Consider the following 203,993-nt stretch of genomic DNA (forward strand, 5'->3'; position numbering starts at 1 on the left):
TTTATTGTATCGCTTCATCGAAAAATCCTCGGCGGCAACCGAGGTTGAAAATGCTGCTGCCCCTTTGCCAAAAAGCTGGCCCTAGCTACCGTCTGAGGAGAGGCTGTCAAAGGTAGAACTGGTCAGTTTTTGATGACAGTTGCCAACGCTGATCAGAGCGCTTGAAAGACCAAATCAGAGCTAGCTTGGAGCTAAAAGCGATTGCGCTGAAACTTGAAACGGGGGGCGATCGCCTCTCATTCATAGCCAGGGCTAAAAAGCCTGAATCCATTCGTACACCTGATACTCTGTCCAGATGCCGTTTTGCCAGTAGGGATCAGCTTCCACAAGCTGACGCACGGCTGCCTCGCTGTCCGCTTCGTAAATACCGAAGACGCGGGTGGCGTCTTGAGTCGGACCAAGGGTGATGAGCGTTCCCCGGTCTTTTTGGGCTTGAAGTCCCTGTAAATGAGCCTCGCGGTACGGTGCCCGCTTGGCTAAAACATCTTCGCAGTAGCTGCCCCAGAGAACGTACTTTGGCATAGGTCTTTCTATCGATTCGACGTCCCTAAGATTTTACTGGCTGAGGCATGACGGGCGATCGCTTAGACAATCTCAAATTTCAGCCCATACTCAGCCTGGAGATTACAGGTATCGTGATCAGTGATATTGGTATCGCTCAGCTCTAGGTTGTAAAAATTGACGACTTCAGAATCAAAATAGGGGCCTGCGTGCCAGGTGCCTACCGCCAGCTTGACAAAACAGTTGCCGGGAATTTGAAAAGCCTGAATGTCTGCTGGATCAGGGCCAGCCCTATCTCCCGGTGGCGCAACTGCTAGCAGCCAGGTTTTAGCTTCTAAGGAACCTAAACACTGCGTACACCGCTGATGGCGAGTAATGCGATCAAACTGTCGGCCTCGCCGCCGCAGCTGCATGATGTAGAAGCGCGGCCTGCCTTGATCTAGCTTTAGCTGGGCGTCTTGAATATCAAAAGCCTTGCCGTCGGCTGAGGGGAAAATGACCTGACCGTAGGGACTAAAGTTTTCAGCGGTAATGGTTTGAGCAGCGAGCGATCGCGAGACAATACCTGACTGCATACTCTAAAAACTAGCTAAAGATTCGGTAGATAAGAATTCTGAGTATAAAAATCTAATTCTACTGAAAACTTATCAGCACCGACTGATACCGAAAAAAAGAGGTGACTAGCCTCAGACTACCTGCTGAGCTGGATCCCGGTGTCATCTCTAGGCGAAAAAAAACTTTACGTGCAGTCCCCATGACTTTAGGAAAAAGGGATGTTTTGAGCGTATTAGAACACTCTCTCAATATCAGTGCTAGGATTTCCACAGAAGAAGAAAGATATTAGCAGATAAGGACGTAGCATTCAATGCAGGAGATTGAAAAGTCAATATCCTTCGATGGACGGGATATTCGACTTAAAGTAGGTTTATTAGCGCCTCAAGCCGGTGGAGCAGTTCTAGTACAGTCAGGCGATACAGCGGTATTAGTGACAGCGACCCGCTCCTCAGGACGCGAAGGGATTGATTTTTTGCCCTTACTGGTTGATTACGAAGAACGCCTCTATGCAGCCGGGCGCATTCCCGGTGGCTATTTGCGACGTGAAGGCCGCCCACCGGAGCGGGCCACGTTGACCAGCCGCCTGATCGATCGCCCCATGCGACCACTGTTTCCACAATGGCTGCGCGACGACATTCAGATCGTGGCGACCACCTTATCTATGGATGAGCAGGTACCGCCCGATGTCCTAGCTGCGACCGGGGCCTCAGTGGCTGTGCTGCTGGCTAAAATTCCGTTCAAGGGGCCAATGGCAACCGTACGGGTAGGACTGGTCGGGGACGACTTTATCATCAACCCCACCTACAGCGAGATTGAATCGGGCGACCTCGACTTGATCGTGGCAGGATCTCCCGATGGCGTAATTATGGTGGAAGCCGGGGCTAACCAGCTACCGGAACAGGACGTGATCGAGGCGATCGATTTTGGCTATGAGGTCGTGCAAGACCTGATTCAGGCCCAGCGAGATTTGATTGCGGAGCTGGGTATTGAGATTGTCACCGAGCCAGAGCCGGAAGTTGATTCCACTTTAGACGAGTTTATTCGCGATCGCGCCACCGCAGGCATTAAGCAGGTGCTAGCCCAGTTTGAGCTAGATAAGCACCAGCGGGACGAAAAGCTGGACGTGATCAAAGACGAAATTGCCGCCAAAATTGAAGAACTGCCGGAAGAAGATACCGTTCGCACAGCGGCCAGTGAGAATCCAAAAGCTTTGGGTAAAGCCTTTAAGAGCCTAACCAAAGAGCTAATGCGCAAGCAGATCGTAGAAGACGGTGTGCGGGTAGACGGGCGCAAGCTAGACGAAGTGCGTCCCATTTCAGCCCGCGTTGGGTTACTGCCAAACCGCGTCCACGGCAGCGGCCTGTTTAACCGAGGGTTAACGCAGGTGATGTCAGTGGTGACGCTGGGTACACCCGGCGACGCTCAGATGATGGATGACCTGCATCCAGATGAAGAAAAGCGCTACCTACATCACTACAACTTCCCGCCCTACTCGGTAGGCGAAACCCGCCCCATGCGATCGCCCGGACGGCGAGAAGTGGGACACGGTGCCCTGGCAGAGCGAGCGCTCGTCCCAGTCTTGCCCGAACAAAAGGACTTTCCCTACGTGATTCGGGTCGTATCTGAGGTCCTATCTTCCAACGGCTCCACCTCAATGGGATCCGTCTGCGGCTCCACTTTGTCTCTCATGGATGCAGGCGTTCCCTTGACCAAGCCCGTCAGCGGCGCGGCAATGGGCCTGATTAAAGAAGGGGATGAAGTCCGCATCCTCACCGATATTCAGGGAATTGAAGACTTCCTAGGCGACATGGACTTCAAGGTGGCAGGTACCGACAGCGGTATCACCGCCCTGCAGATGGATATGAAAATTACGGGCCTCAAGGTTGAAACCATCGCCAAAGCCATCAACCAGGCCAAGCCTGCGCGGACGCATATCCTGGAGAAAATGCTAGAGGCGATCGACAAGCCTCGCGTTGAGCTGTCACCCTTCGCCCCGCGCCTGATCAGCTTCAAGATCAATCCAGAGCTAATCGGCATGGTGATTGGCCCTGGCGGCAAGAAGATTAAGAGCATTGTGGAGCAAACTGGGGCCAAAGTTGATATTGATGATGACGGCACCGTGACGGTTTCCTCCATTGAAGGGGGACAGGCCGAGCAGGCAAAGGCAATTATTCAGGGTATGACCACCCGGCCTGAAGCGGGCGATGTCTATGCTGGTAAAGTGACGCGGGTGATTCCGATTGGGGCTTTTGTGGAATTCTTGCCAGGGCAGGAGGGCATGATTCACATTTCTCAGCTAGCAGACTACCGCGTCGGCAAGGTGGAAGATGAAGTCACCGTGGGCGACGACGTTATCGTCAAAGTCCGCGACATTGATGGCAAAGGTCGGATCAACCTGACGCGGCTCAACATCCATCCGGATGAAGCGGCGGCGGCGCGCGAGGCCGTGGCCCAGACCAGCTAGCGACAGGTGCCGATTGCAACGAGTAGGGACATGGCAATGCCGTGTCCCTATTAGCGTCTTAGGCTGCTTTTTTGTAAAATCAAATCTTGCCCACTGATAGCTGTTGCTAACGTAGCCCTATGATTGACAGCCTCCACTCTGTTTGCAGCTATCTTCTAGGGCTTGAGTCAACAAGTCTGACCTTTTGGCAAATGGCGCTTCGGGCCGCTATTGTCTATCTGACAGCCTTGGCAATGATGCGGTTTATTGGCGATCGCCGGGTGATTAGCTCTCACGCGGCCTTTGACATGATTTTAGGCATTATTTTAGGGGCAACCCTCAGCGGGGCTATCACGGGTGCCACCCCCTTCTTTGGCACGCTCATCGCCGGTAGCGTTTTGGTGGTCATGCACTGGCTGGCGGCGATGCTTAGCTTTCGCTTCGGCCCCTTAGAGCGTCTGATCAAGGGTAAAACGCGGCCTCTAATTCAAGGCGGCGAAGTGATCCGACAGAACATGCGCCGCAGCCACATCAGTAACCAAGATTTAGAAGCGGCGTTGCGTTCTAACGGCGCTTTGACGCAGCCAGACCAAGTCGCCTTGGCCCATTTAGAAAATAACGGCAACATTAGCGTTATTCCTAAACCTGCTCAGCCCCAAATAATTGAGGTCAAGGCTGAAGCTGGCGTGCAGACAATTCAAATACGGCTAGAGTAGCCTCGCATGACAGGGACACTGCTACGAAAGCTGAACTAACTGTGCAATGGCTCTACTTGCCGTAGCACGATAGAGGCAAAGTGACTGAGTAGCCAAAAGTGAGATGAGAATCGATTGGAGTCTTAGGGATTACGTCTTTGCTGCCTTTATGACCATTGGCATGGTGGTTTCGGTCTTTGTAGTGGGGCCATTGGTGCCCCCGTTTTTAGATTTAGTGGCTTGGGCCCCCCTCGGCGGGATTTTTTTGACGCTGGGAATGGCGCGGCTACAGCGGCGGGGTACTATTTTGCTGATGATTTTGCCGCTGGCCGTTTTGCTGCTGCCCCTTTCTCCCGCAATTACGCTTTATTTGGCTTTGACAGCGTTACTCGCAGAAGCCGTTGTGTTTCTGCGGGGTAACTACCGGGTCAAGCGTAATCGGCTCTTGGGCAATGTCACCTTTTTTGTCAGCGCCGTGGTGATTGGCCTGACCAGTGCCGCTCTGATGCTAGGGGGTGAGTTTGCCGAGCTGCTCACCCGGCCCTGGCTGATTGGAGTGTTGGCGATCGCCGCTGGCATCACAGGCTCTATTGGCTGGTGGCTAGGTGAATCTGTGGTGCGACAGCTTAAGCGGGCGGGCAAGCTGGATGCTGACCTCTAAGCGATCATTGCAGTCGCACCAGACAGGGCTGACGCGAATCAATCCCTTCCTTAAAATAGGTCTTTCCTTTGTCCTGATTGCCTTGGCGCTGGTTCTCAATCAAATAGCAGCGCTGTTGATTCTGGTGGGGGGGATGCTGCTACTGCTATCTCAGGTGAGAGTCCCATTGCCGCTACTGCTTTATAGCCTGACGGTGCTGCTAATTTTCACGCTGTCAGCGGCGTTCTTAGCTAGAGACTGGCCGCAAGCGCTGCTGAGTACGCTGCGTTTGCTGTCCCTGCTATTGCCTGCTCCGGTATTAACGCTGACCACGCCGCCAATAGATCTGCTGCGATCGCTGCAGGTTGCCCGTTTGCCCAGCTTTATCACCCTCAGCCTCATGCTGATCTGGCGATTTTTGCCCCTGATGCAGCAGGAACTCCAGCGAATTTGGCAGGCTAACCAGCTACGGGGCCTCGACCTCAGCCGCCGTCCCGACCAGTGGTTTGCCGGGCTGATAGTGCCGCTGATTTTTCAAATGGTGGCCTATGCCGATGAGGTGACGATTGGCCTGCAAACGCGGGGTTATTCGCCTACAGATCCACGCAGCAACAGCCAACCGCTGCGCTGGCGCTGGCTAGATACAGCTTTTTGTCTGGGGGCGATCGCCTGGGTGAGCCTGATTGGCTATGCAGAATGGGGAGGCTGATGCGGATGAGGCACAGTTTCCCTAGAGATGATGTGCCGCTGTTAGAGGTGGTCGATCTGAGCTTTACTCACATAGGCCAGCAGCAGCCAACGCTGCAATTGGTGAATCTGAATCTGGCAGCGGGGGAACTGGTGGTGCTGGCGGGGGCGACAGGCAGCGGTAAAAGCACGCTGCTGAACTGCCTCACGGGAATCGCACCGGAACATACGGGCGGGCGGCTGACGGGTAAGGTGCTGTATCGGCAGCAAGACATCACCCTCTGGTCAATTCGGCAGCGATCGCAGTTCATGGGCATCCTGCTGCAAAATGTAGAAACTCAGCTCTTTACCGATCGAGTTGGAGACGAGGTGATTTTTGGGCTAGAAAACTGGAACCTGCCTCCCGGCCAGATTCAAACCCTAGCTCAGACTGCTTTAGAGAAATTCAACCTGAGCCACCAGCAAACCTGGCCCATCCGTCAGCTTTCAGCCGGGCAAAAGCAGCGATTACTTACGGCCTGCCAGCTTGTGCAGAATCAGACTTTACTGCTGCTAGACGAACCTTTTGCCTATTTGGACGCGGCAGGAACCGTGCTGCTGCTGGAACTTTTGCGGCAGTGCCGCGATCGCGGACAGAGTATCTTGGTGATCGAGCACCGCCTAGAATTGCTAAAACCTCTGTGCGATCGCGCCTATCGGATTGAGGCGGGAGCGATCGCCCCCTGCCAGCTCGATCATCTCCTTGTCTCTCCCCAGGAGGTTTTTACGGCCCCTACCCCCGTTCCGCCTCCGTCCCAAATCTCAAAGGCTTTGTTGACAACTTGCAACCTGAGCTGGGGCGGCTATCCGGCTTTTCCTGACTTACAGGTCAGCGCTGGCGAGGTTGTCTTGCTTAAAGGCCAGAACGGCTGCGGCAAAACCACGCTGCTGAAGCTGCTTTGCGGCCTGCTAAAGCCAGCAACCGGGCGCTTGACGATTTTGGGACAAGTCGCGACGCGGCAGAGCGTCGTTCAAATTGCTCAAACTGTCGGTTTTGTGCTGCAAAATCCCAACCATCAGCTCTTTGCCGAAAGCGTCTGGCTAGAGCTAAAACAGCCGGGAGTTGCGGATGAGACAGCCAAAATCCTGCTGCACCAGCTCAATTTAGCCCACTGCGCTGAAAAGCATCCCCAGGCGCTTTCCCAGGGCCAAAAGCGACGTTTAGCATCGGGCGCTGTCTTGGCCCGCCAGCCGCAGATCTGTCTGCTAGACGAAATTATGGTGGGGCAGGATGCCAGTTCTTTAGCGCTAATGCTACAGACGCTTCAGAGCTTTACTGCCCAGGGCGGTGCGCTAATTTTTACCTCCCATGATCCGGGCGTCGCAGTCGTACTCAAGCCTCAAGTGATCACGATTGGAAGCGGCTAGCCTGTATTAGGCCGCTTCCTCAAACACGTCAGCTGCGAACATGGCGTTAGTGGCGCTGAGATAAGGTTTGAGCAGGGCCATTTGCGCTTCGTCCAGCAGGATACCAAAGTGCTTCTCTAGCAGCACCAGCATTTGCCTGACCAAGCCCCAGCGGACATTCAGTGTTGGATAGAGCATGACACACAGGGGAAAGAGTTCTTGCTGCACAGCGCTGACATTATTTTCCAGCAGGCAGACCCACAGATAGGTTTGAAACATCTCAGCATCCCGCAGGCTAGAAGTGCGTACAGTAGGATTGCTCAGCGGCCCGCTATAGCAGCGATGGTGCGGATTGGCCTGCATAATCTGATTGACGACTTTCTGGGCGATTGCGCTGCTGTGGGGCAGCAAAATTTGTACCACTTTCAGCACCGGAGAACTCATGGGGTGGCTAGCGGCGGCGCTGTAAGCCCGCTGCAGTGGCATATAGAGGTGATCGTCAATGGCCTTGAAGTAGAGCCGCAGCACGTCCTGACGTTCAACAGCAATCAGCTGGAGCAGCAGTTGGCCTGTGTAATGAAACTGCATACTGACAAAGCCTATCACTCTGGGATCGACCAGCGTATATTTGGCCCGAATTAGACCCAGTTCAGGGGCTAGATCGGTAGCAAAGCGCTCAGGGGCTGTGCCGTTGGCGTAGGCGGCGAAAGCCTTTTCGTAGATAACGTAAACATCTTTGGCAATGGCCCAGGGATCAATCAGCTCCCCTTTAATTTGGTGGCGCACCACCTCTTTAGACAAGAGCGCCTCAGTCTGCGTCCAGGCTTGGGCGCTGACGGTTCGCAGCTCCTGATTGAGATAGTCTGCGATCGCCTGCCGAGCGTCATTTTCGGTGACTACATATTTAGGGGAGTGTCCAGTATTATCTTTGACCTGCTGTATATAGCGTTTGGCCCAGGCTTTGGAAAAGGAGTGGAGTTGATTGAACGAGCTAGACAGCGGGCGATCGAGACTTCCCCAGGCAATTTCCATGACCAATACTCCCTTTTCAAAGTAGATACCCCGGCGCAACCGCTATAGACCAAGCGGGGTTTGATCAGTATCATCGGGGAAAATACTTAATCTTTGCTTAACATGTTTATATTTCTTTGAAAGCTACAGACTTTTGTTGCTTTTTGTTGCGAAGTGAAAAGGGCAGTGGGTAGCAGTCACGGCTGGCTGGGACTGTGCTCAACCAGCCTGATACGGCTACGTCAGCAGACTGTATGCCAAGGCTATAGGCGCAGTTGAGAAAGGGCTACTCCATGCCGGCAATGGGGGCAAAGCCCTGCCGCTGAATGTTTTCCGTCACTACTCTTGGCTCTAGGAACTGGAGCAGATAGTCTGGCCCACCCGCCTTGGAGCCGACACCGGACATCTTGAAGCCGCCAAAGGGCTGGCGGGCGACAATTGCCCCGGTGATGTTGCGGTTGATATAGAGGTTACCGACGGCAAATTCTCGCTGCGATCGCTCAATATGAGAGGGCGTTCTAGAGTAAAGCCCGCCGGTGAGGCCGTAGTCAGTGCCGTTGGCGATCGCCAGTGCTTCGTCAAAGTCCTCAGCACGGATGACGGCTAGTACCGGGCCAAAAATTTCTTCTTGAGCGATGGTGTGATCGGGAGAGACGCCGGTGAAGATAGTGGGACTGACGAAATATCCGGTTTCAGGCACCGGCATCTCTAAGGCCACTTCAGACTGAGCTTTGCCCGTTTGAATATACTCACGAATCCGCTCTTGGGCCTTGGCGTCAATCACCGGGCCAACCACGGTGCTGGGATCTTCGGCGGGGCCAATGTTGAGCGATCGCGTCGCTTCTACCAGCCGCTTGACGAAGGTGTCGTAAATCGGCGCTAACACAATTACCCGCGAGCAGGCCGAGCATTTCTGGCCGCTGTAGCCAAAGGCCGACTGCACCACGCCTTGAACCGCCTGATCCAGATCAGCGCTTTCGTCCACGATAATGGCGTTTTTGCCCCCCATCTCGGCAATCACCCGCTTGAGATGCTTTTGACCCGGCTGAAGCTGGGCCGCCGTGGCGTAGATTTGGCAGCCCACTTCCCGCGAGCCGGTAAAGGCAATCAGGTGTACGTCTGGGTGCTGCACTAAGTGCGCCCCCACCGTGGAGCCTCTAGCCGGTACGTACTGAAAGACGCCTTTGGGCAGGCCCGCTTCGGTGAGAATTTCGCTAATTTTAGCGGCGATGACGGTAGAGGTCTCCGCTGGCTTGAGCAGGGTGCAGTTACCCGTCACCAGCGCTGCCACAGTCATACCGGTGGCGATCGCAATCGGAAAGTTCCAGGGAGAGATGACCACAGCAATGCCGCGCGGAAAGTAGCGGTAGTGGTTAGTTTCCCCGGCTAGGTCATAGTCATAGCCCCGGTCGAGCCGCTCCATTTCGTCAGCGTAGTAGCGGCAAAAGTCGATGGCTTCAGACACTTCGGCATCGGCCTGCTTCAGCGCCTTCCCCACCTCCAGCATCACCCAGGTAGACAGCTCATCGCGGCGGCGCTCCATAATGTCACCAGCGCGGCGCAGAATAGCGGCTCGTTCCGTCGCCGGGGTTGCCTGCCACTGGGGGAAAGCGGCTTTGGCAGCGGCGATCGCCTCGTCTGCCTGGGCCTGACTCAGCAAGCCAATCTTGCCAATAATCTCGCTAGGATTAGAAGGATTTACCGACTCTACCTGCGTTTCAGTTTCGACAAATTCGCCGTTGACTAGCGGCAGATAGGTCTGGCCGAGCTGCATCCGCACCTGCTTTAGGGCTACTGCTGCCGCGTGGCGGGCCTCAGCTTCGGCGTAGTCTGTATCGGGGGCATTGGGAAAGTCGGTGGTTTCCCCTGCCACCTTGGGCCGCTGGCCGTCTTGGTCAATGGGAGCAAATTCAGGCGAACTGAGCAGTTCTTCGATGGGCCGCTCCTCCAGGTTTTGCTTGAGGAAGGAGCTGTTGGCGGTATTTTCCAGCAGGCGGCGAATCAGGTAGGCCATGCCGGGAATCAGCTCTCCATAGGGCGAGTAGACCCGTACCCGGTAGCCGCGATCGCTCATGGCTTTCGCCAGCTTGTCGGCCATGCCGTAGAGCACCTGGAGCTCGACGGCTCGCTTAGGAATATTGAGAGTTTCGGCGATCGCCATTGCATAGGCTTGCGATCGCACGTTATGACTCCCGATGGCGGCGTAGAGATAGGCATGATTTTCCAGCAGCAGCCGAGTCATGCGCTCAAAGTTGGCGTCAGTCGATTCTTTGTGGCTATAGACGGGCTGGGGCCAGTCGTGCTGCACCGCTTTGATTGTTTCTTGATCCCAGTAGGCTCCTTTAACGAGCCGCACGGTCAGCGGCGTGCCCCGCTCCTTGGCCCATTCCACCAGGTCTTTCAGGTCGCCGTAGCTGTCACGCAGATAGGCTTGCAGCGTCACACCAATATCGCTGCGATCGCGGAACTCGTCTTCTAGCAGTACCTTTTTCAGGGTCGCTAGGGTCAGCGTCTTGTAAACGTACTGCTCCATGTCGAAATGCACTGCCGCCCCCAGCTCTTTAGCTCGGCGCAGCAGGGTGCGCATCTGCTCGCTGACCTTCTCCTGACTGCCCTCGGCATCGAGCGGATCAAACTGGGAATAAAAGGCCGTCAGCTTCACAGAGACCTGCACGGGCGGCAGCGTCTCCCCGTCGGCCTGATCGATGGCAGGCACCGTTGACCACTTTTTCGCTGCCTGGGTCAGCTGCTCCATCAGCGTCAGGTAGCCATTGAGATAGTCCTGAGCTTCTGCCTCGGTGATCACCGCTTCCCCCAGCAGATCCACCGTGAAGGTCATTTTGTCTTTGCGCAGACGCTCAACGGTTTTAATGACCTGCTCGATGGTTTCCCCCGCAATATACTTGTGAGCCAGGGTTTCTACGGCTTTGGAGAAGGTCGTCGCCGCAATCTGCCCCGGCATGGAGTCCGGGTTGGCAAAGTTCAAAATGCCCTTGAGGGCTTCCGGCAGTTCTACAGACGGATCGCCTAGATATTCCTGCAGATGCCGGGCAATTTCGGCCTTGCTGTGGAGTGCGGGCAGGCAGTCAATGAAGCGGAAAAGCTGTACTCGCAAACCGGGATTATCCATAGCGATCGCCAATAAGCGATCGTCCCAGCGCATCTGGTCGCGCATTTGAGCGAAAAGGGAGCGCTTTTCCCGCGTCGCCGAAATAAGTTCTTTGGCAATTGTCTGAGTTTTTTGCTCGTAAGTGGACTGAGAAACCTGTGCGACCACGATAATGAAGCCTCGATGAAAAGTGAGTCTGTATCTACCATTGTGAAGCCGAAATTCTGGCGGAACTGCGGCACTTTAAGCTTTGTATCACAAGTCCCAGGCCTAAACAGCGCGATCGCTTACCAAACTGGCTTTCTGGAATCTGGGCTATTTTTAGTGAAGACATCAAAGATATTTGTTGTTAGCTCCTATGCATCGTGGAAAAAGCACTCCTCTCTTTTTTACGATTTTGGCGGATGCCAAATACGCTGCTCTTTTTTATCGTTCTTTTTCTAATTGGCTTTTTAGCAAATTCACCGGCCCTATTCGGGGCAAGCATGGGTTTGCTAGCGTTTAGCGGGCTGTACGAATTGGTAATTCGCACTCTTAAGTGGCTTCTGAGCGAGAAACAATCTCTTGAAGACAGCAGTCCCATTGCTTATCTACGACAAACCCTGCTAAATCCCATCGCTTTCACCCTATATGGAGGAAGCTTTATCCTGCTCGCCTTTAATACCAGCGTCAGTCAGGGAGCGATCGCCCTCTTTATTGGATTTAGCTGCCTGATTATTGCAGGCATTTGGCGTTTTATCGAGACCAGTTCTTCTAAACCGAGCCAACATCGGCGGCGACGAAAATCGCGTCGGGGTAGCCGCCGTTCCTCATCCGCGTCCGTATCGGCGGGGGGCTATGACCATTCCGGCAGCGATTCTGGGAGTGGCGACTGCGGTGGCGGCTGGAGCTGGGGCGGCGGTGATGGGGGTGGCTATTCCGGTGGTGACTGTGGCGGTTACTCAGGCGGCGATTCAGGCGGTGGTGATTGCGGCTTTTAAGCAAAACAAATCGAGCATTAAGCGCAGTCAAAATGAATCAGACCTATTTGCTTACCAGCCATACAAAGCTGTTAAAACTCAAAACTTAGAACTAGTGTCATGCGACTTTTGATCAAAATCCTGGGTCTTGCTTTTCTGCTTGTCTCTATTTACTTTTTGGGCCAAAACATTATTTTCACCACCCAAACCTCGCCCTACTGGTGGCGAGACATTTCAGCAGCAAGTTCAGTGCTGGCTGTCGCTGGCGGCGTGGCAATGGTGATGTTTTCCCGTCAGACTCGTTCAGCGGGCTGGGCTGTCCTCTGCTTAGGAATTTTACTGGTGTTTGTCAGCGGCGGCGTCATCTTAAAGCCAACAAGCCTATGGACGCTCTTTCTAGCCCTGGTTTCATTTGTTGCAGGACTTCAGCTCATTACTACCGGGCGGCTATCGCTCTAGCGGTTTTGGCGGTTTTGGCGGTCGAGCATCTGGTCGAGATCCTGCTGCTGGGCCGAGGAAAGCGACTGGTAGAACCGATCGAAGCTGGGGCGGACCTGTTCAAAAACGAGGGTGGCTGATTCTGAGAGATCCTGATAGAGTGCCAATTTTTCAGGCGCAGTTTGCTCTCCGGCTGTCATTGCTAGCTCAGCGCAGAACTCATCAAAGGCGATCGCGGTACTGCTCTGCAATGCCTCTTTGACCTGATTGAGCAATCCCTTTTGGCTCAGGGCCAAATCGAGCTGTAGCTCTACAAACCGAGCGCCTGTTTCAATAAAGTCGTCGCGGCGATCGCTGCAGAGAAACGCCAGGCCATTGCGGCTCAGGTTGCGTCCCTGTTTTAGACCGGCTGAGTCGGAAAGCTCAAAAGCTGTCGCCGTCGCGTTGAGCCGAGGTCGCGCTGTCACCAGTACTAGCAGCCCCACTAAAGCCGCATTAGTCAGCAGTGAAAAACTGAAGATCAGACTGCGCTTCATCATCTTTACCTCAACACGTCAGGAGTTCAGGGGTGATGCCCTGGTTTTTATGTCGAGTTTAGCGAAACTGAGGTTCCATTACCCAGCTAGATAGTTGACAACTGCCTGGGCGATCGCCCCATTGCCGTTGACATCAACCGATTCTGGCTGACGCGGCGGCTGAGGTGGCTGCTGCAAAAAGGCCCAGTTACCCGAAAAGAAATCAGCCGCCGCAATAATCTGATGAAAAGCAAAGTCCTGAATGCCCTCCACCAGCAGCGCTGATTCTGCAAAGCCCTGACGAGTGAGAGTCGCCACGGGTAGCCCCAAGCGACAGGCTTCTGAGAAGGTGCTGAAGCCAGGCTTAGACACCACGCGATCGCACAGGGGCATAAAGTCGACCGGGCGATACTGACGTTCTAGGATTTTGCGCAGATTGGGCAAGTCGGGAGCAGCGCGATCGAAGCTGATAAATGTCCACGCCGGGAACTGCTGCAGCGTAGTGTAGGGAATCTTTTGCAGGCCCAGTCCGCCAAAGGAGAGTAAGACCGTCCGGGCGCGGGGGGGTTTAATATCAAAGCGATCGCGCAGTTCGGCTTCGCCGTATTGAGGAGTGCCTCCAGTCAGCCCCACCTCTGTCTTTTGGGGAAAAGCGGGCATTACTTCATGGAAAGGCAGGCGAAAGAGGCGATCGCACTGGCTGAAGCAGTCAGCAATCCAGTCAGCCACAGCCACAAACTCACCGCCCCAGGGCCGGTAGATAAAGTCCCAGCCAAAGTTACTCATCATCCAGCAGGGAATGCCAGCGGCCTGAGCAATGGGCGCTGCCAGCGGTGGAATATCGGCCAAAACTAGCCCCACCCGCTTGGCCTTGATAAATTCAACTTCGACTTGAATAATCTCAGCCTGACGGGCCTGAATCTGCTGAAGCTGGCTCAGCGTCGCCGCGAAGTCCATCGTCATGCTGTCACTTTGAACCACGCCGACATCATAGGCCTGCTGCCGCTGCTCAAAGGAACCGGGGATATAAGCCTGCAGCAGCCAGTGTGGAGCTGTTGTGGTCAAGATGATGGGCAGTTCAGGGCAAAGGCTTCTAACCGTAGCAGCTACTGCCGCCGCGCGGGTGGCGTGGCCGAAGCCATGATTGGTAATGGCGATATAGAGGCTGGGCAGAGACATAAATTAAAGCTGACCAAAAGAAAAGACCCGTTCAATTATGAACGAGCCTTTCCAGATTAGAGAATGGGAGCTGTCAAACCGCTAGATCTGATACGCTAGCTGCTCTTTTTCAGGCACCGTAGTGTACTCAGAGACAATCTGGCGGAACTCATCACCATCAAGCGTTTCCCGATCAATGAGCAAATCGGCGAGGCGATCGATGACTTCGCGGTTCTCGCGAATAATGCGCTTAGCATCGTCATAGCAGTGCTCTACGATTGAGCGCACCTGAGAGTCGATGCGAGAGGCAATTTCATCGGAATACTCGGAGCGGGTCATCCAGTCCCGACCCAAGAAGACTTCGCCCTGCTGGCTCTCTAGAGATAGAGGGCCTAAGTCAGACATGCCAAAGCGAGTCACCATCTGCCGGGCCATGTTCGTCACCTGCTGCAGGTCATTGCCTGCCCCGGTGGTCACTTCCGCGTCGCCAAAGATGACATCCTCAGCCGCGCGTCCGCCCAAAGCGCCCGTAATCCGAGCTAGGAGCTGTGCCCGCGAGATTAGCATTTGCTCCTCGCTGGGGGTGAACCAGGTCAATCCCTGAGCCTGTCCCCGCGGAATCAGCGTCACTTTTTGCACCGGGTCGTGATCTTTCACCAGCGTACCGATGATGGCGTGGCCTAGTTCGTGGTAGGCAATTAGGCGCTTGCTCTTGCTGTCTACCAGCGGCGTGCCTTCCATACCAGCAATCACGCGATCGACCGCATCGTCGATTTCAGTCATGGTGATCGCTTCTTTGCGGCGGCGAGCCGTGAGAATGGCGGCTTCGTTGAGCAGGTTAGCCAGGTCAGCCCCCGTGAAGCCAGGGGTACGACGGGCGATCGCCTCTAGAGAAATGTCCTCAGCCAGCTTTTTATTGCGGGCATGGACTTTCAGCACTTCTAGGCGGCCTTTAACATCGGGCGGATCCACAGAAACCTGACGGTCAAAGCGGCCCGGACGCAGCAGGGCTGAGTCAAGCACGTCAGCTCGGTTGGTGGCCGCGATGATGATGATGCCTGTATTGCCTTCAAAGCCGTCCATCTCGGTCAGGAGCTGGTTTAGAGTCTGCTCCCGCTCGTCGTTGCCGCCACCGATGCCAGCGCCCCGCTGACGACCGACAGCGTCAATCTCATCGATAAAGATGATGCAGGGAGCGTTTTCCTTCGCTTTCTTGAACAGATCACGCACGCGGGAAGCACCCACGCCGACAAACATTTCCACAAACTCAGAACCGGAAATGCTGAAGAAAGGAACGCCCGCTTCACCCGCGATCGCCTTAGCCAGCAGAGTTTTACCCGTTCCTGGAGGGCCGACTAGCAGCACGCCTTTAGGAATGCGGGCACCGACAGCGGTGAAACGCTCAGGCTTTTTCAGGAAAGTAACCACTTCCTGCAGTTCCTCTTTGGCCTCTTCAATCCCGGCCACATCGTCGAACATGATGCCCGTTTTCGCTTCCATCATGAAGCGGGCTCTGGACTTACCGAAGTTCATGGCCTGCCCTGGCCCGCCGGGCACGTTGCTAGAGCGACGGAACAAAAAGAACAGTCCACCAATCAGCAAGATAGGGAACAGCAGATTGCCCAGAACGCCCCAAATAGCGCCATCATTGCGCGGCGGGTGGGAGTCAATGTTGATGCCGGCATCGCGCAGACGGCTAATTAGCTCAGGTGCGTTTCCTGGCAAATCTACCCGCCAGCGCTGGACGCGGTTGTCTAGCTGGGGGTCAACCGCTTCAACGATGGCAGTGCGGCCTCCCTCATAAAGATCAACTGCCGTTACCCGGTCGGCTTCTAGGTAATCTAAGAAGCGCCCGTAGGTCATGCGGGTATTGGCCGCGTTTTGCCCGGTATTGACGGCAGCGCCTGAGAAAGCTCCCTGCCACAGGAAGAAGCCAATAATCAGTAGAGGTAGTGCCCACAGCAGGGCGACTCTCCAGGAAAATTTCATAGTTAGGTGGCCCCTAAAATCACGAATGAAAACTTGCTCGAAGTTTGGACTTTTAGAATCCAAGAACCAACAGTCCAGATAAAGCGGGTTTTTCTTAGAACTTTTTCTAGACGGAACGTGCTGTCGGCTGACAAGGACAGTCACTGGTTCCTTGAATAATTAACTTGTTTATGAGACTTATCTTAACTAAATTTAACGTGTTTGTTTCAAGTAAATCAATCTTTGGCGCGGCTAATTGCCCCAAACCGTAGCTTTTGTCTCTCTTCGGTGGGAACAAACTGACGCTCAACCACCTCCTAAATTGCTTAAGCTAGTCAGCCAGCAGTCTCAGAAATAGGCAATGGCTCCATTATGGAGGAAGGGTCAGGAAATCGCTAATCTGTTTGGCGGATTGTTAGCTGGTAGGGATAGTAGGCCGCTTGCTGGTACGAACCTACCCAAATACTGTAGGTGCCTGCCTGCCACTGTCCGGCGATACGAGGGTTGTGATCGGAGGCATCGTCGTTGCACCACGTACCCCCGCTGCCTTGAATCACCAAGGTTGTATCACGCTGACTAACGGCCTGAATTTCTAATCCTGCAAAGAAATCGCTCAAAACTAAGACGTGATCCGGCTGCTCGCTAATGAAGCCATTGCAGGGACCTGTGGGAGTTTGGGCGCTACCGACGACGGCCTCAGATGCCACTTCGCCGCCGCTGACGCCGCTGCGCTCAGTCGGGTTAGGTTCAAAGTTAGGAGACAGCCTAATTTCTTCAAGCATGCCGTTTGTCTCAGCTAGACCGCGTTCGGGTATCCCCAATAAGAGACTGAGAGATACAGCAGAAAGACTCAGACCTGTCTTCAAAATCCAACTTTGCATGGCGCTAAATATGAGTAAAGGAACTTACAGTCCACCCTGTAGTAAATCTTTACTCTGTTTTAGTTAATCCAGGCCTAAAAGATCTAAGACAAATGTCGGTAAGCGGGTACGCTGCTTGGCGGATAAAAGGTTCTGTCCTACTCTGAGCGACCTGTTGACGCTAGGCTGCTAAATCAATCGCCGCCTGCAGGCGGGGCTGATCAAACCCGCGCTGATGCAAAATCAGCCAGGAATCCACTAGATCCGGCCCTTGCATATCGGCCATTAAGGCCGCTCTAAGCGATCGCATTACCAGTCCCTTCTTCACGCCTTCCGCCTTAGTGACCTGATTGATCAGATTCTTAGCATCACTGCCGGATTGTAGTGGCATGCTCGCTTGCAGTGCCGCTAAAACTGCTTGCAGCAGCGGTGCCACACCATCTTGCTGGAGCTGCTTCTGGGCCGCTTCGCTGAAAGGGAGAGTTTCGCTGAAGTAAAAATGACCTAAATCTACCGCATCGGGTAGGCGCGTCAGACTGGGGCCAATCAGTGCCGCGATCGCCTCTAGCCAGTCCCGATCTGCCTGGTCGTCAAAGGCATAGCCAGCCGCTTGCCAATAAGGAGCAATCTTGTCTAGAAGTGCTCCCGGCGGCACTTCATGCAGGTATTGGCTGTTGAGCCAGTCCAGCTTGTCCCAGTCAAACTTGGCTCCCGCTTTATTAACCCGATCAAAGCTGAATTTCTGGGCGGCCTCTGCCAGGGTAAAGCGCTCCTCCGCGTCCGGAGGTGACCAGCCCAGCAGGGTCATGTAGTTAGCCAGTGCCTCGGCAGTAAAGCCCATCTGCTGAAAGTCTGAGATGGAGGTGACGCCATCTCGCTTGGACAGCTTGGCCCCAGCCTGATTCAAAATTAAGGGCGTGTGGGCAAACTCTGGAACGGTTGCCCCTAGAGCCTCATAGAGCAAAATTTGCTTAGCGGTGTTGGCAATATGATCTTCACCTCGAATCACGTGGGTAATTTTCATATCCACGTCGTCAACCACCACCGCAAGATTATACAAGGGTTGACCAATGGCTTGGCTAGAGGAGGCTCTGGCAATCACCATATCGCCGCCCAAATCGCTGCCCTGCCAGGTCATCGTTCCCCGCACCAAATCGTTCCAGCGGATGACCCGGCTATCGTCTATCTTGAAACGCACAACCGCCGGACGCCCTTCAGCTTCATAGGCCGCCTGCTGCTCTGGAGTTAGATCCCGGTGACGATTGTCATAGCGGGGGGCTTGGCTTTTCGCTTTTTGGGCCTCGCGCATGGCTTCAAGTTCTTCAGGGGTGTCATAGGCGCGGTAGGCTAGCCCTTGATCGAGCAGGGTTTGAATTGCCTCTCTATACAAATCCAGCCGCTTAGACTGAAAGAACGGTCCCTCGTCCCAGTTCAGCCCCAGCCAGGACAGTCCATCCAAAATGTTTTGGGTAAATTCAGGCCGCGATCGCTCCTGATCGGTATCTTCGACTCGCAAAATGAACTGGCCGCCCTGATGACGGGCAAAAAGCCAGTTAAAAACGGCGGTTCTAGCCGTCCCAATGTGAAGATTGCCCGTCGGACTGGGCGCAATACGAACGCGAACAGACATACGTTAATAAGCTAAATTAAACGGGCCTGACGGGATTCGAACCCGCAACTTCCGCCGTGACAGGGCGGTGCTCTAACCAATTGAACTACAGGCCCCCATTCGAGGCGATCTCTATTGTGCAGACAGAGGTTGCATTCTGTCAAACATTTTTTTCACCGCGATGCAGCAGCAATTCGCTAGGCTGTCCAGAAAGCCTGGGCAAACTCGACTAGCCAGGTTTTGATGTAGTATGTCGCCCGGCAGTCATCCTCGTTATAGCGCAAGATGGCCTCTAGGTGGGCGCGATTGCCTGTCGTTAACCAGTCGTCATACCAGCAGATTGACTGGGCACCGTTAGCGCCTGAATCCCGCCAGTCAAAACCAATCCAGCGGGCAATATGCTTGAGGGCATAGCTTTCGATCGGCAGCGTCACCGCATCCGTGAAGCATTTGTGTACGTCCACGAAGCGGCTCAGCAAGGCTTGGGTTTCTCTAAACGGGGCACCGAATTCCTCTGCTAGACGTTTGACCGTCTGAGCTTCGTAGGGACAAAAATGATAAATTGGGGCTTCCGGATATTGCTGCACCAGCGCTCTAAACTGCTCCCAGGCCAACTGTTCCTGAGCGGGTTCTTCCGCTAGCAGGGCGTGGAAGGTTTCGCTTTGTTGGCGGTGGTCAACCACCAGCACCCCATGCAGATAGACCAAATTTTTGTCTGGAGCGGCTTCAATGTCAAAGTACAGCTCCACATCGCCACAGGGTAGATCCGTGGGTGCTAGCGGAAATCCATAGGGGCTATGAGGAGACAGGCGCGCGATCGCCTGATTGTTTAGCACTGCCTGAGCCTGATGAATCAGCTTGGCCGCCACCTGCTCACCAAAGCCAGGGAGGGAAGCTAGCCGTGAGGGATGGGCCTGGGACAGAGTGCTCAGCGTGGTTAGATTAGCCGCTTGCAAATGGGTATAGCGGGCTGGCGTGACCCCTGGAATTAGAGACAGATGCTTTTGCTGTTTTGCCTCCTGATGACAGTGGCTAAACCAGGGGCACAAATCGCAGCGGCTGTGGGCGATAAAGACGTCGGGTACCTGAGACTGATGCAGGGTTTCAATACAGTCCTGCAGCAGTTCTTCCATACGGGGAAGCTGCTTGGGCAGGTCAGTTTCATAGGCTTTACCGCTGCGCAAAATAAGCAGGCTGGTTTCCGGCCAGCGTCCTTGCACTTCTGCCAAGATGTAGGCGTGAAAAGCGGCGATTAACTGATATTCCAGCTTCGGCTTTTTGCCAAATTTGATATCGGCGGGCACATAGTGCCAGTCACCAAAATAAGCATTGCCCGGTTGCCGAATCAGCAAATCAGGACTGCTCATTAGCCGCAGGCTGGGTTCAATCTCGTAGATTAGAACGCCTTGGCTGATGTAATCGACGCCCTGCTCCATGAGCTGATATGTGGCTTCAGCTCGCTCTAATCGATTGGCGGCTACGGGTTCATAGAGGGGCTGGTAGTCTTGCAGAATACTTTGACGATGTTCGGCGCTGTCCTGCTTCAGCTTTAGCAGATAGTCGCTAGCCGGATCGCGGCGGCTGGCATCGCCGTGGAGGTCAAGAAAGGCGCGGCGGCTGCAGCGGTGATATTGAAAGAGTCGATTGTCGGTAATCCAGTGGGAACGAGTCCCAGTATTGACTGCAGGCGTCTGTAGATATCGGGGCAGCCTTCTCGGTGGAGCCGAGATGTTCCCCCCAGCTCCTGAAAAATAGGGCAGGGGATGACTAGCAGACAAAATTTTCTATATCAAAACAGATGGGCAGATTGGCTGTTGAAAGCACGTCTGATTGGGAGGGCATAAACACTATTGCAGGAGAAAAGGATTAAGCTTGCCACAATCACCCTTCCCCTAACGATACATCATTCGCTTCCAAATGCTTACCTCCTCACACAGGATTATTCAGCTTCAGAACACAAGTTAAAGTGAAAAGGCAAATAACAGGCTCTTAATTCCCCCCAACCCTATGTCAGTTTCTTCTCCCGCTTTGCCTGGGCCTGCCATCACTAAAATTCATCGCCAGCAGTTTTCGGCGCTGCAGAACAAGCGCTATTTCAACTTCGGCGGACAAGGCCCGATGGCTCAGGCGGCTTTAGAGGCTATCCACGCAGCTCACCAGCAGATCCAGCAGAAGGGACCTTTTTCCCAGGAGGTGAACCACTGGATCAACGAAACGACGACAACTGCGCGGCAAAGCATAGCCACCGAGTTAGGGGCCGCAGCGCCAGCGATCGCGCTGACTGAAAATGTGACGGTGGGCTGCAATATTGCCCTTTGGGGGATCGCCTGGCAGGCGGGCGATCGCATTGTGCTGAGCGACTGTGAACATCCCGGCGTGATTGCGGCAGTTCAGGAGATTAGCCGTCGCTTTCAGGTGGAAGTTGCCGTATGCCCAGTACTGTCTGTGGCCGATCCGGCAGAGGTGCTGGACAATGTGGCTCAGTCCCTCACGGATAGGACGCGCCTGCTGGTGATTAGCCATATTCTCTGGAACACTGGGCGATCGCTGCCTCTTTCAGAAATCGTCGCTCTTTGCCATCAGCATACGCCCGATCCGGTTTGGGTTTTGGTAGATGCGGCTCAGTCTGTTGGCGTTTTGCCTCTGAATCTGACGGAACTCCCAGTTGATTTTTACGCCTTCACCGGCCATAAGTGGTGGTGCGGTCCTGCTGGCGTCGGTGGGCTATATGTTCGGCCTGAGCTGTTGGATTTTCTCCATCCCACTTTTATTGGCTGGCGCGGCATTACCGTAGATGGCGCGGCTAATCCTGCTGGCTGGCAGTCCGGCGCTCGGCGCTTCGAGGTGGCGACTTCAGACTATCCGCTAATGGCTGGCCTCAAAACGGCGATCGCTATTCAAAACCAGTGGGGTACGGCTGAGCAACGCTATCAGCGAATTTGTCAGCTTAGCCAGCGGCTGTGGCAGCAGCTAGGAGAACTGCCCAATCTTCACCGCCTCTGTGCGACTCCGCCACCGTCCGGCCTGGTTTCTTTTCAGCTCGGCTCAGCCGCCGCCCCCAACCAGAAGCTGCAAACTCAGCTCGTACAGCACTTAGAAAAGCAGGGCTTTTTCGTTCGGACGCTGTTAAATCCTCACTGCGTTCGAGCCTGCGTTCACTATCTCAGCCTGGAAACTGAGGTCGATCAGCTCACTCAGGCGATCGCAGACTTTTTAGCAGGTCAGGATTGAGAATGAACATTAGTCAGGCGCTTCGAGATAAAAGCAAACCGATTATTCAAGACTGGATTAAATCGGTCGAGCAAGAAGCAACGATTCAAAGCAGCCATGATTTGAGCCGCAAGTCCATGCTGGACAGCCTGCCCGGTTTGCTCCGGACAATGGCTCAGTGCTTGGATCAGCCTGCAGCCGATCTGCATCAGCTTGCTGAAACCGGCGTTGAACATGGCAATCACCGCGCCCAGCAGGGATTTAACGCCGATGAAGTTGCCACTGAATATCGCCTGCTGCGACAGGTGATTTTGTCTCATCTCGAAGCTGATTTGCTGCAGCTCTCTCAAGTTCAGCTTCTCTCTAGTGTTCGCAAAATTGATTTGCTCTTGGACATTGTGATCGGCCAGTGCTTTAAGTGCTACGCCGACAATCGCCTGCAGGAGCTAGATGATATTCGCGGCCAGCTGCTGCTGACCAATCAGGAACTCGATCGCCTGATCACTTCTCAGCAGGAAGATATTGTTCATCTAGCTCACGACTTGAAAAGTCCGCTGACTGCAATTATTGGCTTCTCAGATCTGTTTCTCCGACAGCAGCGCCAAAGCGAGCAGGCCAGCGATTCCCCCCAAAACCTAAGAAGCATTGAGCAGGTAGTCAGCAATGCGCGGCGGCTGTTGCACATCATTAACGATGCTTTAGAACTGACGCGCTATCGCTCAGGTAAGCTGAAGCTCAACCCGGCGCCTAACAGCATTGCCCTGCTGCTGCATGAGGTGATCGCGGCGCTAGAACCTCTGGCCCAGCGCAAAAATCTGGAGTTGCAGGTGAACAATCTTTTTCCAGAGCAGGCCGTCTGGATTGATGCCTTGCGGTTTCAGCAGCTATTGACCAACTTGGTCAGCAATGCCATTCGCTACACAGAGTCCGGTGGCGTCACTGTCACCTGCCAGCAGCGCCGTGAAGAGCAGATCTTGGTGACGGTGACCGATACGGGCATTGGCATTGCTGCCGCAGAACAAGGCCGCATCTTTGAGCCATATTATCGGGGTGAGTATGCCCTGAGGCTGCCCGATAGCACAGGACTGGGGCTAGCGATTGTGGCTCAGGTGGTTGAACTTCTACAGGGGCAGATCGCGGTGCAGTCCGTCCCAGATCAAGGAACAACCTTTACAGTTGAACTGCCACTGCAGTGGGCTGAATAACCGAAATTAGTCCGCCTCTCCTAAGATTTTCGGCACCTTGAAGAAGCTCTCTTCCCGCTCTGGAGCGCGGCTGAGCAGGTCTTCCCGCTCGGCAAATGACTGTAGCTGATCGCCCCGCGTAATATTGCTCACCTCGATGGCGCGGGTAGTCGGCTCTACAGCTGCGGTATCTAGCTCGTTAAGCTGCTCGAAATAATCCAGAATATCGTTGAGCTGGCCGGTAAACTGCTGCTCTTCCTCAGCCGAGAGTTCTAAACGCGCTAAGTTAGCGACTTTGCGAACCTGATCTAAGTCAATCATGGAGCTGTAAATCTAACGTTTTGACAGATAGGGTTGATAGTCCTCCAGGGCGATCGCCTTAGAGAAGTACCCGGCGCGGATTAGTAGAAAACGTCGGCCTTCATCCGGCCAGTATTTTTCAACCAGTTTTGGGCTTCGATGTAGTTATTAGGAGCAATGGTGATGGCTTCTAGCCAATAGGCTGCTGCCTGATCGTACTGCTCATTGGCGTTTTGCGTATCGCCTTCGGCCTCAGCCTGTTCGCCGCGATAGTGATGGATAACGGCCATGTTGTTGAGCGCCTGAGGTAGTCTGGGATTCAGCTCTAGAGCTGCCTGGTAGCGTTCCAGGGCTTTGTCATGTTCGCCGTTGCTGGCATGAATCAGCCCCATGTTATAGAGAATGAAGCTGCGATCGTAAGGATTTTCTTCCAGCTTCAGGGCTTCATCGTAGTTCTGCATAGCTTCAGCGTATTCGCCGTCCGCCTGAGCTGACATGCCATCGCGGTAGTAGGCAAATGCTTCCTTGGCGCTCTGCTTGGTCGGCATCAGCTTCAGGATCAGATCCGCCATGACGGTAAAAGACTTGTCAATGAAGTTATCGTTGCGCTGGCTCCTGGGCATAGGTATCCTCTGCAGGTGTCCGACAAAAGTAGGGGAAGGAAAATGGCTCGGCCAAACCGTGTTTTTCTACTTTAGCGCTGATGGGTGAGGACTGAAAGACTCCGTTACAGAGCTAGGAGGAGATTGGTTCCTGCAGGTGTAAGCCCTGATGCAGGCAGCTGACCAAATCTGCCAGGGTGTGAATCTGGGTTTCATCAAAGCCGTCACTGATATCGACGCCGAAGGTAGCGCAGAAGTCATCACAGAGGGTCATCGCCCAGTCAAACCAGCAGATAGCGGGAAATTGTAGATCCTCAACTAGGCGATCGCCGGGGCGCAGTCGCCCGGTTTCTAAGCCTGAATAGTCCTGCAGATGGGTATAGACAAAGTCAATTAAGTCTGAGGAAAACGCCTGGGAGTTGTTCTCGCTACCCTGCCAATAGCTGCTAAACCACATTTCCAAGCTGAGTCGCTCCCGCGATCGCAAGGCTTGCTTGACCTGCTGCCGCAGTTGTAAATCTGGGCTGAGTTCAGGGTAGGTACTGATACTGGAATAGAGATTTCTGAGCTTTTGCCACATGGGTTAAAACGGCTTTGCACAGGACGTTCAAGCCTCTTCTAGAGTATGCCCCGGTGGCCTAAATCACCAACTGCCCGGCCAATAGTCTGTCGCTTCAATAACCTGGTCGTGAACACGGCGCTATTGCGATCGCAGCAGATTTTGCATGTCCGGTTCTGACAGGGGTGGACTGACAAAGTGGCCCTGCACCATGTCGCAGTCGTTAGCGATCAAGAAGTCTAGCTCGTGGGGTGTTTCGACTCCCTCGGCGATCACGCTTAGCTGTAAATTGTGCGCCATCTGAATCACCGCAGTTAGAATAGCGATGTTTTTGGCATCTGCCGTAACGCCTCGCACAAAGCAGTTGTCAATTTTGAGCATGTCAATGGGCAACTGCTTCAGGTAGCTCAGCGAAGAATAGCCAGTACCAAAGTCGTCGATGGCAATACAAAGACCAATCGCTTTAAGCTCTTGCAAAACTCTTACCGCTGTTTCGGTATCCTGCATCAGCGCGGTTTCAGTTAGCTCTAGTTCTAGGCAGTCGGGACTCAGCTCAGTGTCCGTCAGGATTTGAGCAATTGTGCGGGTCAGATGGGGCTGATTGAACTGAACGCTAGACAAGTTGACGGCAACGCGGATAGGCGGCAGTCCCTTGTGCTGCCAGGCGCGGGCCTGCTGACAGACCGTACGCAAAATCCACTCGCCAATGGGGACAATCAGCCCTGTTTCCTCAGCCAGGGGAATAAACTGAGCCGGAGAAATATAGCCCTGTTCTGGGTGCCGCCAGCGGATTAGGGCTTCTGCGCCGGTAATTTTACCTGACTTGAGCTGCTGCTGCGGCTGATAGTAGACCTCAAACTCTTGGCGCTCTAAGGCATAGCGTAGCCAGGTCTCCAGCACAATTTCGTCATTGGAAACCACGGGCATATCTGTACGATAGAACTGATAGTAGTGGCTCTTTTGCTGCTTGGCCCAGTCTAGGGCCGCATCGGCCTGACGCAGCAGTACGTTGATATCCTGAGTATCTTCCGGGTAGAGGGCGATGCCGATGCTGGTGGTGACAAATACCTCCTGTCCTGGCAGGGAAAAGGGCCGTGAGAGACAGTCAATAATTTCTTCTGAAACTTCTACCACGGCCTGACGATTGCGAAAAGACGTCAGCAAAACAGCAAACTGATTACCCGTCAGGCGGGCAATGGTGGCGCTTTTGGGCAAGCAGGCGGTCAGCCGCTGGGCGGTGGCCTGCAGCAACGTATCTCCGGCGGGGTAGCCCATGACGTTGTTGACCTGCCGCAGGCGATCGAGGCTGACCGAAATCAGAGCGACCCGCTGATTGCGCTGAATCGCTTTTTGCACAGACTGCGAGAGTCGCTGATACAGCAGCCGGTGGTTAGGCAGATCGGTGAGGCTGTCGTAGTGAGCTAGCCGATTCAGGCGTTCGGCAGTGTGCCGCAAAATATTGACGTAGCGCTCGGTGATGGCATTTTGCTTGTCCAGGCGAGCGGCGATCGCCGGTAGGAGTTCTGCGTCAGAAAAGGGTTTGACCAGGCAGTCATCCGCCCCAAGTTCCATACTTTTACGCAGGTAGGCAGCATCGGTGCGATCGCTGAGCAAGATAAACGGCAAGATCGCTAGCTCAGAATCCTGCTGCATCTGAACCAGCACATCATGGCCCGTGATATCCCCGAGCGTCGTGGCGCAAATAATCAAATCAGGGCGCTGCTCTGACGCGAGCTGAATACCAGAGTGGCCGTCTACAGTCGCTGTGACAGCATATCCTTCAGTTTCAAGCAGTTGCTGCAACTCTTCACGAACCGCAGCATCATTTTCGATAACAAGAATTTTCTGCATGGATGCTATTAGATGCTGGAGCCTCCACTGCAGTGATGCAAAGCTAAAAGTTTAGGGACGAAGAAGTAGACGTGTGTGTACACTTGGGCAATTCATCTCTGTTGTTAGTAGAAAAGATCTGTCAGCGCTTCAAGCGTGGTCAGTCGCTAATGAGCCGTACGGAGAACAGAAATCAATTGAGCACCCTTTGTAAGATCTTAGCTAGCCGCTGCCTGATAATACTGAATTAAATTAGGCTGGATGACAAATCTTTGCCAAAGTTTCAGTAAAGTCAGGATACGAAATAGCGGCGGCTTCTGCACGCTGAATGGTTGTAGTCTCCTTGGCTCTAAGGGCCGCTATGGCTAAGCTCATAGCAATCCGATGGTCAGTATAGCTGTCTAGCTGATTTCCTTGAAGGGAGTCTCCCCCCTCAATCACCAGTCCGTCAGGATTTTCGCTAACGGTGGCTCCCAATTTTTGCAGCTCAGCAGCCATTGCCGCTAAGCGATCGCTCTCTTTTACCCGGAGTTCTGCCGCATCGCGAATCGTGGTTCTCCCCTGAGCAAACGCTGCGGCGACCGCCAAAATCGGCACTTCGTCTATCAGACGCGGAATTAGGCTCCCTGCTAACACGCAGCCCTTGAGCGGTCGATAGCGCACCCGCAAATCGGCTACCGGCTCGCCTGTCACTAAACGTTCATTTTCCAGAGTAATGTCAGCATCCATCTGAGCCAGCGCCTCTAAAACCCCGGTGCGGGTAGGATTGACGCCAACATTCTCAATCACCAGCTCTGATCCAGGAATAATCGCCGCTGCTACCAGCCAAAAGGCGGCTGAACTAATATCACCGGGGACAATCACGGTTTGGCCCGTGAGCTGGGCCGGGCCGTGGAGCGTGACGCTGTGGTGCTCTGCGTCAATACTGAGGTCAGCGCCAAAGGCTCGCAGCATTCGCTCGCTGTGATCGCGGGAGAGACTGGGTTCGCTGACAGTGGTTGCCCCGTCTACCATCAGCCCGGCCAATAGAATACAGGACTTGACCTGGGCTGAGGCAATAGGGGAACGGTAGTGAATCGGGCTGAGGACGGTGCCCTGAACAGCCAACGGCGCTAGCGAATCACCCTTACGCCCCCAAATCCTTGCGCCCATCTGGCTTAGAGGCTTGACAACGCGAGACATGGGACGCGATCGCAGTGAGTCATCCCCGGTCACGGCAAAAAAGCGCTCCGGCTGAGAGGCTAATAGCCCCAGCATTAGCCGCAGCGTAGTGCCAGAGTTACCGGCATCTAAAACCTCGGCTGGCTCTTGTAGATTGCCAACGCCTAAGCCTTTAACTTGGATCCACTCTGCCTCCAAATCGGAAATCTGCGCCCCCATTGCCCGAAAGCAGCGGGCGGTACTGCGCGGATCTTCTCCCAGCAGCAGTCCCTTGATCCGGGTTTCGCCCTGGGCGATTGCCCCCAGCATCAAAGCCCGATGAGAAATAGATTTGTCGCCGGGGACTTGAATGCGACCTTGAAGCGCTAAGCCACCGGGCGGCACCGTAATTGTCAGGGTTTGGTGCGGTGGGGCCTCTGTCAGATGAACGATACCGGCAGACATGGATTCACAGCTTTAGATAGGCGCTTGTGATTTTACCGCTTTCTGTCAGAGGTTCTCAGTTTTGGGCGGAAAGTTCATGCTGCCGCAGGGGCATGGCGTCGATGGTGCTGAACAGATCCTCAGGCTGAATTGGCTGGCGATCGCGCCGCTTTACCGTACCGTCCTTGCCGATCAGCAGCACTGCGAACTCTTGCGGATCGACCGCAAACCGTACGCCGAGCCGAGCCGCATCTTTAGCGCTTAGGGGCTGTCCGTTGAAGGTGCTAGCATCAGTCACAAAGATTTCAACTACAAGCAAATCTCGCTCCTGGAGTCCTGGAGTACAGTCAGCCAGCAGCGCTTTTTGCCGCTGATAGGTGGGCGTACTGAAGGCTGGCGAAAATATGAGCAGCAGCCGATTCTGCCAGCGGTAACTATCCAGATGGAAAGGGGTGGCCGGAGTGTTCATGGCAGCAGGTGGGTGAGTGGGCGTCTGTTGGCGGAGAGGGCTGTGACTTCTGCAAAGCAGGGGATACCCCACAGACCAGATTCTCTCTGTTCTAACGAAGTTTGAGGAGAACACCCAGAGTCGCAAGACGGATTTTCTCGCTCCGTGGCAAACTCACTCTCCGGCCTGAGACTGCTGCAAATAGAGAAAAGCTTCAACTTCCGGCGCTGAGGGCTGAGCCGCAATCGCCCCTGCTCGCGTAGTGGTCAAGGCGCCGACAGCGCTGGCATAGGCAACTACCGAGCGAGCAATCGCAGGATCGCTGAGCTGAGCGGGGCTGACCTGTCCTAGCTTGTGGAGAAAACCCGCTAGAAAAGCATCCCCAGCGCCTGTCGCATCTTCACTATCGACGGCAAAAGCCGGAAAGCGATCGGCATGGCCTGCTAGCCAGTAGTAGCAGCCTGCTGCTCCCGCTGTGATTAGTACCCCTTTCAGCGTAGGGAGCTGCTGGGCGATCGCGGTTGGATCCTGGGTATCAAACAGCCAGTGGGCTTCGTCTGCCGAGAGTTTTAACCAGTCTATCCCTGGCAAAATTTCCCGCAGGGTAGCCGGAGCGATTTCTGGCTGCGGCCAGAACATGGGTCGCCAGTTAATATCAACCACGGTCATAACTGAGTGAGCCTGGGCCTGCTGCAGCGCCCACCGCATGGCTGCCCCGGTCAGTTCATAGGCCAGTCCTAGCGTGCCCGTGACTAAAAACTGAGCCGAGTTAAATAAATCAGGACTCAGCGGCTCAACAGCCAGTTGGGCATCGGCAAACTGAGCTGGATTGGGTTGGCTAAATCCGGCAAAGGTGGGGCTACCCTGGCGATCGCGCAGTACATAAACCTGGCGAGTCGGGGCTTCAGGATGCTGCTGCAGGTCAGCACAGTCAACGCCACAGTTCTGCAGCATCGCTATCAGGGCCTCTCCCCATTTGTCAGTACCCACACAGCCGACAAACTGAGTCGCCGTCCCCAATTTAGCCAGCGCGCAGGCAACGTTAGCCAGCGCGCCGCCGGGATAAGGTGTCCAAGATTGAACCTCAGCCAGGGAGACGCCAATCTGATCGGCTAAACAATCAATTAACGCTTCGCCTAAACAAATAACCTGGGAATCACTCACGGATACCCTCTGTTTAGAATTTAACCTAGCCTACCAGAGCCAAGTTCGCTGCGTCTCACGGAATTACAGCTCAAGGCAAAACGGCGCTAATGCAGGTGCCAATTTTTAGTGCAGTCGCCTGAGGACATAGTTGGCGATATCCAAAAGAGCCTGCCGCGACTCAGAGGCCGCCAATCCGGCTAGACAGATGTTCGCCTGCTCGATGTGCCTAGCAGCTAGCACCCGCGATCGCTCAATTCCCTGCGTTTCGTGGATAGTCGCAATAGCTTTGTCAAAATCATCGACTTCGGCAAACTCGCGCTCAATGATCTGAGCCAGGGCTGGCTGCTCTTCCATAGCGTAGAGCACAGGCGCAGTTAGATTGCCGCTGCGCAGATCGGAGCAGGCAGGTTTTCCCAGTGTCTCAGTTGAACTAGTAAAGTCTAAAATGTCATCTACGATCTGAAAGGCCAGTCCCAAATTGCGCCCGTAGCCATAAAGCTGCTCTTGCAGGTCATCAGAGACATTGCTGAGTACGCCTGCCGCTTTGGCACTGTTGGCCATCAGCGAGGCGGTTTTGTAATAGCTCTTCTCCAAGTAAGCCTCAATGCTCAGCTCGGTATCAAAGCGATTCAAGCCCTGCTGAATTTCGCCTTCTGCCAGATCCATAATTACGCGGGAAAGGAGCTTGACTACCTCTAAGTTGTCTAGGTTGGCCAGGTACCAGGAAGACTGAGCAAAAAGAAAGTCGCCGGCTAAAACCGCAATTCGATTGCCAAAACTGCTGTGAACAGTCGGCACGCCTCGCCGCATTTCTGACTCATCAACCACATCGTCATGTACCAGGCTGGCGGTGTGGATCATTTCGGTAATCTCTGCCAGTCGTCGATGCTTGGCGGTTAGAGAATGATCTGACAGGGTAGCGCGAGACAAAAGCAGCACCACTGCTGGGCGAATGCGCTTGCCGCCAGCCCCAAACAGGTGATCGGCAGCGGCGTGCAGAATAGGATGACGCGCCCCCACAAGACGCTTAAGATTTTCCGACAGCAAACTCAAGTCTGCTTCAACAGGAGAAAAAAGAGAGATGGCTGAAGTCATGGATAGCCGACTCAGGCAAGTTATTAACGAAATTTTACATTATCTTTCTTCATTCTAAGCTAAGCCCTCTGGATGTGAAATGGCAACGGCAGAGTTTGGCGATCCCTGTGCGTCTGTTGGGGACGGCTGCGCTGAATTGCGGCAATTTTTTATTTTAAGAAAAATTAAGCGATCGCGCCTGAATATTGGCTCAATAGCTGCCCTCAAAACCGAGGAGATCCCTTTTCTGACAGGACTTCTGAGTTTTGTTAAGGCTCACTCATAATTTTGCCAATCCCTAGCAGATGTATGCTAATCTATACGTAAGATTTCCGAAAAACTTAATAATCTATTAGCTCATAAATCATTATGAGTTGAGGTCATAAGGTTTGAGGCGGAGTGCTCTCGCTGCTGCTTGCGAGATGTTACAGCTAAGCGGTCATTAGACTGTACGAGCTGGTTTTCTGATAGGAAAAATCTTTTGCAGACTATCTTGTCAGAAGCAAACGGGCGAGTTTAGACCACTCTCAGTCGGCTGGTAGCAAGCCAAATCGCTTGCTGCAAGTCTGAATCCAAAAATCGCAAAGTCTTTTGCGAAATATCTGCGCATAGATTGTTTGGGCGATTAACAAGCCTCCGGGCTTATTTGATGCCTGAAATGTTTGTGCAAACTTTTTTCCTATGTAAATTTCCCTTTCGCTCTAACCACACGCATCATGAACTACGGCGCTGTCCCCTTCATCATTCCTGTATTAGCCATTGTCTATCTCTTAACAATTTACGGTCTGCTAACTTTGTTCGCAAAGCGATCGAGCCGACAGAGTAAATCTGAAAGCTAGCCGCCACTGAAAACAGCTTTATTCGGCTGCCCCTTCTGCTGAATTCAGGATTACTCGGTGTCTCTGTCCCAGGATAGCGATCGCCGCTTTGACTTGCCGCTGCCGTACTAGCAGATAGTCCGTGTTGTAAGTTGAAACGGCAAAGATGCTGATCTCAGCCTCGGCCAAAGGAACCAGCAGCGAAGCCAGGATGCCCGTTAGGCTAAAGTCTAGCGGGCCAGCCACTTGAAAAGCCTGCCAGGGGCGATCGCAGACTACGCCTTCGGGCACTTGCGCCTCGTCGCAGACAAGCGAAAGTTCTTCGTCAGTGCGCGTAACTGACAGCAGAGACTGGCTAACAGCCCAGTCTGGAATGGCAGCAGTGGCAGCAAGACGGCAGATTGCCAAGCTTTGCGGCAGCAGGATCAGGGTTTGCGGGGCTGCCATTTTACATGCGCTCTAGCACCTGAAGGCCCAGCAGCGAGAGTCCCAGCCTGAGCGTTTTAGCGGTCAGATCGCACAGCATCAGCCGCGAAGTGCGCTGCGGCTCATCGGCCTGCAGCACAGAACAGCGATCGTAAAACTGGTTATACTTCTGGCTCAGCTCAAATAGATACTGGCAGAGGCGATTGGGCATTAGCTCCTGTTCGACTTCGGCCAAGACCTCATCAAGCTGCAGCAGATGCTTAGCCAGCGCAAATTCCGTTTCATCGTCTAGATGAATCTGAGCCTCTTCGCCTAAGGTGTCGAAGTCAATGCCTCCTTTGCGGCTGATGCCCTGCACCCGCACATAGGCATAGAGCAAATAGGGAGCGGTGTTGCCCTGCAGCGCCAGCATTTTGTCATAGCTAAAAATGTAGTTGCTGGTGCGGTTCTGGCTGAGGTCAGCGTACTTGACGGCGTCAATCCCTACCGTTTCAGACACCGTTTGCACAAACGCTTCGGACTCTTGCCGCGCTTCGTCGGCAATGCGCTGCTCTAAATCAGCCTGCGATCGCCGCACGGCCTCATCTAGCAGATCCTTGAGGCGCACTGTCTCCCCTGAGCGGGTCTTAAACTTTTTGCCATCTTCTCCCTGCACCAGACCGAAGGGCACATGCACCAGCTCCACCTCTGCCGGAATCCAGCCCGCACGACGGGCCACCTGAAAGATCTGAGCAAAGTGATTGGCCTGCCCGATATCGGTGACATAGATAATCCGATCGGCTTCGTCCTGCTGAATCCGATAGCGCACGGCAGCTAAGTCGGTGGTGGCGTAGTTATAGCCTCCGTCTGACTTACGCACAATCAGCGGCAGTGGCTCCCCTGACTTATTCTGAAAGCCCTCTAGAAAAACGACCTCAGCCCCCTGATCGGTTTCCAGCAGCTCTGCGGCTGCTAAATCTTTGACCACATCGGCGAGCAGCGGATTGTAGAAAGACTCGCCTCGCTCGGTGATTTCAATCTGGAGGCGATCGTATATCTTCTGAAATTCCTGCCGCGACTGGGCACAGAGAATCTGCCAGGCTTTGCGCGCTTCCAGATCGCCTGCCTGTAGCTCGACGACTGCTTGACGAGAGGTTTCTCTGAAGTCAGCGTCGTTGTCAAAGCGCTGTTTGGCTTCTCGATAAAAAACAACCAGATCGCCTAGATCAATATCACCTGAGTCTGTAATCGCTTCTGGGCAAACCTGGCGCAGATGGGTAATCAACATGCCAAATTGGGTACCCCAGTCCCCGACGTGGTTCAGCCGCAGCACGTCATGGCCCTGAAATTCCAGCACCCTGGCAATGGAGTCGCCAATGATGGTGGAGCGCAGGTGGCCGACGTGCATTTCTTTGGCAATATTGGGACTGGAAAAATCCACAATCACCTTCTGCGGCTGCTTAGCCGGTGCAACCCCCAGTCGCGGATCGGCCTGTACCTGCAGCAGCAAATTTTCTAAATAGTCTGTCTTGAGCGTCAGGTTGATGAACCCCGGCCCGGCAATTTCTGGCGGCTGACACAGGCTACTAACGTCAAGGTGCTCGACAATCTGCTCGGCGATCGCTCTGGGCTTCTGCCTGAGTGGTTTGGCTAGAGACATGGCGACGTTGGCCTGATAGTCACCAAACTTAGGATTGTTGGTGGGGGCCAGAATGGGGTCAGTATTGGCCCAATCAGGGCCAAAAGCCTGCACCATAGCCTGCTGCAGCGCAGTTTTGAGTTGAGCGATCGCAGATTTCATTGATTAAATTACCAGACGGTCAGCCAGTTCAAATTTAGGCTAGAAAGGGTCATATTCATCTATATCTTATCGGCATCTTATCGGGGGGGCGGCGTTGCGGTGCTGGGCAAAGTTGAGGTCGCAGTAGAGTCGGGGATCCCCCACGTCAGATAGACACCACCTAGGCTGAATTTACTTAAAATTTCTTAATAGAAGAATTAATGCTCTGGCCCAACTTTTCATGCCTCTTACCGAGATCAGCTTTTGGCGCGATCGCTTTACTGGGCGATCGCTTTACGATACTTTTCTCAACCTATTTATCTACTCCAATGTCTGGGTTGCCGGGGCGATCGCTTCACTGGTGTTTTTTGTTCAGCACACCCTAGGGCTAGCCTGGCAGTGGCAGCCTATGCTGCTAATTTTCACGGCAGCGCTAATTCCCTATAACCTGGATCGGGTAATTGACACTTACGTCCAAAAAATTCCTGATCAGCGAGCGCAGGCTTTCTTTCAGCAGTCCGGCGTCGTAATTCTGTTGGGGTTAGCCAGTTTAAGCCTAGCCTGGCTAATTTATCAGGCCCCAGTGAGGGTGCGCTGGGTTTGCTTAGGAGGGCTGGTTCCGCTGATCTACGGCATTCCCCTGTGGCCTATCTATCGTCAGTCTGAGTGGCGCTGGTATCGCTTGAAAGATATTCCCGGGGCCAAAGCCTGGATTGTGGCGGGCACGATTACCTATGCGGTTGTAGCCGTGCCGTTGGCTTATACCGAACACCCTTTTGATCTCGCTAGCGGTTTAGTCAGCCTGTTTCTGCTTATTTTTATCGGCAGTAACTCTCACACCTTTGATATCCGTGATGTCGTTTCCGATCGCCATCAGGGAGTATTCACCATGCCGGTTCTGTGGGGAGTTGCCAATACGCGTCGGTTTTGGACAGGGGCCAATCTACTGCTGCTCTGCCTCTTGACGGCAGGCTGGGGCCAAGACTGGCAGATTCCTGCGCCTGTCGTAGTGCTGCCCTCAGTTGTGCTGACGCTCATCTACCTGTGGCAGGTAGAGCCGGAGACACCTCGCAACGCTTACAGCATCTGGGTTGACGGCATTCTAGTTGTGCCTGCGCTGCTATCGCTGATAGATTAGTGCCCACTGATTTTAATATCGCCATACAGGCAGCCCTCTTTCGCAACTAGCTCCAGACAGGAAACCGGAGAAAAGGTGACAGACAGTAGTACAATCGACAGGCATTCCGGCTCGGCGTCATCTTTGGTTGTAGTTAAAAGCAGATAGATTGGTCGCAGGCCGGGCACATAAAGGGTTGCTCTAGCGTCTATCAGAGACGCACTGCGTGAAAGGAGACGAGGACTGCCACCCATGTTGTTTAATCGCCGCCGTCGTCGGTATAGCAGCCGTTATGAGCGTAAATCGCGGAGGTTTCGCTGGCTACCGGCTTTGCTGTTAATTATTGGCATTCCCATCGGGGTTGAGCTACTGGCCCGGCTGGTTGTCAATATGGCAGGACTGACGGACAAGCTTACCCTCGATCAGACCGCGCCTATTATGCAAGCCTATGAGCTGGGCTTCGTTGATCCTGAAGGCGATACCTATGAAAGGCTGCGCAGTGAGGGTGAACTGGCAGCGGCGCGTAATCCACTGCTGGGCTATCGGCTTTTGCCTAGCCAAACCAGTGACTTCTGGACAATCAACCCGCAGGGCTTTCGCGACACGGATCCAGTTACGCCGGAAAAAACTGGGGATGAAGTCCGCATTTTCGTTTTGGGCGGCTCTACAGCCTTTGGACAGCTCAGCACAAACAATGCCGCCACTTTTGCGGAGAAGCTAGAAGCGCAGCTCAACAATCAGGTCGCTCAACAAGCTGCTAACCCAGGTCAGTTTCAGCCTGCAGTCCTGCCTTACCGCGCCGATCAGGTCACAGAGGCACTGGCCTTACCGCCGCGCATTCGGGCCGGGCAGTATCGGGTCGTCAATGCGGCCATTCCGGGCTATGCCTCAGGTAATGAGCTGGCGCTGCTCGTGCAGCATGTGGCTGCTTACAATCCCGATATTCTAGTTGTCATCGATAGCTATCCTGACCTGCTGCTGCCCAGCAATCAGCCCGGTACGGATATTCCAGGGATAGAGTCAGCCCTGCACGATGAGCAAGAGTCGCTAGGTCGTCGCTTCAACCGCCGAGTCAGCCAGTGGTTTAATCATCTTTATAGTGTCCAGCTCGTCAAGTACTACACGCCTCAGGCAGAACGTCCTGACGCCAGCTCAATTCGGCCACTCAATCTGCTGACTGGCGAGGTGGATGGGCCGCTCAGCCAGCAGCTAGCGGCTGATGAGACAGAGCTGAATCAGCGGGTCAACCGCTATCGTCAGCACCTGTTGCAGATGGTGCACTGGACTTCCGGAACCCGCAAGCGACTCATTGTTGGCGTACAGCCAGAAATCACGGGGCGAGCCGCTGAGGCTCTGACAGCGTCGGAGGCGGCCATCGTTGAAGAGCTGGGCGACGACTACACTGAGCGCGTTCAGCAGGGTTATGCCAAGCTAGCAGAGGCTGCGACCCAGGCAACTCAGGCTTCCGAAAATGCCAAAGCCTTAAATCTCTATCGTCTCTATGAGACTTTTGAGGGGCAGGCATTCCATAGTCCAACGGGGCTAACCGATGAAGCGAATACGGTATTAGCAGACACGCTTTATCAGGCGATCGCGGCTGATTTAGCCATTTCTCCTCAGCCTTTTGGCTCAGCACCATAATTCTTTTTCAAAAGGATTTCGTCTTTTTGTGGCGTTTTCGGGGGTGAAAGCGTAGATCCCTCTTGGGAACGATGTTTGTTTGAGGTAACTCCTTAGTATTGGATTTAGTTTAAAAAGCACGTTGATTAATAGAGTTATTCACGTTCTTTTGACTAAGCCCTGATAAAAAAATAGGAGGTGCCATGAGCACACACGACGCATCTAATGATACTTACGATCGCAAAATCGTCCCTGCTGAAACCGCTGCTCGCAAAGAACGGGAAGGCAAAGACTACAAAAAAACGCCCCACGACCAGGGCAAGCCGAATTCTGATGGCTACACGGTCGATAGTGAAGGTTTAACCAATAACTTTGCCATCGAGCCTGAGATGTATGTCGATGAACCCGGCGATTTGCGGAATGAAAAAGAAGCAGCCGCGGCTGAGCGCACTGAAGAAATGGCCGAAGTTAACCAAACCGACGAAGAAGGTCGGCTCAGCTCTGGCTCCGACAAACGTGGCAAGGGTACAGGCGTCATCTAGCGCCATTTGATAGCTGCCGCCTACGGATGCCTTTAGCGATCGGTATCTGAAGCTGGCGGCCTGATTTTAACACCCCTGTAGGTCAGCTCAGGGGTGTTTTTGCTGACTTTGGGGCTGTCAGTTTGTCGCGGTTCGGTTGGGCTATCAGCCACCTTTGATTTAGGCTCTTTGCACCAAGGCTGACCGCGATAAATACCGCTAATTTCAGCCCGCTCGGCGGACTGCTGCGGCTGAATTTTATAGCGCACGCCACGATAAACCAGACCTTCCTTCTGAACGGTGTCTGCCTGCTGCACCGATTTTGAGGTAGTTTTAGGTGACGGCGATCGCCGCTTTGCGTCAGAAGCCATCTCTGGCGCGGCAGGGGGGCGTAGATTGCTCTGCAGCGACAGCCACTGAATTCCCATCAGTACCAGCAGCAAAACGCCCACTACAATGACCCAGGGGGCTGTTAAAATTCCTGCCAGTAGGATTGAAAAAGCAGTGAAGACGGCAAAGGCGATCGCCAAGAGAATCAGCAGTTCCATTGAGCTGAGGCCCCTGATTTAGCGTCATGATATCCCTGATACTAGATCATTTATTGACCAGCAGCCGTTCATTCATTACTTAATCTAAAGTCTTTTGCAGCGCTTTTTGCCGTTTCTGTCCACTGCGGGCCAGCTCATCGGAGCCGGCCCGCTATATGCTGTGCTAGCCTACGGCGCTTGGGGACTGCTGCCCATCTACTGGAAGCTTTTGGGAGCAGTACCGGCTGTTGAGGTGCTGAGCCATCGCGTTGTTTGGTCGCTGGTTTTTCTCAGCGGCATATTGGCGCTGCAGCAGCGACAGGCTGAACTAGCTGAGCTGCTGCGATCGCCCCGGCGGTTAGCCATCCTGGCTTTGACAGCCGCCCTGCTGTCATTTAACTGGGGCCTCTATATCTATGGCGTCAATAGCGATCGCGTTGTGGAAACCAGCCTGGGCTACTTTATCAATCCGCTAGTGAACGTGCTGCTAGGGTTCCTATTTTTTCGAGAACGACTGCGCCGAGGGCAGGTACTAGCCGTTTTGCTGGCTACCCTGGGCGTTGCTAATTTCATCTGGCAGTTTGGGGCCGTGCCCTGGATTGCGCTGGGGCTAGCCTTTTCCTTTGCCTGCTACGGCCTACTGCGAAAAATAGCGCTGGTGGCCCCTATGGTGGGGCTGGCCGTCGAGACTTTGCTAGTGACGCCGATTGCGATCGCCCTGATTGGCTACTGGATAGTCACGGATACTGGCCAGCTCGGTACCGACTGGCGCATCACGCTGCTGCTGGTTGGAGCTGGCGTTACCACCTCGCTGCCCCTGCTGTGGTTCAACCACGCCGCTAAGCAGCTACGACTTTCCACCCTAGGCTTTTTCCAGTACATCGCGCCTTCCCTACAGCTCGCCGTCGGCGTTTTTCTCTATCACGAACCGTTTACCCCGGTCCATGCCGCGACGTTTGGGCTGATTTGGACGGCGCTGCTGGTTTACTCAATCACGGCTCTGTGGCGACGGCCGGCTCTGTGAACTGCCTGATGCCACCAGGCACTCCACCTCATAAGATTACTGGCGCTGAAACAGAGAGGTGAGGCGCTGCCCCACTGCGGCGATCGCAGAAGATACCTGACCGCCAGGCTGCGTAGCCAACTGAATCGGTTCGTCCTTAAACTCTTTGAGACGATAGCCATATTCCAGGTGGTCTTTGTTTTTACGCAGAACCGGGTAGAGGCGAAAAGCGCCCTGGAGTAAATCTGCCTGGCTGGAAAAAATAGCTTTGTTAATTTGCCTGGAACTCTTTGTGGCGATCGCCCCCACCGGATACCAGGTATTTTTTCCCTGAATCCGAATATAAACTTCATAATCTGGGGTGCCATCAGCCTGGAGCTGTTCGTACTGCTTGGCCGCTTTGGCCCGTTGGGTTGCACCTTTGGAGGTTTTTTTGGGCGGTTTAGGCGGGCCGAAGCCAAGTTGGGTAGACATAGTGGTGAGTCTAAAAGCGTCAGGAAGCTTTCAAAGATGAAAATCATTTATAAAAGTTTACAACTTTTTCAGCTTGCTGAACGGCTAATCTGCAGGAGCGGCTTTTTCCTGGCTTAGGAGAGCCACGCTCAAGGTCACAACGCCAACGCCTATTAGCTGCAATCCGCTGAGGCTTTCCTGAATCGCTAGCCAGGCCAACAGTACTGTCAGCGCCGGATTACTGGCCCCCACCATTGAGGCCCGAGTCGCCCCGATTAGACGAATGCCAAAGTTATTCAATAAGTGGCCCGTCAGCGTAAAAATTGCTGAAAGCACGCCGCCTATCCACAGCCCCGTCCAAGCCAAAGACGTGAACTGTTCCCGCCAAAACAGCAGGCTCAGCCACGAAAGCCCCAGCGTAATTGAGAAGCTCAGCCAGGTAAAGGGGACGGGATGCACAGTTTCAAAGCTTTTTTGGGCCGTGACTCCGTATAGGGCATAGGCCAAACCTGACGCGATGCCCAAAGTAGCGCCTAACCAGCTAGTCTGGTTAAGCGTCGTTCCTGTAATCGGTAAGGTCAAAAAGCTGCCCCCTAAAATCAGTGCCATGATCACCCAGCGGAACCGAGAAGGGCGGGCACCAAAGAACCGCCAGTCCAGTAGGGCTGTAAAGGCGGGATAGGTAAAAAACAAAGTTAGGGCTATGCCGGTCGGGATAAGGCCAATCGCGACATAGAGCAGGGCCAAATACAGAAACATAAAAACGCCGCCAGCCACCGCTCGTCCCAGCAAACCTCGCTGTTGGGGCGTTGCTAGCTGCCGAATCTCTGGCCAAGCAGATGCATACAGCTTTGGCATTAGAGTGGCTAGCAACGGTACCACTACGACCGTGCGCATAAACAGCAGCAAAAATGAATTCTGCAGCGTTGGCTCAACAAAACCGCCTACGGCAACAAGGCCAAAAAGGTTCTGCTGATTAAATAGAATTCTGACGATTACATTCTGAAAGCAAAAAAAACTAGCGGCTAGCAGAACAAGCAAAAAACCGAGCACTACATTGGCCAATAAAGGTCTGCATAACCGAGTTAAGCACGTCTACTCGTCAGCCAACAGCGATCGCTAGTGACTGCAGCGATCGCAGAGGCCATGCACAGTAATCTCGTAGGCTTCGGCCTGAAATGCTGAATCTACCTGGCTGAGGTTTAAATCTGGAAAAGCATTCCACTCAATATCTTGAATAGCCCCGCACTGGCGACAGACGGAATGATGGTGGGCTTCCGTATTGGCGTCATAGCGAGAAACGCCGTGCTCTAGCAGCACTTCGCGCACCAATCCCGCTTCGCAAAGCGCCTGCAGTGAGTTGTAAATCGTTGCCTGGGAAGAAATGGGCAAGTCTCGGTTGAGATCAACTAAAAGCTGCTCGGCGGTCGGGTGATCGGTGCGATCCAATAGGTTGGCATAGATTGAGTATCGCTGAGGGGTGATGCGCAATCCTTTAGATTTAAGTGTTTGAGTGATAGGGTCTGCTAAACGCTGACTCATGGTATAAATACCAGCTTTACCTTAGCCGTTAAGTTCCGCTCTGCGATCGTAACGCAGAAGACGTAGCGTACAGGGCAGCTAAAAGCAACTCTTATATAAAAAAATATATTCTTTTTGAGGACTTATAGTTTTACACTTTTTCTAAAAATAGAATTATTCTAATTTACAGGCATTCAGTTAAGCGGCTGAATCTGCACAGCCTGTAGGCTGAATTAGTTTTTACAGTTAGTGAGGTATTGCATGACAGTTGTTAAGCGCGTTCCAGACGTTGTATTTAAAACCCGTGTCCGAGATGAGTCCGTAGAAGGCCCTAACCCCTTCCGCTGGCAAGATCGCAGCACCCAAGATATTTTTGGCGGCAAGCGTGTAGTTCTCTTCTCTCTGCCGGGTGCTTTCACCCCCACCTGTTCCTCCACTCACCTGCCCCGCTATGAGGAGCTTTACGACGAGATTAAAGCTCAGGGCGTAGATGAGGTAGTCTGCATTTCAGTGAATGACGCCTTTGTCATGTTCCAGTGGGGCAAGCAGCAGGGTGCTCAAAATGTCTTTTTGCTGCCTGATGGCAACGGCGAGTTTACCCGCAAGATGGGAATGCTGGTAGACAAATCCAATCTGGGCTTTGGGATGCGCTCTTGGCGCTACTCAATGGTGGTCAATGACGGCGAAATTGAGAAGGTCTTTATTGAGCCTGATTTTGGCGACAACTGCCCCACCGATCCGTTTGAGGTTTCTGACGCTGACACCATGCTGGCCTATTTGAAGGGCGCTGAAGTTTCCCAGCCCGCTGGCGTTGCTTAATGCGCTCAGCCTGATATCAGTTGGATAATAAGGCTCTCTGGCGTGCGCGGCTTCAATGTCGCGTGCGCCTCTTTTTCTTTCTATGGTGATTTATGGCGATAGACAACTGATAACTGAGAGCAATTCTCTGCCGTGAAGCCCAAGGTTTCGCTGCCTAGACGAAGCCTGCTCAGACAATTTGGCTCGAACTGAGCGCCTCTGAGACAGATCTTATTTACCCTAAGCATTGATGAAGCTCTTGGCATAGGATACAATTTGCAAATCTTAGCAATAGTTATTTATGCTTATTTTGGCTATTGTTAACCCGTTAAAGGTGTAATACAGCACTGCAGCTGAGATCTTTTTGGAGATTTAGGCATTTGTGGTCGGGTCCACTCGGCGCGTGAGACGACTCATGAACTGTATTTGAGAGCGAGAAACTCCAGGTTGGTCAGTCTGTATTCTGGCTGTGTTCTGTGTAAGAGAGTAGAAAGAATGAAGAAAATTTTCACCCGGCAAGCCTGGTTTTCGAATGTTCGAAACGACTTGCTAGCAGGTGCTGTCGTAGCGCTGGCCCTAATTCCTGAAGCGATCGCTTTTTCAATTATTGCCGGAGTTGACCCCAAAGTAGGACTCTACGCTTCCTTCTGTATCGCTATTGTGACGGCCTTTACAGGCGGTCGCCCAGGCATGATTTCGGCGGCAACGGGAGCAATGGCCCTGCTGATGACCACTCTCGTCAGAGACTACGGTCTGGACTATTTGCTTGCCACCACGATTCTGACAGGGCTGCTGCAAATTATCTGGGGCTGGGTGAAGCTGGGCAACCAGATGCGCTTCGTCCCACGGGCCGTTATGGTTGGCTTTGTCAATGCCTTAGCTATTCTCATCTTTAACGCCCAGCTTCCTCAACTGGCAGGAGGTAATTGGGCTGTTTACGGCATTGTCGCGGCGGGCCTTGGCATCATTTACGGTCTGCCGCGGATTACCAAAGCAGTGCCGTCACCGCTGGTTGCAATTGTCGTCCTCACCGCAGCCTCCATTGGCTTTGGCCTCGAAGTGCCCACCGTAGGCGATATGGGAACTTTGCCATCAACTCTCCCCACGCTGTTGTTCCCAGCCGTTCCCTTCAATCTAGAGACGATAGGCATTATCCTGCCCTATGCACTCGCCCTTTCGCTGGTCGGTCTGCTAGAGTCCTTTCTCACAGCCAACGTCATTGACGATCTCACCGACACCTCCAGCGACAAAAATCAGGAGGCTATGGGACAGGGTATCGCCAACATTGTCACTGGCTGCTTTGGCGGTATGGCAGGCTGCGCCATGATCGGTCAGTCCATCATCAATATTCGCTCTGGCGGGCGGACCCGGCTATCGACTTTGAGTGCTGGCATATTCCTGCTGGCCTGCATTTTGCTGCTGAGTGACTGGGTGGCGCTGATTCCAATGGCGGCTTTGGTAGCCGTGATGTTCATGGTTTCCATCAGCACCTTTAGCTGGGTTTCGCTGACGAACGTTCGCAACATTCCTAAAAGCGAAACAGCCGTGACCTTGACAACAGTTTTGGTGACGGTGCTGACCCACAACCTGGCAATTGGCGTCGTTATTGGCGTCGCGCTCAGCGCTATTTTCTTCAGCCGTAAGATTGCCGAACTGATTTCTGTTAGTTCGCAGCTCAGCCCAGATGGCACCAAACGGGTTTATAGCGTTAGTGGTCAAGTCTTCTTTGTTTCGGTTGAGACTTTTCTCAATGCTTTTGACTTCCGCGAAAAGCTGGAGTACATCGTGGTCGATTTGACTCACGCGCATTTATGGGATCAGTCTGCGGTTGATGCGGTTGACAAGATGGTGCTGCGATTTCGGCGGCGCGGAGTTCAGGTAGAGCTAATTGGTCTGAATGAAGCCAGTGCTACCCTGCTGGATCGTCTAGCTATTCACCAAAGGCCAGACGCTTTAGACGAGGCTCCTTTGCATTAATTCGAGATGGTTTTCTGAGCAGCGCTGCTCAGAAAACGTCGCTCCATTTTTTCTTTCTTACTGCAGAAGATCTTGAGCAACAGGCTGCGCTACTGTACGCGCAGCTTTGTTGTATCTGAGTCTGGGAGAACACATCGTGCGTTATCAAACGACTGGCAGACAGACTTCTTGGTCAAAAATTCTACAGCGGCCATTAGGCGCTTTGCTACTGAGTGCGATCGCTCTGCTGCTGCCCGCCTGCGTCAATGAAGCCGAAGTTGTAGACACCGCCGAGTCAGAGGTTGCAGCCGAACCGGCTGCTGATCCGGCTGAGGACTCAGCCACGGTTGAGCTTGAACCCCCAGAGGTTGTCCCTGCTGACATAGACAATCCAGCCGGGCAGGCGGTGGTGGCTTGGGGAGAGGTGTCTGAAGTTCTCGGGGCGGGCGCTTTTATCCTGCGCAATGAGAAATACTACGCTAGAGAACAGGGATTGCTGGTAGTTGAGCCAACTGGTCAATTACCGCAGTTCGCGCCGGGAGAATACATCAAGATTACGGGCGAGCTACAGGAATTTATCGTCGCTGAGCTGGAACCCCAGTATGAATGGACGCTAGCGCCTGAGTTAGTCACGGCGCTCGAAGCCGAGTATGCGGCAGCGCCTGTAATTGTGGCCCAGCAAATTGATCAGTCGCCAGAAGCCGTTGTCGATTAGGCTTATCCGGTCGATATTCCATTTAGATTTAGCCTGCTCTAGGGGCTGAGAGTCTGCTTAGACTGAGAGCAGAAATAGACTTTGGGAGTCATCATGTTGCAGCTAAAGCGCTGGCAGTGGGTTGTCTTGGGGCTACCCGTAATCGCGATCGCCGCTTTCTTGCTTATTTCAGCCGGATGGAAAATCCATGATTGGGGGCTGAGCTGGATTTGGGCCGTCTTTACGCTAGTTTTGGTAGGCTGGCGCTGGCTGTTGGTGAAATGGACGCGCCCAGCCACTCAGCAGCTAGAAGCCGTCATCGCTGAGGTCAGCGACGATTTAGAGACGGCACTCGAACCTGCTGCTGGCACTCCTGACGATCTGCAGCAAGCAGAAGCCGCCCTGCAAAAAATCTTAGACGCGGCCCGGAGCGATCGCCCCATTTGGGAAGACTGGGCTACCTTTTGGCAGCGCTGTCAGGATACAGTCACCGCGATCGCCCATGTCTACCACCCCGAAGTCAGATATCCGTTGCTCAATATCTATATCCCTCAAGCTTACGGGCTAATTCGCGGTACGGTAGACGACACTGATCGCTGGATGCGCAAGCTTTCACCCGTCCTAAATCAAATGACAGTGGGACAGGCATACCGGGCCTATGAGGTCTACCAAAAACTGGAGCCTTCCGCCCGTAAGCTCTGGCAGGTGTGGAACTGGGTGCAGTGGATTGTCAATCCAGCCGTGGCGGCGGCAAAGGTGGCAACTCGCCACTCTAGCGATCGCGCCACCCAGCAGCTTCTGGTCAATCTCAGCCAGCTTTTGCGCGAAGCCGCTCTGAAAAACTTGGCCCAGCAGGCGATTATGCTCTACAGCGGTATGGCCGCCCCCGGCCTAGAATCAACTGGAGACACCGCCACGATTGCCCAAGCTCAGACCCAAACCTTACGGGAGATTTTAGATCAGGCTGAGCCCGTAGAGCAGGTAGCGCAGAAACCCGTAAGCGTTTTGCTGGTAGGGCGCACAGGTGCCGGTAAGAGTAGCCTGATCAACAGCCTGTTTCGGGCTGAGCGAGCTGCCGTAGACGTGCTGCCCAGCACCGATGAAATCCAGAGCTATCACTGGCAAGCGGCCACTGGCGAAGCCCTGACCCTGTGGGATACCCCCGGCTACGAGCAGGTGCAGCAGTCAGATTTGCGGCAGCTGGTGCTAGATTATGCCACAACCACCGATTTGCTACTGCTGGTCACCCCGGCGCTGGATCCTGCCCTGCAGATGGATGTGGATTTTTTGCAAGACCTGCAGGCAGACGGGGCCGATATGCCAGCGATCGCCATCGTTACCCAGGTAGATCGACTACGCCCTGTGCGCGAGTGGCTCCCTCCCTATGACTGGCAGCAGGGCGATCGCCCCAAGGAGCAGTCCATTCGCGCAGCCACCCAGTACCGTTTAGAGCAGCTTGGCGATCGCTGTGTTCAGGTTTTGCCCGTTGTGACGCAGGATAGCCAATTCGAGCGATCGCCTTGGAACCTAGACGCCCTTTCTTTGGCGCTTATTGACCACCTAGAACCGGCTAAGCAGCAGCGCCTAGCGCGATTTTTACGCAATCAAGAGGCCCGGACGGTGGCGGCTGCCAAAATCATCGACCATTACACATTTCAAATGGCGACCACTCAGGGACTCACTGCCCTGCTCAAAAGCCCGGTGCTACAGTTTGTCTCCACTTTGACGACCGGTTCGCCGACGCTGGCTTACGTTCTAGCCCAGAAAATTCCGGTGGAGGAGCTGCCTGTGGTCATCGGCAAGCTGCAGATGGCCTATGAACTCTTTTCCCTCCTGGCTGAAGGCTCCAAAGCCAGACGGCAGTTTGATTTGCTCGCGCTTTGGCCATTGCTATTGGATAATCCCAGCCGCCCCGATCGCAATGCCTGGGCTTTTGGTCATGCCCTAGTGGAATACTGGACGCAGAATCTCACCGTAGCTCAGCTCAAAAATCGTTTCGAGGACTATCTGCAAGAGTTCTAGCCAGAGAAGAAATGGCCAAATCAGCGGTTGGAACATGGTGCAGGTCGTCGGCTGACATCCTTAGCACCTATGCGAGTGTGGGGTTTCGTTCCTCAACCGCAACCTATATTGACTCTGTTTAACTGCGCCTACCTACTTAGCAAACTTAGCGGGGAAGAATCTCCGTTAAACAGTTAAAACACTTCAGCTTAAAGAAACTGCTAAGTAAGCTCTCGGCAGCCATAACTCAGGAAACAGGCGCAATAGACTAAAAGCATAACCATCAAGTTGTGTGCGTCAAGTTTATTTATCCGCTTTTACAACTGTCACCCTCAGTTGCGGAGAGGACTTCTAAAAACAGGTAGTAGCCACTAGAAATGGGCCTGCCCGCCTATTCTCTATTCCTTCCCGGTTCTGAACTAAAGTCGCTGGTGATAAGGGTGCTTTCAGCCAACCGGGAACAGAGTTAGAAGCAACGCAATAGCTACCGTTTCTCTATTTAACCGTCACAACTGTTTGCAGCAGATTATGTTATGGAAAACAGCGCCTTATCTCAAGGTCGAGGACAGCGTACGCTGGCAGCGATTGTCGTCACCGACGCTGTCGGCTTTAGCGCTCGGATGTCAGCCGATGAAGAACAGACCCTAACCATCATTCAGCGGCACCTGAAGCTGATGGAAAAGCTGTGTTTGCAGTTTGAAGGGCGGGTGCTGAAATCGACCGGAGATGGCCTGCTGATGTACTTTGCCAGTGCCGTACAGGCGGTCAGCTGTGGCGTCAAAATTCAGCAGCAGCTCGTTCAGCTCAACCAGCAAGAACCGCCTAAGCAGCGATTAGCCCACCGGATTGGCATTCATTTAGGGGATGTGTTCTTCAGCGAGTCTGACGTGATGGGTAACGGCGTCAACATTGCTGCTCGGCTACAGACTGTCGCTCAGCCTGGTTGTTTATGCATTTCTCAGCTAGTCTACGACGTGGTTAAGTCGAGGCTGACCTTACATGCGATCGACGCTGGCCCCTTAAAGCTGAAAAATATTCAGGAGGCTGTTCCGGCCTACCACGTTTCTCCCTTTGCCCCCAAGCCGCAGGCTGCTGCTGCCGCCGCCCCGCCGCCCCCTGCGGCTCGCTGCGCAGTAGATATTCCTCAAGGCCACCTAGAAACGGGAGATAAAGTCGCCGGACGATACACCATTCATCGTCTATTAGGGCAGGGAGGCTTTGGCCGCTCTTACCTAGCGGAAGACACGCAGCGATTTGGTGAACTGTGCGTCCTCAAAGAGTTTGTCCCAGCCGCCGCCAATCGCTCTAATCAGGCGCTGCAGAAGGCCCTGGATTTATTTAAGCGAGAGGCCAAAACCCTCTATCAAATCAATCATCCCCAGGTGCCTAAGTTTTTGGCCTGCTTCGCCCAATCGCAGCGGCTATTCATTGTACAGGAATACATTGAGGGGGTTACCTACTCTCACCTCATGCAGCAGCGACGACGACAGCGGCGACCTTTTTCAGAATCCGAGCTAACCCAGTGGCTACAGCACATGCTGCAGGTACTGGATTATCTTCATAGCCTCAAAATTGTCCACCGGGATATTTCCCCCGACAATATTATTCTGTCGCAGCAGCGTAATTTGCCGGTTTTGATTGATTTTGGCTTGGTTAATGACGCTCTCAATCGCTTCTGCTCCGGCATGGAAACAGCACCTGAGAAAGCCGCCTCTATTGTGGGCAAGTTTGGCTATTCGCCCCCGGAACAAATTCGCTTGGGCCGCTGCTATCCCTGCAGCGATCTCTATGCTCTGGGAGTGACGGCTATTGTTTTGCTGACCAACCAGTATCCGCGACAGTTAATGAATCAGGACTCGCTGGACTGGCAGTGGCGATCGCAGGTAGACATCAGCCCAGGGCTGGAAGCTGTCCTCAATCGCATGTTGAAGCCTCAACCGAGAGACAGATACCAGTCAGCCCCTGAAGTTCTGGCAGCTTTAGAATCCACAGGCATCTCACCGATTACGACTACCTGGGCAGCGTCATCAGCCGATCTAGTCCCCACTCGACTCAATCCTGACCCCGCTTTTGAGTTTGCTAGTTCAGAGACGCTGTTGCCTGCCAGCGTATTGCAGGAGCATTCCCAATTTTTAGATCAGTGTCGCCAGGAGCTAGCCCGGTGCGTCGGGCCGATGGCGTCTTTGCTGATTGAGGATATGCTGCAGCAGTATCCCGAAATTTCGCCTCAAGGACTGGTGGAAGCCCTGGCCTCGCAAATCTCCAATGCCAGTCAGGCCTCTGATTTTGTCAACCGCATCCAGCTACCTGATAGCGCTGGCTTAGGATCGGTGTCTTTGGGCCGAGTTAGTGCCGCTAGCGAGGCTAAAGACGCAGAAGCAAGCGCTACTAGCGCTGCTGCTATTGACAATCTTTTCCTAAGTCGCTGTCAACAAGCTCTAGCTCGCTGTGTGGGGCCAATGGCTTCCTTCTTAATTGAGGAAACCCTGGCCGATCATCCCAACATAGATGACCAGCAGCTAGTTTCCCTACTATCGGCAGAAATTCCTGATGCAGCCAAAGCTCAAGAGTTTCAAAGTCAGCTATCGTGACGAGCCAGAGCTACGACGGCCTGAGCGATAGCGCTCCAATCGCTGCATCGCCATTTGTAAACTGAGGCGCATCCGGTTAAAGGACTGGGCTAGCTGACCAACCTCATCCTTTGAGGCTTGGGTAAATTCGGCATCGGTATCGCCTGTGCTGACGGCTTCTGCCACCAGTGCCATCCGGTTGAGGGGACGGACGACGTAGCGGTGTAGCCAAACGTTGACTAACAAAATGGCGATCGCAAACACGGCCACAAAAATACCCAGAATCAGCAGCAGTGATTTACGAGCGCTGCTGAGCACCGTTGCCGCTGGCACTGAGATCACCTGCGCCCCGACGATTTCGTCCATCTGCCAGTCAAACCCATGTTCGCTGCCATAGCGGTCAATCAGACTCACTGGGGCCGCTGAAGCCAGTCCGTGACATTCCAAACAGCTCTGTTCAGTAATTTGAATGGGCCGAGCGATATAAAACAGTTCGCCGCTTGGCGTTGAGCGAAATCCGTTCACTTCTTTAGGATTACTCTGCGCCCGAAAACCTTCGATGATGCGAGTCTCAAAAGCATCTGCTTGATCCCTAGGGTTAGTGGGATTTAGCGTGGCTTCTTTATAGAAAAAGTCGCTATATAGGGGACTGGAACGAAACGTTTCAAAGACTTCACGGGCTGAATATGAGGGTACGGTTTCAGGTAAAAATTCAGTCGCCAAGCGAGCCGACAGTTCCGGCCTGACCTCGCTGCTGGTGTAGGCGCGAACCGAGTTCATCGTTTCCATCAGCATCAGCGCCTTGGTAGTGACCTGGGCTTGGGCGCTGTGATTTAGCGTTCTAGCCAGGGCCGCGCCGCTAGCTAAAATGCCTCCCAAAAATATCAATACCAAAAGCAGCGTGAACTTTTGGCTCAGTTTCAGATCCTTCAGCTTGAACATGACGACTTTCAATCCAGCATTCCTTTGATAGAGCGAGGTTCAACAGATGTTGCCAAATCAGCTTTAACAGTCTCGGCTCTGCTGATCCATAGTTTGAGCCATCTTGCATCTGTCAGAAGACCCTCTTTTATTAAGCCGCTTCTTTATAAGGACGTGAAAAAGCTTTAGGGACTTTAAACAACTCTTCAAATCGGCTCTACGGAATTTTTATCCGGCCAATGGGTCATGGCATAGAACTTAGATTGAGGCGAGACCGTCATTTAGGCTCTAAAAATCAGAGACAATAAACAACGGCTGCTTGAGCCATCCTTTAAAGAAAATTGTTGCCGGAGAATCACCTATGCTGTCAGAGCACCTAGAACAGCTTGCTGTAATGGGTTTGCCGGTTCACTGGAATCCAGACTATGCCAACTGGCTGTTGCACAATATGCGTCAGGGGCGCGGTGCCCATGTCGTTACCCTCAATGCGGAAATGTCCATGCAGGCCGATCGCAACGCTATCCTGCGCAAAATCATTCAGTCTGCGGAGTTAGTGATTCCAGATGGTGCAGGCATTGTGCTTTACTTTCGGCTAAAAGGCAAACGAATTCAGCGCTGCCCAGGCATTGAGCTGGCTGCTGAGCTAATACAGCGATCGCGGCCAGCCGAATCAGTCTTTTTTTATGGCGGTGCTCCCGGGGTAGCTGAAGCTGCTGTGCAGGCTTGGCAGCAGCGATCGCCTGACTTAGCGATCGCCGGGGTGCAGCATGGCTATCTCAAACCAGAACAGCAGCCTGCTTTTCAGCAACGCCTGCAAGAGCTACAGCCTCAGCTCATCTTCGTTGGCTTAGGGGTTCCCCGGCAGGAGTTTTGGATTGCTGAGCACCGCCATCTCTGTCCGCAGGCAACCTGGGTCGGCGTAGGTGGCAGCTTCGATATCTGGTCAGGTACTAAAACCCGCGCCCCAGCTATATTTCGGAAAAATCATTTGGAATGGCTCTACCGCCTCTATCAGGAACCTTGGCGCTGGCGGCGTATGCTCTCGCTGCCGCAGTTTGCCTGGCGAGCTTTGACTTACCCCCAGTCCTAAAAACTGCTGCAAGTTTATGAGAAGCCAATGCTCAGGACGCAGGATTAGAAATTTCCTATTTCTCAGTGAAGATGAGTAAACCTATATCTGCTGATAGAAAATAGATAGCCAACACAATTCCTTTGCCTTAAACCCTAGAGCATTTGCAGCCAAAGGCTTTCAGGGCTTGCAAGATCTTCTGTTGCCTCTGCAAAAAGTAGACAAAAGCTGTTTCGTAAATCAAAAAATGTTTACAAAAGTAATTATTTGAGATAATCTGTAGAGCAAGCACTCATACGAGAGCTTACAAAAGTACATACTTTTAGGTATTCATTCATCATGACAACGACACTACAGCAGCGCCAAAGCGCTAACCTGTGGGAGCAGTTTTGTCAGTGGATCACCAGCACCGAGAACCGCCTTTACATTGGCTGGTTCGGCGTCCTGATGATTCCGACTCTACTCGCTGCCACCACCTGCTTCGTCATCGCCTTCATCGCGGCTCCGCCGGTTGACATCGACGGCATCCGTGAGCCGGTAGCCGGATCACTGATGTACGGCAACAACATCATCTCCGGTGCAGTTGTTCCTAGCAGCAACGCCATCGGTCTGCACTTCTACCCCATTTGGGAAGCCGCTTCTTTAGATGAGTGGCTCTACAACGGCGGTCCTTACCAGTTCGTCATCTTCCACTTCCTCATTGGCGTCTTCTGCTACATGGGCCGCGAGTGGGAACTGAGCTACCGCTTGGGTATGCGTCCTTGGATCTGCGTTGCTTACTCTGCGCCTGTAGCAGCAGCATCAGCAGTCTTCCTGATTTATCCTTTGGGCCAAGGTTCATTCTCTGACGGTATGCCTCTGGGTATCTCTGGTACGTTCAACTTCATGTTCGTCTTCCAGGCAGAGCACAACATTCTGATGCACCCCTTCCACATGCTGGGAGTAGCCGGTGTGTTTGGCGGAGCGCTCTTCAGTGCGATGCACGGTTCTTTGGTGACCTCCTCTCTGGTGCGTGAGACCACCGAGACCGAGTCTCAGAACTACGGATACAAGTTTGGCCAGGAAGAAGAGACCTACAACATCGTGGCGGCTCATGGCTACTTCGGTCGTTTGATCTTCCAATATGCCAGCTTCAACAACAGCCGCGCGCTGCACTTCTTCTTGGGTGCATGGCCTGTGATTGGAATCTGGTTCACGGCATTGGGCATCAGCACGATGGCGTTCAACCTGAACGGTTTCAACTTCAACCAGTCAGTGATTGACAGCCAAGGTCGTGTGATTGGCACCTGGGCGGACGTATTGAACCGTGCGAACCTGGGTCTGGAAGTGATGCACGAGCGCAATGCTCACAACTTCCCGCTAGACCTAGCTTCTGCTGAGGCGCCTGAAATCATCGGTTAATCCAGCTTGATTGACTGATTGTTTCTAAAGCTTGAGAAGCCCCTCCGCGATCGCGGAGGGGCTTCTCACTATGAAAGCCTAATCAGGCAAATATGCTGCTAAAAGAAACACCTCGGCGATCGCCGAGGTGCTGTTCGCTGGTTATTTAGGAGAAAAGAGTAAAGCCGATTGACGGGTGGGGTCGATACCCTGAGCCGAGTGCCTGACTCCTTAGCATCCTGAGTGTTCACAGGGTTATCTTCGCTGATGCCCGACTTGAGCACAGTGATAGCTGTCTAAAGAACGAGTGATCAAGTGACTGTTGAAGTGTGATCTCGATCAGTGCTAACTGCGATGCTATCTTTTCAGCGGCGATCGCTACCTGATCAGGTATCTGCAGTTATCACGGTTACGGCACAATAATAGTAGATAGCAAAGCCAACTAGAGAAACAGAGGTAATCTGCAATTTATACGCGTCCTTTAGCCCGCCTAATCGAAGAGTTCCAGCGCCTGCCGGGGGTAGGGCCTAAAACGGCTCAGAGGCTGGCGCTTCACGTATTGAAACGGCCTGAATCAGAGGTCAAAGCCTTAGCCCAGGCCCTGATGGAAGCTAAGCTGCAGGTGGGATACTGCTCTGTCTGCTTTCATCTTTCTGCCGATTCGGTCTGCGAAATTTGCCGTGCAGTCAACCGGGAGGATCAAACCGTCTGCGTTGTCGCTGATTCAAGAGACGTCATTGCGATTGAAAAAACGCGGGAATACCGGGGTAAATACCACGTTCTGGGCGGTCTCATTTCACCTATGGACGGCATTGGCCCAGAGCAGCTTAATATTTCGCCCTTGGTGCATCGAGTCAATAAAGAGGAGATTCAAGAAGTTATCCTTGCGATTAGCCCCAGCATCGAAGGAGATACGACAACACTCTATGTAGGACAGTTGCTCAAGCCCTTCACCAAAGTGACCCGCATTGCCTTTGGGCTGCCAATGGGCGGTGATTTAGAATATGCTGATGAAATTACCTTAGCGAGAGCCTTAGAAGGGCGGCGGGAGCTGGAATAGACTCAGGCCGGGGACTGCCGATTAACCAATGAGGACAGTTGCCAGCCAGCAGGCTCCTTGAAAACCTGCTTCTATTTGAGCTTTTGCTTGATAAAAGCCAGCATCTTTGCCACCTGACCTTTAAGCTGATTTACCTCTGTCTGTAGCTTAGTCACCTTGTCGTTTAGCGCTGCAATTTCAGCCGCAGCCGCTCCGCTGTCTGAGTCTACCGAATCTGCGATGGCTGCTGCCGCCGTTGGCTTACGCGGTTTGCGGGCCTTGGCCATAGCCCCCTTGATGGCTTCAATCAGCTCCTTTTGCTCAAAGGGCTTTTGAATGAACTCAAAATATTCAAAAGGTTCGGAAATTTTCTCGGCGACTTCCTCACGACGCCCTGACATGAGCACCAAAGGAATGCGCTGCAAATCTGGCTGGTTCTGAATTTCCTGAAAAACTTCCCAACCGCTCATGCGCGGCAGTAAGAAGTCCAGCATGATTAGATTAGGCCGCGCTTGGCGAATGGTTTCTAACCCTTCAACGCCATCTTTGGCTTCAAGAACTTCAAAGTTCCCTTGAGGAAGCATGTCTCTCACACGCATCCGAATAACCCGACTATCGTCAATGACCAAAATCTTGTGACTTGCCACGACCAACTCCTCTAGCGGTGACTGAAGGTTTAATACAGTTTGAGGTGAATATGCCCGGACTGCAAGGCAGCAGAGAGCAAAATAGGCCAACTTTTAGGGTAAATATCTCAAAATTTAGCCACATCGCTCCGAAAGAGCGTTTGATATAGGTAATTTACCGCACCATGACAATCCTAATAGATCTTCAGAAAACTACTCGTCATTCCTATTTTCAGTATTCCAACCCGAGGCGATTGACTAACTGGCTGAGCTGCATCAGCCTCAGCTCAAGCTGTGAAAGCGCTTACAATGTTTTAGATAATGGTAGCGCTGCAGTTCTAGGTTGCGCTCACGACTGCCTAAAAGTTTAGGTCTTTGGGCAAATTTGTTCTCAGCTACTGCTTCAAGCCAGCTACTGCTTCTCTATGTCTAGTTCTTCTGCCTCATCCCCTCAGGCTGCTGCCTCGACCCGTCGCCCTGAAATTGTCAGTCTGCCTGATTGGCTGCGCCGCCCCCTGGGTAAGGCTAGCGATCTCTCGACTGTGCAAAAGATTATCAAGCAGCGGCAGATTCATACGATTTGCGAAGAGGGCCGCTGCCCCAATCGAGGGGAATGCTACGCCAATCACACCGCTACGTTTTTGCTAATGGGGCCGACCTGTACCCGTGCCTGCGGTTTTTGTCAGGTTGATAAGGGACATGCTCCCATGCCGCTTGACCCTCAAGAACCTCAGAAGGTAGCCGAATCGGTGCGATTGCTAGGGTTACGCTATGTTGTTCTCACTTCTGTCGCGCGGGATGATTTGGCTGACGGTGGCGCTAGCTGGTTTGTCAAAACGATGCAGGCCATTCGGGCTGAGAATTCTGAGGTTCAGATCGAGGTGCTGACGCCTGATTTCTGGAGCGGTTCAATTGAGCAGCAGCAGCAGCGAATTCAGTGCCTCGTTGCGGCCCAGCCTGCCTGCTTCAATCACAATGTTGAAACAGTGGCGCGGCTGCAGGGACCAGTCCGGCGGGGAGCTAAATATGAGCGATCGCTCGCCGTTCTCAGCCAGGTTAAATCTCTCAACGCCGCAATTCCAACCAAATCGGGGCTGATGCTGGGGCATGGGGAAACAGAGGCCGAAATTGTGCAGACGCTGCAGGACTTGAGGGCAGTTAAGTGCGATCGCCTGACTCTAGGCCAGTACATGCGGCCCTCGCTGGCTCATCTGCCTGTACAAAAATACTGGACACCCGCAGAATTTGAACAGCTAGGACAGATTGCCAAAGACATGGGCTTTTCTCATGTGCGCTCTGGCCCCCTGGTGCGAAGCTCTTACCACGCTGGCGAGACTGATAGCTAAGCCTAGATACCTGCGGCAGCAAGCTGGCGTCCAAATCTCCTAGCGGATTGGCCTGCCAGTAGCAAAGTGAGCGGCCCCAAAACGAAGTATGTCCCCCCATAGACCTATGGGCACAATAAAGCGGGCAATCAGGTTGATGGCAGCGAACTGCGAGCATGACTTTTTGAAGGCTCTGAGCTGACGTTAGTTCAGATCAACTGCTGTCTGCTTTGTCTTGCTAGGCTATTAGCCGATGGGCTTTGCCGACTTAAAAAGTTTATCTGCTGCAAAAAGTCATCCGCCAATTGGGGGAGAATCTTCTCCATCTGAGGACTAGTTTTTGCCTGCTATACTCCAGATAAATTTTACTTTTTTGTTACAAGAGCAATAGCACTGTTTGCCAACATCTTTGCCTCCTGCCCAATACAGCCATCACCTCAGCTTTCCTAAAGCCTCATGCTATTAGAATCTTCAGCTACGGGTCGGTCAATTCTCTATCCCCTGTTGCAATCTATCCATCAGGCGATTAGCGAGGCTCCAGACTTCGATAGTGTTCTACAGCAAATCCTCCAGCAGGTCTGTTGCTTCAGTGATTGGGAATTCGGGGAGTTTTGGCTACCCAATGAATCTAAAACGGAGCTGAGATATAGCTCTGTCTGGTATGCAGCCGAGCCTGAGATAGCCCAGTTTGGCGAACTGAGTCAGCAGTATAAATTTCCTATAGGTGTAGGGCTGCCGGGACGGGTCTGGCAATCGCAGCAGGCGGAATGGATGCGGGATGTTTCGGCGGTTTCTGAAGAACAGTTTTTAAGGGTAGGCCCAGCTTTGGCCGCCGGTTTGAGAACCGGAATTGGTGTACCAATCTTATTCGGGAGCGAATCCTTAGCTGTATTGGTGTTTTTTATGCGAGAGGCTCGTAGAGCTAGTCAGCAGCAGGTACAGCTAGTTTCTGCGATCGCGGCTCAGCTTGGCGCGATTATGCGATTGAAGCAGGTGAAGCTGGCTTTAACCGAAAGTCAGCGTCAGCTCAACCAACTCATCAGCACTTTACCCGGCATTGTTTTTCGGACGACAAACGATCGCGGCTGGAGTATGCAGTATCTCAGTCAGGGCTGCCTGCAGGTCACGGGCTATGACTGCCAAGAACTGGCGGGAGCGACCCAGCAGACTAAATATAACAACATTACCCATCCCGAGGATTTACCGCGAGTTTTGGCCGCGATTCAAACAGCGATCGCTCAGCAACAGCCCTACGAAGTTGAGTATCGTCTCTATACCAAAACGGGTCAGCAAAAATGGGTGTGGGAGAAGGGCACGGCTCTTTTTAGCGACCAGGGAGACGTGCTGGGGGTTGAAGGATTTATTACAGATATCACCGGGCGCAAGCTGGCAGAGAAGGCGCTGCAGGAACGGGAAAACTTGCTGCAGCTCGTCCTCAACAATATTCCGCATCAGATCTCTTGGAAAGATCAAGACAGTCGCTATTTAGGCTGTAATCAGGCTTTTGCTGAAGCCATGAATCTAACCTCGCCCCAGGCTATCGTCGGACAGGATGACGATGCAATTCCAGTGTATTCCAGCGCTGACGCTGAATTTTCTCGCAATCGCGATCGCCTAGTTTTAGAAGCTTATCAAACAAAACTGCGGACGCTAGAACAGCAGGCTAACTCAGCAGGTCAGCAGCGCTGGGTGGACTGCTGCAAGCTCCCCATCCACGATAGCGACGGCAGCATTATCGGCGTCCTCGGCATTTTTGAAGACGTCACTGAGCAATTCTGCAGCCAGCAAATACTGGCCCGGCGAGAGCAGTACATGGTGGCACTGGTAGAGATGCAGCGCCGTCTGCTGAGCTTGAACGGTCTGCCCAGTGCGGCTGACTATCAGCAACTGCTCAAGCCTTTGGGGGTTGCAGCCGCTGCTAGCCAGGTATGTCTCTATCACCTAGTTTCTCAACCTGAGGGCGAGATGCTGGCCGTACAGCAGGCTGAATGGCTAGCACCTGCAATACTGGCTCAGCAGTCAGAGCCAGTGACGGCTGCAAGCGTCTATCCAGTTACCCTCTTTAGCAACTGGCTAGAACGGTTACAGAGTGGCTACGCCATCAATCAAACCTGTGATGATTTCACACCAGCTCAGTATCAGGCGCTCACGGAGTCTGCTAAACAGGTTCAGTCGTTACTGCTGCTACCGCTCATTTTTAAGGGCGAACTATACGGTTTGGTGGGGTTCAGCAACTGCCGTGAAGCTAGGCTTTGGCAGGCTTCTGAGATTGATTTTTTGCGCAGTGCGGCGGCAGCTTTTTCCTTAGCCTACGAGCGCTGGCAGGCCGAAAAAGATCTCAAGCAGGCTGAGGCTAACTATCGCAGCATTTTTGAAAATGCAGTAGAGGGAATTTTTCAAAGCACTCTGCAAGGACAATACCTGACGGTCAATCCCATGCTGGCTAGGCTTTACGGCTATGCCTCCCCCGCAGAACTGGTTGCCCAGATTACAGACATTGCCCAGCAAGTGTATGTGAATCCGCAGCGACGCCAGGAATTCTGTCAGCAGGTGCAGCAGCAGGGAGCCGTTGTGGGCTTTGAGTCTCAGGTACGGCGCCGGGATGGCAGCGTAATCTGGGTTTCAGAATCCACTAGGGCTGTTTACAACCAGGCTGGCGAAGTTGTTGGCTACGAAGGAACGGTAGAAGACATTACCCAGCGTAAGCAGAACGAGGCAGAGCTGCATCGCCGCGATCGCCTGCTCCGGGGGGTAGCCGATGCCAGTCTTTGCTTGCTAACTGAGCCCAACTTGTCCCAGGCGATTACGCAGGTACTCTCTGTCTTAGGCCAAGCCACTGAGGCCGATCGGGTCTATCTCTATGAGAATCATCCCCATCCGACCACGGGCGCGATCGCGATGAGTATGCGCTTCGAGTGGACTCGCGTCGGTGTGGATTCTAGTCTAAATCAGCCCCACTGGCACAATCAGCCTTACGAAGCAGCAGGTCTGACGCGCTGGTATCAGGCTTTTAGACAGGGGCAGTCGATTGGGGGACTGGTAGAAACGTTTCCGGTGATAGAGCAGCAGCTTCTGCTCAAAGATCACATTTTATCTATTCTGATGGTGCCTATCTTTGTCAAGGAGGTGCTGTGGGGCTATGTGGGCTTTGATGCCTGTTTGGCACCCCGCTGCTGGACGCACAATGACGAATCTATTTTGGTGGCGATCGCCGCCAGTCTGGGCGGGGCCATCCAGCGGCAGCAAACTGAAGATAAGATGCGCTATCAGGCTTTTCACGATCCCCTGACTGGACTGCCTAACCGGATGTTGTTTAACCAGCGCCTAGAGGCTGCCATTGTTGACAGCAGCCCAGTTCAAAGCGTTCTAGCGGTGATGTTTCTCGATTTAGATCGCTTCAAAACCATCAACGATACGCTAGGCCATGCCATCGGCGATCGCCTGCTCAAGGAAGCCACCCAGCGGCTGCTGACAGTTCTGCGGAGCGAAGATGTGATTGCCCGCTGGGGCGGGGATGAGTTTACCCTCCTGTTGCCTCGGCTCTCTACGGCGGCGCAGGCGGCCCAGGTAGCTCAGCGACTCTTAGATGTGCTAAAACCGCCCTTTTTCTTAGAAGATCAAGAGCTTTATATCACCAGCAGTATTGGCATTACGCTCTATCCCCACGATGGGGCTGATACCGAAGCACTGATCAAAAACGCCGATGCAGCCATGTACCGAGCTAAAGAGGAGGGACGCAATCGCTATCAGTTCTATACATCTACTATTCAGATGCAGGCTTCGCGGCGGCTGACCCTGGAAAATAGCCTGCACCATGCCCTAAAGCGCGATGAGTTTCGGCTACACTATCAGCCCCAGGTCAATTTGACGACGGGGAAGCTAGAGCGTCTCGAAGCCTTACTTCGCTGGCAGCATCCCCAGTTGGGCCTGATATCACCCCAGGTTTTTATTCCCATTGCGGAAGAAAATGGCCTGATTGTGCCGATTGGGGAATGGGTCCTGCAAACGGCCTGCCGCCAAACTCGAACTTGGCAGTCTGAGGATTGGCCGACGCTCCAGATTGCGGTCAATCTCTCTCCCTGTCAGCTCAAGCTACCTGCCCTGACCGCCTCAATCAGTCAAATTCTGCAAAGTACGGGATTAGCGCCGACCTCCCTAGAGCTAGAAGTCACTGAAACTGCTGCTATGCAGGATATTAACAGCACTATTAAGGCCCTAAATCAGCTCCGTCAGCAGGGAATTCGCGTGGTGATGGATGACTTTGGCACGGGCTACTCGTCTCTGAGCTACCTGAAGAAGTTGCCCTTAGACGGCCTAAAAATTGACCAGTCTTTTGTGCAAGAGCTAGCTGACAGTCCTGATGACTTGGCGATGATTGCCGCTATGATTGCCTTAGGACAGGCGCTAAACCTCACAGTCGTCGCTGAGGGCGTCGAAACCCTACAGCAGGTGCAGCAGTTGCGATCGCTTAAATGCCAGGAACTTCAGGGCAACTGGTTTAGCCCGCCCCTGACCACCAACGCCATGACCCAGTTTTTGAGAAACTATGCGCCGCTGCTCCATGAAAACTTTGAAGCTACCGTTTAATCTAGGCCGTCTTGGCAGACTGGCTGGGCTGCAGCTATGCGTCCTAATGCTGACTCTTTTCATCGCGGCACCTGGGCTGGCCGTCGCGGCAGAATTAGCACCGGCCCAGCTCTTTGAGATTCACTGCGCGGGCTGCCATGCCCACGGGGGGAACATTGTGCGCTGGGGCAAAACCCTGAAGCTGAGGGCACTGCAGCGCAATCAGGTAGACTCGGTTGCAGCGATCGCCAATTTAATTACCAACGGCAAAAACAATATGTCTGCCTTTGGCGATCGCCTCAGCGCGGCTGAAATTGAGGCTTTAGCCGTCTATGTGCGCGAGCAGGCAGAACGCAACTGGCGCTAGATTGCTGCAGTCTATATGATGTGGACTCGCTATGACCAGTCGATGGCTACTTCCAGTAATTGCGATCGGGGCTTTGGGGGCGATCGCTTTTGCGGCGCTAACCTGGCGAGAGCAGCAGCAGGTTTATCACTTAGTATTGGCCACGGGCGGCGAAGGCGGTCAGTATTATGCTTTTGGGCAGGCATTTGCCCAAATCGTAGCTCAGCATCACCCCGATATTCAAATTGAAGTCCGCTCGACCGAAGGCTCAGCCCAAAACATGGATTGGCTGCAGACCAATCAGGTACAGCTAGCTCTAGTACAGAACGATACGCCTGCTCTGCCAGCGGCCAAAGGCATAGCCCGCCTCTTTCCAGAGATGTTTCACTTCATTGTGGCTGAGGCGGCCAACATTGACCACATTGCCGATCTGCGGGGGAAGCGCATCGCCCTGATGCCGGAAGGGAGCGGTTCTTATGCGCTGTTTTGGCCGCTAAGTCAGCACTATGGCCTTACCCCCAATGACTTTCAGGCTCAGGCTTATAACCCAGCAGCGGCCCATGCAGCCTTACTACAAGGAGAAGCTGATGCCCTGTTTCGGGTAATCGGCTTGGGCAATGCTTCAGTGGCCGCGCTGCTGCAGAGTGAGCGGGTGCGTCTGCTGCCGATTGATCAGGTAGAAGCGCTACGGCTGTCGCTGCCCTATGTCGAAGCAACCCAAATTCCTAAAGGCAGCTATGACGGGGGACTCCCCATTCCGGCAACCGACCTAGACGTGGTTGCGGTCAATGCTTTACTCATTGCCCATGAATCTCTCAGCGATGATGTTATCAGGCGGCTTACCCAAACCCTCTATGAGTTTCGCAATGAGTTAATTCAAATTTATCCCACCGCCGTGATGATTGCGCCTGTAGAAGGCATTCCTGACCTGGGTATTCCCTTGCACGCTGGGGCAAGGGCTTACTATGAGCAAGACCAGCCTTATTTCCTGGTCGAATATGCTGAGCCGATTGGCTTGTTGATTTCAGTTAGCTTGCTAGTCGCTTCTGGCATTTGGCAGTTTCGGCTTTGGCTGATTGGGCGGCAGAAAAACCGGGCTGATATGTACAATCTAGAAATTTTGCATCTGATCAACCGGGTGCAGGAAACCCAAGATTTAGAAGATTTAAAGCTGATTCGTCAGCAGCTTTTCAAAATTTTGCAGCAGGTTGTCGTCGATCTCGATATCGATCGCATTTCGCCGGAGTCTTTTCAGTCTTTTACTTTTCCTTGGGAAGTGGCAATCAATACCATTCGCCACCAGGAAGTTTTGCTGACGCAGAACTCACCTTTAATTTCAGAGTCGGCGAGAAAAACTGATACTTAAGTGTTGGTGCTGTCTGTGCGGGGGACTGGCTCCCCTCACGTAGGGGAAGTCTGACCTGTATGATATTTGCCTGCTGAGCAAGTCATCACGGACAGTCACTACGCATGATCAGGGTTGAGATCGTTGACTATAGAACGCATAAACAGACGCTGCACTATATTCGCCAGAAAGTTTTTGTCAAAGAGCAAAATATTGACCCTGGCCTGGAGGTAGACGCCCTCGATCCGCTTTCAATTCATGCTTTAGCCTGTTGGGAAGGGCTAAAAGTGGGTACGGGACGGCTGACGCCCCAGGGCCGCATTGGTCGAGTGGCGGTTTATGCGGCCCTGCGACGACGAGGCATTGGCCGCCAGATTATGCTGTGCCTGATTCGGCAGGCCCAAGTACAGGGGCGCGATGCCGTGATGGTTTCGGCTCAGTGTCAGGCTGTGGCTTTTTATCACAAGCTAGGGTTTGAGGAGCAGGGCGATCGCTATTGGGAAGTTGGCATTGAACATATCAAAATGGTTAAACGCCTTGACAAAATGTCTTGAGCCATCAAGCATAGCGCCAGGCCAAAAGTTGTTGCTGCCTGACGACTTTTTTTGGCTATCTTTGAACAATCAAGCCGTGGTTTTTTATGTCTACTGCCATGTCTCGCTTCTCTCGGCTCTCGGCTCTGCTCACTTTGGCATTGCTTGCGGGGTTAGCCCCTCATCTCTGGCTGCTTCCCTCAGCAGCGCAGCAGTCTGCTCCAGTCGATGAATCTGCGTCGCCCTCAGCGCCAGAGTCAACGCCCAGTGCTGCCCCTACAGCAGCCCCGCTAAGGATTCTCAGCGCCCCTGCTGTCGAATTTCTCAGCAGTCCTCTGGTGCAAGCTTTTAATCAACAGGCCGCTACGGCAGAGGCTGAACTAACCGTCGAGAGTTCAGAGACAGCATTGCAGGCTGTTCTGAGCGGAGAAGCTGACTTTGCCGCGATCGCCCGTCCCCTGACGCCGACCGAAGAGGCACAAGGTCTGGTTCAGGTACCGCTGGATCGAGAAGCGATCGCCGTTGTCGTCAGTCAGGCCAATCCGTTTAAAGCCGACTTGACGCTGGTTCAGTTTGCCGACATTGTGCGGGGCGACATCACCGACTGGTCAGTGCTGGGCGGCCCGGTTAGCTCTATTCGCCTGTTAGATCGAGCGGCAGAGAGTCCGGTGCGGCAGGCGCTGAGCCGCTACACGGTATTTGGGCCACAGTTGCTGACCGGGCCGAATACTGAAGTAATCGAAAGCGAAGATTTAGAAACCCTGGTACAGGCGCTAGGAACCGACGGCATTACCTATGCGCTGGTCAGTGAACTGAGCGATCGCCCAGATCTGCGGGTCGTTGCAATCGACAGCAGCGATTTCACCCAGGCAGATTATCCCTTCTCCTTAATTCGCACCCTTGTCTATCAGGAACCGCTGACCCCGGCCAAACAGGCTTTGCTGAGCTTTTTAGAGACGCCGCTGGCCCAAGATACCCTAGAGAGCGCTGACCCCACCGTTGTAACGTCTAGACCCATTGAGCCTAGCGACGCGGCAGCAGATCCTACCGTCATCGCGCCGATTACAGGCGAGGCTGAACCAGAAGCCGCAGTCCCGCTAGAAATTCCGCCCGCCTGGCAGGCTTGGCTGGACGAGCTGCCGACCTGGGCCCGCTGGGCCGTAATGCCGATAGTGCTGCTGCTGGTTTTGCTAGGTGCCGCTTTGCAAGGTAGAAAAAGTGCGGATAAGACAGATCCGCCTAAAATGCTGCCGCCCTCTGCAGAACCCCCCCCGGCAGAAGAGGAAGATGTGCGCATTGAAATTCCAGATGAGATCTTAGCAACCGTTAACGGTGAATCCGTTGCTCCGGCGATCGCTGGCGATGAAGACAAACTGACTCAGGCCCGCTTGGCGCTGGCTGAGGGGATTCGCCAAGCTGAGCTAGGTCATTATGAAATGGCCCTAAGCTGTCTGCATCAGGCGATTGAAGCAGCTGACTTAGAGCGACTCAAAGCGGCTGTTTCTGGGGCTTCAGCCTCTAGCCTGGTAGCGCTTTTGGCCGGGGGGCTGATTCGGCGCGGCATGGTTCTAGCTAAGCTAGGCCGGGCTGATGAGGCTTTAGAGAGCTTTGAAACCGCTCTGAATTTAGAGCCAGGGGCGCTGAGCGCGCTGAAGGGTAAACACAGCCTGCTGCGGCAGACTCACGAGGCAGAAACTCACTTGCCGGAAAATATAGACACCCAGGCAATGACGGACGCTGATACGGTGGCCCTCACGGGTACTTTGCCAGAGCTGCCAGATTTGACCCCGGCTGAAATTGATGAAGCCGCCTCAGAAAATTTGTCTCCGGTGCCGCTCCCGATCAACTGGCCCGATCCGCCGCAGCCAGCGGATATCCAGCCAGCGCTGGAAACAGACGAAATTGCCCGTTTAGAGCCGGTGATAGTCGGCGAAGGTTTGCAGTCTGCCGGGGATATTCCAGAGGCGCTGCTGAGCGCGATCGCGGAAATACCCGACGAAGCCGAAGATCTGTCTTGGCACTCTGACTCAGCCTACCTGGAAGACACCTCCTCTGATGTGCCCCCGGAACTACAGGCGGCTGTCGCTGCTCTCCCAGACGAAGCCGCGATACTCCCTTGGGCTCAGTCATCTGCTTCCAAGCTCTCGCTAGCTAATTCACAGATAGAACCTTCACTGCCCAGTCCAGCGGTTTCCAGTCCAGCAAAGCCGGTCACACCTCAGGCAGCAGTTGCCCTGCCTGAGGTGAAAGCCGATCAGGGGCCGCCTGAGGACATTTTGCAAGCTGTGCAAATGATGCCTAACAGCGTCGGTCTGCCTAGTGCTGTTGCAGCCGCCACAATGAGCAACATGGCTGAGTCCCCCGTATCAGAGGCGATTCAGCCGGATGAAGTGACCTTGAGCTTCAGCCCCTGCGATGCTCAATGGGGCTATGTGCATTGGGATTTACCGGCTGAGTCAATGCAGCAGATTGCCGCCTCAGAAAGCTTACTGGCTCTGCGACTCTATGACGTGACCGACTGGCAGCCTCAACAACCCTTGCCGCGTGACTTTCAGCAGCAGGAGTGCTATCGGATGGCGCGGGACTGGTATTTGCCAATTCCGTTAGGCGATCGCGATTATCTGGTCGAACTGGGCTATTTTTCTCTAGACAAGCGCTGGCAAACCCTGGCGCGGTCCGCCCTAGTTCACTTTTGAGCGGTGCGGTTAGGCATTGAGAGAAACCGGAGAGCGATCGCCCGTATCGGACGCATTGTTCTCCGCCTCCTCTCCCCCCGCTTGAAGCTGATTCAGGGTTTCTACAAAATCCCTAATCCCTTGAAACTGTCGATAGACTGAAGCAAAGCGAACGTAGGCAACTTCATTGAGCGATTGCAGATGCCCCAGCACCCGCTCTCCAATGTCGCGGCTGCTGATCTCCCGCGAAGGGCGCTGCTGCAGTTCAGCTTCAATATCATCAACCATCGACTCGATCGCCGGGTGCGAAACATCGGTTTTTTCGCAGGCTCGCATGATACCCAGCAGCAGTTTGGAATGATCAAACGTCTCGCGATCGCCGCTGCGTTTAATCACCGTAATAGGCACCTGCTCAATCCGTTCATAGGTCGTGAATCGACGACTACAGCGCAAACATTCACGTCGCCGCCGAATACTGCGGCCTGATTCAGCAGAGCGAGATTCTAAAACACGGTTGTCGGTATGCTGACAAAACGGGCATTGCATAAGCAACTCCCCAAAAAATAGAGGCAAACTTCTCAATTTCTCAAGAAGCCTGCCTCTACTTTAATCAAAAACGGACAGTAATCTAAAGATTAGATTACCTGGGTCTCATTAATCTTTGGAAATGCGGGGGGGTTCGCGGAAAGCAATTGCAAAGAAGAGCGTTCCAATCACCAGCGCAAAAATCAGAATGTAAGCGACGCTTTCCATAATTAGAAATCCTGTCTTACTACCTATTGTCTACAGTGTACATCCAGTAGGGTGGGCATTGCCTACCCTACCCATCCACGACTAGGTGGGTTCTGATTTACGGGTAGACTGGTCGCCCACCTTGGCAAAGAAGCCCCACTCCACCTGTTCCGGAGAGAGTTCAGGATCCACACCGGCAAACACGTCGCGGAACAGCGTCCGGGAACCGTGCCAGATGTGACCGAAGAAGAACAGTAAAGCAAAGACCGCGTGACCGTAAGTAAACCAACCGCGTGGACTGGTGCGGAACACGCCGTCAGAATCTAAAGTTTCGCGATCGAACTCAAACGGCTCGCCTAGCTGTGCCTTACGGGCAAAGCGCTTCACAACCGCCGGGTCGTTGAACTCTTGACCGGCAAACTCGCCGCCATAGAGCTTCACCGTAACGCCAGTTTGCTCGAAGCTGTATTTGGACTCAGCCCGCCGGAAAGGAATATCTGCCCGTACGATGCCGTCGTTGTCTACTAATAGAACCGGGAAGGTTTCAAAGAAGCTGGGCAAACGGCGTACCGTTAGCTCTCGGCCTTGACCGTCGGTGAATACGGGGTGTCCTAACCAGGTTTGAGCAATGCCGTCACCAGAGTTCATCGGACCAACGCGGAACAGACCGCCCTTGGCGGGGCTATTGCCCACATAGTCATAGAAGGCTAACTTCTCAGGAATGCTGGCATAAGCCTGCTCCCTAGAGAGCCCTGCCGCCATGTCGCTCTGGACTCGGCGCTCAATTTCCTGACTGAAATAGCTGCTGTCCCACTGATAGCGGGTCGGGCCAAAGAGTTCGATGGGGGTGGTGGCGCTGCCGTACCACATGGTGCCAGCCACTACAAAGGCGGCGAAGAAAACCGCGGCAATACTGCTAGACAGTACGGTTTCGATGTTACCCATCCGCAGCGCCTTATAAAGCCGCTGGGGTGGTCGTACCGTTAGGTGGAAAAGTCCGGCAATGATACCGACGATGCCTGCGGCAATGTGGTGGGCAACCACGCCTCCTGGATTGAAGGGGTTAAAGCCGGCAGGCCCCCACTCTGGCGCAACAGGCTGAATATGCCCTGTGAGGCCGTAGGGATCTGATACCCACATGCCTGGCCCCCAAAGGCCAGTGAGGTGAAAGGCTCCAAAGCCAAAGCAAAGTAAGCCTGACAGGAATAAATGAATGCCAAACATTTTGGGCAGGTCTAGAGCAGGCTCACCCGTACGCGGATCGGTGAACAGCTCTAAGTCCCAATAGACCCAGTGCCAGCAGGCTGCCAGGAACAACAGACCTGAAAGCACGATATGTGCGGCTGCTACGCCCTCAAAAGACCAAAAGCCAGGATCTATAGCAGGGCCGCCAGTAATGCTCCAGCCACCCCAAGATTCGGTCACACCCAAGCGGGCCATGAAGGGCAGCACAAACATGCCCTGACGCCACATGGGATTCAGGACGGGATCGCTAGGATCAAAGGTTGCTAGCTCAAATAGAGCCATCGAGCCAGCCCACCCTGACACAAGGGCGGTGTGCATTAAATGCACAGAAATCAGCCGTCCTGGATCGTTCAGAACGACTGTGTGGACTCGGTACCAGGGTAGTCCCATTGACTACGCTCCTCCTCGATTAGGTTTCAACAGTTGTTTTTAGCCTTAGGTTAGGATGCTAGATACTGATAAGCCTATCAGACTCGCAGCCGCACCAAACCTTCGTTTATTTACTCGTCAAGCCTGTAATTTTCTACCTGTCTCCAGCACTTTAGAGTCAGAGTCAGAATGCTATTAACAACGGTTTGACAACAAAAATGTAAAAATGAAAGTGTATGAAGTAGTGTTCCATAAAAAGCCTTTGCTTTCAAGTGCCCACCACTGCAGTATGGGCGGGGAACACGAGCTAATTCTAGGGCTTTGAGCCTGTGGCCTGCGCCTCATCGTTGGCCTGGATTATTAAAATTCTTTCGCCGAAGCTTTACATTTCGCAAAGAATCGTTACTTTTTAGTTTTCTATAGTGAGTAAATAACTTTCGCGGCGGCAGGCAGAATTCACTTGTCTGGATCAGGGAAAGAACATTCAACGGTGATTTTAAGATTACATTCGGCAGTGCCCTGGGTGACATAGGGGACTCCGGCTTCTCCAGCCACTTTGATGCCAAATTCGAGAGTGACTTTGTCAACGTTGGCTTGGGCTAGATCTTTGAAAGCGTCGAGGGTGTGGGCGGTATAGGCACGGACGGTGCCGCGAATTGCCTGAAAGTTTTTCGCCATTCGCTCATTAATGCCTTTGGGCACGCGGGTAGGACCTTCCGGCTGCGCGATCGCCTCAAACGGCGGCAGTGCGTCTTCAGTTGTTTCCATAAAAATGACGGTGCCGTCTTCGAGGGTGATGGGGGCGAGCTGGGTCATGAACTTTCCTGGAATCTTGCGGGTTTCGGTGTAGTCCCTACTATGCTGGCATATAGCAAAAGGTTGAAGATTAAGGGCAGAGGGATGAAGTAAGCGTTGTAGCTTGGTGTCTGATCTGGATGAACTGCGAACTGCTATAGAAATCGTCGCGCTTTAGGTGTCATGAGTCGAGACGCTTTAGTTGTTGGGATAAATCACTATCAGCATCTTTCTAGGTTGAAAGCGCCGGGAACAGATGCCGAAGCGATCGCCCAGCGGCTAGAACAAGACGGCGAGTTTCGGGTGTGGCGGCTACCGGAGATTGTGGCAGACGGCAAGCCCCAGGTAGGTCAGCAGACAGCGGTTTCGCTAGCGGCACTAAAAACAGCTTTGGTCAAGTTGTTTAAGCCTGATAGCGACCAGTTTCCCGATACGGCGCTGTTTTACTTTTCAGGCCACGGGCTGCGAGAAGATTTAGGCATTTCTGAAGGCTACCTTGCCACCAGTGATGTCAGCCCGTCGCACAATTTTTATGGTTTGTCTCTACGCTGGCTGCGGCGACTGCTAGAAGAAAGCCCGGTGCGGCAGCAAATCATCTGGCTAGACTGCTGCCACAGCGGCGAACTGCTCAACTTTGGCGAGGCCGATCCGGGCGATCGCGGCAAGGGGCGCGATCGCTGCTTTATCGCTGCCTCCCGCGAGTACGAACCGGCCTACGAAGACTTGACCAGCGACCACAGCGTTTTAACTCAGGCGCTGCTGGCAGGACTGGATCCAAGGCAGTTTAGCGATCGCTGGGTGACGAACCTATCGCTGACGGACTTTATCAACCAAACCCTGAAGCAGGAAATCCAGACGCCGATTTGCAACAACTCTGGCGAACCGATCAACCTGACGCGCCAGTGGACAGAAACGGCTGAAACAACCACAGCCACCTCTGCTCAGGACATCTGCCCCTACAAAGGGCTATCCTACTTCGACTTCAATAACGACGACTACAAATATTTCTACGGTCGCCGCGCCCTCACCGATGAGCTGCTAGACAAGGTGCGGCAGTCAAACTTTTTGGCGATCGTGGGGGCCTCTGGCAGCGGCAAGTCTTCCGTGCTGCGGGCCGGACTGCTGCATCAGCTCCAGGTGGGCCGCCGCATCTTCGGCAGCGACGGGTGGGATATTCGCATCCTACGCCCAGATAGTCGCCCCTGTCAGAGTTTGGCGGCTGCCTTCATCGATAACGACCTCCCCCGCATCGAACGCGCCGAGCAGCAGGGCAAAGCCGAAGCCCTGATCAACGAAGGGGCGGACGGCCTACGGCGACTGGTGCAGACCTCAGAAGGCGATCGCGTCATTTTAGTCATCGACCAGTTTGAGGAAGTCTTCACCCTCTGCCAGGACACCGCCGAGCGAGAGCAGTTCTTCGCCACGCTGCTGGGGGCACTGGAGACGACAGACAAACTCTGCTTGATTCTGGCCATGCGAGCCGACTTCGTGGGCAAGTGCTTTGAGCAGAGCTACAGCGGCCTAGCCGAACAGGTGCAGAACAACCTGGTGGCGGTGAAGCCGATGACCCGTGAGGAGCTAAGCGAAGCCATCCTCAAACCCGCCGCACAAGTGGGCCTCACCCTAGAACCGGAACTAGTCAACACCCTGCTCAACGACGTGGAACGCTCCCCCGGCAGCCTGCCGCTACTGCAGTACACGCTGACACAACTCTGGGAAAAGCGCCAAGACAACCGCCTACACCTCAACACCTACGTCCGGCTTGGCGGCGTCACCGGCACGCTGAAACAGCGAGCGGATGAGGTTTATCAGGGCTTTAGCGAAGAGAAGCAACTCACCACCAAACACATCTTCCTCAATCTGACCCAGCTCGGCGAAGGCGCTGAAGACACCCGCCGCCGCGTCACCCAGCAAAGCCTGATCACCGCCCAACACCCCGCCCCCCTCATCGACGAAGTGATCAAATGCCTCGCCGACGCCAACCTCGTCGTCACCAGCCAGCTGATCAGCAAAAGTGACGGTAGCCGAGTAGCGATTGTAGACGTGGCCCACGAAGCCCTAATCCGCAACTGGCCGCTGCTACGAAAATGGCTCGACGAAAACCGCGACCTGCTACGACAGCAGCGCAAGATTGAACTGGCGGCGCAGGAGTGGAAAGAGCAAGGCCAGCCTAAAGGCTATCTGTTTCAAGGACGACAACTTTCTGATGCTCAAGGCTTTCGCAAAAAACAGGTGCAAGACTTGCCTCTCTCAGCCTTAGCAGACAGCTTTATTCGTAAAAGCCTGTGGCAGCGGCGCTTAACCCTAGCGATGCTCAGCAGCTTTTTGCTAGTGCCCTTGATTGCCGTGGAATCTTATCTGCGCGAAAGAGCCGTCAAAGAAGATTACAGCCGACTCTACAGCGACAGCCCTGCAGAGGTACGCCAAGCTGTACTGACTCTGGTGGAAGGCTGCAATGAAATTTCCCACTGGTCTAACTGGAGCAAACGCACAGGCGAAAAGCTATTTGGCAACTGCCGAACGCTAGCATCTCAAAAATCCCTAACCAAAGCCCAACTACAAAACGCCGACCTCAGCTCCGCCGACCTCCGCGACGCCGTCCTCCGCGACGCCGACCTCAGCTCCGCCAACCTCCGCGACGCCTACCTCAGCTCCGCCGACCTCAGCTCCGCCGACCTCAGCTCCGCCAACCTCCGCGACGCCAACCTCCGCGACGCCTACCTCAGCTCCGCCTACCTCAGCTCCGCCGACCTCAGCTCCGCCGACCTCCGCGACGCCGTCCTCCGCTTCGCCGTCCTCCGCGACGCCGACCTCAGCTCCGCCAACCTCCGCGACGCCAACCTCAGCTACTCTATTTTGCTGAATACAGACTTCCGTGGCGCGAAAAACCTAACCAGTGAGCAACTGGAAGGAGAGAATCCGCCGCTGCTTTGTAATGCGGCGCTGCCGCCAGAACTTACAGCCTATAAGGACAGGGATTGTGAGAAGTTACCGCAAGTTTTGGTAGATAGGGGGGGTTGGTTTGAGTCAGTTGATGAAGCTGAAGCTTTTGTTGAAGAAGAGCGACTGAGGGAGTGGGAGTAGGCTTCGACAGTGCTTAGCTGGATGGGGGGAGGGAGGGAGATGGCGGAGATGGGGAAGGTAAGGAGGGTGGGGGAGATGAGGGAGATGGGGAGGATGGAGGAGTCTGTAGGATGGCTGTGGCGATGGTCATGATAGGGGGATAGGGAGAAGGGAGATTGGGGAGGTGAGGAAGATGGAGAGGCTGAATATTACCGCTCAGCTCGTTCTAGGTTAGGTCAGCGTGATTGTCAATGCTGGACAAAAATACCTACCATTGATCTGATAACAGGTTGAGGGACTGAGAATGTGCAGCTAGGACTGATGCACCCAGCAAAGTGTCCGAGTTCACGGCTGACGCTTCTACTGTTACAATTCTGTTACGTTTCCTTAAACTAATTTTGTAGTCCTTATCCAGCAAGCTCCTGACACAGTTGTAAAACCCCTCGATTGAGCATGAGGAATTTTATCAATGGCAAATATTAAGTTTATTAAAGAAGATAAGGAAATTGTCGTCGCCAACGGCGCTAATCTCAGATTCAAAGCGCTTGAGAACGACGTAGACATCTACACCTTCATGGGCAAGATGATGAACTGCGGTGGCTACGGCCAGTGCGGTACCTGCGTAGTAGAGATTGCTGAAGGGATGGAAAACCTCTCGCCCCGCACAGCCGTAGAAGAGCGCAAGCTGAAGAAACGTCCGCCAAGCTGCCGTTTAGCCTGTCAGGCGATGGTTAATGGCCCGGTCAGCGTCATCACCAAGCCGGATAAAAAAGCGTCTCACGAGCGGTATGAAGAGGCCAAGTCCGCAACCTGACCGCCGCCGCATGGCAATTTCTCGGCGATCGCGATCGCAATCTGAGTTATATTCTGAGTAACGACTGAATTATTTTTTGAAGTTTTTTTGAGAGTAGAGGCTGGAATTCATGGAAGTTAACAACCTAGGTTTTGTTGCTAGCATCCTATTTGTGCTTGTGCCGACCGTCTTTCTGTTGATTCTGTATATTCAGACGACCAGTAAGCAAACGGGCAACTAGGGTTTCCCAACCGCATATTTTTGACTGAATCAGAAAGGGAAGCGATCGCGCGATCGCTTCCCTTTTTTTGCTGAGCGATCGCCCAGTTCCCAACCCCTTGTCTAAACTGGCCTAGTTAGATATCTCCGCCAGCTCAATCACCCGACCGTCATAGTCCTTGACTAAAAAGTTCAGTGGCTGGTCGCGGCGAATCTTGTGCTTGACCCGGCGAAGCTGTACCTGCATCAGCACCTGCTCTAGGCAATCGTGATCAAAGCAGACGTGGCGCTGACGATCTTTGTGACCCAGGCTAGCCCCCGTGATGACGTGGAGCTGAGTATTTTTCTTGAGCTGATACCAGAGACCATCCGGGCTGCCAATAGCGCGATCGCCGCCGAGGCTGCTTGACATATACATGGGGTCAAGGCCAGCGGTGCCCAGCGTCTGCTCATAGTTGTAGTAATAGTGCAGCGGCACATCTGCCGCCGGTAGCCCCAACATGCCTTCATAAAACCGCCGTGCCATCTCCAGGTCTGACACCATCATCGTATGAACCTTGGGGGCACTGGTTAAAAAGAACCACATCGCCCCGGCATAGGCCACCAGCAGCATCACCATGATGCCCTGGGTTGAGAGCAGGCTATCTAAGGGCAGACCCGGCCAAAAGGCACCAAATAGAGAGGGCATAGCGGTAACAAGCGATGAACAGCAGTGATGCATATTTTGTCTGAATTGAGCAAATAGCTGCGAGCTAGCAGCGACGAGCTTACAAAAAATTAATTTTTCGAGGATTCTCTTTTTAGTTTATCAAGCCCAGATTTGTAAAAAATATGTTCACGGGAGAAGACAGTCGGTATAGTAGGAGCAATTCATTTTTTGACTGGCCTACTCTATATAGACACTGCACCCGTGAAGATTCCCCAGTTTCCTGAAAGCAATCACGAGCTGATTCGAGCGCTCAGCCCGCTTAGCGACCAAACCCTGGTCGAGCTATTTCAGCGACATCCTGATTCGGGTAAATACTTCACCGCAATTTTTTGCCGCTACAGCCCGATTGTCTATACGCTGATTCGGCACTCCGCCAAGTCGCCGGTTCAAGCCGACTATCTCTTCGCTCTCACCTGGCGGCATATCCTCCACGAGCTAGGCGGTCTAGAAATTCCGGCCCTCAGCAGTGCCACACCGCAGCAGCCTGCCTTTTCTCTACAAAACTGGCTGATCAACATCACGGCTCTCTGCATCAATCAGGCCGTTTTGCCTCCGGTCGAATCTATTCATTACTCCCTCGCAGAAGCCTCGCCGCCGCTGTGGTGCTACATTGAGCTGGCCCTAGATCGGCTCCACCCGACGCAGCGACTGATCGTGGTGATGGCCCAGACTTTCCGCTGGAGCGAAACCCGGATTGCCGCTTATCTGCAGGCAGAAGGGGAGCGAATTACCCCGGCTCAGGTGCGATCGCGGCGGCGGCGGGCCTGCCAGGAGCTAGAAGCGGCGCTGCCAGAAGATATCCAAGAAATTTATTTGGCTAGCGAACCGCAGTCAGAGGAGACAGCGGCTGAGTCGGCTGACCTGATGCCAGCTCTGTAGTCGGCTGAAAAATCTAATTCGCCATCGTCTATTTCACCTAGCAAGCAAAACGTCATGGGTAAGCTAAACCGTTGGTCAGTTTCTCTGTTGCCGGTTGTTTTGGTGGCGCTGATAGCCAATGTCAGCCGCCCAGTCAGGGCAGTTGAGATTGACGAGCAGCTTGCCATTCCCGCTTTTAACGGTACTGAGGGACGGGCGCGAGATGTGGCTGACCAACTGATGCGACTAGGAGCGCAGCAGCAGCAGGACGGCAGCTACCAGCAGGCGATTAACTCCTGGTTTCAGGCGATCGCCATTTATCAAGAGCTGCAGGACTTCAGCGCAATGGGATTGGCCTATGACCATATCGGCCTCACCTATACCCAGCTAGGCCAGTTCGAGGCGGCTGAGGATGCCCTGCGGCGGCGACTGGCGGTGGCGCGAGACAATGACGATTTGCAAGGTCAGATTTTTGGCTGGAACAACCTGGGCAGCTTGTTTTTGCAACGCGGCTATCTAGGCACAGCTAGGGATTCGTTTGAGCAAGCTTTGAATATTGCCCAAAGTGTGCGGAATTTTCAGGGTATTGGCCTCAGTCTTAGCAACCTAGCTCTGGTGGAGCGCTCAGCCGGCAATCTGCCAGAAGCAGCAAAGCTGTATGAGTCAGCCGCCAACTTCCGCTATCAGGGCAACGATTTAAGGGGCGAAGCCAATACGCTCAATAGTCTGGGCGATGTTTTCTTGGCCCTAGACGAGTACTCCAGTGCGGTGGGTGCCTATCGCTTAGCCCTACGCTCGGCTAGGGAACTGGGCGATCGCCCATTGCAGCTACGGGCGCTAGACGGGTTGTTTACCATCTATCTGGCTCGGCGCGATCGCCGCGATTTAGCCGAGGTGCTTGATGCGCGGGTAGCGCTGACGCTGGACGGCAGCGATCGCTGGCAGCAGCTAATCACCTATCGTCAGCTCGGCCAGTACTACGAAGATCTAGGCCGATTTGCCACGGCTCAAACCTACTACAGACAGGCGCTAACTTTAGCCCGCCGCCTGGAAGAAAAGCAGCAGGAAGTTTTCTTAACCAACAGCCTCATTCGTTTAGGAGGAGGGCCGCAGGTAGATTAGCCCAGCTTATCCTCGAGACTCAGCTAGAGCTTCCGGGCTGCCCTGAGCCGCAGGGGCGGTAGCACTGCCGTTGGCGATCGCGGTTTTAGCGGTCTGTTTGATCGGATTGCGAGCCTCGATTAGCTCAATGGCGCGGGTAACGCTTTCAGGCAAAATCACCACCAGGCCGTCATCGGGGGCTTCGTCTAGAGCTGCGTTGATTGCCTCTACCTCATTGAGGGTGATCTGGTAGCGGCTCTGCTCCCCGGCTGCTTTGATACCGTCCACAATCAGATCGGCGGCTTCGCCACGCGGTCGTCCGCGCGTATCGTCATCTTCTTTGACAATTACCTGATCAAACATGCCATCGGCTAGCTGGCCCAGGGTAATGAAATCCTCATCCCGGCGATCGCCAGGGCCACCAACTACGCCAACGCACGGCCCCGGCCAGTTCTTGACAAATTCAGCCAGGGCTTCATAGCTAGCCGGATTATGGGCATAGTCAATCAGCGCGTGGAAACGGCCTAGGTCAAACAGGTTCATTCGGCCCGGCGTCTGATCTGCCGAGGCTTGGAACGTTTGCAAGGCATAGCGGATGGTTTCAATGCTGATATTTTGGGTAAAGGCAGCCAGACTGGCAGCCAGCGCATTGGCAATCATAAAGGGCGCTCGTCCCATCATCGTCAACGGTACGTTGACCGCCTGCTCAATTCGCAGCACCCAGTCGCCTTTGAGAATGCTCAAATAGCCATTTTCGTAGACAGCCGCCAGTCCGCCCTGTTGGGTATGGGCTTGGATCAGCTCATTGTCAGGATTCATAGAAAAGTAGGCCACCTGAGCCTTCACCCGCCGCGCCATCGCTGCCACCAGCGGATCATCCGCATTCAAAACAGCGTAGCCGTTTGGTCGGGCTGCTTCCACCACAACGCTCTTGAGGTGGGCCATTTCCTCTACGGTGTCGATGTCGCCTAAGCCTAGGTGATCCGCTGCCACATTGAGTACCACCCCCACATCGCAGCTATCAAATCCCAGGCCAGAGCGCAGAATGCCGCCTCGCGCCGTTTCCAGCACCGCTACTTCGACTGTCGGATCCTGCAGAATCACCTGAGCGCTCTGAGGTCCGGTGTTGTCCCCTGGCTCTACCAGGTAGTCGCTGATGTAGACGCCGTCGGTGGTGGTGTAGCCCACGACCTTTTGAGTCTGCTTGAAGATATGGGCCGTGAGCCGGGTAGTGGTGGTTTTACCATTGGTGCCCGTCAGGGCAATAATCGGTACCCGGGTGGGCTGACCGGGGGGGAAGAGCATGTCAATCAGCGGCTCGGCTACATTGCGGGGAATGCCCTCACTGGGGGAGAAATGCATCCGAAAACCGGGGGCGGCATTGACCTCGACCACAACGCCGTCAGTTTCACGCAGCGGTCGAGTAATATCCTCTGTAACCACGTCAATGCCGGCAATGTCTAGGCCAATAATTTTGGCAACCCGCTGGGCTAGCCAGATATTCTGGGGGTGAATCTCATCGGTGCGATCGATGGCAATGCCGCCAGTGCTGAGATTGGCTGTGGCCCGCAGGTAGCAAATTTCGTCTTGCTCTAAAACAGTTTCTAGGGTGTAACCTTTTTGATCTAGCAGCTGCCAGCTTGTGCGATCGACTTCAATTCGCGTCAAGATATTGTCATGTCCCTCGCCTCGACGCGGATCGCGGTTAGTGGCGGCAATTAGCTCCTCAATGGTGGAGCGGCCATCGCCTACGACATGGGCGGGTACCCGCTCGGCTACGGCAACGACTTTGCCATTGATGACCAATACTCGGTGATCGCGTCCTCGATAAAAGCGCTCAACAATCACCCCTTTAGAAACGGCTCTGGCTGCGTCGTAGGCCGCTTCTGCCTGTCCCCAAGAATCAATATTGATCGTGATGCCACGGCCATGATTGCCGTCTAGCGGCTTGATCACAATCGGGAAGCCCCCCACGGCCTCAACCGCTTCTTCAAGTTCATCTAGGTAGTGAATGACGGTGCCGCGAGGGACGGGAACGCCAGCATCCTGCAAAATTCGCTTCGTCCCTTCTTTGTCGCAGGCTAGCTCAACCCCCAAAATCCCGGTTTGGCTGCTCAAAGTAGCCTGAATTCGCTTTTGATAGGCGCCTTGCCCCAGCTGAATCATGGCGCGGCTGCGCAGCTGTGCCCAGGGAATGCCTTTAGCCTCAGCTTCTTTGATAATCGTCTGGGTGCTGGGACCTAAGGCAGCATCGGCCCACAGATCTTTGAGGTCAGAAAGATCCTGCTGTAGTTCGTCTACCGGATAGTGGCCTAGGCTAATTAGACTGCTACAGAGGCGAATCGCGGCGCGGGCCGCGTATCGTCCCGCCTGCTCATCTAAATACTCGAAGACAATCTGCTGCACGCCAGCGGTGGAAGTGGCGCGGGTGCGGCCAAAGCCGACCGCCATTCCGGCTAAAATCTGTAGCTCTAATGCGACATGCTTGATCACCTGCCCTAGATCGGTGCCCTTCTTTACCTGCTGCAGAAAACTATCGGCATCGCCTGATCCCCGGTGATCCGCTAGGGTAGGGAGCGCTTCTACCAGTCCTTCATAAAAGTCTGGAATGTCAGATGTGGGCGTCTCGGCCACGTCTTCTAAGTCCAAACGGATAACAATTAGCTTGTGATAGCTGGTACTCCAGTAGTTGGGACCGCGTAGGGTTTGGGTTTTCAGAATTCTCATGGTGGTTATCTAGCCAGCAGCGGAATAGCAGATGCGAAAAAGCTCAGTCTTGATTCAGTAGGCGTTGTAGGGTGCAGTCTCACTCGCAAACATTCATCTGTGAAGCGCTGAAAAAACTGGAGTAAGCTGCGGCCTTGTAAGGTTAGAGAACGCTTTTGGGGCGAGGCTAAGTCTAAAAACAATCTAAGGAAATTTGTAGTCATCATTTATCTACCTAAAGCCTAGTCTGAAATTCTTCAGTCAATGACTAATTAAGAATTCGATGGTGCTCCAAGTCGTAGCGATCGCCGTGAGTCAGTACATGAACTCGTAGATTGTGTAAGCTCAGCGGTTCAGTGGCATCAATATCAGGCTCATTGGTATAGGTGACTTCAACCGGATCCACTACCGTCACGGTGCCCTTACCAATCACCCCAAAAACGCTATCGCCTTCAAACAGAGCGCAGGTATCCTCATCTATGCCAATGCCAATCTGATCCGGCTGCATGGCAACGGCGCTGACCAATCGAGCCATACGATTGCGGTTGTGAAAATGCTGGTCAACTACGATATTGGGCAAAATTGCCAGTCCGGTTGCCATGTCAACCAGGGAGCGATTGGGAGATTCGCCGCTACCGCCACCGGCAATCATGTGTCGGCCCATCACAGCGGCACCAGCACTGGTGCCTGCTAGGGTCATTTCTCCTAGCTGGACTTTGCGCCGGATATGTTCAATGACAGGCGTATCGGCCAGTAGACCGCAGAGCCGCACCTGATCGCCGCCCGTCATAAAAACGCCCGTACAGTTTTCCAGATGCTTTTCCCAAATCGGATCTTCACCCTGCTGGCGATCGCGAATGTCCATCGTCTCAATAGTTTTGGCCCCCATTTCGTCAAAAATGCGCCGATAGCGATCAGAAATGAGACTCGGCTCGCGCGAGGCGCAGGGGATAATAGCAATACTGGCATCACGTCCACCTGCTCTTTCAAAGAAGGCGTAAAGAATTTCTTTGCCATGAACCTTATCTTCTGCGCCTCCGATGACCAAAACTGCTGACTTAGTTAGGGGAGGCATCTTCTGCTCTAGCGAAGATTCTAATTGCTGCATGATAAGCTTTCGGGTCACACTTTGGTCAATTTCCCCAGCAGTCGTAAAAATGCAAAAAGACCTTCTGACTTTGGCTTAGACATTGCCACGGGGAACCCACGCTTGCAAGAGTGTATCACCCTTGCTGACCTAGGCTGGTATAACAACCATCTGAGTCCTAGATTGATACTGAGGTTCAACCTAGCTCGTAAGATGATTCAAACAACCATTATTTCAGACCATTTGCCAATTGTTTACTTCTGTTGAGTATTTTCTGCCTGAATTTGGAGCCGCTAAGACCCAGTTTTTGCCTATCCTATGATCTCATCTCCGACAGCCTCTCTCCGATTTGACATCGTGAGTCTTTTTCCCGACTTTTTTACCTCCTCTTTGCGCTCTGGGCTGCTGGGTAAAGCCCTGGATCGAGGCATTGCCGAAGTCCACATCACCAATCCCCGCGACTTCACAACTGATAAGCATCACCGGGTTGACGACGAGCCTTATGGTGGTGGCGCTGGCATGTTGATGAAGCCAGAGCCGATTTTTGCGGCGGTGGAATCCCTGCCGCTTTTGCCGCCACGGGACATCATTTTGATGACGCCCCAGGGAGAGCCACTGCGGCAATCTCTTATGCAAACCCTGGCCACTAACTATGCTCAAATTGTTATTATTTGCGGACATTATGAAGGGGTAGACGAACGGGTTTTGCAGCTGGTGACGCGCGAAGTTTCCCTGGGAGATTTTGTTCTCACCTGCGGTGAGATTCCGGCGCTGGCTTTGATCAACGGGGTGACTCGTTTAAGACCGGGCACGGTTGGGAAAGCTGACTCGCTTAAGTACGAGAGTTTTGAGGCCGGGCTGCTGGACTATCCGCAATACACCCGGCCCGCTAGCTTTCGTGGCTGGCAGGTGCCTGAAGTGTTGCGCTCAGGCAATCACGCCGCGATCGCTCAGTGGCGGCAAACTCAGCAAATTCAGCGCACTCAGACCCGTCGCCCTGACTTATATCAGCAATGGCTGGAACAGCAATCTGATTTGGAATCTTCCTAATGAACATTCGCATTGGCAACGGATACGATATTCACCGTCTGGTGAGCGATCGCCCCCTCATTCTCGGCGGCGTCAAAATTGAGCACGAAAAGGGGCTGCTGGGCCACAGTGATGCTGATGCCCTAACCCACGCCATCATGGATGCGCTGCTGGGCGCTCTCAGTTTGGGCGATATTGGACTTTACTTTCCCCCCAGCGATCCCCAGTGGCAGGACGCCGATAGCCTGGTTCTGCTGCAGCAGGTACATCAGCTAGTACAGGAACGGGGCTGGCAAATTAGCAACATCGACAGCGTGATTGTGGCTGAGCGGCCTAAGCTGAAACCTCATATCTCAGTCATGCGCGATCGCCTAGCGCAAACCCTGTCGTTGGAGCCAGAACAGGTGGGGATTAAGGCTACGACCAATGAAAAACTAGGCCCTGTTGGCCGTGAGGAAGGGATTGCTGCCTACGCGGTTACACTTCTACATAAATTTTCCTAACTCAGTTTATGTATTAAATTAACTTTTTTAATGGATTAAACTGACTTGGGCAGAGAGATAAGGAAAAATAGTGTAACCCATTATTCTTGGAACCAGTCCCAGACGATTAGCTCCGAAGCATCACAGCCTTCACGTCTTAATCTTTTCCTAAGGTTTGGGTGCTTAAGTATTACAGATGAACCGTGCTGATCTAGCCGCTATTTTTCAGCAGTTTACGCCGAGCGGTAGATTACACGGTGTCGGCGCAGACCTATACAATTTGCTAGCTGGGTAACAGAATCCTCCTCAAAAAATCGTAAAAATACGTAAATATCCGATTTTTTAGTGAAGATACTGGTCGAAGTCTTGCTGGATTTCTGCTTTGACTTCTCGACGTAGCTTCGGGAGACAGCGGCATCAGCTAAACCTTTGTCCTTGTCAGAGTGCGGATGTGTGTTCCCAAGCAAATTTGAAAATCTGCCCCAAGACGGTGGGTCAACGCTGTCTTAATTATTTTTGGAAGGTGATCGCTATGGGTGCCTATGAAGCTGCCTATACATCTAATCAAACTGTCATAGGAGGGTGCGCGATCGCATCGGTGGTATCAACCTCTGCTAGAGCCTGGTACCTGTCTATTCCGCCTGAGCGGGTTGGACTCCGGGGAGAATACGACCATCAGGGCTTAGCAAAGCGAGTTCAGCGTCAGTTCCATAAAAAGTTTGAGTCTGCCGCTGCCGATGTGGCGGTCCGTCAGCGAGGCCGCATCGTAATCCTGCGGGGGAAGGTCGCTTCCAAAGAGCTGCTAAACCGTCTAGTGCGCACTGCTATGCAGGTGGAAGGTGCTGATGCAGTTGAGCTGCATAACGTGGCTATTGGCTCCTAGAAATAACCGCTAGAATCTGCCGCTGGCAGGAAAGCCAGCCTCAGCAGGGACAAGCCCAGAATCAGCAAAAACAGAACTAGGCCAATTGTGCAGGCATAGTTAATTTCCAAAGACTGAAATGCCTGCTCATAGACGTAATAAACCACCGTTTTTGAGCTATTGCGCGGCCCTCCCTGAGTCATGATGAAGACTTCTTCAAACACCTTGGTGGCTGAAATAGCAGAAATGACGCTGACCAGAAAAATATAGGGACGCATCAGCGGCAGGGTAATATCCCAGTGACGCTGCCAGCCATCTGAGCCATCAATTGCTGCAGCCTCATAGAGACTGGCCGGAATCGCCTGTAGGCCTGCTAGATAGATCACCATGTAGTATCCCAATCCTTTCCAGATGGTCACCAGCATGACGCTGGGCAAAGCTAGTTCAGGGCTAGTCAGCCACGGCACGCCTGACTGACTCAGCCTTAGCCCAGTCACAATCTGGTTGAGCAGACCGTTTTCCGCGTAGAGCCACTGCCAGGCAATACCCGCCACCACCATTGAAATCACAACGGGGGTGTAGTAAGCCACTCGGAACCAGCGGACGCCTCGCAGCTTTTGATTGACTAAAATAGCCAGCAAAAGCGGTGCGATCGCCAAGACCGGCACGACCCCAATGAGATAAAACAGCGTATTTCTCAGGGTTTGCCAGAAGACCGGATCCCGCAGCAGCTTATGAAAATTGGCAAAATTGTTCCACTGGGGTGGCTGAGTGAGGTCGTAGCCGAAGCTAGTAAAGCTGAGATAAAACGCCTGCAGTGCGGGACCGAAAACCGTCAATCCTAGAATAATCAAAGCTGGCAGCAAGAAAAAGTAGGGTGTCCCCCCTCGCTGCCAGGCTGAACGCTCTTGGGGCATAGGACAAAATTAAAACACTTTTTGCAAGTGATAGCTTACAGGAATCGCCGGAAGTCTTGCCCTAAAAATAAGGCCCGTTCGGCATTGCGGCGACGGGTGAGTCCCGCTAATACGCGGCCTCCAGCCCGATTCCAGCGGGGAAACTGGTCAGCGGCTCCTTGAATGTCGTTTTGATTGAGCAGCCGCAGCAGCGTGGAGCTGCGAAAGGCTCCTGAACCAACGTTGTAGGTAAACGATACCAGCGCCGAAAACTGATTGTCATTGACAGTGACCTTGACGGCGTCCTGAATGGCTCGCTCAAACTTGTTGACATCTCGCTTCAATAGCTGCTCCGCTTGCGCCTGCGTAATCTCCATGCCGGGCGTGACGCCCTGAGTGGTGCCGTAGCCAATTGTCCAGATGCCCACAGCATCCTGATAAGCCTTAAGGCGCAGGCCTTCGAATGACTTAATCAAAAAGAGGCCATCTTCATTGGTCTGACGAACGCTGGGCTGGGTTGGCGGCGGCGGTGGTGGCAGGGGCAGCGGCTCTTTGCTGCCGGGAGAGACTGTCATTCCCCTGGGGGCGTCATCGCGCAGAAACCAAGAGCGGATACCGCGAATATTGAGAATTTTTTCGTTGGGATTGTTTTTAGAAGGGTACTTAGAAATCTTGGATAGGTAATATCCTCCCTGCATGAGGTAAATGGCGTTGTCGGTTTCTTTAATCCAGGTTCCCATCTGAAATAACCCCCTGACTACACAAGCTTTAAGTGGGCAACGGCGCAATTCTCCATCAGAGATAACAGATAGAACAACTAACATGGATGAAGAAAGTTATCTCTTTAAGACTATATGTATTCCACTCTGGCTGCTCCGGCTGCGGATTCCCAGCTTCATCTGCCCGTCATTCAAAAATTATCTAATGGTTTAACCCTGATTGTTGAGCAAACACCAGTAGAAGCTGTCAACCTGAGTATTTGGTTAGGCATTGGGTCAGCCGTAGAGTCAGAGTCAATCAACGGCCTAGCCCATTTTCTCGAACATATGATTTTCAAAGGCACCGCTGAGATTCCCTGCGGTGAGTTTGAGCGGGCACTAGAAGCTAGAGGGGCTGTCACTAACGCGGCGACCAGCCAGGACTACACCCACTACTATGTAACGGCGGCTCCCCAAGACTTTGCGACCCTAGCCCCGCTACAGATTGAGCTATTAATTAACTCTAGTTTGGCTGCAGACGCTTTTGAGCGTGAGCGTCCGGTCATCCTAGAAGAAATTCGCCGCTCTGAGGATAATGTGCGGCGGCGTAACTTTTACCGCTTTACAGAGCTTGTGTTTGACCACTTGCCCTACCGACGGCAGGTGCTGGGATCTGCTGATGTAATTGCCAATTTGACCGTCGAGCAGATGCGGACATTTCATCGGAGCTGGTATCAGCCACCGCACATGACAGCTGTAGCCGTTGGCAATTTACCGGCAGAAACTCTGGCCGAGATTGCGACTGAGAGTTTCGAGCAGGCGCTAGAGCGACAGACAGACACCCAGCCCCTAGCCTCTGCTGCCGCCACGCCAGCCGCCTACCCGCCTGAACCTCCTTTCAGCCAGATCCGCCGCCTGCATTATGCGGACAAAGCTTTGCGACAGGCGCGGTTAATTATGTGCTGGCGCGTACCGGGCATGGACAATTTGCCGCAGACCTATGCCCTAGACGTGATTGCCTCAGTTCTGGGCCAAGGCCGCACATCTCGTTTAGTCAGAGAACTGCGGGAGGAGCGACAGATAGTTGATGGCATTATGGCTAGCAACATGAGCTATCGCCAGCAAGGACTGTTCTCAATTTCGGCCCAGCTACCCGCAGAGCATTTGCCCAGCGTGGAAGAGAGCATTGTTAGTCAGATTGCGCGGCTGCAGACAGAGCCAATTGCGATCGCTGAGCTGCAGCGGATTCAGACCCAGGTGGCTAACCGCTATATCTTTGGCAGCGAAACCCCCAGCGATCGCGCTGGCCTCTATGGCTACTACCATGCTCTGACTGGCGATATTAGTCACGCCCTGAGCTACCCGGCGAGCATTCGCGCTATTACCCTGGACGAACTGCAGCAGGCAGCCCGGCAATATCTATCGCCTGAGGCTTACGCCATTATGACGGTTGTGCCGGAATAGGAATATGTCGAAGTTTCAAAGCAATGCCTATGTGGAATGCGATCGCTCAGCAGATTAGCCAAAAAATCGGTCAGCCCTTTGAAGTTCGCGATCGCCGCTCAGTCGGCGGCGGCAGCATCAATCAGGCTTATGCCATCAGCGACGGCGAGCAAACCTTTTTTCTGAAGCTTAATCAGGCTAGCCAGGTGGCTATGTTTGAGCGCGAAGCCCTAGGACTGAAAGAGATTGCCGACAGCCATACAATTCGCGCCCCGCGTCCTCTCTGCTGGGGGACTGCCGATAGCTCGGCCTACGTTGTGATGGAATGGCTAGATCTGGGCGCTGGCAACAATCAGGCTTGGCAAAAGATGGGCCAGCAGTTAGCAGCCATGCACCGGGTAGAGAGCGATCGCGGTTTTGGCTGGCATCAAAATAATACAATTGGCTCTACGCCGCAGCCTAATCCCTGGACAGCCGACTGGCTAGCCTTTTATCAAGAGCACCGCCTGCACTATCAGTTTCAGTTAGCCAAGCGCCGGGGCGGCCATTTTCCCCAAGCCGGGGCGCTGCTATCGGCCTTACCAGAACTGCTCGCCGGACATGATCCCCGGCCAGCCTTGGTACATGGAGACTTATGGTCAGGCAATGCGGCCATTACGGCGGCGGGTGAACCCGTGCTGCTAGATCCGGCAGTTTACTACGGCGATCGCGAAGTAGATATTGCCATGAGCGAACTTTTTGGCGGCTTTCCGGCTGCCTTCTATCAAAGCTATAACGAGGCTTATCCGCTGGAGTCAGGGTATTCGCGCCGCAAAGTGCTCTACAACCTGTATCACATCCTCAACCACTTCAACCTGTTTGGCGGCGGCTATGGCGCTCAAGCAAGCCGTATGATTGACCAGCTTTTAGGTTAGGGCTGAACTAAACCAATTGATTAGACTCAATCCATAGATGGATGACAATAGTTTATATGAGCTGGTATAAATGTTGAGTAATCAAATTCCATAGGAGTCTATGAAATATAGCGTCCAGCTAGAAGGTAAAAACGCCGAAGAACTACAGCAGAATCAGCCTTATGCCCTAGAGGTTTTTGCTGACCATAAGCAAGAGGCTAAGACGATTGCCTTGGTCAGAGCACAGGCGGCAGGTATTGACGTCAATATATCTTCCATTGAAGTGACTACGAGTCGCTAGTGATGGCTATCTAGGCCGAGCTGATGCTTCTTAGTCAGCTTGTGCAGCTTTTAGCCCCTATAAGTGCCTAATCCCCTCGACTCTACGACTGCGAGGGGATTAGGCTGTTTGGATCTTCGTTGAGGCTAGTCCTGCTGGTGAGAAAACTGATAGGCTCCGACGAAAGACAGGGCGATCGCCACTATGAGCAGGATGGGAATTGAGTACCAGGGAAAAGCGTCTAGAGACTGGTAGGCGGCGGCTCTCAGCCCCATCGTAGTGTAGGTAAGCGGCAGTAAAAAAACAATCACTTTGAGGGCGATCGGCAGCGCCATCGGATCAAAAAAGGTGCCGCCCAGAAAAGACATCGGTACAATCAAAAAGTTGTTGAACAGGCCGACGCTCTCCAGGGATTTGACGTTAAGACCGACAATAACGCCTAGTCCCGCAAACACAGAGCAGTTTAAGACCAACAACAGCAGGAACAGCGGATTGATAAAGCTCCAGGGCTGCCCGGTAAACAGCACTGCCACTATAATCACTGATGTTGCCGTCATCATGCCCCGCACCACCCCCGCCAGCATCTTGCCCAGATGCAGCGCTAGCGGATGTACCGGGAACAGCAGCATTTCTTCAAAAGTTTTGGTAAACAGGCGATCGCCACAGATCGAAAACGTCGTGCCGCCGAAGCTGATCACCATTGACGATAGGGCGACCATCCCCGGTAGGATAAACTCCAGGTAGCTATCGCCAGCGCTGGGTTCGGCCACGCGATCGATGGAGCTGCCCAGACCTAAGCCAAACGCTAAAATATAGATCAGCGGTGATACCAGCCCCGAAGCAGCCACTTGGGGAATTCGTACGCGCAAATCTAGCCAGTCTCCCCAGAAAACGGTCAAACTGTCCGACAAGATGGTTCGCAGCGGAAGTGTAGGCAGGCGTTTCACAGTCATCAGCGCTAACAGCTTTATTTTTACTTTATCTTTATTATTCCGCCTCAGGCTAGATTCGCTATGGGAAAAATCAGCGTTAAGTTTTGTCCGAATTTGGAATCTTAACGGCATACTGGAAGAGTGCGGTCTTTAATCACTAACCGATAGTTTCGGCTGAAATCGTGGGTTTATGAAACGCAAGTCCTCTCGCTATGCACCTCCGGCAGAACCTTCCCGCTTTTCCAGCGGCGGAGAGCGGAGTAGCCCCTTCAACTATTTGACGATTGCTGTGCTTGGAGGCATTTTTATTCTGGGCATTGCTCTCGGCATCGTCTTTAGCTCTTCAGCCAGCTTTAGCCCTGAGAATATCGCTTCACGCGAAGCGATCGATCGCAGTGCTCCTAACCCAGAACTTTGCGCTCGCTATGGCGCCAGTGCGGTGGTTTCAGATATGCGCATCTTTCTCACTTTTAATCCCTTCAACGTCTATATCTCTCAGCCGCGCATGACGCCGGGCTGCGTCCTCAGACGCAACAACTGGGCTGTTTTAGAGCAGCGCGATTTAGTCAGCAATACAGACGTACGGCAGTGCCGCAACCGCATGAACACCTTCGGCTATACCGGCGATATCGGCGACAGCCCCAACATCGACTGTATCTACCAGAACGATGCGGCAGGTAATCTATTCCTTAATCAGCCTGGCTTTGGCGCGCCGCCACCGGAATCAAATCAGTTCTAAATGGGCTGCTCAACTAAATCTTCTAGCACCTGCACCTGAATAATCTGGTTGGGTTGAATAATCACCGTCTGGGGCGAGGCGGCATAGGCTGTGGCTGCTCCTATCGCCGCCCCAGCCACTAGGCCAATGCCGGATAGCCCAGACAAGACTGTCACCGCCGCTGCGCCAACGCCTGAGTTACGCAGTAGGCTGTTGCCTGAAACCTGAGACTCCCCCAGCAGGGCAGATTCTGCTGCCAGGGGCAAGTTTTGACCTTGGAGGCTGATCGCTTGGGCAATGAAGCGTGGCGTAGCTTCGGTGAGGTCAAAGCGGCCCAGGACTAAAGCTCCTTTTGGGATCAGCAGCTCGTCGGTTTGGCTGCTGCGAATATCTTGGTTAAGCACCAGCACTTCCTGGTAGCTGATGGCATCGTTCAAGGCCAGCGGATTGGGCTGGGTATACTGCAGCGGCAGCACCGTCCCGGCTGGAATTAAGACCGGGCGATCGCGGCGCTGAGCAATTTGGCTTGACAGGGGCAAAGCTGACTGCTCGGTACTAGGCAAAGGCTGGCCAAACGGAATAGTTGGCGGTTTCTGCGGGCGGGCTGGGCTAGTGGGCGGCGGCACAGCGATGGGGGGTGTCGCTGGGGAGGGCGTAACCGCTGGGGTAACTGTCTCAGCGGCAGCAGCCTCTAAAAATGGCGGATTATCTATATCAGGATCGGTTTCAGCAACCGTTTCAGCAGCTGCAGAGGCGTCCAGTTCTGGCAGTGGCTGGGTCGGAACCGAAGTTGTAATCGGCTCTGCGGGTTCCTCTAGAAAAGGTGGAGCAGGCGGTACCGCGATCGCCGCTGCAGACTCCGCCTCGTCCGGTGGCGCTGCTGGAAGGGTGGGTTCTGCTGCGATCGCGTCAGAGACAGGTGCGGTAGCAGCCTCTGACGCTGTTTCACTGCTGACTTCTGGCGGGCGGGCCGGCGCAGGCGCGATCGCGCCTGCGCTTTCAGACCTTTCAGGGATAGCGGGACTAGCGCTTGGCTCGTCGGTATTGAGCGGGGGCACTGTCACTGATGGAGCCGCTGCCGAGAGAGGCGGGACGCTAACCGTGGCCGAGGTTTCTGGTAAATCAGTCGTTACGGTCAAAGGGGTTTCTGGCAGCGCGTTTTGAGAAAGCAGGTCTGGCCCAACTAGCAGACTAGCCGCAGAAACCCCAATGCCCTCTGAGTTAATTTCTGGAAACGGGTCGGGGTCAGCGGCAGTAGCCGGCGGATCTAGCGGGGAAATAAACGTCTCATCGATGACCGCGGCGGTTCCAGGCGAGGAAGATAGAGCTGGCGTGGGGGTGACGGTCGCCGTAGGCGCAGGCGAGGGCGGGGCGGCAGGGGCGATCGCGGCGGGTTCGGCAGAGGCGGGCGCAGGCGGAGTGGTGGCGATCGCAGCCTCACCAGCGAGGAGGGGCTGTAAAATCCAGCGATTTTGGCCCTCGATTTCTGTGGCGGCGAGGGTGGCCTGCTGGGGATCTAAAACAACTCCTGGGGCTAGCTCCATGACAATTCGAATTGTGTCGGTTTCGTACTGCGAAACTCGAATGCTGCGAACCGGGCCTGAATAGGTCTGTACGGTCGGGACGGCCCCTACCTGCGCCTTGGGAATGTCTAAAACAATTCGTGCTGGTTCGGCTAGCAAAAAGTACTGGGGCGTTAGATCGGCAGGCAAGCTTAGCTGGAGCTGGCGCGTACTGGGATCAAAACTCCACTGAGAAAGGACTGCCGCCTGGGCCGCAGCTTCGGCCGCGACCGTAATGACTGCAGTAACGGCCAGCAGATTTAACATTCTTGCAGCGGGCTGAAAAGGCCCAAAACTCAGCATCATTGATTGTTTTCCCACTCCTGACAACGACAGATTGACAAGCTGTTGGATAAAGGATACGCCGGATACTGAAAAATGCACAAAAAATTGCAGCGCTGCCAAGAACTGCTTTTTAGGCTTTGCTTAACAAAGATCCCTGTCGCTACGGCCCCAAATTCGTCATCATGGACTTAAATCTAGCCTTACGGACATCCCAATGGAACTGAACGAACTGCTGACCCTAATCTTGCTGCTAAGTCCCGGCCTGCTGCTCTCGATTCTGGTAATGACGGCCTTTGCGGCTGGAGGTTAGTTCGGCTGTGGTAGAACTCAAGACGAGCGATCGCAATTGTAGCTTTGTGAGCATAAGAGAGGTTTTGACCTATGGTGATGGTTGAATCGACGATGCTAGCGTTGGGAACGTCAGCACCCAAGTTTCAACTGCCTGACGTGGTTTCAGGCAAAACAATCTCACTAGACGATTTTGCTGATAAAAAAGCGCTGCTGGTGATCTTTCTCTGTCAGCACTGTCCTTTCGTGAAACACGTCAAGGCCGAGCTGGCTCGTTTGGGCCAAGATTATGGGCCTCAGGGCGTGGGCATGGTTGCCATTAGCGCCAACAACGTTGAAACCCATCCCCAGGACAGCCCAGAGCATCTCAAAGCGATGGCGCATACCGAAGGCTTTAATTTTCCGGTCTGCTATGACGAATCTCAGGAGGTTGCTAAAGCCTATACGGCTGCCTGTACGCCTGATTTCTTTCTCTTTGATGGCGATTTGAGGCTAGTCTATCGAGGGCAGCTCGATAACAGTCGTCCCAGCAGCGAAACACCAGTAACCGGCAAAGATTTGAGAAACGCCATTGATACAGTTCTAGCAGGACAGACGGTTTCGCCAGAACAGCGCCCTAGCGTAGGCTGCAATATCAAGTGGAAGCCCGGTAATGAGCCAGCTTATTTTGGCTAGACATTCTCGCTCAGCCTTTTCCATCTCAGCGATGTCGTAGTCGGTGCTGGTTTCGACATATTATCGGATGGCGCTATGATGGGGTAGAAACAGGTTTGATGGTTAAATCTTGGCTCATACAAGTAGGCCAAGCGTTTAGGTTTGATGTAAACCGTTAAAACAGTCAGGTTTCCAGCGATAACATTTGCCGCTTTGCTCAACTGTTATTGCTGTTGTTGCAGCTAGCCGTCAAATCAGATTTTCAATCTTCTGGCAATCGGGCAGGGGAAGCCTTCCTGCCTTTTTTAGTGCACTGGATTGACCCGGAGCCTAGAGTCTAATCATAAGGCCAGCTTTGGCTCCCAGATAGCCGCCAGAACAGCATCTCGCAGAATTTTTCAGATACTAAACAACTAGGAGGAAATTATATGGCCCAAGTGGTCGTTGGTGAAAATGAGCAAATTGAGTCGGTTTTACGGCGATTTAAGCGAAAGGTTTCTAAGGCAGGTATTTTCTCGGACATGAAGAAAAACCGGCACTTTGAAACGCCTGCCGAAAAGCGAAAGCGCAAGGAAGTGGCTAAGCACCGGCAGCAAAGACGTTTTCGTAGCCGCAGCAAACAGAATTAGACAGCGAACCCTCTCTACAGCGGTTCTCGCTGTGCCCCAGCAGTCCCTCGCAGAAAGATTCAGATCATGACACAAGCAAAATCGGGTGATACAGTCACCGTACATTACACAGGCAAGCTACAAGACGGCACTGTTTTTGACTCCTCAGTTGAGCGGCAGCCTTTTCAGTTTGCGATTGGCGGCGGAGAAGTAATTCCGGGCTTTGAGCAGGCCGTCGTTGGCATGACGCCAGGAGATGAAAAAACGGAGGTGATCCCCTGCGATCAGGCTTACGGGCCGCATCGGCCAGAAATTGTCTTTGAAGTGCAGCGAGAGCAGCTACCGGCTGAGGCAGAAGTTTCTCCAGGCCAGCAGTTTCAGCTCCAGCATCCCAGCGGCCAAACCATTCCGGTGATGGTGACTGAGGTTGAGGAGAGCAAGGTCGTTTTAGATGCCAATCATCCCTTGGCGGGTGAGGATCTCACCTTTGAGATTCAGCTAGTCGATATTGCCGCCTAAAGAGCCTGCTGCCGGCGACTGGCTAAGACCCCGGCAAGTCAGCCCGTGGATTAAAGGTTTCAGTACGGCGCAGTTCTTGATAAAGCTCTTTTTCGCGATCGCTTAAAGTGCTAGGCACCGCGATTTCCACCTGCACAATTTGGTCACCACGGCGGTTTTGCCCAATTGGATAGCCCTTGCTGGCTAGCCGCAGCCGCTGGCCTGACTGTACCCCGGCTGGAATGTTCATCTTGACTAGGCCGTCTAAGGTGGGCACCTCAATCAGTCCTCCCAAGGCGGCCTCACTGGGCGTCAGCGGCACCTGGCAGAAAATATCATCTCCCTGCAGCTTAAAAAAGGAGTGGGGCTGTACCTCAATACGCAGATACAGATTACCGCCGCCAATTCCCTGACCTTTGAGGCGAATTCGCTGTCCGGTGATCATCCCTGGAGGCATATTCACCTCTAGGGAGCGACCGTCTTCTAAGCGCACCCTTTCCCGCCCGCCCGAATAGGCTTTTTCTAGCGGCAAAGTGAGGCTCGCCTCGGCATCTCGACGGCTGGCGGTTTTTGACTGGACAGTGTAAGCCGTTTTACTCTTAGCGGGGCGGTAGGGATCTTCGGTGACGGTGCGACCGCGCTGGGGCTTAGCGCCGTTACTAGCTTCTCGCCGCCGGTTGAGGAGCTGATCAACAAAGCTATTAAAATCTCGAAACTCTCCAAAGTCGAGATCTTCAAGAGACAGTCCTCCCCGGCCATTGGCCCCTTTGCGGCCCCGAAATCCCTTTTGTTTCCAAAAGCTGCTGAATTCTTCGTACTGCGATCGCCGCTCTGGATCTGAGAGCACTTCATAAGCTTCGCCAAGCTGTTTGAAGCGCTCCTCTGCCGACTTATCCCCCGGATTCATATCTGGGTGATATTGCCGCGCCAAACGACGATAGGCCCGCTTAACTTCTTCAACCGAAGCGCCTTTGGAAACTTCTAAAATTTCGTAGTAGTTCCGAAAGTTTTGCATGAATACCGTCTAAAAGAACTCGGAATTGGGCAGATGCTCAGTCGCAGTAGGTCAAGTCTGGACTCAGCTAAGACCTAAAACCATTCATCATCGTCTCCCCAGTCTTCGGTTTTATAGCCGTCGCCATAGGCGTTCGAGTCAGCCGCAGGCCGCTGGGGCGGATAGTCTTGGCGGCGATCGCGGCGGGGGGGATAGGCTGCATCAGGTTCTGAGCGCCGGGGCGAAGAATAGGCGCTCTCCGGCGGTTCCGGGCGACGGCGGGGCGGATAGCTATCGCGGCGGGGTTGCCGCGACTCTGGCGGATAGGGATCAGGCTGATCGGCGCGGCCATAGGCAGGATCGCGGTCATAGGGATCGCTGTAGTCGCGGGGGGGATAGCTGTCGCGGGAGTAAGGATCGCGGTCATAGGGATCTCGGGGGGGCAGCGGCGGCTGATCGTAGCGATCGCGGGGAACGGGCGGGCGCTGGTCATAGCGATCGCTGCCCTGCCGGTAGGGATCTCTAGCTGGGGTGCGTTCATAGCTGTTTTCCCAGCCCCAGTCATCATCTTCCCAGCGGGTGTCTCGGTTCCAGCTACCGCTGCCGCCGTAGTCGTAGTCATCTAATTCGCGATCGCCCTCACCGGAAAAGGTGCGCCGCAGGGTGCCGCCAATTTGGCTGAGCAGATCTTCGTCGTCACCTTCCTCGTCATAGAGGTAGGCTTCCCGGTTTAGCTCGTAGACTTCATCTTGAAGCTCTGCTTGGGCAATATCAATGCCGCGCTCATCGCCGCGCTCTAGGCTATCTCGCAGCTCTTGAATCAGACCTTCAATGCGGCGACGGCGATCGCGGCCAAACTGCATCCCAAAATCGAGCGCCACTTCTCGCAGCACCCGTTCAGCCTGGTAGGTCAGCGCTTCAGCCCGGTTACGCTTTTCCACCCGTTCCCGCTGCAGCCGGTCAGTTTCAGCGTTCTCTTCAGCTTCGCGAATAATCTGCTGAATTTCCGCTTCGTCTAGCCCGGTGGTGCCCTGCACCGTAATTGACTGCTCTCTGCCGGTGGTTTTATCAAGCGCTGACACCTGCAGAATGCCGTTGGCGTCAATATCAAAAGAGACTAAAACCTGGGGCACCCCTCTAGGGGCGGGGGGAATGCCCATCAGCTTAAATCGGCCCAGAGACTGATTATCTGCTGCCATTTCCCGCTCGCCCTGCAGCACATGCACTTCTACCATCGTCTGATTGCTTTCAGAGGTGGAAAACACGTCAGAGCGCCGCACCGGAATGGTGGTATTGCGGGGAATCAGCTTTTTCATGACGCCGCCCACAGTTTCTAACCCTACTGACAGGGGCGTCACGTCCAGCAGCAAAATATCCTGGATTTCCTGGTTGAGAATGCCAGCCTGAATCGCCGCTCCTACGGCCACCACCTCATCGGGATTGACGTTTTGATTTGGCTCTCGCTTAATCAGCGATCGCACCAAATCCTGCACCATCGGCATCCGGCTAGCCCCGCCTACCAGCACCACTTCGTCAATATCAGCCGGGGTCATGCCGGCATCATTGAAGGCTCGCTTTAGCGGCCCCCGTAGCCGTGACAGCAAATCGCCACACATTTCCTCAAACTGCAGGCGGCTGAGACGGGTTTCTAGATGCTTTGGCCCGTCTGCCGTTGCCGTAATAAAGGGCAGGTTGATTTCGGTTGAAGCCACTCCCGACAGCTCAATCTTGGCTTTCTCAGCCGCTTCGGTGAGCCGCTGCAAAGCTTGGCGATCGCGCCGCAAGTCTACGTCTTCACTGGCTAAAAATTGCTCGGCTAGCCAATCGACAATTTTTTGATCAAAGTTGACGCCTCCTAGTTGAGTATCGCCGCTAGTAGACTTGACTTCAAAAACGCCGTCTCCTACTTCCAGCAGCGAAACGTCAAACGTACCGCCGCCCAGGTCAAACACCAAAATAGTCTGACGATACTGGCGATCGAGTCCGTAGGCCAGCGAGGCCGCCGTTGGCTCATTGAGGATGCGTTCAACTTCTAGTCCGGCTATGCGGCCAGCGTCGCGGGTCGCCTGCCGCTGAGCATCATTAAAGTAGGCCGGAACCGTAATAACTGCGCCCGTGACAGGCTCACCCAGGTAGCGACTGGCCTCATCTGCCAGCTTACGCAGCACCATCGCTGAAATTTCTTCTGGGGCAAAGTCTTTTTCTAAACGAGGACACTTAATCCGAATACTGCCGCTATCGTCTCGTCGAATGGTATAGGGAACTCGCTTGGAGTCGGGGCTAAGCTCTGAGTAGCGGCGTCCCATAAAGCGCTTAATCCCATAGAACGTGTTTTGGGGATTGAGAACTGTCTGGCGCCGGGCCATCTGCCCCACTAAGCGCTCACCCTCTTTGCTGAAAGCCACCACTGAAGGGGTCGTCCGCATTCCTTCGGCGTTGGCAATCACCAGCGGCTTGCCGCCCTCCATGACAGCGACAACTGAGTTCGTGGTTCCCAGGTCGATGCCAACTACTTTACCCATGCGATTTGGTTTCTCCCGGTGTACTCGACGACTAAGCTTGCAGCGCTGAGTCAATTCTGCTCTAGCCTACCTGATGTTGCTCCTCGAAGTCACAAACTCTCAGGCCCAGTCGCAACTTCAGCTTGGACTTAACGATCTAAATAGATCGCAAATTACGGCTACTCATAACTTAATAATAGTCTGTGAACAGAGGGCTTATTGTTTTGGCCCGTAGATTTCACCTAGCTGTCTGTTCTTTAACGGCCTGAGTCTCTCCTCATCGGCCCAAGCAAATCTCACTTTCTACTATATATAGTGACAATATCTAGAACGACAGTATCTATGCCCTGACGGCGACAACCGACTGCTATGGGACAGGACCAGATTTTTTCTAGAGAGATGGCTAATTGCCGACGTTTCTTGCTACACTAATTCCCTGAACGCGGATGTGGCGGAATTGGTAGACGCGCTAGATTTAGGTTCTAGTGTCTTCGGACGTGAAGGTTCAAGTCCTTTCATCCGCATTTGAATGAAAAGCCAGCTATAAAATTTTTACGATGCGTCAGCGTTTTGTCTGAGGCATCGCATTCATTTATGGAACTGATAGCAGCCTTGGGCCGGATATCCCCGCTCGACCAGCGCTTGTGGCCGCAGGGATGTTGTCTGCATGGCTGGGCTGTGCTGCTGTCTGAGTGAATAAGCTCTTAGCTTCGATAAGTATATGAAGGCGGACACACATCAGGCATGGACATAGCACTTCTCTGACTTCAATGAGAACTCTATAAAATTCATCCTCTCGTTTACAGCGATCGCCAGCATTTTGGTAAGTTGCATCGCTAATTGGGGCCAACCAATGTCGCAGCAATATGGCCCAGCTACGAGCGGAAGTCGTTCACCTCATGTGACAAGCACTGTCTCAGGGCAAGACCTTAGGGCTTCTGCTTAACACATTAAAACTGAGCTTGAATAATTATGACTTTTGATCCAATCCTGAATCTCGCCAACCTCGATGGCAATAATGGCTTTGTAATTGACGGGATAGATGCCAATGATGGGGGCCAGGTTGTCAGCGAAGCCGGAGATATTAACGGTGACGGTATCGACGATATTTTGATTGGCGCTAGCGGGGGGGACCCCAACGGCAATTCTCTAGCCGGGGAAAGCTATGTCGTCTTTGGCCGCCCTCAAGGCTTTGGTACGAGTCTCAACTTGGCTGACCTTAACGGCAGCAATGGTTTTGTTCTCAATGGCGTAGGGCCGGGCGATCGCTCTGGTAATTCTGTCAGCAGCCTGGGCGACATCAACGGCGATGGTTTTGACGACCTGATTATTGGCGCTTTCAATGCTGATGCTAATGGCAACGCAAACGCAGGGGAGAGCTATGTGGTCTTCGGTAGCAGTCAGAGCTTTGACGCTAGCCTAGATTTGGCGGCGCTCAATGGTAGTAATGGCTTTGCGCTCTCAGGGATTGCTGCCTTTGACCTCTCAGGCATTTCTGTGAGCGGCGCAGGCGACATCAATGGCGATGACATCGACGATCTGATTATTGGCGCGAGTGGAGCCAATATCAGCAGCGCTGGAGAAAGCTACGTCGTCTTCGGTAGCAGTCAGGGTTTCGGTACCAACTTCAACCTCGCTAATCTCAATGGCAGCAACGGCTTTACCCTCATAGGAGTTGATCCGGGTGACCAGTCAGGGCGCTCTGTCAGCGGCGCGGGCGACGTCAACGGCGACGGCATTGACGATCTGATTGTCGGTGCCCGTAGCGCTGACCCCAATGGCAGTCTGTCGGGAGAGAGCTATGTGGTCTTTGGCCGCAGCCAGGGCTTTGGCTCCACGCTTGACTTAGCCGCACTCAACGGCAACAACGGTTTTGTGATCAACGGCGTTGCCGCAGACGATCAGTCAGGAATTGCTGTCAGCGGGGCCGGCGACATCAACGGGGATGGTCTAGCAGATGTTGTCATCAGCTCTCCTCTAGCAGATCCAAGTGGCAAGTCCAATGCAGGTGCGAGCTATGTGGTCTACGGCAGCGATCAGGGCTTTAATGCCAGCCTGGAACTGGCTGATTTAGACGGCAGCAACGGCTTTGTGATTGAGGGGATTAGTCCCGGGAATTTGCTGGCATCTGCTGTCGATAAGGCGGGTGATATTAACGGCGATGGGGTTGATGATCTGATCTTAGGGAACAGCAGTGCTGATCCTAACGGTCAGGGCAATGCGGGTGAGAGCTATGTCATCTTTGGCAATCCGCTAGGATTTGGCTCTAGCTTGGATCTGACCACCCTCAATGGCAGTAACGGCTTCGTGATTGAAGGGGTGGTTCCGGGTGATGTTGCTGGCGGCAGCGTCAGCGGCGCTGGCGATGTCAACGGGGACGGAATTGACGATCTGATTGTCGGCTCTAGCGCTAACGCCAACGGCTTAGTGAATTCAGGTCGGAGCTATGTTATCTTCGGTCGTCAATCCAGTCAGGCGGTACCCCTGGTTAAGGGTGAACCAGCGACTATTTATGTCGATGACAGCAATACCATTGTTGGCAATGCTTTCCAAGCAGGAGAAACATACGGCGGTGAACTGTTCAGCAATACTGATGGCACGGCTAATGCTGACGATGTCATTCAGGGAACTGCTGGGGATGATGACATCTGGGCTGGCTCAGAAGGCAGCGACATTATTGACGGTGGCGCCGGTAACGACACCATCGGCTTCGGATCTGGGGATGCCTGCGTGATCGCCGGGACAGGAGATGATTTTGTCTACGGCGTTGAGGCTGGCGGCGGCAGCAACATCATTGATTTAGGAACCGGAAACAACCAATTCTGGGCTGCTGCGGGTGACCACACCATTACCAGTGCAGGCAATGGCAACAATCAGATTGGCATTGGTCTAGGGGATGATGACGTCACTACCGGAGACGGCGACGATTTTGTCTACAGCGTTGACGGTGGGGGCGGCCAAAATAGCCTCGATCTAGGCAATGGTGACAATAGCATTTGGGTTGAAGGGGGCAGCTACGATATTGTCACGGGTACTGGGGCCGATGCGATTGGCTTAGGAACGGGTAACGATACGGTGAGAGCCGGTGACGGTGACAACGTTATCTATACGGTCGAGGCGGCGACGGCAGGGGATAAAGATATCCTCACTGGCTCAGGCAGTGACTATATTCAAACCGGGGCAGGCAGCGATCGCCTTGATGGCGGCTTAGGCAGCCTCAACACCCTCATTGGCGGCGGCGGCGTAGACACCTTTGTGATGCGCGACGGCACCTATAACTATATTGAGGACTTTGAAATCGGCACTGATGCGATCGAGCTAGCAGGGCTGGCATTTGCTGAGCTGAGCTTTAGTCAAGGTACCGGAGATGCAAGTACCGATGCCTTTATTAGCGTCAACGATACGATTGTGCTGCAGGCAGCCAATACGGATGTCACAGCGCTTAACAACGTGAATAACTTTATCCCAGCGTAATTTCGATGCCCGCTCAGCGCTGTTGCTAGCAACAAGGACTGGGCTGCTGCGATCGCGGCAGCCCAGTCTGATGCCTGCCCTAGAGATGGGTCTAGGCGGAGCAATTTCTTTCAAATTGCATAGAATCTGCCGATCATTCCCCGATACTATGAGGTGGAAGCGCATTTTACATGCGGATTCTGTTGCTAAGCTGAGGCCAAACGTGCTGCTCTCTAAAGGGTTTGAAGTTGAGATCTATACTGGGACACCTGCCGGGGAAGTGGTGGGACTCTCAGATCGCATCGTCAGCGACTTGGACGGATTTGTACGCGAACCTGACAGCCGCAATGTCGAGTACACAACGGCCCCTCTGTATCAGTATGAGCAGCTTCTCTGCGCCCTGGTTAGACCCCGGCAGCGGCTGAGAGCCTATCTGCAGCAGCTTGGAGACTATACTCTGATTCCGGGCAGCACCTTATCTTTGGGCGGCAGCGATCGCTTTTATCGCTCTGACCCCAGCAATCCTTATCACACCTACATTGAGCACACCTACGGCACCAAGGTCGTTACAGCCAGCATCCATATCAATATCGGCATTGCTGATCTAGACGTCCTCATGCGAGCCTGCCGTCTGGTGCGGGTAGAGGCTCCCCTCTATCTGGCACTGACTGCCTCTTCCCCTTTTCTGCTGGGACGCCCCACCGGGCATCACTCCACCCGCTGGCACGTATTCCCTAAAACGCCGCCTCAAGTCCCCCTGTTTGAAAGCCACGCTCACTTCGTCCGCTGGACGGAAGAACAGCTTGCCAGCGGTGGCATGAAAAATGTCAGGCACCTTTGGAGTTCGGTGCGCCCCAACGGCGATCGCCGTCCCTATAATCTCAATCGCTTAGAGCTGAGAATTTGCGACCTGGTAGTCGATCCAATCTCCCTTTTAGCCGTAACCGCTTTGTTAGAGGCCCGGCTGCTGCAGCTCATGGCAGATCCGAGCCTAGATCCTTTAACTCAGAGCCAGCTCCCTGAGCGCGATCGCGCCCAAACCCTAATCGAAATCACAGACAGCAACGAAACTGCTGCCGCCCACCGCAGTCTAGAAGCTGAGCTACGCCACTGGCAGAGCGGCCAAAAGATCTTAGCGGCCGACTGGATTCGAGAACTCTACGAACAAGTGTGGCCGATGGCCAAGCAGCAGGGAATTGCCTGCTTCTTGCTGCCCCTGAAAAAAATCCTGCGCCAGGGCAATGAAGCCCAGCAGTGGATTGAGCAATACAACCGAGGACAAGACTGTCAGACAATTCTCAAGCAGGCGATCGCGGCCACTGAACAGCAGGAAGGCGCTTTAGAAACCGATCTGCTCTGCCAGCCTGTTGCCGCCTAAAAAACTGAAGGACTGATGAGTCCCTTCCCAGCGCTGATGGAACTGTGCTCAGCCGCGATGACTGCGATCAGCTTCCGTACCGCCTCTAGATAGGCGCTAGTCACCTAAAGCAGCATGATTCTGCTTTAAACTGCGATCGATAGCGAATCCTGATAGATGTCTTTAAGGAAACAAATCTGTCTGTCGCCTGTCTTCGTCTTGCTCCCCTTTGATACAGACTGCCGTTGGAATGCCCAAAGTTGTTCTAGTTAATCCTCTAATTCCGCCTAATACAGGCAATATTGCGCGAACCTGTGCCGCTACCGGCACGGAGCTACATCTGGTAGGCCCCTTAGGCTTTGATCTCAGCGATCGCTACCTGAAGCGGGCCGGGCTGGATTATTGGCCCTATGTGAACTTAAAAACTCACAGTTCTTTCGCGGCCTTTACAGGCTATTGCCAGCAGCAAGCGCCCGGACGCTGGATTGGTTTCAGCACTTCAGGACGATGCAGCTATACTCGTATCTGTTTTGAGCCAACTGACTGGCTACTATTCGGCAGCGAAACTCAAGGACTAGCTCAGGAGATTCTGCACAGCTGTCATCAGGTTGCTCGTATTCCGATGGCTGAGAAGAGAGTCCGCAGCCTCAATCTCTCTGTCAGCGTAGCGATTGGGCTGTTTGAGTCTTTGCGCCAGCTCGATCAGTTGTCGCTTGAGCCAGAGTAATGTCTGAGATAGATCTGCTTCAACTTTTTCCTTTAGCCGTCTCCCAGAAACAGACTGACTAACTAAGTGGGTGTCATTGTTGGCCTGGCTTAACCACTCTATTTATATATGTTCATTAATCTGCAGCAGAGTCGGCACAGAACTGAGGAGACAGTTTGTAGTCATAAGCAATACCAAAAAAGCAATAATTTCATAAGAAATTTCTATAGACTTCCGGAAGTTGGGAAGTTTTCCTGAAAACCGTTTAGAAAGAAGTTTCTGCTTTTAGGCTCAATTCAAGCTATCAATGTGTCTACATTGGGAAAGCCTTGATTGACGGGTAAACTAAACGGGCTAGCGATAGTGTCACTACTTTTGGAGTCAAGTCCAAGATGCTCAAAGCGCTGGCTGGTGGGTCTTGCAGGAATCAAGTGGGGAGCATCTTCCTTCAATTAAACCCATATATATAAAGTGAAAGAATCCGTCTATTTTTTTAGAAAGCTTGAACTTCTTTGAAACTGCGGACTCGAATCCACTCAACAAAATTCAGCAATGGGTTGGGGATTGAATTTTTCGTTAACTCGTGTAAACTTGCCTAAGTTAGGCTAGCAAGGTAATGTTACTTAGTCAGAATCGTAGTACAACGGTTTTGCCATTTCCTTGCCAAGAGTATGCGCCAAAATTGATTTTTGGTAGTGCATATGGCTCAGTTGAGCCAGATTGTTATCCGAACAACAGTTGAACGCTGGTCATTAGGAGGTCGTTCCTTGAAACGAGCATTTCCACAGGAACCCGTATCTGACTCATATCATTCGCCCTGCTTGGGCAAAGTTTTTGAGCAAGAGGGGCAAGGGGTTACAGGAAGCCAACGCAGAGTCCGTAGATCTGCTGCCATGATTGGCCTAGCCCTCTCAATGGGGGCGTCGGGAGCGCTGCTGCCTCGCCAAGATCACGCGACAGCGGCAGATGTTCCTGCAGCCAAGCTCTCTACTCCAACCACGCCGCTGGCCTTGCGTATCGCATCGATACCGGGACTAAGCGCTGCAGTGGCAATGGCTGCCCCCCAAGCTACCGCGTATCACACTGTCGCAGCCGGGCAAACCCTCTGGCAGATTGCCCAGATTCATGGGGTGAACGTTGAGACAATTGAGTCGGCTAATGGCGTTACTCAGGATACCGTTCTACAGGTAGGCCAGGTTTTACGGGTTCCAGCCAATGAAGCAAGTTCTTCTCCGACAACTTTGGAGATTGCCCTAGCGGGCGAAGCACCTCAGCTTTCCCAGGCTCAAGTCCTGAGCGCTGCAGCCGAACAGGACGAGCAGCTCAAGGTTCAGCAGGAAGCTTCGCTGCAGAACCTTAACCAAAAGCGGGATGAGCTGAGTTCTGCGTTAACTCAGGTAGAGTCTGAGGTTCAGCCTGTCTCTGAGATCAGAGTCCAGACGGGAGAGCCTATTGTTGCCAAGTTTTCTTCAGAAAGCGCCGCCTCAGCGGAAGCTTCCACCAGTGGTGAGGAGATTGCTAAGCACCCTGGTCGCTTAGAGTCAGTTTCCTCGGTGATAGAGGCCGCGGAGCCGGATATGGCGCTGCCTGCTGTAATTGCGGAAGATGAGGCTGAACGGCTTTCTGTTAGTCCTTCCTTACCGCTGCCAGCCGAGGTTGAGAGCCAGGCAAGCGATCGCAGCGCCGAAAATCTATCAGAGCCAACTGCCGACCCCCTAGCTGCTGTTCCTACTCAGCCTTCGTCGGTTGATCTAGAAGCCTTTTCAGAAACTACCCCAGAAACTACCTCAGCGGTTTCTGCGGTGACAGATGAGCTGCCCGTACCAGTGGCAATTATGCCAACAGCAGCTCAAACTTATGAAGTTCGCTCTGGTGATACGGTCGCTTCAATTGCCGAAAGCTACGACATATCGGCTACCGAGCTAGCTAGATTTAACGGCATTGCCGATCCAAACTTCATTGTTGCAGGCAGCGTTTTAGCGGTGCCCCGGGTTAGCCTGAATACCTCATCTGACCTGACGGCGGCTGTTCCCTCGGTGTTTCAACCTGAAGCCACAACAACCGATGAGGCAGAGCCAAGACTCGCCCGCCTACAGGCAACGGTTGTGCGCCGTGTTGATCCAGCTGAAGTGCTAGGTAAGCTACAGCGTCAACCTTCGGTGGCCGAAGTAGCGGCAGCCGCTGCTACCACAGAAACCACTGCTGCAGCAACAGCTGAATTGACCACAGAGCTAGCCGTCGAGACGAGTGATCCCTATGTCTCCAATCTGCTAGCTGATGTCGAAGCTACTCGTCAACTGCAAGCAGCGCCAGAGTCCGCGCAGCCTGAAACAACCGAAGTCGCTTTAGGTGGCGTTGAGTCTCCGACTCGCGCAGTTGTGCCGCTCAATCCTGAGTTCAGCACTCAAACTACAGAGCCGGAAGCGTCCTCATTTCCGTCTTCACTGCCCCAGGCTGAGCAAGCACAGCTTTTCGCGGCTGCGCCCTTAGGGTCTGAAGCCTATGCCCCCATTAACCCCACGCCGACAGGGCGGGTCGTGTCTCCGGCTATGCCCGCCCTGCCAGCGGCTGATGAATTCTTGCCAGAAGCGCCCAACCACTTTAACGGCTATGCTTGGCCGACAACAGGGGTTTTAACCTCTGGCTACGGTTGGCGTTGGGGCAGAATGCACCGAGGTGTTGATGTGGCTGGCCCCGTTGGTACCCCTATCATGGCGGCGGCCCCCGGCGTAGTTGAGCGTTCCGGCTGGAACTCTGGCGGCTACGGCAACCTGGTTGAGATTCGCCATCCTGACGGCAGCATGACTCGCTATGCCCACAATAGCCGTCTGATCGTGGCTGCTGGTCAGCAAGTAGCTCAAGGTCAGCAAATTGCTGAAATGGGTAGTACTGGCTACAGCACCGGACCTCACCTGCACTTTGAGATTCATCTGCCGGGCCAAGGCACCGTCAATCCAATGGCCTATTTGCCTAATCGATAGGCTTAAGTTTGTCTCCGCTACGTCTCAAGATGTTCTCTAGCCGTTCTATGGCTGAGGCATCTTGGGATGTTTTTTCCAAATGGCAGCGATTGGACAAAAACAGGCTTTTTTCTCGGATTCCGGCATTTAAGCGTCTGCTTTTATGCTAAATTTTAAAACTGTGTGATTGGTTCAGGCCTTTATTGATCGGTCACGTATTATTTGGCTCAGTAGCTCAGTGGTAGAGCAGGGGACTCATAAGCCCTTGGTCGCGTGTTCAAATCACGCCTGAGCCATTTATGAAATAAGCGTTTGCCTCTTGTATAGCTGCAGCCCTGAAGGAGCAGCTAATCTCCCTGAAGGCGAAATCATTACGAGTATGATATGCTCTAAAGAGCAAATGTTAACTTTTTTGTCTTCTGGTGATATAGCCTGCTAAGACAATCCAGCTTGGTTAATCCCCTATTGAGACGCAAGTATTCTAGGAGAGTGAACTCATGACTTATCAGGCAGACGGTTGCCTACGTGTCGGCCAAGAAGCTCCTGACTTCACGGCAACTGCTGTAGTCGATCAGGAATTTAAAACAATCAAACTGTCCGACTATCGCGGTAAGTACGTTGTTCTGTTCTTCTATCCGCTCGATTTTACTTTTGTTTGTCCGACTGAAATTACGGCTTTCAGCGATCGCCACGGTGAGTTCAAAGACATCAATACTGAGATTTTAGGCGTTTCAGTAGATAGCGAGTTTTCGCACCTAGCCTGGATTCAAACCGAGCGCAAGGCGGGGGGAGTTGGCGATCTGGAGTATCCACTGGTTTCTGACATCAAAAAAGAAATTAGCAGCGCCTACAATGTGCTGGATCCAGATGCCGGGGTGGCCCTGCGGGGACTGTTCATCATCGACAAAGACGGTATTGTGCAGCATTCAACCATCAACAACCTTTCCTTTGGGCGCAACGTAGATGAAACGCTGCGCGTGCTGCAGGCAGTTCAGTATGTGCAGTCTCATCCAGACGAGGTATGCCCTGCTGGCTGGCAGCCCGGTGAAAAGACGATGAATCCCGACCCGGTCAAGTCTAGAGAGTTTTTCGCCGCCGTCTAGCTGAGACTAGCTACGGATAAGCATGACTGGGGTTCTGTCATGATCTGCTTTAGAGGCAGTGATTTTCAGAACCTCTTTGCTTTAAAGTGCTGATATGCTGAGTCCCAACCGGAATTTATGCTGACCTCTACAGATTTTAGCGGCCTAATCAATCAGCGATTTTTCAAAAACTTTTTGCCGATTCCAGCCCACAGCTCTTTGGCGATCGGCGATCGCGCTCCTGATTTTCACCTGCTGCATGTCCAGTCTCAAGAGATGCTGACCCTGTCAGACTATTGGGGCCGGCAGCCTGTGGTCTTAGCTTTTACCCGTATCTTTACGGAGAATCAGTACTGCCCCCTGTGCTTTCCCCATATTGTGGCGCTCAACAAGGCTTACAAACGGCTGCAGGCTAAAGGGGCGGCTGTTTTAATGATTACCAGCACTGATAACCGTCAAAGCCAGATTGTGCAGCAGGATTTAGGTTTAGAAGTGCCTTTGTTGAGCAATCCTAGCTGTCAGGTCTTTCGCCAGTACGGCACCGGGCAGGCTCTAGGGGCACCCTTACCGGCCCAGTTTGTGTTGAATTCACAGGGCTACATTGTCTATCGTCATCTATTTTCATTTTTAGATGCCAATGCCAGCCTGGAGCGGCTGCTCAAGTATCTTTAATCGCCAGACGATCGCCTACTTTTGCCTGACGACTGTTGCGGTTGGAAAGTTTTTGCAAACTAAACCCCTAGCTTTATCTATATCACCGCAATACATTCAATTTCGACTAAAACATCTTTAGGTAAGCGAGCTACCTCGACGCAGGCCCGCGCCGGAGCCGTATCCCCCTCAAAGTATTGGGCATAGACGCCATTGACCTTGCCAAAGTCGTTCATGTCCTTGAGAAAAATAGTGGTCTTTACCACGTTTTCTAAGTTCGCAGAAGCCGCTTGCAAAATAGCTGTCATATTAGCGATCGCCTGCTGGGTTTGCGCCTCCACGTCTCCGGCCCCGACAATTTCTCCCGTCTGCGGACTGAGGGGAATCTGTCCGGCAACGAAAATGAGCTGACCGGAGGCAGCGATCGCCTGATTGTAAGGGCCAACGGGAGCGGGAGCCTGATCGGTGTGGATGACTTGACGGTTCATGGGAAGGAGGGGTGAGGAGTGAGTGACGGCAGGGTTGGGAGAGAAAGTCAGGCGGTTTGCCCGCTAAGACGCTGATAGACGGTGGCAAGGGCTTGGTCGTCTCCGACGTTGCCGGGGAAGAGCACAACGGGCAGGTTGGGCCACCGGGCGTGTTCGGGTGGGGTCCGGACAATGGAGACACCGGGCAAAATTTGGCCTAGCAGCCGGGCGGTTCGCAAAGCCAGCCCTTGGCTGAGGGTGTCGTTGGAGGTAATGCCGCCTTTGCTAATCAGAAAGCTAATGTCTGCCGGACAGCCACGCAGAATGTCCATCAGCAGCGCAGATACCTGAGCGCCAAAAGCTAGGCGAGCCTGAATATTGTCGAAGGTGAGTTCTTCGCGGCTGGTATAGACAACGGCTGTTTTGCCCTGCTGGTAGGCAGCGGCGATCGCCGCGACTACGTCCTGTAAAATCTGCCCATACTGCTGTGGATCTTGACTAAGGCATACCACATCCACCTCAATGCCGACCACATGGGGAGCAGCCAATAGCGGCCCTAGCTGCTGGGTGGTTTTTTGGACGTGGGAACCCACCAGCACAATTCCGGGCTGCCCGCTGCGGCGATAGGTTGCCATGTCGGCAGCATCCACAGGCTGGGGCGGCAGATTTGCTAGCGCGGTTAAAATGCTGGCCGCACTGCGAAACAAAAACTTTTTGCCCTGGGCAGCGGCAGCTAACAGGTCTTGGGCAAAGCGGTCCAGGTCGGCTTGGGTTTCGCCGTCAACAGCGACGCAGACATTCCCTGAGAGCTGCATGAGGCGATCGCCCGTCCCCTGCCGCATCTCGTCTAGCAAAAACCGCTCCACCTGAGCGGCGGCTATCCTTGCCTCAGTTTTTTCTTCCACGTAGTCTGGCAGATAGCTGTGGTGATAGCCAAAGACGGAATCCTGAGCAAACTCGGTTTTGTGTACAGGCGTTTCAACCCCGTCTATGAGCAGATAGTGGGTGCTGTCACGGGTGATGCGGCCTCCTTCAAAAAAGGCGGGCACTAAAAAGTGAGCATCAAACGGCCCGAGTTCGGCAGCGATCGCGTCGGTTTCAATCGGATAGTGGCCTCGCAGGGTGGAGTCAGAGCGGCTGACGACGAGGTAATCTTGGGTGCCCGTTTGGGCGATCGCTTTTTTCAGATTTTGGCAGACTTCACGGGTGACGGCCTTGGCCTCCGTCGCAGGCAATGCCCGCGTATTGGTCAGCACAAAAAAGATGGGAGAGCTATCCTGCAGTCCTAAACAGAGAGTTTCCACATCCCAGCGCAGCAGTAGCAGACAGCTATGAACCGTCTGCGACCCGGTAGGATCGTCATCTAAAACAATAATCTTGGGCTGAGCCATACTTGCTAGTTGCCGCCATTCTGTTAAGCAGATTATCACGCAGGCTGGCAATCCACGCGATCGCAGTCTATCTTCTTGTCGTCAGAGGGATAGGGGAAAGGAAAAAATTGCGATCGCCGCATCCAGAGAACCGAACCCCGACTACCGAATCTGTTTGCTAGGCTAAATCTACGAGGTTTGGTGTCCCTGAACAACTGGCTGGGGCGACAAACCTTGACTAGCTAAGTCGAAGATTTAAGCGTTCCAACAGCGAATCACTTGGTGAGGAGGACAGCCGATGGCTGCGACTGACTTCAAAGACTACTATGCCGTTCTGGGCGTAAATAAGTCGGCCAGCGCCGATGAAATCAAGCGAGCCTACCGTAAGCTGGCTCGTAAATATCACCCCGACGTGAATCCGGGGGACAAGGCAGCAGAGGCCAAGTTTAAAGAAGTCAGCGAAGCCTACGAAGTTTTATCCGACACTGATAAGCGCCGCAAGTACGACCAGTTTGGCCAGTATTGGAAACAGGCTGGGGGACAGGCGGGCTATCAAGGCACGCCTAGCGACTTTGGCGGGTTTGACTTTGGCGCTTACGGCAGCTTTGAAGAATTTATTAGTGAGCTGCTGGGCCGTATGGGGACAGGTGGCTCCACGGGCAGTCAGCGTCAGTACAGCTATCGCACGACGTCACCCGGTGCGACTGGCTTTGGTTCTGGCTTTTCTGGTTTCGACGGGGGGTTCTCAGCGGGAGCACCTTCTAGCGCTTCGTTAGATCAGGAAGCCAATATTTCTTTGAGCTTGGGGGAAGCTTTTCAAGGCACGCAGAAGCGGCTACGCATTGGCAGCGAAGTGGTGGATGTCAGAATTCCGCCGGGGGCCAAGCCAGGAACTAAGATTCGGCTGCGGGGCAAGGGCAGCTACGATCCGCGCACTCAGCAGCGAGGCGATGTTTATCTCACCGTCGAGCTGCTGCCCCATAGCTTTTTCCAGTTTGAAGGGGACAAGCTGACCTGTGAAGTGCCGATTGCGCCGGATGAGGCCGTTTTGGGCGCCAAGATTGAGGTGCCTACCCCGGATGGCCCGGTTACGGTCAATGTGCCAGCGGGCATTCGCTCTGGCCAGTCCCTGCGACTGCGCGGTAAGGGTTGGCCGAATCGCAAAGGAGGACGGGGCGATCAGCTAGTGAAGGTGCTGATTGTAGCGCCCAAGGATTTAACCGCCTCTGAAAAGGAACTGTACGAAAAAATTCAGGCCCAGCGATCGTTTGATCCGCGCCAGAATTTACGTCAGGTCAGCCTGTAAGCCTCGCAAAACGCAGAATTTTCTACAGTAGCTCACCAAAGTAAACGCTGAAGGCGGGCAGATAAACAGTATCTCCCTGGCGATCGAACTCAAAGCCCAGATAGACACCTTCACAGGTAGTATCCGCTGGTAGCTTGTAAGTCGCCGGGCGATCGCTCAGGTTGAACAGACAAAGCAGGGACTGCTCGGCATATTCACGCACAAAGGCCACGATCTTTTCGTCACTCTCTCGCCAACAAAAGTTTCCGGCCTGCAAAGCGGGCTGCTTTTGGCGCCAATAGAGCAGGCGTCGCCAAGTATTGAGCAAAGAGGTGGAATCGACAGCCTCGCGATCGACGCTCATCGAGTAGTGCGCTTGAGGAATGGGCAGCCAGGGTGCTTTAGCCGTTGTGAAGCCGGCATTGAGGGCTTCAGCCTGCCAGGGCATTGGCGTTCGGGAAGGATCGCGGCCTTTGATATCAGGATAGAACGTCTGTCCCATCGGATCTCTAAGCTGCTCCGGCGAGATGTCTTCAGGAATATCTGCGGTCGTTAGCCCTAACTCGTCTCCCTGATATAGGCAAAAGGCACCGGGCAGAGTCAGCAGCAGCGCCGCCACCATGTGATAGAACGCATCGGGGTAGGGCTGACCGCCCTGGCAGCACCAGCGAGACTTGAGTCTGCCGTAGTCGTGATTGCCTACAATCCAGCAGGTACTACCTGTGGCAAAATTTTCTTGCACATGGTTGATTAACTGATGCAGCAGCGGTGCTGTCAGCGGTTTATCGGCTAGTAAACCCGTGTGATAGGCCAGATGCAATCCTTCGTCCGCTTTGACATAGTCGCCTGCCAGCTTAACGGAATCTTCGCTGATGGCAATTTCACCCAGGGTCATCACGTCGGGATATTCGTTGACTAAGCGGCGAATTCGAGCGATCGCCTCGATATTACAGTCATGGCAAAAGCTGTACTTTAACACTTGTTCCGCCAGCGGATGCCCTGCGGGAACGCCATCAGGCAAGGGCATGTCTTCAGAGCGAGGCGGATTGTCTCGCAGTTCGGGATCGTGAATGTAGAAGTTGACTGCATCCAATCGCAGGCCATCAACTCCCCGTTCCAGCCAAAATCTGACGTTGTCAAGAATGGCGTCCACCGTTTCAGGATTATTCCAATTCAGGTCGGGCTGATCTGCGAGAAAGTTGTGAAGATAGAACTGCTGGCGTGACTCGGACCAAGCCCAGGCACTTTCGCCGGTAATGGCAGAGCGCCAGTTATTAGGGGGTGAACCGTCAGCCTGGGCATCCGCCCAGACATACCAGTCAGCCTTGCGATTATCACGGCTCTGCTGGCTTTCCACAAACCAAGGATGCTGGTCGGAGGTGTGGTTGAGTACCTGATCAACAATGACTTTGAGATCTAAGCTATGAGCTAATTCAACTAGCTGGTCAAAATCTGCCAGAGTCCCAAACTGGGAATCGATCGCTCGCATGTCGCAGATATCGTATCCCATATCTTTCATCGGTGATTTGTAGATGGGACTGAGCCAGATGGCATCTACGCCCAAAGCCGCCACATAATCCAAACGCGAAATAATGCCCTGCAGATCGCCAATACCATCTCCATTTGTATCCTGATAGCTCCAGGGATTGATCTGATAAATGACAGCATTGCTCCACCAGCGGTTTTGCTGATTTCCCTGATGATCGTTTTCCCAACCCCAGGCCCGCCGATTAATTACTGAACTGCGCCACCAGGGGGATAAAGCTGCCATATTCAACGCTTCAAAACAACGAAAGGACTATACAAAAGAAATGCTACACCCACTTCCCTCGCAGGAGGGAGGCAGATGCAGCTTTCAAGCCCGCAAAACTAGAAAAAATTGTGGAGAGAGTATCTCTAGTAAGCGCCTTCGCCCGCTTTTTCGTAGTGCTTGGCGATCGCCCAAACAGCATGAATACTACCTGGTAGCCAAGCCAGCAGCGTCAGTAGAATATTGATTAGCAGCGTAGAACTCACTCCATAAGTCAGAAAAACACCTACGGGCGGCACAAGAATACCCAAAATAAATCGTAAAATTTTCATCTTTTAACTATCCAGAATAATTGCTTTTGATTATTAGTATAAGCTAAGCAACTGGCTTTCTTTCTCTATCACCAGGAAGAGAATTTTAAGCCATTAACAAAAATTTACTTTGGCTTGGGTTATGGCCTAAACATCTTTCCTACTGGATGTTTCGAGAAAAATAGCGTCTGATACAATTTTTCTCGAAAACCCTACCGATTTGCGCTCAAATTCGTATGTAAAGCAGCAATCTGAGCAAGAATCTGCCCTTTGAGAGAGGTTAATCCAGCGTTCTAATTAGACAATTGAAGTGAAAGTTTGCTTTGCTAGATGCTATGTCAGTTGTTATTAATGTGACGAGCTGACGTTGGCTGTCTGAAAAGCTTCATTTTTAAGCTAACTAATTAAACACTGCTTTGAGGTAAAACAAATCTATGCTGAAACTTTTATTAACTGGACTAGTAACAGCGCTGAGCCTGCTGATCGTTGACCTAGTCGTTCCTGGCGTTAACATTGCCACTTTCCCTGCCGCTCTAATTGCTGCTGCCTCGATTGGCGTTGTCAACTCACTAATCAAGCCAATTCTCTCTGTTCTTTCCTTGCCGCTGAACATTTTGAGCTTCGGACTGTTTTCGCTTGTCGTCAACGGTATCTGTTTCTGGCTGTCTTCTGTTCTGGTACCTGGATTTAGCGTCAGCGGTCTGCTGGCGATCATCGCTGGGCCGGTAATTCTGTCTTTGGCTAGCACTTTCCTGGGTAATTACTTGGGAGAGCGCTATCCTGCGATTCAAGGCAGCCCGACTGAAGCTGACGGCTAGTCATGGCTGAGCTTGCAGCACTGCTACGCCCTAACTCGGCGTAAAAGTGAGTGGCCAAGGCCGCTCACTTTTTGATTTTGATATAACCTGACAAGGCTAAGCTTTTTTGTTTTATAGGCATCAGTAGAGAGTTAAGCTTTTGAAGTTAAAAGATTTGATGGCCTTAGTTGCCTTAGTTCTAGCGCTGTACATTCTTTGGGAAATTCGCCTAGTCCTACTGCTGACTTTTTTCGCAGTTATTATTGCTACCGTACTCAACCAGCTCGTTTACCGTTTAGAGAGAGTTACGCATCGAAGAAGCTTATCTGTTTTAATTGCGGTTGCTAGCTTCCTAATTGTTTTATCTATTTTGATTGGCGGTATTGGTCCGCCGTTTGTAGATCAAATCCAAAGTTTTATTCAGCTATTTCCTACCATTATTGGTAGAATCCAGTCTTGGTTCTTTTCTTTAGAAACCGTTCTTCCAAGCGCTTTAACTAAAAATCTACAAGACTTCAACAGTCTATTGCAGCAGCTGCAGTCGCTCGACTTGCGAATGCTGTTTGGCAGAGTCTATACTGTTTTTTCTAATACTCTGTCAATTATATTAAACTTGTTGCTAATTATAGTAGTCTCTATTATGCTGCTGGCGGATCCAGAACCCTATCAGCAGACATTCACTCGCCTATTTCCTAGCTCTTTTCGGCCCAAAATCCATCACATTTTAAGTGAATGCGAAACGGCAATTGTAGGATGGTTTTTAGGGATTATTTTTAATATGAGCGTTATCGCTGTCCTGAGCGGTATCGGCCTGCTGATTCTAGGCGTAAAGCTAGCACTTGCAAATGCTCTGCTGGCCGGACTGTTGGCTTTTATCCCCAATGTAGGCCCTGTCTTGAGCGTAATTCCGCCAGTGGCGATCGCTCTATTAGATGCCCCTTGGAAAGCGATCGCCGTTGTCATTCTCTATATCTTAGTTCAGCAAATCGAGAGCAATATTTTAACGCCATTGGTTATGGAGAAGCAGGTTTCACTCTTGCCTGCGCTGACGCTACTTTCCCAGATCACCTTCACAATATTCTTTGGCTTTCTCGGTCTGCTTTTAGCTTTACCTTTGGCTATCGTCAGCAAGATTTGGATAGAGGAGCTTTGGGTTAAACGCTTTTTAGATCAGCACTGACTTGCAGACCCAGAAGCATTGATTTAGGTCAATTCCTTTTTTTTATTTGCGGTCTTGAACTCGATTGATAATTTTTCTCAAAGAAATTACCTGTCTTACTCTAGACCCCTTAAGCATTTGTTAATATTTTAGGATATAATCAGCAATACTGATTTCAGCTTCTCACTAGGCTTTTCCAAACGGCAAGTCTACGGAACCTGATTCAGCAACGAGATTCCAGCAGGGTTCAGTGCTCAAGGCCATTGAACAAACAGCTTCTGCTCAAAATTTGCAAGTGGTTCAATGCCCCTTCAGATTCCGGAGTGGATATGAGTTCAAATTCTTTAGTATCTGATTCGTCTGTGTCCGCTTTGGATCAGGGTCTTGGAAAGCCGTTGGTTTTGGCAGTTGATGATCATTTAGACAGTCTTCACCTCATTACCTGTGCGGCTGAACTTTTTGGCTTTCGCTGTATATCTACCAGTGATCCCACTCAAGTCTTGACGATAGTGGCGGTTGCCAAGCCCAATTTGATTCTACTAGATATCTTGCTGCCGCAAATCAGCGGTATTGAGATTGTAAATGGACTAAGGCGTAATCCTCAAACACGCTCTATTCCGGTTGTAGCGGTAACAGCCTTGGCCAGCGATCGCGATCGGCGGCGAATTATGGCGGCTGGATTCATAGGCTATCTCTGCAAACCCTACATGTTGGAAGATCTCAACGAGATTCTAGAAAAATATTTATAGTCTAGGGCTTGTAAGACTGCTTAAATCTGCGGTACGCGACTGAAGTTGTCTGAGGCTGAAGCAACCAGCTCTACTGATTAGATTTCAGGCTTTTATACTTGGGAATAACGTGCGGATTGTTAACCGCAGGTGCATCTTGCAGCACCATAATTAAACCCGTCGTACGGCTTTCAAAAGCAGTACTGCTCAAACAGTCAATAACCGCGACGCCAGCCATTTCTTCCAGCAGGTGACTAATGCGAACCTGCAGCGACTGGTTCAAGGCCGCTCTCATGTTGTAAACCGTCTTGGGCTGATCGGCCTCAATTAAAAGCCGTTCTAAATGTGTTACAGATTCTTCCAAAACAATTGCCAATTTCGTTTCAAAGAATTGACAAACAACCTGGCTTGGTTCTTGCCCTAGCTTATTGATATAGAGCAGCTCGATCTCAGAGGATAAGGATTGCTCTAGCTGCTGAGCCGTTTTTTGTAATAGCTGCGTCATCGTCTATTTCCTTCTATTCAGTTGCGCAATGTTTTACATCAGCAGGCTTTCTTTTACAGGAATTTGATCCTGAGATTGTTAAATTTTAGTTTAACAAATTAGAGCTATTTCGTTCTCATGCAGGCTCTAATGTGCTAGTGTTTCGGGTTATACCAAAACTACTTAGACATCAATTTAGCTGAATAATGCCTTCGGGCACACTGTGCTGCTGCGCCTCGCGATGACCTTGCCACCAGAACAGGGTCGTCACCAGCAGCACAGTAAACAAACCCAGATTCAGCAGCTTAATCCAGAGGGGACTGGGCGCGGGCGATCGCTTCACGGGCGGAGCCACCAGTCCCCCCTTCAGCTGCTCCAGCACAAACGCCGCATTGGGAGGACGCTGCCAGAATAGCGGTTCCATCAGGTAGTCGAGCCAGTCCGCTAGCGGTTTAGGCACTTGCGGGGCCAGCAATCGCCACAGCAGTCCCCCGTTTTTTTCGCTCACCTCCAGATCTAGCGGGTGCGCCTGAGTGAGCAGAAATACTAGCGTCCGGCCTAGAGCGTACAGGTCAGACTGGGGCACCGTGCGGCCTGTCACCTGTTCTGGCGCCGTGTAGCCCGGTGAAAAAATGCCCAGCCCCGTGACATCTTTGCCCATCAGCCGCTCAATCACCGTATAGGAAACCTCATGCACCGCGCCAAAATCAATCAGCACCAGTTGTCCATCCGGTCGCAGCATGATGTTAGAAGGCTTAATATCCCGGTGGAGATAGCGGTGCTGATGCAGATGATTGAGAATGTCGAGGAGCTGGAGTAGCCAAGACCAGGCCTGCTCAGGGCTGATGCTCCCCTCTCTTTCAACCAGCGTTTTCAAATTTTCTCCCGGCACCTTTTCCATCACTAGGCAGTGCAGCGGCTTCTTGCGCTGGGGCAGCGAGAACACAAAATAGCCATCCCCAGGCTGAATGTGGGGTAAACCAGGATGACTCAGGGTTTTCAGCACCTCAGCTTCCTGCTGTAGTAAGCCCACCGCTACCGAATTATTTTTCTTAGAAACTTTGAGCACTTTGCGGTTTGGCGCTGCGGGCGATTCCTGGTTAGGCGGCTGGCATAGCAAGTCCTCGATCTCAAAGATCTCGGCATTCCCCGGTTCCTGGAGCGATCGCAGGGGCCGAACTAACCGATAGCGATCGCCCACCCATAACGCTGCGCCGCATCCCGCACAGGTTTCGGCAGTCTCTCGATTTTGGCGCTGTTGGCACTTAGGGTTAATGCAGTAGTAAGCCACAGTTTTGCGATCGCCCGTTCTCAAGCCTCCATTTCTTCAGCCACGACGCTCAGCACTGCCGGGGGCAAATTGAAGCGGCCTTCCGAGGTTTCTAACAGCGATCGCTGCTTGAGCGACTGTAGCGCCTGAATCAGGTCTTGAGGAGAGGAGTCAGGTAGGGCAGTCATCAGTTCGTCTAACGAGAGAGGCTGCTGCTGCTGCACGATCTGCCGCAAAATCTCGGCTTCCACATCCGACACCCGCGCCAGAATGTCTTCTAGATAGTCGCTGATGTCATGGGTAAATAGAGTCGTTTTCAGAAAAGCGGTGACGTTACCGTCAAAGACTTCTCGGATGGTCGTAGCCACCATCTTGAGCATGAAGGGATTGCCCCGATAGCCGCGAATCAGATCGTTCCACTTTTGGGTGTCGCCGCTGAGGCCCTTTTCTGTCAGCAGGTGCTGGGCTTCGGCTGCAGTGAGTCCTTTCAAAGTGAGCGATCGCACAGGTGAGGTTTCTCCTTCTAAAAGTGAGATTTCGGCGGGCTTTTCCTGGCTAGTAATTAACACGCTGCTCTGATGCGGTTCCTGACCCAGCCGCTTAAACAACTCACCGTAATCTTCATAGCCCTCACGGTAAATTCCGGCCAAACGACCGCTCTGCAAAATCGACTCGGCCCCATCTAAGACCAGCAGACAGCGGTGAGCGCGGCAGTAATCGAGCAAATCTGATATTTGGGCTTCTAGGGGCTTCGGAGTTTTACCGTTATGTGAGCCAGAATCTGTCAAAATTTCAGCAACCTGCTCCAAGAGTGTCGATAACACCGGAGCCTGTCGCAGCGACAGCCAGATCACAGCCTCAAACTCAGCGGCAATCTGCCGCGCCAGCTTCACCGCCAGCGCCGTTTTACCTATCCCCGCCATGCCCAGCACGATTACCAGTCGGCACTGTTCTTGCAGCAGCCACTGCTGTAGCTGAGCCAGTTCCGTCCCTCGCCCATAAAACACGCCGCTGTCGGGCGCTTCGCCCCAGTGATGGGCGGGGACAGTTTGGGTGAGCTGAACTTTTATAGGGCCGCTCGCCGAAATAGGCGGCGATACCGCCGGTGACTGCCCCTCAGCCTGATAGCGAGAAACCAATAGCTGCTGCAGTCGTGTGAGCTTGACCGGGCCGCGACCGCTAATCTGAAATTTCTGATAGACCTCGCTCAGTCGCTTACGGACGGCATCGCCGCTAATGCCAATTTCTGCCGCGATCGCCGCTGTCGGCTTTCCCTGCATCGCTAAAACCAGCACCTCCTGCTCGGCCTTGGAGAGATGGTGTTCCTGGGCGATCGCTTCTAGAAAGTCTGACGAAATCACAGCATTGCTCACATCACGTTAAGAACTGGCTTTATCTTAGCTCATTGTCGTGAGCATTTCGGCGGTCTATGACTGCTCAAGCAAGGAAAAACAAGCTCACATGAGTTGACAATCTCACATGAAGCGAATATAACGGTTATAAGCTCACATGAATGATTTAACGAGACGAGACTGTCAACTGATTTAGGAGTCAAGCGATGAAAAAGTTTATGTACTGGCTGCTGGGTGATAAAGGGGGCCGCATTGCGGTCGGTAGCTGGGCTTGGCTGATCGGTCAGCCGTTAGAAGTAGGAGGCGCTCAGACTGTCGCGATCGCCCAGCAGTCCTTAGACGACATTGCCGAAAATGTTGAAAAGCTAACGGAGGCCGTCGCGCGACAGTATGCCGCCCTGCAGCAGGCCGAAAAGCTGCTGGCGGAGATGCAGTCCCAGGCGCAAAACCTAGACCAGCAGGCAGTGCAGCTCGTGCAGCACGGCGAAGATGAGGCCGCTCTGACCCTGCTGGGAGAGCTAGAGGTGATCGAAACAACGCTCCCTCAGCTTCAGGCCCAGGTAAAAACCGCTCAACAGAACTTTGAAGTTGGCAAGCAGCGCCTGGTCGAGCAGCAGCGGCAGCTACAGCAAATGAAGACTCAGCAAAAAGTCAGCGCCTCGCTGCAAAAAGTAACGGCGGCGCTAGAGCAGGCCAATGCGCTCTCAGGGCTGAGTTCTGAAAGTGCTGTCAGCCTGTTTGAAACAGCACGAGACGCGATCGATCGCCGGTCAATCACGGCCAACTCCCAGAGGCAGCTTCAGTCCTTTGGCCAAGAAGCCCAGCGGAAAACTCACCAGCTCAAAGCCGCTGATCGCCTCGCCGCTCTCAAAAATCAAGTTAATCCTCAGCTCACCGGAGACAACCATGCTTAAGCCAAAAAATCAGATGTCACAGACCCGATCAAAAACAGGCAAAAAAGGTTTGCCGCCTATCGCCTATATCGGCGGCGCCCTAGTTATCGCCGTCGCTAGCTGGCAAGGGCCGGAGCTAATTGCGCCATATTTGCCGGATGGCGTTCTACCTGTTCAAGCGGACAATAGGGCGGACAATCAGCTAACCGTATTGGGCGATGGCTTTTCTGGCTATAGCTCCCTGCGTTCTACCGCCTTCGCTGACAGAGTTGCCCAGGCCGATTTGAAAATTCAGTATCAGGAGGAGCTAGATCAGGCTGAGCGGGCTGAGCGGTTAGGCAACGGAGCCGACCTAATTGTCACTACCTTAGACCAGTACCTGACTCATCGCCCTGAGGGCCGGATTGTCGGCCTGATTGACCGTACGGTCGGCGCAGATGCGGTCGTCTTGAATACGAGCCAGTTCCCCCAGCTCAAAAGCCTAAATGACCTGGCAGCGGTGAAAGCGGCCACGCCCAATCTGAAGCTGGTCTACTCCGCCGGAACGCCCAGCGAATATCTAGCCCGGCTGCTAGATATCAAGTTTGAAAAATTTGATCTAGCTGATTTTGAAGTTGTTGAGGCTGAAGATTCAGCTCAGGCCTATGAGATTTTGCAGTCAGACCCAGCCGTGGCGATCGCGGTTTTGTGGGAACCCGATGTCTCTAAGGCAGTGCAGGCAGGCAACAAGGTAGCCCTCAGCAGTCAGGATGTACCCAACGCAATTATAGATGTGATGGTGGCTAGCGATCGCCTGATTGCTCAGCGCCCGCAAGAACTCAAGTCCTTTCTCACCGCCTACTACCGTCATACGGACGCCCTGATCCAAAACAGCAGCGCCCTCAGTGCTCAAATTGCTTCTGACAGCGGCCTGTCAAATTCAGATGCCAGCAAAGTAACAGAGGGCATCGACTTTTTCTCCAGCCTGGAGACAGAGCAGTGGTTCACCCAGGGTGAGCTAGAGAAACGAATTCAGGCCACCCAGGCGATTGTGACCCTAGCGGGCGGGCCAATTAGTCCCGTAGAGGATGCCTCAGCTCTCTATAAAACAGCTTTCATTGAAGAGGCCGTGGCCAATACCCAGCAGGTGATTCAGGCGATCGCCGCTGCCGATCCGGAACTGGCCGCTATGCTCTCAGGGGAGAAATCAACCACGGCTGTCTCCGTGACGCCGCAGCAGGTGCAGGCCGCTCAGCCCATCGGCAATCTTAACGTACGCGGCACCGTTAGCTTTGCCACCGGCTCAGCAACGCTGACGGCGGTAGGCCAACAGACTCTAAACCAGCTAGCTGAGGAGATCAGCGACTTCAGCCCGGTGACAACGGCTCTCAATATCGTCGGCCACACCTCCAAAACCGGCCCAGCCGCGATCAATCAGACCCTGAGCCAGCAGCGGGCCCAAATTGTGGCTGACTATCTCAAATCTCGCGGCGTCAAGCTGCAGATTGCGGTCCAGGGCAAAGGGTTCAGCCAGCCGCTGCCGGGAGTTGATCCAGCCCAGCCCCAAAATCAGCGCACTGAAGTACAGCTCAAACGGATTGGAGGTGAGTCATGAATCAGAGTTTAGCCCCCGCGTATCTAGTCAGGTCTAGCAGGGAAGACGTACGCAGCCAGCATCGCCATTCAAGCCAGAGTTTGGCTCAGGCTTATCAAGCTCTAGAGGGCGATGCCCCCGCTGACATTCCCTGGCTCGTCTGGCTATTAGAAAACCCGGAGAGTCCCCTGGCGCTGGGCGGCAGCATTTCTCTCCGCAACCACGACTATCTGCACATTTTGCTGAGCCGAGGCTTTACGCCAGCAGACGAAGCGTTTGTGATTGGCATGACAATGGGCAACGACCCGCAGACCAGGAGCTGGCACTACCTAATTTTCAAATTTGCGGCTCGCTTTCTCTATCCGAACCCGTATCGGTTCAGCCGCCAGCATTTAGACATTTTTGAGCAGGGGGTGCAGTTTGGTCAGTCCCTGCCGGTCAAAAACCTCAACCGTTTTGACTTCTCCCTAGTTGAGCGATCGCCCGTGCCGTTACTTCGGCAGGTTTTTATGACCCCAGGATCAGAAGTCCCCGGCATCCCTGCAAATTGAAATTGCTCAGCTCACAGCCAATACCGGCTGTAGCCCTAGCTCACCCGCATCTCTGCGTTCGTTTGGGGCGGACAAGGGTGGCCCCCCGTCGAAGAGACCAATCCGGACGGATCTGCCCAGGCCCCAGGTTTCCCTACTCGCTAAATTTAATTTTGTTCCTATGCACATCACTAAACACACCTCTCATCAGCTCATCGTCAAGCAGTATCCTAAGTTTTGCTGGACTGTTACCGGCTTTCTAGGCATCGCCGGCCTGTTCAACCTGCTAGCGCCACTCTTTGGCTCACCCGCCGAAGACTTCCTCGCCACTGCCACCTTGATGCTCGGCATTGCCGTGGTAGTGCTGATGTTTGCCGAGCTGCGTATTTTTGAATTTGACCGCGATCGCGCGCAGCTTCGCATTCGTCGCTGCTGGATTGCACGACAGCAGACAATTGACTATCCCCTGGCTACCCTAATTGCGGTACGGCTCAGTTCTAAAACCGTCAGGGTAGAAGGCTATGGGGGGACAGGCAGCCGGATTGAGCTGGTCTATCTTGACGGGGTTATGAAGCCTCTAACCACTGCCTATTCCTCCGATGCAACTCAGCGACAGGTGGCGATCGCCATTGCCCAGCTATTTAACGTCGAGGCTCAGGTGCCGCCGACGATGGGCGAGGTAATGCAAAAAGCAGTCGGCTGGCTGACGGGTCAGGTGTTTGGCAACTCCTCCAAGCGCCGCTAAAGCCGCACCCGCGATCGCCGCCAGTTAAACCAGTTTTCTAACCAGTCTCGTCGCCAAAAGCCCACGGCTAGGCGGCGAGTTTGCCACTGCTGAGCGGTTTCAACCAGGGCCGCAGTGAGGCCCTGGGGCAGATAGGGCGATCGCGCTACGGATCGGATTCCCTGCTTCGCGGCGATCGCCTGGGCAATGGGCTGTATAAGTTCGCTGGCGCTAGCCCCCACTATCTGCGCCCCCAAAATTTCGCCGCTGCGGTGGGCCACAATTTGGCAAAAGCCGCTGGCCTGATTGAGTAACTGCGCCTGCCCGTTGGCATAGAGCGGCTGGCTGCAAACCCAGGTGTCTTCTCCGTACCAGGCTCGGGCCTGAGCTGGAGTAATCCCTACCCTGGCCACCTCCGGGGTTGTAGACACGCGCCAAACCAGAGCCCGGCGATTCAGCTCAAATCGGGGCAGAAGCAGGGCATTTTTGAGCACTAGGTCAATTTCTGGCGGCGCGATCGCCCGTATCTCCTGTCGTCCCAGGGCGGTACCTAGCGCAAACAGGCGAGGATGGGTGGTCTGTAAGCGATCGCCCACAACCGGGCCGAAGCCATCCTGCTTGACGCCCACCATGTCTAAACCCAGATCAAAACTGCGCAGGCTGGGAGCCGTCGCCACAACCAGCTCATCTACCGTCAGCGCTGCCTGGGATAGCTTGATCTGATGCCCCGCTAGGGCCGAGCTGTCAGCGGTAACCTGATCGACCTCAGCCAAGCATTCCAGCTGAATGCCCTCAGCTTCAAGCTGCGCCACTAGCCACTGCCTAATAGCCACCGCCTGCCGGTGCAGCCAGGCTGGCTCTAGGCAAATTGTGACCTGAGCGCCTAAGCGAGCCATTAGCTGAGCGATCGCTAAGGCCGCTGGCGTTCCGCCCAAGATCCCTATACGTGCAGGCACCGCAGGCAGCTTATACAGGGTTTCAGGCGTATAGGGCGATCGCTCAGCCAGTCCTGAGATCGGCGGCAGCGGGGTAAAAAAGTCCGCGGCCAGCAGGTAGGCTCTGGCCGTCAAAAAGCGCTGCTGAGTTTCAAAGGCTAAGCGCGGCGATCGGCAAAACTGCCCCGGAGCTTGAATGTAGTCAACCCCTTGGGCTAGAAGGACCTGGGGCGATCGCAGCTCGGCCTGCTGCTGGCTGACGGCCTGCGTCCACTGCTGCCAGTGGGACCAGTCTGCTGGCCCGGCCCTTTGGCTCCACTGCTGCCAGGCGCTCACCTGTCTGAGGTAGTCTGCCTGGAGCGATCGCGCCACGCCATCTGCAAGCGGTTCGACTAGGGCGACTCTGGCTCCTTGACTAGTAGCGGCGATCGCCGCCTGTCGGCCTGCCAGCGTACCACCCAAAATTACCAGGTCATAGTCAACTAGCATCGCCAGCGTTAGTCAGCATCCTTGAGTTTGGCGGCGGTGCGGAGAATCTGTCCGGCCAGGATCGCCGCGCCAAAGCCGTTATCGATATTGACAACGCCAATGCCCGCCGCACAGGAATTGAGCATGGTCAGCAGCGGAGCCAGACCGTTAAAGCTAGCGCCGTAGCCCACGCTGGTCGGCACAGCAATAACCGGACAGCTCGCTAGGCCCGCTACCACGCTTGGCAGTGCTCCTTCCATGCCCGCCACCACAATCAGCACGTCGGCTTCGTCAATTACCTGTCGGTGACTCAGCAGGCGGTGAATTCCGGCGACGCCAATATCCCAGAGTCGCCGCACCCGAAACCCTGACAGCTCAGCCGTCAGCGCCGCTTCCTGGGCTACAGCCAAATCGGCAGTACCTGCGGTGAGTACGGCAATAGTACCGGCATACTGAGGCACGATTTGAGTGGGGACAAGGGCGCAGATTCTCGCCATCTCGTCGTAAATTAGGTCGGGAATAACGGCTTTGAGCTGCTGGTACACCTCTGGGGTAATCCGCGTCGCCATCACTACCGGATTGCGCGGCTGTAGGCTGCGGATGATTTGCACAATTTGATCTACGGTTTTTCCTGGTCCCCAAACGACTTCCGGAAAGCCAGTGCGGAGAGTGCGATGATGATCGACTTTGGCAAACTCGCCCACAGGTTCAAAATCTAAATTTTTTAACTTGGTGAAGGCTAGCTCTGGACTCACTTCTCCCTGAGCCACAGATTCTAAGAGCCCCTGCAAGGCTTCGGCTTGATTCACAGATTTCTTGCGCCCTCCGGCGATAAACGACACCTCTTGTCTAGGCTATCGTTTCCCGGCAGCATTGTTGATACCCGGAGCTTTGTCTGATAGTCACTAGCCGCGATGACTAGTTGCGATCGCCCACCATTTCCTGTTCTGAACCATCCTGCTGGCTCAGTGCATAGTGGTCGTTATACTTCTCCTGATTGAAGAAATAAACTGTGCGAATGGGGTAAGGAATATTGATATCCACTTCGTCACAGGCTTTCTTCAGCGCAATCATCACCTTTGTCTGGGTACGACGCACCATTGCCTGCTGGGGGGCTGTCCAGTAGCGCACGACCAGATCAATGGCGCTATCGCCAAAGCCAATAATATCTACTTCGGTCGGTGGATTTTCGAGCACATGCTCAACGCTATTGGCCGCTTTGAGCAGTACGTCCACAGCCATTTCTAGCGGCGTATTGTAGTCAACCCCGATCGCTAAATCAGTCCGACGATACTTTTGAGCGGTTCTCACCTGCACTGAATTAGTGAAAACAATCGAGTTGGGAATGACAATTTCTTCGCCCTGATAGGTGCGAATTTGCGTCGATCGCAGCGCAATTTCCTCAACCGTGCCCTCGTAGTCATTGACAATAATTTGGTCGCCCAGTCGAAAAGGCTGCTGTAGCAGTAACAGTATCCCGGCCAGGAAGTTCTTGAAAATGTCTTGAAACGCGAAGCCAACAGCTACTGAACCTAAACCCAACAGAGCCACAATGTCGCCTAAAGCCAAACCGGGAAAGGCAATAATGGCCGCGATTAAAATACCGACAATCCAGGCGGTAATATAGCCTACCTGAGTTAGCAGGGACTGCAGCGATCGATTATTCAAAAGCCGATCTGATAGGGAAGCCGCCACCCGTCGAGCCAGGTTAGCGCCATAGCGAGTCAGTGCTAAGATAATCAGCGCCCCCAAAATGCCGGGAACAGCCGCTACGCCGCCGCCAACTAGATTAATAAGGGTCTGCTGGATTTCCTGAATAAGACTCTGCATAGGCTTTAGAAGAAAGAGAATCAATAAAAACTGATAGCACCCCCGCTAGGATTCATGATTCTGTAGCGAACGACATCCTTCCCCTAGGGGATTTTTGGAAATGGCAGGCGATCGCAGTTTAAACAGCCAATATCTGCAACGTGGCCGCTAACTGCTGGCGGTAGGCGCTGGTGCTGCGGGTTTGCCCCCTAGCTCAGCCGGAACCTGCTCATCGTAAGATAGCCCCAAAACATCGCTGTAAAGCCTGATATATTCCAGTGCCGATCGCGTCCAGCTAAAGTCTTGCACCATGCCCCGCTTTTGCAGCTCGCGCCAAGGCTGCTTGTAGTGGAAGCCTTCCCAAGCTCGGACTAGGCAGGTATAGAGATCCAGCGGTTCGTAGCGATCGAAGCAGTAGCCAGTGCCAGTCCCTTCAGTGGGGTTATGGTGCTGCACCGTATCTACCAGTCCTCCCGTTTTACGCACAATTGGAATACAGCCATAGCGCAAAGCGATGAGCTGACTGATGCCACAGGGTTCAAACCGAGACGGCATTAGGAACGCATCAGCCCCGGCGTAGATTTTACGGGCTAGAGAGTCGCTGTAGAGCAGATAGGTAGACACCCGCCCCGGATAGCGAGATGACAGCTCCCACATTTGGGTTTCATAATAGCGATCGCCCATCCCTAGCAGTACAAACTGGGCATCGGTGTATGACAAAAAGCGATCGAGCATCTGAATCACCAGATCTAGCCCCTTCTGCTCTACCAAGCGGCCTACAAATCCCACTGTGAAGGCGCTGGAGTTGATCTCTAAGCCCATTTCTTCCTGCAGGGCAATCTTGTTTTTGCGCCGCTGATCGAGGGTTTCTACGCTGTAATTTTGCGTCAGTTGGGGATCGACTTCCGGATTGTAAGACTCATCATCAATGCCGTTGAGGATGCCGCTGAGCTTACTGCTAATAAAAGACAGCAGTCCTTCTAACTCCTCACCATAATTGGCCGTTTGAATCTGCTGGGCATAGGTGGGCGATACCGTGGTCACGCGATCGGCAAACTGCACCGCTGCGGCCATTGTGTTGTGGCCTTCCATATACCAGGGGCACCAGGTCATTTGCTCTAACCGCCAGCGCCACGGTCCCTGATAGGCCAGGTTATGAATCGTGAAAATAGTTTTAATCTCTGGCGACTGGTGCATCCACACCGGAATCATGCCGGTATGCCAGTCATTACAGTGAACGATGTCCGGCTTCCAGTAGTTCCAGGCAAACTCAGCAGCGCCGTTCGCGAAGAAGGTAAAGCGCCAGTCTTCATCGGCCCCCGAATAGATATGGCGGGGATCAAAAGCAGGATGGCCAAACAAATAGATGGGGACATCGGACTTGGGCAGCACAGACTCATAAACCGCAAACTTGTTGAACATTGCGGCGCCCCACCAAATCGGCTCTGCGGGAACATCAATTTTCTCAGAGAGAAAACCGTAGTACGGCATAAAGATGCGCACGTCATGTCCCATTTTTCGCAATATCTTTGGGAGCGACCCAACCACGTCGCCCATGCCGCCCACCTTAGCCAGAGGAGCCACTTCTGCCGCCACAAAAAGAATTCGCATGGTTGACCCTGCTTGAGACTTTCTTTGCTTTCAAAGATAAGTCTAAGGGGGTGTTGGCTTTATGCATAGGGGCAATCTCAGAGGCTGCAGGAATCATCAGCGTTCGCGGGTGTGATAAACCTGCCAGGCAATTAGCGCCAAAATTCCGCCAAAGAAGATAAACGCACCCCAGTCAGCAGAACTACCGGGAACAGGGAGATAGAGCAGAGTAGCTGGTTGAGTCTCTAACGCTGCTGCATTGGGCAGCCAGAACAGAGAGCAAATCAAAGGTAGAACCATGTCTATAGCCTAATACTGCTGCAAAATATCCTGGAACCACTGCTCGAAGCGATCGCCCAAAGCAGACAAAGAATACTCCGCCTCCGCCTGCTGGCGACAGGCTGCGCGATCGAGCTGGCCTAGCTGGGCGATCGCTGCTACGAGTTGATCCACGCTGTCCGGCATCACCAGCCATCCCGTTTTACCCGACTGCACAATTTCCGCTGGGCCACCCCGTTCATAGGCAATCACAGGGACACCGCAGGCCAGCGCCTCAATCGCCACGTTACCGAAGGCTTCCACCCAACGGGGCGTCATTAACAGCGCCTGTCCCTGCCTAAGCACTGCCTGAAGTTTGGCGGTGGGTAAAAAGCCCAGATAGTCTATGGGAGCAGCCGGATAAGCCTGCTGAATCTGCTGCCAATAAGCCTGATTCTCTAGCTTGCCCAGGATTTTTAGTCTTTTCTGCGATCGCTGGGCCGCCTCTACCGCGTCCTCTAGTCCTTTTTCCGGAGAAATCCGACCTAGCCAAACCAGGTAGTCCTGGGGCTGATCACAAAACTCATACAGCACAAGATCAATAGCACTGCTCAAAATCCGAAAGTTTGCCACGCCGGGAAACGTTTCTGCCTGAGTGCGGGTGTAGACGCCTACGCTGCTGGGAAACCGCTCTGCCGTTCGGCAAATGACTGCATCCATTGCCCCCGAAAGTGACCCCATACTGACAAACTGAGCTACGGGTCGCCGCAAAAACGGCATCAGGTAGAAAGGCAGCCAGTCATAGGCAAAGTTAACCAGCAAGTCATAGTCATCCTGCACCTGACGGGCATAGTCCCACATATTGGCCAGCACCGGATTTTCGGGTAAAACCGTGGGGGTCTGTCGCCCTTGAGTATGAGCCGTGGGCTGTAAGGTACCTGAGATCGGCGCGATCGCAATTTCTGCCAGAGCCGATCCCTCAGGAGCCACGACCCGGAGCGAATGCCCCCGTCGTTGCAGTTCCTGAGCAAGATTCATCAGCGTCAGCTCCACGCCGCCGCCCAGCCCTGACCCCAAGGGGCCAACGGGGGTAGAAAGCAAAAGCAGTCTCAAGGCTGAAGCAGACATGAAGATAAAAGGCAGTCGCTCTTTCTAGAGTCACCTCTTCAGCATGACATCAAACGGTTTAAGAGTTGGTCTTCTCACCGGGCAAAAAATCCGCTGGCGAAACAGAATCATAGAGAGAAGCCCGCTGCTCGCTGCTAGGTAAAGGCCGGATGCGGTTGAGCTGTCCCAGCGCCCAGCGGGCTGTTTCTCTCACTTCAGGATCTTCATCTTCAGCTACATGGGCCAGCATCTGACTTACCTGAGCCGCCGCATCATAAATTCGAGTCAAATCGCGAATGGCATTCTTGCGCACTTCAGGATTATCGTCCTGCAGCGAAAGAGCCAGCGCCCGGTTCATCGGCTTTAGCGTATGGGTGCCAATTTCAGATAGAGCCGCCAAAATCAGGCTGCGCTCCTTGGAGTCCGCATCCATAATCAGATTGACTAACGGCTGCACGGCACTGGAGTTGCCCCGCTGCCCCAGTTCCCAAATAGCCTGCCGTCGTTTGGCGGGATCGCTACTCTGCAGCTCAGCCACCAGCGTTTCTACAATATTGAGCTTGGGCAGCCGTGTTGTTTCTTCCAAAGCTGCCGTTGAGTCAGTCTGGTCTTGAATTTCCAGATTCTGCTGGGAACCATTCACTGCGGCTGCACTGTCCGCTATCAGAGCAGACTGGTCAGTTACGTGAGCCACTGGTGCTTGCTTATCTAGCTGTTTGGCAGGCCGACCTGAGCGCAATGACTGGCGATAAACCAGCACAACGCCGCCGCCAATCGCCCCTAACCCCAGCAGTAGAATAGCTGGTATTAGAAGCTGAGACGGGTTGAACTCAGAAACGGCAGTCGGCTCTGCGTCTACTGGCTCGGTTGTAGGCGTAGAAGCGGCTGTCGCTTCTGACTCCGCCTGGGGAAAAGGGGTTGCCGCCGCTGGCGTAGACGCAGTCGAGGGCAAAAAATTGGGAATCTGGCTTTCTGTAGCTGGACTAGGCGACTCAATCGAAAACAGGTTGGGCGTTTGTAAGCGTTGGACGGTGAAGGGATCTACATTGCCAGTAGCCGGTAGGCCAGAATCTTGCTGAAAGTTTGACAGGGCTTGTTCGGTTTTAGGGCCATAGATACCGTCAACAGGCTGACTGTAATAACCAAGCTGCTGCAGCCTGAGCTGGAGCTGTAAAACTTCACTGTTGCTGAGATCGGCTGCTGTCGTTGGGGTAGAGGCGGCTGGATTCGTGGGTACCTGAGCTAAGGTCGGCCAGATTTTAGCGGCTGTAGGCGCTAGCTGGGCAGTTGCAAGGACTGGTAAACCAGTAGGGGAATGAGCCACAGCCCGAACAGCAGCGGGGGAACCTCCCCAAGCTGCCAGACAGGTTATTGCCAGCAAGGTAGAGCGTTGGATCATGTCAGATGGTTGGTCCTTGGTATCCTTGCACCCAGAGTGGCTATCATACTTTGCGACTGCTCTCTTAGCGTTTTGACGCTCGCTTCAACTTGTCTCCACTGCGTTCGTAATCAAGCAATTTTTTCGGCTTGAGCGTACCTCATCTGCTGTCAGACTAGCAGTTTCGGCCCAAAGCCGTTGGGGTACCCGCGATATTGAACCGTGCTATGAGCGTCTAGCTTTCATACTAAATCAGTTTGCATAGCTCACTTTAGGATGCCCGATTCTGGTGCTAGATCTTTAAAGAGGTGTTGACTCAGTAAAGTCTGCGTTAAAAGCTCAGCTCGCACTAATCAGCAGGTCTAAGATTTTGACTCGAATGTTCCTGTCCGGACCGTATTTTCAGTAGACGGTTGGACTGGCTGCGCCCGGAAAAACCCCAGCAGCCTTTCTCGCTGGTTAATCAGACAAATGCTGACCAGCGTAAAGGCAACGCCCGTCCACTGGACTGAACTCAGCAGTTCGCCTAAAAATAGGTTGCCAAATAGCAGGGCAAAAACTGGTGTCAGAAAGGTCAAGGCGCTGAGACTGGTCAAGTTACCCTCAGCCGCTAGATAGAAGAAGATACCGTAGGCTAAGGCACTGCCAAAAATGGTGGCATAGGCGATCGCCATCCAGCCCGTAAGCGATAGCTGCTGCCACTGACCGGTTTCAGCGATCGCCGACCAAGCTACTAGCGGCAGGCTACCTAAAATCATGTGCCACCCGGTCGCCATCACCGGATCCGCATGGCGGCACACATAGCGAATCAGCACTGTGCCCACCGCCATCGACAGCGCCGCCAGCAGCATCAGCCACTCTCCCCGCTGAAACAGCAGGCCCACCATGTCACTACCCGGCGTCCAGCTTTGCCAAAACGGGATTCCCTGCAGCAGGTTCAAAATCCATTCGTCCGGCAGCCCCAGCAGGCTAATGCCGATAAGGCCCAATCCCAGCCCAATCCAGCCAAACATCCCCACCTGCTCGCCAAACAAAAACCGGGCCATGACTGCTACTGCCAGGGGTTGGGAGTCAATCATCACCGATCCCAAACCTGCCCCTGTCCGCACCAGTCCCGCTGCCAAGAAGCCCTGAAACAGGGTGCCATCAATGAGAGCAAATAACCCAATCCACAGCCAAGCTTGCCAGCCCGCAGGCTGCTTGCGGCCCATCCACAGACCGGCTAAGAGTACCAAACAGCCTGCTGGCAGCAGCCGCGTCGCCGCAATGAAAAATGGGGTCGTGTCGTCAATCACCCCCTTCATGGCCACCATAGCCGTTCCCCACAAAAAGAAGGGGGAAATCAGCAACAATGCAGTTAGCATTCGTTTGGGCGGCAGAGAAGTATGACTCATAAAGCTAGCGGATAGTTAAGCATGGCGCAGTTGTATACTTATCTTAAAGAATGTTAAGTCATCTAGCGATCGACACCCTATGATTTGGCCGTTTAAGCCTCGGTTCCGTAAGCAAATTGCCCGCATTGAGATCACTGGCGCGATCGCAGGTTCGACGCGCAAGCGCGTTTTAGAAAATCTCAAAGAAATTGAAGAGAAAAAATTTCCGGCCCTGCTGCTCCGCATCGATAGTCCCGGTGGCACCGTCGGTGACTCTCAAGAAATTTATAGCGCTCTGATGCGACTGCGCGAGCAGGTCAAAATTGTTGCTAGCTTCGGTAATATCTCCGCTTCCGGCGGGGTCTATATTGGCATGGGGGCCGAACACATCGTGGCCAATCCCGGCACCATTACCGGCAGCATCGGCGTTATTCTACGCGGCAACAACCTAGAGCGCCTGCTCGATAAGGTGGGTGTTTCCTTCAAAGTGATCAAGTCCGGCCCTTATAAAGACATTTTGGCCTTCGATCGCGAGCTGACTGAGCCAGAGCAAAATATCCTGCAAGAGCTAATTGACGTTAGCTACCATCAGTTTGTCGAGACGGTCGCCACCGCTCGCCAGCTTACCGTTGAAGCCGTTAAAGAATTTGCCGATGGGCGGATTTTTACCGGACAGCAGGCGCTGGCTTTAGGTGTAGTCGATCGCTTAGGCACCGAGGAAGATGCGCGCCAGTGGGCCGCTGAGCTAGCTGGCCTCAATCCTGAAAAAGCAGAATGCTACACCTTTGAAGACCGCAAGCCCTTCTGGAAACGAATATTACCCGGCAATCGCCAAGCGGCTAGCCAATGGGCCGACTTACCTGTTGCTGAGCTGTCCAATAGCCTCAGTCAGCTAGAGTTTGACCTGACGACCAGCGGTCTGCCTCTCTGGCTCTATCGACCGTAAACTTCCTATACAAGGCTCAAATTCAGCTCTAGGTGGCGATCGCTGGCGGCGCTTATTCAAGCGCTTCAGCGAGGACTGGTACTATGAAAGTTCAAATCTACAAAAATATCTTTTGACTGATTTGCCTTTAGTGAAGAGAAACGGTAATCGACTCTATGAGTAATTCTGATGCGGACTGGCGAGTTCGAGCAATTCGCGGGGCAACCACTGTTTCTGAAAATACAGCAGAAGCGATTTGGAGCGCGGTTACTGAACTGCTTGATGAGTTAGAGTCTCGCAACCGCCTCAACCCCGACGATATTATCAGCGCCACCTTCTCAGCCACCCGCGACATAGATGCGGTATTCCCCGCTCAAATTGCTCGTCAGCGCCCCCAGTGGAACAATGTGCCCCTTCTTGATGTGCAGCAAATGCACGTGGAGGGCAGCCTGCCGCGATGTATTCGCTTTCTGATTCACGCTTATATGCCAGTACTGCACACTGAGATTCATCACCCCTATCTGCGGGGCGCTAAAACCCTCAGACCCGATTGGGAAACTTCGCCCGCTAGCTTTTCTTCTAGCCGGGAATAGCCCTACTCAGCAAGCTGTCTGCTGCCTATAGTCAATAACGCCGGAGTGTCTGCAGACACTCCGGCGCATTTTCAATGTGCATAAATTTTCAGATAGGCAGCCGCCCCCAGGCGAGGGCGCTATATAGACTTTTTTCGTTCTAGAAACTGAAAAGGATGCTTGTGATGTACGCGAATGCCTAGAAAAATGTCGTAGATGAAGCCAAAAAAGTCTTTGCCCCTGAGCAAACCTAAAGACTGATGACAGCCCTTATGATCCAGCAGCGGCTTCATGGTTTCATAAGCCGGTTTGTACTTATACCAGGGAATAGACGGCCAAAGATGGTGGACCAGGTGGTAGTTCTGGCCCATAATCATCAGGTTAAGGATAGCTCCCGGATAGACCCGGGCATTTTTCCAGCGATCGCGTTCCTCAAAAGGGCGGTGCGGCAAATAGTCAAAAAACAGCCCTAGGGCTAGCCCCACCACCAGCGCTGGTGAAAACCAAAAGTTGAAAATATAGCCCAAAAAATCAAAATGAACGGCAGCAACCACAATCAGCGCCACCGTTAAGCGGGATAAAAACCATTCCAGCAGTTCCAGCTTGCGCCAGAGACGCCGCTGAAAAAAATAAATTTCGTGGTAGAAGAAACGGGCCGCAATTAACCACAGCGGGCCACCCGTCGAGACAAAATGATCGGGATCGTTTTCCGGATCGTTGACGTGGGCGTGATGCTGCATGTGCACGCGCGTAAAAACGGGAAAAGCAAAGCCCAGCATCAGAGCGCTACCATGACCCAGCAGAGCGTTCACAACGCGATTGCGGTGAGCGGCATGGTGTGAGGCATCATGAATAACTGTGCCCACAAGATGGAGGGCCAACGTATTGAGACCAAAGCAACACCAGCCTGCTAAGCCCCAGACGAAATAGCCCCATGTAGACAGTGTGACGAGTAGAACCGCACCCAAGAACATCAGCAGATTGAGGCTGATACCGCCATCCGCTTTCAAAAGTTCTGATGGAACCGTTCTAGGCACTGTCAGAGGCGCCGTTGCCACCGACATCAATTACTGTGCTCCTTCTTAAACCATCTCCGGTAGTATACGCTACTGATGAGGAATAATAAAGTTTTGTGACATCAACTCATTTAATCAGGCCCAATTGACCGCACTAGAAAGAGCTATCAGGTTTTACCCAATCGGGTGCAGACAGGCGCTATGGCAATCAGCCAAATTTTAGGCAGCATCAGGTCTAGAGCTTTGCCGCAAAAATGGTTCATGACCAGCTAGCTGTCTACTTTTCGTCAGGTAAACCTTGAGAAAACTCATCTAGGTATGATCGAATTTTATAGTTCTCCAAATAGCTCATTTGTAGCGGTTATCTCGCTTATCTAAACCCAGGTATTTTAGAAATACTCACGAGACAGACCAATAGGCCAGCCATCTTTTATGAGAGCCAAGAGCTGAAATAGCAGTCCTCAAAAGGGTTGAGCCGCAGCCTACCGTATAATCCGGTGGACTAAACATGGTACTATCCGTTTTGCCTCTGCCAAATTAATTTTTTACCCAGTCGCCTGTAGTCTAGCCATGCAACTGCAAACTGCCTTACGTCGGACTAAAATTGTCGCTACCATTGGCCCAGCCACCAGCAATCCCGATGTACTGCGAGCCTTAATTGAAGCTGGCGCGACTACGCTGCGCCTCAACTTTTCTCACGGCACCCACGAAGACCATCAGCGCAGTATTCGTTTAATTCGGCAGATTTCTTTTGAACTTAATCAACCTGTGGGGATTCTGCAAGATTTGCAAGGCCCCAAAATTCGCTTGGGTCGCTTTGAGAATGGCTCTATTCAGCTCAAAAAAGGCGATAAATTTATTTTAACCAGTCGGCCTCTGGCGGGAACTCAGACTATCAGCTCAGTGACTTACGAGCCGCTAGCTGACGAAGTGCCGGCAGGGGCCACTATCCTGCTCGATGATGGTCGGGTAGAAATGCGGGTAGAAGCGATCGATCGCCAGCAGCGTGAACTGCACTGTGAGGTCGTCGTGGGTGGCGTCTTGTCCAATAGCAAAGGCGTTAACTTCCCAGGGGTTTATCTTTCCATTAAGGCGCTGACCGAGAAAGATCGGCGCGACCTGATGTTCGGCCTCAATCAGGGCGTTGACTGGGTGGCGCTGAGCTTTGTGCGGAATCCTCAAGACGTTTTAGAGATCAAAGAGCTGATTTCTGAGGCGGGCAAGCAGGTGCCCGTGATTGTCAAGATTGAAAAGCACGAAGCGATCGAACAGATGGAGGCAATTTTGTCGCTTTCAGACGGCGTGATGGTGGCACGAGGAGACCTGGGCGTTGAGCTACCAGCGGAAGAGGTGCCTATTCTGCAGAAACGCTTAATTGCCACTGCTAATCGTCTAGGCATTCCTGTGATTACGGCAACACAGATGTTAGACAGCATGGCCAGCAATCCGCGCCCCACCCGCGCAGAGGTCTCGGATGTGGCCAACGCGATTCTAGACGGCACAGACGCAGTTATGCTCTCGAATGAGACAGCGGTGGGCAAGTATCCGGTTGAGGCTGTCGCCACGATGGCCCGGATTGCTCTACGCACTGAGCAGGAAAGCCCCAACTGCTCCTTCGATGAGCAAAGCAGTTCTCGCTCAATTCCGAATGCGATTAGTCATGCCGTTAGCCGCATTGCCGATCAGCTTAAGGCGGCGGCTATCATGACGATGACCAAAACAGGGGCAACAGCCCGCAACGTTTCTAAGTATCGTCCTCGAATTCCGATTTTGGCGGTGACACCCCAGGTTGGCGTTTCGCGTCGGCTGCAGCTGATTTGGGGTGTTCGTCCGCTCCTCGTGCTGGATTTACCATCGACAGGGCAAACCTTTAAGGCCGCTATGAACGTAGCTCAAGAGAAAGGTCTGCTGCGGGAAGGCGACTTGGTGGTGATGACGGCGGGAACGCTACAGGGTGTTTCTGGCTCTACCGACTTGATTAAGGTGGAGCTGGTAACGGCGGTATTAGGACGGGGTACTGGCATTGGGGAAGGCTCAATCAGTGGGCGAGCCAGGGTAGCCCACAGCGGTTTAGATATCAGCGACTTTAATCCCGGAGAAATTCTGATTGCGCCATGCACCAGCGCCGACTTTGTAGATGCTATCCGGCGGGCAGGCGGCATTATTACTGAAGATGACAACCTCACAGGCCACGCGGCGGTGATAGGACTAAGGCTGGGTGTGCCCGTGATTGTGGGTGTTAAGAATGCCACTGAGGTGATTCGCGACGGCACTATTCTGACGCTAGATGCGCGGCGCGGCGTAGTTTATTCTGGCGCACTGGGGCCAACTCAGCCAGAAGCTGCCCTCGCGGTTTAGACGAACAGGCTGAAATTCTCCGGTGATTTCAATCACAGGTGGTCACCGTCTAGATCACTGAGAGAGGCAGTCAAAATCACACGGGGATCGGAATTTTATCACCGGGCAAGTGACCAAAACATCCGATATTGAAGTGGCTGCCATCATGACGCATTATGCCCAACTTCAATTCTGCGCTCCCATCTGTTCCGGCTCCATTCTGGGAGTTACAGCGTACCTTTGCTCGCTTAGTGGTAGGTTTAAGCCTGACATTAACGGGTTTAACAGCTTTACCCTATACCAGTACGACTCTGGCCAGTCCGCAGCTTTCAGAAGGAATAGGGCAGACGCTAGCTGATGGGGTCTATCTGTTTGGGCGATCGCCCCAGCCAGCGCAAATTGGAACTGAGTATGTAGTCTTTGAAGTCAGAAACCAGCAAACGGTGGGAGCTTTTTACAGTCCGGCCTCCTCCTTTGACTGTTTTCAGGGGGAAGTCCGGCCCGATCGCCTAATGCTTACCGTCATTGGCAGCTACGAGCAGACGGCCTCTGCCTACGCGATCGCGCTGCAGCCAGCTACTGCCCTGAACGCTGCCCAGCAGGGAGCAGGGGCACCCACGACCCTGACGGGCTATCACGCCATTGCCGAGCTGAGCCAGACCGACAGCCACATTTTGGCAACGTGTCAGCAGGCAATGTCACCACAACAGGCAATATAGGCGATCGCGCCGCCTCATCTATCCCAGCGCCAGAACCTGATTGACTGCATCTACATGCAAATTACCCTATGACCCAGCGACTTAAGTTTCGGCTTAAGCAGATTAAAGATGGCGATACTTTAGTGGGCAGCCACGCAGAGCAAACTGAATCAATCCGGCTGTACGGCATTGACTGCCCTGAACTAGCCCAGCAACCCTACGGCGAAAAAGCCCGTCGCCGCCTACAACAGCTGCTCAAGCCCTACAAAGAAATAGAAGTGATTGAAGTTGACCGCGATCGCCACGGTCGTCTAGTGGGCGAAGTTTGGGTAGCTGACGGCTGCATCAACACCCAGCTTCTCTGCGAAGGCTACGCAGTTGCCTATCGCAAGCATCTGCGAGACGAGTACCGACTGAGATACCTGGCTTCAGAGGCGATCGCTCGGCGCAGCAAGCTCAATTTTTGGCGACAGGTGCGACCCCAAATGCCCTGGGAGTATCGCTATCATCATCCCCGGCGGTAGGGGCAAGCGGCGATTTGCCTGACCGTTTACCCCTGCGTCTATGCCTTCAGCTTTTTAGCGTCCCTACGCGATCGTAATTTCGTCAGACAAATAGACATCCTGAATCAGGTGGAACAGCTTGACGCCTTCCTTAAAGTCACGCTGAAACGTTTTACGACCCGAAATTAGGCCGCAGCCGCCAGCCCGCTTATTGATAACGGCTGTCCGCACCGCCTCGGCAAAGTCGTTCTTGCCCGAAGAACCACCGGAATTAATCAGTCCGGCCCGGCCCGCGTAGCAGTTGAGTACCTGATAGCGAGTCAGATCGATGGGGTGATCAGTAGACAGGTCACTGTAGACGCGATCGTCCGTTCGGCCATACTTTTCGCCAGCAGCCTGAGCCACAGCCGCGTAGCCGCCATTGGTTTCCGGTAGCTTTTGCTTAATAATATCGGCCTCAATAGTAACGCCTAGGTGATTGGCCTGTCCGGTCAGATCAGCCGCTAGGTGATAGTCTTTGTCCTGCTTAAAGACATCATTGCGCAGGTAGCACCACAAAATGGTGGCCATGCCTAGCTCGTGGGCACGGGCAAATGCGGCGCGGACTTCTTGAATTTGACGATTGGATTCAGGTGAACCGAAATAAATGGTGGCCCCGACGGCAACCGCCCCTAAGTTCCAAGCCTGCTCAACCGAAGAAAACATAATTTGATCGGCAGCGTTGGGATAGCTCAGCAACTCGCTGTGATTGAGCTTGACGATGAAGGGAATTTTGTGGGCGTACTTGCGCGAGGTCATGCCTAAAACGCCCAGAGTGGTAGCCACGGCATTGCAGCCACCTGCGATCGCCAAATTGACAATATTTTCCGGGTCGAAATAGATGGGGTTAGGGGCAAAGGAAGCTGCCGCTGAGTGCTCAATCCCCTGGTCAACCGGCAAGATAGAGAGATAGCCTGTATTGGCCAGCCGCCCGGTACTATAGAGCTGCTGCAGACTGCGTAAAACTTGCGGATTGCGATCGCTTTGAGCAAAAATGCGCTCCACCCAGTCGGGACTAGGCAGATGTAGCTGATCTTTAGTCACCTTGGCTTTGTGGGCCAGCAGGCTGTCTGCTTCATCTCCTAATAGTGATTCAATCGATTGAGGCGCGGATACACTAGCAACCACGGTAAGCCTCCTTGCTCTTGCTAATCAACACAATTTGTCGCTGCTCTCAGGCTAGCTCAGTCTGCTTGAGATCACCCTCGCATCGTCACCCATAACTTCAGTCCTATAGGCTCAAAGTGCCATGTCTCTTAGACCACAAGCCGCTTTCCTCACCCTGGCTAGCCCTCACATAGAAAATCTAGTGCAGTTTTACCAGCAGCTTTTTGATCAAAAACCTGAACCTTACATACCCCACAAGTTCGCTGAATTCCAGCTTGCTGGTATGCGCCTAGCTATTTTTAAGCCTAAAGCTGCGAATCAAGCTGAATTTGCTTCGGCCACCAGTGGTCGCCTCAGCCTGTGCTTAGAAGTTGACGACTTGGAGCAGGCGATCGCTCATCTGCAGACTCTAGGCCATCCTGCCACAGACGAAATTATGGCAGCTTCCCACGGAAGAGAGATTTATGCCTACGACCCGGACGGCAACCGCCTGATTTTGCACCAAAGCCACTAGCCCTGCCTACTTGCCGCCTCCTATCCGCTGCCCTTTTTGCTGCCTGCCGCCAAAACCGCCTGCCGAAACCCCAGCACGACCAGAATGTTAGACACGGTTAAGAACAGCTCGGCGCTGCCGTGGAGCCAGTCTACGTTGGCCAGTTCCTGCCCGTAGACCTGCCGCGCATAAATTCCGGCAGGAATTGTAACGGCGACAAAAATCAGCAGTACATAGAAGCCAATTAGGGCCAATCGAGGCGTTTGCCCCGACTTGGTCAAGAACCAGAGAAAGCCTAGATAGGGAAAGAGAGAAACCGCAAAGAGGGTATTTTTATCAAGCATTCTGGAAAAGGTAACGAGGCTAGTAGGCGCATACAGCCATATGCCCTATTCAAGAGTTCCTATGGCTGCTACATAGCATTAGGCGGATCTACAGCTAAGACTTCTCGCTGATTGATTCCGGCTGCGTCTTAGCGCTGCGCCAAATCCACCAGGCAGCGGCGCAAAAGGCCGTATTGCCCACTACGGTCATGGCTGCCTGCAGCACCACTAGCCAGTCTAGAGCAACAGCATTGTCAAAAAAGTGCCAGGTGCAGGCGCACATGGCGCTGATCAGAGCAGGCAGCATAGCAAAGGCTAAGTAGCGCCAGGCCGGGCGATCGCTAACCTCGGCATAGCGCCAAACAAACCAAATGGCCGCGATCCACTCAATCACGCTAGAAATGTGAACCATCCAAGTAGGAATTGACAGGGCGTGCATAGCCTAGCTATCCGCTGGTCGCTGTAGCTGTTCAATATCGCGCCGTACCTGCTCTAGCTCCTGGGTCAAAGCTTCAATCTCTAGCTGCAATCCGCCCTCCACCGTTGGCATGTTGACCGGATTGGCAGGAGCAGAACTGCTGGCGGTAGGAGCACCCTGATTAAATGAGCCAGGCATCTGAGTCATCATGCTATCAACCAGCCTGCGGGCTTCCTGCTCAGCCACCGTGCCTTTACTTTCTAAATCTTCGCTGAGGCGATTCCAGTCACCATTGATCTCAGAAAATTTCTCGCTTTGCTTGGCCGGATCTTGGACGGCCTCAACTAGCGTTGCAGTGGCTCCCAGGGCAATGCGAAAGCCTTTTTGCAACAGTTCGGTAAAGCTATCAGAGTTCATAAAAGTTTAGATATGACAAAACAACAACGTCTCTAGATGCCCAAGTCCGGCATTGAGCTAAAAATCGGGATTGAGCAAATAGTGAACCGTTGCCTTGATTGTATAGTGCTTCTTTCGGAGTTGCTTAGCATCAGGCTGTTTGCTCAAGATACTGGTTGAGATCTTCGAGAATGCGAGTCAGCTCGGCTTCGGTAGTCAGGCGAATCCGGTCATCTCGAATGGTGAGCAGCAGCTTAGCCGCAAAGGGAGTTGGCCAAATATTAGGATTGCAGAAAACCTCTAAAAAGACCTCGCCGGTATGCTGATACTCCAGGGTTTTTTCTGGCTGTGTTTTTTTGCCTGCGCTGGCCTGGGTCGTCGCGATCGCCTTCAGACTCGTCATCAACTCCCCCAAAGCAGCCTGCAGCTTTTGAGCCGCCTCTGGCGAAAAATTAAACCGAACTGAGCCTTCGCCTAAGTTCAATGTCATCTGTGTGGTCATCACTTCAGTTCAGTAGAGCGTCGGCTAACATTTTGCCATTGATTGTCCTGCTTAAACGGTCACTGTTATCCACAGAGGGACAGATTGCGGCTGACGGTCCTGCTGCGTCTCAGTCGGTAGTGACATAAACAACTTTAGTAAACGCCCTAGCGAGTACAAGTCAGTTAAGTAGGCAGGCGCGATCGCGGTGAAAAGCTGGTTGCAGATTTTGCAACTTCGGGGAGAAACTTTGGCCGGGCTGCCAGACTGTGGGTATCGAATTTCCCTAAGCTTATGCCGTTATTGCTATCTCGACCCACCCGTCTGATTATTCCTGTCTTGAGCCTTTTAGTGTTGGCGAGCTGCGGCTCTGCTGAGCTGACGAGTGAAAGGGCAGCGGAAGAAATCGCGGCTGACGCCCCAATGGCCCAAGAAGCTGCTCCCGCCGAAGGCTCTGCTGCTTTGCTGGCAGATACCACCGCCGCGCCCACCGCCCCACCCCAGTTAGCCAAGCGAGCCAGCCTATCGCTGACGGTAGATTCAACCGAGGCCGTGGCTGAACAGGTATCGCAGATACTACAAGCCCAGCAGGGTGATTTGCTCTCGCTGCAGGATCAGCCGTCGCATAGTTTGGGCCATCGCCGTCAAATTTCAATTCAGCTACGAGTACCCCAGGCAAATTTAGAGGCTACGCTGAGCGCGCTGAAAGAACTTGGTACAGTGGAATCTCAGGCGATCGCTGCTGAAGACGTTTCCAATCAGCTTGTAGACCTACAGGCGCGGCTGCGTAATCTGCGCCAGTCTGAAGCTGCTTTGCTAGAAATTATGGATCGCACCGGCTCTATTGCGGAGGTATTAGAAGTTTCCCGCGAGCTGAGTACTGTGCGGCAGTCGATTGAGCAAATAGAGGCCCAGCAAAAAGCTTTTCAGGGCCGCGTTGCCTACTCGGTGATCGATTTGAGTCTCATTGAGGCTGTGCCAACCCCGCCCACCGCGCGTCCCCTGCCGGAAAAACTGGAAACTACCTGGCGAACCGCTACCCGTTCAGTCAGTAGTTTCACGGTCGGCCTAATGCAGATGGGATTATGGCTGTTGGCCTACAGTCCTTATTTGGCGGTAATAGCGATCGCTGCCGCTGTTGGCTATCGCATTCGCAATGCTAGAAGCACCGAATCTTGAACAATCTAGCGTGATCTTTCCGCCTAAAGAGCAATACAAAAATCTGTCAAACAGGGCACTCTAATTTCAGGTGACGAATCGCACAGATGTTGCTTCCGAGTTTTAAGGCTGTCTGCTGACGTCTCTGAAGATTTTAACTGTTGACTAGATGTTCAACGTTTGCCTATGGCTTCTTCGCTGCATCCCCATAGTCCATGTCAGCATTCAAGGGGTGATAGCGATCGCCTGTTAGAAGCCCTGGCAACCACTAGCCATCTCTTGCTCACTGAGGATAATTACTCCCAGGCTATTGACCGTGCCCTAAGCATTTTGGGAGAGGCCGTCAACGTCGATCGAATTTATATTTTTGAGAATCATACCGATCCGGCAACGGCAGCTCCCGTCGCGAGCCAGCGCTGGGAATGGGTTGCTCCCGGCATTGTGCCTGAGATTGATAACCCTGCGCTGCAAAATCTTTCCTATCAAGATCTTTTTCCGCGCTGGTATCGGGTTTTATCCCAGGGTGACTCCATAGAGGGCTTGGTTGAAGCTTTTCCCGCTTCTGAGAGGATGGTGCTTGAAGCCCAGCAAATTCGCTCTATTTTAGTCATGCCCATTCGGGCCAACCATGAATTTTGGGGCTTTGTGGGGTTTGATGCTTGCCGCCAAGAGCACATCTGGTCAGAGGGTGAAAAAGCTCTCTTAAAAGCAGCCATCGGTAGCTTGGGAGGACGTATTCGGCAGCAGCAGACCCAGGAGTCTCTGCAAAAGCTCAATGAAAGGCTCGAAGTCAAAGTTGCGGAACGAACTCAAGATCTACGACACAGCCGCGATCGCTTGTTTAACTTAGCCGATAATCTACCCGGTGTTCTCTGCGAACTACGGCTGAACAGTGCAGGCCAACTCGTATTTTCTTATGTTTCATCCGGTATTCAAAGTCTTCTTGGCATCGGACCAGTGACATTATTGACAGATGCGACAGTGCTAAACCGCTTCTTTGGCACTGACCAGCCCACGCTAGAACAAACCTTACAGCAGGCGGCAGCGGTTAACCAGAACTGGGAGCATGAATGGTGCATTGCTGATGCTGAGGGAAAGCAAAAATGGATTAGAGGCGTTGCCCGACCGGAAAAACAGCCCAATGGCGATATCCTTTGGTATGCCTATCTGTCTGACATTAGCGATCGCAAGCAGTTTGAAGCCAAGCTCCAGCTCTGGCAGCAGGCCGTTAAGGCCAGTAGCAACGCTATTGTCATCAGCGATGCCCGTCAGCCGGAGATGCCAATTATCTACGCCAATCCTGCCTTCGTGCAGCAGACGGGCTATTCTGAAGCAGCTACACTGGGGCGCAACTGTCGCTTTTTGCAAGGGGAAGACTCCAACCAACCTGGGCTACAACAGCTACGCCTCGCGATTCAGGCTGCCACAAGCTGCACCGTACTGTTGCGCAACTACCGCCAAGACGGCACGCTCTTTTGGAATGAGCTGACAATTTCGCCCATTTTCGATGACAAAGGCACTCTGACCCACTTTGTCGGCATCCAAAACGATATCACTGAGCACAAACTGACTGAAGAAGCGCTTAAACGGCAGCAGCTGCAGCTATCCTCACTGCTGGACAACATTCCTCACATTGCCTGGCTGAAGGATGCCGAAAGTCGCTTCATTGCTGTCAACAAGCCCTTTAGTCTGGCCTGCAACAGAAGCAGCACTGCCGAGCTGGTCAATCAAACAGATTTAGACGTGTGGCCACTCAAGCTGGCTCAGCAATATCGCCAAGACGATCAGGCTGTGATGCAGTCCCGTCAGCAAAAGCGAGTTGAAGAAAAGTTAGAGACCGCTGACGGGTCAATCCGCTGGATAGAAACTATCAAGACTCCCATTTTCGATGATGAAGCAGCCGTGATTGGGACCGTTGGCATTGCCATGGATGTGACTGAGCGAAAGCAAGCTGAAGATACGCTGCGCCAGTCAGAGGCTCAGTTTAGGCAGCAGGCACAGGTGTTGCAAAACACTTTGGTGAAACTTCAGCAAGCGCAGTCACAAATGATCCAGAGCGAAAAAATGTCTTCTTTGGGGCAGTTAGTTGCTGGGGTCGCGCATGAAATCAACAATCCGGTCAGTTTCATCTACGGCAACATTGACTATGCCAAGCAGTATGTTCAAGATCTGCTAGAGCTGGTCACGCTTTATCGGGCACAGCCTCCTAACGCCGAGAATCGGCGATTTCAGCAAAAAGCGGATGCCATCGAGCTAGATTTTCTGATTCAGGATTTGCCTCAGCTTCTAGATTCTATTGCGGTGGGTGCTGAGCGCATTCGGCAGATTGTGCTTTCTCTGCGCACTTTTTCGCGCATGGATGAAGCCGATAAGAAAGAAGTCGATATTCATGCAGGCATTGACAGCACCCTGATGCTTTTGGCCCACCGCCTCAAGGCCCAGGCTGATCGCAGCGAAATTGCGGTTATTTGCGACTATGGCAATCTCCCGGCGATCGAATGCTATGCCGGCCAGCTCAATCAGGTTTTTATGAACATTTTGGCAAACGCTATTGACGCGCTTGAGGAGGCGAATGAAAGCAATGGGCTGCCCTATTGTCAGCAAAAAGCCGGACAGATTCGTATTCGCACCGAGCAAACGGCTGCCAATCGAGTGACTATCCGCATTACAGACAACGGCCCCGGCGTGCCGCAGTCAATTTGCTCAGATTTGTTCAATCCCTTCTTTACCACTAAGCCGATTGGCAAAGGCACAGGAATGGGCTTAGCCCTCTGCTACCAGATTATTGTTGAGCGACATGGAGGGCAGCTAACGCTAAATCCGGAAACGCAGCAGGGTGCAGAGTTTGTAATCGAAATTCCTATCCGTCAAACAGCCGCTAGTTCGTAAGGAATATTTGCTACTCCTTTTTACGAATAAACAACGCTGCTTAAGCTTTTACCTGATTTTCTAAAGGCAAAAACACTGTCACAACTTCCCCCTGCTGGGGTCGCTGGCGGACAATCAGCTTGCCTCCGAGAGCCTGAAACAGGTTCTTAGTCACATCTAGGTTTAATGTTAGGCCGCCTGTTTCCGGCTGAAACATCAGGAGCTGGCCAATCGACTTCAGCGGCGAGGCTGATCCGTGAGACTGATGGGTGCAGGCTTCAGCTCCAGGATTAGTCTGCTCACTAGACTGAAACTGCAGCTTGAGCTGATGACCTGCCAGCATGACGCATAGCTGTAGGTGACTGTCGCAGGGCAAACTGTTAGTAAATCGCTCTACCAGCCCGGTTAAGACCTGCTTCAGCATCGTTGGATCGCTAGCGACCATTGGCAGTTTAGGTGGCAGCAAGACTTCTAGCGTTAGGTTGCGGCGGCTGGCCTGTTGCTGCCAGTTGGGAATAGATTCTTGAAAGATTTGAGACAGGGCAATGGGCGTGAGCGGCGACTTGGGCTGACTGCTCGCTTCGGTTTCCAGCTCGACGGCCTTAAAAATGAGGTTGAAGCGATCGATCTGCTGCGTACACTCGCGATCGATCGATCGCAGCCGTTTAGAAACATTAGCCTCTAAGTCGGGGCGACGTAAAAGCGATCGCACTAAAGTCCGGATCGTCGTCAGTGGCGTCCGAATCTCATGGGCCATTGCCTGTAGCAGTTCGGCATCCGGGCTGAGAGAGGGGTGAGAAATCTCTGGTCTAGCAGCAGGGGCCGTAACAAACCGCAGCGGAATTGACGCGGCAGAGAGCTTGTGTGCCAGGGCAGTCACAGAATTATCACGAGGAGCCACATGACCATTGAGGTCCGGGCTGACTGTGGCAGTCGGCTGGGGCAGTGTCGTCAAGCGTGCCGCCGACTGATGCGCTAGCAGATAGCGGCTAAAGCGGGTTACGGTTTGATAGCTCGGTTCGACCACCGGAAACTTTTCTGCTAAGGCTTTCAGCCGCTCTAGGCAATGAGGCTGAACTAACAGTACCCGCGATCGCAGGAGCTGATAGGCCTGCTCTATAATTTCCGGCGTAAAAGAAAAGCGAAACTTGGGTGCACCAGCAGCATCTTGTCCCAGCACCAAGATTAGGCAAAAGTGAGCCGTCAACACCAGACAAAATCGCTCTTGTCCCAGCGGATCGCCTGGCACCAGCGGCAACATCTGAGACGTATGGGCTGTAGGCAACTGACTGAGATCAGCAGGCATGAGCTGCGGCGGCAGCACTGTCTCTTCCAGTAGCTGGGAGTTGAAAATCCAGGTGGAAAACTGCGGCATTAACCCAGGCTGGTTAATCACAGGTAGAGGTCCGGAAAGAACAAGCCCTTCCAAAGGCGGACTGCCATCGGCCTCCGCCACGGGGCTAGCTGCCGCATCAGTTACGATCGCTTGCAAAAGCTGATTGAGCGCCGCGATCGCTCCCTGCCATTCAGCTTCGGCCTGCAGTCCTGACTGATGTGTCGATGCGGCTGAACGGCGAACACCTGTATTTTCCGCTGTATCTGGGTGAGCTGACTGGCTTTGGGTAGGTGCCATTGCCGCTGGTAGGGCTGGTTCATCCAGCGCCACTAGCTCACTCAAAGTTGAAAAAAAGCGGTAGCTCACAAGTTCTCTCCCTGCTGCGCTGCAGTTGTGGCCGAATACCTAACGATAGGTGTCGTGAAAGCGCTTCTGCATTTCAGCGATCCGGCTCATATCTAAAAGCCTACCGGCAAGACAGAGATTAAGGTATGAGTAGAACCGAACGAGAAGAGTGCAGTTTCCCTCGGCGGTCAACCGGTTCAAGGCGTAATTGGTAAAGACACATGAAAGACAGTACCGACGCCGGGCTGACTGGTAAAGGTGATTTGACCGCTGTGGCACTCGACGCACTGCTTGACAATGCTCAGTCCCAGTCCAGTTCCAGCAATTTCTCCTACGTTACTAGCCCGGTGGAAGGATTCAAACAGCTGAGGCTGATCCTCTAAGGGAATGCCAATGCCCTGATCATGAACTTCAAATACAACCTGCTGCGCTTGGGTGCGAACAACCAGGCGGATGAGGCCGTTGGGCGCGGAATATTTCACAGCATTGGAAAGCAAATTAGACAAAATATGATGCAGCAGCGTCGTGTCTAGAGAAATCAGCGGGGCAGCTGCCGGGAGATCTAAAGCAATGTGAGGTGGAGTTGCGCAGCTCAGCCGAAAGTCAGCGATGAGCTGCTGACAAAACTCAGCTAGGTTACACAGGCAGGGTTCAAACTTTAGCTTGCCGACATCAGCCCGGCTGTAAACCAAAGCCCCCTCTACCAGTTCATTCAGTTTGCTAATGGATCTGCGAATCCGCTGCAGCATAAACGCCTGCTTATCAGGATCGTTTTGACTGCGCTCTAGCAGCTGGACAAAGCCAGAGACTATATTCAGCGGATTGCGAAATTCATGCGCCAGGATAGAGACAAAGCGAGACTTCATCTTATCAGCCTGCTGCAGTTCCAAATTGGCCTGGTGTAGCTGTTGCGAGAGCCGTCTTGCTCGCAACAGCACCTCTAAACGAGCCTGCAACTCTATCTTCTCCAGCGGTGTCGTAACCAAGTCGTCTACGCTGCGCCAAAGCTGCCGCGTCGCCAAACTCACCTCGGAACGAGCCGTCAGCAGTACGCAGGGCCAAAAGATAGGTTCAGTCATTTTTCGCTGCTTTTTCAGCCAGGGTTGTAGCTGGCTGAAAGCGGCTCCGTCTAAAATACAGAGCTCAAAGTCTTCAGCCGATAGAGTTTCGAGGGTTTCTAAGCCAGCGTCTATCTGAGGGGCTACTAGCTGATAATGCTCCGATAACCACTGGGAGAGCAGACGGCGATTTTCTTTCTGTTGAAGCAACAGCAGCAAACGGCTCATTGTTCGGGTAGGCAATAGTGCTGAATGAGTTGAATTAGATTCTGGCGGTTGAGGGGCTTCCCCAAGCAGGCGCTAGCGCCATGTAAAAGACTTAGATGATTGAGCTTTGAACCAAATTGAGGAACAAGCACGAAGAAAGGGACATGGCAGACTTGAAGGCGATCGCAATAGCGCCAGACCTGCTGGTCGAATCCGGAAATATCAATTAGCGCAAAATGAACTGTCTGAGCGTGATCTAAAGCCGATTCAAAAGCCGCATAGGTCTGAACTGTTAGCAGGTAGTAGCCAAAAGGCCTTAAAAAATCTGCTAGCAGATTTTGATTGCGAGAGTTGCAGGCCAGACTTAAGATTACAAGCAATTTCTTAGGGCACCACTAGCGTGAATTAGGGCCATCAATCCAGTCCGGCGCGCCGCTTAGGATATTCCGCAGCGTGCTCAGCGGGGCTCCTACCTTGATCCCGTATCGCGTAATTTCGACCTCTCGTAGCGTTCGCTCAAAACCTGAGAGCCGCTTTTTCAGTACACCAATCGCTTTGCGCAATTCGCCTTTTATTTCTAAGTGACGCAGAAAAACAATGTTGTCCGCTAGGTAGCTAACACCCATATTGGTGGCCCGGAAAGTCCCGCCCATAATATCCTCTACCTCATTGACCAGCAAAGCTGCCACCCCCATATTTTGCAAATACCTGCACAAAGCATGAACATGCCGCACAATGCTGCCACTGCGAATAGAAAGCTCATAGCCTGATAGGCTATCAATCATCACAATTCGCGTTTGATACTGTTCCACTTCCCGCCGCACGAGCTGAGCAAACTCGTCAGGGGAATAAAGCAGTGCCTCAATTTCCACAATCGACAAAGTGCCCCGATTTAGCATGGCCCGCACCGGAATATTGACGCTCTCGCAGCGGTGCAGAATGGTTTCTGTCGCTTCTTCAAACGTATAGACAACTGAGCGTTCTCCTCGACCTGCCGCTTCCTTCATAAACTGCAGGCCCAGAGTAGTTTTGCCAACTCCGGTTGGCCCCGTTATGATCGTAATCGCTCCTCGTTCAATACCTCCATGCATTAGTTCATCCAGTTCAGGAACGCCGGAGGAAATGACATCGGGCTGAAACTTACGCTGAAACGTCACCGGACGCAGTTGCGGAAAAACGGCCATGCCGCTAGAGGTCAATCGCAAGGAATGTTTGCCATCCGCAAAATCAGAACCGCGAAATTTAGTAACCGCTAGCAGACGCTCATCGTGTTCATAGCTAAGGCTTAAAACGCCATCACTCATAAACTTGAGATCGTCATCCGGGGCACTTTGACTCCCTTCCGAAGTAAATAGAACCGTGGCATCGTTTTGAGTGAGATAGCGAATAAAGGAAAGCGCTTGCTTATGAAACTGAAATTCGTCAGTTGATAGATAGCGGAACTGGGTGATCGAATCTAAAAAGATGCGGGAAGGTTGAAGAGATTCAATACATTCTATAATTTTTTGCGTGGTCGGTTCCCGCTCGACATCGGCTGGAGAGAAAATATCGTAGGACTGCGACTCTGCAAAAAAGTCTGGTGTCGGGCTGAGATCTAAAAACTCAATTCCGGTTAAATCTATCCCCAGATAGTCGGCATTTTGGCGGATTTGCAGCTCAGATTCACTGAGAGTGATAAAGAGTACTTTTTCCTGCCTAGTAGCCCCTTCGGCTAAAAAGTGAATACCTACCGTTGTCTTGCCAGTTCCAGGGCCGCCACGAAGTAGATAGGCCCTGTTTGTAATCAAGCCGCCGTGAAGAACTTCGTCTAACCCTACAATGCCAGTAGATACTCGCTGCTGCAAAACCTTTTCTCCACGGAGACTTGTTGGAATAGTCTAAAAATACCGTATATCAAGCGCCCTCAACGAAAAGCACTTAAATTAGTTATAGGAAGGCAAACAGAAACCCAGGGTTGTTTTAGGGAATGAAACAGTCCTGAAAAGAAACCTACCTGCCTGAGCTAGTTGGGATAGCTAATATTTGCTTTGACAAATTCTTATAACTTTTCAAGTTTTGCTGATTGGTTTGGTTTTTCCCAATCAATTTTTCAGCTTTTCATGCCTTAAATTTAAGCGCAGTCTTACTGTCTCAAAAGCTATGGAATGTAATCAGTAATGCCCCCACTTCAGCTATCAGTTGCAGAAAACATGTCAGCATCGTCAAACGCTTCTCAAAACTACTTAATTATTTGCCCAGGAATACATTCTTCTGACCTAACGCGAAGCTTGCTGACTGAAATTGACGCTTTCCTGCCGCCTCTACCACTCCAGATACTTTTGTGTCCCCAAGTCGGGATTTGGTCTTTTTCTCCTTTTTTTACACTGCAGTTTTTGCAACAGCAGATTCGACAGCCTCACCAAGCAAACCTAATCTTTTTAGGCTTTAGCGCTGGCGTAGTCGCCGCTATGGGAGCAGCCTTGGCCTGGCACTATCACCGGGGCGGCAGGGTTGAGGCCGTGATTGCGGTAGATGGCTGGGGCGTTGCTCTAGCCGCTGAATTTCCGGTCTATCGGCTCAGTCATGACTATTTCACCCACTGGAGTTCTGCTTTATTAGGAAAAGGGAGCCGCAGTTTCTATGCCGATCCGTCTGTGAGCCACCATCAGCTTTGGCGATCGCCCAGCCAGGTCACTGGCTGGCAAACTGAGTCAGATAATTTGGGGATAGAGCAGCGATCGACTGCGACAGCCGCAACTTTCCTGACTCAGCTCCTGCAGCGGCATAGTCATTAGGCCAGGAAAAGGGGGCGATCGCCATTACTAAACTTCAAATTTTGTAGGATTGCTAACATTTTGCAGCTTGCCGAGGGGGAAGGGGTTCTTTCCTGCAGAGTAGCCTTGTAGCCGCTTGCGCCAGCTAGAGCCGACTGCCTAGCTCTGAGAAATTATGCCAAGGCTGTCTGCAGAAGCTCAGGCAAAAAGATAGGATAAGAGCTAATGAATATCTGACCTTCAGATATTCGTTCTGGTTTAAGTAGTACAGTTGAAAGCTATCCCTTAAGAGTTCGGCAACAGTGAAATGATGTCTCCTGCGCAAGTTCAGCAAAAAGTTGCACCCAAACGGGTAACGGGTGCATTTGCCCTCATTGACAGTCTGGTTCGACACGGTGTAGAGCATATTTTTGGCTACCCTGGCGGGGCAATTCTGCCAATCTATGATGCCCTCTATGAAGCTGAGGCCGCCGGGCAGGTGAAGCATATTCTGGTGCGCCACGAGCAGGGAGCTTCTCATGCCGCAGACGGGTATGCCAGAGCCACAGGCAAAGTCGGCATCTGCTTTGCCACTTCCGGGCCTGGGGCCACTAATCTAGTCACCGGCATTGCCACCGCTCAGATGGATTCAATTCCAATGGTGGTGATTACGGGTCAGGTTCCGCGGGGAGCAATTGGCAGCGACGCCTTCCAGGAGACAGATATTTTTGGCATTACTTTGCCCATCGTTAAGCACTCCTATGTGGTTCGCGACCCGCAGGAAATGGCTAAGGTTGTGGCAGAGGCTTTCTACATTGCCCAGACCGGACGCCCCGGCCCCGTCCTGATTGACGTGCCTAAAGACGTGGGTGTTGAAGAATTTGATTACATTCCAGTTGAGCCGCGTTCGATCAAGCTGCCCGGCTACAAACCTACCATCAAGGGCAATCCGCGCCAGCTCAATCACGCCATTGAGCTGCTTAAGCAGGCAGAACGTCCCCTACTCTACGTAGGTGGCGGCGCTATTACCTCTGGTGCCCACGGCGAAATCAAGGCTCTAGCCGAGCATTTTCATATTCCCGTTACGACGACGCTGATGGGCAAGGGGGCTTTTGACGAGCACCATCCCCTTTCGGTGGGCATGTTGGGGATGCATGGGACGGCCTACGCCAATTTCGCCGTGAGCGAATGCGATTTACTGATTGCCGTAGGTGCCCGTTTTGACGATCGCGTTACCGGCAAACTAGATGAATTTGCCTCCCGCGCTAAGGTCATTCATATTGATATCGATCCGGCTGAGGTCGGCAAAAATCGAGCTCCCCAGGTGCCGATTGTGGGCGATGTCCGCCGGGTTCTGCAAGATCTGCTGCAGCGCATAGAAACCGAGGGAACCCCAGGAAATTCCCAGCAAACTCAGGCTTGGCGCAACCGGGTCAACCGCTGGCGGCAGGAGCATCCTCTGGTGGTGCCGACCTACCCAGATATGATTTCGCCGCAGGAAGTCATTGTAGAGCTGAGCCAGCAGGCACCTCAGGCTTACTACACCACCGATGTGGGTCAGCACCAGATGTGGTCAGCTCAGTTCCTGAAAAACGGCCCACGCCGCTGGATTTCCAGCGCCGGACTGGGCACAATGGGCTATGGTTTACCGGCGGCTATGGGAGTGAAGGTGGCGCTGCCGGATGAACCTGTTATCTGTATTAGCGGCGATGCTAGTTTCCAAATGAATCTTCAGGAACTAGGAACGCTAGCCCAATACGGCATTGCGGTTAAAACCGTGATCATCAATAACGGCTGGCAGGGCATGGTGCGGCAGTGGCAGCAAGCCTTTTTTGGGGAGCGCTATTCTTCCTCAAATATGGAGATAGGGATGCCGGACTTTGAGCTACTAGCCCAAGCCTTTGGCGTTAAGGGCATGGTCGTGCGACAGCGGGATCAGCTCAAAGAGAGCGTGGTCGAGATGCTGGCGGCAGACGGCCCTGTTCTGATGGATGTGCGTGTGCGCAAGGACGAAAACTGCTATCCAATGATTGCGCCGGGTAAAAATAACGCTCAGATGATTGGCCTCCAGTCAGCTTCTAAGCTAGACCAAGCTATTGAGCTGGTGTACTGCTCAAACTGCAACGCTAAAAACCCATCGACCAATCGCTTCTGCCCGGAGTGCGGCACTAAGCTATAGCGATCGCAATGATCTGTAATAACCTGTCGGGCCATCCTCTATTGCTGTTATGGCTCAGGCAGGTTACTATGTCGCCAATCTGGGACCTTGAGGCACAGCCCACATGACGGCGCATTCCGCCTGAAGGTTGGTTCCTGACAGGTTGGTTGAGCAAGGTGAATCCGATTGAGGAGTGGAGTGCATGGCGGCAGCCTTGAAACGAGATATCGAAAAAACAGCGGGGCGGCGGCGCAGTCGCAGCGTGGTGCCGATGCTGGCGGCGGCTAAGCGATCCCATTCAGTACCAGTCTCCGCTGAGCCAGGGCCTGCCTTTGCCGCGCCGCAGCGGCCTCTCTGGTTACAGCTACTGCTGGGGCTATATCAAGGCACCACGGTGCTGTCGGGCGGCCTGCTGATAGCAGTTCTCGCTCTCTATGGCTCTACGGTCTATGTGGACAAGTCACTGCAGGCAGGAGCGCAGCGTTTAGAAGCCCTGCGCCGCAGCCAGCACCAGCTCACAACCGCAAATGAGGTGCTGAAGCAGCATTTAGCGGAACAGGCAGAAGTGCCAGGAGCCGCTTTAGAGCTGCCCCAGCCCAACAGCCTAATTTTTTTACCCCCTGCGGCAACTGAAGCCACTGAATCGGCTGCTGTAGAGACAGAGGTTCCGCCTCATCCGGCTCTGGCTCACCCCCTCGGCTACTAGGCCAGTTCTCCTGACTATTGCCCTTTGATAGCCCTATGTCCTCCCGTCCTCGCTTAGCGGCGCGATCGCGCCGCCCTATGGCTAGAAAACCTCGGCCCCGGCAGCGATCGCGCCGCTATTCTCCCCGGTTTCGGGCTTTGTTGGTTTGGAGCCTTTTGATCCTGAGCATCATCGGCTTGGGAAGCCGGCTGGCCTACATTCAGCTAGTGCAGGGGACGGCGCTGGCCCAGATGGCGCAGCAGCAGCAGCAACGCCGCCGTCAGCCAATTCAGGTGCGTCACAGCATTGTCGATCGCCAAGGAAATGCCCTAGCCGTCGATCAAATTGAGTACACACTCTATGCTCATCCGGCTTTGTTTGACCAATCAGCCAGCGCGATCGCGGCCCAGCTCAGTTCCCTGCTCGAACAACCAACCCGGCAGCTAGTTCAGCAGTTTGAAGCGCAAGAAACGGGGATTAAAGTAGCTGAAACCCTGCCAGAAGAAATTTCTAAGCGGATCTTAGAGCTGGAGCTAAACGGCTTAGAGCTAATTCCCAATCTGCAGCGTTTTTATCCCAGGGGCGACTTATTTTCTCAAATTGTGGGCTACGTCGATGTAGACGGTGAAGGACAGGCTGGACTGGAGTACAGCCTGCAGGAGCAGCTCTTTTTGCCCCAGCCATCCCAGGCCCAGTCTGCCCAAACAGGTCGCCAGCAGGATTTAGCGCTCGCGGCTTTGCTGGCCGAAGACGGCCTGATGCTGCAGCTCACCCTAGATAGCCGCCTACAGCGAGCGGCTCAGCTCAGCCTGCGCCGCCAGATGGAAACCTACGGTGCTAAGCGCGGTGCTGTTTTGGTTATGGATGCCCACAGCGGGGCTATTTTGGCGATGGCGGTAGAGCCTACCTATGATCCCAATCGCTACTACGAAGCCGACGTCGCCGCCTTTAAGAACTGGGCTGTTAGCGATAGTTACGAGCCAGGATCGACTTTCAAGCCAGTCAACGTAGCGATCGCCCTGGCTTCGCAAGCGGTAGATCCCAATTTTTCGATCTACGACGAAGGGCGAATTCAAATTGGCGAATGGCCAATTCAAAACGCTGACTATGCGGCCAGAGGCGGTCGCGGCCCCCTCAGCTTAGCCGAAGTGCTGAAATACTCCAGCAATGTTGGCATGGTTCACATTATGGAGGCGCTGGCTCCAGAAACCTATTTTGACTGGCTGCAGCGACTGGAAATTGATCAGCCCACCGGCATTGAGCTACCGGCTGAAACCACTGGACAGCTTAAGGAAAAGGAGCAGTTTGTCGGCAGTCGAATTGAGCCAGCCACCACTGCTTTTGGCCAGGGATTTGCCCTAACGCCGGTGCAGCTTCTACGGCTCCAGGGCACCTTAGCCAACGGCGGCAAGCTAGTGACGCCTCACGTAGTCTCAGGACTGCGCGATCGCCAGGGGCAGATCCATTGGCAGCCGCCTCGGCCTCAGCCCCAACCGCTCTTTGACGCAGCCACGGCGCAGCAGGTCGTCAGCATGATGGAAACCGTTGTTCAAGAGGGGACTGGCGAACCCGCCCAGGTACCGGGATATCGAATTGCGGGTAAAACCGGCACGGCTCAAAAAGCGCTCAATGGCTACTACACAGATGCCCGCATTACGAGCTTCGTCGGTATTTTGCCAGTTGAGGATCCCCGTTACGTGATTTTGGCCATTGTGGACGAGCCTTGGGGAGATGATGCCTATGGCTCAACTGTAGCTGCGCCCATCGTCAAAGCGGTAACCGAATCCTTGGTCGCGGTCGAAGGCATTCCGCCGAGCTCTCTCAGCCCAGAGACAGAGGCGGCTGAGTAAGCCTCTATAGGCTTGATTTAACTGTTTATTGACCAAATAAAGCCTGTTCTAGCTGCTGTAGAGCCGTCTCCAAATCATCATTGACAATCTGGATATCAAACTCATCTGCTGCCTCTACTTCCACGCTAGCCCGCTGCAGTCGCCGGGCGATCGCCGCTTCGCTATCCTGACTGCGATCGCGCAGCCGCCTTTCCAGCTCGCCTAAAGAGGGGGGCAAAATGAAAATTCGCAGCGCTTCCGGACAGGACTGCTCGACCTGCCGAGCGCCCTCTAGCTCAATTTCAAGTACAACCCAGTGCCCCGCCTGTACCTGCTGCTGCACCGGCTCAATCGGAGTTCCGTAGTAGTTACCGGCAAACTCCGCCCACTCCAGCAGTTCGCCAGCAGCTACCATCCGCTCAAACTTATCTCGATCAACAAAATAGTAATGCTGCCCGTCCACTTCTCCCGGACGGGGCTGCCGCGTAGTCGCTGAAGTCGAGAGATACAGCTCAGGATGGCGATCGAGCAAACGGCGCAGCAGCGTACCTTTGCCCACGCCGCTTGGCCCCGTAAAAACCACCAGCTTTCCCGGCTTAGCGGACGTAGACGCCGCAGCTATGCTGTCAGACGAAGAAGTGACAATAGACGAATTTGGCATAGAAAACAGCTAGGTCAAACTCGGTTCGGGGTCAGGAAGATCAAACAAAACAGTGGTCATATAGCGCTCAGCCCACTCAGCCCCAAAAGCTTTGATCAGCACACGGCGCGTTTTGTCATTTTGCTGCTGCTGCTGCACATAGCGCTGCTGCCCCTGCAGAATTTCAGCTCGCTGCGGCGGTGTTGCCACAGCCGCGATCGCCTGCTGGCAGTGAATGTCGAGAAAGTACTGAATACGTTCTAAAAAAGCCGCTTCCTCAGCCGGACTGCTGGGGCGGATGAAGGTGCAAAAAGGGGAAAAAATATCTCCCCAAGCTGGCAGCTCGCGCGGCTGGCTAAAATCAGGCTGGGGCAGGGCCGCTAGAGACTGCTGGTAGCCAGCCGGCAGGCCCTCAGGACTAACGGGGGACAAATCAGCGATCGCGGCGCTAATCTGACCGCGTCCGCCTACGAGGTCACAGCCAAACATCGGTAAGGCAAAGTCAGGCCGGGGAAACATAACACAGTGCAGAATATCCAGGCTTTGTCCCACCTTAGCCAGCTCTAGATGGAGCTTGCGAAACTGGCGAGTCTGATAGCAGTGGTTCTCAATCACTAGCTTTTCTCCCTCTAGCCGTCCCTCAACATAGCCCAAATCCGCCGGTAGCTGATAGGGACTCAGATCTAGCTGTTGCCAAGCGGCTTCAATCAGGTCAGCTAGCTGGCGAATTAGCGGATGTTGCTGCTCTCGAATTGAGGAATCAGACACAACAGACATAGGGAAAGCTCAATATATGAAGAAAAGTTGCAGTCACCAGACTTCTCAGAGTTTTAGGATATCAGCTTCAGCAGGGATTCTGGCGGCTTTATTCCTGACTTGGACTGACAGTCTCAGAAGAAATAAATGTGCGATTCCCCACAATGCCCCCGGTCGATGGTCGTCACTGAACTCCCCTCTCGTCAAGTGCTAGGTTTAAATCAGCGCACCTACCAGCGCCTGAAGCTGACGCTGCAGCTCAATCTCAAACGTCAGTTGCTGATTGCCGTCTGTGATGATATTCCCCTGCGCGATCGCCTCGCCGCTCAGCTAGAAACCGATATTACCGCCAGTGCCGCTACGGCAGCCAGCAACCTAGAAGGCTGGCAGGATTCCTGGAACTTAGAGCGGCTCAGCCTTGATCTCAATCCACCTCATCTGCCGCAGCAGATCGTTACCTGCCTAAAGCAATCCTCAGCGACCATGACTCAGTCTCTGAGCTTACAGGTGGTAGGAATTGAACAGCTCACCCGGCAGTCAGCCACCACGCAGCGGCAGTTTCTGCGATCGCTGCGACAAATTGAACTGCTCTTACCCGCCCTAGAACACAGTCTGCTGCTCTGGATGCCTTGGCCCTGGGCGCGGCTGATTCAGCAGTCGGTACCCGGCTTTTGGGCCTGCCATACGGGCTTGTTTGAGTTTGTCGGCGATCCCTCGCCTTTAGAGTCAGAGGCGAGCTTCTCTGCTGCTCCCCGCTCTCAGCCTGGGCCGATACAGCCGCCAGCCGCCGCAGTGGATTCGACCACACCTCCCTCAGGATTGCCTGCGACCGAGGAAGAGACAGACGCAGGCGATTCCCTAACGGAAGTCTTACAAAGCCTTGATCCAGTTAGAGAAATTCCTTTAGAAGAGCTAGAGCTAGCAGAGGCCGAGGCCACGCTGCCTGATCTGGAGGAAGCAGAGCCAACTCAGCGATCGCAAACGGTTTCCGTCCCGGCTGAGTCTGGCTTAGAACCGCACCCTTCCCGCCAGGAGAAAGGGGCTACCGCCGTTGCGGTATTGCCGAAGCCCGCCTCGCCAGCCCAGCAGTCAGACCCGGCGGCAGGCAATGCCTATCTGCAATTAGGCCAGGCTTACCGCGATCGCCTGGTAGCCGGTGAGACTGAGCCAGAACTAATAGTCGCTGCCATTCAGGCTTACGAAGAAGGGCTGCGCTGGCTACCCCAGCACTCGGCTCTCTGGAGCGACAGCCTCAACGATTTAGGCAGTCTCTACTGGATTAAGGCGCAGCGTACTTCGACGACCGCAGAAGCCCTGTCGCTAATGGAGAAAGCCGTCGGTGTTTATCAGCAGGCGCTCAGCGCCCTCAGCCAGAAGACGCCGGAAGCTACCGGACGGCTCTACAGCAACTTAGCGGCGGCACACAGCTTTTTGGCCAACTTTCAGACCTCCTCAAGTCATCTGAAGCAAGCTATTGAGGCTTATCATCACGCTCTCAGCTATCGGCCTGCCGCTACCGCCGCTCTAGAATATTCATCTCTACAAAACAGCTTAGGCGCAGCGCACTGGCGGCTGGCTCAGCAAGAACTGCCCAAGCAGCACCTCCAACAGGCTATCTTGGCTTATGCAGAAGCGCTTAACCACTGTCAGCCCCAGCAGGAGCCGCTGCGCTATGCCATGATTGCTAACAACTTAGGAGTTGCCTACTGGAGCTTGGCTCAACATGAACAGCCTGCTGCTCGGTTAGAACAGGCCATTGAGGCTTACCAAAAAGCGCTGGTCTACCGTACGCCTGAAATTGATCCTGCCGCCTGTGCCTCCACTCACAACAACTTGGGGACGGCCTACTGCGAATTAGCCAATCATCGCCAGCCCATACAGCAGCGCGATCAGCTTTGGCAAAAAGCGATCGCCGCCTACACCCAAACCTTACAAATCGCGCAGACCAAAATGGACTCGCCGCCCACAACGGCACAACCGCTGGACGTTTATGCGGTGCACTACAGTCTTGGCGTCGTTCATGGCTATTTAGGCGCTTCCGCGCAGTTCGATGAGGCCATGCAAGCAGAATATTTAGCCCAGGGTCTGCAGCATTATTTGACCGCTTTGCAAGGCTGGCAGGCACTGCCTGAGAGCCGAGCCACAGCCCTACAGGCGATCGCCAACAACCTGAAATTACATCACCAACAGCTTGGCGTTCCCAGTCAGCAGCAAGCTTTGCAGCGCATACCCGCTGCCCTACTGCCTGAACTGCTGCCTCGGCTCTAGAATGGCAAGCGCTTGGCCCTTAGCGATCGCCAATCACCTAGAAAGCCTAAATTTGACGACCTAATTTGACTGGGAAGCGTCTGATGATACAGCCTCGACATCAATCGTGCGAGTTGCCGGCTCGTTCACTTCAGACTGAACGTGGGCAGTAGAGGTTTCTGTGGCGGAAAATCGTTCAGTCAGCCACTGAAACAGCCCCGAAAGCAGCAGGGAAATCAGAACAACATCATCAATCTGGCCTAAGATCGGCAGGAAATCAGGAGAAATATCAAACGGACTCACCAGGTAAAGCAAAGATAGCGCAATCACCCAGCCACGGGAACGGGGATTACTGAGTAGGTTTTGATACCAGCGATAGAATTGCCCAGGAAATTTCATTCTGCCTGCGGTGCTCCCACCGCCCACCAAGCGAGAGCGTAGCGCTGAAGTAGCTCATCGTTCACCTGCTGCCGATAGACTACGCGCAGCTTGTAGCGCCCGGTTTCCGGAATCGGAAAGAAAATATGCTCAACACTGTCAGCTTCGCTCACAGAAGACCAAACACTCTGGCTGATATCCTCGGCGTCAGCGGGCATCAGGTACAAGTCGAGATTGTTCAAACCTCGGTTGGCAAAGGCTTCGCCAATATCGTACAGGTCGTTTTGGTTCTCATCCTGCAGCACTACCAAACGTTCCCAGGCTAGGGTTGCTGAGAGGTAACCGCCCTCCTGCAGAGGCTGCTCAAACACGTAGTCTTGAGAAAGTAAAGTTGGCTGCGATCGCGGCAAATCCGGCGGGACAGAAGATTCTATCGCGCCATAGTTCCATCCAATCAGAGGCACAGCATTTTCTGGCGTTTGCGGCCCCGGCTGAAACTGCTCGTAAGCTCTAAAAGCATTGAGGTGGCCCGTTCCTAGCTCAGCATGAAGCGGAATAGCCGGATCTCGATAGGCATCCGAGTCCAGCCAGGTGGCATTCTGCTCGTCAATTAGAGTCCGTGCCATGCCCCCCAGCAGCCCGTCCCCGCTGTCCTGAATCTTATCGGCTGAATTGAGCAAAATAGCCTTCATCACGGTAGGACGGCGGGCCTCTAACGTCCAGTTTGCCGGCCCAGTGCGAATCTGGCGATCGCCAAACTCCTGCAGCAGCGCTACGGTAGCGACCACATGGGGCGCTGCAAAGCTAGTGCCGCTAGTGCGGCGGGGATGGCCGTCTGGGTCCAACAGCTCTAGATTGCCGCCTGGTGCCACTAGGTTAATAGAGCGGCGCGGGCCTACATTAGTTTCGGGTGCAGGCGATCGGCGGGAACGATAGGTCGGCTCGCTGCCCAGGTTGGCGTAATCAATTCGGTAGAAACTGCCCTCAATGGCTGTTGAAAACGCGACATTGATACCGTTGAAGTTGTCTGTAGGAATGGGGATGCCGCCCGAACCCTGATTACCCGCTATCACGTAGAGCATGTCGTGTACCCGGTGTGACCAGTCCACACACTGAGTCAGGAGGGCGTTACCATCTAGCATGGCGTTGGGACGCGGATCTCGCCCTAGCGCCTCGCCAAAGCTGAAGTTCATCGCCCGCACATCTCCACCATTTTGCAGAGCGACATGCTGAGAAGCCGAACACTCTTCTGGCTGGCCATTGCGTCCTTCTAAGGGGCCAATCGCCGCCGAATATAAGGTGGCACCGGGGGCAACTCCCGTTAAGTTTTTATCCTGGCTCACCATGACGCTGGCCACGTTGGCAGCATGGCCATCTACATACTGATTGGGAGAAGCGAGGCGATCGCGAAAAAAGACGGCCCGCACCTCTACCGGCATCATTTCATAAGCCACCTTGTCTAGACCAAACTGTCCCGGTCGGCCAATTTCCACCTGCCCGATAGCAATCTTTCGCCCTGTGAGGTTGTAGGGCAGTTCGTGTAGGCGTCTAGCATCGATTCCTTCTGGGCCAACTGAAAGAGACAACGCTAGGGCTGGCAGCCCGGCGGCTAAGCCGAAGAGACTGCTTAGACCAAGGGAGCGAGCTGTCAGTCGAGAAGCGAACTGCGAGAAGAAACGGCGGCTCATAGACTTTTACTAGAAATCGCGTGGATAACTGGACAAGCTTGAAAGCAGACAGGAGTTAGAGAACTGAGTTTGTCCCTACTCTAGCGCCAGTTGAGCTGACTTTGTCGCAGTCTAAAGACCAAATAACTAGGAGGAAACTAAAGATTTTGTTACGATGAATACGCAGCCAGGAGATAGGAGTACCCGTCCACCATGCCTAATACTCAATCCCAAAAACCGATTGTCATTTCTCCCTCAATTTTGTCGGCGGATTTTAGCCGTTTGGGAGACGAAGTGCGAGCCGCTGATGAGGCAGGCGCTGACTGGATTCACGTGGATGTGATGGACGGACGTTTTGTGCCCAATATCACCATTGGCCCCCTGATCGTCAAGGCAATTCGTCCGGTGACTAAAAAGCCGCTAGACGTGCACCTGATGATTGTAGAACCAGAAAAGTACGTCGCTGACTTTGCTGAGGCAGGCGCTGACATTATTTCCGTTCATGCAGAGCATAACGCTTCACCTCACCTACACCGCACCCTTTCTCAGATCCGTGAGCTAGGCAAGCAGGCGGGCGTGGTGCTCAATCCGGCTACGCCGATAACGCTGATCGAACATGTTTTAGAGGTTTGCGATCTCATCTTGATTATGAGCGTCAACCCCGGTTTTGGCGGTCAGAGCTTTATTCCAGCCGTTCTGCCTAAGATTCGCCAACTGCGCCAAATGTGTGATGAGCGCGGTCTAAACCCCTGGATTGAAGTTGATGGCGGACTCAAAGCTAATAATACCTGGCAGGTACTTGAAGCTGGCGCGAATGCTATTGTGGCAGGCTCTGCGGTCTTCAAAGCCGATGACTATGCGGCAGCCATTGAAGGTATTCGTAACAGCAAGCGGCCAGAATTAGCAGCCGTATAGCTTTCTATTGTCTCTAGATTTTAGAGTTGATTGAACGCGATCGCTTTTTTAGGCGATCGCGTTTCTGTATGTTGGCCCTTTGGGCGAACCCAAGAAGCTGATCCTTTAGAATATCCGCTGTCTGACGGACGCTTTCAGCCTGGATGGCGGATGACTTAAATAGGGTTTTCTCGGTACTTTGAATAAAGAGAAAAGAGCATTTTGATCTCAGGCTATCAAAACAATCTGCTTGATTCTACTGATTTACAAAGTTGCAATTAAAAATGTTTGAAAGGCTATTTGAATTACTTAAATCTACTGATCTGCAAATTCTTTCTTACGCCTAAATTTAAAGCTAAGCACAATGAAGTTGAATACGCGAAGATCGGCTAGTTTAGCAGATAAATGTCTCAGAGTAGACGCTTACAGGGGTATTGCTGATTTTGGGTATGAATTCAAGCACGAGCAAGATGCTCGCACTCACCTGTCTGACAATAAAGGCGAGGAGTGTGAGCGTCTCGCTCACGACCGGCCAACATCGGATTCATCCCTTGATTCAGCAACGCCGCTTACAGGTTCAATGCTTCAGGGCTTATTAGCTGGAATGGGAGAAAAGCATGAACTCAATTGAAGAAACAGTAGAAAAAATTTTTTCGACGCGTAGACTAACGCGCTACGATCAGCGACTGCTAATGACCTTATACGCCAAGCGGCAAATTAGTCGGCAAGATCAGGCTCTGATTGCTCGCATTTATGAAGCTTTGAACCAGGGACGCATTCGCGTGGTGGAGTAGCCTGCATACCCCGCTCTCGGTCAGACGTATTTTGCATCAGACTGACCAAAACTAGGTATTATTATGGTCCAGTGGAAAACACTCTTTTACAAAACGTCTATCTGGCTGGTCGCCGAGTGTTTGCTGGGCATTTTAGGGCTTGATCACCTCTGCGACTACAGCGAATTTTTAGAACATACCAAGCATATTAGCCACCATCTGCAGCCTGCTAATCAGTCCAGTCTGGTCGTTGTCGCTTGGAACTGATCAGCTATGAGAGTCGCTCTGACTCGTCATATCGCTCACAGCTCAGAATCAATCAAAGTTCGCCTAGAGATTTGTACAAATATTTGATTTCAAGCAAAGCTCAGACGCGAATTTTTGAGATGAGCTAGATCCTTCAGAATTGCGGCTGTTACCTGAAGCTGCTGAAGGTCAAAGTCAGAGGAATTATTAGCTAAAAGCCGCAGCGTGAACTGAGACTGGGTATGAATCTGCCAGACTACTAGCTGCTCATGCCCCAACTGGGCACTTTGATGCTGGCCGAAGACGGACAGGGGGCAGGGCAGCGGGGGGCCAGATCGATACGTATAGCTTTCCAGCAAAGTCAGATCAGCCCGCATAATCGGCAGCATCGTTTTTAGCCGTTCTGGTTCCTCAAGTACAGCTGTCAAGCCGCTATCAGACTGCTGTAGCTTGTTGAGTAGGTCAGCTTCGGGTAGTAAATGCAGTTTGTCCTTAGCAGGTGGTAAGTGGGGCGCTTGGCAGGCTGAAGCAAATAGATACTGGGGATAGGCTAGTCTGCGGTAACACCAATAGCGTGCTAGCTCGAATGCAATCAGCGCGCCTAAGTGTTTGCCCCACAGCGCAAATGGGCGATCGCCTAGCGGCAGCAGCGCCGATGACAGGGCATGAATCAAGGGGGCCATGCGGATAAAAGGTGCCTGAGCTAAACGGCCTTCTCGACCCGGTAGCTGCACCAAACAGACTTCTATTTCAGCCGGTAGCTGAAAAATCCATGACTGAAAAGCGGTTGGGCCTCCGCCTGCATAGGGAAAGCAAAAAAGCCGCAGTTGGGCCTGCGGATTAGGCCGGGGACGGACAATCCAGGGATTGGGTTGAGTATGAGAGGCCATGAATTCAGTCAGGATATAGGCTCACCGTAGCCTACTGGGGGTCTGATGTAGAGGCTTGCACGCAGGGCTTGAGCTTTTCTAAATCTGAGCCGGTAAGATCTTTACAGAAATCCTGTTTTTATCGGTTTATTTCAGCCGGAGGCTCATACAAGCCGTAGTTTTTAAGGCCGACAGGCTTACGCTTGCCCTCTAGCTACTCAGTGCTGCGGTTCATGATTGCTCAGAGCGTTTTCATCAGCTAGCTAGAACCCTTAATTTCGGCCTATCGTGAACTTAGTAGTGTTATCAAACCCCAGGCCAGCGTGACCAAAGCCCAGACAAAGTTAGCCGTTCACCGCCCAGCGATCGCCCGTCTTCCTCCCTGGCGATCGCTGCTGATTTTTGTCAGCGGTTGGGGTATGGGGCTAGCCCCGCCTCCGCTCAACCTGTGGCCGCTGGCTTTCATCGCCCTAGTGCCGCTATGGGTGATTTTGCGGCAGTCGCCGTCAGCGCCACAGGGGCGTCCTCAGCTACACTATCCACTGCTGTGGGGCTTGGGTTATCACGGCTTTGCCCTCTCATGGATTACCTATCTCCATCCGCTGACCTGGATGGGTATTCCCTGGCTAGGCAGCTTAGGAATCGCCCTTTTTGCCTGGGGATTCATTACCCTCTGGGGCGCGGCTTTGGTCATGATTTGGTTTGGGCTGTTGCGCTGGCTGTGGAGTCGCAAAACAGCGGTGCCAGTTTTCAGTTCCTTTAGACTGCGGCTGCTATCTGCAACAGCGCTTTGGTGTGCCTTGGAAACTGTCTGGAGCTGGGGGCCGCTTTACTGGACTTCGCTGTCCTATACCCAAAGTCCAGGAAATCTGGCTTTACTGCATCTAGGGCAGCTATCGGGACAGTTTACGGTTACGGCAGTCATCGTTGTAGTCAATGGTTGTCTAGCCGAAGCCTGGCTGAGCCACCGCCGACAGCAGACCTGGCAGGGACAGCCTCGCCGCTTGGCCTTGGGTGCAGGCGGCTTTTTGCTAGCCTGCTATTTGGTGGGCTATGGTCTGAAGTGGAGCGCACCTGTCGACCAGCTCCAGCGGAGTCTGCGTGTCGGTCTGATTCAGGGCAATGTGCCTACTCAAATCAAGTTAACTCCCGCCGGTGAACAACGGGCGATCGCAGGATACACCCAGGGCTACCAAGATCTCGTTCAGCAAGGCGTGGACGTTGTGATTACGCCAGAAGGCGCTCTGCCGTTCATTTGGCGGGAACCTGTGCAGCGTCAGAATCCTCTCTATCAGGCAGTATTGCAGCAGAAAGTACCGCTTTGGCTGGGCACTTTTGCGATCGCAGAAAAGACTTCGCCATTACAGCTCACCCAGAGTTTGCTAGCTTTTGACGGCGAGGGGGAAAGGGTAGGCCGCTACAACAAAGTCAAGCTGGTACCCCTGGGTGAATATATTCCTTTTGAATCAGTATTGGGGCGGCTGATCCAGCGCCTCTCTTCAATTGAAGGAAGCTTGAAGCCAGGAAATTCACAGCAGGTATTTAATACCTCGTTTGGCCCTGTGGCTGTCGGCATCTGCTATGAGTCGGCTTACGGCGATATTTTTCGCGATCAGGTGGCCAAAGGCGGCCAGCTTATTGTCACAGTCTCCAATAATGATCCCTATCCGGCCTATATGATGGCTCAAGATCATGCTCAGGACGTCATGAGAGCAATTGAAAGCGATCGCTGGGCAGTAAGAGTCACCAATACAGGGCTATCTGGCATCGTAGACGCCCACGGACATACGCTTTGGCTATCAAAACCTAACGTGTATGCGCTTCACAGCAGCACCGTCTATCGCCGCCAGTCCCGCACTCTCTATGTCCGCTGGGGTAACTGGCTAACGCCGACGCTGCTGATAGCGGCGCTCAGCCTTTACGGGGCTGAGCAGCTTAAATACCGTTGAGGCAGATAGCAGGACAGAGAGGACTTTGACCTATGGGCGATCGCTGGCAATTACTGCACATACAGCGTGATGGGCTGATCGGGTTCGACTACCACGACCTGATCGGCACTCAGATTACCCACTGCGACACCAGCAGCAGCGCCGCCCAATACTTCGCCTAGATCAATTCCGCCGAAGACCTCACCCAGCACAGCACCACCAGCCGCGCCAATAGCCGCGTCCTCAGCGATGGCACCACCAGAGGTGTCACGCGGATCTTTTTGATCGTCAATCACGCCGGAGGTGGCGTTCAGCGGATAGCTGCGGCCATCGACGAGCGCAGCCGTCGCCACGTAGCGCAGGCCGTCGTCGCCTGCTGGCTCATAGCTTCCCTGGATAACAGTACCGGGCGGCATATAAATCCCGTTAATGGTTGTTCCCTGCTCGACTTCCAAATTGTAGGCGTAGCTGCGATCTTCGTTCAGATACAGCGTTTCTGTTTGGCTACTCGAAGTCTCAATCGCAGTGCTTTGAGCAATTCTTACGGCTGTAGGCTGCTGTGCTTTAGCAGCGGTAGCTCCCATCAAAAAAGCTGCGCTAGCTGAAGTTGCTAGTAGACATTGGCTAATGGAGAATTCAGATTTAAGCAGTTTCATAGTTAAATATTTAGCGGATTTTCCTTGCTTAAATTATTACCAATAAGCGATATTTTGGCGTCCCCCAACAGTCGTAATCTGTCGCAGTCTTCGCTTCAATTCACTATAATTTCTCATCTGCTAACACAGAAGCAATAGTTGCTTAAACTAGCCGTGAAGCTATTAGCTGCAGTCGCAAAAATAGCCCCACAGATATTGCTAGTCATCTGATTTTTCGTGGGCGATCGCCCCTACAGTCGCTTTAACAACCTCAATGTAGGCGGCAGGGGCTAGCTGAATCATCAGACCACGCTTGCCAGCCGAAACGGCCACCTGCTCAAACTGCTGAATCCGCTGATCGACAAAAACCGGATAGTCTTTTTTAGCAGCGAGGGCAGTCACTCCGCCGCGAATGTACCCTGTGAGCGACTGCACCTGCTTCAGCGGGACTGTTTCAGTCTTGCGATCGCCCGCCAAACGCGCTAGCGCTTTCAAATCGAGCTGAGTATTGGCGGGAATCACAGCTAGGTAGATGCCTGCGCGATCGCCACGAGCAACCAGTGTCTTAAACACCTGAGTCGGCGGCAGAGCAATTTTAGCGGCAATGCTTTCTGCCTCCAAATTATCAGGATCGACTTCATACGCTAGAAGCCGATAGGTAACTCCAAGCTTATCTAGAATGCGAACGGCATTTGTTTTCATCGCAGGTGTTCATAAACTTTGCGTGAAGGTTAGTTGGAGATTCCGGAAGACGGTACTTTTACGTAGAATAAGTCGTTAGAATTGGAGGCAGCGGGGATTACAAACTGTGAATTAATTCTAGAGCGCAACCCACGATGGGCACACTGAGTACGAAAAAAACAGGAGTCAGCAATTCAAGCCTGAGCTGAACTTGGGGAGAGGGTGCAGCAGTCTGATTCATTCCCCCGTTTACCATTCAACCCTATGTTTGCACTAGATACTGACTACACCATTCACTATCGCATCACTGAGTCTAAGGGCAGCTTCAAGCTGGCCTTTTGGGAGCCTGCGCCTCGCAACGAATACCGGACTCAGCCCTACCTTTTTATGGCTAACTATCTGCTGCGCTCTATTGAGGAAGCTCGGGAGATTCTCAAGCAGTATATCCTCATGAGCGGTGCCAACAGCCTGCCCAGCACTGAACTACCCAATCACGGCAAGATTCACGTCTTTCCCCATCCCACCTGGTCTGGTCAAGAATTTAGCGTTCCTGAAGAGGAATCTCGGATTGCTTAGTCAGCATCTTTATTCCTCTATTTCAGTGACTACAGTTACCAAAATCGTAACCTGACCGGAAATATCGATAGGCTGTGACACAGTTAAAAGACAGTTTTTCAGAATGTCTTTACTATCGAATACTGGTTGGAGAATAGGCGATGCTCAAACGATTGACTCAAAAGCTTGCTTGGCCCGTAGCGTTCCGCTCTCATTCAGCAGCATGGCTTGCCTTAATTGGTCTAGGAATTATTAGCTGTACTCATCCCATGCCCCTCTCGGCTCAAGAACAAGCCATGCGCATCTTGACGGTGACCGGAGAGGGCAGCGAAGACGTCCAAACGACTTTGGCAAAGGTAACCGTGGGTGTAGAAACTCAGGCTGAAACGGCTGCGGCTGCGCAAACAGAAACGGCTCAGCGCTCCTCAGCCGTTGTGGACTTACTGCGATCGCGCAGCGTAGACAAGTTAGAAACAACAGGTATTCAGCTCAATCCCGTCTACGACTACAGCGGCGATCGCCAGCGTATTCAGGGCTATAGCGCGGTTAACTTGGTCAGCTTCCGAATTGCAGCCGATCAGGCCGGAGCGCTGTTAGACGAACTCGTCAACGCGGGAGCTACGCGCATTGACAGCCTACAGTTTATTGCTGCCGACGCGGCCCTATCGGCTGCCCAACAGATAGCCCTGCAGGAAGCTACCCAAGAGGCCCAGGCCCAGGCCGATGCCGTCCTCGACACCCTCAACTTTACGGCCCAAGAAATTGTAGGCATCCAGATTAATCAGGCTAACCCACCTACTCCCGTTCCCTATGCCGCTCAGGCCCGACTTGAAGCAGACAACCTGGCACAAACCCCCGTTATTGCCGGCGAACAAACGGTGCGGGCGACCGTCACCTTACAAATTCGCTATTAAGCTTTGCCGCCCTGCGTCACCCCTACTATTATCGCCGGAAGCTAAGCCAGAGGAATTGATGCGTTCGGTATTGCCGCAGCGCATCAGTCCTAATACTTGATTGAGGGTATCTGCTTAAAATTCGTCGTTACTGTCATAGCCGCCCGGCGGTGACTCGCTGTCCCGGCGAGAGCCCAAAAGCTCTAGGCGATCAACCTTGATGATTGGACTAGAGCGATCGGCTCCGGTCGAGCGATCCTGCCAATGCTCAATTTTGAGGGAACCCGTCACGCCGATTAAACGCCCCTTGCGTACGTAGTTAGCAGCGACCTCGGCCGTCTTGCCCCACAGCTCCAAATTAAACCAGTCAGGCTGATCGCTGCGACTAGAGCGACGATTGACCGCTAGGGTTAAACGACACTTAACGCTGCCAGACTCAAAGTAGCGAACATCTGGATCACCACCGACCCGACCCACTAACGTAACGGTGTTTAAAGACATATACTTAAAGCCATCCCGAAAACTTAAGAAATTTCTGATGCGCCATCAGATGATAAACCTACCTGATTCGGTCTTTCAGCAATGAATTGAGTAAGTAAGAGGCTGCACTCTCCAGTCTAGATCATAAATTTAGGAGTTTTGAGACTCACTAGGACTGCAGATACACGGGGCACCCCCCCCACGGTCAATAACCTATGCACTTCGTTAGACAGCTTACTTCGACAGTTCACAGACGGGCGCAACTAGCAACGCCATTGCCGCCAATGACGCCAGTTTACTTTCAGAAGAGAGTTTACCCGACTAGACGCCGCGATACGAAACGTAATAGAATCCACTTCGACAAAACTTTGCGGACATTGTGCTGGAAGTTTTTCATTAAAACCGCTCGTTTTGGGGGCATTGTAGGCTAGTGGGTCTTTTTGATCGCTTATCCTTTTCCCGTGATATGGGTATTGACCTAGGAACTGCCAATACCCTCGTATATGTGTCTGGCAAGGGGGTCGTCTTGCAGGAACCCTCAGTTGTCGCCATCGATCAGAATGACAAGAAGCCGCTTGCCGTCGGGGAAGAAGCTAAGAAGATGCTGGGCCGGACTCCCGGCAATGTTGTCGCCCTGCGACCGCTGCGAGATGGCGTAATTGCTGATTTTGATACGGCTGAGCTAATGCTCAAGCACTTCATTCGACAGGTGCATGAAGGACGAACACTGGTATCACCCAGAATCGTCATTGGTATTCCCAGCGGTGTTACTGGGGTAGAGCGCCGCGCCGTGATGGATGCGGCTGAGCAGGCCGGAGCTAGAACGGTTTACCTGATTGATGAGCCGGTAGCAGCGGCCATTGGGGCCGGACTGCCCGTAGCTGATCCCACTGGCAATATGATTATTGATATTGGCGGTGGCACCACTGAGGTTGCCGTTTTAAGCCTGCAGGGAACTGTCCTGAGCGAATCAGTGCGTATTGCTGGGGACGAGCTAAGCGAGTCGATTTCGCAATACATGAAGAAGGTGCATAACCTGGTTATTGGTGAGCGCACCTCTGAAGAAATTAAGATCAAAATTGGCTCAGCCTATCCTACCCCCGATGACGGTGAGCTGATGATGGATGTTAGGGGCTTACATCTGCTTTCAGGGCTGCCGCGCACAGTTACCATCAAGGCACCAGAAATCCGCGAAAGCATGTCTGAACCGCTCTCCGTCATTATTGAAGCTGTCAAACGCACCTTAGAGCGGACGCCCCCTGAGCTAGCAGCAGATATCATCGATCGCGGCATTATGCTGGCGGGAGGCGGTGCCCTGCTGCATGGTTTAGATACGCTGATCAGTCACGAAACTGGCATTGTGGTCCACGTAGCCGCCGATCCGCTGAGCTGTGTGGTTTTAGGAACAGGTCGGGTTTTGGAGAACTTCAACCAGCTTGAGCGGGTCTTTAGTGGTCGCTCTCGTAGTCTATAGCGCTAGTTCATAAGTAAAATCTCTATGTTTGTACTGCGTCGCTGGTGGGATCGATATGCCTTACGTACAGGCTTTATTGTGCTGGCAGTCGGATCTGCCTGGTTTATTCGCCAGACGCAGGGCGCTGCAGTCTATGAGATCTACCAGTGGATTACCCGTCCTTTGCAGCCTGGTTTGACCAAACCAGAGCAAATTGAAAACGCCTATATTTTGGAGCTGCAGGAGCGCATTGTTGAGCTAGAAAATCAGAATCAAACGCTCAAAAATCTGGTTGATTCCAAAGATGAGGCGCTCAAAGCGGGGGTTGTCTCTGCCGTCATTGGTCGCAGCGCTGATCACTGGTGGCAGCAAGTCACTCTAGCTAGAGGAAGTCAGGCCGGCATTGAAGTGGGCTATATCGTCACCGGGCCAGGCGGTTTAGTGGGCAGAATTGTCTCAGTTACCCCCAACACCAGCCGGGCTTTGCTAGTTAGCGATCCGACCAGCCGCGTGGGTGTCAAGGTTAGCCGTAGCCGCGCTATGGGCTACATGCGGGGGCAGTCTAGCAATCGGGTCGTGATGGAATTTTTTGACAAGCTGCCAGATGTCAAGCCTGGAGATGTTGTGACCACTTCTTCCTACAGCCGCCTTTATCCTAAGGATGTGCCTATTGGCCGAGTTGAGTCTTTAGATCTCACCAAGAGTCCGGCTCCAGAAGCGGTCATTCAGCTTTCGGCCCCAATCAGTGCTTTGGAATGGGTAATGGTGCATCCATTTGAGCCGAAGTTAGATACCGATGAGCCAGGCAGCAATCTCACAGAAACATTAGAAGACGCTTCGTTTTAACTCCCATGACTCCATCAGGTGCTAGCAGCCTTCGGCATCTCCGCACGCGGCGTTTCTTAAACAGCATGGTCACCGTGGGTTCGGTTTTGCTTTGTCTGCTGATGTTGCCCACCCGGATTCCAGGCATGGAAATTTTGGGCGTCGGGCCTAACTGGGTGCTGATGTGGGTGGTGGCCTGGAGCGTCAAACGCACCGCTTTTGAAGGGGCGATCGCGGGGCTGGTTTTAGGATTGCTGCAGGACGGGATGACCTCTCCGCAGCCTACCCATACCCTTGGCCTTATCCTGGTTGGCATCTTGACGGCGCGACTGCAAAAGCAGCGATACATTCAAGAAGATATTGTTTCGGTGGCCCTGATTGTCTTTGGCATGGCGGTTGTAGCTGAAACGGTCACGGCGATTCAAATCAGCCTGCACAATTTGGTTCAGCCCGGTTCGCTCTATCCGCCCCTAACCGAGATTTGGGTCTATCACCAGCGCATAGCCCTGAGTTCAGCCATTCTCAGCAGTCTCTGGGCACCCGCAATCTACTATCCACTCAATCGCTGGTGGGAAAAGCAGGGTCTGGTAGAACCGACATAGCCTTTGAGCCTCTTTGGGGTTGCCGTCGGCAGGGCTGGCAGTTGTGGCGAAATTAAGTGTGGGGTCAGCGCTCTATGGTTTCTGCGTCTATGATTTTGCGCCAGTGTCGGCTCATCGGAGCGGCTGAAGGAAAACTCGTTGACATTGCCATTGGGCAAAACAAGATTACTGCGATCGCCCCGCACCTCTCCCACAGCGCTGCCACTGAAATTGACGCTGGCGGCAATTTGGTCAGTCCGCCTTTAGTTGACTCCCATATTCACCTCGACTCTGTTCTCACTGCCGGACAGCCTCGCTGGAACCGCAGCGGCACCCTGTTTGAAGGGATCGAAATCTGGCGCGATCGCAAGCAAAATCTCAGCTTAGCGGATGTCAAAGATCGCGCGATCGCGGCTCTAAAGCAGCAGGCCCAGCAGGGCGTTTTGTTTGTCCGTACCCATGCCGATGTGAGCGAAAAGAGCTTGACAGCGCTTAAAGGGCTGCTGGCCGTGCGTGAGGCCGTCAAAGACTGGATGACGCTACAGATTGTGGCCTTTCCCCAAGATGGCGTTTACACCAGTCCTGATAACGCCGCGCTGTTAGAAGAGGCGCTGAAGCTGGGCGCAGATGTAGTAGGGGGTATTCCTCACTATGAACTGACGCGAGAAGACGGTGTGCGCTCGGTGCATCGCATCTTTGAGCTAGCGGCCCAATACGATCGCCTAATCGATATTCACTGTGACGAAATCGACGATGAGCAGTCACGGTTTTTAGAAGTCGTGGTTGCTCAAGCCATTCGAACGGGAATGGGCCGACAGGTAACCGCCAGTCACACCACCGCTTTTGCCTCCTATAACGATGCCTATGCTCTTAAGCTTATGGGCTTTCTACGGCGCACCCCCATCAACTTCATTGCCAATCCGCTGATCAATATCACGCTGCAGGGACGGACTGACACCTACCCCAAGCGGCGCGGCGTTACCCGTGTCAAAGAGCTGTGGCAGGCCGGTCAAAATGTCAGCTTGGGCCATGACTGTATTCAAGATCCCTGGTACAGCTTGGGCACAGGCAATATGCTAGATGTAGCCTGGATGGCGGTACATGTCTGTCAGATGACAGGGAGAGATGAAATCAATACCTGCTACGACATGGTGTCGGAGAACGGCGCTAAAACGTTGCACCTCGGCGAGAGCTATGGCTTAGCCGTGGGTAAACCAGCGAATTTGATTGTGCTAGATGGGGGCGATCGCTATGAAGCAATTTGCCACCGCCCGGCGGTGAGAACAGTGATTTCGCAAGGGCGGGTTCTGGTTCAAACTCAACCAGCGGTAACCCAGTGGCAAGCACCATAGCCGGACAGCAATTTTGTTCCATTTAAGGGGTGAAACCCCCTAAACAGTCTTGAAGCAGGCGTAAATCTAATTTGTCATCGGCTTAAACATACGGTGAAGTCTGCATTCTTTTGCCGAAGCTAAGGTCATACTCGCGTCAAAATGAACTTGTAAACTCAACAGTTTCACTCATCCGCCAGCGGCCAGCTAGCTGCTATAAGGGTGAATATACGTCAATGATTCGCTGAACATCGGTTACTCGTATACCTACTAGCCCTTAGCTACACGGAATTTCTTGAAGATGGCTTGTTAGCTTCATGTTCAACTGGCAGGTCAGCATCTATCACTCATCACCCTATGTTGAGCCAAAAACTTGGTGGGCGCTATCAAATTATTTCGCATTTAGGCGGTGGAGGTTTTGGGCAAACCTATTTAGCAACAGACTTACACTTACCCGGTCAGCCTAGATGTGTGGTCAAACAGCTCAAGCCTCGGGTGACTGATAGCATTTCATTTGAGTCAGCCCAGCGCCTTTTCGATGCTGAAGCTTCCGCCCTGTATCAGCTCGGCTGCCATCACCAGATTCCCCGATTGCTGGCTCATTTTGAGGAGAATAAACAGTTTTATTTAGTGCAGGAGTATATTGAAGGCTCCTTGCTGAGTAACGAGCTGACGGCAGAAAATCTGTTTAGCGAAGCCCAAGTAATTGATCTGCTGCAGGATGTTTTAAGCACATTGACCTACGTGCATCAGCATCAGGTCATTCACCGCGATATTAAACCGTCTAATCTAATTCGGCGGCAGGCCGATCAGAAAGTCATTCTGATTGATTTTGGCTCGGTCAAGCAGGTCAGCAATCAGCCGATTGAAGAAGACGGGCAGCTCAGTATTACAATTGCCATCGGTTCAATGGGCTACATGCCTAACGAACAGCTCGCGGGGCAACCCTGCCTCAGCAGCGATATCTATGCGGTGGGAATGCTGGCTATTCAAGCGCTGACGGGAATTGAGCCTAAGCGCTTACGCAAAGATCCTAAAAACAGTGAAATTCTCTGGCGCGATCAGGTGGTTATCAGCCAGGAGCTGACCGAAATTATAGATAAGATGGTGCGCTACGACTATCGTCAGCGCTATCACTCTGCCTCAGAAGCATTGGCAGCAGTTGAGACTCTGATGGAAGATCCAATAGCCTCAGAGGCTTCTGCGATCGCGGAGATGGTGCTGCCAGGGGAGGGAGCAGCCTGGCTCAATCGCGGAGATGAACTCTTCAGTCAAAATCGATATCACGAAGCGCTGGCCTGCTACGAGAAGGTGCTGCAGTCGGAGAGCAAAAACTATGAGGTTTGGTTTAAGCAGGGACTGGCGCTCGAAAACCTGCGTCACTTTGAAGAGGCAATCGTTGCCTATGACCGGGTGCTGCAGCTACGACCTGACGACTATCTGGCTTGGCTGAAGCGAGGCAAAGCCCTAGAAGCCTTAGAGCGCTATGAGGGGGCCTTGGCCGCCTACGAAGAAGTGGCGCGAATGCAGCCGGAGAACTATTGGGTCTGGCACGATCGCGGTCAAATTTTAGAAAAGCTACAGTCTTTAGAGGCCGCAATTCAAGCTTATAATCGCGCCATTCAGCTTAAGCCCGATTTTCAATCTGCGCTGGAACGGCGCAAGCAGATTTTGCTGCAGCTCCAGCGGGTAGACCACCTCTATCAGCTCCAGCATTACGAAGAGGCGATCGCGGCCTGCCAGCGAACCGTTCAAGCCAATCCCAATGATGCTTTAGCCTGGCTGATGCAGGGGATGGCCTTAGAAAACCTCGATCAGCCCTGGGAAGCGGCTCTCTCTTACAGTCGGGTGGTGAAGCTGCAGCCTGACGATCATGTGGCCTGGTTCAAGCTGGCCCACGTTTTAGAAAAAGTCGGCAAGTACCAGAAAGCTGCCCTCGCCTATGGCCGGGTGGTGAAGCTGCAGCCCCATAACTACTGGGCCTGGCATCAGCAAGGCAAGGTCCTAGAGCAGCTCAAGGAAACTCAGCGAGCGATCGCAGCTTACAATCAGGCCATTCAGATTAAGCCTGACCTGCAGGCAACCCTACAGGCACGGCAGCGACTCTTGCAGAAAGCTGCCAGCGGAGGTGGCGCTTCTGTCCCAAAGCTGAGGGCCAGCACTGCGATCGCCGCCCGTGATGCTGCCTCTCGTTCGGTTCAGGCGGCAGTTTAGGTATTTAGACACTCATAGACTGAAGCGCTTTACTATCATGAGGGGGTGTGCGCCGTTTAATAGCCGTTTTCTATGTCTCAAAGCGATTCAGTTCCTGCCGTCCAAGCCGCCCAGACTCAGAATGGGCGCAATGGTCACCATCCGGCTCCGAGCTTGGCTGAGGACGATATCATTCGCATTCGCGGGGCGCGGCAGCATAACCTGAAGAATATTAGCCTAGAGCTGCCTCGCAATCAGCTCATAGTATTCACCGGCGTTTCTGGTTCAGGTAAATCCTCGCTGGCTTTTGACACCATTTTTGCCGAGGGTCAGCGGCGCTATGTAGAATCTCTCAGCGCCTATGCCCGGCAGTTTCTAGGGCAGATTGACAAACCGGATGTAGACGCCATCGAGGGCCTCAGTCCGGCGATTTCAATTGATCAAAAATCTACCTCCCACAATCCCCGCTCCACGGTGGGAACGGTGACGGAAATTTACGACTATTTGCGGCTGCTGTTTGGCCGGGCTGGGGAGCCGCACTGTCCGGTCTGCGATCGCTCGATTACGCCTCAGACTATCGACCAGATGATCGATCAGGTGATGGCATTGCCCGATCGCACCCGCTTTCAGATTTTGGCGCCGGTGGTTCGCGGCAAGAAGGGAACCCATAAAAAGCTGCTGTCAGCTCTAGCTTCTGAAGGCTTTGTGCGGGTTCGGATCAACGGCGAAGTGCGCGATCTCAGCGACAACATCGAACTCGATAAGAACTACAAACACGATATTGAAGTCGTTGTCGATCGCTTGGTGAAAAAGGACAGCCTGCAAGAGCGCTTAGCAGATTCGTTAGCCACCTGCCTGCGTCGCTCTGAAGGCATCGCTATTGTCGAGATTGTTGATAGCGCGGCCCAGGCGGAGGGAGAAAAAGTTGTTTCCCTAGCGGACAGATTGCCCTCAGATAGAAATGACAGGCCGATAGCGGCTGAGGCAGGGGCCAGCTACGGGACACCCCGCGAACTGGTTTTTTCCGAGAACTTTGCCTGCCCTGAACATGGAGCGGTGATGGAAGAACTGTCCCCCCGGCTGTTTTCTTTCAACTCGCCCTACGGCGCTTGCCCCCACTGTCACGGCTTAGGCAGCTTGCGCACATTTTCCGCCGAGCTGGCAGTGCCCGATCCGACGCTGCCTGTCTATGCGGCGATCGCCCCCTGGTCAGAGAAAGATAACACCTATTATTTCTCCCTGCTTTATAGCGTCGGGCAGGCTTTCGGTTTTGAGCTGCAGACAGCTTGGGAGCAGCTAACTTCGGAGCAGCAGCACGTTATCCTGCACGGCTCTGACGAAAAAATCTATATTGAAACCGACTCCCGCTACCGAGAACAACGCGGCTATCACCGCCGCTACGAAGGGGTACTCCCGATGCTGGAGCGGCAGTATCGCGAGACCAATTCAGAAACCTACAAGCAAAAGCTAGAAAAGTATCTGGTCAATCAAACCTGCGAGGTCTGTCAGGGAACGCGCCTGAAGCCGGAGTCGCTGGGGGTTCGCATTGGCCCCCACAATATCCATGCCCTCACCAGCGTCTCGATTCGAGACTGTCTAGCTCGAATTAAGGCTCTAGTCGGGGACGGCAATGCTCCGCTGCTCTCCTCCCGCCAGATGCAGATTGGCGATCTGGTGCTAAAAGAAATTCGGGCTAGACTACAGTTCTTGCTAGATGTAGGACTGGACTATCTCACCCTTGATCGCACCGCCATGACCCTATCCGGGGGGGAGGCTCAGCGCATTCGCCTTGCCACTCAAATTGGCTCCGGCCTGACTGGGGTTCTCTACGTGCTGGACGAGCCGAGTATTGGCCTGCATCAGCGCGACAACGATCGGCTGCTGCAAACCTTACACAAGCTGCGCAATCTAGGCAATACCCTCATCGTCGTGGAGCATGATGAGGATACGATCCGCGCCGCTGACTATTTAGTCGATATCGGCCCCGGTGCTGGCATTCACGGTGGCAGCATTGTGGCTCAGGGTGACTTGCAGGCTTTGCTTGCAGCCGAAGAGTCTTTGACCGGCGCTTATCTTGCGGGGCGACGCAAAATTGCCACTCCCACAGAGCGCCGTCAGGGTAACGGTCGCAAACTACAAATTCAAAAAGCCTATCGCAATAATCTTAAAGACCTCAGCGTTGATATTCCGCTGGGTATGTTGGTTTGCATTACGGGCGTGTCGGGGTCTGGTAAATCTACCCTGGTTAACGAGCTGCTGCATCCGGCGCTGCAGCATCACTTTGGTCGTAAGATTCCCTATCCTAAAGAACTCTCAGACATTAAGGGATTAAAAGCGCTGGACAAGGCGATCGTGATTGATCAGTCTCCCATTGGCCGCACGCCACGATCGAATCCGGCGACCTACACCGGCGTATTTGACGTGATTCGGGAGCTATTTTCCGAGACAATTGAGGCCAAGGCGCGAGGCTACAAGCCGGGGCAGTTTTCTTTTAACGTTAAGGGCGGGCGCTGTGAAGCCTGCAGCGGTCAGGGCGTTAACGTAATTGAGATGAACTTTCTGCCGGATGTCTACGTGCAGTGTGAAGTCTGCAAGGGGGCACGCTACAACCGGGAAACGCTGCAGGTGAAATACAAGGACAAAACAATCGCTCAGGTCTTAGATATGACCGCTGAAGAAGCGGCTGACTTTTTTCAAAACATTCCCAAAGCGGCGAGTCGGTTGCAGACGATGGTGGATGTCGGGCTGGGCTATGTGCGTTTGGGGCAAACCGCCCCTACCCTCTCAGGCGGAGAAGCCCAGCGAATGAAGCTAGCCTCTGAGCTGGCCCGGCGCTCGACGGGGAAAACCCTGTATCTAATTGACGAACCCACCACTGGCCTGTCCTTCTACGACGTGCATAAGCTGCTGGACGTCGTGCAGCGGCTGGTGGATAAGGGCAATTCCGTCATCATGATCGAACACAACCTAGACGTGATTCGCTCCGCTGACTGGATTATTGACCTAGGCCCAGAAGGGGGCGATCGCGGTGGCGAAGTGATTGCTGAAGGCACTCCAGAGGCGATCGCGGCTCATTCCCAGTCCTACACGGGATACTACCTGAAGCAGATTTTGCAGCAGCATCCGCCAGAAACGCTCGAAGAGGCTACATCTGCCTGAGTTGCTCAGTCACAGCTACCTCAGATCGAATGATTGCGCTCTACAGTCGGCCATATCACTACCCATCTATAGCGTCATATAGCCAGCGCCAGCTTAGCGGTTTTGAGCGCTTGTAGTCAGGATGTGAACAGCCGCGACGTGGAATTATAAAAATTTTTGGGAGATCAAAGTCACAGCAGATATGCTCAGTTGAGAAACAATATTTTTGATTGCTCATCAGCGGGGCCTTCAGTACTAACGGATTGATCTATGAATATTTTGCTCTTAGGTCTAGGTGGTTTGTTCTCGTCTGGCTCATTTATTCCGCACGGGCACTGCTATCTTTGGCAACCTGGGTTGGTGTGGCTGCACGTTGTCTCGGACGCTTTAATTGCGATCGCCTATTTTTCTATTCCGCTGATGCTAATTGCTTTTGTGCGACGACGGCAGGATTTACCTTTTTCCTGGATATTCGTGCTGTTTAGCCTTTTTATTGTTTCCTGTGGTACGACTCACCTCTTCTCCATTTGGACGCTTTGGCATCCTACCTACTGGCTTTCTGGGGTCGCCAAGGCTATCACCGCTGGCGTCTCAACCCTGACGGCTGTGTCAATGGTGCCGCTGGTGCCAGTTGCCCTGTCGATCCCCAGCCCCAAACAGCTCAAAACAACGAATCGGGCCTTGCAGGTAGAGATCGCCGAGCGCAAACGGGCAGAAAATACGATTCAAGCGCTCAATACCGACCTAGAGCGACGAGTGGAGCTACGCACAGCCGAGCTACAGCGAGCCAATCAGCGGCTAGAAGAAGAAGCCACCGAACGGCGGCAGGTAGAACAAGCCCTACAGTTGCGCGCTGATGAATTGTTACAGCTCAACCAAAAGCTGCTGCGCACAACCAAGCTGCTTAAGCACCGCAACAAGGAGTTAGATCAGTTTGCCTATGTGGTTTCTCACGATTTGAAAGCACCTTTACGGGCGATCGCCAATCTGTCTGAATGGATCACCGAAGACCTTGGTACTGCGATTTCTCCAGAGACGCAAACACAAATCAGCCTGCTGCAGAACCGCGTTCAGCGAATGCAGGGTCTAATCGACGGCCTGCTGCAATATTCACGGGCAGGGCGGGCTGAAATGGCCGCTGAAACCGTTGATTCCGGGCAGCTTTTGGCAAAAGTGATCGACTCGCTAGCGCCGCCGCCTGAGTTTGTCATTTCAGTCGATGCGCATATGCCCACCCTTTTTACCCAACCCGTACTATTACAGCAGGTTTTCTCCAACCTGATCAGCAACAGCATCAAGCATCACCATCGCCCCAACGGCTACATTCAAATCCAGGTTCAACCGCAGACAGAATTTTATGAATTTATTGTGGCTGACGATGGCCCTGGCATCGCGTCAGACAATCACGACAAGGTATTCGGCATCTTTAAAAGCTTTAATCAAAAGCTGGATAAAACAGAAAGCACTGGCATCGGCCTATCGATTGTCAAAAAGATTATTGAAGCGGAGGGGGGACAAATTTGGCTGGAATCAGAGCTAGGGCAGGGAACCGCCTTTCACTTCACCTGGCCCCTAAAACCTCAGTCTGATGAGGTGAAGTCCTCGCAAGAATTTGCGGACAGTAGTGGGTAGTTGGCTGGCCCTAAGTCAGCAATTCTTAGTTTAAGGCGTGAGGGCTTGAAATTCCCGTTTAGCCCGTTTGAAGAGGCTTTTGATAATTTCTCACGAGCTGTCAAAGTACCAGCCGCTATAGACTCGTTCCATTCCCAGAACTGCTGAATCAAACGAGGGTTTTAGATCTTTAGCCCGGTATACTCGTGAATTGGAGCTTCGCTATTTTACGATTTTTATCTGATCCTCAGTAGCTGTGCGGCGACTTATTCACTCTCCTTATTTTCTTCTGACGGTGTGGTCAGCTTTGCTGCTGCTTACGAGTCAGAGCCATCCCAGCCTGATGGCTCACGATGAGGGTAACTTTGCGGTCGAGGCTCGTTTTATGGTGGAGTCTGGTCACTGGCTAGCGCGCCAGTGGTGGGGGAATCCTGTCTATACTCACGGCATTGCTCTCAACTGGCTAATGGCTAGCAGCTATAGCCTCTTTGGCCGCAGTGAAGTTGCCGTAAGACTACCGAGTTTGCTGGCTTGCCTGGTTAGCGTGGTGCTTATCTACTCAATCGGGCGACGGCTTCTGACTCGAAGCCAGGCTTTAGTTGCCGCCTTACTGCTGCCGGTGATGCCGCTATATCTGCAGTACGGGCATTTAGCTACTCAGGATATGCTTTTGGTTTGCTTGGAACTGACTGGTATCTGGGCGCTGCTGCAGGCTGAGCAGTCTCGGGAGCGGATTTATTGGGGCCTGCTCGCCGGTAGTATCGTGGGTATTGGCTTTTTAGTTAAAAGCTTTATGATTGCGCTGCCCGCGATCGCCCTTTTACCCTATCTGGTGGGGCAAAACGGGCGGCATCGCCATCTCGCCAATCCTGGTATCTATGTCGGCCTGATAGGGGGTATTTTAGTCGTCTTCACCTGGCTGCATCTCAGCGTGCTCACTTATGGAGCGGGCGTGCTGAATCAGCTATTTGGCAAGCTTTCAGAACTCAGTGAGCCGTTTCACCCTGATGCCGGTCCGCTTTACTATTTCTGGAATATTCCGGTCAATGCCTTCCCTTGGGGACTGTTTGCCTTGGTGGGGTTGGGCTTGGCCCTGCGGCACTACCGCACCAGCCCTTATCGGCTACTGCTGATCGGCTATCCGGTTGTGCTCTTGGCTTTGCTGTGCCTTTTTCCCACGCGGACGCCTTACTATGCGCTGCAGCTCTATCCTTTCATGGCACTGTTTTCGGGGCTGGCTCTAGATCACCTGATCCAGAAGCTAAATCACTGGTTTCCTAGATTTCTCAGCTATAGCTTTGGCCTTTTGGGGGGGCTGCTGCTGCTGGCAGGAATCATAGCCATAACTAAACCTGACCTGCTACCTGCTGACGTGGCTGCTTATGGACTAACCGCGCTAGGGCTAGGGCTAGGACTCTCACTACTGCCTATGACCTGGCACACTCAGCAAAAGCGATCGCCGCAGATTTGGCTAGCTAACTGGCTGGGAGCTTTTTGGCTAGGATTCGCGATCGCTGGACTGACAGGCGTTTGGGGCAACTATAGTCCTACGCTCAAGGCTGCTTTACAGTCACCGCCGCTGGCTTCTGTCTTAGCTGCCCATGCCGTTGATTTTGTCGTTGCGGCCCCAGTCGATGGTGAAACGAATAAAACCTGGGTGTTGCTGACCTTTTATACGCCCCATTTGGGGCAACTGTATCCGCACCTGTCAAACCTGCCGCCCGATGCCTACGCTTGGGTAAGTCCGGGCGCTGAGCTAGCCACTGGCGTTATCTATCAAGAACTTGGGCAAATTCAACAATGGCGACTGATTCACAAACAGGCAGCCTGAACTGGCGCGATCGCTCAAGATCCGACGGTTTGCGCCAGACGCTGCCGCCAAATTCAATCTTTTTTTTATTGGGACTGGCACTTTTAGTCAGACTTTACAATATTCAGTCGCCAATTATTGGTGTGCATTCTTGGCGTCAGGCCGATACGGCGGCTCTGGCCCGCAATTTCGCTGAAAATGGTCTTAACTTTTTTTATCCTCAGGTTGACTGGGCGGGTAGTTCGGCTGGCTATGCCGAGACTGAATTTCCGCTATATTCCTACCTGGTGGCACTGCTCTATAAGCTGTTTGGAGTATCTGAAATTTACGGCAGAGCGATCGCCGTTGTTTGCAGCCTGGTAGCGCTTTTCTTTTTATTTCAGCTAGTTGCCTACGTAGTTAATCGACAGGCTGCGTTCTGGGCCAGCTTTTTCTATGCCGTTTTGCCTTTGAATGTATTTTACAGTCGTACTTTTCAGCCTGAGTCCATGATGCAGATGGCCTGCGTCATGGGTCTTTACTTCTTCATTCGCTGGCTGGACTCCGAACGCTGGTGGCACTGGACTGTGTCAGCTTTGTTTGTAGCGATCGCCTGTCTGCTCAAAGTTTTGCCCCTGGCCTATTTAGGACTGCCGCTGCTGTATTTAGCGGCAGTGAAGTTTAAAGGCAAGCTCTTTCAGCAGGTAGCACTTTGGGTCTATGCCGGCTTCATATTAGGGGTGACCGCCGCCTGGTACTATCACGCCCACCAGATCTATCTTACCTACGGTCACACCTTTGGCTTTTGGGGCGGTACCACCGATCGTTATCTCTGGACAATGCTGCTGTCACTTAAATTTTGGGGTGATATTCTGCTGCGGCTGGCAGTGCGCCACTTTGCCGTAGTTGGCTTTTTTCTCTTCCTGGGCGGGCTATGGGTGCGTCGCCGCTCGGCAGTTGAGGGCTGCTTTGATATGGGTCTGATTGGCGTAGTTGTGTCAATAGCGATCGCCCCGACCTCTAGCTATGTGCACGAATACTATCAGCTCCCCTTTGTCTTTTATGGCGTCATCTTTATCGGCAAGGCTTGCGACGTTCTGCTGCAGTCAGGTAAACAATGGCAGCGGCAGACTCTAGCAGTTGCAATCGGATTGACGCTGGTAAGTGGCTCAGTGATTTACAGCTTGGACTATATGCGGCGCGAAGTCGTCCATACTTCAGAGGTCTACGCCCTAGCGCAGCAGGTCAAAGCCTCGACTCCCCAAAAGGCGTTGCTTGTTTCTGCTACGGGCGGGGATCCCACCTTGCTCTATCTTTCTCACCGTAAAGGGTGGCTAGTTCATCCAGATGATATCAGTGCCGTTCAGCTAGAGGCTTTAGCTACTCACGGAGCCGACTATCTAGCTGGCAGCTACTCTACAGTTGAAAGCTATACCCCATTTACTAACTCAGCCCAAAAGCAAGCAATTCAAACTTTGATCGATAATCGCTATCGCCCCATTATCAACACCGATCGGTTCTATATCGCGGCGATTTCACCAGCTGAATAGCTGCTGGATTACGCTGAGGCGAGAACAGTCCCAGTAGTCGATGTGGGCGTTGACTAAATTATCCGGGTTGAGGGTCAGCTCGCTGCGGCCAGGAATAGAGATACGCGGCTTCCAGGGAACAGGGGCGGTAAAGTTCAGTGTCCAGCGGGTTTTAATGGTTTGGCCCGATCGCTCAATGGCGTGCAAATCCATCTGCGTGTCAATAAACCACTGCTGGATAAAGCCAATCATTTTTTGATAGCGGGCTTTCCCCCTAAACTCGTTGAGCGGATCTTTGAAGTAGACCTGCTCGGTGTAGAGGTCGAAGCTTTGGTCTTGGGGAAAGCGGGTATAGTCCTGCCGTAGCTGCTCAACAATATCCATCCTATTGCACCTCTATTTCCGGCCATAAACGCTCTAGCTGCCGCTGCCAGGCTTCTAAGGTATTTTGCCGCGAACTTTCGCTCATGGAGAGTTCTCCCATAACGCCTTCTGCATAAAATCGCTCCAGGGTTTTCAGGGTTTCCTCTAGCGTTTGTCCCTGCAGCTTAGCAGCCTGAATGATTTGGCGAATTTGAGCCTCAACCAGATCATTGAAGAAGCGATCGAGGCCCTCTGCTTTCAGCGCCAGCAGCCGCTCGGTCGCAGATTGAAAGCTATCTGCCGTCAGCGTTTCTCGATCGTGCTGAAAGACGCCCCACAGTACCGCTTCATAGAAGGCATAGCGGGCCTCTTGAGTATAGTCAAAGTTGGCCGCTAGAATTTGCCTCATGTAAGGTTCTGCTTGCGGTTGGGGCGCGATAGGGATTAGCAATCGCAGCCAGCTCAAATCCTTAGAGAGCAGGACTAACAGCCGGAAATCATCGGTTTCAATCTGCCAGGCATCCGGCGGCAATGCTTGTACGCGATCGCCAAAACGCTGCTTTAGCTCATGGGTAATGTCGTCAGGGGTCATGGCTTCACCATATCAGGCCCAAACATTTTAAAAAATTGGCAGCAAAAAAGCCTCCCCCTAGAGGGAGGCGGCTGAATCAGTAGTGATGCGATTCAGCAACCGAAATCAGAAGGCACTTAGCTCAACCACTCTTCAACCGCTTCCGCCTTGGTGTTGGTGTTGCGCGAAGGGGTTTCCCGCTCAAACTTCATGTGTACCGAGCGAGTTTGCTCGCCGTCAGCCGCCACCGCCATGATTGGATAGTCGATTAGACCATCCTGGAATGACATTTGGAAGCGGAAGGTGCCATCGGGGTTGAGCTTAATCGGACGTCCCCCGATTGTGACGGTGGCATCTGGCTCGGTAGCGCCGTAAACAATCAGTTCAGCATCCGCAACTAGCCAAAACTTACGTGGGCGAATCGGCGGGGCCGAAGCCGAGAAGCCTACGCCTGACATGTTTAGCCCGACACCAGACATATTGAGGCCCATACCGACGCCCGACATCCCCATGCCAACGCCCGACATTGTTAGGCCCATCATACCCATGCCCATGCCCGCACCGGACATAGTCATGCCCATGCCAGAAGCGGTGGCGCCAGCCCACATGCCGACCCCAGAAGGGAAGACGTAAGAGCTAACGGCTTGTTCAGGAGCCGCCATCTGCATGGAGCCATAGACAGAGCCAGGGACGTGCTGCATGGAGCCAAACAGCGAGCCAGCCATCCGTTGGGCTTCAGCCGCTTTTGCCATGTCAAAGACGTTGTCATGCAGATTACCGTTCATCTCCATCCGCTTGCTGGGCGGCACCAGGTTAGCAAAGGTCTTACCGCGCAGATCCTCATTCCAGCCAACGGTGATGAACTGATCTTCAACCCAGTCAGAGGGATAAACCGGCGGTACCCGAACCGGCGTAGAGCGGGCTAGCACCAGCCAGCGGCCATCGCCGCAAACGTAGCCAATTTCAGCAATATAATCGCGATCGCTGACCGGAACTGGAACATACCACTCCCGCGCTAGTTCATCGCATTCGTACTGCTGTAGGCTGTGGGGCGTCCGATTCTCCAGCTTCATGTTGGTGACGTCATAAAAGCGGAGTGCCAAACGAATACCACCCTGTCGGCGCAGTTCTTCTTTGTGCTCGTTAGGAATATCCCAGTAAGCGTAAGCCCATTGGGGATCACGAGGCATCAATACAATCCGGCTCTCGCCGTAACCAGAAGGTAAATCAGCCAGCCCTTCATCTACAGTGGCTAATACGTCGGGCGTTGGTTCCTCAGTCGCCATGTCAAACTTGGCGGCTTCAACTTCCGACTGCCCCTCGGTGGCCATCGGTACGGGAGTAGACAGCGTACGCTTTGCCTGCACGGCTTGAATAGCCGCAATCAGCTCAACTTTGCGCATTCGGCTATAACGAGAAACTTCGCACTCGCTGGCAACCCGGCGGAGCTGTCGTAGCGTCATCTCTTCGAGTGGGGGGCGTTCCTGAGTCATAAACTGAATCTCCTTAATGCTTCTTTGATAGGTGCTTTAGAACTAACCCAGCAGACTCACCCAACTGTCACCAAACTGCCGGAAGATGGCCGACTGGATATTTGCAATCTCTTCGGGATCGCATTTGTAAAACAATATTACAGAAATCTGACGGTAGATCAAGTCTGGAAACTTTGGCGTTTCAGGGATTTAACGAAATAATCAGCCATTCGGGGATCGCAATGTCACAGATTTATGACATTGCGATCCCCGAAAATATCAGGAAGCGCTGACTAGCGATCCCAAAAACTGGGTCAGTTTAATCACTGATAGAACGGGGAAAATTTGTGTCATCCTTGACAAGAAACTTTCCGGTCTAGAGCCAGACAGTTTTGCCGCATAGCGTACGACAAGATCTATGGACTCAATGCCAGATTGCTCAAAAACGCAGGCCAATACCCAGTCAGCACAGCCCAAAACAGTTAGAGGTAGCCGTCTGATCAGCCGTGTTTTATCGCCAGCGCTGCGGCTTTGGCTGCAGACCCAGATCGAGCAGGCTGAAAATTTGCAGTTCAAAATTAGCAGCAGCGATCGCTGCCTGCTGCGTGGCCAGGTAACCCAAGTTAACTTGTCAGCCGATGGGGCGATCTATCGCGGCTTACAGCTAGGGCGAGTGAGCCTGATAGCGACTGATATTCATGTCAACCTAGGGCAGGTAATGCGAGGCAAGGCGCTGCAGCTTTTAAGCCCGTTTTTAATCACGGGACGGGTAGTTCTCAGCCAGTCTGATCTCAATGCCTCACTACAGACAACCACGATGGCCGAAGCCCTGCAAAACTTTCTAGTTAAGATCTATCGCCGGGGCGATCGCGTTTCTGAACCACTTGCTCAGCGGCTAGAAGCGATCGCAGCAGTACCGCTCGACTGCTTGAAAGGCAGCGGACACGTCCGAGGAGAGGTTTTAACCATCAGCCTGCACGACCAAAAGACTCAGGCTTCCCTCGTCTTGCGCACCCGCTTGCAAATTCAGCAGGAACGGCTACTGACGCTACTCCAGCCCCAGCTTTTAGAAGATATTGAAGCGCCGACGGGTCTACCGCTGACGGAATTGGAGGGGCTGCAGGTTGATCTGGGAGCCGATGTTGAAATTCAGCACTTTGCCTTAGAAGACGGTCAGCTAAAGTGTCAGGGCAGCGTTAGAGTACAGCCTGGGGGCGATCGCGAATCTGCATAGCGGCAACAAGATTTAGAGAGTCGGCAACAGCGGCAGCAGCAAGGTCACGAAGTAGTAGACCAGCGGTGCCGTAAACACATAGCTGTCGGTGCGATCTAAAATGCCGCCATGCCCTGGAATTAGCTGACCAGAATCTTTCACCCCGGCATCGCGCTTCATCAAAGACTCGGTCAAATCGCCTAAAAGGCTAGAAACACCGATGAGCATTCCCAAGGCCGTACCCGCCAGACTCCAAAGCGGCCACTGCAGCACCCAAGCCCCAGCAATACCGATGCTGATGCTGCCAGCCAGCCCAAAAACAGCGCCTTCAACCGTCTTTTTGGGACTGATATTAGATAGGGGCGTTTTGCCAAACAGACGGCCCATCGCATAAGCGCCGATATCTGCCGCCCAGATACAGGCAAAAGCCACCAGAGTAGCACTGAGTCCCTGGGGCAGCTCTTGAATCGTCGGCCAGCTATGGGGCCAGTATCCTGACAGAGGCAGGTTGCTGGTGGTGGCGGTTTCTAGCTGACGCAGGCGGATCCAAAAACTCGGCAAATAGCCGCCATAGAACAGGCCCAGAATTGATGCAGCCACATCGGCAATGGTGGCAAATTTGGGCTGAAACAGCAGATAGAAGCAAATAAAGGTACCGGCCAGCGGCAAAATAGCATCGGCCAGCGGCGGGGCGAGAAAAGAGGCAATTAGCAAAATCTGGCTGACGGCCATTGTAATTTTGGCGGCAGGCAAAATTCCCTTAGCTCGAACCAGGCGGAAAATTTCTAGCTGTCCTAGAAAAACAACGATGCCAAAGCCAACGGTGAAATACCACCCCCCTAGCACAGTCAGCATTAGCGCCAGTGCGATCGCAATAAATCCGCTAATAATTCGAGACCACGGCATAGAGATAAAAGTTGAGACGGTATGAGCGGAGCTAGCGATCGCTGCCTGGGAAAATTGGCGAGAAATGTTATCTACATAACTTACCTGAAAACCGAGAATCTCACGACTACCAGGAGTGGGAGAGCGCCCTAGTTTTGCTGATATCGCTAGGCAGAAATTATGATTGGACGCGATCGCCCGGCTCGCTGCAGCTACTCAGAATCAGCCGTCTGGGGCAGAGTTTGCAAGAAGATCTTGCCACTGCCAGGAACAATTGCGCCGGTCGTTAACCTTAATTTAATAGGCAAGTAGAAAAATATTTATTGCTTGATGTGCATCAGCTACTGATGGCTAACGGCTAGGGAACGAGAGTGAGATTATCGATTGGTCGAGATATTGTGGTCAATCGGCATCAAGGACAGCTCATTTTGCCATCGCCCTGCTACTGCCCTGAGGAAACGGCCTAGGGCACCGAATTTGAAGTTTTGCTGCCTTTGAATTTAGCCATCCGTGTGGCTGTCCTAAAACCATCTGAGCTTGTCAAGTAGCCGCTGGCCCGCAGAATAAGGAAGCAGCTTCTTTTGGTTCTCTATGACACATCTTCAGCCCTCGCTCTTGGCCTTTGACTTTGATGGGGTTATTTGTGACGGCCTCATTGAATATTTTCAAACCGCCTGGCGGGCCTATCAGCGGCTATTTCCCGACGCTCCAGCAGAGCCGCCAGTTAGGCTGGCCGAGCAGTTCTATCCCTTGCGACCTGTGATTGAAACCGGGTGGGAAATGCCCATTTTGCTCAGAGCCTTAATTCAGGGTGCAAGTCCCACAGCGGTTTTACAGAACTGGCCGACATTATCAAAAGCCACGGTGAGTCAGTCACCCGTCAGCAGCGACGCCGCCATGAGCGCGGTAGACAGCGTTCGGGATGACTGGATCAAGTCTGACCTGGATGATTGGCTGGCCCAGCATCGTTTTTACTCAGGCGTTCTAGAGCGTTTGCAGCAGTGCTTGACTGCTGATTTAGCTGTTGTCATTATCAGCACTAAGGAAGGGCGCTTTATCCATCAGCTTTTGCAGCAGCAAGGCTTAGCTTTTCCGTCAGCCCAGATCTTTGGCAAAGAGGTGCAGCAGCCCAAAGCACAAACCCTACGTCAGCTAGCCCAGCAGGCGTCGAGGTCAGAGGCTGCAGGCGTTTGGTTTATTGAAGATCGAGTCAATACGCTGCAGAAAGTCCAGCAGGCAGAAGATTTGTGTCAGGCCGAGCTGTTTTTAGCAGATTGGGGCTACAACACAGAGAGCGATCGCGCGATCGCGCGCAATGACTCGCGCCTGCATTTGTTATCCTTATCGCAATTAGTACAAGAGTTCTCAGCTTGGCTGTAGGTCTAGAATGCTGGATTTAATGAAAATTGCCCAGCAGATGCAGGGCATCAGCGATCACTTGACACGAGAGGCTGCCGCCGCTCGTTTACGCATCGAAAAGGCAGAGCGGCTCATGCAGCAGGCCCAGCAGCATCAGGTAGAGCGTCGGGCCCAGCTTCACCAGTGGCGCGATCGCATGACGTTTACCGTCGCAGAGCCAGTTGAACCTCTCTCTACCCGTAGCCTCATTCCCCAGGCTGCTGTTGCCCACAGCGTCATTGCCACCGATGGATCGCAAATCTCACCCAGCCATCATGAGATTGCTTACTGCTATTTAATTAACGTGGGCCGGATTCAATTGCACTACGGTCAGGGGCGTCATCCCCTCTTAGACAGCCTGCCAGAAGTGATTTATCGGGCTGAGGAACTGTATGTCTCGCGGCAGTGGGGCATCAGTACAGAGGAGTGGATGGGCTATCGGCGGACGGTGGCTGAGGCGGTGGTGCTGGCGGAGTTGGGACAGGCAAAAGGGGGAACGTGGGAACGCGGGGATGGCGGTAGTGAGGAGGATAGGAAAGATGGAGGAGATGGGAAAAATCAGGGGCGGCAGTTGGACTTTTTGGGGGCAGAGCCGCAGTCTGGGGGACAGGTGCCGCAGTTGGCGATGGTGGATGGGTCGCTGATTTACTGGTTTTTGGAGCCGCTGCCGGGGGAGGCGCGCGATCGCATTTTGCAGCCGATTCTGCAAGCATGGGACAGCCTACAGGCGATAGGAGTGCCGCTGGTGGGCTATCTCAGTGCCTCCCGCAGCGGGGAGGCGCTGAACTTTCTGAAGCTGGAGAGCTGTCCCTATCCTGAACCTAACTGTCTCAAGCACTGTGCCGATAGGCGCGATCAGGCTCCCTGTCAGGTATTCGAGCCGCTGCGAGATGTGGCTCTTTGGTCTGTGCTGCTGCAGCCGGGAGAGCGCAGTCCGCTGTGGCGCAGCTCGGCGGAAATCTTGTCTCAGTACGGACCTCATGCTATTTACTTTTGCTATGTGCATGTCGGTTCGGAAGTGGCGCGGGTAGAGATGCCCGCCTGGGTGGCTGAGGATACGGCGCTGCTGGAGACGGCCCTGAGTATTACCCTGGCTCAGGTACAAAAGGGCTATGGCTATCCGGTAGCACTGGCAGAAGCGCACAATCAGGCGGTCGTGCGAGGGGGCGATCGCGCCCGCTTTTTTGCGCTACTAGAGCAGCAGATGATTCGGGCCGGACTGCGTAACGTTGGCACTTCCTACAAAGAAGCCCGCAAACGGGGTAGTATTGCCTAACACTTTCTCTACCAAAATTAAATTTGAGGGGAAATGTCTGCTTTCAGGGTGTAGTCAATTTCAGCCATTTCCCGCCTTGGCTTAAAACTGCAATTGGGAAACTGCCGAAATGTCTAGTTGTGACAATGACTTGCTCTATGGCTCCTGTTCAGCCAGATTCATTTGGCCCCCATCGTCGTCCGGCTTACCGACAATTTACGCCTCTAGAACCTGCTAAAACTGAAGCACCGTCCGCCGCTCGCTTAGCAGGCGGTTGGCGCTGCGTTCACCGTCTGCAGGCCCACACTAGCTGGGTGCGTAGCGTAGCCGTCAGTCCCAATGGACGCTGGATGGCCAGTGGCAGCGGCGACAAGACAGTGCGCCTCTGGAGCTTATCTACCGGCCAGCTTCGACAGGTCTTGGTGGGCCATGAGGGCTGGGTGCGAGCGATCGCGTTCAGTCCGGGCGGCAGCCTCTTAGCCAGCGTCAGCAATGACAAAACCGCGCGGCTCTGGGATCCGCTCACGGGCGAGCAAAAATCTATCCTGACGGGACACGCCGACTTTGTTCGCTGTGTCACCTTCAGCCCTGACGGCCAATACCTGTTTACAGGCAGTCAAGATCACACAGTCAAAATCTGGCAGGTCGAAACGGGTCAGCTTCTAGAAACCCTGTCACTGCACGATCACTGGGTACGAGCGATCGCGATCGCCCCCGACGGGAAAACGCTGATCACGGGCAGTCAGGAGCACACGAGTCAAATTTATCCGCTGTCGAAAAACGGCCCACGGCATCGGCTTGAAGGACATCAGGCAGAAGTCTTGTCAGTTGCCGTTAGCCCCAATGGCTGGTTAGCCGCTAGCGCCAGCGCTGACTGCGACATTATCTTCTGGAAAATTAACAGCGGACGCCTGATTAGTCGCTTTCGGGCGCACTCCCAGGCGGTCAATAGCATTAAGTTCAGTCCCGACGGTCGCCTGTTAGCCACGGCTAGCAGTGACAAAACCGTCCGCCTTTGGCACATCGACAGCGGCAAGCTGATCGCCGTTTTACAGGGTCACGAAGGCTGGATTTGGTCAGTTGCCTTTGCCCCTGATAGCAAAACTGTTGTCAGCGGCGGCTGGAACGGTCAGATCCGGGTATGGACGAAAAGCTGAGCTACTGCTGACTGCCTTACCCGCCAGCGTTTTTAAGCTTCGCGGCTATCTATCTTGCAGCCCGTATTTTCTAACTGAATTCCGCTCGCACATATTCCCGCCGCATCCGAGCAATGGCGCTGATTGAAATTCCTTTGGGGCAAACCGCCTCGCATTCGCCATGATTAGAGCAGTCACCGAAGCCTTCCTGGGTCATTTGCTGAGTCATTTTCAGGACGCGGGGCTGCCGTTCGGGGTGGCCTTGGGGCAGTAGCGACAAGTGAGCAATCTTGGCCGCCGTAAAGAGGGAGGCTGAGGCATTGGGGCAGGCCGCCACGCAGGCACCGCAGCCAATACAGGCCGCATAGTCAAACGCCAGATCGGCTTTATCTTTGGCCACAGGCAGGGTATTGGCTTCCGGCGCGGCCCCAGTATTGACCGAGATATAGCCGGCTGCTGCCATGATGCGATCAAAAGCAGAGCGATCGACCACGAGGTCTTTAATCACAGGGAAAGCCTTTGCCCGCCAGGGTTCTACCACCAGTACGGCTCCATCCTGGAAGTGTCGCAAGTGCAGTTGACAGGCCGCCGTTTGACGCTGGGGGCCGTGGGCCTGTCCGTTGATCACCATGCCGCAGGAACCACAGATCCCTTCCCGGCAGTCATGATCAAACTCAACGGGGTCTTGCCCCTGATGAATGAGCTGCTCGTTTAAAACATCAAGCAGCTCCAAGAAAGACATATCGGCGTGGGCGTCCGGCACCGTATAAGTTACAAAGTGCCCCGGCTGTTCGGTTCCGGGCTGCCGCCAAATTTTGAGATGAATTTGCATAGGCCGATGGGCAAGAGAAACTTACCCCTAGCCTAGCGTACAGCTCCAGACGGCTGGATAAACTTAACCCCTTGTGATGCTCTAAATTGAGCGCCGATCTAGAGTCGCCGACAGGTAGCTCAGCTAAGCATTCACCACTTCTTGTGGCTTGATTAGCTCAGTTTCCATCTCGCGGGCAACCTGATCGGCGACTGAGGGAATTTCGTCATGGCCGGTAATCAGACGGACGCCGCGCTTACGGGTGAAATAGTTCCAGGCCCACTGGGTCAGTACCAACAGCTTGTTATCAAACTCGATTAGGAAATAGATGTGGACAATAATCCAGGTCAGCCACGCCGGAAAGCCCCACATCTTCAAGGTGCCGATGTTGGCAACCGCCGCGTTGCGACCAATCACCGCCATGCTGCCCTTGTCCTTGTAAACGAACGTGGGCGCTTCCTCACCGACTAGACGTTTGCGAATTACCTTGGCAATATGCTCACCCTGCTGCATGGCTACAGAAGCAACGCCGGGCAGCGGGCGATCGCCCTGATGCGCGTAGTGGGCTAAGTCCCCCACCACGTAAAGATTAGGATAGTCCTTGATGCTGAAGTCCGGCTCCACCATAACGCGGCCTACTCGATCTAGCTCCGCGCCTGTGCAGTCAGCGATCGCCTTGCCCATCGGCGAAGCCTTGACGCCTGCCGCCCACAGAACGGTATAGGCCTGGAGCTGCTCTAGCTGATCGCCGCTTTTAATCGTGACGATATCGCCTTCAATGTTAGTCACTAGGGAATTCGTCTGAACCGTGACCCCTAGCTTTTCCAGCGACTTTTGGGCCTTGGCTGAGAGTTCAGCCGGATAGGGCGGCAGCACCCGATCCATACCCTCGACCAGCAGGATTTTAGTCTGCGTTGTGTCAATGTTGCGGAAGTCCTCCTTGAGCGTCCCTAGGGCCAGTTCAGCTAGCGCCCCGGCTAGCTCCACGCCAGTCGGGCCGCCGCCTACAACCACGAAAGTTTGCAGGGCTTTACGCTTTTGCGGATCAGTTTCCTTCTCAGCCGCTTCAAAAGCCAGGAAAATCCGTCGCCGCACTTCTAGCGCATCCTCGACCGTCTTCATGCCAGGGGCAATGTCCGCCCATTCGTCCCGGCCAAAGTAGTGATGACTGACGCCTGTAGCCACAATCAGGCTGTCGTAGGGCACAACTTCACCGTTCTTGAGGAATACCTGGCGCTCATCAGGATTGACGCGGATAACTTCGCCCATTAGGACGCGGGTGTTTTTCTGGTCGCTGAGCACCGAGCGCAGTGGCGAAGAAATATCTCCGGCTGAGAGTCCACCCGTTGCCACCTGATAAAGCAGTGGCTGAAATAAGTGGAAGTTGCGTTTGTCAATCAGCGTTACCTTGACTGGAGCTTTGCCCAGAGATTTAGCTGCATAAAGGCCACCAAAACCGCCACCGATGATTACCACGTGGTGCATAGATTCTGACGGGCCTGTAACTACTTTTTCGGGAGCTTGGGTGCGCTGAAGGACTGCTGTCATGGGTGTGTAACCATTTATGAAGTGGCTTGTTCAGAATTCTACCTGTCAAAGCATAACTATGGCTACCCGTCCAGAAACTTTTACAGAATTTTGTCATGGGCTGCTAGCAATTAAAGATTTGTGACTAATGGGACTGAACGATTGCCAGCAGCCGAATAGCTAAAATTCTTGCGGCATGGGTTATCCGCCATAGATAGAAAATATCAATTAAAGATGTGATGTTCCTATGAGATAGATAAGAAATGTTAAACGTAGCGGATACTACAGATGGGCGAAAACTGGTGATGACTTATACATCCAGCAAAATTTCCTCAATGCCCGTGTAGATCAAATCCAGCTCATCATCGGTGATGCAGTAGGGCAGCAGCAGGTACAGCACATTGCCCAGGGGCCGCAATAACAAGCCTTTATCCAAGGCTCGCTGCCGGATCTTGAGGCCAATCTGATTGAAATAGCCTGTTTGACCAGCAGTGGTCAAATCCATTGCCGCGATCGCCCCCAGACAGCGAATTTTTTCTACTTTAGGCTGCTCGGCTAGGTGAGCCAACCGCTGCCGATGGCGAGCCTCCAATCCGCGAAAGGCCGCTTCAGTTTCTATCAGGATCTCTAGGGAAGCCAAGGCGGCAGCACAGCCCAGAGGATTAGCGGTGAAACTGTGGCCGTGATAGAGCGCCTTTTGGGCATCGTCACTGTAGAACGCGGCGTAGATTTTTTCGTGGCAAACCGTGACGGCTAAAGGCAAAAATCCGCCGGTCAGCCCCTTGGACAGACAAATAATATCCGGCTCCACCGCCGCGCGGCTACAGGCAAACCAGTCACCCGTACGGCCAAAACCCGTCATTACCTCATCAAAAATTAGCAGCGTGTCATGCTGACGGGCGATCGCCTGGAGCTGCTGCAAAAACTGGGGCCGACAGATACGCATCCCCCCCGCGCCCTGCACCAGAGGTTCCAGAATCACAGCGGCATAGCGTTCGGTGGCCAGCTTCTCAGCAATAGCTGCGATCGCCTCCGCCTCTTTCTGTTCCACCGTTTCATCGTTCCAGTGAGTCGCCGGGAAGGGGACAAAGTCTACCTGAAACAGTAGCTCGTTGAAAGCAGCCGTAAAAGGCGACCTGGCTCCAACCGCCATTGCGCCGAAGGTATCGCCATGATAAGCCCCTTCAAAAGCTAAAAAGCGATCGCGGCCCTGGCCTTGATTGTGCCAATACTGATAGGCCATTTTCAGCGCCACTTCCACCGCTGTTGAGCCGTTATCTGAAAAGAAAACTCGGCTCAGCGCTCCCGGCAGGCGCTCAACCAGGCGAGTGGCAATCTGCTCTGCTGGGTCGTGGGTGAACCCGGCAAAGATAACCTGCTCTAAAATTTGGGCCTGCTGGTAGATCGCGGCGGCAATGCGGGGATGCGCATGACCGTGAGTATTCACCCACCAGCTAGAGATGCAGTCTAAGACCTTTTGGCCGCTTTCTAAAGTCAGCCAAGCCCCTTGACCGGACTTGACCTTGAGCGGCTCGGCTGCCGTTTTGGCCTGGGTAAACGGATGCCACAGATGAGGATGGGCCATAAGTCCTTAGTGTTCTACCTGACTCACCCGTCGCAGCTTCAGCACGTCGGTCATTTTGCGCAACTGGTGCAGGGTTTGCTCTAGCTGGGCGTGATCGCGCACGTCAATACCCAGGTCAATTTCGGCAATTTGCCCCGGATAGGTTTTCACCTGAGCGCTGTGCACGTTGATCTTGAGGTCAGATAGGTGAGAGAGAATGTCCTTCATTACCCCCACCCGGTCAATCACCTCAATTTTGAGCTGTACCGGATAGGTCGGGGGCCGCCCACTACTAGAGTCCTGTAGGTTCCAGCTTACCGGAATTAGGCGATCGCCCGGAATATCTTTGATATTAGGACAGCCCTGACGGTGTACAGCAATGCCGCGACTGCCTAAGCCAACAATGCCAATGATCGGCTCACCCGGCAGGGGATTGCAGCAGCCAGCAATGTGGTGCAGCAGCCCTTCAATGCCTAAAATTGGCGATTCTTGGCTGCTGGGCTGCGATCGCCCGGAAGGACTAAAAGTGGACGTATGAAATTCTGCCGTCTCAAGGCTGCTGGATTCGTTTTCAATCGGCTGCTGGGCTTTGACCGCTTCTCGCAGGCGGTTGACCACTAGATTCAGCGTCACTTCACCGTAGCCTAGCCCCGCCAGTAAATCGTCTACGCAGGGATAATTGCAGCGCTCAGCCGCAATCCGGGCCGGACCTGACTTCAGCAGCGACTCAAAGCCGCTTTTGCCCAGCTCTTTCTCCAGCATGTCGCGGCCCCGGGCCATATTTTCATCCCGGTGCGATCGCTTATACCACTGCCGAATCCGGTTGCGGGCGCTGGCCGTCACCACAAAGTTGAGCCAGTCGAGGCTGGGGTGGCTGTTTTTCTGGACGATAATTTCCACAATATCGCCGTTTTGCAACTGGGTGTCTAAAGTGACGATGCGACCGTTCACCTTAGCCCCAGCACAGTGGTTGCCCACTTCAGTGTGAATGCGATAGGCAAAGTCAACCGGCGTGGCGGCCCGTGATAGCGAAACGACGTCGCCATCAGGGGTGAAGACGTAGACATCTTCGTCGAATAGATTGCCCTTGACATCATCAAGAAATTCCTGAGCGTCGTTGAGATCGCGCTGCCACTCCAGCAGCTGTCGCAGCCAGGTAAACTTCTCGTCCTCTGCCGTCAGTTTCTTATTGCTGGAAGCTCCGGTTTCTTTATATTTCCAGTGAGCCGCAATGCCGTACTCGGCAATGTGGTGCATTTCTAGGGTACGAATCTGTACCTCAATCGGGCGACCGTGGGTTCCAATCACCACCGTATGTAACGACTGATAGCGGTTGGGCTTGGGCAGGCCGATGTAGTCTTTGAAGCGTCCTGGAATGGGCCGAAAGGCGTCATGGACTACGGCTAAGGCGCGGTAGCATTCTTCGTGAGTGCCCACAATCAGCCGAATTGCGGCAACGTCGTAAATTTCGTGAAAGTCTTTTCCCTGACGCTGCATCTTGCGGTAAATGCCATACAGGTGCTTCGGACGGCTGCTGACATCAAAACAATGGACGCCGAGATGTCTGAGGCGATCGCGCAGGGTTTCAGCCACCTGCTTCAGTCGCGCTTCGCGATCGGTGCGTTTCTCGGTTACATACACCTGCATTTGCCGATAGGCCTCTGGCTCTAAATATTTAAAGCACAGGTCTTCTAGCTCCCACTTCAGCCGCCCAATCCCTAATCGGTTCGATAGAGGGGCAAAAATTTCCAGCGTTTCCTGGGCAATGCGCTGCTGCTTAGCGGGGGGCAAATGCTCTAGGGTGCGCATGTTGTGCAAGCGATCGGCCAGCTTCACCACAATCACGCGGATATCCTGGGCCATCGCCAGGAACATGCGGCGAAAATTCTCAGCCTGACGCTCGGTTTTGCTGTGAAAGTTGAACTTAGAGAGCTTAGTCACGCCCTCTACGAGCTGTCGCACTTCTTCGCCAAAGTGCTGCTCAATTTCCTCTGGCGTCACGACCGTATCTTCCACAATGTCATGCAGAAAACCCGCGGCAATCATGGCGCTATCGCCGCCGAGATCGCGCAGCAGCCCTGCTACCGCTACCGGATGGCAAATATAAGGCTCCCCGGAAGCGCGGTTTTGACCCTGGTGGAGCTGATAGGCAAAGTCAAAGGCTTGGCAAACCAGCTTGCTGTTAGCGCGATCGTCTTCAATCGACTCCGCAGTGAGTTCACCATTAGCAATTTTCTGCTGGCTAACCAAACATTCTTGCAGCCAATCCGGTAGGGTAAAGTCGGTGGGAATTGCGGGAGCGATAGCAACATTCATAGCCTTTATTGCCGAGAGCATTAGGGAAGACGAGATTTTGAAGATCTTACTGCATTGACAGAGATTAAGCTGCTCAGAGAGCCAGAGAAAAGTAGGGTTGGCTGCTGTCTACTGTTCGCCTAGAACTGAGCAAAAAAGCCTGCCGGGATATGGGTAAGCGGCAGTGGAGCTACAGCGGAAAGCTTTTTAGCTAATCAGTTTAGCTAGCGACTAAACTGATTATTTGAGAGCCATAGAGGCTCAGATTATAGGGATCGCCGTCTACGCAAGACAGACGAGGGGCGATAAAGTTAAAGCTTATTTATCTAATGATAGACAAACTCTCAATTTGAAGCATGTTATCGCCATTAGTCGTGCAGTTCTAAATTCGTCAATGCTCTCACCGGCCTCCCAGCAAGTTCTGACTCATTTCCACTCTGAGCTACGTCAGTTCGCCGCTCAGGTCACTCAGCCCAATCCAGATGCCCAAACGCTGCAGGTCCATTTTCTAAGACTGCAGCAGGACTTTCAGCAGCAGATTTTACCGCTTGCAGATCGTCATCTCACGGCAGCGGCGCAAACTCAGCTACAGGCTTACCAGACTGAAATGAACCGGCTGATGCGGCTCTTGGCCGTAGATATCAGCTTTTTACAAGCAGCGCGGCAGTCGGCGAAGCAGCAGCAGCGACAGGCGCAGATTCAGCAGCGGCTCATGAGTCTAAATCAGTTCTGTGAGGCGCTTTTAGCCGGTCGTTCAATTCGCGAAGGCGGATGAAATGGTAGAGTTTTTCTACTGTTGCGATCGCAGGTAGGCAAGGGAGACAGTTTCAGTGGAGTGTCCGAAGCAAAAAGGGGTGTCGCTGGTAGCCGGAGATCTATCAGCAGGCCCGGCAGCCTATGGTTGTCCAGAGTGTCAAGGCAGCTGGATTGCGCCAGAAGACTACAGCCGTTGGCAGGCGACCCAGCCTCAGCCCGCGCCGGTAGAACAAATAGACAAAGCGCCCAGCATGATGGATCTGGACTTTGAGCCAGCTGCGCTTGATAACCGCGCCGCGCTTTGCCCCGACTGTAGCCACTACCTGGTTCGCGCCCGAGTCAATCTGAAACATAAGGCTTTCTATGTAGAGCGCTGTCCCAACTGTAAGGGGATTTGGTGCGATCGCGGTGAGTGGCAGGTATTGCAGCAGATCGGACTGCACACTCAGATCGGGTTAGTTTTTGCCAGCGAGTGGCAAAACCGCATCCGGGAGCTGGAACAGGCAGAGCGCGAACGGCAGGCCACTATCGAAAAATTGGGGCCAGACTTAGCGCATCAGGTATTTGCCTTGGCCGAGAAGCTAGAAAGTCACCCCAACGGTGACTTTGGCGTAGCTTATCTGATGCGACGCTTTGATAGCGAATAGCTAAAATATCGAACCATCACCTCCCTTCAGAATAGCGATGAGTCCTCCGACCCATCAGAGAGCTGCTGGGCTGCCAGGGCGATCGCCGGGGGATAGATGCGGTGTTCTTGCTGCTGAATCCGAGCCTGCAGGGTCGCCGCCGTATCTGCTGGCAACACAGGGACCGCCGCCTGCATCACAATCGGGCCGCTATCGACAGCCAGTTCAACCAGGTGAACCGTACAGCCAGAAATTTTGACGCCGGCGGCGATCGCTTGCTCTACTGCTCGCATCCCCGGAAAGCTGGGCAGCAAGCTGGGATGAATGTTCAAAATTCGCTGCGGAAAAGCCTCAATTAAAACCTGGGTGACGCGGCGCATCCAGCCTGCCATAATCACCCAGTCGGCCTCGCACTCCAGCAGGGTTTGAATAATGGCGGCATCTAACAGCTCTCGGCTAGGAAAAGCGCGGTGATCGAGCAGCACCGCCGGAATACCCCAGCGTTCTGCCCGCTGAGCTACTTTAGCCGCTGGATTGTTATAGATCAGCACCTGAATTTTGGCATTGAGCTGGCCGCTGGCGATCGCTTCTGCGATCGCCTCCAGGTTGCTGCCGTTACCAGAAGCCATGACGCCCAAGCGCAGTTGTTGAGGCTGAGCCGCCAGTAACCACTCTGGCAAAGGTGAAACAATCGAAATATTGACGCCGTCAGGGGACATGACAAAAGCTTGCTCACAGCTTATTGATTGTCCCAGGCTTTGCCCTTGGTGACAGCATTGGCGTCAATGTTTTTTGTCGATGTTTTTGCAGTTTTCAGCCGCAGAGAGGAAAACCGGCCCCAACTCGCCATCGTTGGGGTTTAGGGATAGGCTGAAGAGTGACGCTGGGTGAATACCGAGATATGACTTCCAAGTCTCGCTGGCTGAGCTATGAAACCACAACTGCCTGGCTGTTACTGGCTCCGGCTCTGGTGCTGTTGGGAATCTTCGTCATTTGGCCGATTGTCTATCTGTTTTATCTCAGCTTTACAACGGGCAGCTTTACGCGCGCTGGCGTGCACTGGCAGGGCGGCCAGAACTATTTGCGGCTGCTGAGTGATCCAGATTTTTGGCAGGTGTTGGCCAATACGGCCTACTTCACAATTGCCACCGTCTTGCCCAGTCTGGTACTACCACTAGGGCTGGCCGTTTTGCTCAATCAGGTTGCTGTCCTACGGGGGCTACTGCGAGCGGCCTACTTTATTCCTTCTATCACCTCCCTCGTGGCCGCGGGTCTGGGATTCCGCTGGCTGTTTCAGCCGGACGGCCCGGTCAACAATTTGCTGATTAGCCTGGGGGCTGACGCGATTCCCTGGTTGAGCAGCCCCGTTTGGGCTATGCCCGTTTTGATCCTGCTCAGCATTTGGAAACAGATTGGCTTCAATATGGTGGTTTTTCTGGCTGGACTACAGGCGATTCCGCTGACGCGCTATGAAGCGGCAGAGCTAGATGGAGCTGGAATCTGGCAAAAATTTTGGCATATCACCCTGCCAGGGCTGCGCCCTACTTTAATCTTTGCGGCAGTCACAACGGTCATTTTTACCTTACGCAGTTTCGAGCAGGTCTATGTCATTACCGGCGGCGGACCGTTAAACTCGACCAATATTCTGGTCTACTACATCTATGAGCAGGCCTTTGCTCAGTTTGATTTTGGCTACGCGGCAGCAGCGGCTACAGTCCTGATGGCGATCGCCCTGTTGCTGGTTTACGTTCAATTGCGGGCTTGGGATAAAGAAGCTTTATGATTTCCGGCAAAAACTGGTCATTTTTGCGGAGATCCGGGAATAGTGAACTTACAAACCTGTTAAGCTGCTCGGCCAATAGGCTTAGCGTCAGTATGCCGCATTGTCTTTTCCAGTTGGCATTCCTTTGCTGCTTATGATTCCTTCATCCTCTTTCGACGTTGTTGCTGATAGTTCCTCAGCCGAGACGGTTGCCTCTCAGCCAGTAGGGGCAACTAACGACGCTGGCTTTGACGTAGAGAAGCTGGTAGGGGCGATCGCGCTGCAATGCTTGGCTAGTCAAAGCCTCACCGACTTTTGGCAGGATACAGCAGCGCTGCTGCAGGTGAGTTTGCAGGCTGAGCGGGTTTTGGTTTATGCCGACGATCCGGTGCAGCCTGCCTTGGCAGAAGCAAGCCGTTCAGAACTGCCGCCGTTACAGGCGCGATCGCTGACAGAGCTAGGCTTAGCTAAAATTAGCCAAACCGCCCGGCAGCAGCAGACGAGTCAGGTTCTAGATCAAAACTCGGCCCTGTCATCGGCTAGTCAGTCCTCTGTCCCGGTGAGCTACGTGATGCCGCTGCAGATAGCGCGGCGGCCTTGGGGAGTGGTTGTTCTGCAGTTTCCGGCTCAGCCCGCCGACTCCGCCGACTTTTTGCTGACGCTAGATGCGCTATCAGCCGCTATTAGCCGTATGCTGCAGCACTGGCAAGAGCGTCAGCAGCTGCAGGTAAGCAATCAAACCTTAGCGACCGAAGTACAGCAGCGGACAGCTCAGCTTCAGACGGTCTTGGATTTTGAAGCGACCCTCAAGCGCATCACCGATCGAGTGCGCGATAGCCTAGATGAAAAACAAATTTTACAGAATGCCGTCAAGGAACTGACTGAGGCACTGGGCACCAAAGGCTCCAATACGGCCCTGTATGACCTAGAGCAAGGCACCTCAACTATCTACTACGAGTACACCACGTCCCTGTCTTCCTCGCAGGGACGTGTCTCTCAGATGGAGGCGTTTCCGGAGGTCTACCACCAGCTTTTGGAAGGCCAGTACTTTCAGTTTTGCTCAATTATTCCCAATCCGGTGCGAGGGCGAGTCGCCATGTTTGCCTGTCCCATCCTGGACGATCGGGGCGTACTCGGCGATCTCTGGCTGATTAATGACAAAAGCTACGGCTTCAACGAAGTGGATATTCGCCTGGTTCAGCAGGTGGCCAACCAGTGCGCGATCGCTATTCGTCAGGCGCGGCTCTATCAGGCAGCCCAGTCCCAAGTGGAAGAGTTGGAGCGCCTCAATACCCTCAAAGATGATTTTCTCAGTACGGTTTCCCATGAGCTGAGAACTCCCGTTACCAGTATGCGAGTAGCGCTGCAGCTTTTAGGAGTGACGCTGAATCAGGAGTTCGACCTCGACAGCGAACTGCGAAAGTCTAAGACTGAACAGGGCCGGATTGCCCGCTACTATCAGATTTTGCAGGAAGAATGCGAGCGCGAGATTAGCCTGATTAATGACCTGCTGGATTTACAGCGGCTCGACGTTGGCAATCATCCGATTCATCCTCGCCCCATTCAACTGCAGAGCTGGTTGCCTCGCATCGTCAGCGGGTTTCAGGCTAGGGCCAAGAGTCGGCAGCAGCAGCTGGAGCTGCAAATTCCGGCAGCTCTCGAAAAAGTAATCTCAGATGAGGCCAGCTTAGAGCGGGTGATAGCTGAACTGCTCAACAACGCCTGCAAGTATACGCCGCCCGGCGGCCACATTTGCCTGGCGGTCAAACGCGCTAAGCCTGATCAGATGCAGTTTTGCATCACCAACACTGGCATCGAGATTCCGGCGGCGGAGATGCCGCGAATTTTTGACAAGTTTTACCGCGTACCCAGCGCCGATCCCTGGAAGCAGGGAGGCACTGGGCTAGGACTGGCCCTGGTTCAAAAGCTGCTGCTGCACCTACAGGGCGAGATTCAGGCCAGCAGCGGTCAGAATCAGACCTGTTTCACCTTTGATTTACCCATTGCCTTACGCAACTTTGGCTAGGGGATTGGCGGGGCGATCGCTACCATAGAGATAGCCGTCTTGATCCAGCCCAGAGAGAGCCATATGGTATCTGAACAGATCACATCACCCGTCTATCAGGGACAGTTTGGCCCCTTTTCAATTACTGCAGCCGATCGGCAAGAAGTCGTGATTTATCGCGGCGCTTTAGGTCTGGCGGCGCTCTGCTTTGCCGCTGGCAGCGCGCTGTTCTGGCTGCGGGGATCCCAGCCTTGGGTACTCCAGGTGCTGACGCTGCTGTACGGCGGCTTCTGGCTGGCGCTAGGAGTAAGCCTGACCAAAATTCACATTTACCTGAAGCCGCTGCATCAAACCCTGAAGCTGTTTTGGCTGATTGGGGGAGTGGCTTCGCTGGGCTTGGCGATCGCTTATCCCAGCCCTCTGCTACTGACCCTCTATCAGCAGCCCCTTACCCTGCTGGGCGTTGGCTTCACCTTTGCCGCTCTGACCGGCATCTTCTTCAAAGAGGCATTTTGCTTTGGGCGACCAGAAACCCTGCTGCTGACGCTAATTGTTCCTGGCTTACTTTTAGGCCACATGCTAGGCTGGCTGCCGCTGCTATGGGAGCGCTGGCTGCTAGCGGCCTGGGTCGTTTTGTTTCTTGTCTTTGCGGTGCGTAAGGCAGTGCAGCCGATTCCGCCTGATATCGGCGATAAGAGCGTATTTGAATATTTAGAGCAGCAGGCTCAATAGCTCATGGCCTGGGCGCTGCGAACCGAGCTGCCAGCTTGGGCATAGTAAAGCCAGCATCTAAAGAAGGAAGCAGGCGTGATAGAAGAGAGGGCATACTGGCTGGCCTGGTCGAGGATTAGCGGCGTTGGGCCTGTCATACTCAAGCGGATTTATGAGCACTTTGGCAGTCTATCAGCAGCTTGGGTAGCCTCGCCTGAGCAACTACAGGCGGTTGAGGGCATTGGCCGACAGCTCGGAATCGCCCTGCGTCAAGGGCGACAGCAAGCACCTGAGTCACTGCTAAATCAGCATCTAGAGCGCGGTGAGGAATTTATCACTCCCGCTGATGCCGCCTACCCCAACCTGCTCTTTGAAATTGCCGACCCGCCCCCGGTTTTGTACTATCGGGGACAACTGCAGGCAGCGATCGCCTCATGGCAGGGATTGCCCGTTGGCATCGTTGGCACTCGCAGCCCCTCGGACTATGGCAAACGCTGGACGCGCAAGCTAACGCAGGCGCTGGTACAGCAGGGCTGTCCTATCATTTCGGGGCTGGCGGATGGGATTGACGCGGTGGCCCATCACCAGTGTTTACAGCAGCAAGGCATGACGGTGGCTGTTTTGGGCACGGGGGTAGATCAGGTTTATCCGGCTGCCAACCGCCGACTTTATGAACAGATTGTGGCCGAAGGATTGTTGATAAGTGAGTATCCCTTGGGGACTGCCCCCAACCGCGTTCATTTTCCTCGCCGCAATCGCATTATTGCTGGTCTGAGCCGGGCCGTGATTGTCACGGAAGCGCCAGAGCGCTCTGGGGCACTGATTACAGCCCGATTAGCAAATGAGTATGGCCGCGATGTCTACGTTCTTCCCTGTTCACTGGACAATCTGCGAGGACAAGGTAGTTTGGGGCTGATCAACCAGGGAGGGCAGCCCATTTTAGGAATAGAGACGCTATTAGCTCAGCTCGGCAAAATGCCGCCGCTCAGCCCGGTTGAACCGATGCCGCCGCTGCCTGAACTAGCCCCTCCCCTCTCCCAGGTAATGACCCAGGTTACGACTGAACCCACAGCCTTAGACACAATTGTGCAAAAAACAGGGTTGGCCACAGGAACAGTTTTGAGCGCACTGACGCAGCTAGAAATCCTCAAACTGGTGAGCCATTTACCCGGAATGCACTATCAGCGCCGTCTCTAACAGCAGGTTTCTTCCATATCCCGCAGTTGAGTAGCATCGCCGCTAATAAAAAATTCAATCCGCAGGCTGCCAAATTCCAGCAGGTCACCGTGCTTCAAGGCACGCCGCTCCAAAGCATCAAGGCGATGGCGGTTGAGCCATGTACCGCGATCGCTGCCGACATCAGTTAGATAAAATCCCTGACCATAGGCAAAGCCAATCGCAGCGTGACAGCGAGAAACCTCTGCATGGTCAATGGTGACGGCACAGCTTGAGCTACGTCCTAGCAGCCAGTTGGCGCTTTTAGGCAGCACCGTGATCACCTGTCTGGGATTGAGATTGGTCACTAGAAAAGCGGACTGCTGAACCACAATGCCCTGTAGATATAGGGAGGTTAGCTGACAAGCCGCAGGGGCTGAAAGCACAGGATCGAGAATGGTGCTGACTTGTTCAAAGTCGTAGTTGCAGTTGTGAAAAAGGGCGTCGAGCAGGACGGGATCTTGCTGACTGGCGGCAATATCTCTAATTGAAAAGCAGTGGGCAGCCTGGCAGCCGGAACCTGACGGATGGCGAGGTGACATGGATTTTAGTAGAGGTATGACACAGTTGGTAGGACGATAATTCGTTATTGACTTCGTCATTAACAACGAAAACCGTCTGATCAGCACCCCGTTACTCTCCGAGCCAGTCTAAGCCTTAATTGGGCCGGAGTTAACATTCATTAAACGCAGGTTTCTCCCGTCTGGCAATCCGAGCATCTTCTGAATTTATAAAAGCTTCACGCAAAACTAGAATTACAAATGAGCTGTTAATTCTCTTTTCCCAAATTTATGCTGGCAGCGAATAAATTCAGGCGAGTTTCTCCTCAGTTGTCTAAGCAGCAGACTCAATTCCAGCAGCTTTCCCTGGGATTGCTGGGGTTTGGCTTAGTGGCGCGTTTGGTTCAGTATGCGGCTAACCGTTCCCTCTGGTTTGATGAGGCCAGCTTGGCCATGAATTTGACCAGCCGTTCTTACAGTCAGCTTTTAGCGCAGTTGGATAACAGTCAAGCGGCACCGCCTTTGTTTCTGTGGGCAGAGAAGCTGGCGATTCAGCTTTTCGGCAATCACGAATATGCGCTGCGGCTGCTGCCGCTGATAGCAGGCATCCTCTCACTGGGGCTGTTTTACCAGCTAGCGCGGCGGTTCACCACAGGTCTCACGACACCGATCGCAATCGCCCTGTTTGCTTCCCTGGAATACACCGTTTACTACGCGGGTGAAGTTAAGCCCTATATCAGTGATTTAGCGATCGCGATTTGGCTATTTCTACTGCTATCGCCGCTGAGCTATTTACGTCTGGGCCTTAAGCGCATCGTCTGGCTCAGCCTGGTCGGGGCGGTCTGTATTTGGGCCTCGTTTCCCTGTATTTTTGTGCTGGCCAGCGTGGAGTTAGTCAACTTGCTGCGGCTGCGGCTATGGCAGCTCTCGCGCGCACAGCTACAAACTTGGCTGCTCAATCGCCTGCCGATCTATGTGACCTGGCTGGCTAGCTTTGCTTTGCTATATTTTGGGGTCATCCGGCAGGCTCTCAGCAACGAAGGGCTGGTTGCAAGCTGGGCGGCCCGCTATCCAGAAGCTTGGTTTGATCTAGTCTGGATCTTAGACGCGATGGGGCGTTTCTTCTATCAACCGCTGGGCTTTTTAGGCTTTACCGACGCGATCGCCGCGGTTGTCTTTATCTGCGGCTGCGTCTATCTCTATCGCCAAGATCGGTGGCGGCTAGCCCTGCTGAATGCCCCGCTGCTGATCACCCTGGCGGCAAGCTATTTACACCAGTATCCCTTTCGGGGACGGTTGATTCTGTTTCTAGCTCCCTTTTCCCTGCTGATTGTGGCGGAGGGACTCACTTTCTGCGTCACGCAACTCACCGCGCAACGGCGCTATCGGGCCGTCTTGGGCGCGGTGGCGCTGGTGGCACTACTGGTGTTTCCGATGGGTCGCATGGGCCTAAAGGTGGCTGATCCCGATCGCTTTTTGTTTGATCACGTTCGTCCCGTTCTGGATTATATGCAGGCCAACTGGCAGTCCGGCGATCGCCTCTATGTCTTGCCCGGTCCCAAGCAGCAGTTTTTATACTACCGGCAGCGCTATAACTTTCCGGCAGCGGCGACACGGCTGAGTTCACATCCTGTCCCCAGCAATCGGAGCCTAACCACCGAGGAGCTAATGCAGTACCGGGAAGATTTGGCTCAGCTACCCGATCGCTCCCGCGTTTGGCTGCTGCTGGCCCGTAAGCGACCCAAGGTAGAAACGGCGCTGATCGCAGAACTACAGCAGTGGGGACAGCCTTTAGATATCGTGCGGGCACCTTTAGCCGTAGGACTTTTGCTGAATCTAGAGCAGTCAGATTTGCCAGAGCCATCTCCCTAAAACAAACCGCGATCGCCTCTCTACGGGCGATCGCGGCTGCAAGCTGACTAAGCAGCTTTGCCAAACTAATCTACTTGGCCCTATACAGTAGCCACTTGACCTTCAGTTGGCCCAGAAATTGCCTTCCAAGCAGGTAGACCGCCTTTGAGCCTAGCGACGCTAGCAAAGCCCGCTTCTGAGAGGGTATTGGCAGCTTTTCCAGTCTCTTCGTCTGACTCACCGTAAACATAAATGTCCCGGTTAGCTTCTAGGGCTGATTTAGCGCCAGCCGCTAGCTCAGACATCGGCATGGGAATCGCTCCGGTAATGCGCTCTTTGTTGTAAGCGCTACGCTCACGCACATCAATAATGGTCAGTCCTGGCTCGCCCCAGTCTAGACGCTGCTTGAGGTCTGAAGCAGTCGACTCTGGCTGCATTGGCGGCGGTGAGGGGAGAGGAGCCGTGACGGTTTCCTTGATTTCCGCAACAACTGCCTGCTCATTTCGATCGGCTTTATCTAGAATGTCTTGTCCTTGATTATTTTGTTCTTGATTATTTTCCATAAGGGATAAATCTATTGCATCCAACTATCTATACGAATCTTAAAGATGAGTCTCGTTAGACTCATCCACCCGGAGATACAGTTTTTTATTTGTTATGGAAGGAAATTATGCTGTGTAAAAGAACCGCGAACATCAGTACTTTGGAACAAGTTTGGGAGAGCTGACTGTATCAGGTATGTATTGTCAGGTTGAAAGGGGGCGGATAGGCGATATTTTGCTGTCTGAAGATAGCCTTAGCTCGTTTGGTTAAGTCAGTGCGGTAGTCCGTCTCATCGCGAATATCCATAGGATAGGCTTCCAAACTGAACTGAGTCGATTCTGGCTTTTCCTTCAGCTCTACTGAGATTGGAAACCGCAAATCTGTGTACTTGCTGGTCTGGGCAACGCGGCGCAGAATATGCATGACTTGGTCAACATCAACCTGGTGACTCAGGTAGAACTCAATGACGACCAGCGCCTCTAGCTGGCCACGATTAGCATTGATCACAGGTTGCGTCCAAACCTGATTGTGAGGAATGGTGACCTCCCGATCTTCTAG

General features: G+C 53.3%; 178 protein-coding genes, 3 tRNA genes and 1 pseudogene. 97 read left to right on the forward strand and 85 right to left on the reverse strand.

Going from position 1 to position 203,993, the window contains the following annotated elements; all coding sequences use genetic code 11:
* Window positions 1-252: 252 nt before the first annotated feature.
* Both QJQ48_RS02350 and QJQ48_RS02355 read right to left on the reverse strand, forming a co-directional pair.
* The gene (locus tag QJQ48_RS02350; protein WP_346289577.1) at window positions 253-522 is read right to left on the reverse strand and encodes a YciI family protein; all 270 of its coding nucleotides are present in this window, start codon (window positions 520-522) and stop codon (window positions 253-255) included.
* Between the two features lie 62 nt (window positions 523-584).
* Complete coding sequence (locus tag QJQ48_RS02355) at window positions 585-1,076, reverse strand: ureidoglycolate lyase (RefSeq protein WP_346289578.1); 492 nt, start codon at window positions 1,074-1,076, stop codon at window positions 585-587.
* A 290-nt stretch (window positions 1,077-1,366) separates the two neighbouring features.
* Between QJQ48_RS02355 and QJQ48_RS02360 the strand changes: the two genes are divergently transcribed.
* The 5 genes from QJQ48_RS02360 (at window position 1,367) to QJQ48_RS02380 (ending at window position 6,928) form a co-directional block, all read left to right on the forward strand.
* On the forward strand, window positions 1,367-3,520 hold the full coding sequence (locus tag QJQ48_RS02360; protein WP_346289579.1) for a polyribonucleotide nucleotidyltransferase: 2,154 nt from the start codon (window positions 1,367-1,369) through the stop codon (window positions 3,518-3,520).
* A 119-nt stretch (window positions 3,521-3,639) separates the two neighbouring features.
* Window positions 3,640-4,215, forward strand: a complete 576-nt coding sequence (locus QJQ48_RS02365; protein ID WP_346289580.1) for a DUF421 domain-containing protein — start codon at window positions 3,640-3,642, stop codon at window positions 4,213-4,215.
* 103 nt (window positions 4,216-4,318) lie between these two features.
* Window positions 4,319-4,855, forward strand: a complete 537-nt coding sequence (locus QJQ48_RS02370; RefSeq protein WP_346289581.1) for a hypothetical protein — start codon at window positions 4,319-4,321, stop codon at window positions 4,853-4,855.
* Complete coding sequence (locus QJQ48_RS02375; protein ID WP_346289582.1) at window positions 4,842-5,543, forward strand: energy-coupling factor transporter transmembrane component T family protein; 702 nt, start codon at window positions 4,842-4,844, stop codon at window positions 5,541-5,543. Before QJQ48_RS02370 ends, QJQ48_RS02375 begins: the two co-directional genes overlap by 14 nt.
* 5 nt (window positions 5,544-5,548) lie before the next feature.
* A complete protein-coding gene (locus tag QJQ48_RS02380; protein ID WP_346289583.1) occupies window positions 5,549-6,928 on the forward strand; it encodes an ABC transporter ATP-binding protein in 1,380 nt (459 codons plus the stop codon).
* Between the two features lie 6 nt (window positions 6,929-6,934).
* On the opposite strand, the gene QJQ48_RS02385 is transcribed toward QJQ48_RS02380, so the two are convergent.
* On the reverse strand, window positions 6,935-7,939 hold the full coding sequence (locus tag QJQ48_RS02385; RefSeq protein WP_346289584.1) for a hypothetical protein: 1,005 nt from the start codon (window positions 7,937-7,939) through the stop codon (window positions 6,935-6,937).
* Between the two features lie 265 nt (window positions 7,940-8,204).
* Entirely contained in the window at window positions 8,205-11,195 is a 2,991-nt protein-coding gene (gene pruA / locus QJQ48_RS02390) for an L-glutamate gamma-semialdehyde dehydrogenase (protein WP_346289585.1), read from the reverse strand.
* Window positions 11,196-11,431: 236 nt separating this feature from the next.
* Here pruA and QJQ48_RS02395 point away from each other — a divergent pair, with 236 nt between their 5' ends.
* Together QJQ48_RS02395 and QJQ48_RS02400 are read left to right on the forward strand one after the other, a co-directional pair.
* The gene (locus QJQ48_RS02395) at window positions 11,432-12,007 is read left to right on the forward strand and encodes a hypothetical protein (RefSeq protein ID WP_346289586.1); all 576 of its coding nucleotides are present in this window, start codon (window positions 11,432-11,434) and stop codon (window positions 12,005-12,007) included.
* A gap of 99 nt (window positions 12,008-12,106) precedes the next feature.
* Window positions 12,107-12,445: a hypothetical protein gene (locus tag QJQ48_RS02400; protein ID WP_346289587.1), complete on the forward strand. Its 339-nt coding sequence runs from the start codon at window positions 12,107-12,109 to the stop codon at window positions 12,443-12,445.
* Here QJQ48_RS02400 and QJQ48_RS02405 read toward each other — a convergent pair.
* From QJQ48_RS02405 to QJQ48_RS02435, 7 genes are all read right to left on the reverse strand, one after another.
* Window positions 12,442-12,960, reverse strand: a complete 519-nt coding sequence (locus tag QJQ48_RS02405) for a Spy/CpxP family protein refolding chaperone (RefSeq protein ID WP_346289588.1) — start codon at window positions 12,958-12,960, stop codon at window positions 12,442-12,444. The genes QJQ48_RS02400 and QJQ48_RS02405 overlap by 4 nt on opposite strands.
* 78 nt (window positions 12,961-13,038) lie before the next feature.
* Window positions 13,039-14,118, reverse strand: a complete 1,080-nt coding sequence (locus tag QJQ48_RS02410) for a glycosyl transferase (protein WP_346289589.1) — start codon at window positions 14,116-14,118, stop codon at window positions 13,039-13,041.
* 81 nt (window positions 14,119-14,199) lie between these two features.
* Window positions 14,200-16,086, reverse strand: coding sequence for an ATP-dependent zinc metalloprotease FtsH2 (gene ftsH2, locus QJQ48_RS02415; protein WP_346289590.1), 1,887 nt, complete (start codon window positions 16,084-16,086; stop codon window positions 14,200-14,202).
* A gap of 374 nt (window positions 16,087-16,460) precedes the next feature.
* Window positions 16,461-16,847, reverse strand: coding sequence for a hypothetical protein (locus QJQ48_RS02420; RefSeq protein WP_346289591.1), 387 nt, complete (start codon window positions 16,845-16,847; stop codon window positions 16,461-16,463).
* A 259-nt stretch (window positions 16,848-17,106) separates the two neighbouring features.
* Complete coding sequence (gltX, locus tag QJQ48_RS02425; protein WP_346289592.1) at window positions 17,107-18,555, reverse strand: glutamate--tRNA ligase; 1,449 nt, start codon at window positions 18,553-18,555, stop codon at window positions 17,107-17,109.
* A gap of 21 nt (window positions 18,556-18,576) precedes the next feature.
* Window positions 18,577-18,650 (reverse strand) — tRNA-Asp (locus QJQ48_RS02430).
* Window positions 18,651-18,731: 81 nt separating this feature from the next.
* A complete protein-coding gene (locus tag QJQ48_RS02435; protein ID WP_346289593.1) occupies window positions 18,732-20,312 on the reverse strand; it encodes a TM0106 family RecB-like putative nuclease in 1,581 nt (526 codons plus the stop codon).
* Window positions 20,313-20,541: 229 nt separating this feature from the next.
* Between QJQ48_RS02435 and QJQ48_RS02440 the strand changes: the two genes are divergently transcribed.
* Together QJQ48_RS02440 and QJQ48_RS02445 are read left to right on the forward strand one after the other, a co-directional pair.
* Complete coding sequence (locus tag QJQ48_RS02440; protein ID WP_346289594.1) at window positions 20,542-21,765, forward strand: aminotransferase class V-fold PLP-dependent enzyme; 1,224 nt, start codon at window positions 20,542-20,544, stop codon at window positions 21,763-21,765.
* 2 nt (window positions 21,766-21,767) lie between these two features.
* A complete protein-coding gene (locus QJQ48_RS02445) occupies window positions 21,768-22,949 on the forward strand; it encodes an ATP-binding protein (protein WP_346289595.1) in 1,182 nt (393 codons plus the stop codon).
* Between the two features lie 6 nt (window positions 22,950-22,955).
* On the opposite strand, the gene gatC is transcribed toward QJQ48_RS02445, so the two are convergent.
* From gatC to argS, 10 genes are all read right to left on the reverse strand, one after another.
* Window positions 22,956-23,249 (reverse strand): Asp-tRNA(Asn)/Glu-tRNA(Gln) amidotransferase subunit GatC, encoded by a 294-nt coding sequence (gene gatC / locus QJQ48_RS02450; protein ID WP_346289596.1) that lies wholly within the window; start codon window positions 23,247-23,249, stop codon window positions 22,956-22,958.
* A gap of 80 nt (window positions 23,250-23,329) precedes the next feature.
* Complete coding sequence (locus QJQ48_RS02455) at window positions 23,330-23,851, reverse strand: photosystem I assembly protein Ycf3 (RefSeq protein WP_346289597.1); 522 nt, start codon at window positions 23,849-23,851, stop codon at window positions 23,330-23,332.
* A 112-nt stretch (window positions 23,852-23,963) separates the two neighbouring features.
* Complete coding sequence (locus QJQ48_RS02460) at window positions 23,964-24,410, reverse strand: hypothetical protein (RefSeq protein ID WP_346289598.1); 447 nt, start codon at window positions 24,408-24,410, stop codon at window positions 23,964-23,966.
* Window positions 24,411-24,530: 120 nt separating this feature from the next.
* The gene (locus tag QJQ48_RS02465) at window positions 24,531-26,240 is read right to left on the reverse strand and encodes a putative bifunctional diguanylate cyclase/phosphodiesterase (protein WP_346289599.1); all 1,710 of its coding nucleotides are present in this window, start codon (window positions 26,238-26,240) and stop codon (window positions 24,531-24,533) included.
* 231 nt (window positions 26,241-26,471) lie between these two features.
* On the reverse strand, window positions 26,472-27,824 hold the full coding sequence (gene aroA / locus QJQ48_RS02470; RefSeq protein ID WP_346289600.1) for a 3-phosphoshikimate 1-carboxyvinyltransferase: 1,353 nt from the start codon (window positions 27,822-27,824) through the stop codon (window positions 26,472-26,474).
* Window positions 27,825-27,879: 55 nt separating this feature from the next.
* Window positions 27,880-28,272 carry a DUF4174 domain-containing protein gene (locus QJQ48_RS02475; RefSeq protein ID WP_346289601.1) on the reverse strand — a complete coding sequence of 131 codons (393 nt, stop codon included), beginning with the start codon at window positions 28,270-28,272 and terminating at the stop codon, window positions 27,880-27,882.
* A gap of 153 nt (window positions 28,273-28,425) precedes the next feature.
* On the reverse strand, window positions 28,426-29,415 hold the full coding sequence (locus QJQ48_RS02480; RefSeq protein ID WP_346289602.1) for a carbohydrate kinase family protein: 990 nt from the start codon (window positions 29,413-29,415) through the stop codon (window positions 28,426-28,428).
* A gap of 105 nt (window positions 29,416-29,520) precedes the next feature.
* Entirely contained in the window at window positions 29,521-30,492 is a 972-nt protein-coding gene (sds, locus tag QJQ48_RS02485) for a solanesyl diphosphate synthase (RefSeq protein WP_346289603.1), read from the reverse strand.
* An 836-nt stretch (window positions 30,493-31,328) separates the two neighbouring features.
* Window positions 31,329-31,736 (reverse strand): ACT domain-containing protein, encoded by a 408-nt coding sequence (locus QJQ48_RS02490; protein ID WP_346289604.1) that lies wholly within the window; start codon window positions 31,734-31,736, stop codon window positions 31,329-31,331.
* Between the two features lies 1 nt (window position 31,737).
* A complete protein-coding gene (argS, locus tag QJQ48_RS02495) occupies window positions 31,738-33,495 on the reverse strand; it encodes an arginine--tRNA ligase (protein ID WP_346289605.1) in 1,758 nt (585 codons plus the stop codon).
* A gap of 220 nt (window positions 33,496-33,715) precedes the next feature.
* Between argS and QJQ48_RS02500 the strand changes: the two genes are divergently transcribed.
* The 3 genes from QJQ48_RS02500 (at window position 33,716) to QJQ48_RS02510 (ending at window position 36,753) form a co-directional block, all read left to right on the forward strand.
* Window positions 33,716-34,612 (forward strand): UbiA family prenyltransferase, encoded by an 897-nt coding sequence (locus tag QJQ48_RS02500; RefSeq protein WP_346289606.1) that lies wholly within the window; start codon window positions 33,716-33,718, stop codon window positions 34,610-34,612.
* 231 nt (window positions 34,613-34,843) lie between these two features.
* The gene (locus tag QJQ48_RS02505) at window positions 34,844-36,232 is read left to right on the forward strand and encodes an SGNH/GDSL hydrolase family protein (RefSeq protein WP_346289607.1); all 1,389 of its coding nucleotides are present in this window, start codon (window positions 34,844-34,846) and stop codon (window positions 36,230-36,232) included.
* A 182-nt stretch (window positions 36,233-36,414) separates the two neighbouring features.
* Window positions 36,415-36,753, forward strand: coding sequence for a hypothetical protein (locus QJQ48_RS02510; RefSeq protein WP_346289608.1), 339 nt, complete (start codon window positions 36,415-36,417; stop codon window positions 36,751-36,753).
* 32 nt (window positions 36,754-36,785) lie between these two features.
* Here QJQ48_RS02510 and QJQ48_RS02515 read toward each other — a convergent pair whose 3' ends face one another.
* Window positions 36,786-37,280, reverse strand: coding sequence for a DUF4278 domain-containing protein (locus QJQ48_RS02515; RefSeq protein WP_346289609.1), 495 nt, complete (start codon window positions 37,278-37,280; stop codon window positions 36,786-36,788).
* A gap of 94 nt (window positions 37,281-37,374) precedes the next feature.
* Here QJQ48_RS02515 and rarD point away from each other — a divergent pair, with 94 nt between their 5' ends.
* Entirely contained in the window at window positions 37,375-38,283 is a 909-nt protein-coding gene (gene rarD / locus QJQ48_RS02520; RefSeq protein WP_346289610.1) for an EamA family transporter RarD, read from the forward strand.
* Window positions 38,284-38,319: 36 nt separating this feature from the next.
* On the opposite strand, the gene QJQ48_RS02525 is transcribed toward rarD, so the two are convergent.
* The 3 genes from QJQ48_RS02525 to QJQ48_RS02535 all read right to left on the reverse strand — a co-directional run bounded on the left by QJQ48_RS02525 (window position 38,320) and on the right by QJQ48_RS02535 (window position 40,257).
* Window positions 38,320-38,736 carry an HHL1-like protein gene (locus QJQ48_RS02525; protein ID WP_346289611.1) on the reverse strand — a complete coding sequence of 139 codons (417 nt, stop codon included), beginning with the start codon at window positions 38,734-38,736 and terminating at the stop codon, window positions 38,320-38,322.
* Window positions 38,737-38,820: 84 nt separating this feature from the next.
* On the reverse strand, window positions 38,821-39,768 hold the full coding sequence (locus tag QJQ48_RS02530; RefSeq protein WP_346289612.1) for a DMT family transporter: 948 nt from the start codon (window positions 39,766-39,768) through the stop codon (window positions 38,821-38,823).
* Between the two features lie 66 nt (window positions 39,769-39,834).
* Window positions 39,835-40,257 carry a Fur family transcriptional regulator gene (locus QJQ48_RS02535; RefSeq protein ID WP_346289613.1) on the reverse strand — a complete coding sequence of 141 codons (423 nt, stop codon included), beginning with the start codon at window positions 40,255-40,257 and terminating at the stop codon, window positions 39,835-39,837.
* A gap of 240 nt (window positions 40,258-40,497) precedes the next feature.
* Here QJQ48_RS02535 and QJQ48_RS02540 point away from each other — a divergent pair, with 240 nt between their 5' ends.
* The 5 genes from QJQ48_RS02540 to QJQ48_RS02560 all read left to right on the forward strand — a co-directional run bounded on the left by QJQ48_RS02540 (window position 40,498) and on the right by QJQ48_RS02560 (window position 48,276).
* On the forward strand, window positions 40,498-41,055 hold the full coding sequence (locus QJQ48_RS02540; RefSeq protein WP_346289614.1) for a peroxiredoxin: 558 nt from the start codon (window positions 40,498-40,500) through the stop codon (window positions 41,053-41,055).
* A 474-nt stretch (window positions 41,056-41,529) separates the two neighbouring features.
* Window positions 41,530-43,011 carry a SulP family inorganic anion transporter gene (locus tag QJQ48_RS02545; protein ID WP_346289615.1) on the forward strand — a complete coding sequence of 494 codons (1,482 nt, stop codon included), beginning with the start codon at window positions 41,530-41,532 and terminating at the stop codon, window positions 43,009-43,011.
* A 136-nt stretch (window positions 43,012-43,147) separates the two neighbouring features.
* A complete protein-coding gene (locus QJQ48_RS02550) occupies window positions 43,148-43,705 on the forward strand; it encodes a hypothetical protein (RefSeq protein ID WP_346289616.1) in 558 nt (185 codons plus the stop codon).
* 93 nt (window positions 43,706-43,798) lie between these two features.
* A complete protein-coding gene (locus QJQ48_RS02555; RefSeq protein WP_346289617.1) occupies window positions 43,799-45,706 on the forward strand; it encodes a GTPase family protein in 1,908 nt (635 codons plus the stop codon).
* A 512-nt stretch (window positions 45,707-46,218) separates the two neighbouring features.
* Complete coding sequence (locus tag QJQ48_RS02560; protein ID WP_346289618.1) at window positions 46,219-48,276, forward strand: DUF8082 domain-containing protein; 2,058 nt, start codon at window positions 46,219-46,221, stop codon at window positions 48,274-48,276.
* Here the strand turns inward: QJQ48_RS02560 and QJQ48_RS02565 are convergent.
* Window positions 48,268-49,197, reverse strand: coding sequence for a c-type heme family protein (locus tag QJQ48_RS02565; protein WP_346289619.1), 930 nt, complete (start codon window positions 49,195-49,197; stop codon window positions 48,268-48,270). The two genes, QJQ48_RS02560 and QJQ48_RS02565, sit on opposite strands and share 9 nt — an antisense overlap.
* 340 nt (window positions 49,198-49,537) lie before the next feature.
* Here QJQ48_RS02565 and QJQ48_RS02570 point away from each other — a divergent pair, with 340 nt between their 5' ends.
* From QJQ48_RS02570 to recR, 3 genes are all read left to right on the forward strand, one after another.
* On the forward strand, window positions 49,538-50,266 hold the full coding sequence (locus QJQ48_RS02570) for a WecB/TagA/CpsF family glycosyltransferase (protein WP_346289620.1): 729 nt from the start codon (window positions 49,538-49,540) through the stop codon (window positions 50,264-50,266).
* Window positions 50,267-50,584: 318 nt separating this feature from the next.
* A complete protein-coding gene (gene psbA, locus QJQ48_RS02575; protein WP_346289621.1) occupies window positions 50,585-51,646 on the forward strand; it encodes a photosystem II q(b) protein in 1,062 nt (353 codons plus the stop codon).
* A gap of 445 nt (window positions 51,647-52,091) precedes the next feature.
* Window positions 52,092-52,685 (forward strand): recombination mediator RecR, encoded by a 594-nt coding sequence (recR, locus tag QJQ48_RS02580; protein ID WP_346289812.1) that lies wholly within the window; start codon window positions 52,092-52,094, stop codon window positions 52,683-52,685.
* A 71-nt stretch (window positions 52,686-52,756) separates the two neighbouring features.
* Here the strand turns inward: recR and QJQ48_RS02585 are convergent, their stop codons facing one another.
* Entirely contained in the window at window positions 52,757-53,311 is a 555-nt protein-coding gene (locus QJQ48_RS02585; protein WP_346289622.1) for a response regulator, read from the reverse strand.
* A gap of 404 nt (window positions 53,312-53,715) precedes the next feature.
* On the opposite strand from QJQ48_RS02585, the gene lipA reads away from it, so the two are divergent.
* From lipA to QJQ48_RS02615, 6 genes are all read left to right on the forward strand, one after another.
* On the forward strand, window positions 53,716-54,636 hold the full coding sequence (gene lipA / locus QJQ48_RS02590) for a lipoyl synthase (protein ID WP_346289623.1): 921 nt from the start codon (window positions 53,716-53,718) through the stop codon (window positions 54,634-54,636).
* A 435-nt stretch (window positions 54,637-55,071) separates the two neighbouring features.
* Window positions 55,072-59,202, forward strand: a complete 4,131-nt coding sequence (locus QJQ48_RS02595; protein WP_346289624.1) for an EAL domain-containing protein — start codon at window positions 55,072-55,074, stop codon at window positions 59,200-59,202.
* Window positions 59,203-59,248: 46 nt separating this feature from the next.
* Complete coding sequence (locus QJQ48_RS02600; protein ID WP_346289813.1) at window positions 59,249-59,548, forward strand: c-type cytochrome; 300 nt, start codon at window positions 59,249-59,251, stop codon at window positions 59,546-59,548.
* 31 nt (window positions 59,549-59,579) lie between these two features.
* Window positions 59,580-60,893 carry a TAXI family TRAP transporter solute-binding subunit gene (locus QJQ48_RS02605; protein WP_346289625.1) on the forward strand — a complete coding sequence of 438 codons (1,314 nt, stop codon included), beginning with the start codon at window positions 59,580-59,582 and terminating at the stop codon, window positions 60,891-60,893.
* Window positions 60,894-60,997: 104 nt separating this feature from the next.
* Window positions 60,998-61,426, forward strand: coding sequence for a GNAT family N-acetyltransferase (locus QJQ48_RS02610; protein ID WP_346289626.1), 429 nt, complete (start codon window positions 60,998-61,000; stop codon window positions 61,424-61,426).
* A gap of 98 nt (window positions 61,427-61,524) precedes the next feature.
* On the forward strand, window positions 61,525-64,101 hold the full coding sequence (locus QJQ48_RS02615; protein ID WP_346289627.1) for a substrate-binding domain-containing protein: 2,577 nt from the start codon (window positions 61,525-61,527) through the stop codon (window positions 64,099-64,101).
* Window positions 64,102-64,110: 9 nt separating this feature from the next.
* Here the strand turns inward: QJQ48_RS02615 and nrdR are convergent, their stop codons facing one another.
* From nrdR to QJQ48_RS02635, 4 genes are all read right to left on the reverse strand, one after another.
* A complete protein-coding gene (gene nrdR / locus QJQ48_RS02620) occupies window positions 64,111-64,626 on the reverse strand; it encodes a transcriptional regulator NrdR (RefSeq protein WP_346289628.1) in 516 nt (171 codons plus the stop codon).
* A 108-nt stretch (window positions 64,627-64,734) separates the two neighbouring features.
* The gene (locus QJQ48_RS02625; protein WP_346289629.1) at window positions 64,735-64,833 is read right to left on the reverse strand and encodes a photosystem II reaction center protein T; all 99 of its coding nucleotides are present in this window, start codon (window positions 64,831-64,833) and stop codon (window positions 64,735-64,737) included.
* An 81-nt stretch (window positions 64,834-64,914) separates the two neighbouring features.
* Window positions 64,915-66,447 (reverse strand): photosystem II chlorophyll-binding protein CP47, encoded by a 1,533-nt coding sequence (gene psbB, locus QJQ48_RS02630; RefSeq protein WP_346289630.1) that lies wholly within the window; start codon window positions 66,445-66,447, stop codon window positions 64,915-64,917.
* A 435-nt stretch (window positions 66,448-66,882) separates the two neighbouring features.
* Window positions 66,883-67,242 carry a CU044_2847 family protein gene (locus QJQ48_RS02635; protein WP_346289631.1) on the reverse strand — a complete coding sequence of 120 codons (360 nt, stop codon included), beginning with the start codon at window positions 67,240-67,242 and terminating at the stop codon, window positions 66,883-66,885.
* Window positions 67,243-67,404: 162 nt separating this feature from the next.
* On the opposite strand from QJQ48_RS02635, the gene QJQ48_RS02640 reads away from it, so the two are divergent.
* The 3 genes from QJQ48_RS02640 to psbM all read left to right on the forward strand — a co-directional run bounded on the left by QJQ48_RS02640 (window position 67,405) and on the right by psbM (window position 71,318).
* Complete coding sequence (locus QJQ48_RS02640; RefSeq protein WP_346289632.1) at window positions 67,405-70,305, forward strand: nSTAND1 domain-containing NTPase; 2,901 nt, start codon at window positions 67,405-67,407, stop codon at window positions 70,303-70,305.
* Window positions 70,306-70,753: 448 nt separating this feature from the next.
* Entirely contained in the window at window positions 70,754-71,098 is a 345-nt protein-coding gene (locus tag QJQ48_RS02645; RefSeq protein WP_346289633.1) for a 2Fe-2S iron-sulfur cluster-binding protein, read from the forward strand.
* 109 nt (window positions 71,099-71,207) lie between these two features.
* On the forward strand, window positions 71,208-71,318 hold the full coding sequence (gene psbM / locus QJQ48_RS02650; RefSeq protein ID WP_346289634.1) for a photosystem II reaction center protein PsbM: 111 nt from the start codon (window positions 71,208-71,210) through the stop codon (window positions 71,316-71,318).
* Between the two features lie 111 nt (window positions 71,319-71,429).
* On the opposite strand, the gene QJQ48_RS02655 is transcribed toward psbM, so the two are convergent.
* Window positions 71,430-71,984: a VOC family protein gene (locus tag QJQ48_RS02655; protein ID WP_346289635.1), complete on the reverse strand. Its 555-nt coding sequence runs from the start codon at window positions 71,982-71,984 to the stop codon at window positions 71,430-71,432.
* A 222-nt stretch (window positions 71,985-72,206) separates the two neighbouring features.
* Here QJQ48_RS02655 and QJQ48_RS02660 point away from each other — a divergent pair, with 222 nt between their 5' ends.
* Both QJQ48_RS02660 and QJQ48_RS02665 read left to right on the forward strand, forming a co-directional pair.
* Window positions 72,207-72,884: an RNA polymerase sigma factor gene (locus QJQ48_RS02660; RefSeq protein ID WP_346289814.1), complete on the forward strand. Its 678-nt coding sequence runs from the start codon at window positions 72,207-72,209 to the stop codon at window positions 72,882-72,884.
* Between the two features lie 54 nt (window positions 72,885-72,938).
* Window positions 72,939-73,985, forward strand: a complete 1,047-nt coding sequence (locus tag QJQ48_RS02665) for a tetratricopeptide repeat protein (protein WP_346289636.1) — start codon at window positions 72,939-72,941, stop codon at window positions 73,983-73,985.
* Window positions 73,986-73,991: 6 nt separating this feature from the next.
* Here the strand turns inward: QJQ48_RS02665 and cphA are convergent, their stop codons facing one another.
* Window positions 73,992-76,691, reverse strand: coding sequence for a cyanophycin synthetase (gene cphA, locus QJQ48_RS02670; RefSeq protein ID WP_346289637.1), 2,700 nt, complete (start codon window positions 76,689-76,691; stop codon window positions 73,992-73,994).
* A 247-nt stretch (window positions 76,692-76,938) separates the two neighbouring features.
* The gene (locus QJQ48_RS02675; RefSeq protein ID WP_346289638.1) at window positions 76,939-77,778 is read right to left on the reverse strand and encodes a cyanophycinase; all 840 of its coding nucleotides are present in this window, start codon (window positions 77,776-77,778) and stop codon (window positions 76,939-76,941) included.
* A 297-nt stretch (window positions 77,779-78,075) separates the two neighbouring features.
* Here QJQ48_RS02675 and trmD point away from each other — a divergent pair, with 297 nt between their 5' ends.
* The 3 genes from trmD (at window position 78,076) to QJQ48_RS02690 (ending at window position 80,151) form a co-directional block, all read left to right on the forward strand.
* A complete protein-coding gene (trmD, locus tag QJQ48_RS02680; RefSeq protein ID WP_346289639.1) occupies window positions 78,076-78,807 on the forward strand; it encodes a tRNA (guanosine(37)-N1)-methyltransferase TrmD in 732 nt (243 codons plus the stop codon).
* Entirely contained in the window at window positions 78,807-79,289 is a 483-nt protein-coding gene (ispF, locus tag QJQ48_RS02685; RefSeq protein WP_346289640.1) for a 2-C-methyl-D-erythritol 2,4-cyclodiphosphate synthase, read from the forward strand. Before trmD ends, ispF begins: the two co-directional genes overlap by 1 nt.
* A 511-nt stretch (window positions 79,290-79,800) precedes the next feature.
* Window positions 79,801-80,151, forward strand: coding sequence for a BON domain-containing protein (locus QJQ48_RS02690; RefSeq protein ID WP_346289641.1), 351 nt, complete (start codon window positions 79,801-79,803; stop codon window positions 80,149-80,151).
* Here QJQ48_RS02690 and QJQ48_RS02695 read toward each other — a convergent pair.
* Both QJQ48_RS02695 and QJQ48_RS02700 read right to left on the reverse strand, forming a co-directional pair.
* Window positions 80,148-81,047, reverse strand: a complete 900-nt coding sequence (locus QJQ48_RS02695) for a carbohydrate ABC transporter permease (protein ID WP_346289642.1) — start codon at window positions 81,045-81,047, stop codon at window positions 80,148-80,150. The two genes, QJQ48_RS02690 and QJQ48_RS02695, sit on opposite strands and share 4 nt — an antisense overlap.
* Window positions 81,048-81,082: 35 nt before the next feature.
* Window positions 81,083-81,766 (reverse strand): lysozyme, encoded by a 684-nt coding sequence (locus QJQ48_RS02700; RefSeq protein WP_346289643.1) that lies wholly within the window; start codon window positions 81,764-81,766, stop codon window positions 81,083-81,085.
* Window positions 81,767-81,880: 114 nt separating this feature from the next.
* On the opposite strand from QJQ48_RS02700, the gene QJQ48_RS02705 reads away from it, so the two are divergent.
* The 3 genes from QJQ48_RS02705 (at window position 81,881) to QJQ48_RS02715 (ending at window position 84,361) form a co-directional block, all read left to right on the forward strand.
* On the forward strand, window positions 81,881-83,188 hold the full coding sequence (locus QJQ48_RS02705; protein ID WP_346289644.1) for a M16 family metallopeptidase: 1,308 nt from the start codon (window positions 81,881-81,883) through the stop codon (window positions 83,186-83,188).
* 29 nt (window positions 83,189-83,217) lie between these two features.
* The gene (locus QJQ48_RS02710) at window positions 83,218-84,081 is read left to right on the forward strand and encodes a fructosamine kinase family protein (RefSeq protein WP_346289815.1); all 864 of its coding nucleotides are present in this window, start codon (window positions 83,218-83,220) and stop codon (window positions 84,079-84,081) included.
* A gap of 100 nt (window positions 84,082-84,181) precedes the next feature.
* A complete protein-coding gene (locus tag QJQ48_RS02715) occupies window positions 84,182-84,361 on the forward strand; it encodes a hypothetical protein (RefSeq protein WP_346289645.1) in 180 nt (59 codons plus the stop codon).
* Window positions 84,362-84,486: 125 nt separating this feature from the next.
* On the opposite strand, the gene QJQ48_RS02720 is transcribed toward QJQ48_RS02715, so the two are convergent.
* On the reverse strand, window positions 84,487-85,293 hold the full coding sequence (locus tag QJQ48_RS02720; RefSeq protein ID WP_428843014.1) for an ABC transporter permease: 807 nt from the start codon (window positions 85,291-85,293) through the stop codon (window positions 84,487-84,489).
* 169 nt (window positions 85,294-85,462) lie between these two features.
* On the opposite strand from QJQ48_RS02720, the gene QJQ48_RS02725 reads away from it, so the two are divergent.
* A complete protein-coding gene (locus QJQ48_RS02725) occupies window positions 85,463-86,011 on the forward strand; it encodes a DUF3172 domain-containing protein (RefSeq protein WP_346289647.1) in 549 nt (182 codons plus the stop codon).
* On the opposite strand, the gene QJQ48_RS02730 is transcribed toward QJQ48_RS02725, so the two are convergent.
* Window positions 86,008-87,819 (reverse strand): AMIN domain-containing protein, encoded by a 1,812-nt coding sequence (locus tag QJQ48_RS02730; RefSeq protein ID WP_346289648.1) that lies wholly within the window; start codon window positions 87,817-87,819, stop codon window positions 86,008-86,010. The genes QJQ48_RS02725 and QJQ48_RS02730 overlap by 4 nt on opposite strands.
* Window positions 87,820-88,218: 399 nt before the next feature.
* On the opposite strand from QJQ48_RS02730, the gene QJQ48_RS02735 reads away from it, so the two are divergent.
* The 3 genes from QJQ48_RS02735 (at window position 88,219) to QJQ48_RS02745 (ending at window position 89,906) form a co-directional block, all read left to right on the forward strand.
* Window positions 88,219-88,800 (forward strand): thioredoxin family protein, encoded by a 582-nt coding sequence (locus tag QJQ48_RS02735; protein ID WP_346289649.1) that lies wholly within the window; start codon window positions 88,219-88,221, stop codon window positions 88,798-88,800.
* 407 nt (window positions 88,801-89,207) lie between these two features.
* Window positions 89,208-89,408: a 30S ribosomal protein S21 gene (rpsU, locus tag QJQ48_RS02740; RefSeq protein ID WP_346289650.1), complete on the forward strand. Its 201-nt coding sequence runs from the start codon at window positions 89,208-89,210 to the stop codon at window positions 89,406-89,408.
* A gap of 66 nt (window positions 89,409-89,474) precedes the next feature.
* Window positions 89,475-89,906 carry an FKBP-type peptidyl-prolyl cis-trans isomerase gene (locus tag QJQ48_RS02745; protein WP_346289651.1) on the forward strand — a complete coding sequence of 144 codons (432 nt, stop codon included), beginning with the start codon at window positions 89,475-89,477 and terminating at the stop codon, window positions 89,904-89,906.
* Window positions 89,907-89,928: 22 nt separating this feature from the next.
* Here QJQ48_RS02745 and QJQ48_RS02750 read toward each other — a convergent pair whose 3' ends face one another.
* A complete protein-coding gene (locus tag QJQ48_RS02750) occupies window positions 89,929-90,900 on the reverse strand; it encodes a DnaJ C-terminal domain-containing protein (protein WP_346289652.1) in 972 nt (323 codons plus the stop codon).
* 74 nt (window positions 90,901-90,974) lie between these two features.
* Entirely contained in the window at window positions 90,975-93,401 is a 2,427-nt protein-coding gene (dnaK, locus tag QJQ48_RS02755) for a molecular chaperone DnaK (protein ID WP_346289653.1), read from the reverse strand.
* A gap of 421 nt (window positions 93,402-93,822) precedes the next feature.
* Here dnaK and QJQ48_RS02760 point away from each other — a divergent pair.
* The 8 genes from QJQ48_RS02760 (at window position 93,823) to QJQ48_RS02795 (ending at window position 103,610) form a co-directional block, all read left to right on the forward strand.
* Window positions 93,823-93,904 (forward strand) — tRNA-Leu (locus QJQ48_RS02760).
* 448 nt (window positions 93,905-94,352) lie between these two features.
* Window positions 94,353-96,854 (forward strand): beta strand repeat-containing protein, encoded by a 2,502-nt coding sequence (locus tag QJQ48_RS02765; RefSeq protein WP_346289654.1) that lies wholly within the window; start codon window positions 94,353-94,355, stop codon window positions 96,852-96,854.
* A gap of 202 nt (window positions 96,855-97,056) precedes the next feature.
* Window positions 97,057-98,211: a glutamate--cysteine ligase gene (gene gshA, locus QJQ48_RS02770; RefSeq protein ID WP_346289655.1), complete on the forward strand. Its 1,155-nt coding sequence runs from the start codon at window positions 97,057-97,059 to the stop codon at window positions 98,209-98,211.
* A 229-nt stretch (window positions 98,212-98,440) separates the two neighbouring features.
* Window positions 98,441-98,917, forward strand: a complete 477-nt coding sequence (locus QJQ48_RS02775) for a tRNA (cytidine(34)-2'-O)-methyltransferase (RefSeq protein WP_346289656.1) — start codon at window positions 98,441-98,443, stop codon at window positions 98,915-98,917.
* A gap of 872 nt (window positions 98,918-99,789) precedes the next feature.
* On the forward strand, window positions 99,790-101,877 hold the full coding sequence (locus QJQ48_RS02780; RefSeq protein WP_346289657.1) for a peptidoglycan DD-metalloendopeptidase family protein: 2,088 nt from the start codon (window positions 99,790-99,792) through the stop codon (window positions 101,875-101,877).
* A 203-nt stretch (window positions 101,878-102,080) separates the two neighbouring features.
* A tRNA-Met gene (locus tag QJQ48_RS02785) sits at window positions 102,081-102,152 on the forward strand.
* 201 nt (window positions 102,153-102,353) lie between these two features.
* Window positions 102,354-102,959, forward strand: coding sequence for a peroxiredoxin (locus QJQ48_RS02790; RefSeq protein ID WP_346289658.1), 606 nt, complete (start codon window positions 102,354-102,356; stop codon window positions 102,957-102,959).
* Between the two features lie 117 nt (window positions 102,960-103,076).
* On the forward strand, window positions 103,077-103,610 hold the full coding sequence (locus tag QJQ48_RS02795; protein WP_346289659.1) for a peroxiredoxin family protein: 534 nt from the start codon (window positions 103,077-103,079) through the stop codon (window positions 103,608-103,610).
* A 77-nt stretch (window positions 103,611-103,687) separates the two neighbouring features.
* Here QJQ48_RS02795 and QJQ48_RS02800 read toward each other — a convergent pair whose 3' ends face one another.
* Together QJQ48_RS02800 and QJQ48_RS02805 are read right to left on the reverse strand one after the other, a co-directional pair.
* Window positions 103,688-104,077 carry a RidA family protein gene (locus tag QJQ48_RS02800; RefSeq protein WP_346289660.1) on the reverse strand — a complete coding sequence of 130 codons (390 nt, stop codon included), beginning with the start codon at window positions 104,075-104,077 and terminating at the stop codon, window positions 103,688-103,690.
* 47 nt (window positions 104,078-104,124) lie between these two features.
* A complete protein-coding gene (locus tag QJQ48_RS02805; RefSeq protein WP_346289661.1) occupies window positions 104,125-105,447 on the reverse strand; it encodes a four-carbon acid sugar kinase family protein in 1,323 nt (440 codons plus the stop codon).
* Window positions 105,448-105,724: 277 nt separating this feature from the next.
* On the opposite strand from QJQ48_RS02805, the gene QJQ48_RS02810 reads away from it, so the two are divergent.
* On the forward strand, window positions 105,725-106,732 hold the full coding sequence (locus QJQ48_RS02810; protein ID WP_346289662.1) for a DnaJ C-terminal domain-containing protein: 1,008 nt from the start codon (window positions 105,725-105,727) through the stop codon (window positions 106,730-106,732).
* Between the two features lie 22 nt (window positions 106,733-106,754).
* Here QJQ48_RS02810 and QJQ48_RS02815 read toward each other — a convergent pair whose 3' ends face one another.
* Together QJQ48_RS02815 and QJQ48_RS02820 are read right to left on the reverse strand one after the other, a co-directional pair.
* Window positions 106,755-108,482: an alpha-glucosidase family protein gene (locus QJQ48_RS02815; protein ID WP_346289663.1), complete on the reverse strand. Its 1,728-nt coding sequence runs from the start codon at window positions 108,480-108,482 to the stop codon at window positions 106,755-106,757.
* Between the two features lie 125 nt (window positions 108,483-108,607).
* The gene (locus QJQ48_RS02820) at window positions 108,608-108,793 is read right to left on the reverse strand and encodes a YqaE/Pmp3 family membrane protein (RefSeq protein ID WP_346289664.1); all 186 of its coding nucleotides are present in this window, start codon (window positions 108,791-108,793) and stop codon (window positions 108,608-108,610) included.
* Between the two features lie 413 nt (window positions 108,794-109,206).
* On the opposite strand from QJQ48_RS02820, the gene QJQ48_RS02825 reads away from it, so the two are divergent.
* From QJQ48_RS02825 to QJQ48_RS02835, 3 genes are all read left to right on the forward strand, one after another.
* Window positions 109,207-109,590: a phage holin family protein gene (locus tag QJQ48_RS02825; RefSeq protein WP_346289665.1), complete on the forward strand. Its 384-nt coding sequence runs from the start codon at window positions 109,207-109,209 to the stop codon at window positions 109,588-109,590.
* Between the two features lie 139 nt (window positions 109,591-109,729).
* On the forward strand, window positions 109,730-110,749 hold the full coding sequence (locus tag QJQ48_RS02830) for an AI-2E family transporter (protein ID WP_346289666.1): 1,020 nt from the start codon (window positions 109,730-109,732) through the stop codon (window positions 110,747-110,749).
* A 308-nt stretch (window positions 110,750-111,057) separates the two neighbouring features.
* Window positions 111,058-111,477, forward strand: a complete 420-nt coding sequence (locus tag QJQ48_RS02835; RefSeq protein WP_346289667.1) for a response regulator — start codon at window positions 111,058-111,060, stop codon at window positions 111,475-111,477.
* A 70-nt stretch (window positions 111,478-111,547) separates the two neighbouring features.
* Here the strand turns inward: QJQ48_RS02835 and QJQ48_RS02840 are convergent, their stop codons facing one another.
* The 3 genes from QJQ48_RS02840 to QJQ48_RS02850 form a co-directional block, all read right to left on the reverse strand.
* Window positions 111,548-111,961 carry a Na-translocating system protein MpsC family protein gene (locus tag QJQ48_RS02840; protein WP_346289668.1) on the reverse strand — a complete coding sequence of 138 codons (414 nt, stop codon included), beginning with the start codon at window positions 111,959-111,961 and terminating at the stop codon, window positions 111,548-111,550.
* Window positions 111,962-112,130: 169 nt separating this feature from the next.
* Window positions 112,131-113,255 carry a serine/threonine protein kinase gene (locus tag QJQ48_RS02845; RefSeq protein ID WP_346289669.1) on the reverse strand — a complete coding sequence of 375 codons (1,125 nt, stop codon included), beginning with the start codon at window positions 113,253-113,255 and terminating at the stop codon, window positions 112,131-112,133.
* A complete protein-coding gene (locus QJQ48_RS02850) occupies window positions 113,252-114,571 on the reverse strand; it encodes a helix-turn-helix transcriptional regulator (protein WP_346289670.1) in 1,320 nt (439 codons plus the stop codon). Before QJQ48_RS02850 ends, QJQ48_RS02845 begins: the two co-directional genes overlap by 4 nt.
* Window positions 114,572-114,768: 197 nt before the next feature.
* Between QJQ48_RS02850 and QJQ48_RS02855 the strand changes: the two genes are divergently transcribed.
* From QJQ48_RS02855 to QJQ48_RS02870, 4 genes are all read left to right on the forward strand, one after another.
* Window positions 114,769-115,476 (forward strand): PspA/IM30 family protein, encoded by a 708-nt coding sequence (locus QJQ48_RS02855; protein ID WP_346289671.1) that lies wholly within the window; start codon window positions 114,769-114,771, stop codon window positions 115,474-115,476.
* A gap of 13 nt (window positions 115,477-115,489) precedes the next feature.
* A complete protein-coding gene (locus QJQ48_RS02860) occupies window positions 115,490-117,049 on the forward strand; it encodes an OmpA family protein (protein WP_346289672.1) in 1,560 nt (519 codons plus the stop codon).
* The gene (locus QJQ48_RS02865; protein WP_346289673.1) at window positions 117,046-117,579 is read left to right on the forward strand and encodes a hypothetical protein; all 534 of its coding nucleotides are present in this window, start codon (window positions 117,046-117,048) and stop codon (window positions 117,577-117,579) included. Before QJQ48_RS02860 ends, QJQ48_RS02865 begins: the two co-directional genes overlap by 4 nt.
* 160 nt (window positions 117,580-117,739) lie before the next feature.
* Window positions 117,740-118,303, forward strand: coding sequence for a hypothetical protein (locus QJQ48_RS02870; RefSeq protein WP_346289674.1), 564 nt, complete (start codon window positions 117,740-117,742; stop codon window positions 118,301-118,303).
* On the opposite strand, the gene QJQ48_RS02875 is transcribed toward QJQ48_RS02870, so the two are convergent.
* The 8 genes from QJQ48_RS02875 to QJQ48_RS02910 form a co-directional block, all read right to left on the reverse strand.
* Complete coding sequence (locus QJQ48_RS02875) at window positions 118,300-119,706, reverse strand: FAD-dependent oxidoreductase (protein ID WP_346289675.1); 1,407 nt, start codon at window positions 119,704-119,706, stop codon at window positions 118,300-118,302. The genes QJQ48_RS02870 and QJQ48_RS02875 overlap by 4 nt on opposite strands.
* A gap of 8 nt (window positions 119,707-119,714) precedes the next feature.
* Window positions 119,715-120,494, reverse strand: a complete 780-nt coding sequence (larB, locus tag QJQ48_RS02880) for a nickel pincer cofactor biosynthesis protein LarB (protein ID WP_346289676.1) — start codon at window positions 120,492-120,494, stop codon at window positions 119,715-119,717.
* 109 nt (window positions 120,495-120,603) lie between these two features.
* Window positions 120,604-121,515, reverse strand: coding sequence for a mechanosensitive ion channel family protein (locus tag QJQ48_RS02885; RefSeq protein WP_346289677.1), 912 nt, complete (start codon window positions 121,513-121,515; stop codon window positions 120,604-120,606).
* A gap of 147 nt (window positions 121,516-121,662) precedes the next feature.
* Window positions 121,663-123,105 carry a glycogen synthase GlgA gene (glgA, locus tag QJQ48_RS02890; protein ID WP_346289678.1) on the reverse strand — a complete coding sequence of 481 codons (1,443 nt, stop codon included), beginning with the start codon at window positions 123,103-123,105 and terminating at the stop codon, window positions 121,663-121,665.
* 96 nt (window positions 123,106-123,201) lie between these two features.
* Window positions 123,202-123,384, reverse strand: coding sequence for a hypothetical protein (locus QJQ48_RS02895; RefSeq protein WP_346289679.1), 183 nt, complete (start codon window positions 123,382-123,384; stop codon window positions 123,202-123,204).
* Between the two features lie 9 nt (window positions 123,385-123,393).
* The gene (locus QJQ48_RS02900) at window positions 123,394-124,470 is read right to left on the reverse strand and encodes a glycosyltransferase family 4 protein (RefSeq protein ID WP_346289680.1); all 1,077 of its coding nucleotides are present in this window, start codon (window positions 124,468-124,470) and stop codon (window positions 123,394-123,396) included.
* A 58-nt stretch (window positions 124,471-124,528) separates the two neighbouring features.
* Window positions 124,529-125,848 carry a peptidoglycan-binding protein gene (locus tag QJQ48_RS02905; RefSeq protein WP_346289681.1) on the reverse strand — a complete coding sequence of 440 codons (1,320 nt, stop codon included), beginning with the start codon at window positions 125,846-125,848 and terminating at the stop codon, window positions 124,529-124,531.
* A gap of 341 nt (window positions 125,849-126,189) precedes the next feature.
* Window positions 126,190-127,221, reverse strand: a complete 1,032-nt coding sequence (locus QJQ48_RS02910; protein ID WP_346289682.1) for a DMT family transporter — start codon at window positions 127,219-127,221, stop codon at window positions 126,190-126,192.
* 79 nt (window positions 127,222-127,300) lie between these two features.
* Between QJQ48_RS02910 and sppA the strand changes: the two genes are divergently transcribed.
* The gene (gene sppA / locus QJQ48_RS02915; protein ID WP_346289683.1) at window positions 127,301-128,146 is read left to right on the forward strand and encodes a signal peptide peptidase SppA; all 846 of its coding nucleotides are present in this window, start codon (window positions 127,301-127,303) and stop codon (window positions 128,144-128,146) included.
* Between the two features lie 155 nt (window positions 128,147-128,301).
* Complete coding sequence (aroH, locus tag QJQ48_RS02920; RefSeq protein ID WP_346289684.1) at window positions 128,302-128,718, forward strand: chorismate mutase; 417 nt, start codon at window positions 128,302-128,304, stop codon at window positions 128,716-128,718.
* Between the two features lie 119 nt (window positions 128,719-128,837).
* Here the strand turns inward: aroH and crtR are convergent, their stop codons facing one another.
* Window positions 128,838-129,761, reverse strand: a complete 924-nt coding sequence (crtR, locus tag QJQ48_RS02925; RefSeq protein WP_346289685.1) for a beta-carotene hydroxylase — start codon at window positions 129,759-129,761, stop codon at window positions 128,838-128,840.
* A 522-nt stretch (window positions 129,762-130,283) separates the two neighbouring features.
* Here crtR and pyk point away from each other — a divergent pair.
* The 3 genes from pyk (at window position 130,284) to QJQ48_RS02940 (ending at window position 133,272) form a co-directional block, all read left to right on the forward strand.
* A complete protein-coding gene (pyk, locus tag QJQ48_RS02930; protein WP_346289686.1) occupies window positions 130,284-132,071 on the forward strand; it encodes a pyruvate kinase in 1,788 nt (595 codons plus the stop codon).
* 155 nt (window positions 132,072-132,226) lie between these two features.
* Complete coding sequence (locus tag QJQ48_RS02935; protein ID WP_346289687.1) at window positions 132,227-132,769, forward strand: hypothetical protein; 543 nt, start codon at window positions 132,227-132,229, stop codon at window positions 132,767-132,769.
* A gap of 68 nt (window positions 132,770-132,837) precedes the next feature.
* Complete coding sequence (locus QJQ48_RS02940) at window positions 132,838-133,272, forward strand: thermonuclease family protein (protein ID WP_346289688.1); 435 nt, start codon at window positions 132,838-132,840, stop codon at window positions 133,270-133,272.
* 63 nt (window positions 133,273-133,335) lie between these two features.
* On the opposite strand, the gene QJQ48_RS02945 is transcribed toward QJQ48_RS02940, so the two are convergent.
* Window positions 133,336-134,418 (reverse strand): class I fructose-bisphosphate aldolase, encoded by a 1,083-nt coding sequence (locus tag QJQ48_RS02945; RefSeq protein ID WP_346289689.1) that lies wholly within the window; start codon window positions 134,416-134,418, stop codon window positions 133,336-133,338.
* A gap of 121 nt (window positions 134,419-134,539) precedes the next feature.
* Between QJQ48_RS02945 and QJQ48_RS02950 the strand changes: the two genes are divergently transcribed.
* Window positions 134,540-134,911, forward strand: a complete 372-nt coding sequence (locus QJQ48_RS02950) for a VOC family protein (RefSeq protein WP_346289690.1) — start codon at window positions 134,540-134,542, stop codon at window positions 134,909-134,911.
* Between the two features lie 20 nt (window positions 134,912-134,931).
* Here the strand turns inward: QJQ48_RS02950 and QJQ48_RS02955 are convergent, their stop codons facing one another.
* The 4 genes from QJQ48_RS02955 to QJQ48_RS02970 form a co-directional block, all read right to left on the reverse strand.
* Window positions 134,932-135,234: a DUF3593 domain-containing protein gene (locus tag QJQ48_RS02955; protein WP_346289691.1), complete on the reverse strand. Its 303-nt coding sequence runs from the start codon at window positions 135,232-135,234 to the stop codon at window positions 134,932-134,934.
* 94 nt (window positions 135,235-135,328) lie between these two features.
* Window positions 135,329-135,652: a DUF2499 domain-containing protein gene (locus QJQ48_RS02960; protein ID WP_346289692.1), complete on the reverse strand. Its 324-nt coding sequence runs from the start codon at window positions 135,650-135,652 to the stop codon at window positions 135,329-135,331.
* A 3-nt stretch (window positions 135,653-135,655) separates the two neighbouring features.
* Window positions 135,656-136,048, reverse strand: coding sequence for a hypothetical protein (locus QJQ48_RS02965; protein ID WP_346289693.1), 393 nt, complete (start codon window positions 136,046-136,048; stop codon window positions 135,656-135,658).
* Window positions 136,049-136,178: 130 nt separating this feature from the next.
* Window positions 136,179-136,532 (reverse strand): hypothetical protein, encoded by a 354-nt coding sequence (locus tag QJQ48_RS02970; RefSeq protein WP_428843015.1) that lies wholly within the window; start codon window positions 136,530-136,532, stop codon window positions 136,179-136,181.
* Window positions 136,533-136,802: 270 nt separating this feature from the next.
* Between QJQ48_RS02970 and QJQ48_RS02975 the strand changes: the two genes are divergently transcribed.
* Window positions 136,803-137,687: a DUF4349 domain-containing protein gene (locus QJQ48_RS02975; RefSeq protein WP_346289695.1), complete on the forward strand. Its 885-nt coding sequence runs from the start codon at window positions 136,803-136,805 to the stop codon at window positions 137,685-137,687.
* Window positions 137,688-137,852: 165 nt separating this feature from the next.
* Entirely contained in the window at window positions 137,853-140,555 is a 2,703-nt protein-coding gene (locus QJQ48_RS02980) for a PAS domain S-box protein (protein WP_346289696.1), read from the forward strand.
* A gap of 40 nt (window positions 140,556-140,595) precedes the next feature.
* Here QJQ48_RS02980 and QJQ48_RS02985 read toward each other — a convergent pair whose 3' ends face one another.
* From QJQ48_RS02985 to QJQ48_RS03000, 4 genes are all read right to left on the reverse strand, one after another.
* Window positions 140,596-142,236, reverse strand: a complete 1,641-nt coding sequence (locus QJQ48_RS02985; RefSeq protein ID WP_346289697.1) for a sensor histidine kinase — start codon at window positions 142,234-142,236, stop codon at window positions 140,596-140,598.
* Between the two features lie 176 nt (window positions 142,237-142,412).
* Window positions 142,413-143,516, reverse strand: a complete 1,104-nt coding sequence (locus QJQ48_RS02990) for a hybrid sensor histidine kinase/response regulator (RefSeq protein WP_346289698.1) — start codon at window positions 143,514-143,516, stop codon at window positions 142,413-142,415.
* The gene (locus QJQ48_RS02995) at window positions 143,498-143,860 is read right to left on the reverse strand and encodes a PleD family two-component system response regulator (protein WP_346289699.1); all 363 of its coding nucleotides are present in this window, start codon (window positions 143,858-143,860) and stop codon (window positions 143,498-143,500) included. Before QJQ48_RS02995 ends, QJQ48_RS02990 begins: the two co-directional genes overlap by 19 nt.
* 15 nt (window positions 143,861-143,875) lie before the next feature.
* A complete protein-coding gene (locus QJQ48_RS03000; RefSeq protein ID WP_346289700.1) occupies window positions 143,876-145,324 on the reverse strand; it encodes an ATPase domain-containing protein in 1,449 nt (482 codons plus the stop codon).
* Window positions 145,325-145,747: 423 nt separating this feature from the next.
* On the opposite strand from QJQ48_RS03000, the gene QJQ48_RS03005 reads away from it, so the two are divergent.
* The 4 genes from QJQ48_RS03005 to QJQ48_RS03020 all read left to right on the forward strand — a co-directional run bounded on the left by QJQ48_RS03005 (window position 145,748) and on the right by QJQ48_RS03020 (window position 150,905).
* A complete protein-coding gene (locus QJQ48_RS03005) occupies window positions 145,748-146,254 on the forward strand; it encodes a hypothetical protein (RefSeq protein ID WP_346289701.1) in 507 nt (168 codons plus the stop codon).
* Between the two features lie 289 nt (window positions 146,255-146,543).
* On the forward strand, window positions 146,544-148,391 hold the full coding sequence (gene ilvB, locus QJQ48_RS03010) for a biosynthetic-type acetolactate synthase large subunit (RefSeq protein ID WP_428843016.1): 1,848 nt from the start codon (window positions 146,544-146,546) through the stop codon (window positions 148,389-148,391).
* Window positions 148,392-148,572: 181 nt separating this feature from the next.
* Entirely contained in the window at window positions 148,573-149,076 is a 504-nt protein-coding gene (locus tag QJQ48_RS03015; protein ID WP_346289703.1) for a hypothetical protein, read from the forward strand.
* A gap of 35 nt (window positions 149,077-149,111) precedes the next feature.
* Window positions 149,112-150,905: a peptidoglycan D,D-transpeptidase FtsI family protein gene (locus tag QJQ48_RS03020; protein ID WP_346289704.1), complete on the forward strand. Its 1,794-nt coding sequence runs from the start codon at window positions 149,112-149,114 to the stop codon at window positions 150,903-150,905.
* A 25-nt stretch (window positions 150,906-150,930) separates the two neighbouring features.
* On the opposite strand, the gene gmk is transcribed toward QJQ48_RS03020, so the two are convergent.
* Window positions 150,931-151,545 carry a guanylate kinase gene (gmk, locus tag QJQ48_RS03025; RefSeq protein ID WP_346289705.1) on the reverse strand — a complete coding sequence of 205 codons (615 nt, stop codon included), beginning with the start codon at window positions 151,543-151,545 and terminating at the stop codon, window positions 150,931-150,933.
* Window positions 151,546-151,554: 9 nt separating this feature from the next.
* Window positions 151,555-152,301, reverse strand: a complete 747-nt coding sequence (locus QJQ48_RS03030; RefSeq protein WP_346289706.1) for a phycocyanobilin:ferredoxin oxidoreductase — start codon at window positions 152,299-152,301, stop codon at window positions 151,555-151,557.
* A 126-nt stretch (window positions 152,302-152,427) separates the two neighbouring features.
* On the opposite strand from QJQ48_RS03030, the gene QJQ48_RS03035 reads away from it, so the two are divergent.
* The gene (locus QJQ48_RS03035; RefSeq protein ID WP_346289707.1) at window positions 152,428-154,548 is read left to right on the forward strand and encodes a hypothetical protein; all 2,121 of its coding nucleotides are present in this window, start codon (window positions 152,428-152,430) and stop codon (window positions 154,546-154,548) included.
* Between the two features lie 60 nt (window positions 154,549-154,608).
* Here the strand turns inward: QJQ48_RS03035 and QJQ48_RS03040 are convergent, their stop codons facing one another.
* A complete protein-coding gene (locus QJQ48_RS03040; RefSeq protein ID WP_346289708.1) occupies window positions 154,609-154,926 on the reverse strand; it encodes a YkvA family protein in 318 nt (105 codons plus the stop codon).
* Window positions 154,923-156,593, reverse strand: coding sequence for a S8 family serine peptidase (locus tag QJQ48_RS03045; RefSeq protein ID WP_346289709.1), 1,671 nt, complete (start codon window positions 156,591-156,593; stop codon window positions 154,923-154,925). The genes QJQ48_RS03040 and QJQ48_RS03045 overlap by 4 nt, the downstream gene beginning before the upstream one ends.
* A gap of 192 nt (window positions 156,594-156,785) precedes the next feature.
* Between QJQ48_RS03045 and rpe the strand changes: the two genes are divergently transcribed.
* The 3 genes from rpe to QJQ48_RS03060 all read left to right on the forward strand — a co-directional run bounded on the left by rpe (window position 156,786) and on the right by QJQ48_RS03060 (window position 158,506).
* A complete protein-coding gene (gene rpe, locus QJQ48_RS03050) occupies window positions 156,786-157,487 on the forward strand; it encodes a ribulose-phosphate 3-epimerase (protein ID WP_346289710.1) in 702 nt (233 codons plus the stop codon).
* A gap of 596 nt (window positions 157,488-158,083) precedes the next feature.
* On the forward strand, window positions 158,084-158,260 hold the full coding sequence (locus tag QJQ48_RS03055; protein ID WP_346289711.1) for a hypothetical protein: 177 nt from the start codon (window positions 158,084-158,086) through the stop codon (window positions 158,258-158,260).
* A 63-nt stretch (window positions 158,261-158,323) separates the two neighbouring features.
* A complete protein-coding gene (locus QJQ48_RS03060) occupies window positions 158,324-158,506 on the forward strand; it encodes a hypothetical protein (RefSeq protein ID WP_346289712.1) in 183 nt (60 codons plus the stop codon).
* Window positions 158,507-158,595: 89 nt separating this feature from the next.
* Here the strand turns inward: QJQ48_RS03060 and QJQ48_RS03065 are convergent, their stop codons facing one another.
* Window positions 158,596-159,375 carry a thioesterase II family protein gene (locus tag QJQ48_RS03065; protein ID WP_346289713.1) on the reverse strand — a complete coding sequence of 260 codons (780 nt, stop codon included), beginning with the start codon at window positions 159,373-159,375 and terminating at the stop codon, window positions 158,596-158,598.
* A gap of 302 nt (window positions 159,376-159,677) precedes the next feature.
* Here QJQ48_RS03065 and lnt point away from each other — a divergent pair, with 302 nt between their 5' ends.
* Window positions 159,678-161,303 carry an apolipoprotein N-acyltransferase gene (lnt, locus tag QJQ48_RS03070; protein WP_346289714.1) on the forward strand — a complete coding sequence of 542 codons (1,626 nt, stop codon included), beginning with the start codon at window positions 159,678-159,680 and terminating at the stop codon, window positions 161,301-161,303.
* Between the two features lie 50 nt (window positions 161,304-161,353).
* Here lnt and QJQ48_RS03075 read toward each other — a convergent pair whose 3' ends face one another.
* Both QJQ48_RS03075 and ybaK read right to left on the reverse strand, forming a co-directional pair.
* Window positions 161,354-161,866 carry a hypothetical protein gene (locus QJQ48_RS03075; protein WP_346289715.1) on the reverse strand — a complete coding sequence of 171 codons (513 nt, stop codon included), beginning with the start codon at window positions 161,864-161,866 and terminating at the stop codon, window positions 161,354-161,356.
* A 270-nt stretch (window positions 161,867-162,136) separates the two neighbouring features.
* Window positions 162,137-162,619: a Cys-tRNA(Pro) deacylase gene (gene ybaK, locus QJQ48_RS03080; protein ID WP_346289716.1), complete on the reverse strand. Its 483-nt coding sequence runs from the start codon at window positions 162,617-162,619 to the stop codon at window positions 162,137-162,139.
* 243 nt (window positions 162,620-162,862) lie between these two features.
* Here ybaK and QJQ48_RS03085 point away from each other — a divergent pair, with 243 nt between their 5' ends.
* Both QJQ48_RS03085 and QJQ48_RS03090 read left to right on the forward strand, forming a co-directional pair.
* On the forward strand, window positions 162,863-163,174 hold the full coding sequence (locus QJQ48_RS03085; RefSeq protein WP_346289717.1) for a hypothetical protein: 312 nt from the start codon (window positions 162,863-162,865) through the stop codon (window positions 163,172-163,174).
* Window positions 163,175-163,314: 140 nt separating this feature from the next.
* Entirely contained in the window at window positions 163,315-164,067 is a 753-nt protein-coding gene (locus QJQ48_RS03090) for an SIMPL domain-containing protein (RefSeq protein ID WP_346289718.1), read from the forward strand.
* A gap of 114 nt (window positions 164,068-164,181) precedes the next feature.
* Here the strand turns inward: QJQ48_RS03090 and QJQ48_RS03095 are convergent, their stop codons facing one another.
* Window positions 164,182-164,547: a single-stranded DNA-binding protein gene (locus QJQ48_RS03095; protein WP_346289719.1), complete on the reverse strand. Its 366-nt coding sequence runs from the start codon at window positions 164,545-164,547 to the stop codon at window positions 164,182-164,184.
* 409 nt (window positions 164,548-164,956) lie between these two features.
* On the opposite strand from QJQ48_RS03095, the gene QJQ48_RS03100 reads away from it, so the two are divergent.
* The 9 genes from QJQ48_RS03100 to QJQ48_RS03140 all read left to right on the forward strand — a co-directional run bounded on the left by QJQ48_RS03100 (window position 164,957) and on the right by QJQ48_RS03140 (window position 178,997).
* A complete protein-coding gene (locus tag QJQ48_RS03100; RefSeq protein ID WP_346289720.1) occupies window positions 164,957-166,000 on the forward strand; it encodes a rod shape-determining protein in 1,044 nt (347 codons plus the stop codon).
* A gap of 24 nt (window positions 166,001-166,024) precedes the next feature.
* Complete coding sequence (gene mreC / locus QJQ48_RS03105) at window positions 166,025-166,825, forward strand: rod shape-determining protein MreC (protein ID WP_346289721.1); 801 nt, start codon at window positions 166,025-166,027, stop codon at window positions 166,823-166,825.
* A gap of 5 nt (window positions 166,826-166,830) precedes the next feature.
* Entirely contained in the window at window positions 166,831-167,406 is a 576-nt protein-coding gene (gene mreD, locus QJQ48_RS03110) for a rod shape-determining protein MreD (RefSeq protein WP_346289722.1), read from the forward strand.
* A gap of 74 nt (window positions 167,407-167,480) precedes the next feature.
* The gene (gene codA, locus QJQ48_RS03115; RefSeq protein ID WP_346289723.1) at window positions 167,481-168,737 is read left to right on the forward strand and encodes a cytosine deaminase; all 1,257 of its coding nucleotides are present in this window, start codon (window positions 167,481-167,483) and stop codon (window positions 168,735-168,737) included.
* 336 nt (window positions 168,738-169,073) lie between these two features.
* Window positions 169,074-170,930 carry a tetratricopeptide repeat protein gene (locus QJQ48_RS03120; protein ID WP_346289724.1) on the forward strand — a complete coding sequence of 619 codons (1,857 nt, stop codon included), beginning with the start codon at window positions 169,074-169,076 and terminating at the stop codon, window positions 170,928-170,930.
* 72 nt (window positions 170,931-171,002) lie between these two features.
* Window positions 171,003-174,068, forward strand: a complete 3,066-nt coding sequence (uvrA, locus tag QJQ48_RS03125) for an excinuclease ABC subunit UvrA (RefSeq protein ID WP_346289725.1) — start codon at window positions 171,003-171,005, stop codon at window positions 174,066-174,068.
* A gap of 249 nt (window positions 174,069-174,317) precedes the next feature.
* Window positions 174,318-175,679: a sensor histidine kinase gene (locus QJQ48_RS03130; protein WP_346289726.1), complete on the forward strand. Its 1,362-nt coding sequence runs from the start codon at window positions 174,318-174,320 to the stop codon at window positions 175,677-175,679.
* 235 nt (window positions 175,680-175,914) lie between these two features.
* Window positions 175,915-177,489 carry an ArnT family glycosyltransferase gene (locus tag QJQ48_RS03135; protein ID WP_346289727.1) on the forward strand — a complete coding sequence of 525 codons (1,575 nt, stop codon included), beginning with the start codon at window positions 175,915-175,917 and terminating at the stop codon, window positions 177,487-177,489.
* Window positions 177,459-178,997, forward strand: coding sequence for an ArnT family glycosyltransferase (locus QJQ48_RS03140; protein ID WP_346289728.1), 1,539 nt, complete (start codon window positions 177,459-177,461; stop codon window positions 178,995-178,997). Before QJQ48_RS03135 ends, QJQ48_RS03140 begins: the two co-directional genes overlap by 31 nt.
* On the opposite strand, the gene QJQ48_RS03145 is transcribed toward QJQ48_RS03140, so the two are convergent.
* From QJQ48_RS03145 to QJQ48_RS03155, 3 genes are all read right to left on the reverse strand, one after another.
* Window positions 178,983-179,360: a C6orf136 family protein gene (locus QJQ48_RS03145; RefSeq protein WP_346289729.1), complete on the reverse strand. Its 378-nt coding sequence runs from the start codon at window positions 179,358-179,360 to the stop codon at window positions 178,983-178,985. The two genes, QJQ48_RS03140 and QJQ48_RS03145, sit on opposite strands and share 15 nt — an antisense overlap.
* A gap of 1 nt (window position 179,361) precedes the next feature.
* The gene (locus QJQ48_RS03150) at window positions 179,362-179,931 is read right to left on the reverse strand and encodes a hypothetical protein (RefSeq protein ID WP_346289730.1); all 570 of its coding nucleotides are present in this window, start codon (window positions 179,929-179,931) and stop codon (window positions 179,362-179,364) included.
* A gap of 116 nt (window positions 179,932-180,047) precedes the next feature.
* Window positions 180,048-181,403 (reverse strand): DUF4912 domain-containing protein, encoded by a 1,356-nt coding sequence (locus QJQ48_RS03155; protein ID WP_346289731.1) that lies wholly within the window; start codon window positions 181,401-181,403, stop codon window positions 180,048-180,050.
* A 406-nt stretch (window positions 181,404-181,809) separates the two neighbouring features.
* Between QJQ48_RS03155 and QJQ48_RS03160 the strand changes: the two genes are divergently transcribed.
* The gene (locus QJQ48_RS03160) at window positions 181,810-182,616 is read left to right on the forward strand and encodes an LmeA family phospholipid-binding protein (protein ID WP_346289732.1); all 807 of its coding nucleotides are present in this window, start codon (window positions 181,810-181,812) and stop codon (window positions 182,614-182,616) included.
* Between the two features lie 12 nt (window positions 182,617-182,628).
* On the opposite strand, the gene QJQ48_RS03165 is transcribed toward QJQ48_RS03160, so the two are convergent.
* The gene (locus QJQ48_RS03165; RefSeq protein WP_346289733.1) at window positions 182,629-183,501 is read right to left on the reverse strand and encodes a phosphatidate cytidylyltransferase; all 873 of its coding nucleotides are present in this window, start codon (window positions 183,499-183,501) and stop codon (window positions 182,629-182,631) included.
* A gap of 570 nt (window positions 183,502-184,071) precedes the next feature.
* On the opposite strand from QJQ48_RS03165, the gene QJQ48_RS03170 reads away from it, so the two are divergent.
* The 3 genes from QJQ48_RS03170 to QJQ48_RS03180 all read left to right on the forward strand — a co-directional run bounded on the left by QJQ48_RS03170 (window position 184,072) and on the right by QJQ48_RS03180 (window position 187,290).
* Window positions 184,072-184,860 carry an HAD family hydrolase gene (locus QJQ48_RS03170; RefSeq protein WP_346289734.1) on the forward strand — a complete coding sequence of 263 codons (789 nt, stop codon included), beginning with the start codon at window positions 184,072-184,074 and terminating at the stop codon, window positions 184,858-184,860.
* A gap of 7 nt (window positions 184,861-184,867) precedes the next feature.
* The gene (locus QJQ48_RS03175) at window positions 184,868-186,154 is read left to right on the forward strand and encodes a DNA double-strand break repair nuclease NurA (protein ID WP_346289735.1); all 1,287 of its coding nucleotides are present in this window, start codon (window positions 184,868-184,870) and stop codon (window positions 186,152-186,154) included.
* A gap of 137 nt (window positions 186,155-186,291) precedes the next feature.
* Complete coding sequence (locus QJQ48_RS03180) at window positions 186,292-187,290, forward strand: WD40 repeat domain-containing protein (RefSeq protein ID WP_346289736.1); 999 nt, start codon at window positions 186,292-186,294, stop codon at window positions 187,288-187,290.
* A 70-nt stretch (window positions 187,291-187,360) separates the two neighbouring features.
* Here QJQ48_RS03180 and QJQ48_RS03185 read toward each other — a convergent pair whose 3' ends face one another.
* The 4 genes from QJQ48_RS03185 to QJQ48_RS03200 all read right to left on the reverse strand — a co-directional run bounded on the left by QJQ48_RS03185 (window position 187,361) and on the right by QJQ48_RS03200 (window position 193,487).
* On the reverse strand, window positions 187,361-188,101 hold the full coding sequence (locus QJQ48_RS03185) for a succinate dehydrogenase/fumarate reductase iron-sulfur subunit (RefSeq protein WP_346289737.1): 741 nt from the start codon (window positions 188,099-188,101) through the stop codon (window positions 187,361-187,363).
* A 123-nt stretch (window positions 188,102-188,224) separates the two neighbouring features.
* The gene (locus QJQ48_RS03190) at window positions 188,225-189,628 is read right to left on the reverse strand and encodes an NAD(P)/FAD-dependent oxidoreductase (RefSeq protein ID WP_346289738.1); all 1,404 of its coding nucleotides are present in this window, start codon (window positions 189,626-189,628) and stop codon (window positions 188,225-188,227) included.
* A gap of 289 nt (window positions 189,629-189,917) precedes the next feature.
* On the reverse strand, window positions 189,918-191,192 hold the full coding sequence (gene bioA / locus QJQ48_RS03195; RefSeq protein WP_346289739.1) for an adenosylmethionine--8-amino-7-oxononanoate transaminase: 1,275 nt from the start codon (window positions 191,190-191,192) through the stop codon (window positions 189,918-189,920).
* 6 nt (window positions 191,193-191,198) lie between these two features.
* Window positions 191,199-193,487: a RelA/SpoT family protein gene (locus QJQ48_RS03200; protein WP_346289740.1), complete on the reverse strand. Its 2,289-nt coding sequence runs from the start codon at window positions 193,485-193,487 to the stop codon at window positions 191,199-191,201.
* 373 nt (window positions 193,488-193,860) lie between these two features.
* On the opposite strand from QJQ48_RS03200, the gene patD reads away from it, so the two are divergent.
* Both patD and QJQ48_RS03210 read left to right on the forward strand, forming a co-directional pair.
* Complete coding sequence (gene patD, locus QJQ48_RS03205) at window positions 193,861-194,241, forward strand: heterocyst frequency control protein PatD (protein ID WP_346289741.1); 381 nt, start codon at window positions 193,861-193,863, stop codon at window positions 194,239-194,241.
* A 55-nt stretch (window positions 194,242-194,296) separates the two neighbouring features.
* Window positions 194,297-194,869 (forward strand): TFIIB-type zinc ribbon-containing protein, encoded by a 573-nt coding sequence (locus tag QJQ48_RS03210; RefSeq protein WP_346289742.1) that lies wholly within the window; start codon window positions 194,297-194,299, stop codon window positions 194,867-194,869.
* Between the two features lie 26 nt (window positions 194,870-194,895).
* Here the strand turns inward: QJQ48_RS03210 and purN are convergent, their stop codons facing one another.
* Window positions 194,896-195,567, reverse strand: a complete 672-nt coding sequence (gene purN, locus QJQ48_RS03215) for a phosphoribosylglycinamide formyltransferase (protein ID WP_346289743.1) — start codon at window positions 195,565-195,567, stop codon at window positions 194,896-194,898.
* A 182-nt stretch (window positions 195,568-195,749) separates the two neighbouring features.
* Here purN and QJQ48_RS03220 point away from each other — a divergent pair, with 182 nt between their 5' ends.
* From QJQ48_RS03220 to dprA, 4 genes are all read left to right on the forward strand, one after another.
* Window positions 195,750-196,631: a carbohydrate ABC transporter permease gene (locus QJQ48_RS03220; RefSeq protein WP_346289744.1), complete on the forward strand. Its 882-nt coding sequence runs from the start codon at window positions 195,750-195,752 to the stop codon at window positions 196,629-196,631.
* A 133-nt stretch (window positions 196,632-196,764) separates the two neighbouring features.
* Window positions 196,765-198,636: a GAF domain-containing sensor histidine kinase gene (locus QJQ48_RS03225; protein WP_346289745.1), complete on the forward strand. Its 1,872-nt coding sequence runs from the start codon at window positions 196,765-196,767 to the stop codon at window positions 198,634-198,636.
* Window positions 198,637-198,699: 63 nt separating this feature from the next.
* Window positions 198,700-199,347, forward strand: coding sequence for a DUF2301 domain-containing membrane protein (locus QJQ48_RS03230; RefSeq protein WP_346289746.1), 648 nt, complete (start codon window positions 198,700-198,702; stop codon window positions 199,345-199,347).
* A gap of 75 nt (window positions 199,348-199,422) precedes the next feature.
* Window positions 199,423-200,523, forward strand: coding sequence for a DNA-processing protein DprA (gene dprA / locus QJQ48_RS03235; protein WP_346289747.1), 1,101 nt, complete (start codon window positions 199,423-199,425; stop codon window positions 200,521-200,523).
* Here the strand turns inward: dprA and QJQ48_RS03240 are convergent.
* A complete protein-coding gene (locus QJQ48_RS03240) occupies window positions 200,520-201,083 on the reverse strand; it encodes an FHA domain-containing protein (RefSeq protein WP_346289748.1) in 564 nt (187 codons plus the stop codon). The two genes, dprA and QJQ48_RS03240, sit on opposite strands and share 4 nt — an antisense overlap.
* A gap of 288 nt (window positions 201,084-201,371) precedes the next feature.
* Between QJQ48_RS03240 and QJQ48_RS03245 the strand changes: the two genes are divergently transcribed.
* On the forward strand, window positions 201,372-202,913 hold the full coding sequence (locus QJQ48_RS03245; RefSeq protein WP_346289749.1) for a glycosyltransferase family 39 protein: 1,542 nt from the start codon (window positions 201,372-201,374) through the stop codon (window positions 202,911-202,913).
* A gap of 80 nt (window positions 202,914-202,993) precedes the next feature.
* Here the strand turns inward: QJQ48_RS03245 and QJQ48_RS03250 are convergent, their stop codons facing one another.
* Together QJQ48_RS03250 and QJQ48_RS03255 are read right to left on the reverse strand one after the other, a co-directional pair.
* Entirely contained in the window at window positions 202,994-203,455 is a 462-nt protein-coding gene (locus QJQ48_RS03250; protein WP_346289750.1) for a rhodanese-like domain-containing protein, read from the reverse strand.
* Window positions 203,456-203,624: 169 nt separating this feature from the next.
* Window positions 203,625-203,993: pseudogene (locus tag QJQ48_RS03255) on the reverse strand (mechanosensitive ion channel family protein); the annotation flags it as partial.

This window comes from Sphaerothrix gracilis Ecp01, assembly GCF_030405905.1.
Lineage (GTDB): Bacteria > Cyanobacteriota > Cyanobacteriia > Phormidesmidales > Phormidesmidaceae > Sphaerothrix > Sphaerothrix gracilis.

Bases quoted from the DNA above. Each gene is read 5' to 3' on its own strand.
- QJQ48_RS02350 (WP_346289577.1), bottom strand. From the start codon at position 522: ATGCCAAAGTACGTTCTCTGGGGCAGCTACTGCGAAGATGTTTTAGCC.
- QJQ48_RS02355 (WP_346289578.1), bottom strand. From the start codon at position 1,076: ATGCAGTCAGGTATTGTCTCGCGATCGCTCGCTGCTCAAACCATTACC.
- QJQ48_RS02360 (WP_346289579.1), top strand. From the start codon at position 1,367: ATGCAGGAGATTGAAAAGTCAATATCCTTCGATGGACGGGATATTCGA.
- QJQ48_RS02365 (WP_346289580.1), top strand. From the start codon at position 3,640: ATGATTGACAGCCTCCACTCTGTTTGCAGCTATCTTCTAGGGCTTGAG.
- QJQ48_RS02370 (WP_346289581.1), top strand. From the start codon at position 4,319: ATGAGAATCGATTGGAGTCTTAGGGATTACGTCTTTGCTGCCTTTATG.
- QJQ48_RS02375 (WP_346289582.1), top strand. From the start codon at position 4,842: ATGCTGACCTCTAAGCGATCATTGCAGTCGCACCAGACAGGGCTGACG.
- QJQ48_RS02380 (WP_346289583.1), top strand. From the start codon at position 5,549: ATGAGGCACAGTTTCCCTAGAGATGATGTGCCGCTGTTAGAGGTGGTC.
- QJQ48_RS02385 (WP_346289584.1), bottom strand. From the start codon at position 7,939: ATGGAAATTGCCTGGGGAAGTCTCGATCGCCCGCTGTCTAGCTCGTTC.
- QJQ48_RS02395 (WP_346289586.1), top strand. From the start codon at position 11,432: ATGCCAAATACGCTGCTCTTTTTTATCGTTCTTTTTCTAATTGGCTTT.
- QJQ48_RS02400 (WP_346289587.1), top strand. From the start codon at position 12,107: ATGCGACTTTTGATCAAAATCCTGGGTCTTGCTTTTCTGCTTGTCTCT.
- QJQ48_RS02405 (WP_346289588.1), bottom strand. From the start codon at position 12,960: ATGAAGCGCAGTCTGATCTTCAGTTTTTCACTGCTGACTAATGCGGCT.
- QJQ48_RS02410 (WP_346289589.1), bottom strand. From the start codon at position 14,118: ATGTCTCTGCCCAGCCTCTATATCGCCATTACCAATCATGGCTTCGGC.
- ftsH2 (WP_346289590.1), bottom strand. From the start codon at position 16,086: ATGAAATTTTCCTGGAGAGTCGCCCTGCTGTGGGCACTACCTCTACTG.
- QJQ48_RS02420 (WP_346289591.1), bottom strand. From the start codon at position 16,847: ATGCTTGAAGAAATTAGGCTGTCTCCTAACTTTGAACCTAACCCGACT.
- gltX (WP_346289592.1), bottom strand. From the start codon at position 18,555: ATGTCTGTTCGCGTTCGTATTGCGCCCAGTCCGACGGGCAATCTTCAC.
- QJQ48_RS02440 (WP_346289594.1), top strand. From the start codon at position 20,542: ATGTCAGTTTCTTCTCCCGCTTTGCCTGGGCCTGCCATCACTAAAATT.
- QJQ48_RS02445 (WP_346289595.1), top strand. From the start codon at position 21,768: ATGAACATTAGTCAGGCGCTTCGAGATAAAAGCAAACCGATTATTCAA.
- gatC (WP_346289596.1), bottom strand. From the start codon at position 23,249: ATGATTGACTTAGATCAGGTTCGCAAAGTCGCTAACTTAGCGCGTTTA.
- QJQ48_RS02455 (WP_346289597.1), bottom strand. From the start codon at position 23,851: ATGCCCAGGAGCCAGCGCAACGATAACTTCATTGACAAGTCTTTTACC.
- QJQ48_RS02460 (WP_346289598.1), bottom strand. From the start codon at position 24,410: ATGTGGCAAAAGCTCAGAAATCTCTATTCCAGTATCAGTACCTACCCT.
- QJQ48_RS02465 (WP_346289599.1), bottom strand. From the start codon at position 26,240: ATGCAGAAAATTCTTGTTATCGAAAATGATGCTGCGGTTCGTGAAGAG.
- aroA (WP_346289600.1), bottom strand. From the start codon at position 27,824: ATGTCTGCCGGTATCGTTCATCTGACAGAGGCCCCACCGCACCAAACC.
- QJQ48_RS02475 (WP_346289601.1), bottom strand. From the start codon at position 28,272: ATGAACACTCCGGCCACCCCTTTCCATCTGGATAGTTACCGCTGGCAG.
- sds (WP_346289603.1), bottom strand. From the start codon at position 30,492: ATGACTTCAGCCATCTCTCTTTTTTCTCCTGTTGAAGCAGACTTGAGT.
- QJQ48_RS02490 (WP_346289604.1), bottom strand. From the start codon at position 31,736: ATGGCAGCCCCGCAAACCCTGATCCTGCTGCCGCAAAGCTTGGCAATC.
- argS (WP_346289605.1), bottom strand. From the start codon at position 33,495: ATGAAATCTGCGATCGCTCAACTCAAAACTGCGCTGCAGCAGGCTATG.
- QJQ48_RS02500 (WP_346289606.1), top strand. From the start codon at position 33,716: ATGCCTCTTACCGAGATCAGCTTTTGGCGCGATCGCTTTACTGGGCGA.
- QJQ48_RS02505 (WP_346289607.1), top strand. From the start codon at position 34,844: ATGTTGTTTAATCGCCGCCGTCGTCGGTATAGCAGCCGTTATGAGCGT.
- QJQ48_RS02510 (WP_346289608.1), top strand. From the start codon at position 36,415: ATGAGCACACACGACGCATCTAATGATACTTACGATCGCAAAATCGTC.
- QJQ48_RS02515 (WP_346289609.1), bottom strand. From the start codon at position 37,280: ATGGAACTGCTGATTCTCTTGGCGATCGCCTTTGCCGTCTTCACTGCT.
- QJQ48_RS02525 (WP_346289611.1), bottom strand. From the start codon at position 38,736: ATGTCTACCCAACTTGGCTTCGGCCCGCCTAAACCGCCCAAAAAAACC.
- QJQ48_RS02535 (WP_346289613.1), bottom strand. From the start codon at position 40,257: ATGAGTCAGCGTTTAGCAGACCCTATCACTCAAACACTTAAATCTAAA.
- QJQ48_RS02540 (WP_346289614.1), top strand. From the start codon at position 40,498: ATGACAGTTGTTAAGCGCGTTCCAGACGTTGTATTTAAAACCCGTGTC.
- QJQ48_RS02545 (WP_346289615.1), top strand. From the start codon at position 41,530: ATGAAGAAAATTTTCACCCGGCAAGCCTGGTTTTCGAATGTTCGAAAC.
- QJQ48_RS02555 (WP_346289617.1), top strand. From the start codon at position 43,799: ATGTTGCAGCTAAAGCGCTGGCAGTGGGTTGTCTTGGGGCTACCCGTA.
- QJQ48_RS02560 (WP_346289618.1), top strand. From the start codon at position 46,219: ATGGAAAACAGCGCCTTATCTCAAGGTCGAGGACAGCGTACGCTGGCA.
- QJQ48_RS02565 (WP_346289619.1), bottom strand. From the start codon at position 49,197: ATGTTCAAGCTGAAGGATCTGAAACTGAGCCAAAAGTTCACGCTGCTT.
- QJQ48_RS02570 (WP_346289620.1), top strand. From the start codon at position 49,538: ATGCTGTCAGAGCACCTAGAACAGCTTGCTGTAATGGGTTTGCCGGTT.
- psbA (WP_346289621.1), top strand. From the start codon at position 50,585: ATGACAACGACACTACAGCAGCGCCAAAGCGCTAACCTGTGGGAGCAG.
- lipA (WP_346289623.1), top strand. From the start codon at position 53,716: ATGTCTAGTTCTTCTGCCTCATCCCCTCAGGCTGCTGCCTCGACCCGT.
- QJQ48_RS02595 (WP_346289624.1), top strand. From the start codon at position 55,072: ATGCTATTAGAATCTTCAGCTACGGGTCGGTCAATTCTCTATCCCCTG.
- QJQ48_RS02600 (WP_346289813.1), top strand. From the start codon at position 59,249: ATGCTGACTCTTTTCATCGCGGCACCTGGGCTGGCCGTCGCGGCAGAA.
- QJQ48_RS02605 (WP_346289625.1), top strand. From the start codon at position 59,580: ATGACCAGTCGATGGCTACTTCCAGTAATTGCGATCGGGGCTTTGGGG.
- QJQ48_RS02610 (WP_346289626.1), top strand. From the start codon at position 60,998: ATGATCAGGGTTGAGATCGTTGACTATAGAACGCATAAACAGACGCTG.
- QJQ48_RS02615 (WP_346289627.1), top strand. From the start codon at position 61,525: ATGTCTCGCTTCTCTCGGCTCTCGGCTCTGCTCACTTTGGCATTGCTT.
- nrdR (WP_346289628.1), bottom strand. From the start codon at position 64,626: ATGCAATGCCCGTTTTGTCAGCATACCGACAACCGTGTTTTAGAATCT.
- QJQ48_RS02625 (WP_346289629.1), bottom strand. From the start codon at position 64,833: ATGGAAAGCGTCGCTTACATTCTGATTTTTGCGCTGGTGATTGGAACG.
- psbB (WP_346289630.1), bottom strand. From the start codon at position 66,447: ATGGGACTACCCTGGTACCGAGTCCACACAGTCGTTCTGAACGATCCA.
- QJQ48_RS02635 (WP_346289631.1), bottom strand. From the start codon at position 67,242: ATGACCCAGCTCGCCCCCATCACCCTCGAAGACGGCACCGTCATTTTT.
- QJQ48_RS02640 (WP_346289632.1), top strand. From the start codon at position 67,405: ATGAGTCGAGACGCTTTAGTTGTTGGGATAAATCACTATCAGCATCTT.
- QJQ48_RS02645 (WP_346289633.1), top strand. From the start codon at position 70,754: ATGGCAAATATTAAGTTTATTAAAGAAGATAAGGAAATTGTCGTCGCC.
- psbM (WP_346289634.1), top strand. From the start codon at position 71,208: ATGGAAGTTAACAACCTAGGTTTTGTTGCTAGCATCCTATTTGTGCTT.
- QJQ48_RS02655 (WP_346289635.1), bottom strand. From the start codon at position 71,984: ATGCCCTCTCTATTTGGTGCCTTTTGGCCGGGTCTGCCCTTAGATAGC.
- QJQ48_RS02665 (WP_346289636.1), top strand. From the start codon at position 72,939: ATGGGTAAGCTAAACCGTTGGTCAGTTTCTCTGTTGCCGGTTGTTTTG.
- cphA (WP_346289637.1), bottom strand. From the start codon at position 76,691: ATGAGAATTCTGAAAACCCAAACCCTACGCGGTCCCAACTACTGGAGT.
- QJQ48_RS02675 (WP_346289638.1), bottom strand. From the start codon at position 77,778: ATGCAGCAATTAGAATCTTCGCTAGAGCAGAAGATGCCTCCCCTAACT.
- trmD (WP_346289639.1), top strand. From the start codon at position 78,076: ATGATCTCATCTCCGACAGCCTCTCTCCGATTTGACATCGTGAGTCTT.
- ispF (WP_346289640.1), top strand. From the start codon at position 78,807: ATGAACATTCGCATTGGCAACGGATACGATATTCACCGTCTGGTGAGC.
- QJQ48_RS02690 (WP_346289641.1), top strand. From the start codon at position 79,801: ATGGGTGCCTATGAAGCTGCCTATACATCTAATCAAACTGTCATAGGA.
- QJQ48_RS02695 (WP_346289642.1), bottom strand. From the start codon at position 81,047: ATGCCCCAAGAGCGTTCAGCCTGGCAGCGAGGGGGGACACCCTACTTT.
- QJQ48_RS02700 (WP_346289643.1), bottom strand. From the start codon at position 81,766: ATGGGAACCTGGATTAAAGAAACCGACAACGCCATTTACCTCATGCAG.
- QJQ48_RS02705 (WP_346289644.1), top strand. From the start codon at position 81,881: ATGTATTCCACTCTGGCTGCTCCGGCTGCGGATTCCCAGCTTCATCTG.
- QJQ48_RS02710 (WP_346289815.1), top strand. From the start codon at position 83,218: ATGTGGAATGCGATCGCTCAGCAGATTAGCCAAAAAATCGGTCAGCCC.
- QJQ48_RS02715 (WP_346289645.1), top strand. From the start codon at position 84,182: ATGAAATATAGCGTCCAGCTAGAAGGTAAAAACGCCGAAGAACTACAG.
- QJQ48_RS02720 (WP_428843014.1), bottom strand. From the start codon at position 85,293: ATGACTGTGAAACGCCTGCCTACACTTCCGCTGCGAACCATCTTGTCG.
- QJQ48_RS02725 (WP_346289647.1), top strand. From the start codon at position 85,463: ATGAAACGCAAGTCCTCTCGCTATGCACCTCCGGCAGAACCTTCCCGC.
- QJQ48_RS02730 (WP_346289648.1), bottom strand. From the start codon at position 87,819: ATGTTAAATCTGCTGGCCGTTACTGCAGTCATTACGGTCGCGGCCGAA.
- QJQ48_RS02735 (WP_346289649.1), top strand. From the start codon at position 88,219: ATGGTGATGGTTGAATCGACGATGCTAGCGTTGGGAACGTCAGCACCC.
- rpsU (WP_346289650.1), top strand. From the start codon at position 89,208: ATGGCCCAAGTGGTCGTTGGTGAAAATGAGCAAATTGAGTCGGTTTTA.
- QJQ48_RS02745 (WP_346289651.1), top strand. From the start codon at position 89,475: ATGACACAAGCAAAATCGGGTGATACAGTCACCGTACATTACACAGGC.
- QJQ48_RS02750 (WP_346289652.1), bottom strand. From the start codon at position 90,900: ATGCAAAACTTTCGGAACTACTACGAAATTTTAGAAGTTTCCAAAGGC.
- dnaK (WP_346289653.1), bottom strand. From the start codon at position 93,401: ATGGGTAAAGTAGTTGGCATCGACCTGGGAACCACGAACTCAGTTGTC.
- QJQ48_RS02765 (WP_346289654.1), top strand. From the start codon at position 94,353: ATGACTTTTGATCCAATCCTGAATCTCGCCAACCTCGATGGCAATAAT.
- QJQ48_RS02775 (WP_346289656.1), top strand. From the start codon at position 98,441: ATGCCCAAAGTTGTTCTAGTTAATCCTCTAATTCCGCCTAATACAGGC.
- QJQ48_RS02780 (WP_346289657.1), top strand. From the start codon at position 99,790: ATGATTGGCCTAGCCCTCTCAATGGGGGCGTCGGGAGCGCTGCTGCCT.
- QJQ48_RS02790 (WP_346289658.1), top strand. From the start codon at position 102,354: ATGACTTATCAGGCAGACGGTTGCCTACGTGTCGGCCAAGAAGCTCCT.
- QJQ48_RS02795 (WP_346289659.1), top strand. From the start codon at position 103,077: ATGCTGACCTCTACAGATTTTAGCGGCCTAATCAATCAGCGATTTTTC.
- QJQ48_RS02800 (WP_346289660.1), bottom strand. From the start codon at position 104,077: ATGAACCGTCAAGTCATCCACACCGATCAGGCTCCCGCTCCCGTTGGC.
- QJQ48_RS02805 (WP_346289661.1), bottom strand. From the start codon at position 105,447: ATGGCTCAGCCCAAGATTATTGTTTTAGATGACGATCCTACCGGGTCG.
- QJQ48_RS02810 (WP_346289662.1), top strand. From the start codon at position 105,725: ATGGCTGCGACTGACTTCAAAGACTACTATGCCGTTCTGGGCGTAAAT.
- QJQ48_RS02815 (WP_346289663.1), bottom strand. From the start codon at position 108,482: ATGGCAGCTTTATCCCCCTGGTGGCGCAGTTCAGTAATTAATCGGCGG.
- QJQ48_RS02820 (WP_346289664.1), bottom strand. From the start codon at position 108,793: ATGAAAATTTTACGATTTATTTTGGGTATTCTTGTGCCGCCCGTAGGT.
- QJQ48_RS02825 (WP_346289665.1), top strand. From the start codon at position 109,207: ATGCTGAAACTTTTATTAACTGGACTAGTAACAGCGCTGAGCCTGCTG.
- QJQ48_RS02835 (WP_346289667.1), top strand. From the start codon at position 111,058: ATGAGTTCAAATTCTTTAGTATCTGATTCGTCTGTGTCCGCTTTGGAT.
- QJQ48_RS02840 (WP_346289668.1), bottom strand. From the start codon at position 111,961: ATGACGCAGCTATTACAAAAAACGGCTCAGCAGCTAGAGCAATCCTTA.
- QJQ48_RS02855 (WP_346289671.1), top strand. From the start codon at position 114,769: ATGAAAAAGTTTATGTACTGGCTGCTGGGTGATAAAGGGGGCCGCATT.
- QJQ48_RS02860 (WP_346289672.1), top strand. From the start codon at position 115,490: ATGTCACAGACCCGATCAAAAACAGGCAAAAAAGGTTTGCCGCCTATC.
- QJQ48_RS02865 (WP_346289673.1), top strand. From the start codon at position 117,046: ATGAATCAGAGTTTAGCCCCCGCGTATCTAGTCAGGTCTAGCAGGGAA.
- QJQ48_RS02870 (WP_346289674.1), top strand. From the start codon at position 117,740: ATGCACATCACTAAACACACCTCTCATCAGCTCATCGTCAAGCAGTAT.
- QJQ48_RS02875 (WP_346289675.1), bottom strand. From the start codon at position 119,706: ATGCTAGTTGACTATGACCTGGTAATTTTGGGTGGTACGCTGGCAGGC.
- QJQ48_RS02885 (WP_346289677.1), bottom strand. From the start codon at position 121,515: ATGCAGAGTCTTATTCAGGAAATCCAGCAGACCCTTATTAATCTAGTT.
- glgA (WP_346289678.1), bottom strand. From the start codon at position 123,105: ATGCGAATTCTTTTTGTGGCGGCAGAAGTGGCTCCTCTGGCTAAGGTG.
- QJQ48_RS02895 (WP_346289679.1), bottom strand. From the start codon at position 123,384: ATGGTTCTACCTTTGATTTGCTCTCTGTTCTGGCTGCCCAATGCAGCA.
- QJQ48_RS02900 (WP_346289680.1), bottom strand. From the start codon at position 124,470: ATGTCTGCTTCAGCCTTGAGACTGCTTTTGCTTTCTACCCCCGTTGGC.
- QJQ48_RS02905 (WP_346289681.1), bottom strand. From the start codon at position 125,848: ATGATCCAACGCTCTACCTTGCTGGCAATAACCTGTCTGGCAGCTTGG.
- QJQ48_RS02910 (WP_346289682.1), bottom strand. From the start codon at position 127,221: ATGAGTCATACTTCTCTGCCGCCCAAACGAATGCTAACTGCATTGTTG.
- sppA (WP_346289683.1), top strand. From the start codon at position 127,301: ATGATTTGGCCGTTTAAGCCTCGGTTCCGTAAGCAAATTGCCCGCATT.
- aroH (WP_346289684.1), top strand. From the start codon at position 128,302: ATGAGTAATTCTGATGCGGACTGGCGAGTTCGAGCAATTCGCGGGGCA.
- crtR (WP_346289685.1), bottom strand. From the start codon at position 129,761: ATGTCGGTGGCAACGGCGCCTCTGACAGTGCCTAGAACGGTTCCATCA.
- pyk (WP_346289686.1), top strand. From the start codon at position 130,284: ATGCAACTGCAAACTGCCTTACGTCGGACTAAAATTGTCGCTACCATT.
- QJQ48_RS02935 (WP_346289687.1), top strand. From the start codon at position 132,227: ATGCCCAACTTCAATTCTGCGCTCCCATCTGTTCCGGCTCCATTCTGG.
- QJQ48_RS02940 (WP_346289688.1), top strand. From the start codon at position 132,838: ATGACCCAGCGACTTAAGTTTCGGCTTAAGCAGATTAAAGATGGCGAT.
- QJQ48_RS02950 (WP_346289690.1), top strand. From the start codon at position 134,540: ATGTCTCTTAGACCACAAGCCGCTTTCCTCACCCTGGCTAGCCCTCAC.
- QJQ48_RS02955 (WP_346289691.1), bottom strand. From the start codon at position 135,234: ATGCTTGATAAAAATACCCTCTTTGCGGTTTCTCTCTTTCCCTATCTA.
- QJQ48_RS02960 (WP_346289692.1), bottom strand. From the start codon at position 135,652: ATGCACGCCCTGTCAATTCCTACTTGGATGGTTCACATTTCTAGCGTG.
- QJQ48_RS02965 (WP_346289693.1), bottom strand. From the start codon at position 136,048: ATGAACTCTGATAGCTTTACCGAACTGTTGCAAAAAGGCTTTCGCATT.
- QJQ48_RS02975 (WP_346289695.1), top strand. From the start codon at position 136,803: ATGCCGTTATTGCTATCTCGACCCACCCGTCTGATTATTCCTGTCTTG.
- QJQ48_RS02980 (WP_346289696.1), top strand. From the start codon at position 137,853: ATGGCTTCTTCGCTGCATCCCCATAGTCCATGTCAGCATTCAAGGGGT.
- ilvB (WP_428843016.1), top strand. From the start codon at position 146,544: ATGTCTCCTGCGCAAGTTCAGCAAAAAGTTGCACCCAAACGGGTAACG.
- QJQ48_RS03015 (WP_346289703.1), top strand. From the start codon at position 148,573: ATGGCGGCAGCCTTGAAACGAGATATCGAAAAAACAGCGGGGCGGCGG.
- QJQ48_RS03020 (WP_346289704.1), top strand. From the start codon at position 149,112: ATGTCCTCCCGTCCTCGCTTAGCGGCGCGATCGCGCCGCCCTATGGCT.
- gmk (WP_346289705.1), bottom strand. From the start codon at position 151,545: ATGCCAAATTCGTCTATTGTCACTTCTTCGTCTGACAGCATAGCTGCG.
- QJQ48_RS03030 (WP_346289706.1), bottom strand. From the start codon at position 152,301: ATGTCTGTTGTGTCTGATTCCTCAATTCGAGAGCAGCAACATCCGCTA.
- QJQ48_RS03035 (WP_346289707.1), top strand. From the start codon at position 152,428: ATGTGCGATTCCCCACAATGCCCCCGGTCGATGGTCGTCACTGAACTC.
- QJQ48_RS03040 (WP_346289708.1), bottom strand. From the start codon at position 154,926: ATGAAATTTCCTGGGCAATTCTATCGCTGGTATCAAAACCTACTCAGT.
- QJQ48_RS03045 (WP_346289709.1), bottom strand. From the start codon at position 156,593: ATGAGCCGCCGTTTCTTCTCGCAGTTCGCTTCTCGACTGACAGCTCGC.
- rpe (WP_346289710.1), top strand. From the start codon at position 156,786: ATGCCTAATACTCAATCCCAAAAACCGATTGTCATTTCTCCCTCAATT.
- QJQ48_RS03055 (WP_346289711.1), top strand. From the start codon at position 158,084: ATGAACTCAATTGAAGAAACAGTAGAAAAAATTTTTTCGACGCGTAGA.
- QJQ48_RS03060 (WP_346289712.1), top strand. From the start codon at position 158,324: ATGGTCCAGTGGAAAACACTCTTTTACAAAACGTCTATCTGGCTGGTC.
- QJQ48_RS03065 (WP_346289713.1), bottom strand. From the start codon at position 159,375: ATGGCCTCTCATACTCAACCCAATCCCTGGATTGTCCGTCCCCGGCCT.
- QJQ48_RS03075 (WP_346289715.1), bottom strand. From the start codon at position 161,866: ATGGGAGCTACCGCTGCTAAAGCACAGCAGCCTACAGCCGTAAGAATT.
- ybaK (WP_346289716.1), bottom strand. From the start codon at position 162,619: ATGAAAACAAATGCCGTTCGCATTCTAGATAAGCTTGGAGTTACCTAT.
- QJQ48_RS03085 (WP_346289717.1), top strand. From the start codon at position 162,863: ATGTTTGCACTAGATACTGACTACACCATTCACTATCGCATCACTGAG.
- QJQ48_RS03090 (WP_346289718.1), top strand. From the start codon at position 163,315: ATGCTCAAACGATTGACTCAAAAGCTTGCTTGGCCCGTAGCGTTCCGC.
- QJQ48_RS03095 (WP_346289719.1), bottom strand. From the start codon at position 164,547: ATGTCTTTAAACACCGTTACGTTAGTGGGTCGGGTCGGTGGTGATCCA.
- mreC (WP_346289721.1), top strand. From the start codon at position 166,025: ATGTTTGTACTGCGTCGCTGGTGGGATCGATATGCCTTACGTACAGGC.
- mreD (WP_346289722.1), top strand. From the start codon at position 166,831: ATGACTCCATCAGGTGCTAGCAGCCTTCGGCATCTCCGCACGCGGCGT.
- codA (WP_346289723.1), top strand. From the start codon at position 167,481: ATGGTTTCTGCGTCTATGATTTTGCGCCAGTGTCGGCTCATCGGAGCG.
- QJQ48_RS03120 (WP_346289724.1), top strand. From the start codon at position 169,074: ATGTTGAGCCAAAAACTTGGTGGGCGCTATCAAATTATTTCGCATTTA.
- uvrA (WP_346289725.1), top strand. From the start codon at position 171,003: ATGTCTCAAAGCGATTCAGTTCCTGCCGTCCAAGCCGCCCAGACTCAG.
- QJQ48_RS03130 (WP_346289726.1), top strand. From the start codon at position 174,318: ATGAATATTTTGCTCTTAGGTCTAGGTGGTTTGTTCTCGTCTGGCTCA.
- QJQ48_RS03140 (WP_346289728.1), top strand. From the start codon at position 177,459: ATGGCGACTGATTCACAAACAGGCAGCCTGAACTGGCGCGATCGCTCA.
- QJQ48_RS03145 (WP_346289729.1), bottom strand. From the start codon at position 179,360: ATGGATATTGTTGAGCAGCTACGGCAGGACTATACCCGCTTTCCCCAA.
- QJQ48_RS03150 (WP_346289730.1), bottom strand. From the start codon at position 179,931: ATGACCCCTGACGACATTACCCATGAGCTAAAGCAGCGTTTTGGCGAT.
- QJQ48_RS03155 (WP_346289731.1), bottom strand. From the start codon at position 181,403: ATGACTCAGGAACGCCCCCCACTCGAAGAGATGACGCTACGACAGCTC.
- QJQ48_RS03160 (WP_346289732.1), top strand. From the start codon at position 181,810: ATGCCAGATTGCTCAAAAACGCAGGCCAATACCCAGTCAGCACAGCCC.
- QJQ48_RS03165 (WP_346289733.1), bottom strand. From the start codon at position 183,501: ATGCCGTGGTCTCGAATTATTAGCGGATTTATTGCGATCGCACTGGCG.
- QJQ48_RS03170 (WP_346289734.1), top strand. From the start codon at position 184,072: ATGACACATCTTCAGCCCTCGCTCTTGGCCTTTGACTTTGATGGGGTT.
- QJQ48_RS03175 (WP_346289735.1), top strand. From the start codon at position 184,868: ATGCTGGATTTAATGAAAATTGCCCAGCAGATGCAGGGCATCAGCGAT.
- QJQ48_RS03180 (WP_346289736.1), top strand. From the start codon at position 186,292: ATGGCTCCTGTTCAGCCAGATTCATTTGGCCCCCATCGTCGTCCGGCT.
- QJQ48_RS03185 (WP_346289737.1), bottom strand. From the start codon at position 188,101: ATGCAAATTCATCTCAAAATTTGGCGGCAGCCCGGAACCGAACAGCCG.
- QJQ48_RS03190 (WP_346289738.1), bottom strand. From the start codon at position 189,628: ATGACAGCAGTCCTTCAGCGCACCCAAGCTCCCGAAAAAGTAGTTACA.
- bioA (WP_346289739.1), bottom strand. From the start codon at position 191,192: ATGGCCCATCCTCATCTGTGGCATCCGTTTACCCAGGCCAAAACGGCA.
- QJQ48_RS03200 (WP_346289740.1), bottom strand. From the start codon at position 193,487: ATGAATGTTGCTATCGCTCCCGCAATTCCCACCGACTTTACCCTACCG.
- patD (WP_346289741.1), top strand. From the start codon at position 193,861: ATGCTCTCACCGGCCTCCCAGCAAGTTCTGACTCATTTCCACTCTGAG.
- purN (WP_346289743.1), bottom strand. From the start codon at position 195,567: ATGTCCCCTGACGGCGTCAATATTTCGATTGTTTCACCTTTGCCAGAG.
- QJQ48_RS03220 (WP_346289744.1), top strand. From the start codon at position 195,750: ATGACTTCCAAGTCTCGCTGGCTGAGCTATGAAACCACAACTGCCTGG.
- QJQ48_RS03225 (WP_346289745.1), top strand. From the start codon at position 196,765: ATGATTCCTTCATCCTCTTTCGACGTTGTTGCTGATAGTTCCTCAGCC.
- QJQ48_RS03230 (WP_346289746.1), top strand. From the start codon at position 198,700: ATGGTATCTGAACAGATCACATCACCCGTCTATCAGGGACAGTTTGGC.
- QJQ48_RS03240 (WP_346289748.1), bottom strand. From the start codon at position 201,083: ATGTCACCTCGCCATCCGTCAGGTTCCGGCTGCCAGGCTGCCCACTGC.
- QJQ48_RS03250 (WP_346289750.1), bottom strand. From the start codon at position 203,455: ATGGAAAATAATCAAGAACAAAATAATCAAGGACAAGACATTCTAGAT.